We start from the raw sequence: 230,686 nt of genomic DNA on the forward strand, positions 1-230,686 counted from the left end.
TTAGAGAATGTTTTTTGTGCTAATTTAGCGCTGATGATGCGTTGCATCAGTCAATGCGTTTATAACTGAATTTGTCGTAAACAGAAGATGAAGGAGTGAATGATGAATACCGTGTCACAAGCCATTGCTTTTCTAAAAACGCAAAAATGGGTGGATTTATCACATCCAGTGAATCCTACGATCCCTTATTTTCCTGCTTTTAAACCGCTAGAAACAAAAACTCTGTTCACGGTTGAAAATGATGGATTTTTCTCTAACCAATATACTTTAGTCAGTCAATACGGTACGCATCTTGACGCACCTATTCATTTTGCACCAAATACACGCTATTTAGAGGACATTCCTGTGGCGGAATTGGTATTGCCTTTATACGTGATTCATAAAGAGCAAGCCGTGAGTGAAAACCCAGATTACAGGTTGTCGATTGAGGATATTTTGGCGTTTGAAGCTGAACATGGCAAAATCGCAGAAGGCAGTTTTGTGGCATTTGCTAGTGGCTGGTCGTCCAGATGGTATGATCATACAGCCTTCTATAATCGTGATGAAACAGGGCAGGCTCATACACCGGGTTGGTCGTTGGAGGCATTGAAATTTTTGCATGAACAGCGGAATGTGACTGCGATTGGGCACGAAACCTTAGATACGGACAGCGCGCTAGATTTTGCTAAAAATAATGATTTAGTGGGCGAGCGCTATTGGTTATCACAAAATAAATTTCAAGTGGAAGTGTTAACCAATTTAGCAGAGTTACCTGCAACTGGCGCGGCTATTTTTATTGGTGTACCGAAAATCCAGCATGCGCCGGGTTTTAATGCCAGAGTATTTGCTGTGATAGCAAGCGAATAGATACCAATATGAACAAAAAGCCCGTGTTGATTTTCTCATCACGGGCTTTGCTTTATGTGGTCTTGTTATTTTTTATAAATATAACTGCCATCGGCTTGGCGAATGAATTTAGCACCATTTTCTAATCGGAGCTCGTTAACTCGCCCTTGACTATTCACGGAAATTTGCACTTTATCGCCAGCTTTGAAGTTACTCAGTGCGTTACCTGCCCCCGACGCTTTTGTCATCGCATTGACATCCGCAATATTTAAATTATGGTTACGGAATACTTGCATTAAGCTGACACCCTGTGGAATCGTTAAGGTTTTGCTATTACTTGCTTTCGCTGGGTTAGCGTCCACGACGGGAGCGACTTTTTTCTCCACCTTCGCTTTTTCAATATGCGTTGGTTTTTCTGGGACTTTGGCTTTTTCTACCACTTTAGGTTTTTCTACTGTTTTAGGTTTTTCAGTCACCACTTTTTCATTCGTGACTTTTTCTACAGCGCTTGGTTTGTCTGCGTCAGCCACCCCCATTTTAGTTGCCACCGGTTGTTCCACTTTTGTAGGTGCTATTGCCGTTGGCGTGCTCTCTGTCCCACTGGCAGACGATGTGGGTTGAGTTTCTGAGGTGACCGCGCTTGTCACGGTATTATCTTGTGTTGCACTTGCGCTGTTGTCTGCAGGCTGATTTAAGTTATCTAAAATCGTATTTTCAACAGTTTGACCTTTTTCTAACGGCTGAAATTGAATAGGCACGGCTTGACTGTTTTGTTGCTCAAACGATTGGACCGTTTGTGAACTTGGTTTGAGGGCAAAGAAAATAATTAATAATAAAATCAGACCAAATAACGCGACAAATAAACGGCGATGACGTTGTGGCAGAATTTGTAGGAACGGCCAAGTTTCTGGGTTTTTCCAGTTTACTGCTGGCGCAACAACAGCAGCGCCCATATCTTCTGAGGTTGGCTGTTCGCTAGTCAGTTCATCGGCATTTAAATCAGTTTGTGTATTTGATGAAGAGGTGGCTTCATTAAATGCAGGGGCTTGACGCGTTGTCTTTAATGCCGCGTCATGTGATGTTTTTTTAGCAAAAACACCTTTTACGCTATCAAAAAAAGAGGGCGTCGGTTTAGCCATTTTTTTGGGCGTAATTGGCTCGACTTGGCTAAATTCTAAATCCAGTTCGCTTTGTTCTGGATTATGTTGATTTTCTGGAGTGTGTTTTTCTGAATCCACGATAGTACCTCGATTCTAAATAGCTAGCTTACTGATATACACTGAAAGTGCGGTCAAAATTTAGGTTATTCTAAAGGATATTTGTTGATTTTCCTATGCTGTATATAGGGTTTTATTCGGTTCTTTGGCAATTTCTCGTGCGAGTTTCGGTACCAAATAACCCGATGTGAGGCTTTGTAATTCTTTGTAAATATTTAAGGCGCGGCTATCGTCCAGATAGAAATGGCTTGCGCCTTCGACTTTATCTAACAAATGCAGGTAATAAGGAAGAATATTGGTGGCAAATAATTTATCACCTAATTGCTTTAGGATATGTGCATTGTCATTGATCCCTTTGAGCAGAACTGCTTGATTTAAGAGTAGCACGCCAACATCTCTTAGTTTGTTTATGGCTTGTGCAAAAAAGGCATCAATTTCGTTGGGATGATTGATATGCGTCACAAGTACGGTTTGAAAACGACTTTCTGCGAGGGTTTGGCAAAAATCGGCAGTAATGCGTTGCGGGATCACTACCGGTAAGCGCGTATGAATACGTAAGCGCTGTAAGTGCGGTATGTTTTCTAGATTTTTTATCAACCAATCTAGCTCATGATCTTTTGCCATTAAAGGATCCCCACCAGAAAAAATCACTTCTTCTATTTCTGGATGATTTGCAATGTAGTCAAGCGCTTTTTGCCAATTCGCTTTATTTCCTTTGTTATCTGCATAAGGAAAATGGCGACGAAAACAATAACGGCAATTTACCGCGCAACCACCTTTGACCATGAGTAATAAACGATTATGGTATTTATGTAACACGCTTGGCACGACAGCATCTTGCTCTTCCAGTGGATCTTTACTGAAGCCTTCAACCTGTAAAAACTCATCACGAAAACTCATGACTTGTAAAAAAAGCGGATCTTGTGGGTTGCCTTTTTGCATTTTTTCAACGAAAGGCAGGGGAACTCTGAGCGGAAATAAACGGCGTGCCTCTAAGTCTTGTTCAATATTTTCAGTCGGTAAATTGAGGGTTTCCAATAAGATTTTTGGGTCGGATATAGCGTTGGCTAAGTGATCTGTCCAACTTTGTTCTTCTCTAATGGCTATGTTTTGAGTTAAAATATGCACTTTTGAAAACAATCTCTTTATAACTTGAGGATAATATGGCTACATATACTACCAGTGATTTCAAACCAGGTCTAAAATTTATGCAGGACGGCGAGCCTTGTGTGATCGTTGAAAATGAATTTGTGAAACCCGGCAAAGGTCAAGCATTCACTCGTACGCGTATTCGTAAATTAATTTCTGGCAAAGTATTAGATGTTAACTTTAAATCTGGTACCTCTGTTGAAGCGGCGGATGTTATGGACTTAAACTTAACTTACTCCTACAAAGATGATGCCTTCTGGTATTTTATGCACCCAGAAACATTTGAACAATACTCCGCGGATGCAAAAGCTATTGGTGATGCAGAAAAATGGTTATTAGACCAAGCTGATTGTATCGTGACATTATGGAATGGTGCACCAATCAGCGTTACCCCACCAAACTTTGTCGAGTTAGAAATCATCGATACAGATCCAGGCTTAAAAGGCGATACTGCGGGTACAGGTGGTAAACCAGCGACATTAAGCACCGGTGCAGTAGTAAAAGTGCCATTATTTGTACAAATTGGTGAAGTGATCAAAGTCGATACTCGCTCAGGTGAATATGTTTCACGTGTGAAATAATCACAAAATTTGTGTTGAAAAAGGCGAACCTTGTGTTCGCCTTTCATTTTTAAACTTGATATTTACTTTTATCGCCGATATCAAAATGCAGTGGCATTTGCCACTTTTTGAATGCTAATACAAAGAAAAGCAGCGCGACAATTAGCGACATCACTTGAGTGAAAAGCGGACTATTGAGCTGAACTGCACTCCAAAGTAGTGCGACAAAAAAGGGTTGTGCATTCAATAAAAATACACGGAAACAAAAATATTCTTTGTAACATAATCCGCCTAAGGTGACCAACGCCCCGCCTAGCGCCAGCGCCTCAAAACCGAGCGCTTGGCAAATCAAAGCCACCCAAGTTGCCAGTTGTAAGATAAGGCGAAACGATTTCATATAAATATGCAAGCTTGATGCACAAAGTGTTGCAGCAATGAGTAAACCCAGATGAGCGATGTCTGCTTTGTAAGGTAACAATAGTGTCATGATGCCCGCTAAGACAAAGCCTGAACGGTATAAAATCACCGTGAGATAATCCCAAATATCCATCGGCGATTGAATATGTGGATCAGCCATAAGTTACTCCTTTCCTGTTAAAAAACGCACCTGTTGCTGCTCATTGACTTCGAGAATAGACGCAGTATCGCCCCAATCGCCGAGCACAATGCGGGTAAAGTGCGGTGGAATATGATGAATATGTTGACGATGCGTGTGCCCGTGAATGATTTTTTTAACGCCAAATTGGGCAAAAGTCTGTAACACAAAGTCAGGATTGACATCCATTATTTCCTCAGACTTCCTTTTTTTATCGGCTTTACTGCGTGTTCGAATTTTCTCTGCGATCTTTAACCGTACTTTTAGTGGAAGATGTAGAAATAGCCACTGGCGCCATTTTTGATGCACTTTTTTTCGGTATTGTTGATAGGCAACATCATCAATACACAGTGTATCGCCATGACAAAGTAAAACAGACTCACCATATAATGCAATCCGTTGATAAGTGGGTAATAATGTCATACTACAGGCTGCGGCAAAGCGTTTGCCAATCAAAAAATCACGATTACCATGTTGGAAGTAACATTTTACGCCTTGTGCACTCAGGGCGTGAATCTGTTGCTGGACGGTGTGAATTAACGCAGATTCTTCATCATCACCGATCCAAAAATCAAATAAATCGCCCAAAATGTAAAGTGCCTCAGCCTGTGGCGCAAGCTGTTGCATAAAATCACAAAAGAGGTGAGTTAAATGAGGGCGATTTTCACTGAGATGTAAATCAGCAATAAAATAGGTCTTTTTCATCTGTTTTATACATGTCTTTTTTATTTAGAGTAGCACATTTTTTATGTTGATTTATACACATATTCCGGCAATTTCGCTATACTTAGCCAAATATTTCAAGGAATAGCATTATGTTAAAATTATTACGTACAATCGTTATTGTTTTTTGTTGTCTCTTAATTTGTGTGTTGGGGTCAATTTACTCCTTTATCCGCTTTCGTAATCCAAGCAATGTGGGCATTATGGCGCGTTGGTTTGGACGTCTTCATCCTCTCTTTGGCTTAACCGTAGAGCATCGTTTCCCTAAAAATGTCGATAAATTCGGGCGCTGTATTTATATTGGTAATCACCAGAATAATTATGACATGGTCACGATTTCTTATATGGTGCAACCAAGAACAGTGAGTGTGGGTAAGAAAAGTTTAATTTGGATACCTTTTTTTGGACTGTTGTATTGGGTTACTGGCAATATTCTGATTGATCGTGAAAATCGTACTAAAGCGCACGGCACGATGAACGAAGTTGCTCGCCGTATTCATGATGATGACCTATCTGTGTGGATGTTCCCAGAAGGGACGCGTAGTCGAGGACGTGGCTTATTGCCTTTTAAAACGGGGGCATTTTATGCGGCGATTGCGGCAGGTGTACCGATTGTTCCAGTAGTATGCTCAACGACACAAGGCAAGATCGATTTAAATCGTTGGGATAATGGCAAAGTGATTTGTGAAATGTTAGAACCGATAGATGTTTCTGCTTATGATAAAGAAAATGTGCGTGAACTAGCAGCACATTGCCATCAGCTCATGGCACAACGTATTGCTGAACTTGATGCTGAAATAGCACAACAGAGTAAATAAAGAATGGATAATCCGGCGCGTCGACAGTTTTTCAAAACCAGTTTAATTGCCACGGCACTTTCAGCCTTGCCATCATCTCTCTTGGCTGCAACACGCCAAGCCTTACGTATTCCTCCCTTATTGGAAACCCGACGTGGTAAGCCAATTTTTTTAAGTCTGGATAGTGTTCAGTATCCATTAGAGATGGGTAAAACTGTCGAGGTGTGGGGATTTAATGGACATTATTTAGGACCAACGATTAAAATTCGTAAAGGTGACTTTGCTAAGTTAAATTATCGCAATAATTTACCACAAGGCGTATCCATGTCGATTCAAGGTTTGCAGGCGAGTGGCGAATTACTTGGCGGTGTGGGACGCGTTTTGCAACCTAAAGAAACTTGGTCACCGATTATTCCAATTACTCAAGCGGCATCTACCTGTTGGTATCATTCAGTATCTCTCGCTAATTCAGCTTATCAAACCTATCGCGGCTTAGCGGGGATGTGGATTATTGAAGACGAACAGAGTTTGAAATCCGGCTTACCGCATAAATATGGTGTGAATGATATTCCTTTGATTTTGCAAGATATGCGTTTAAATAATCAGGGATTGCAATTATTTCAACCAAATCAGACCGCACTTTTCGGTAATCGTTTATTTGTGAATGGGCAAGAGGCGCCTTATGTGAATGTGCCACGAGGTTGGGTGCGATTACGTTTAGTGAATGCCTCATTGTCACGCCACTATGAACTGCGTTTAGATGATGAGCGCGAAATGCGTTTGATCGCCTCAGATCAAGGTTTCTTACCACAAGCTAAGGTCTTGAAATCCATTGTGTTGGCGCCAAGTGAACGAAGTGAATTGTTAATTGATTTAAATGAAGGTGAGAGTGTGCGTTTGATTGCCGGTGAAAAACGGGACTTCTTACATGTTTTTACTTCACTTTTCGCTGATGAAAATGAATTAGTCGACAATACCGTGTTAGAGCTTCGTCCTGAAGGACTTGCCTCGGTTTTTTCTAAACAAGCTGAGCCACAATTTAACACAGATGCGGTGGCGAATTTGAGTAATAAAGTAGTACAAGAACGCCAATTTCATTTTGATGTGAATACGGGCATGGTGAATGATAAACACTTTGATCCGAAACGGGTGACTAATGCTAAATTAAATACAACGGAGCGTTGGACGTTAACCGCAAATGGCATCATGGGCTTTCGTATTCAAGGGGCGAAATTTCTTATCGAGAGTATCAATGACACCCCAGTAGAACAAAGTGAAATTGCATGGAAGGACAGTGTGCTGATTAACGGCAAAGTACAAATTTTAGTAAAATTTGAACATATGTCATCGAATAATCATCCTTTCCTGTTTGGTTCCGCTAATTTAATGTTGGCAGATAAAGGCTGTATCAGGCTATTGGTTGTGCAATAACAGGTATAACAAAAAGGCGCGGTATCATCATCCGCGCCTTTTTGTTTGTGTATTAAGGGGCTTTTCTTAAAAAAAGACGTAGTACTACCATGGCATACATCATACTCGGTAAGGCAAACATCAACGCATAAAACAGCAGCGCTAAACTCTGTTCCCATAATGACATAGGCTCGCGGAATGTCTCATTGAACAGGAAGCAAGATAACATAGTTAGAGTATAAAAGAAGCTGATTGTACCTGAGAAAAACGCGATCTGAAGCAGATTACGTTGATGAAACTGATAATACACACAAACCAAAGAAAATAAAAAAGCTGGCACCGTGGTTAGAATAAAAACATCCGTTAGGCCTTTGAGATGGAAGGCATTAAAAAAAGGCAAAAAGAGTGAAAAAATACACTGCGTAATGAGTGGAAAAAGGAGTAAGGTTTTTTTATTCGCCATGCTAGTTGTCCTTTAAAAACACAGAGAATATGGCGCCGATCGACAGGGCGCCATGTAGATTGATTAACGCTTCGATTTTTTAATAAACTTCATTAAGCGTTTGCGTTTGCGTAATTGATTTGGTGTCAATTTATTCCGTTTACCTGCAAATGGGTTATTTCCTTCTTGGAATAATAAGCGGATTGGCGAACCAATAATTTTCAAACTACGACGATAGTAATTGGATAAATAACGCTTATATGAATCGGGTAATTTATCCATTTGGTTACCATGCACCACAATAATGGGTGGATTATAACCGCCCGGGTGTGCGTATTTTAATTTAATTCGACGACCACCCATCATCGGCGGCTGATGCTCATCCGTTGCCATTTGTAAAATACGGGTTAACATGGATGTGGTCATTTTTTGTGTCGCACAGGCATAGGCTTCTTTAATCGAATCAAACAGGTTGCCGACGCCGCTACCGTGTAGAGCAGAAATAAAATGCACTCGAGCGAAATCAATGAAATCTAAACGGCGATCCAGTTCAGATTTGACTTGATCTTTAATGTCTTGATTTAAACCATCCCATTTATTCACTACGATGACCAATGAACGCCCCGCATTGAGTATAAAACCCAGTAAAGATAAGTCTTGATCTGACACGCCTTCACGCGCATCAATAGTTAATAACACCACATTGGCATCTTGAATCGCTTGTAAGGTTTTGATGACCGAAAATTTTTCCACTGCTAAATGGACTTTACCCCGTTTACGTACCCCTGCAGTGTCAATGATGGTGTAATGCTGACCATCGCGTTCCATTGGGATATAAATACTATCACGCGTTGTCCCCGGTAAGTCATACACGACCACGCGATCTTCGCCAAGAATACGGTTTGTTAAAGTCGATTTACCCACATTTGGGCGACCAACGATAGCAATTTTAATATTTTTATCTTGTGCTTCCAGTTCTTCCGCAATGGCGTCATCTAACAAGGCGGTATCTTCTTCATTAGCAAAGTCGAAGTCGTGATCCCACTCGTCTTGTTCGCCGGTTTCAGAAACATCGGTATTTTCTACCGCACTTTGTTCGGGACTTTCGGCATTCATTTTTTCTGCAATTGGCGCCAGTACTTGTTCCATTAAGGCAGAAACGCCACGACCTTGCGAGGCAGCAATTTGTTCGACTTCACCTAAACCTAATTGATAGAACTCGGCGCAATGGGAATCTGCATCAATGCCATCGGTTTTATTGGCAACGACTACCGTGATTTTGTTTTGACGTTGGCGTAAATAGTTTGCGATACCAATATCCGCAGAGGTTAAGCCTGCACGCGCATCCACTAAAAACAGCACCACATCGGCTTCTTCAATCGCAAGCAAGGATTGCTCCGCCATTTTTTCTTCCACGCCTTCTTCTGTACCATCAATACCACCAGTATCGATCACAATAAAATCATAACCTGCGATATTGGCTTGACCATATTTACGGTCGCGCGTTAAGCCGGGAAAATCCGCCACCAACGCATCACGCGTACGGGTTAGACGATTAAATAATGTTGATTTTCCCACATTTGGGCGACCAACAAGAGCCACTACAGGCGTTGTCATAAAAAACCTCTTATTCAGTATTTCTGCCTATGGGTTCATAGCGCAGTCAAAAATGGCATCATTATAGCGGATTTTGTCAAAGATGAGAAATGTACAAGAAATCGGCTTAAATAGCCAACTTGAGCAAGCTGATGCCTGAGAAACAAAAAGCCACTTTTAAAAAGTGGCTTTTTGTTGAAATTCGTTGGCGGAACGGACGGGACTCGAACCCGCGACCCCCTGCGTGACAGGCAGGTATTCTAACCAGCTGAACTACCGCTCCGTAGTAGAATAAAATTGGCGGAATGGACGGGACTCGAACCCGCGACCCCCTGCGTGACAGGCAGGTATTCTAACCAGCTGAACTACCACTCCGCACAGGTGAGGCGTATATTAATGATCAAGCCGCTTTTCGTCAACTTTTTTTTTCATATTTGCCCTCAGCTGCTCAATCAATGAACGAATTTATTAATGTGTTTTCAATTCCGCTAAACGCTTTTCCCATAAGCAATTGCCTTTGCTCTTTTTATTGAGTAAGAGGAGGTAATCGAGATGGGCTTGTAGTTCATCGGCATTGGGTTGCAGGCGTTTTAAGTCTTGTGAAAAAGCCACCGCACTTTGGATTTGTTCTTGGACGGCGACAACAGCAATTTCAGGTTCATTTTCATCAAATAAACTGGTTTGTCCCCCTGTCATCGTGAGGTACACATCCGCTAAGATCTCCGCATCCAGTAACGCGCCGTGTAGGGTTCGTTTGCTGTTATCAATGCCTAAACGATCGCAAAGGGCATCTAAGCTATTACGTTTACCGGGGTACATTTGGCGTGCCATTTGTAGGGTATCGGTCACCATACAAATCGCATCAGTATTGATGTTTAAATTCAGTTTTTTAAACTCATAATCCATAAAGCCCACGTCGAAGGGCGCATTATGGATCAGCAATTCAGCCCCTTGAATATAATCAATAAATTGCTGTGCGACCTCATTAAACATGGGTTTATCCGCCAACATGTCATCGGTGATACCGTGTACTTTGATCGCATCGGGATCGACGGGACGATTCGGTTTGATATAGATATGGAAATTATTGCCCGTGAGGCGACGATTGATCATCTCAACCGCACCAATTTCAATAATACAATGCCCTTCATAATGTGCACCAAATTGGTTCATCCCCGTTGTTTCGGTATCCAGTACAATTTGGCGAGTCGGTTGATTCACTGGGGTCATTTTCTTTCTATCTCTTTCAGTTAATTTCGGTTATGATCTTGGTTTAGTGAAGAATTGTAACAAAGATTATGCAAAAACAAATTGAAATTTTTACGGATGGTTCTTGTTTAGGCAATCCCGGACCGGGTGGGATCGGCGTATTGCTACGTTATAAACAACATGAAAAACAGATTTCAGCAGGTTATTTTTTAACAACTAATAACCGTATGGAATTGCGTGCGGTGATTGAAGCCTTAAATACCCTCAAAGAACCTTGCTCAGTGACGTTACATAGTGATAGCCAATATATGAAAAATGGCATCACCAAATGGATCTTTAATTGGAAAAAAAATAACTGGAAAGCCAGCACCGGCAAGCCCGTTAAGAACCAAGATTTATGGATACAACTCGATCAAGCGATCCAACGTCACCACATCAATTGGCAATGGGTCAAAGGGCATTCTGGACACATTGAAAATGAAATCTGCGATCAACTCGCTAAAGCGGGCGCAGAAAATCCTACGTTGCAAGATGTGGGCTATCAGCCTGAATGAAACTTTTCCAAAAACGACCGCACTTTTCGGTTATTTTTCTTATCAAAAAGAGTAATTCCCCAACTAAAACAAACTCTGTTGCCCGATTAAAAACTCGGGCTGGGCTTTCACGGTAAAACCATATTTTGCCAAATAGCCTTTTAAAGCCTCAATATTGTAGAAAGAGTGGCTTTTCGTGGTATTTTGAAAATAGAGATACAACTGGTCAAATTCGTTTCTATACTGATTTAGCAGCTTTGCTAAATTTTGCAATTCCGTGTCATTGTAACGGTAATCGTGTCGTTCCTGTGCCGATTGCGCTTGCCACCAATTAGGATTGCGACCGTGTAGGCGTAAATACGCCGTGCGTTGATTCGCATAAAATTGAAAAGTAGGTAAACCAATATTTTGCGGATAATCCACATTGCACCAAATCAGCTTTTCTTTACCTCGAAAATAATCCAATACAGGTTGGTTATGCCAACTCGGATGTCGAAATTCAATGACTAGCACTTCCTCTTGAAACCAAGAAACGAGTTCAGCAAGATAATAACGATTGGCAGGTGTTCTCTCAAAACTGATCGGAAACTGAATAAATAAATTCGCTAAGCAATCCTGATCTTTTAACGGTTGTAATGCGGCTAAAAAGGCTCTTGCATCTTCTTTTGTGGCGGCACGTTTATGACTAAAATCTTGATGCAATTTCACCGAAAACTGCAACCGCCCTTGCGCCTTTTCCACCATCGCTAGCAACGATTTCGCACCAATCGGCGCATGAAAGGTGCTGTTGATTTCAATCGCATCATAGTGTTGGCTATAAACTGCCAAAAACTCGCTTTTATCTGTGCCAAAAGGGTACAGCGTCCCGATTAAATCCGTGTCGCTATATCCGCCAGTACCGAGGTAAATATGGGGTGTGTGCATTGCTTTTTGTTGAAAGTGAAAAATGGGGTTAGTTTAGAGGGAATTGGGGAAAAGGCAAGCGGTCAGATTGTGGGAAAAATTTGCAAAATTTTATCGGCAAGTGACCGCCTGTGAGTATGTTTAGTAGAAATGGATGTTAAATACAAGATATTTATTTTCTAGGGTAAATTTTTGATAATTTCTGTTTCAATTTTTTACCTTGGCGTTCATGTAATCTACTTAGATGTACAACTCTTCCTAGAGTTTGATTAAACAACTTTTTATATTCCTCTGTCTCAGCTAAGGTTTTATATAGTTCTTCGCATTGATGTACTGCTGCTTTGATTTTTTCTCTTTCACTTTTAGGCATCGTTGTTCTATCTGAGTTAACATTAACTCGATGAACTTGTTGTTGAGAGTTTCTCGGCATTATTTTATGTTTTCTTCTATTTAATTTTACACTTATACTTTTTAGCATTGAATGTATAGATTTAATGATCTCTTTTTTCTCTTCAAGAGTAAAAATTCTCTTGGATGAAACTGTGATATCATCGACATATCGAGTATAAGTAAAACCTTTTTCTTTTAATTCATCAACTAATTTAGATTCTCTATTCCATAGCACTAAGTTACATATATAACTACTTGTTATGCATCCTTGAACAAGAAAACCCTCATAAGTGATTAATTCAGCAAGTATTTCTGATATATCTTCAGGGAATTTAAATACATTTTTCCAAACCTGCACTACAGTATTTTTACTAATACTAGGGAAAAAGTTTTTTACATCCTGAGAAATAATACATGTACTATTTGTATGAATAGCGGCATTTCCTAAATAATCTCTTTTAGGAAGACTACCCTGTAAATACAATGGATAAGTAACTTTCTTCAATAATCTTTCTGCGATTCTTCTATGTATGGTTTTTAATGGTTCTTTTACATCATATGTAATTCTTAATGTCCCATCTGATTTCTCTTCAGTTTTAGCTTGAAAAAAGAAGCTATTTGAATTTTTTTTCAGTGATAGAAGTATATTTGGATCTATGCCTAATACTCTAGCTAATATAGCAGGGGAGCCGATAGGAGAATTAGGATAAGTAGGACTATTCAGATTTTTTCTCCATTAATGATAATGCCAAATAAGATAATTTTTCAGCAAGCTCTACACTAATTCCTTCTTGTTCACTATGATCAGAGGCTAGAAAAATTAGTATACTTGGTGGGATATTTAATGCTTTACAAATTGAGTTTATTGTAGATAGGTTTGGCTCTCTTTTACCTTGTTCGAGTAAAGTTAAATATGATATAGAAATATTCGAGTCTTGAGATAATTGAGTTTTTGTCATTCCCCGTTGGGTTCGACATAACATTATAGCTTTTCCAATATTCATTTATTTCTCTTTTATAGGAAGAAAAAGAATAACCTACTTGTCAATCTACATATCACAAAATTTCCCTAATTTTCATAATAGAGTCAATAATTTTACTTATAAAGGGTAATGCATTAAGGGCTTTCCCCAGTAATTCTAATTTTTGACTTTGAGATTTTGCTTTTTCTAGTTGCTCAATTACTGAGTCTAGATTTTGTAATTGACCGCTATCCATCTTATCATGCATTTCTGTTCTAAGTTGTTTTAATAACAGAACAGAGTCTTCTAAATTAAATGATTTTTTTATCATAATTTAATCCTTGTTTTCAATCAGTGCGACATTGCACCAGTTGCCAATACAATATTGAACTGAATAGAAATAAGATGGATAACGCAGGTTACTCATTATCTTCGGATAACGGAGTTATCCGCTCCAGTTGCAGAAATAATTGCTTCAGTTAAACAGCTTAGCTTATATAACTAAAATCAACCAATTTCTCCTGGAAGAATGATTGCCGTAACAATCGACTCATGAGAGCCACGCTCATAGTTCAATTTTAAGATTAAATTTTAGAAGTTTGCATCAGGGGGGAACCCCCTGTACAGGAATGATTATACATTTATATTAAACTAAATCAATGTTTTTTTTACTAGTAGTAAAAAAACTTCATCGCCACACTCAACCATTTCAACATTGTCTTTTCATCCCATCCCTTACGTTTGGCGTAATCTACCGCTTGGTCTTCGTCAATGCGTCCAAGAGTGAAGTAGTTACTTACAGGGTGGGAGAAGTACCAACCGCAGATTAGCATCATAGATGCAAGTGCAAACCTCACGATTCCCCATCAACCGCACAAATCGAAATATTCCACTTGCCAGCAATCTCTCGAATACGCTCATATTCCTCAAAGGAGAAAATCATAAATAAACAGTTGTCATTGCCATTCCAATAGTTACAAAGAGTATAATTTTGTGGGGCAAGTGCTTGTTGAACGTAAGGGTAGAGTGCATCATTATAGGTTTCTTCGGGGCATTGGATGTTGATTTTATTGGTCAGCATACTATTAACTGCATATTCCAATTCTTCTGCATCAAATTTCCAATCAGTCAATTTAGAAAGGGCTTGCTGTTCGAGAATATCTGCCAAACTCAGGCTTGGATAACTGTTTCCATCCACAACAAACGCATTTTCATCCCAGTCGAAATACTCGTCATAATATTGGTACTCAGGATCTTCTGGCAAAATCCCTTTTTCTTGCCAATACACATACCCATCAGCCCATTCCCCCTGCTCTTCAAAAAGGGCTGTAATATCATCGATATATTGATCTATAAATTCATCATCGACTAATGATAGGCGTAAAAATTCCGTGAGATCTTGTTTTAATTCTGAGTTCATTTTTACATACCTTTTATGAATAAGATTTGCTCTTTATTTCGAATAATCCCTTGCTCCAAAAATCGCTGTCCCAATTCTTACCATTGTTGAACCACATTGAATAGCGCTTGCCATATCATCGGTCATCCCCATTGAAAGTGTATCAATTTGTGCATCGGGTAAGGCTTGTTTGAGTTGTTCAAATAAGCTGTACATTTGGGTGAATGCCTGTGTTTGCGTGGCGAGATCGTCGCTAGGGGCGGGGATAGCCATTAAACCACGGAGGCATAAGTGCGGTAGGTTTTGGATCTGTTTTGCTAGATCAAGCATTTCGTTGGGTTGAATGCCAGATTTGCTGTCTTCATCGCTGATGTTAATTTGGATTAATACATTCAGTGGTTTTTTATAATGTGGGCGCTGCTCGTTGAGGCGGTCGGCGATTTTTTTGCGGTCGAGCGTTTGCATCCAGTCAAAATGTTCTGCCACGAGTTTGGTTTTATTTGATTGAAGCGGACCGATGAAATGCCATTCAAGGGGGATATTTTTTTGGGCAAAATACTGAATTTTTTCCACGCCTTCTTGTACATAGTTTTCGCCAAACGCGGTTTGTCCGGCTTGATAGGCTTGATAAATATCTTCAACGGGTTTGGTTTTGGAAACAGCGAGTAATTTGACCGCACTTTCTGGGCGCTTGGCTTGTTGGACCGCGTGCTGAATATTTTGTTGAATTTGTGCTAAATTTTGTTCGATTGTCATCGGGCGCATCCTGCATCTTAATAGGGAAAATTGAGGCAAAAATAAAATTTTGTGGCGATATATTACAAGATGTTAGTGCTTTTTAAAAATTTATCCCATTTTTTCATTTTCTGTTTGACAACCTAAATAAATTTCGGTATTTCTTACACACTGTTTTTTAATTTTGATTGAAAAGATGAATAAACGCACTGTGATTACTATGATTATGACCACCACTATTATTACCAATAGTGTGCGGGTTAGTGCGTAACAAAAAGATCGAATTCCACAAAACCCGTACTGAATAAAAAGTGCGGGTTTTTTTATGAAAATTTTTATTCTATTTTTAAAATTCACAACATCGAGGAGATTTTATTATGCGTGTATTAAAATTCGGGGGGACGTCTTTAGCCAATCCAGCGCGTTTTTCGCAGGCGGCACAGCTTATCGAAAAAGCCCATTTTGAAGAACAAGCCGCTGGCGTGTTATCAGCCCCTGCAAAAATTACCAACCATCTTGTCGCCCTTTCTGAAAAAGCCAGTTTAAATCAACCTACCGATGCCAATTTCAATGAAGCTATTGAGATTTTTTATCACATTATTCATGGTTTACACGCAGAAAATAATCGTTTTGATCTAGAAGGGACAAAAGCTTTAATTGATACCGAGTTTGCACAAATCAGCCAGTTGTTGGAAGAAATTCGTCAACAAGGTTTTGTGTCGGATGCGGTTAAAGCCACGATTGATTGTCGTGGTGAAAAACTGTCTATTGCGATGATGAAGGCATGGTTTGAAGCTCGCGGTTATGACGTGACTGTGATTGATCCAGTCGAAAAATTATTAGCACACGGGAGCTATTTAGAGTCTTCAGTGGATATTGAAGAATCGACAAAACGCGTAGATGCCAAGTCAATTCCAACCAAAAATGTGGTGTTAATGGCAGGCTTTACCGCAGGTAATGAAAAAGGTGAGCTCGTTTTACTCGGGCGTAATGGTTCCGATTATTCTGCTGCTTGTTTAGCCGCTTGTTTGGGCGCAAGTGCTTGTGAAATTTGGACCGATGTAGATGGGGTCTTTACCTGTGATCCGCGTTTGGTACCAGATGCTCGCTTATTGCCAAGCTTGTCTTATCGCGAAGCGATGGAATTGTCTTATTTCGGTGCAAAAGTGATTCATCCACGCACGATTGGACCATTAGTACAAACTAATATTCCTTGCTTAATTAAAAATACGGGCAATCCTTCTGCGCCGGGTTCGATTATTGATGGCAACATTCAATCTGAACAGTTGCAAGTAAAAGGGATTACTAATCTAGATAATGTGGCGATGTTTAACGTGTCTGGTCCTGGGATGCAGGGGATGGTAGGTATGGCGTCACGTGTTTTCTCTGCCATGTCAAATGCAGGCGTTTCGGTGATTTTAATTACGCAATCTTCCTCAGAATACAGTATCAGTTTCTGTGTACCAGCCAAATCAGTTGAGGTAGCAAAACAGGCGTTAGAGAAAGAATTTGAGCAAGAATTAAAAGCTAATGATCTTGAACCAATTGATGTGATTCGTGACTTATCCATTATTTCGGTAGTGGGTGATGGCATGAAACAAGCCAAAGGGATTGCCGCACGTTTCTTCTCTGCCCTTGCCCAAGCGAACATCAGTATTGTTGCTATTGCACAGGGTTCCTCTGAGCGTTCGATTTCTGCCGTGGTTGCACTGAATAAAGCAATTGAAGCCGTGAAAGCCACACACCAAGCTCTCTTTAATAATAAAAAGGTCGTTGATGTTTTTTTAGTTGGGGTAGGGGGTGTCGGTGGCGAGTTGATTGAGCAAATTAAACATCAGAAAAGTTATCTAGCAAAGAAAGATATTGAAATTCGGGTGTGTGCGATTGCCAATTCAAACAAAATGTTATTAAAAGCAGATGGCTTAAATTTAGAAAATTGGCAAGCAGATTTGGAAACCGCGACTCAGCCTTCTGATTTTGATGTGTTACTGTCCTTTATTAAATTGCACCATGTCGTGAATCCGGTATTTGTGGATTGTACGTCAGCGGATTCTGTAGCTGGTTTATATGTGCGTGCACTGGGAGAAGGGTTCCATGTTGTGACACCAAATAAAAAAGCCAATACGCGTGAACTGGCGTATTATAATGCACTGCGTGAAAGTGCCCGTAATAACCAACGTAAATTCTTGTATGATACAAACGTTGGCGCAGGGTTGCCCGTCATTGAAAACTTGCAGAATTTATTGGCTGCAGGTGATGAAGTCGTCAAGTTTAGTGGCGTACTCTCGGGGTCGTTGTCCTTTATCTTTGGCGAGTTAGAAAACGGACTCACGTTATCTGAAGCGACTGCTCTTGCGCGTGAAAAAGGGTTTACTGAACCTGATCCAAGAGATGATCTTTCTGGACAAGATGTTGCCAGGAAATTGTTGATTTTAGCGCGTGAAACCGGTGCACAATTGGAATTAACAGATATTGGAGTAGAAAGTGTGCTCCCAGCAGGATTTGCTGAAGGGAAGACTACACAGGAATTTATGGCGATGTTGCCACAATTAGACGCAGAATTTAGCCAACGTGTTGCTAACGCGAAAGCAGAAGGGAAAGTATTGCGTTATGTGGGACAAATTGAAAACAACAGTTGTAAAGTCTCTGTGTTAGAAGTCGATGCAGATGATCCATTATATAAAGTAAAAAATGGTGAAAATGCTTTAGCCTTCTATACTCGTTATTATCAACCGATTCCGTTACTTTTACGTGGTTATGGCGCGGGGAATTCCGTGACAGCCGCGGGGATTTTTGCCGATATATTGAGAACGCTACAACATTAATTGGAAATGACATGGAAAATAATATGCTCAGAATTTATGCACCAGCATCCAGTGCAAATTTAAGTGTTGGGTTTGATACCTTGGGGACCGCGGTGTCCCCGATTGATGGTTCTTTGCTGGGAGATGTGGTGCAAATTGAGGCACTGCCTAGCGGATTTGAACTAGAAAGTGCGGGATATTTTGTGCGTAAATTGCCAAAAGAAGCGCAGAAAAACATTGTCTATCAAGCTTATGTGTTATTTAGTGAACGCTTAAAATTGCGTAACATAGCAGTACGCCCGTTGCGATTAACGTTAGAAAAAAATATGCCAATTGGCTCTGGCTTAGGGTCGAGTGCGTGTTCTATCGTGGCGGCGTTGGTTGCACTCAATAAGTTTCATGCTGAACCTTTTTCTAAAATGGAACTGTTAGAAATGATGGGCGAACTAGAAGGACGCATTTCGGGCTCAATCCATTATGATAATGTCGCACCTTGTTACTTAGGTGGGGTACAATTGATGGTGCAATCTTTAGGTAATATTTGCCAACAATTGCCTTTTTTTGATGAGTGGTATTGGGTGTTGGCTTATCCCGGTATAGAAGTCTCCACGGCAGAAGCCCGTGCGATTTTACCGAAAAGCTATACGCGTCAAGATGTGATTTCACAAGCGCGTCATTTAGGCAGTTTTGTACATGCGTGTCATACTCGACAAGCGCAGCTTGCTGCGTTAATGATGAAGGACGTGATTGCGGAACCTTATCGTGAAGCCTTGTTACCTAATTTTGCCGACGTGAAACAAGCCACACGGGATTTAGGGGCACTAGCAACGGGGATCTCGGGTTCAGGACCAACAATATTCGCGATTGCGCCTGATTTAGGCACAGCGATGAAGTTATCCACTTATTTAGAAAACCATTATTTACAAAACAATGAAGGGTTTGTGCATATTTGTAAAGTTGATAACCAAGGTGCGAGAGCGCTCGATTAATTGAATAACGGAAAAGCATATGAATTTATACAACATTAAACATCCAGAAGAACAAGTCAATTTTGCGCAAGCGGTACGTCAAGGATTAGGCAAAAACCAAGGGTTATTTTTTCCAGAAACCCTACCGCACTTTGAGGATATGGATGCGCTGTTAGCGTTACCATTGGTGGAGCGTAGCCAGAAGATTTTATCTGCGTTAATTGGTGAGGAGATTTCGCCAACCCAGTTAGCAAAAATGGTAGAAAATGCCTTTACTTTCCCAGCACCTGTAGCAAAAGTGGAAGAGGGGGTTTATGCATTGGAGTTATTTCATGGTCCAACCTTAGCCTTCAAAGACTTTGGTGGTCGTTTTATGGCGCAAGCCTTAGCTACAGTACGTGGTGAGGGCAAAATTACGATTTTAACGGCAACGTCAGGGGATACTGGAGCGGCGGTTGCTCACGCTTTTTATGGTTTAGAAAACATTGATGTGGTGATTTTATATCCACAAGGCAAAATCAGCCCGCTACAAGAAAAGTTATTCTGTACGCTTGGTGGCAATATTCGTACGATTGCAATCAAAGGGGATTTTGATGATTGTCAGGCATTAGTGAAACAAGCGTTTGATGATGCAGAGTTGCGTCAAGCGATTGGCTTAAACTCAGCAAATTCGATCAATATCAGCCGTTTATTAGCGCAGGTTTGTTATTATTTTGAGGCGGTTGCGCAATTACCAAAAGCGGCACGCGATAATCTTGTGGTATCGGTACCAAGTGGTAACTTTGGTAACCTGACCGCAGGCTTAATCGCCAAGTCTTTAGGCTTGCCAATTAAACGTTTTGTGGCGTCAACCAATGTGAATGATACCGTACCGCGTTATTTACGCAGTGGCAATTGGCAACCGCATGACACGGTGGCGACGTTATCCAATGCAATGGATGTGAGTCGTCCAAATAACTGGCCACGGGTTGAAGAGTTATTTAAACGCAATGGTTGGGCGCTATCAGAGCTGCATTCTGATGCCGTAAATGACAATGAAACGGAACAAACTTTAAAAGATATGTATGCCAAAGGGTACTTGTGTGAACCACATGGTGCGGTGGCTTATCGTGTGTTAAAACAAGATTTACAGCCAGGTGAAACCGGCTTATTCCTCTGTACGGCACATCCTGCGAAATTTAAAGAAAGTGTTGAACGTATTTTAGCGCTTGAATTACCTTTACCCGATGCATTAGCAAAACACGCGGCTTTACCGTTGCTTTCGGATATCATGGAAAATGATTTTGCTAAATTACGTGCGTATTTGTTAGCTTAACGTTCTTCGCCCTCTCTGATTTAGAGAGGGCATAGCATATTCAACATCAGATGATGCATCATTTATTTCACGCCAGTACGAGTGGGCTTCGTGGCACAAGGGAAAGCTTGACATGACAACCTTCATTGCTTACGGCAACATCAATGACACTTATCCTCTCGATAGCATTCCCCGTGAATTACTGATTGAGAAATTGCGCCAACCACAATCTAGCAATCAACGTGTGCAGAAACGGCATCGTTGTCGTTGGGTGGCGCATTTTTTGTTATGGCAATTACTGAAAATTTCACAAAAACCGACCGCACTTTTAAAGCACATTGATTATAGTCAGAGTGGTCGCCCTCAGTTACCTGTGCACGATGTCGATTTTAATATTAGCCATTCGGGCGATTGGGTTGCCGTCATTTTGCGTGTCAATACGCAAGGAGACAGTATTGTCGGGATTGATATTGAATCACCGCAGAAAGAACGCGATTATCCAGCGTTGTTGGCTTATTTTGCCTCACCTTCAGAGCAAGCGTGGTTTGCTCAACAGCAAGAGAAAGAAAAGAGTTTTTATTTGTCTTGGTGTTTACGTGAAGCTGTGCTGAAATCACAAGGCGTTGGGATTGTAAAGTTATCGGCTGTCCAACATGATCCCTTGTTACGCCAAATTCAATCACAACACTGTCCTGCGGGTCAACTCGTCTTTAGTCACCGCTTGCCGTTTTACTTGGCTTTTTTTATTAACCAAACACAGTGCTTAGATGTGCACTATTTTACTTGGCAGAGGGGAATATTAGCGGAAACCACCTTGCACGACGCCATTTATTATAAGGTGAATGAAAAAACATGACCGACAAAGCGATAGGACAAAAGTCAGGTAGTAAGCCGTAAAAATGAGACCATTGTGCGTTTTTATTGGCGGCACTTTAAATCATAAAAAATATCCCCATTTAGTAACGAGTTTCGTTAGACTTAATCCAACATTTTGTTTAGACTGTGGGAATTTGTTTAAACAAGTAACAATTTTTTGACAAATGGAGAACGTAATGTCATTGAACGGTTCAGATCAAGATCCTTGGGGCAAACCCGGACAGAAAAAACCTGAGAGTCAGCGTCCTGATAATGAAGGCGGTCAGCCGAATTGGAACGATAACCAGTCAGGTCGTAAGCAAAACAATCAAGAGCAATCACCACCTGATATTGAAGAGATTTTTAATAATCTGCTGAAAAAATTAGGCGGTTCAGGGAATGGCGGTAAACGCAATAACTCGCATTCTGGTGGATCGTTAAATCTTGGTAAATTATTGCCAATTGCAGCGGTGATTGGTGCAATAGTCTGGGGCGTTAGCGGTTTTTATACTGTCAAAGAAGCAGAACGTGGCGTGGTGATGCGTTTTGGTGAATTACACGCTATCGTTCAACCGGGCTTAAACTGGAAACCGACTTTTATTGACCGCGTGATTCCGGTGAACGTTGAGCAAGTGAAAGAGTTAAGAACACAAGGCTCAATGTTGACACAAGATGAAAACATGGTGAAGGTAGAAATGACGGTGCAGTATCGTGTTCATGATCCAGCCAAGTATTTATTCAGTGTGACTAATGCGGATGATAGCTTAAATCAAGCCACAGACAGTGCATTACGTTATGTGATTGGTCATATGTCAATGGATGATATTTTAACCACGGGGCGTTCAGTGGTGCGTGAAAACACGTGGAAAACTTTAAACACAATTATTGAGCCTTATAATATGGGACTCGAAGTGGTGGACGTGAACTTCCAATCTGCGCGCCCACCAGAAGAAGTGAAAGATGCGTTCGATGATGCGATTAAAGCGCAAGAAGATGAACAGCGTTATATTCGTGAGGCGGAAGCCTATGCACGTGAGCGTGAGCCAATTGCGCGAGGTGATGCACAGCGTATTCTAGAAGAAGCGACTGCCTATAAAGATCGTGTGGTGTTAGATGCCAAAGGGGAAGTGGAACGTTTCGAACGTTTGCTGCCAGAGTTTAAAGCGGCACCGGAGTTATTACGTGAACGTTTGTATATTCAAACCATGGAAAAAGTGATGGCGAATACACCAAAAGTGATGTTGGATGGCAATAGTGGAAACAATTTGACGGTGTTGCCATTAGAGCAAATTCTGAAGGGACAACAAACGAAAGGGAAGTCAACGAGTGCGACCTCAGAGGAAGTGCGTCCAGTGTTCCGTGCCGAGACACCAAACGTGATGCCTACACAAACATCAACATCGTCAACACGACAAGAAAATACTCGCCAAGGGAGATTTAACTAATGCGTAAATTTTTAACCCCTGTCATCGTTGTGATTGCTGCAATTTTATATTCCAGCATTGTGATTGTCTCAGAAGGGACCCGTGGCATTATGTTGCGTTTTAGTAAAGTCCATCGTGATGCCGATAATAAAGTGGTGGTGTATAATCCGGGTTTACATTTTAAAATTCCATTTATTGATTCGATCAAAATTTTAGATGCACGTATTCGTACCCTTGATGGTCAAGCGGATCGTTTTGTGACCGTTGAGAAGAAAGATCTACTTGTGGATTCTTATGTCAAATGGCGTATTAGTGATTTTGGTCGTTTTTATACGGCGACAGGTGGTGGCGATTATGCCCAAGCGTCCAATTTATTACGCCGTAAAGTCAATGACCGTTTACGTTCTGAAACGGGGTCGAGAACCATTAAAGACATTGTATCAGGCACACGTGGTGAATTGATGGAAGGTGCGCGTAAAGCATTAAATACGGGACCGGACAGTACAGCAGAATTAGGCATTGAAGTAGTGGATGTGCGTGTCAAACAAATCAACCTGCCTGATGAAGTGTCTTCATCGATTTATCAACGTATGCGTGCAGAACGTGATGCGGTCGCGCGTGAACATCGTTCACAAGGTCGTGAAAAAGCTGCCTTTATTCAAGCCGATGTGGATCGTAAAGTGACCCTTATTCTGGCAAATGCCAATCGTACTGCACAAGAATTGCGAGGTTCAGGTGATGCGACCGCCGCAAAAGTATTTTCTGATGCGTTTTCACAAGAGCCGCAGTTCTATAGTTTTTTAAGAAGTTTAAAAGCCTATGAAAGCAGTTTCGCGAATTCAGATAATATGATGATTTTGAAACCGGACAGTGATTTCTTCCGTTTCATGCAAGCACCGACGAAATAAGCGGGCAAAGAAAAAGGCGTGAGTTGAAACTCACGCCTTTTTTCATGTGGAGGAGATTAGTCTTCAAGCATGAAGTCTTTTAAGTATTGGAAAATTTCACGGTAAGCTTTAGGCGGTTTATTTTGTGCTTTTTCTTTTTGTGCTGCCCGAACTAGATTACGTAAATGTTGGCGATCCGCATCGGGATATTGTTCAAGAAATTGCGTGATTGCCTCTGGGTTGTCAATCAAGGTATCACGTAACATTTCGAGCTTATGTAACATCGCTTGTTGCTGTTGATGTTTATTTTCCAGTTTTTCTAAGGCATCTTGGATCGGCTCAACATCGATATTGCGAAGTAATTTGCCGATATATTGTAATTGGCGACGTCTTGCTTCTTTTTGTAAACGTTGTGCAAGTTCAATTGCCTCAAGTAACTTCTCTTCAAGCGGAATCTTTTCTAATTTTGCTTTGGTGAGGTCAACCAGTTTCTCACCGAGTTTTTTTAATGCTTCGGCATCGCGCTTAATTTCGCTTTTACTGACCCAAATGATTTCCTCTTCTTCTTGTTCCCAGTCAGTATTGTCCCACTCAATTTTATTTTTTCCGCGTTTTGCCATACTCTTTCCTTTCATCTCATAAAAACAAGCGAACATTTTAGCATGAAAATCTAAAATAGGATAAAATGCCCAAAATTTGTTTGAAGGAATCAATATGCAAAATACAGAAAAATCGACCGCACTTTTGAAACAACAAGAGCAAACATTGCGTGAAGCCGTGCATTATGCTGTGGATATGGCACAAAAAGCAGGAGCGACTGCAGAAGTGGCGGTCACAAAGGTCAGTGGATTGTCCGTTTCTACCCGTTTACAAGAGATTGAAAATGTCGAATTTACTAACGATGGTGCGTTAGGGATTTCGGTTTATTTAGGAAATCAAAAAGGCAATGCTTCGACGTCGGATTTAAGCCCTGAGGCGATCAAAAACACTGTCGAAGCGGCAATATCCATTGCCAAATATACATCGCCAGATGAGTGTGCGGGATTGGCGGATTATGACTTAATGGCATTTGATGCGCCTGATTTAGCCCTTTATCATGCAGCGGATATTGATGTGGAAAAGGCGACGGCATTAGCATTGGAAACTGAGCAGGCGGCGTTAAATTATGATAAACGTATTGTCAACAGTGAAGGTGCTGCGTTTAATTCACATACTGGAGTGCGTGTTTATGGAAATACACACGGAATGTTACAAAGTTATTTATCCAGTCGCTATTCGTTATCTTGTTCTGTCATTGCTGGTGTAGAAGATCAGTTAGAACGTGATTATGAATATACGATTTCTCGTGACTTGAATCAGTTAGAAAGTGCGAGTTGGGTAGGAGAGCATTGTGCGAAGAAAACCCTGTCTCGTTTACAACCACAAAAAATGGCAACCCAGCAAGTTCCAGTCATTTTTTTGAATGATGTAGCAACGGGGCTTATTAGTCATTTAACCGCCGCGATTAGTGGGGGGAGCTTATACCGTAAATCAAGTTTTCTGTTAGATCATTTAGGGAAGCAAGTGCTACCCGATTGGTTCCACATTAGTGAACAACCTCATTTAATCGGACAACTCGCCTCTTCGCCTTTTGATAGTGAAGGCGTGCGCACTCAATGTCGTGAAATTATTAAGCAAGGCACTTTACAAACTTATTTGTTGACCAGTTATAGTGGGAAAAAATTAGGCATGCGAAGCACGGGACATGCTGGGGGCATTCATAACTGGTTAGTGAAGCCAAATACAACGGGCGGATTGACCACCTTATTACGCCAGATGGGAACCGGATTGCTGGTAACCGATTTAATGGGGCAAGGGGTAAATTTAGTTACTGGTGATTATTCACGTGGCGCAGCCGGTTTCTGGGTGGAAAATGGCGAAATTCAATATCCTGTGGCAGAAATTACTATTGCGGGTCAATTGAAAGAGATGTTACGCAATATCGTTGCCGTTGGTGATGATATTGAACATCGTTCGAATATCCAAACAGGATCAATTTTATTAGAGCATCTCAAAGTGTCTGGAAATTAATTTTTGCAAATGATAATAATTCCTATTGACATGAGGTGATAATTTGCTAAGATAGCCACATCTGTTAGAGATAAAGGTGGGAATGATAGAGTAGATCGTTTTCAGTCTGAGTCATACTCCAAACAGGTAGAGTAGAAAGTAAATTCGTTAGGGTATTTATGGGCTGAAGGTTTAAACTTCAGCCTTTTTTTTGTAGAATACGCTTTTATAACCCGATATAAAAGGTAAATTAGAATGAAAAAACATCATGTTGGTATTTTAATCTCGGAACAAGACGTACGTGCACGTATTCAAACGCTTGGTCGTGAAATTACGCAATATTACCAACAAAAAGCAGTCGAGAAAGTCATTGTTGTTGGGCTCTTACGTGGTTCGTTTATGTTTATGGCAGATTTAGTGCGTGAGCTGAATTTACCGGTAGAAATCGAATTTATGACCACCTCTAGTTATGGTTCAGGCATGACGACCAATCACGATGTAAAAATCAGTAAAGATCTGGATGGTGACATTAAAGGTGAGCATGTTTTAATTATCGAAGATATTATCGATACAGGTTACACCTTACAAAAAGTGCGTGAGATTCTGAAATTACGTGAACCTGCCTCGCTGCGCATTTGTACCTTGTTAGATAAGCCGTCACGTAGAGAAGTGGAAGTGCCGGTGGAATGGGTAGGATTTAGTATCCCTGATGAATTTGTGGTGGGTTATGGCATTGATTATGCACAACGTTATCGTAATTTAGGGTATATTGGCCATGTGGTCTTAGAAGAATAACCAATATGCTTGATGGCTTAAAAGGAGAACAAATGTATCTAGAACAGATTAAGGCAGAGTTAAATGAAGCTGCGACAGTATTAAATAAGTTTATTAACGATGAAAATAATATGAAATTAATTCAGCAAGCCGCTTTATTAATTTCAGACAGCTTTAAACAAGGTGGGAAAGTGCTTTCTTGCGGAAATGGGGGGTCACATTGTGACGCCATGCATTTTGCGGAAGAATTAACGGGGCGTTATCGTGAAAATCGACCGGGCTATCCTGCGATTGCGATTTCTGATGTGAGTCATTTAAGTTGTGTCAGTAATGATTTTGGTTATGAATATGTCTTTTCACGTTACGTGGAAGCTGTCGGTCAAAAAGGCGATGTGTTATTTGGCTTATCAACGTCGGGTAATTCAAAAAATATCTTAAATGCCATTAAAGCGGCTAAAGAAAAAGGCATGAAAGTGATTGCGATGACTGGGAAAGACGGTGGACAAATGGCGGGCATTGCGGATATTGAAATTCGTGTGCCACATTTCGGTTATGCGGATCGTATCCAAGAAATCCATATTAAAGTTATTCATATTTTGATGATGTTAATTGAATTTGAAATGGCAAAAACAGAATAAACGAGGTTGGCTCGCATGAAAGTGCGGTCAGTTTTTTCTTTTTTTATGAAGTCCTTGATCAGTGATGGTCGAGGGCTTTTTTCATACAAGTATTTTTTATCAAAATACATTTGCATAATTATGCAATAAATATTAATATTATTTCAGTTTTCGCAAAAAAGAGATTTTTTCAACCATGGCAATTCGTGTTAAAAATTTAAATTTTTTTTATGGTTCTTCCCAAGCGTTGTTTGACATTAATTTAAGTGCAGAAGAAGGCGACACTGTCGTATTATTGGGACCAAGTGGTGCTGGAAAAAGTACTTTGATTCGTACCCTAAATTTACTCGAAGTGCCGGCATCGGGTGAACTGATTATCGCAAACAGTCAATTTGATTTGTCTGAAACGAAGACCAATCCAAAACAAATTTGCCGTTTACGTCAAGATGTCGGTATGGTTTTTCAGCAATATCACCTTTGGCCACATTTAACGGTAATTGAAAATTTAATTGAAGCTCCGAAGAAAGTGCTTAAGTTAAGTGACGAACAAGCCAGATCTGAGGCGTTAGAATTATTAAAACGGTTACGTTTAGCACAATTTGCCGATCGTTTTCCGCTTCACTTGTCAGGCGGTCAACAACAACGTGTCGCGATTGCTCGTGCTTTAATGATGAAACCGCAAGTGTTACTGTTTGATGAACCAACGGCTGCCTTAGATCCAGAAATTACCGCACAAGTCGTGGATATTATTAAAGAATTGCAGCAAACGGGCATTACGCAAGTGATTGTGACGCATGAAGTGGGCGTCGCGAAAAAAGTCGCCACAAAAGTGGTGTACATGGAACAAGGTCATATTATTGAAATGGGTGATGCGAGCTGTTTTACCAACCCAAAAACAGAACAATTTAAACAATATTTATCACACTAAAAAATAAGGACACAACATGAAAAAACTACTGTTAACCGCACTTTTAGCCAGCACGGCATTAGCTGCCAATGCAAAAGAGATCACCTTTGCGATGGAACCAAGTTACCCACCTTTTGAGTTAACGAATGAAAAAGGGGAGATTATTGGTTTTGATGTGGATATTGCGAATGCGATCTGTAAAGAGATCCAAGCGACTTGTCATTTTAAAGGACAAGCCTTTGATAGTTTAATTACCGGTTTACGTTCTAAACATTTTGATGCGGCAATCTCAGCGATTGATATTACCGAAGCGCGTGCGAAACAAGTGAGTTTTAGCGATCCTTACTATGATAGCTCTTCTAGCTTTATTTCAGTGAAAGGGAAAGTGGACGATTTAGCCCAAGCGAAAAAAGTGGGTGTGCAAAATGGCACTACTTATCAGCAATATATCGTCGCAGAAGCGAAACAGTATCAACCTGTACCTTATGCCAGTTTACAAAATGCGATTCTTGACTTAAAAAATGGGCGTATTGATGTGATTTTTGGTGATACTGCAGTGTTAGTCGATATGCTTGCTAAAGAACAAAGTTTAGCTTTCGTCGGTGACAAAGTGACGAATAAAAAATACTTTGGTAACGGTTTTGGTATTGCAGTCAATAAAGCGAGTAAAGACTTGTTAGATGACCTAAATAAAGGATTAGCCACCATTAAAGCAAATGGTGAATACCAAAAAATTTATGATAAATGGATGACGAAATAATCGATTATGTTTTTTGATTATCTTTCTTTAATGTACACCGCAACCCTAATGACCTTAGGGTTAGCGGTTTGTTCGTTAATTGTTGGTTTAATTTTATCCATTATCTTTGTGGTATTAGAAACCAGCAAGTGGCAATGGATTCGTAAACCAACCTCCGTGTTTGTTACCCTTCTACGTGGCTTACCGGAAATTTTAGTGGTTTTACTGATTTACTTTGGTTCGACCGAAGTCGTGGAAATGCTCACCGGTGAATTTATTCAATTTAGTGCCTTTAGTTGTGGTGTGTTTGCCCTGTCAATTATTTTTGCAGCCTATGCCTCACAGTCTTTGCGGGGAGCCATTCAAGCCATTCCGTTGGGACAATGGGAGTCGGGGGCGGCTTTAGGGTTGAGTCGTGGTTATACCTTTGTACAGATTATTATGCCGCAAGTGTGGCGTCATGCTTTGCCCGGATTGAGTAATCAATGGTTAGTCTTATTGAAAGATACGGCATTGGTTTCGTTAATTGGTGTGGAAGATTTAATGCGTCAAGCCGAGTTAGTGAATACGGTGACTCATCAGCCTTTCACTTGGTATGGCATTGCAGCGTTATTGTATTTGACAATCACCTTAATCAGCCAATTTATTATTCGCAAGTTAGAGTTCCGTTTTACTCGTTTTGAAAGAGGCGTGGAATAATGTTTCAAGACTATTTTATGGTGATTGCACAAGGTATTCCCACCAGTTTGTTATTAACCTTTGTTTCGCTTGTTGTTGCTTTCTTTTTAGCTTTATTACTGACATTTGGCTTGTCTATCGGCAATAAACTAGTCAAGTGCGGTATTCACACTTATTTAACCTTGTTTACGGGCACTCCATTATTAGTGCAATTTTTCTTAATTTATGCCGGTCCTGGTCAGTTTGAATGGTTAGTTGACAGTGCATTGTGGCCATTGTTATCGAATGCGTGGTTTTGTGCGATGCTAACATTGGCGTTAAATAGTGCAGCCTATTCGACATTACTGTTTCATGGTGCGGTGAAAGCGATTAGCAAAGGACAATGGGAAAGTTGTGCTGCATTGGGTTTAACGCGAATGGAAACATTAAAAATTTTAATTCCTTATGCGCTAAAAAGAGCGTTGCCTTCTTATAGCAATGAAATCATTCTCGTGTTTAAAGGTACGGCATTAGCCTCGACGATCACCATTATGGATATTATGGGGTATGCCAGACAGCTATATGGAACAGAATATGATGCGTTAACAATTTACGGGATTGCCGGCATGATTTATTTAATCATCACCGCTATTGCGACCCTACTATTACGTAAATTGGAAAGTAAAGTCCTCTCTTTTGAGCGTCTTGAAGTAGAAAAAGCCTAATTAGCCAAAAGTGCGGTCAGAAAAAAGCGAATTTTTGTGTAAAAAATTCGCTTTCTTTTTAATTGACGATCCAACTTGCAATCCCAATAACTAGTGCAAAGATCAGAAACCAAACAAGATGCAATTTCGCACTTTGTTTATTAATTTCTTGGTTATGTAACCGTCGTTCTTCTAATTTTTGACGGTAAACGGCTAAATCTTCCTCTTTAAATGAAAAGCCACAATTTGGGCAACTGAGTGCGCTTTCGCTGACTTTATGCCGACATTCAGGGCAACGGTGTAATGCCATGTTCTCCTCATCAGTTTCGTTATTATGACGACGCGATATTAACATAAACGTAAAAGTGCGGTCAGTTTTTTAAGCATTTTTTGTTTTATTTTAATGCGCTTTCAAAATAAACATTGGGGTGAAACTGATCGGATCTTGATGAATCTCTACATTGAGATCAAACACCTGTTTTAATAAGTGTTCGGTCATCACCTCGTGTGGCGTGCCTTGGGCAATTAATTCCCCTTGTTTAAGTACAACTAAATAATCACAATAGCGACAAGCTTGGTTCAGATCATGCAAGACCGTAATGACCGTTTTACCTTGTTGCTGTAGGCGTCGCATCATTGACATCAGTTCAGCTTGATGGTTGAGATCGAGATAAGTTGTGGGTTCATCTAATAAGACAATATTGGCATCTTGTGCTAATGTCATCGCTAAAAAAACGCGTTGCTGTTGTCCTCCAGATAAATCAGTAGCGAGTCGTTCTGCGAATGCGTCTGTCTGGGTTATCTGCATTGCTTGTGTTACTATCTTCTCATCTTTTTCACTGAGTTTTCCCCAAAGATTTAAATACGGTGAACGCCCATAAGCCACTAACTCACGCACTTTAATACCTTCTGGTACCAGGTGTTGTTGTGGTAGAAACGCTAAGGTTTTAGCGTAAGACTTGGCCGTGATCTGCCAAATATCTTGCTTTTGATGTTTCACTTGACCTGACTTGGGTTTCAGCAAACGTGCAAGCGCTTTTAATAACGTGGATTTTCCGCAGCCATTCGGTCCAATTAACGCAATGACTTTGTTACTCGGCAAGCGCAAATTGAGATTAGAGACAATGGTTTTATCTTGATACGCCAGTTGTAAATGTTCTACGGTTAAGCTCATTATTTCGTTCTCATTAATAAATAGAAAAAATACGGTGCCCCTAAAATTGCGGTGAGGACCCCTGCGGGAATCTCCACTGGGGGGGCAATAATACGGGCTAAAATATCTGAAATCAGCAGTAAAATTGCCCCTAACAGTAACGCCGCTGGCAATAAGGTTCGATGACGACCGCCTACTAAATGGCGAGCAAAGTGCGGTGCGACTAAGCCGAGAAATGCGATTGGACCACAAATCGCAACCGCAGTGGTGGCAAGCGCCACAGAAAGTAGCAACACGATGATCTGCATTTTGTGAAGGGATACCCCTAAAGTGGCGGCTTTGTTTTCGCCTAATGCTAAGGTATCCAGATCACGACAGAACAGAAAAGCCAAAGGCAGTAGCACAAGCAACCAAGGTAACACCACCAATAAGTAAGACCAACTCCGTCCCCATAGGCTGCCGGTTAACCATAACATCGCGGAGTTAATATCAACTGGATTGGATAGCATTAGATAGTGGCTTGCTGCAGCCCATAAGGCAGACAGCGCGACCCCAATAATCGCCATTTTCAGGGGACGAAAATGTAAACCACAAATAAGCCAAAGTAGCAGAAAAGACAAAATACCACCAATAAAGGCAAAAATAGGTAACCAGTAAAAAGCAAGTCCCGGGAAATAAATCAAGCTAATCACCGCGACTAGCCCTGCCGCGTTGTTGATACCGAGAATATCTGGCGAGGCGAGGGGATTTCTCACCACACTTTGTACTAATACGCCAGAAACTGCTAAGGCACTGCCCATTAAGATCGCGAGCAAGGCACGTGGCAAACGATATTCCATTAACGTAAAGTGATTTGCGTCTTCAGGGTGATGTAAAATCTGCCAAATTTCACTGATAGAGAGATGATAGGTGCCTAGCTGTAAACTTAAACAAAAGAGTATCAACAACAGCAAAAGTGCGGTTGGATAAAAAGGTATTTTAAAGCGTGTAAGTGGTTTGCTATTGGCTGCCATTATCGTTTTCCTCGCGCAAATAAGACAAAAACAGGTGCGCCGACTAAGGCGAGGATCGCGCCCGCAGGGATTTCATTTGGAAACGTGACTGCACGGGCTAACATGTCTGCGATAAGCATCAGACAACCACCCAATAACATTGACATTGGGAGCATCTTACGTAAATCATAACTGATCCAATAACGCGCTAAATGAGGAATTAATAGACCAATAAAGGCCACCGGACCGGCGACACTGACACTGGAACCAATGATCAGGAGTGCCACAATATTTGTCATCCAACGTAGCTTAAACAGATTAACCCCAAGTGATTGTGCAGATTCATCACTCAGATTGAGCAAATTCAGTTGGCTAGCAAAGAACGTACAAAAAAGTAGGCTTAACACGAAAAACGGTAAAATGATCCACCATTCTCCCCAACGCGCATGGGCAATTCCACCAGCAAGCCAATTCATGATATTCGCAGCATGATCTTCGGCAATAATAATCACTAATTTTGTTAATGCAGCACAAAATAAAGACACGGCAATCCCTGCCAGAATTACGCGGTTGCGTTCTGTACGTGCATGCCATCCACCACTAATCAGCATCACTAATAACCAGCTTAATCCTCCACCAATACTGGAAATGAAGGCAATGCTATAACCTGAGAAAAAACTAGGCATGACCGCCGTTGCTGTTACCATCGCTAAGCTTGCACCTGCATTGACACTTAATAACGAAGGCGAGGCTAAGGGATTACGCGTGATAGTTTGTAACAATGCGCCTGCGACGGCCAAATTAGCGCCCATCGCTATGGCAACTAAAGAACGAGGTAAGCGTAAATCGAGGATAGTGATTTGGACTAATTCATCGTCGAGTCCGATGAATGCCTGAAGGGTTTCCCACGCTGAAATCGGGGTTGGGTAGTATAAAAATAAGCTTCCCCACAAAAGCCCAAATAAGATGCCTGTGGGGAAGCTCCAACGTAGAAAGGTTTTCATTATTTGGCGGATTTCGTTACAAAGTCTTGGACTTCTTTAGCCATTACTTCAGCGGCATCAATACCACGTGCTCTTGCCCATAAATTATCATTAGCTAAGATGACTTGACCATTTTTCACCGCAGGGATAATTTTCCATAAGGCTTCATTTTCCCATTTTCTTGCAATACTCTCATCACGATAATGGATTAAGATCATCAGATCAGGCTTTTCTGCCGCCACTTGTTCTAAGCCAACCGAAGCATTAGGTTGGTTATCGGCACGGGCTTTTGGCATTTGATAACCTAGCACTTCCACTAAGCCACCAGCATAGGATTCGCTATTATATAAATTAAATTGGGTTTCACGTGAAACACCGATAATCGCTTTTTTCCCTTTTGGTAACGTTTTGGCGATGTCCGCAATATCCTGCTTATGTTTTGCAATACGCGCTTGCATTTCTTTTGATTTACCTAATAAATCACCGATTTTTTGTGCGGTTTCAAGGTTTTCTTGATAGTTCTCATGGCGAGAATTAAAGACGACTGTCGGCGCGATTTTTTTGAGTTCTTCATAGACGGCAGAATGGCGATTATCATCGGCAATGATCAAATCTGGTTTAAGTGCAGAAATCGCTTCTAAACTCGGTTGAGAACGCGTCCCCACTGATTCCCATGGCTGCACTTTATCGCGTACTTTTTGCAGAATACGGGTTTTATCATTGTCATCTGCGACACCAACAGGGCTGACACCAATTTGTGCAAGTGCATCCACATAAGAATATTCTAAGACAACAACACGTTTAGGTACGCTATCTAAGGTAAATTCCCCTTTTTGATCTTTGACGGTAACAGCAGAAACGAATTGGCTTGCCATCAATAAAGTCACGGCAAGAGTGGAGGTTAAGACAGTTTTCATGTTGGCTTTCCTTGTTGGAGTGAAAAATAAAAATTTGGCTAATTATACCGTTATGCACAAATGAAAGTAATTATTATTTTTATTTATATCTGGTATGACAAGTGTGGAGAAAAGGAGGATATACCACACCGAGTGTGAGGAAAGTCGCGTGAAAGCGTGATATTTATCACAAAGTTGTAACTATTTTGCAATGCGAGCAGGCTTGCTTGTTTACTTAATAATTACAACTGCAATAAAATACGCACGGCTTTTGCATGAAAAAGTTGTCTAAATATTTAATCTACTAAGATAGGTACTCTATTATGTTATGGTTCTTCTTTTGCGTTGCAATATTAGTTTTGGGCTATTTTGTATACGGCAAATTTATTGAAAAGATCTTTGTGATCAACCCAAAAAAAGCAACACCCGCTTATACAATGAACGATGGTGTTGACTACATGCCAATGTCAACTAAAAAGATTTGGTTGATTCAATTATTAAACATTGCAGGAACAGGACCAATCTTTGGACCAATTCTCGGTGCTTTATATGGACCAGTCGCAATGTTATGGATTGTGATCGGTTGTATTTTTGCCGGTGCAGTGCATGATTACTTCTGTGGTATGTTAAGTGTGCGTAATGGGGGCGCGTCAATGCCAACATTAGCAGGTCGTTATTTAGGCGCACCAGTGAAAGCCTTTATTAATATGCTTGCGGTAGTGTTATTACTTCTCGTTGGTGTGGTTTTCGTTGCTAGTCCAGCAAAATTATTAAGTACTATTACCATGGATAATTTGGGTGTCGTAGAGAGCGCAGGGGCGGCTGCAACCGTATTTGGTTATGATGCTGCTACCGTCTTAGTGATTTGGACAACCATTATTTTTGTTTACTACATCATCGCAACTTTATTACCGATTGATAAAATTATCGGTCGTATCTATCCGCTATTCGGTGCTTTATTACTGTTCATGACATTCGGTATGATGTTTGGCTTAGTCAGCAGTCATTTAAATAGTAATGAGCCAATCGAGTTTTTCCGTACAGTAGGTGGATTAGAAGTGGGTAAATTCTTTGAGAATTTACAACCAAAAGGTGATTTACCAATTTGGCCATTATTATTCTTAACTATCTCTTGTGGTGCATTATCTGGTTTCCATGCGACGCAATCGCCATTAATGGCACGTTGTGCACAAAATGAAAAAGAAGGTCGTTTCATTTTCTATGGTGCGATGATTGCTGAAGGGGTGATTGCCTTAGTTTGGTGTGCGGTAGGATTAAGTTTCTATCAAGACCCAACAGAATTACAAGCTGCGATTGCAGCCGGTTCACCGTCAAAAGTTGTATATGATTCTTCAATCTACTTCCTCGGTGCTGTGGGTGGTGTATTTGCAATTCTTGGTGTGGTGGTATTACCAATTACCTCTGGCGATACCGCATTCCGTGCAGCACGTTTAATCATTGCTGAGTTCTTTAAATTTGAGCAAAAAACATTGGTGAAACGTTTAGTGATTGCTGTTCCATTGTTTGTGTTAGGGTTCATTGTATCGAAAATTGACTTCAGCGTATTGTGGCGTTATTTCAGCTGGGCAAACCAAACGACAGCAATGGTGATGTTATGGACTGCAGCGGCGTATTTATTCCGTTACGGTAAATTCCACTGGGTTTGTACGCTTCCAGCAATGTTCATCAGTACCGTTTGTTTCACTTACTTAGCGTATAACAAGATCGGTTTTAATTTAGACTATCAACTTTCTGTTTATATTGGTATTGGTTTAACCGTGTTCTGTACTGTCTTGTTCTTTACGTTATTAAAACCAATTGCTAAAGGTGATCCTGATGCCTTGGTTGACGATTTAGTCAAACAATAATCTCGTTTTTTATCTCATCCGATGCCCTGTTGATCGTTGATTGATAGGGCATTTTTGTTTCTGCTGTTTAGTCTTTTCGTTTTTTATGATGAAACTCAGTTTTTCTTTTTAATGCTATAAAAAAATAGACAAAACTTTGCATTAGAACGCGTTAAATTGCTTGCAAGTTAAGCGAACTAATAATAAACTTGAATAAAAGTGGTAATAAGTGGAGTTTTGTGGTAAAAAGTTGGAAAAATTCCCAAAATTCATTTGTCGCAATCATAAAAAGGGAAACAACTTATGTTTCGTGGCGCATCAGCAATTAACTTGGATTCAAAGGGACGTATTGCGATCCCGACTCGTTATCGTGCTGAAATTATTGAACAAAATGCAGGGCAAATGGTCTGCACAGTCGATATTCGCCAACCTTGTTTGCTACTTTATCCATTAAAAGAATGGGAATTAGTTGAACAAAAACTTTCAGCACTAGCAAATTTTGATCTCACACACCGTAGCCTTCAGCGCGTTATGCTTGGGTATGCCACTGAATGTGAACTGGATAGTGCCGGACGGATATTAATTAGCGGACCTTTACGCCTTCACGCTAAATTAGAAAAAAGCCTGATGCTTGTTGGGCAACTCAATAAATTTGAAATTTGGAGCGATGCGGAATGGCATGCTCAAATTGAACAAGATATGGCGTTGGGTGCAAGTGGTCAGTTTGCACTATCTGAAGAATTAAAAATGCTGTCATTATAAAGAAAGTCAACTTTCACACAATAGAACAGCAGCACTAGCAAAAGGTAAGCGGTGCTAGGCACCGCCTTATCTTCTCTTAATTATTTTAATTTCCTTTTATTTGTACCGTTGGTAAATAGTTATGAACGATAAAGATCATTTTTCATCACCTGCGCATATTACTGTCTTACTCAATGAGGCAGTAGCGGGTTTAGCCTTGAAAGAAAAAGGTATCTATATCGATGGTACATTTGGACGAGGTGGACATTCTCGTTTAATCCTTTCCCGTTTAGCCGATAATGGGCGTTTGATTGCGATTGATCGCGATCCACGTGCTATTGCTGAGGCCAAGACGATTCAAGATCCCCGTTTTCATATTGAACATCGCAGTTTTTCTGACATTCCTCGCATTTGTGAACGATTAAATCTTGTTGGTAAAGTCGATGGGATTTTATTGGATTTAGGTGTTTCTTCTCCCCAGTTAGATGAAGCAGAACGCGGCTTTAGCTTTATGAAAGATGGTCCGCTTGATATGCGTATGGATACCACACAAGGTTTATCGGCACGTGAGTGGCTGCAACAGGTATCAGAACAAGATTTAGCTTGGGTGTTAAAAACCTTTGGGGAAGAACGGTTTGCCAAACGCATTGCACAAGCGATTGTGAATTATAACAAACAGGCGTTACAACATGGCACGGAACCATTGAGCAGAACCTTGCAATTAGCAGAGCTGATTGCCAATACGGTGCCTTTTAAAGATAAACATAAGCATCCTGCGACACGAAGTTTTCAGGCGATTCGGATTTTTATTAATGCAGAATTAGATGAACTCGAGAGCGTGTTGAAATCAGCTGTACAAGTGCTCGCGCCACAAGGGCGATTAGCAATTATCAGCTTTCATTCGTTAGAAGATCGCATGGTGAAACACTTTATGCGTAAGCAAAGTAAGGGAGAAGATATTCCTAAAGGTTTGCCTTTACGTGATGATCAAATTCAGCGGACACAAACTTTAAAAGTGATTGGTAAAGCAATTATGCCAACAGAGCAAGAACAACAACAAAATCCGCGTTCTAGAAGTGCAGTATTACGTGTAGCGGAGAAGTTGTGATGTTAGAGAGTCAAGATCGTTATCCATTACAAAATATTATTTTAGATGATTTGTTTAGTGCTAATAAAACCCTCATTGCTTTGTTGTTTTTGATTGTGATGACTGCATTAGGCACTATTTGGATTACGCATCAGACCCGAATTTTAGTGGCAGAAAATGGTCAGCTCGTGCTTGAGCATCAAGCGCTTGAGAATGAATATTTAAATTTGAAATTAGAAGAAGCCACGCAAAGTGATAATACCCGCATTGAAGCCATTGCGCGCCAATTAGGGATGAAGCGCGTTGAGCCAGAACAAGAAGTGTTGATCCTAGAGTAGCATTTGGGGATAACAAGATGGTTAAATTTAATACGACGAAGAAAATCAAAAAAGTCAGATTCGCTAAAAATGACGCAATTAAGCTCAATAAACCCAAAATGGTTTATGAAAATAGCTTTTTAAAATGGCGTTATTTTTCGTCATTGCTCATCATTATTGGTTGCTTGGTGGTATTAATTGGAAAGGCTGCCAGCGTGCAAATCATCAATTCAGATACTTTAACTGATGAGGCGGATAAGCGTTCCTTACGTATTCAAGAAATTCAATCAGTTCGTGGTTCGATTCTCGATCGGCATGGTCAATTACTCTCTGTGAGTGTACCAATGTATTCCATCGTTGCGGATCCTAAAGATATTTTTGACAAAAACTCTTTCCTTGATAAAGAGCGTTGGAAAGCCTTGGCTGAGGTGCTCGGCATTTCATATCATGACATGATTAAACGGATTGAAAAAAATCCGAAATCTCGTTTCGTTTATTTATCACGTCAAGTTTCTCCAACTGTGGCTGATTATGTCAGAGAGTTAAAATTAAAAGGTGTGGTGCTTAAAAATGAAGCACGCCGTTTTTATCCTCGTGTCGAAGAAGTCGCACATTTAATTGGTTATACCAATATTGATGGGGATGGGATTGAAGGTATTGAAAAAAGCTTTAATTCAATGTTGATCGGTAAATCGGGTTCGCGTACGTATCGTAAAGATAAATTTGGTAATATCGTTGAAAATATCGCGGATGTGAAAAAATACGATGCACAGGATGTGACGTTAAGTATTGATGAAAAATTACAATCCATGGTTTATCGCGAAATTAAAAAAGCAGTGGCGGAAAATAAAGCCGAATCAGGTACGGCAGTATTAGTAGATGTAAGAACAGGTGAAGTGTTAGCGATGGCGAATGCCCCGTCTTATAACCCAAATAATCGTGTCGGAGTCAAAGCTGATTTCATGCGTAACCGAGCGATTACAGATACCTTTGAACCGGGCTCTACTGTCAAACCGTTTGTGGTGCTTGCCGCCCTTCAACGTGGTGCAGCTAAACGTAATGAAGTAATTAATACTGGACCTTTAGTGTTGAATGGACATGAAATTCGCGATGTGGCACCACGTGATCAATTAACATTAGATGGCATTTTAGAGCATTCCAGTAACCGAGGGGTGAGCCGTTTAGCATTACGTATGCCACCCAGCGCGTTAATGGAAACTTACATGCATGCGGGACTTGGTAAACCAACGGATCTGGGGTTAATTGGTGAACAATCTGGCTTACTTAATGCGAACCGTAAACGTTGGTCTGATATTGAACGTGCTAACGTGGCTTATGGTTACGGGATTAATGCGACACCATTACAAATTGCACGAGCTTATGTGACACTTGGTAGTTTTGGTATTTATCGTCCACTTTCGATTACCAAAGTGGATCCTCCCGTAATTGGTCAACGCGTGTATCCAGAAAAGATTACCCGTGAAGTGGTCAATATGATGGAAAAAGTGGCGATTAAAAATAAGAAAGCTATGGTGGAAGGTTACCGTGTCGGCATTAAAACGGGGACGGCGAAAAAATTAGAAAATGGGCGTTATGTGGATAAATATATCGCTTATACTGCCGGCGTCGCACCTATTTCTGATCCACGTTATGCGTTAATTGTCTTAATTAATGATCCAAAAGCGGGACAATATTATGGGGGCGCTATTTCAGCACCGGTGTTTTCCAGTATTATGGGCTATGCGTTACGTGTGAATAATATTCCACCAGATGCGATGCCACAAGATAAAATGGCAAGACGCGTTGTGCGTTTGAATAGTGATAATGGAACAACGACAAACTAAGAAGAAATTATGCGAAGATTAACCGCACTTTTGGGGCAAGTTGAACTTGCCCCAAATATTGAATTGACGGAAATGATTCTAGACAGTCGGGCTGTAAAGCAAGGCTGTCTTTTTGTTGCATTACAGGGGCACCAAGTTGATGGACGTCAGTATATTCCGCAAGCCATCGCCAAGGGGGCAAGTGCGGTGTTGGCTGAAACAGAGGATGCACAGCAACATTTGAGCACGAAAATAGAACAAGGGGTGCCGATCATTTCGTTTTATCAATTAGGCTCTCACCTTTCTGCGTTAGCGGGGCTTTTTTATGATAATCCGTCGTACAAATTGACCTTGGTTGGGGTGACGGGCACGAATGGCAAAACTACTATTTCGCAATTGTTAGCGCAATGGACAACATTGTTGGGGCATCGCAGTGCTGTGATGGGAACGATTGGTAATGGGTTGTTGGGGCAGGTAAAAGAAGCAACCAATACCACTGGATCTGCGGTGGAAGTTCAAGCTTCTTTAGCGGATTTTGTTACGCGAGGTGCAGATTTCGCCGCGATTGAGGTTTCATCACATGGACTAGTGCAGCACCGCGTTGAAGCGTTAGCCTTTGATGTTGCTATTTTTACCAATCTCAGCCGTGATCATTTGGATTATCATCAAAGTATGGAAAATTATGCGTTGGCCAAAAAACGCTTATTTACCGAATTGAATTCCCGACACCAAATTATTAATGCAGACGATAGCGTCGGACAAACTTGGTTACAGGAACAACCCAATGCAGTAGCTGTCAGCTGTCAGACAGATTTCCAACCTCATCAAGCTCATTGGTTGAAAGCAACTGCGATTCAGTTTAGTCAGAAAGGTGCACGAATTCAATTTGAATCAAGTTGGGGAAAAGGCGAATTACATAGTGCATTGATAGGGCAGTTTAATGTTAGTAATTTGCTGTTGGTGTTTGCTACCTTACTTTCATTGGGCTATGACATCGAAAAACTCATGAAGACGGTGCCTCAATTAACGGGGGTGTGTGGTCGGATGGAAAGATTAAGTGCATCAAACCAACCTACCGTGATTGTGGATTATGCGCATACGCCAGATGCGTTAGAGAAAGCTTTGCAAGCAGCGCGATTACATTGTCAGGGGAAATTGTGGTGTGTGTTTGGTTGTGGTGGTGATCGTGATCGTGGTAAACGTCCTCTCATGGCGAAAATTGCGGAGCAATTTGCTGATCACGTGATTGTGACAGATGATAATCCGCGTACTGAATCCGCGGCGCAAATTGTGCAAGATATTCTGGCTGGATTTGAACATCCGCAACACGTTGAGGTCTGCCACGCTCGAGATCAAGCGATTATTCAGGCATTACAAAAAGCAGATAGCGATGATGTCGTGCTGATTGCGGGAAAAGGGCATGAAGACTATCAAATTATCGGCACACAGAAACAGCATTTCTCTGATCAAGAAACCGTACAACAGTATTTTAAGGTAAATCATCACCATGCTTAAATTAACAACAAAACAACTGGCAACGATTTTACAAGCCGAATTGGTGGGCGAGGCAAATGTTGTTGTAGAGAATATCAGTACAGATACGCGTCAGCGTGTTGCCAGTTCACTCTTTTTTGCCTTAAAAGGTGAACATTTTGATGCGCATAATTATTTAGATAAAGCCGTCGCACAAGGGGCAAACGCCCTTGTGGTTGAGCGTGCGGATACGCAAATTTCAGTGCCACAGTTGATCGTTAAGGATACACGCATTGCACTTGGTGAACTTGCCAAATGGGTGAAACAGCAAGTGAATCCACGCACGCTAGCGATGACAGGATCATCCGGCAAAACTACAGTAAAAGAAATGACCGCTAGCATTCTACAAAGTGCGGTCGGTGTTGAGCAGGTTTTATTTACACAAGGTAATTTTAATAATGATATTGGTGTGCCTTTAACCTTATTGCGTTTAACCGAGCAACATCAATTTGCGGTGATTGAATTAGGCGCAAATCATCAAGGTGAAATCGCTTATACCACGGGGTTAGTACAACCGAATGTGGCATTAGTGAATAATGTGGCTGCTGCTCATCTAGAAGGCTTTGGCAGTCTTGAAGGCGTGGCAACAGCCAAAGGTGAAATTTATCGTGGTTTACAGCCGGATGGTGTGGCGATTATCAATAAAGAGCATGATTATCGCAGTACGTGGGCGAAGGATATTGGTGCTCACAGGGTACAATATTTCGCTTATCAAGATAACACAGCCGATTTTTATGCCGATAATGTTATATTTCATGAAGCGGGATCGACTTTTGATTTATGTACACCACAAGGGAAAACCACGATTCATCTCCCTTATTTGGGGGAACATAATGTCAAAAATGCTTTAGCTGCCTCTGCGTTAGCCATGAATGTGGGGGCGACATTAGCGCAAATCAAACAAGGTTTAGAAGTTCGCACACAAGTGAAAGGGCGGTTATATCCAGTACAACCTTGTGACAATCTCTTATTACTCGATGATACTTATAATGCCAATGTGGATTCATTACAATCAGCGATTCGTGTTCTACAAAAATATGACGCATTTCGAATTTTAGTTGTTGGAGATATGGCAGAATTAGGCGAAAATAGCCAAATTTGTCATCAACAGGTGGCGGAATGTGCGAAAGCAGCGCAATTAGAGAGGGTGTACTCGTTTGGCAGCGAAAGTGCGGTGATTTCTCAAGCATGTTTAGGTAAACATTTTACGGATAAAGCGTTGTTGTGCCGTGAACTAACGCAACTGTTGAGTGAAAAATTAAAAGAAAACCAAAAAATCGTTTTATTAGCAAAAGGATCACGTCGAATGCAAATGGAGGATGTGATTAATACTTTAAGGGAAAACTTTGTATGTTAGTTTGGCTCGGTGAGTTTTTACAACAATATTACAGCGGATTTAATGTGATCTCTTATATCACAGTACGTGCCATTTTAGCGTTATTAACCGCACTTTTGGTCTCGTTGTGGATTGGTCCGAAAGTCATTCGTCGTTTACAGCTACTCAAATTTGGTCAAGAAGTTCGTCATGATGGACCGGAAAGTCATTTTAGTAAACGTGGCACGCCAACTATGGGCGGTGTCATGATTTTATTTGCGATTACTGTAAGTACTTTATTATGGGCGAATTTGGCGAATCCTTACGTCTGGTTTAGCTTGTTTGTGTTATTAGGTTATGGGGCAATTGGGTTCGTGGATGATTACCGTAAGATTACCCGTAAAAATACCGATGGCTTAATTGCACGCTGGAAATATTTCTGGTTATCTGTGATTGCGCTTGTTGCCGCCTTTGGCATGTATGCGATTGGTAAAGATACGGATGCAACCCGTTTAGTCGTGCCTTTCTTTAAAGAAATCATGCCACAATTAGGTTTATTCTATATTATTCTGACTTACTTTGTGATTGTGGGAACCAGCAACGCCGTCAACCTCACTGACGGTTTAGATGGATTAGCAATTATGCCGACGGTCTTAGTCGCGGGAGCATTTGCGTTGATTGCGTGGGCAACCGGTAACGTGAATTTTGCAGAATATTTACACATTCCTTATATCAAATTTAGTGCTGAATTAGTGGTGTTCTGTACGGCGATTGTGGGCGCAGGGCTTGGTTTTCTCTGGTTTAATACTTATCCGGCGCAAGTTTTCATGGGCGATGTTGGCTCATTAGCCTTAGGAGGCGCCTTGGGAGTGGTTGCGGTGTTAGTCCGCCAAGAATTCTTATTAGTCATTATGGGCGGGGTATTTGTGGTCGAGACACTCTCCGTTATCTTACAGGTGGGGTCTTATAAATTACGTAAACAGCGTATTTTTCGTATGGCACCCATTCATCATCATTTTGAGTTAAAAGGCTGGCCAGAACCACGCGTGATCGTCCGCTTTTGGATTATTTCCTTAATGCTGGTCCTTGTTGGGCTCGTTACCTTAAAACTTCGCTAAAACACAAAACGATATCTTATGCAAACGTCTTATAAAAATAAAAAAGTTACCGTGATTGGTTTGGGGAAAACAGGGCTATCTTGTGTTGATTTCCTACTGGCAAAACAAGCGGATGTGCGTGTGATTGATACGAGAATGCAGCCTGCAGGGGCGGAACAATTGGCAAAAAATGTACCGTTGCATACTGGCAGTTTAAACCAACAATGGTTACTCGAGAGTGATCTGATTATTATTAGTCCAGGATTAGCGGTCAAAACACCAGAAATTCAGACCGCACTTGCAGCAGGTATTGAGGTGATTGGCGATATTGAGTTGTTCTGCCGTGAAGCGAAAAAGCCGATTATTGCGATTACGGGCTCAAATGGCAAAAGCACTGTGACATCACTTGTTGCGCACATGGTAAATGCGACGGGTTTGAAGGTTGGCATGGGCGGTAATATTGGTATTCCTGCACTGTCGTTATTAGAACAAGCACATGATATGTATGTATTGGAATTATCCAGTTTCCAACTAGAAACGACATACAGCTTAAAAGCCACTTCTGCAACGGTGTTAAATATTAGTGAAGATCACATGAATCGCTATGTGGACTTAGAAGACTATCGCCAAGCAAAATTAAAAATCTATCATCATGCCCAAACTGCGGTGATTAATGCGGAAGATGCACTAACCGCAATGGACGGATTAAAAAATGGAGTAAGCTTTGGCGAAGACAATGCTGATTATTGGTTAAAAACCGAAAAAGGGCGGTCATATTTGATGGCGAAAGACGAACGGGTGTTGGCTTGTGATGAGATGAAATTAGTTGGACGTCATAACTATATGAATGCACTGGCGGCCATCGCATTAGCACAGGCTGCCGGTATTCCATTAGAGAGTATTCGTCGTGCATTGCGTGAGTTTAACGGGCTAGATCACCGTTTCCAATTAGCTCATTTTGCCCATGGTGTACGCTGGGTGAATGATTCAAAAGCCACCAATGTGGGCAGTACTGTTGCCGCGTTAACTGGCTTACAGTTAAACGGGACATTGCATTTGTTACTCGGTGGTGATGGTAAAGGTGCGGATTTTTCGGAATTAGCCAGTTTAATTAATCAACCGAATATTATTTGCTATTGTTTTGGTCAAGATGGCGAACAACTTGCAGCACTCTCGCCAAGAAGTCAACGTTTTAGCACAATGGAAGAAGCGATCAACGCCTTACGCCCAACCTTGTCAGCAGGTGATATGGTTTTACTTTCTCCTGCTTGTGCCAGTTTAGATCAGTTTAGCAGTTTCGAACAACGTGGTGATGAATTTACACGTTTAGCAAAAGTAAGTTAGGTGAAAGCAGTATGCCATTTTTAGATAAAGTAAAGCAGCAATATGAGGATTGGACGCGTATCACACCGAGCAATTTGTTATACGATCGTGCCTTGCTGTTGCTCTTTTTTGTTTTACTTTTAATTGGCTTATTGGCCGTTTCTTCTGCGTCTATTCCAGTGGGAACCCGCTTATTTAAAGATCCGTTTTACTTCGCCAAGCGTGATGCGATTTATGTATTTCTTTCCTGTGTGACCTGTTATCTGTGTGTGCAAGTGCCAATGGAGAAATGGGAACAATGGCATGTCCGCTTATTTGCTTTTGCTATTTTTCTGTTGATTCTAGTACTTATTCCTGGCATTGGCTTATCCGTAAATGGGGCGCGTCGTTGGATTCCGATGGTGTTATTTAACTTCCAGCCAGCAGAATTTGCGAAATTGGCGCTGACGTGTTTTTTAGCCAGCTATTTTACGCGTAAATATGATGAGGTGAGAAGTCGTAAACTCAGTGCATTTAAGCCCTTTGCGTTGATGGGATTGATGGGACTCTTTTTATTATCACAGCCTGATCTCGGCAGTACCGTCGTTCTTTTTGTGATTACTTTCGGACTATTATTTATTGTTGGGGCTAACTTTTGGCAGTTTGTTGGGTTAATGGCGTTTGGTGGACTTTTGTTTGTGTGGTTAGTTTTATCTTCCGCTTATCGTTTAAAACGTTTCACGGGTTTTCTTGATCCTTTCAAAGATCCCTACGGTACCGGTTTCCAACTCTCTAACTCTTTAATGGCATTTGGGCGCGGTGAATGGGTAGGAGAAGGACTCGGGAATTCCATTCAAAAATTAGAATATTTACCTGAAGCGCATACTGACTTCGTGATGGCAGTAGTGGGCGAGGAGTTCGGTTTTTTAGGCATTTTAGTGATTGTGATATTACTCGGGCTGTTAATTTTCCGTGCCATGAAAATTGGGCGGGAATCCTTATTATTAGAACAACGCTTTAAAGGTTTCTTTGCCTTTGGTATCAGCTTTTGGATTTTCTTCCAAGGTTTTGTCAATTTAGGGATGTCTCTCGGCTTGTTACCTACCAAAGGTTTAACCTTTCCGCTCATCAGTTATGGTGGCTCCAGTTTAATTATTATGTCTATGACCATTGGCTTGTTACTGCGAATTGATCATGAAAATCGATTAATGCGAATTGGGCAAGCACGTTTACGGGATGATTAAAATTTACAAAAAACGACCGCACTTTGAAGGCAAAAATCACGTGGTTTTTGTGGGTGCATAAAGCAAAGGGACGGGATGTGAGCGAACAAAAGAAAAGATTATTAGTCATGGCAGGTGGGACCGGAGGGCATGTTTTCCCTGCGATTGCGGTGGCACAATATTTACAACAACAAGGGTGGGATATTTGTTGGTTAGGGACGGCGGATCGTATGGAAGCGCAATTAGTGCCAAAACATCATATCCCTATTCAATTTATCCAAATTTCAGGCTTACGCGGTAAAGGGATAAAAGCTTTACTGAGTGCGCCTTTTAGTATTTTTAGAGCAATATTACAGGCACGTAAAATTATTAAAGCTTATCAACCGCATGCTGTATTAGGCATGGGGGGCTATGTGTCTGGTCCGGGTGGCATTGCGGCAAAATTATGTGGCATCCCTGTGATTTTACATGAGCAAAATGCGGTAGCAGGCTTAACCAATAGTTGGTTAGCAAAAATTGCCAGACGTGTTTTACAAGCCTTTCCAACTGCGTTTCCCAATGCGGAAGTAGTTGGTAATCCCGTACGACAAACATTGTTTTCTCAACCTACGCCAGAACAACGTTTTGCAGGGCGAGAAGGGAAATTACGTGTACTCGTGGTAGGCGGTAGTCAGGGCGCAAGAGTCCTTAATCAAACGTTGCCCAATGTTGTTGCACAATTATCCGACAAACTTGAAGTTCGTCATCAAGTTGGGCAAGGTGCCGTTGAGCAAGTCACGACATTGTATCCAGAACATGCTTCGGTCACCATCACGGAATTTATTGATAATATGGCAGACGCCTATGCTTGGGCAGATATCGTCATTTGTCGTTCAGGTGCTTTAACCGTAAGTGAACTTGCTGCAGTAGGCGCAGCAGCGATTTTTGTGCCATTTCAGCATAAAGATCAACAACAGTATTTAAATGCGAAATATTTAGCGGATGCCGGTGCGGCAACCATTATTCCACAAGCAGAATTGACTGCGGAGAAATTAGTGAGTGTATTAACGCAATTCGATCGTGAAACCTTGCAACAAATGGCAATTAAAGCAAAAGCCATGGCAACCCCACTCGCCGCACAACGTGTCGCGGAAGTGATTATCGAAGAAGCGAATCAAGATTAGGAACGTGTAAATGATGAATTCAAAATGTGGTAAAGCTTTTCAGCAACGGGTAAGAGATATGATCCCGGAAATGCGCCGTGTTCGTCAGATCCATTTTGTTGGTATTGGCGGCGCTGGTATGGGCGGAATTGCAGAAGTGTTATTAAATGAAGGTTATTTTGTCACTGGCTCGGATATTATGGAAAGTGCGGTCACGGCACGCTTAACGTCCTTAGGTGCCAAGATTGCTTTCTCGCATGCGGCAGAGAATATCGATGGGGCAAGTGTGGTTGTGGTGTCAAGTGCGATAAGAGCAGATAATGTTGAAGTCGTCGCAGCGCAAGAAAGACGTATTCCGGTTATTCAGCGTGCACAAATGTTGGCTGAAATTATGCGTTTTCGTCATGGTATTGCGGTGGCGGGTACACATGGTAAGACGACGACTACAGCAATGATTTCAATGATTTATGCTGAAGCAGGCTTGGATCCGACTTTCGTAAATGGCGGATTAGTGAAGTCTGCAGGGACAAATGCCCATTTAGGTTGTAGCCGTTACTTAATTGCCGAAGCAGATGAAAGTGATGCTTCATTTTTACATTTGCAGCCTATGGTGTCTGTAGTCACTAACATTGAACCCGATCATATGGAAACGTATCACGGCAGTTTTGAAGAGATGAAACACACCTATGTGAATTTCTTACATAATTTGCCATTTTATGGACTGGCGGTGTTGTGTGCGGATGATGATGTATTAACTGAACTGACACCCAAAGTTGGACGCCAAGTGATTACCTATGGCTTCAGTGAAAAAGCGGATTATCGCATTGAAGATTATCAGCAAACAGGATTCCAAGGGCACTACACTGTCATTACGCCAAGTGGTGAGCGCATTGATGTGTTGTTGAATGTACCAGGTCGCCATAATGCATTGAATGCCACGGCGGCGCTAGTGGTAGCGAAAGAAGAAGGTATTGGTAATGAAGCGATTCTTGCAGCCTTAGCCGATTTCCAAGGAGCAGGACGTCGATTTGATCAACTTGGTCAATTTATTCGTCCAAATGGCAAGGTGATGTTAGTCGATGATTATGGTCATCATCCAACGGAAGTGGGCGTGACCATTCAAGCCGCACGCCAAGGTTGGGAAAATAAGCGTATTGCGATGATTTTTCAACCGCATCGTTATTCAAGAACACGTGACTTATTTGATGATTTTGTCCAAGTGCTTTCGCAAGTGGATGTCTTAATTATGTTAGATGTGTATGCGGCTGGTGAAACGCCGATTGCCGGCGCAGATAGCCGTTCTTTGTGTCGTTCTATTCGTAACTTAGGTAAGGTCGATCCTATTTTTGTCTCTGACCATCGTCAGTTAGGAGAGATTCTAGATCAAGTTTTACAAGATGGGGATTTAATTTTGGCACAGGGTGCGGGTAATGTAAGTAAAATTGCGCGTCAATTAGCAGAAACTTGGACCAAAGAATAGGTGGTACAATGAAAAAAACATTAAAACAAGAAAAAATTGCAGTGTTATTAGGGGGCACTTCAGCAGAGCGTGAGGTTTCTTTGGATTCAGGTCAGGCGGTGCTCAATGCGTTACTGAGTGCTGGCTTTGATGCTCACCCTATCGATCCGAAAACTTTTCCTGTAGCGACTTTAAAAGAACAGGGTTTTGATCGCGTTTTTAATATTTTACATGGTCGTGGCGGTGAAGATGGCACCATGCAGGGACTATTAGAACAGATTGGTATCCCCTACACGGGGTGTGGCGTCATGACCTCAGCACTGACAATGGATAAAATGCGAACAAAAATGCTGTGGAAAGCTTTTGGTTTGCCAGTTGCTGAGATGGAAATTGTGACAAAAGCCAATGTGGGAGAACTTAATCCTAGTGCTGTTGTCGAAAAGTTAGGCTTACCTGTAATGGTGAAACCTTCATTAGAAGGCTCTAGTGTAGGGTTAACCAAAGTAAAACGGGTGGAAGATCTGAAAAGTGCGGTCGATTTTGCCTTAAAATACGATGATACGGTCTTAATTGAAGAGTGGTTATCCGGTGCCGAATTTACGGTTCCTGTATTAGATAATGAAGTGCTACCTTCTATTCGTATTGTGCCAGAGGGTGAATTTTATGATTATGAAGCGAAGTACATTTCAGATAATACCCAATATTTTTGTCCATCTGGCTTAAGTGCTGAACGTGAAGATGAATTAAAACAATTGGTGAAACAAGCTTATGATGTGGTGGGATGCCGTGGTTGGAGCCGTATTGATGTGATGTTAGATGGCAATGATGCGTTCCGTTTAGTGGAAGTGAATACTAACCCGGGCATGACAAGTCATAGTTTATTTCCTAAATCCGCTGCAACAGTCGGCTATTCATTTGAGCAACTGGTTGTGAAGATTTTGGAGTTGAGTGCTGAATGAAAGGCTTAAAACGTAAAACAACACAGGGCGTTAAAAAAAGCAATGAGACCAAGATAGGGATGATAAAGAACCTTAAATTGGCCTTTTTGCTATGTTGTATTGCTGTGTTTTTTTATGCTTATGCAAACTGGCAGCAGCTTATGGATAAACTTGATAGTAAACCCATTAGTGCCTTTATTTTAACGGGAACACCGACGTTTACCACTTACGATGATATTCGTGATGTAGTATTGAAAATGGGCGATTTAAAAGGTTTTTTTGGTCAAGACATTGATGCCGTACGCGAACAAATTGAAACCATGCCTTGGATAAAAGGGGCGGTGGTACGCAAAATATGGCCAGATAAACTCAGTATTGCCTTAGCGGAACATACGCCAATTGCGATTTGGAACGACGCTGAATTTCTCTCAAGCGATGGGGCAATTTTCCAATTACCTTTTGATAAATTAAAAGAAAAAAATTTACCGCACTTGTCAGGACCCGATTATCAAAGTGCGAAAGTATTACAAGCGTGGAATCAAGTGTATCTCAATTTAAAAGAGAAAGGGTTAGCGCTAAAGGCAATCGCCATTGATGATCGCGGCGCATGGCAAATTGTACTTGATAATAATCTTGTATTAAAATTAGGCAGAGGAGAATGGAAAGCAAAATTAGATCGTTTTGTGACCATTTACCCACAAATTGAGATACCTGAAAATAAAAAATTATCTTATGTCGATTTGCGATATAGTGTTGGGGCAGCAGTAGGATTTTCAGAGGCTGACATAAATTAGTTTTAGACGATGTAAAGTGATAAAAATGGCAAAAATTGTGGAATCAAAAATTATTGTTGGATTAGAGGTGGGGACATCTAAAGTCGTGGCTTTAGTCGGTGAACTTTTACCTGATGGCGTAGTGAATATTTTAGGAGTTGGCAGTTGTCCTGCTAAAGGCATTGATAAGGGCAATATTACCGATTTAAATGCGGTTGTGACTTCAGTACAAAGAGCGATTGAATTAGCAGAGTCGGTGGCAGATTGTGAAATTATTAGTGTTACGTTAGCGATAACTGGTCAACATATTCAAAGTTGGAATGACAGTGGTGCTGCGCCGATTGCAGATACAGAAGTGACACAAGAAGATATTGATGCGGCCTTGCATACAGCGAGTTCAATCAAAATGCCAGAAGGATTAGTGGTGTTGCATCGTTTGCCACAAGAATATGCCGTTGATCAGCAAAAAAATATTAAGAATCCACTGGGTTTTCAAGGTGGTCGTTTAACTTCTAATGTGCATTTAATTGCTTGCCACCAAGATTGGCTAAATAACTTACGTCAAGCGGTTGAACGCTGTAAACTGAAAATTGACAAAGTGATTTTCTCTGGAATTGCAACAAGCCATTCGGTGTTAACTGAAGATGAGAAAGATTTAGGGGTGTGCTTGATTGATTTTGGTGCAGGTACCATGGAAGTGATGGTGTATACCAATGGTGCATTACGTTTCAGTAAAGTCATCCCTTATGCTGGCAATCGTGTGACTGATGATATTGCGTATGATTTAACAACCTCTCGTGTTGAAGCTGAGAATATTAAAGTCAAATACGGTAGTGCGGTGACACCACCAAGACAAAACCCAGAAGAACAATTTGATGTTATGAGTATTGATGGCAGTGTGATTGAGCGTTGTTCAAAAACACGTTTATCTAATGTCACCGCGGGGCGTTATCGTGAGATTCTTGAATTAGTCAAAGAAGAACTCATTCAGCTTAAATATGATTTAGAAAGTAAACAAATGAAATTTGAGTTAATCGCGGGTATTGTTATCACCGGCGGTGGCGCGCAAATTAAAGACTTGAAAGAATGTGCAACGGATGTATTTGGTTTGCATGTACGTATTGGTAATCCACTCAATATTACTGGGGTTACTCATCTCGTAGAGAAAAAACCACAATATTCTACAGTACTTGGCTTATTACAGTATGAATATAGTAGCAATGATGAAAGCCCAATTAATGATGCTTATAGTAATGAAAGTGGTTTTTTTGGTTCCCTTTGGTCTGGAATGAAAAAAATTGCAAAGAAAGTAGGTTCAGAGTTTTGAGAATTCCTATTTTTCATCTACAATAAGAAATATTTAGGTTTTAATAATGTGCTAGCAGAGAATTAGCATTGACGGAGAATGAATATGTTTGAACCAGTAGATTATGATCTTGGTGAAATGGACGGAGCTCTCATTAAAGTTGTGGGCGTCGGTGGTGGTGGCGGTAACGCTGTTAACCACATGGTAGCCAATATGATTAAAAATGATATTGGTGGAACACTTTTAGATGAAGCAGTCATGAATTCAGATGAACATGGCAAAATTATTTTTTATGCTGTGAACACGGATGCACAAGCTTTACGTAAAAGCCAAGTTCAGCAAACCGTCCAAATTGGTGGTTCAACAACAAAAGGTTTAGGTGCAGGTGCCAATCCGAATGTTGGACGTAAAGCGGCAGAAGATGACCAAGAAGCTATTCGGGCGATGCTTGAAGGGGCAGATATGGTCTTTATCGCAGCGGGCATGGGCGGTGGTACAGGAACAGGTGCCGCGCCAATCGTTGCACAAATTGCTAAAGAACTGGGTATTTTAACTGTTGCTGTCGTCACAAAACCGTTCTCTTTTGAAGGCAAAAAACGGATGTTATTTGCTGAAATGGGGATTAAAGAACTTTCTAAACACGTCGATTCTCTGATTATTATTCCAAATGAGCAACTGGCTAAAGCGTTACCTAAAAATGCGACGTTGCTTCAAGCTTTCTCTGCGGCTAATGATGTGTTACGTAATTCTGTGACTGGGATTTCGGATATGATTACCTCTCCAGGGTTAATCAACGTGGACTTTGCTGACGTGCGTACGGTGATGTCAGAAATGGGACAAGCGATGATTGGCTTTGGTTCTTGTAAAGGTACGGCTGGCGAAGGTCGTGCTGAAGAAGCGACACGCATTGCAGTGAAAAGTGATTTATTAGAACGTGTTGATTTATCCGGCGCTAAAGGGGTATTAGTTAATATCACATCGGGTATGGATCTCGGGCTTGATGAATTTAATGTAGTCGGTAAGACCGTCGCTGAGTTTGCCTCAGAAGAAGCCACTGTTGTAATTGGTACCACGCTAGTGCCTGAAATGGTTGATGAAATTCGTGTGACCATTGTTGCGACAGGTATTGGCGATATTGAAGCGCCAGAGATGCCGATGCCACATCGTCAACAACAGCCTATTCAACACACGGTCGGTGAGTCAAGACCGTTACAACCCGCGAATTTGAGTGGTCATCCGACTCCAAGTTCTGGTTATGGGGCTCAGCAAGGGCATGTACCACCACGACCAACAGATTTAACCAAAACCAGTATTTTGGATACGCCAATCACAGCGCGTACATCAAATAACTTGCAAAAAGATGAAAATTTGTTTAATGTGCAAAATTTCATCCGCAATACAGATAAATAAATTGAAATTAACCTTGTTGTTATCACAATAAGTTAAGAGAAAGATATGATTAAGCAAAGAACATTAAAACAGAGCATTAAAGTCACCGGCGTAGGCTTACATAGTGGTAATAAAGTAACCTTGACGTTACGTCCCGCTATGGCAAATACGGGTGTCATCTACTGTCGTACGGATTTAAATCCGCCAGTGACGTTCCCGGCAAATGCCAATGCTGTACGTGATACAATGCTGTGTACTTGTTTAGTGAATGAAGAAGGCGTGCGTATTTCAACGGTTGAACATTTGAATGCCGCGTTAGCTGGATTAGGTATTGATAACGTGATTATTGAAGTGGATGCGCCGGAAATTCCAATTATGGATGGTAGCGCCAGTCCGTTTATTTACCTTTTACTTGATGCGGGTATTGAAGAGCAAAACGCAGCGAAAAAATTTATTCGCATCAAACAAAAAGTTCGTGTTGAGGATGGCGATAAATGGGCAGAGTTCACGCCATATAATGGATTCCGCTTAGACTTTACCATTGACTTTGAGCACCCTGCGATTGGTAAAGATGTGCGTAATTATGTGATGGATTTCTCCGCACAAGCCTTTGTTCAACAAATTAGCCGTGCAAGAACTTTTGGCTTTATGAAAGATATTGAATATCTTCAATCGCAAGGTTTAGCGCTAGGTGGCAGTTTAGATAATGCGATTGTGTTAGACGATTATCGTATTTTGAACGAAGACGGCTTACGTTTTAAAGATGAACTTGTACGTCATAAAATGTTAGATGCCATTGGTGATTTATACATGGCGGGTTATAACATTATCGGTGACTTTAAAGCCTATAAATCCGGTCATGGGCTAAATAACAAATTATTGCGTGCGGTTTTAGCTAATCAAGAAGCGTGGGAGTTTGTGACATTTGATGACAAACAAGCCGTTCCACATGGTTATGAAGCGCCAACACAAGTGCTGATTTAACGTTATTCATTTTGCATGAAAAAGCTATATTTCTCACGAAGTATAGCTTTTTTCTTTTTGATATTGTGGAGATTGATTTCCCAATATCCGTGTTATTTTATCTCATTGTGTGTTTAAGCGAGAACGCAATGAAAGAACAGAGGAGAACAATTATGCTTAACTTTACATTTCAATTACCTACCTTAGCACTTTTTGGCGAAGGACAAATTCAGGCGATTCGTGAGCATATTCCTCAAGATGCGCGGATTTTAGTCACAACAGGCGGTGGCAGTGTAAAGAAAAATGGCGTGTTTGCCCAAGTGGAAAATGCTTTGGCGGGGTTCTATTGGCGCGAGTTTTCGGGGATCGAACCTAACCCACGTTATGAAACGTTAATGAAAGCCATTGAGATTGTGAAACAAGAAAACTTAGATTTTATTTTAGCCGTAGGCGGTGGTTCGGTGCTCGATGGCAGTAAATTTATTGCAAGTGCGGTGAAGTTCGTAGGCGAACCTTGGGATATTTTAGCCAAACACCACCCCGTACAATATGCGTTACCCCTTGGATGCATTATGACATTGCCTGCAACAGGATCGGAAATGAATGGTTATGCGGTGATAAGTCGTCAACAAACTGGGGATAAATTGTCCTTTGCTTCCCCTTTAGTCCGACCTGTCTTTGCGGTATTAGATCCGACAACGACCTATTCTCTACCTGAAAAACAAACTGCCAATGGGGTGGTCGATGCTTTTGTGCATACGTTTGAGCAGTATATGACCTATCCTCAGCAAGCAAAAATTCAAGATCGCTTCGCTGAAGGTGTTTTTCAAACCTTAATTGAGGAAGGACCGAAAGTGTTAGCTAATCCAACAGATTATGATGCAAGAGCGAATATCATGTGGGCTGCGACCATGGCATTGAATGAGATTTTAGGTGTGGGTGTGGTACAAGATTGGGCATCACACGCGATTGGACACGAACTTACTGCTCTTTATGGTTTGGATCATGCTCAAACGCTCGCGATTATTGTGCCAGCCTTGATGCAGCATCAAAAAGCCAATAAGCGAGAAAAACTGATTCAATTTGCGCAACGTGTTTGGAATTATCAAGGTGATGAAGAACAGGCTATACAGGTTTCGATTGAAAAAACACGCCAATTTTTTGAACAAATGGGGGTAAAAACACGTTTTTCTGATTATGCTATTGATGATAGCCAATTTTCTGTTATTTTAGACAAATTAGCCGAACATCAGGCGTATAACTTAGGTGAACATCAACATTTAGATCGCCAAGCCGTTAACGAAATTCTATATGCCGCACTTTAAGAGGCAGTAAAGTGCGGTCCGTTTTTGCTAAATTTTCAGCCTACAGGAAAGGATATGTCTTTGGATTTAAGTGAGATTCGTCAACAGATCACACAACTTGATCGAAATTTATTGAAATTATTGTCAGAGCGTCATCGCTTAGCCTTTGATGTGGCGCGCAGTAAAGAAATCACGCAGAAACCCCTTCGTGATCTTGAGCGTGAACAACAATTGTTGCAAGAACTCATTCAATTTGCTGAAAATCAAAACTACCAATTAGAAGCACAATATATTACCGATATTTTTCAGCGTATTATTGAAGATTCCGTTGCCACACAACAAGTTTATTTGCAAAAAAAACTGAATGCGCAACGTGAACAGAATATCCATATTGCGTTTTTAGGCAAACGTGGCTCTTATTCACATTTGGCGGCGAGAAGTTATGCAACGCGTTATCAAGAAACCTTTGTGGAACTGAGCTGTCGCTCATTTGATGAGATTTTTGAGAAAGTCAGCGCAGGCGAGGCAGATTATGGTGTGTTACCTCTGGAAAATACCACGTCGGGTGCTATTAATGAAGTGTATGATTTATTGCAACATACCGATCTTTCTTTAGTAGGTGAGCTGGCGTATCCGATTCGGCATTGTGTCTTAGTGAATGGACAGGATGATTTGAATCAAATTGAAACATTATATAGTCATCCGCAAGTTATCCAACAATGTAGCCAATTTATTAAAGGCTTAGAACGTGTTCACATTGAATATTGTGAAAGCAGCTCTCATGCGATGCAATTAGTGGCAAGCTTAAATAAGCCGAATATTGCAGCGTTAGGAAATGCGGATGGCGGGGCGTTATACGGTTTAACGGTATTGAAATCAGATATAGCCAACCAACCCAACAATATTACTCGTTTCATTGTGGTAGCGAAGAAACCATTGCAAGTGTCACCACAGATTCACACGAAAACGCTATTGTTGATGACCACATCGCAACAAGCGGGGGCATTAGTTGATGCTTTATTCGTGTTTAAAAAGCATCAAATTAATATGACCAAACTGGAATCGCGTCCAATCTATGGTAAGCCATGGGAAGAAATGTTTTATCTTGAAATTGAGGCGAATATTCATAATCCGGAGACACAGCAAGCTTTAGACGAGCTAAAACAATATAGTCATTATTTAAAAGTATTGGGCTGTTATCCAAGTGAAATTATTAAGCCTGTTGAGCTCACACCTTAAATAAAACGTGGGATTTACCCACGTTTTTCTTGATACAGCTGTCTAACAGATTCTCGCCAAACTAATTGAGGTTCAAGTAATAATGTACGGTGTTTTGCTGTTGGATTTTTGATCCGCTGGAGTAAGGTTTCTACGGCTAATTTACCTAATTCCGCTTTAGGTTGATTGATCGTGGTTAGGGGCGGCGACATATATTCGGCTAAGGTAATATTATCGTAGCCGATGATAGAAATGTCTTGTGGAATATGGAGACCTTGATGCCAAACCGTTTGATACGCACCAAAGGCAATACTATCACTACAAGCAAAGACGGCAGTTGGGCGTGGCTGTAACGCGAGCACTTTCTCCATACCGCGTTTGCCGCCTTCAAAATCAAAATGGCTTTCAATGATACAGTCTTCGCGTAAGGGAATATTGGCTTCTTTTAGGGCTTTTTTGTAACCATCTAGTCGATTCTGTGCAAGTGACTTTTTTAAATTACCGGTAATAATCGCAATGTGTTGGTGCCCTTTTTCAATCAGCTGCTTAGTGGCTAAGTAACCACCATACTCGGAGTTTTCGTAAATTTTGTCCGCTTTTTCTTCTGTAGGCCACCAGTCCATTACCACAAAGGGTAAATTGACATTCAAATCTTTACCAATTTGAATACGGGCATCGGAACACATCAGTAACAAACCATCTACTTGCTTTTGAATGAGGGTTTGTAAATTATGGCGTAGGCGCTCCGTATCGCCCTCTGTGTTCGAGAGAATTAAATTATAGTGATGCTGGTGACAATATTGTTCTACGCCGCTGACGACTTCAGTAAAGAAAGGGTTATTGGTGGCGGTGACTAATAAGCCGATTGTTTTGGTTTCTTTGACTTTTAGACTGCGTGCGAGGGCGGAAGGTGTGTAATTCAGTTCCTTAACAACATGCATCACTTTATCGCGAATTTCATCGCTAACAAATCGAGAGTTATTAATGACATGGGAAACGGTTGACGTGGATACTTTCGCTATCCTTGCGATGTCTTTCATAGTTGCCATTGTAGTTTCTCTTATCGTGTAGCGAATGTTGCTAGGTCATTGAAAACGTGAAAAAAGTAGGGGTAAGTTTCCCCTACATGGTTTTAATGTGATTGTAAAAAGTTGAGGGTTTCTTGTCTAGTCGGAATTGAGGGTTGTGCGCCCGCTCTGGTGACGCTAATTGCTGCGGCAGCATGAGCAAAACGGATGGCATCAGCAAGCGGTTTATCTTCTAACAATGCAGTCATTAAAGCGCCATTAAACGTATCACCTGCGGCAGTTGTGTCTTTCGCATCGACACGAAAGGCTGCGACCATTTTGCCCGGCGTACCTTTCTGACTTGCATAAACCCCTTTTGAGCCTAAAGTGATGAGCACCGTTTCAATGCCTTTTTGATGAAAGAGAGCCGCCGCTTGCGCAGCAGAATGTTCGTCAACGACCTTCACCCCAGTCAAGATTTCAGTCTCTGTTTCATTAGGGGTAATCATGTCCAATTGCGTGAGTAACTCATCGGGAAGTGGCTGGGCCGGTGCCGGATTTAACACCACTTTAGTATTGGCTGATTTAGCCAATTTTGCCGCGAAAATGACCGCACTTAAAGGGGTTTCAAGTTGCATTAATAAAGTATCCGCTTGCGTAATTTTATCCGCAAATTGTTCAACGACAGTTTCCGTTAAATAAGCATTTGCTCCGGCGGCAATGACAATACTGTTTTCCCCGTGTGCGTTGACTTGAATCATGGCGATTCCTGTCATTTGATCGGCAATTTCTACAACGGCTTGTGTATTAATGCCATCTTGTTGGAAAGCCTTTTTCATTGCTTGTCCAATCGCATCATCACCAATACAAGCAATAAAATCAATATTGGCACCTAAGCGAGCAGCCGCAACAGCTTGGTTTGCACCTTTTCCTCCATACGCAATATGGTAATGATTGCCTGTGAGGGTTTCACCGGGTTTAGCAAAGTGTGGGACAGAAATGACATGATCGGCATTTACACTGCCAAGTACCGTTAATTTTTTCATATGTTCTTCGCTATTTTGTGTTTCATGTTGAGGTGATATAGGGCAAGCCCTAAGCTTGCCCCCATCGAAGCTTGATGATGATCTTATTTATGGATCACTTTTAAATCAACAGGAATTTTGGCTTCCACTTTTTCACCTTTCAAGACTTTATCTGCGGTTACCACGCCTAATGCACCAATTAAATCAGGTTGTTGAGCAATGGTCGCGGCCATTTTACCTGTTTGTACTGCTTTTACACCATCATCTGTACCGTCAAAGCCAACGACTAACACCTTTTTATTGGCTGCATTGATAGCACGTAATGCCCCTAATGCCATCTCGTCATTTTGAGCAAAGACGGCTTTAACATCCCCTTTGCTGGCTAACAAGTTTTCCATTACGTTAAGCCCTTTGGTACGGTCAAAGTCGGCGGGTTGGCTTGCAAGCACATCAAATTTATGAGCGTCAATCGCTTGTTTAAAGCCTTCTCCGCGTTCACGTGCTGCTGAGGTGCCCGCGATGCCTTCAAGTTGAATGACTTTTGCCCCTGCGCCAAGTTTTTCAGCGATAAAATCGCCCGCCATTTTTCCTCCAGCGACGTTATCAGACGCAATATGGCTGACGACGTCTCCCGCAACTGCACCACGGTCTAAAGTGATGACCGGAATTTTATTGCGATTTGCCATTTTCACGGCATTGACCACGGCTTCAGAATCAGTTGGGTTGATTAAAAGGACTTTTACCCCACGAACAGTTAAATCTTCTACGTTCGCTAATTCTTTTGCTGGATCGTTTTGTGAATCTAAAACAACCAATTTATAGCCCAGTTCATCGGCTTTTTTCTGTGCACCGTCTTTGAGTGTCACAAAGAAAGGGTTATCGAGCGTTGAAACAGCCAAAGCAATGGTTTCTTTAGCTAGTGCAGTGCCACTGACTGCCAAACTTAACATCAATGCTGAGGCTAACGTTGTGAGTTTTTGAAGTTTTTTCATTTGCATTCTCCTTACAGAGTGAGTGGGTTAAACTTTTTTGGTGCCTAAATAGTTATCCGCTAAAACCGCGACTAAGATAACTAATGCTTTTGCAATCATTTGATAGTAAGAGGAAATATCCAGTAAATTCAGCGCGTTATTTAAGAAACCAATAATCAATGCGCCAATTAAAGTGCCCATGACGCGTCCTTTTCCGCCCATTAAGCTCGTTCCGCCGACTACAACCGCGGCAATCGCATCAAGCTCATATGACACACCGGCAGTCGGTTGAGCAGAGGATAAACGTGAAGTGACAATCAGACCGGCAAGGGCAGATAAGAAGCCACTGACGGCAAAAACAAAGATTTTAATTTTATTGACGTTAATGCCAGATAATTGGGTGGCGGCTTCATTCCCCCCAAGTGCATAAATATAACGCCCAATACGTGTATGTTTTAATACATACCAAGAGGCAGCAAAGACAAATGCCATAATCCAAATTGGGACAGGGATACCGAATACATAACCCGTGCCTAACAGCGAAAACGTATCCGCACCTTCCGAAAAGCCTGTACTAATTGGGCGTCCATCGGTATAAACCATGGTCACACCACGTAATAAGGTCATGGTTACGAGAGTAGCAATGAAGGCTTGTACTTTGCCTTTCGCGACAATAACACCGCTGATCCCGCCCAGTAATGTACCAATCAAGAGCGTGATTGGAATGACGAGCAGTATTGGTAACTCAGTACTGACCATCGAGGCGGCAATAGCCCCCGTTAATGCAAGTACCGAACCGACCGAAAGATCGATCCCGGCAATCAAGATCACAAATGTCATCCCGACGGCAATAATTGCGTTGACTGAAGTTTGGCGTAAAATATTGAGAATATTATCCACACTGAAAAAGTCAGGATTGATCATTGAGACGATCGCAATCAGCACCAGTAAGGCAATGATGGAACGTTGTTCAATTAAGAATTTACCGAATTGGAATGGTTTTGCTTGAGTTGTCATAATAAATCCTTCAGGTTTAGAGCGCACTTTTGCCAATGGCTGCGGCTAATAATTTTTCTTGCGTGGCTTCACCACGTTGGAATTCTGCACTAATTCGCCCTTCATGCATGACCAAAATACGATCACTCATGCCAAGCACTTCTGGCATTTCAGAGGACACTAAAATGATACTTAAGCCCTCTTTTTTGAATTCATTAATGAGTTGATAAATTTCTTTTTTCGCCCCCACATCCACACCACGTGTTGGCTTATCTAAAATCAACACGTTGGGACGTGTCATTAAGCCTTTAGCAATCGCCACTTTTTGCTGATTACCGCCAGATAAGAGCCCAATTTGCTGTTCTTGGCTTGGTGTTTTGATATTAAACATGGTGATGAAGTCACCCACTGCCAATTGTTCTGCTTTGTGATCAATTTGAATAGATTTAGAAAAATAGGCTAAAGCGGTGAGTGACATATTTTCTTTCACTGACATGCCTAAAATTAAGCCATCACCTTTGCGATCTTCGGAAATGTACACAATGCCATGATTTAAGCCATCTTGTGGGCAAGTATTGTAAATTTCTTGCTGAGCTAACCGCACTTTGCCACTTGAACGGGGTAGCGCGCCATATAACACTTTCATAAGCTCTGTTCGTCCCGCTCCCATCAGACCAGAAACCCCTAGAATTTCTCCTCGATGTAATGTGAAACTGACATCATGTACACCACTGCCACTGAGATTTTCGACTTCAAGCAATAATTCGCCACGAGGTTTATCTAAATGTGGATATTGTTCATCTAAACGGCGTCCAACCATCATTTCAATCAGCTGATCTTCATCTAATACATTGACGGCTTTTTCACCAATAAACTCACCATCACGTAATACCGTCACATCATCGCAAATTTCAAAAATCTCTTTGATACGATGCGAGATATAGACAATGCCACGTTTTTCGGCTTTGAGTTCCCGAATCACCTTAAATAAAGCGGCTGTTTCCGTATCGGTTAGTGCATCGGTGGGTTCATCCATAATAATGACTTTAGATTCAAAGCTGAGTGCTTTGGCAATTTCAACCATTTGTTGTTCACCAATTGATAATTCGGAACACAATTGATGGCTACTATGGCTAACACCTAAACGTTTAAGTAATTTGTCCGCTTCTTGGTGCATTTTTTTCCAATCAATACTTCCCCAAGGCGTCACAAATTCACGGCCTAAGAAAATATTTTCTGCGATTGTTAGGTTGCCAACTAAATTCAATTCTTGGTGAATGATGCTGATGCCAGCTTCTTGCGACTCTTTTGGTCCTTTGAAGGTGACTTGTTTACCTAAATATTCAATTGTGCCTGCGTCTTTGCTGTAAATGCCGGTGAGCACTTTCATTAAGGTCGATTTACCCGCACCATTTTCCCCCATTAATGCCATGGCACGTCCTGCATAAACGGATAAGCAAGCATTACTGAGCGCTTTGACACCGGGAAAAGACTTATCAATTCCTTGGATGTGGAGTAAGGTTTCGTGTTGCATATTCGCCGCCTTTAAAATGGAACGCCAGAATACAAAATAATATTGGCATAAGGACTACATTCGCCACTACGTACAATTGCTTTGCTTGCATGCGTGTACGTTTTGAACATGTCATGACTGACATATTGCACCTCAATTTGGTTGCCTTGTTGTTGCTCAAGTTGAGCCAAACTGTTTAAAAGTGCGGTCAGTATTTTCGGATTTTTTTCTTTGATTTCTTCGGCAATGATGGCTCTTTCTACAAACATTTCTGTGACTACCGCATGAAAAGTTTGAAGGAAACTTGGCACCCCTACACTTAAAGCCAAATCAACACGTTCTATCTGTTTAGGGATCGGCAGTCCCGCATCACAAATCGTGAGGCTATCGGTATGACCTAATGTCGCGATTACTTGGGATAACGGGGCGTTTAATAGGGCGGTTTTTTTCATGACGTACCTCAATAGATTTTTCTTTCTCATCGAAACGTTTCGATGACTTAGTGATTAGTCTAAGAGGAAATTGAAAAAGTGCAAAAAGCTTTTGTCCGATCTGTGAACTGGATCAAATAATTTCGTTTCTGATAGCGAGAATAGTTGGTTAAAATGAGGACTATAAGAGAGCAACAAAGCAGGAAAAGACGTGATGAAGAGAATATGGGTAACTTTAATGATTGCTATAACAGCCTGTTCAGCGCACGCTAAGCGAGTAACTTGTAAGCATTTCGCTACGCAAGCTGAAGCACAAGCGTACATGGAAAAATATAAGGCCTATCATTTAGATGGCGATCATGATGGAGAAGCCTGTGAGTGTTTACCCGGTGGCAGTAGTCATGGATTGGCACGCTGTCGGCGATAAGTCAACGTACTGTTTATCACGTAAAAAAACAGTACGTCGTGAGATTAGGCTTTTTTCAGAAACGCTGATTTTAATGAAAAACTTTGCCCATCAATTTTGCAATCAACATCATGATCGGCATCGACTAAACGAATGTTTTTGGCTTTGGTGCCTTTCTTTAACACGATAGACGAGCCTTTTACTTTGAGATCTTTAATTAAGATAACCGAATCACCATCTTGTAGAAGATTACCGTTGCTGTCTTTCACCACTTTCTCATCACTTTCTATAGGTTCTTGACCTGACCATTCATAGCTGCAATCAGGGCAAACAAAATGGATTAAATCATGATAAACGTATTCACTTTGACATTTTGGACAAGTTGGCATTTGTTCCATAAATTTTCCTCTCAATAAAAATGACGCGAAATTATAGCAAAAAAGCGCAATTTTGCCAAAATTATGTGAATAACAGCTCTGATTTGTTTATTTTTTGTTTTTCGGTAGAATGCATCCTCTTTGAGTTAACAAGGTAAAGAAAATGAAAAAAATGACATTTGTTTTAGGGTTAGCCACATTTTGCGCATTTTCAGCGCATGCCCATAATATCCAGTTAAATCAACCTTTAGCATCTGTTAGTGTTGCTGAAGATGGAGAATTGAGTGTAAAAGGTGAGGCGGTGCAGTATCATGCTTGGCATTCGGCACAATTAGTGGGAAAAGTACGTGTCGTGAACCACATTGCAGGACGACGTGATGTGAAAGAACGTAATCAAGCATTAATTGAGGCGATTAAAGGGGCACAATTTGATCGTGCCAAATATCAGACAACCACGATTATTAATGCTGATGACGCAACCTTCGGCACGGGCAGTTTTGTAAAAAGTGGTGCAGAAAAAGGCAAAAAAGCCAATGCGCATAGCCAAGTGGTGTTAGATCAACGCGGTGCGGTAAAAGCAGCTTGGCAATTAAAGGAAAAAGAAAGCTTGGTTGTCGTGTTGGATAAAGCGGGCAAAGTCAAATTTGTCCATGAAGGCGCGCTATCGACTGCGCAAGTGCAAGAAGTGATTGGATTAATTGGTGAATTAGTGAAATAGAACAGGAAAACTTTTTAAAAAAGCATTGCACGTTAAAATCATCGATTTATAAAAGATTATATGATCTAATTCAAGTATCTGTGCTGTAATGGGTTGTCAAGCCAGTATGAATGTTGTACAAGGATAAGTGGCGTTATCCTGCAAAAGCAGTGTGTTGAGCACTGCTTTTTTGTTATCAACTAAGGAGTCTTTATGTCGATCAATTTAGCTCGCGTGCAATCTATTATTGACACGCTCGCCTCAATGTCTTCTGTCGAAGGCGAATTAACCCGTTTGGCATTTAGCCGAGAAGATGAAAAAGCGCATAAATATATCGTCGATTTATGTCAAACTTATGATCTTGCGATTCGCCGTGACGAAATCGGCAATCTTTTTATTCGTAAAGCAGGTATTGAAGATCATCTGCCAGTCGTCGCCTTTGGCTCGCATATTGATACCGTGGTCAATGCGGGGAAATTGGATGGTCCATTGGGATCGGTAGCAGGGTTGGAAATTTTATTTCAACTTTGTGAGCAAGGCATTAAAACCCGTTATCCCTTAGAACTGATTATTTTTACCTGTGAAGAATCAAGTCGTTTTAACTACGCTACCTTAGGCAGTAAAGTGATGTGTGGTGTGGTGGAGCAGGCGGGCTTAAGCCACTTGCGTGATAAACAAGGCAAGGCGTTTGCGCAAGCGTTAGCCGATATTGGGTTGGATTTCTCGACAATTCACCACGCAAAACGTACCGGTGAAGAATTTAAATGTTTTGTAGAATTGCACATTGAGCAAGGTCCTCGTTTAGAAAATGAAAACAAAACCATTGGTGTGGTGACCGGTATTGCCGCACCAATTCGTTGCGTGGTGAAAATTCAAGGTCAAGCGGATCATTCTGGTGCCACGGCGATGCATTATCGTCATGATGCGTTATTGGGTGGTGCAGAACTGGCGCTCGCTGTTGAGCAAGCTGCGATTGATGCGGGGCATGCTACGGTAGCAACCGTGGGGAATTTGACGGCAAAACCCGGTGTAATGAATGTGGTACCGGGCTATTGCGAACTGTTAGTTGATATTCGTGGTATTCATGTGGAAGCCAGAGAGTCAGTCTTTACAGCGTTACAACAGCAGATTGAACAAGTCGCACAAAAACGAGGCTTGCAGATTGAATTACAGCTGATTTCTAAAGATAACCCTGTATTATTGCCGCAAGAGATGGTTGAGCAAATTAGGCAAAGCGCTGAAACTCTCGGTTATAGTTACGAAGTGATGCCAAGTGGGGCGGGGCACGATGCGATGCATATGGCAACACTTTGCCCAACGGGAATGATTTTTGTACCTTCACATCGGGGTATTAGTCATAATCCGTTGGAGTTTACCGAATGGCAAGATATTGACGCAGGGATTAAAGTCTTGCAAAAGGTCGTATTAACACAGGCAGAGGTGGTGAGTTAAGTCAATACGCATACCGCGCAATAACGTGCGGTATGTATTACAACTTTTGGCAAGGCGACAGACTACGACCTTAGATTTGAGCGAAGTGGTTAAAAGTGCGGTACATTTTTAACTACTTTTTCGTGTCCTTTTTCCTTATCTCTTTGATTTTATTTTCTATGATACACTTCATCAAAAGGCACACGAAAGCGATCGCCCCAAATGCCTCGTCCAGCTTTACGTACCCCACATGACACAATCATATTGATTTCAGCACCCTGTGGGAGCGAAAGAAGCTTTTTCACTTTACCACCATCTAATCCCTCAATTGGGCATGTATCATAACCTTGTTCCGCCATTAACAGCATAAAGGTTTGTGCCGCCAACCCACAACTTTTATGCACCACCACACGCACATCCGCTTCCGATACTTCAGTGCTGACAGGACGAAATAAACGGATAGCATAAGCTAATCCCTTGCGAAACAAACCTAATAAACCAAAACAGCGTGCATAAATAAAGGGCATCAGTTTTGCATAATAGAGCGTTTTGCCCTTTAGGCGATTTTCCCAGCGGTCAGGTGGACTATGGCGCTTAATGTTTTCGCTCTCAAAGGCTAAAACTGCTTGAGCGCGTTGTTTATACAAATCTTGGCGAGTCACAAACACCACCATTTGTTGTGCTGTGGTTGCTGTTTGTTGTCCTAAACAGGTAGTGGCTAATTGTGCAAGAAGGGCTTTATCAGTGATGTGGTAGAACTCATACAGTTGCATATTAGAACTGCTTGGTGCCAAAGTTGCCAACTGCAAGCATTGTGTCACTTTTTCACTATCAAGCGGTTTGTCGGGATCAAAATAACGTACGGCGCGGCGGTGATGAAGTAGCTCAGATAATGTCATAGGGCGATTCCTAACAAAAAACAAACGTTCCGTCAGATTGTCGCAAAGTTTTGCACTGACCACAAGGGCGAGGCAGAGGTAGGACTGGGAGAGAAAAAGTGCGGTCAGTTTTTCAAAAAATTGTTAAAAACTGACCGCACTTTTCTGTTTGATTGAAGATTAACGGGTTAATTCCAATTGACATTGACAGCACTATTGTAAATAGCTAACACAAACGCGATAGCAATAAAGAGCAATAGTGCTTTCTCTTTTTGATTAAAATGAAGTTTGCCTTGGTGCTGATAGCGAGAATATAAGTAGATTCCAATCCCTGGGACATACAACAAGATCGATAACAATAAATGATCTAGTCCGGCGGCATATAAAATCCAGACTCCGTAAATTGAGGCAAGTAACCCAGTAAGCTTGATATACCAAGCACTGTTTTGTTGAATAGACAATTTCAATAAGTAGGCACCAATCAGGAAATACGGCACTAAGATCATAGAGGTGGAAATTAACAACAGTGCGTTATAGCTTTTACCTGTCATTAATACCAACACGAGACAGAATTGCACCACGAGGTTAGTGAACCACAGAGAGTTAATTGGCGTGTCGTTTTCGTTGATCTTATTTAAGATTTTCGGGAACGCCCCGTTTTGCGCGCCACGATAAGGGACTTCGGCAGAATACATAGTCCAACTAATGTAAGACGCTAACACAGAGACAATTAAACAGGCGGTGATAATGATTTTACCGCTACTGCCAATCATGTGTTCTAGCAGACCAGCCATCGATGGATTGGGCATATTGGCGATCATTTCACGTGGTAAGATCCCCAGAGATAATACGGTAATCGCCACATATAAAATTAAGGCAATCACAATCCCCAACACCGTGGCTAACCCCACATCACTGCGTTTTTTGGCGTGAGCGGATAACACTGCTGCCCCTTCAACCCCAACGAATACCCAGAGCGTGATCAACATGGTGTTTTTCACTTGATCAGTAATGGAATGATTTAAATTTGTGGCTTGAATATCATGGTTAAAGGTTTCTGGTGAGAAAAACCAAGCGGCTAATACAATAAACAACACTAACGGAAAAGCTTTGACAAAAGTCGCTAAGAGATTTAAAAATGCTGCTTCTTTGACTCCTCGTGTAATCAGCCAATGCACTAACCAAACCACTAAAGAAGAACCTAGAAAGGCGAAAATCGTATTGCCTTGAGCGAAAATGATACGATTAGGACTATCGGTAAATAAACCGATTCCCTCAAAGGCGACCACTAAGTAGCCAACGCTACCAATGGTAGCACACAACCAATAACCCCAAGCAGAGAGAAAACCGACTAAATCGCCAAAACCTTCTCGAGCATAAGTGTAGATGCCGCCGTCTAACTCAGGACGTAAACGGGAAATAAAGAAAAAGGAAAGACCTAAAAAGATGATCCCAATACCAGTAATGATCCAACCAATAACGAGTGCTTGTGCACCTGCCACTTCCGCCATGTTTTGTGGCAAACTAAAAATCCCCGAGCCAATCATCGAGCTTAACACTAAGGCGGTGAGGGATAATAAACCGATTTTTTTATTCGACATACTGTCTTCTCTTATTTTTATTATGAAACTAAACAAAAAAACACCGCACTTATTGCGATAAAGTGCGGTGCTTTTTTATAAAATTTTAGACGTTAAAGCGGAAATGCATTACATCGCCATCTTGTACGATGTAATCTTTGCCCTCTAAGCGCCATTTACCGGCTTCTTTTGCACCCGCTTCGCCTTTGTATTGGATAAAGTCATCATAGGCGATCACTTCAGCGCGAATAAAGCCTTTTTCAAAATCAGTGTGAATCACAGCTGCTGATTTGGGTGCAGTTGCACCAATTGGAATTGTCCACGCACGCACTTCTTTGACACCCGCTGTAAAGTAAGTTTGTAGGTTAAGTAATTTATAACCCGCACGAATCACGCGGTTTAAGCCTGGCTCTTCAATACCTAAATCTTGTAAAAACTCGATTTTTTCGTCATCGTCTAATTCGGCAATTTCCGATTCAATCGCTGCACAGACTGGCACCACGACCGCGCCTTCTTTTTCCGCAATTTCACGGACGCGATCAAGATATGGATTATTTTCAAAGCCGTCTTCATTGACGTTGGCGATGTACATCGTCGGTTTTAAGGTTAAGAAGTTATAACCTTTGATCGCTTGTAGTTCGTCTTTGTCTAAATCGATGGAACGAATCATGCCGGCGTTTTCCAGCACAGGCAGGATTTTTTCCATAATAGACAATTCAAATTTGGCGTCTTTATCGCCGCCTTTGGCCCGTTTTTGTAAACGTTGAATGGCACGTTCGCAACTGTCTAAATCTGCTAATGCCAATTCGGTATTGATCGTGTCGATATCTTCTGCAGGATTAATTTGTCCTGCGACATGAACGATGTCATCATTTTCAAAACAACGAACCACATGCCCAATCGCGTCAGTTTCACGGATGTTGGCTAAGAATTTATTGCCTAAGCCTTCGCCTTTGCTGGCGCCTGCGACTAATCCGGCAATATCCACAAATTCCATCGTAGTCGGTAACACGCGCTCAGGTTTGACGATTTCCGCTAAGGCGTCCAAACGTGGATCGGGCATTGGTACAACCCCCGTGTTAGGTTCAATGGTACAAAACGGGTAGTTGGCGGCTTCAATCCCCGCTTTGGTTAATGCATTAAATAGGGTTGATTTACCAACGTTAGGTAAACCCACGATGCCACATTTAAATCCCATAGTTTTTCCTTACTTTTTAACTATTAATCTTTTTTATGCTTTAAACGCATTTAAACGGTTGGTGGCTTTAGTAATGCCATCTTTAATCAGAATATCTACACAACTTGTGGCTTCATCTAAAGCTTTGTCAATCAGTTGCCAATCGGTAGGTGACGGTTTATTTAACACATACGCTGAAACCAAATTTTTATCACCAGGATGTCCAATGCCAACTCTTAAGCGATAGAAGTTTTTATTGTTGCCTAATTGCGCGATAGTATCACGCAAACCGTTGTGTCCACCATGTCCGCCACCTTGTTTAATTTTTGCTACACCCGGTGGTAAATCTAATTCATCATGAATGACCAAAATCTCTTCTGGTTTGATGCGATAGAAATTTGCCAAGCTACTGATGGCTTTACCACTCAAATTCATAAAGGTCGTTGGTACGAGAAAGCGGATTTCATTGCCGTTGATGACGGTGCGTGCCGTTTTGCCTGAAAATTTGCTCTCGGGCGTTAAACTAAAATGAAATTGGCGCGCTAAACGATTGATTAACCATTCTCCCGCATTGTGGCGGGTATCGGCATATTTATCGCCCGGATTACCCAAACCAACAATTAATTTTATTTCAGACATTGATCTTCTTCCAACAGTCAAAATAGTGCGCTATTGTAGCGGAAAATAGCGCAACTCTCAATTTTGAAACACAGATTTTCTCCATTCTTGCCTTATTTTGACCGCACTTTTCCGCTATAATATGCAGAATTTTTTCAATCAAGAATAAAACCTCATGCCAACAATTAATCAAAGTGCATTAGTGCCTTATAGTGCTGCACAAATGTATCAATTAGTGAATAATTATGAACGTTATCCTGAATTTGTACCGGGCTGTGTGAATGGGCGTACCTTGACTCAAAATGGTCATGAATTAACGGCGGAACTGGTGATTTCAAAAGCGGGCATTCGCCAGCAATTTACGACTCGCAATCAAATGGTGGAGAACCGTTCGATCAAAATGCAATTGGTGGAAGGTCCCTTTCGTTTTTTGCAAGGGGAATGGCAATTTGATGAATTAGACGAGTGTTGTTGCAAGATTGCCTTGAAATTAGAATTTGAGTTTTCTAATCCCTTGATCGCGATGGCATTTGGGCAGATCTTTACTCATTTAACCAGCAAGATGATTGACGCATTCAAGCAACGCGCAAGAGAGGTATATCATGGCGCAAATTAAGATTGAAATCGCTTATGCTTATCCTGAACGTTACTATTTAAAAAAACTCACGGTAGAAGAAGGAACGATGATTCAAACCGCGATTTTGCAATCGGGCATTTTGCAACAATTTACCGAAATTGATTTGCGGGAAAACAAGGTGGGTATTTTTAGTCGCCCAGCAAAATTAACCGATCAACTCAAAGATGGCGATCGTATCGAGATTTACCGCCCGTTGTTAGCTGATCCAAAAGAAATTCGCCGTAAACGTGCAGAGCAGCAAGCGGCACAAGCCAAGAAAAAATAAACCGATCCTTTGGGTTTTACCGCAAAGATCACACCGAACAGAAAGAGAGCATGATGAAATTTTGTTTACCTGAACACATTACCCCTGAGATTTTTTTACGTGATTATTGGCAAAAACAACCGTTATTGATTCGCAATGGCTTACCTGAAATTGTCGGGATGTTTGAACCGGATGATATTATTGAGCTCGCTCAACAAGAAGACGTGACCTCTCGTTTAATTAAACAATTTTCCGAAGACAATTGGCAATTAGCACGCAGTCCATTAACAGCAAAGGATTTTAAAAATTTGCCAGCACAATGGTCTGTATTAGTACAAAATTTAGAACAATGGTCGCCAGAATTAGGGCAATTATGGCACGCCTTTGGTTTTATTCCTCAATGGCAACGTGATGACATTATGGTGTCTTATGCACCAGCAGGCGGTTCAGTCGGTCGACATTATGATGAATATGATGTGTTTTTGGTGCAAGGCTATGGACATCGCCGTTGGCAATTAGGTAAATGGTGCGATCCAAGTACCGAATTTAAAGCCAATCAGCCAATTCGTATTTTTGATGATATGGGTGAGCTCATTTTAGATGAAGTGATGGCACCCGGCGATATTTTGTATGTCCCTTCTCGCTTATCTCATTATGGTGTCGCACAAGATGATTGTTTAACCTTTTCTTTTGGTTTGCGTTATCTGAATGTTGCCGATTTATTCGACAACATCAATAAAGGCATTTGCCAAGCGTTGCCAGAGATTGATTTGACGGAATTGAATATTCCACTGCGTTTAAGTCCGGCAGTGCAAGCGACAGGTAAGCTGGATCCTGTGATGGTGGAAAATATGAAACAGCAGTTTTTCGCCAAATTAGCAAACTCTGCACAATTTGATCGTTTATTCCAACACGCCGTTGCCACCACCGTGAGCAGCAGACGTTATGAGTTACTTGAAACAGAAGGCTATTGTGATTTAGATGAAGTGCGGTCGATTTTAGCGGAAAATGGCACGATTGTGCAGGATAATAACTGCAAATTACTTTATCTTGAAAATCCATTGCGCGTTTATGCGAACGGTGAATGGCTAGATGAACTCAATGAGATTGAAGCACAGGTGTTAAAAGCACTAGCAGACGGTCAACAACTCGATTTTGCCTTTTTAACTCAGTTATGTGCGCAAGCTGACGATCCCGATAGCACTTTGGATTTATTGCTTGATTCCTTATGTAACTGGCTGGATGATGGCTGGGTATTGCTGGAATAACCGCGTATTTTTCATTTTTGGGGGATCTTGTTCGCGGTTGGGCAAGATAACCGATCACAAATCATTACAAAGGCTATCACCATGTCTGAACACATTTACTCAGTTTCACAATTAAATCAAACTGTACGGGTTATGCTAGAAAATCAGCTAGGACAAGTTTGGTTGACGGGTGAAATTTCTAATTTCACACAACCTGTTTCGGGGCATTGGTACTTAACCTTAAAAGATGAAAATGCACAGGTGCGTTGCGCGATGTTTCGCATGAAAAATATGCGCGTGAGTTTCCGTCCACAAAATGGCATGCAAGTGCTGGTGCGCGCCAGTGTCAGTTTATATGAGCCTCGTGGCGATTATCAGTTGATTATCGAAAGCATGCACCCTGCAGGTGAAGGCTTATTGCAGCAGCAATTTGAAGCATTGAAAATGCAGCTAGCAGCAGAAGGTTTATTTGCTCAACATTTGAAAAAAAGCTTACCGCCATTTTGTAAAAGTGTCGGTATTGTGACATCACAAACCGGGGCTGCATTACAGGATATTTTGCAGATTTTGCGTCGTCGTGATCCGAGCTTACAGGTCGTGATTTATCCTACAGCTGTACAAGGCAAAGAGGCGAGTGCGGAAATTGTACAAATGATTGAACTGGCAAATCGTCGTCAGGAAGTAGATGTCTTGATTGTGGGGCGTGGTGGTGGCTCATTAGAAGATTTGTGGTGTTTTAATGAAGAAATGGTGGCCAGGGCAATTTTCCATTCTCAACTCCCGATTATTAGTGCGGTAGGGCATGAAACCGATGTGACGATTGCGGATTTTGTGGCAGATTTACGTGCCCCTACGCCGTCAGCGGCAGCCGAACTCGTTAGCCGAGATCAGCAGGCCTTATTACAGCAACTTGTTTATCAACGTCAACGTCTAGAGATGGCGTTAGATCGTTTATTTAAACAAAAAGACGATAGATTACAGCGTTTACGCTTGCGCTTGCATAACCAGCATCCACAAAGACAACTTTCGGCTCAGAAACAGTTAATGCAACAACTGACACATCGTTTAGATTGGTCAATGCAAGCGGTATTACAACAAAAACAGGCGCAACTTCGTGTATTGTGGGCAAGGGTTGAGAAAAATCCCTTACCATTTACGTTGCAGAAACAAAAACAGGATTTGGCACAACTTAAAGTCCGTTTAGATGTAGCTTTGAAACGAGAGCTCACTTTCAAACACCATCAATTCGCCGCTTTATGTACGAAATTAGATAGCATAAGCCCACTCAAAGTCTTCGCAAGAGGCTATTCGATTGCACAAAATGCGCAAGGTATGGCAATTACACAACTTAAGCAGGTTAGTGTCGGTGAACGTGTGATCACGCGCTTGGCGGACGGCGAAATTGTTAGCCAAGTAACGGATTTAAGACCGCGAAGTTAGCTTATTGTGTATTCGCTTTTTTATGTTTTGCTAAGGATTTATGCTGAATTTGCACGCTTTTCCCTTTAGCTTGGAAATATTCCCCTAACTGTTCGGTGATATAGACAGAACGGTGTTTCCCTCCTGTACAGCCAATCGCAATTGTCAGATAGCTACGGTTATTTTGTTCTAACATAGGTAACCAGGTTTCAATATAATTGCGTGTTAAATAAATAAAGTGATTGACTTCATTTTGTTTATTTAAGAACTCGGCAACAGGCGCATCTAAGCCAGTGAGTGGGCGTAATTCGGGAATCCAATGTGGATTAGGCAAAAAACGTACATCGAAGACATAATCGGCATCTAAGGGTAAACCATATTTAAAGCCGAAAGATTGAAAAATAATTTTTAAGGCTTTATCTGATTTTTCACATAAAAAATCACGTAATCGCTCGGCTAATTCATGGGTGGAAAGACGAGTGGTGTCAATAATTAAATCCGCATGTTGTGTGAGCGGGTCTAAATATTTTCTTTCTGCATCAATCGCAGCTTCCAAGGAAAGATCTTGAGTGGACAACGGATGTAAACGCCGCGAGTCACTGTAGCGACGAATAAGCGTGCCTCTGTCAGCATCCAAAAAAATCAATTTGATTTGGTGTTGCTGTTGTACTTCGGTAAGGAGATTTTCTAACGTTTTTGAGGAGTGAGGTAAATTACGAATATCTAGACTAATCGCAACGGATTGCTGATTCGTCGAAAGAATCGAGGCTAATTGGGGGAGTAAGTCTAAGGGCAAATTATCAACACAATAATAGCCAATGTCCTCTAAACAACGGAGAGCAACGGACTTGCCCGCACCAGAGTGCCCACTAATAATGATAATTTCCATACGCTTTTCCCCCTTTAAGCGGAAACAGATTATTCTGTTTCTTTTGTTGTTTCTGCTGAGGCTTTTGTTACGTTTTCCTGTGTATTCAATTGATCCACATTTTCAAAAATTTGCCAGATTTCATCCACATTTTGTGCATTACGTAATTGTTTACACAAGGTTTTATCTGAAAACTTTTCGGCAATTTCTGGTAATGCGCTGATATAGCGTTCACACAGTTGTTCGGGTACTAAAATCGCCAAGATTAAATCCACATCACGATGATCGGCAGACTCGTAGTCCACAGGTGAATCTAAATGAATAAACACCGCCAGTGGTTGATTGCCTTCCGGGATTCTCGCTTTAGGCATGGCAATCCCGTTGCCTAAGCCTGAGTTCCCCATCTTTTCACGGCTTAATAAACACTCAAAACAAAGTTGTTCTGCATTTTCTAATTGAATTTGATCTGCGATCACTTGTGTGATGATTTCAAATAAACGTTTTTTACTTGAGCAAATCAGCCCTTGACGAATATTTTCAGGTTTGAGTAATTCTGTAAATTTAATCATAACTAGAGTTTAAATTCTTCACCTAAGTAAACACGTTTCACTTGTTCATTATTTAGAATTTGCTCAGGTGTGCCAGTGGCAATCATTTTTCCCGCGCTCACGATATAAGCACGTTCACAAACATCTAAGGTTTCTCTGACATTGTGATCGGTAATTAAAACGCCTAAGCCACGATCGCGTAAATCCATGATGATCTTTTTAATATCGATCACGGAAATCGGATCAACACCAGCAAAAGGTTCATCAAGCAGGATAAATTTGGGATTGGCGGCTAGAGCACGTGCAATCTCAACACGGCGACGTTCTCCGCCGGAGAGGGATTGACCTAAATTATGGCGAATATGATCAATGTTAAACTCATTAATCAGTTCATCCGCTCTTTCTCGACGTTGTTCTGGCGTCAAATCTTTACGTATTTCTAACACCGCCATTAAATTATCATAGACACTTAAACGACGAAAAATGGAGGCTTCTTGAGGTAAATAACCGATACCACGTTGTGCCCGATTATGCATAGGTAATAGACTAATATCTTCATCATCAATGCGAATTTTACCTTGATCGTGCTGGACTAAACCGACCACCATATAGAATGTCGTTGTTTTTCCCGCGCCGTTCGGACCGAGTAAGCCCACGATTTCATTGGAGTTAACGGTGAGACTCACATCAGAAACGACTTGGCGACTTTTGTAGCTTTTTGCTAAATGTTCAGCATAAAGAATTGACATAGAAAACCTTATTTCTTTTTCTCGTTTAATTGAGTAGGAATTAAAACCGTTCTGACTCGAGAACCCTGCGTGCTGTTAGCGTTTAATTGTTGTTTATTGACATCATAAGTAATCACGTCACTGTTGATTTTGCTGTCTAATTGCTTGAGTTCTGCATTACCGGTTAAGGTTAAAAATTCCTGAGTGAGATCATAATGGACCTGATTGGCATGCCCTTCTACAGGTTTCCCATCATCAAGTTTTTGGTAAAACGTCACCGGCTTACCAAAGGCTTCGATAGTGTCTTTTTTACCAGAATTTTCAGGGGGGCGAGTGATGATCACTTTACTGGCTTTAATGAGGATAGAGCCTTGTGTAATAACCACATTATCCGTGAAGGTTACCACGCTGTTGTCCATGTCTAAAGATTGGTTATCGGAAACCACATTAATCGGTTGCTTTGTATCGCTTTTCAAAGCGAAAGCAGGTAATGCGGTGGCGAATAATGTCGTGAAAATGACAATGTTATTTATTGATTTCATAGTATGTATTTACCTGCTCTTTTAAAGTCGCGATTTGTTGTTGTAAGTTACCGGTGAGTTTTAAACCCGTAGAATGAAAATGTTGACCATAAATTTTCACGGCGTGTTCCGAGCTAATATCTTGCGTAGATAAATTGATGACCGCACTTTCTGTTTCAACGCGCTGTAAACGAGAAGGGCTTAACAGGCTTTCCACAACAACATTCCCTTCTAAATACAGCATATTTTCTTTCGTTAATATGGCTTTGTTCGCACTGGCTTTCCAATTTTCTTTATTGGAAAGTTGATTTTCTGTTTCTAATTCAAATAAATACACTTCTGGCTTTTGAAAGTGCGTTTGACCTGAAAGGGCAAAATGTTCAACAGAATCCGACATCGCAACATAGTGCTTTTTCCCTGTTGGTGAGAATACCGTGGTTTTCATTTTTTGTCCGACATATTCGGGACTATCAGGCTTTTTGATTAAGGTATTTAGACTCGGTTCACCTTGATTAAGTGAATAAAACCAAGCCAGTAAAGCCAATGCAAGCCCTGCTAAAATTATATTCCAACGAATATTCATAAAACCTATTTCAAGTCATTAAAGTGAGTTATTAAATGGCAATCATAGCATAATTTTAATAAAACCAATAAAAGTGCGGTAGGATTTCAGAAAATTTTTCCTTAAGGGAGATTGCTTTTATGTTAGAGTCACAGATAGATAACTTTTCTCTCGGCAACATTTGACATTCAGATAGAATTGATAGAATATCCCACTTTGTTTTTGAGAGCCTACTTTTAGGAAAATATCTTATGAATAATCCCTTAATTGAAGTGAAGCATCTCACTTTTAAACGAGGCGAGCGAACGATTTATGACAACCTGAATTTGCGGGTTGAGAAAGGGAAAATTACGGCCATTATGGGCCCCTCCGGGATTGGCAAAACAACCTTGTTAAAGCTAATTGGGGGACAGCTACAACCTGAAAAAGGTGAAATTTGGTTTGATGGAAAAGATATTTGTCAATTATCGAATGCTGAACTTTATCAAGTGCGTCAGAAAATGGGCATGCTCTTTCAATCAGGCGCCCTTTTTACTGATATCTCCACATTTGATAATGTCGCATTCCCCATTCGTGAACATACCCGTTTACCTGAAAGCCTTATCCGTAAAATCGTACTTATGAAACTTGAATCTGTCGGCTTGCGCGGCGCGGCTGAGTTAATGCCTTCTGAATTATCTGGTGGAATGGCAAGACGTGCGGCGTTAGCACGTGCTATTGCACTGGATCCTGAGTTAATCATGTTTGATGAACCGTTTGCTGGGCAAGATCCAATTAGCATGGGGGTGATTTTAAGTTTAATTAAACGCTTGAATGAAGCACTCAATTTGACCTCTATTGTGGTTTCCCATGATGTTCAGGAAGTATTAAGTATTGCAGATTATGCTTATATTATTGCGGATAAACGCGTGATTGCAGAAGGGACATCCTCTCAATTGTTACAAAGTCAAGATCCGCAAGTACGTCAATTCTTAGACGGCGAAGCCGATGGGCCGGTACGTTTTCATTTCCCCGCGGAAGATTATGTGGAGGCGCTTTTTAAATGATCCAGTTTATTTCAGAGTTAGGTCATCACGCGATCAGTTCATGTCGTGCCATTGGGCGTGCGGGCTTTATGTTATTTGGGGCTTTAATTGGTAAACCGCAATGGCGCAAGCATACTCCGTTATTAATTAAGCAACTGCATGTGCTTGGCGTGCAATCATTATTGATTATCATGTTGTCAGGGCTTTTCATTGGCATGGTATTGGGATTACAAGGATATGTTGTGTTAGTGGATTTTTCCGCGGAAACCAGTTTAGGTCAACTCGTCGCGTTATCCTTACTACGTGAATTAGGACCAGTAGTCACGGCTCTTCTTTTTGCGGGGCGTGCCGGTTCCGCACTGACGGCAGAAATTGGCTTAATGAAAGCGACAGAACAATTATCCAGTTTAGAGATGATGGCGGTGGATCCCCTCCGTCGTGTTATTGCTCCGCGCTTTTGGGCGGGCGTGATCGCGATGCCGATTTTAGCGATTATTTTTACCGCTATTGGCATTTGGGGTGGTTCATTAGTCGGGGTTGACTGGAAAGGTGTTGACGCGGGGAGTTTTTGGTCGGTGATGCAAAATGCGGTGACATGGGAAAAAGATTTGCTTAATGGCTTTATCAAGAGCCTGTGTTTCGCTATCGCTGTAGTATGGATTGCGTTATTTAACGGTTATGACTGTATTCCGACTTCGGAAGGGATTAGTAAAGCTACCACAAGAACGGTGGTCCATGCCTCACTGGTTGTGTTGGGATTAGATTTTGTATTAACGGCACTGATGTTTGGTGCGAGTGTATAGGTGAGCGCTTGAATGCGTTGGATGTAAAGGAAATTTTATGCGACAAACAAGAATTTATGAATTTTGGGTAGGTTTGTTTTTATTATTGGGCATGGCAGCTTTAGTCTTTTTAGGTTTGAAGGTGGCAAATATACAGGGCTTTAGCGAAACAAAATCTTATAAAATTCATGCAACTTTTGACAATATTGGTGGACTAAAAGTCCGTGCACCTTTAAAAGTCGGTGGTGTTGTCATTGGACGCGTGGCAGATATTACTCTGGATGCAAAAAGTTATTTACCCATTGTGACGGTCGCGATTGATGAACGTTATAATGAAATTCCAGAAACAAGTTCATTATCAATTAAAACCTCAGGTTTATTAGGTGAACAATATATTGCCTTAAGTATCGGTTTTGACGATGGTGAAGTCGCGATGTGGAAAGAGGGTGACAAGGTTGTTGACACAAAATCAGCCTTAGTGCTTGAGGATTTAGTCGGTCAATTCTTATATGGTGATCGTAATAAAAACGATCGCCAAGAAGAGGGTGAACCAAAAGCGCAGTAGCGTATGATAAGAAATTTAGGAATGTAATTGAGTAGGAGAATGTTATGTTAACCATGTTGAAAAAAATGCTAGCAAAAATGGTCGTGATAGCGACCGCACTTGTTTCTATGCATGCCTTTGCAGCGGATACCCCCTATGATTTAACGGTCGAAGTGTCGGATAAATTATTTAAAAATATCACTAGCAATCAAGCGAAAATTAAGCAAGATCCGAATTATTTAAAAACGATTGTACGTGCAGAACTGATGCCTTATGTACATGTGAAATATGCCGGTTCAAAAGTGTTAGGGAAAAATTTTAAAACCACTACACCAGAGCAAAGAGAAAAATTCTTTACGGCGTTTGAGCAATATATCGAGCAAACCTATGCTCAAGTCCTTACCCTGTATTCTGATCAAAAATTAGAAATTGAAAAACCGAAAACGGATGCAACAGAGAAAACCGCCAGTATCCGTGTGAAAGTGATTCAAACAGGTAATCAGCCGCCAGTAAATTTGACGTTCTACTGGTACAAAAACAGTAAAACAGGCAAATGGCAAGTCTTTGATATGAGTGCAGAAGGCGTGAGTATGGTAGAAACCAAAGAAAAAGAATGGTCGCCAACGATTGTAAAAAGTGGTCTTGATGCACTGACAGAACAAGTGGAAAAAGCGGCTAAAACACCGGTCAGCCTAAATAAGTAATCGCATGAAAACGGATAAAAGTTTAACTTGGGCAAGCGAACAAAATAATGATAAGATAACGCTCCGATTAGCCGGAGAGTTATCTCGTGACACGTTGCTACCGCTATGGTCGCAGCGTGCTTCTTTTTTGCCTGAAGAAAAGAGCCAGGTACAAACCTTATACTGGGATTTGACAGATGTCGCGAGAGTAGATTCGGCAGGATTTGCTTTATTGTGTGATTTTATTAGGCATTGCCAGAAAGTGATGAAGCAAGAGACAAGTATTATTTTACATAATGCACCGCGCCAATTATTGACATTGGCGGATTTATTTGGGCTATCTGACTGGATAGCAACATTTGTTCAATCCGACGGAAATGATAAATGGAAACGCAAGAAATAGAACGAATTTTAAAAGACGCCTTAAAGCTAGATGAAGTGTATGTACAAGGCGAAAATGCACACTATGGTGTAATTGCTGTGAGCGATGAATTTGCGGGTTTATCGAGAGTAAAGCAACAACAATTAATTTATGCCCCATTAATGGCACATATTTCAAGTAATGCAATTCATGCATTAACAATTAAAACCTATACAGTTGAAAAATGGAAGCGTGAACGCTTACTCAATCAGCCGTCTTGAAATAAAAGATAGGATATTTTATGCAAAAATTTCGTGTGTACGGTCAGTCACGTTTAAGAGGTTCTGTGAATATTTCAGGGGCAAAGAATGCAGCGTTGCCTATTTTATTTGCAGCGATTTTAGCGCAAGAGCCAGTTAAATTGACCAATGTACCAGAATTAAAAGATATTGAAACCACCTTAAAAATTCTGCGCAAACTCGGTGTCGTTGTTGAACGTGATGCTGAAGGGGCGGTGCACTTAGATGCGTCAAAAATTGATCATTTCGTTGCACCTTATGAACTGGTTAAAACCATGCGTGCGTCAATTTGGGCATTAGCCCCGTTAGTGGCGCGTTTTCATCGTGGTCAAGTGTCTTTACCGGGAGGCTGTTCTATTGGTGCTCGTCCAGTGGATCTGCATATCAGTGGTTTAGAACGTTTAGGGGCAAGCATCATTTTAGAAGATGGCTATGTAAAAGCCTATGTTGATCACTGCTTAGTCGGTACTCGTATTGTGATGGAAAAAGTGAGTGTGGGCGCAACGTTATCTATTATGATGGCGGCAACACTGGCCAAAGGGAAAACCATCATTGAGAATGCTGCACGTGAACCGGAAATTACGGATACAGCACTGTTTTTGAATAAAATGGGGGCTAAAATTGTAGGGGCTGGTACTGATACTATTACCGTGGAAGGCGTTGAGCGTTTAGGTGGTTGTGAGCATAGCATTGTGCCTGATCGCATTGAAACAGGGACTTTCTTAGTGGCTGCCGCCATTTCAGGTGGACGCATTGAATGTAAAAATACCAAAGCAGATACTTTGGATGCGGTAATTGATAAATTACGTGAGGCGGGAGCCCAAGTGGATGTGACAGAAAACAGCATTACTTTGGATATGCTGGGTAATCGACCACGAGCTGTCAATATTCGTACTGCACCTTATCCCGGTTTTCCAACGGATATGCAAGCACAATTTACTTTATTAAACATGGTGGCATGTGGTACCAGTATCATTACTGAAACCATTTTTGAAAATCGCTTTATGCATATCCCAGAGCTTATTCGTATGGGGGGCAAAGCTGAAATTGAAGGCAATACAGCGATTTGCCATGGTGTTGATCATTTAAGTGGCGCTGAAGTGATGGCAACGGATTTACGGGCTTCTATCAGTTTAGTTCTGGCTGGATGTATTGCTACCGGTGAAACCATTGTCGATCGTATTTATCACATTGATCGTGGCTACGAGCGAATCGAAGAAAAACTGCGTGGCTTAGGCGCACGTATCGAACGTTTTTCAGCACAAAGTGAAGAAAGTTAAGCCATGGCTTAATAAGAAGAAAGGGAAATCACTGATTTCCCTTTTTACATTTAACAAAGAGTGCCGACAATACTACGCGTTTCTTCTTTCACGTCCAAGAGTTGCACCTGAATGATATCTCCTAATTTATATTTCACTTCACCTTGAATAGACAGAGTAAGCGTATCCGTATTGACTTGAATCGCTTCCTTATTGTCGTGAATTAAGGAGGCAGGGATAAACATCGGCGCACCATTAGCAAGCAGTTGCACACGTAATCCCCCTCGCATCACATCTTGAATTTCCGCTTGGAATGTTGGTTTTTGTTCCACTTGTGTTGCCAGATAACGACAATAAAGCCAATCTGCAATATCACGCTCTACTAAACGGTTTTGACGACGCGCTTCTTGCAAACGTACGAACAGGTCATCTTGCGGTTTCTCACAAGTTTGTTGGGTTAACACAGCTTTAATTAAGCGATGATTGACCATATCGGAATATTTACGAATCGGGGATGTCCAGGTCGCATAACCCGATAAGCCTAAACCAAAGTGCGGTGCGATTTCAGATTTAAATTCAGCAAATGTTAAGAAACGACGTAAACGCAATTCGAGATAGTCACTATTTAATAACTCAATATCATGGCGCATTTGGCAATAGCCCGCTAATGTTGTTAAATTCGCTACAGAATAACGTGTTGCTAAGACGGCTTGGTTTGTTTCATCACTTAACTGATTTAATAAAAATTGATGTGCACTCTCTAGGTATTTTTTATCAAAACCAGAATGCGTATTAAAAATACCGCACTTAGCATGTTCATCGAGATAGTGTGCAGCACAAATGTTGGCGAGGATCATACATTCCTCTACCATTTGATTCGCAATGCGACGATATTGTGCTTGAATGGCTTGTACGCTGCCATTCTCCGCTAAGATAAACGAATAGTCTGGCTTTTCTTTAAATAACAAAGCATGTTGTTTACGCCACTCGATGCGTGCTTGAGTAAATTGATGAAGCCATTGGATTTGTTGTGCGATTTGTGGATTTTCAGGCTGCCATGCATCAAGACAATTTTCTAAATAATCAGAGACGTGATCATAGGCTAATTTCGCTTTGGATTGTACATAAGCGGAAACAAAGCGCGGTTTTTCAGTGATATTACCGGTTAAATCGGTTTCGATATAGCAGACCAACGCCGGACGAATTTCGTCTTGCATTAAAGAACAACGTTCATCAGACAATTCCGGTGGTAACATTGGAATGTTGAAGCCCGGTAGATAATTGGTAAAACACCGTTGTCTGGCTTCTTGTTCAATTTGTGAATCAAGCGGGATATAAGCAGTTGGATCGGCAACGGCGACCACTAAACGCCAACCAATCTGTTCCTCCGCTTGATGAATAGGCTCAAGGTAAAGCGCATCATCCATGTCCAACGTCGTTTCCGCATCAATGGTGATAAAATGCAATGCGGTCAAATCTTCACGTGTATGTTGATCTATCATTGGATAATCTGCACAACCTTGCACAGGATAACGCGATTGTCCATGACGTGCTAGCGTGACCCACCAAGGCGCGAGTTCATCTTCTGCACGGCAAATAAATTGCTGAATTTGAGCGAAAAAGAATCTGTCATCACGTAATGGGTGTGTTTTTAAAGTAGCAACGACCCAATCCCCTTCTTGTAACGTTTCTGTTATTGATTTATCTTGGGCGGCACCAATGGCTTGATTGATTTGTGGATGATCGACGAGCACTTGTAATTTTTTATCTTTATTGAAACGCACACGCGCGATAAAGCGTGTGAGCATTGGCTCAATTAAGGCATCGGGTTCGGCTTGTTCTTTTTCACCAACGACTTCAATCAGGGCTTTGATTTTGTCACCATGCATGACTTTCTTCATTGCAGCAGGGGGAATAAAGTAACTTTTTTTATCACACTCAAGAAAACCAAAGGCTTTATCTGAACCTTTTACGATACCTTCGACTTGTTGTTTGCTGTCTCGGATTTGTTGTTTTAATTGTGAAAGGAGGGGATTATTTTGGAACATTGAGGCTATCCATAAAAAATGAAAGCGGACTGATGTCCGCTCTTATATAACATGTAAAACTTATTCGAGTTCACCCATAGCTACGATGCTGAAACCGGCATCAACATGGACCACTTCACCCGTGATACCAGCACTTAAATCTGAGCATAAGAAAGCTGCAGAGTTACCGACATCTTCAATCGTCACAGTACGGCGTAATGGTGCGATTTGTTCGAAGTTTGCGAGCATTTTCTTGAAGTTTTTAATACCAGAGGCGGCAAGTGTACGAATTGGTCCTGCAGAGATTGCATTTACGCGGATACCGTCTTTACCTAGTGCTGCTGCCATAAAACGCGTATTAGCTTCTAATGAGGCTTTGGCTAAGCCCATTACGTTATAGTTAGGAATTGCACGTTCTGCCCCTAAGTAGGAAAGTGTTAAAAGGGCTGAGTTCGGATTCAACATGCCACGCGCGGCTTTTGCCATCGCAACAAAGCTATATGAACTCACATCGTGTGCAATACGGAAACCTTCGCGGTTTACTGCATCCACATAATCACCGTCTAATTGGTCGCCCGGCGCAAAAGCGATAGAATGAACAAAACCATCAAATTTTTCCCAGTGTTTAGCTAATTCAGCAAAGCATTGTTCGATGCTTTCATCCGTACCCACATCACAAGGAATCACAATATCAGAACCTAATTCTTTAGCAAATTCTTCTACACGCCCTTTTAATTTATCATTTTGATACGTGAAAGCGAGTTCTGCCCCTTCACGTTTCATTGCTTGTGCGATACCGTAAGCAATAGAACGATTACTTGCCACACCGGCAATTAAAATACGTTTGTTTGTTAAGAAACCCATAATCAATACCTTTTCGTATGTTAAAAATTCTGGCTAGTATAAGGGAAAATGTGAATAAATACAAAGCGGACCTTATATCCTATTTTCTTAAGCAGGATTATCAATATCTTTAAATTCCACCTCAAGATCATAGTGCTGACTGAGCCATTCGCCTAAGGCTTTTATGCCATAGCGTTCTGTGGCATGGTGACCTGCTGCAAAAAAATGAATACCTTGTTCACGGGCAGAGTGGATAGTTTGCTCCGACACTTCACCACTAATGAAGGCATCAACACCTTGGTTGGCTGCTAAATCAATATAACTCTGTCCTCCCCCAGTGCAAATGCCCACTGTACGAATAAGGTGCGGCGCATTGTCGCTGCATACTAGAGGTTTACGTTTTAGCACTTGCTCAATTCGGGCTGCAAAGGCATCGCTGGTTAACGGTGTTTTTAAGGTACCATAAACGGGAATACTTACCGTACCTTGTTCTAAGGGCTGTAAATCCTCAATCTCTAGTAGGGCAGCAAGACGAGCATTGTTACCTAATTCAGGGTGAACATCTAATGGTAAGTGATAACCATATAAATTGATGTCATTGACTAAGAGTGTTTTGATACGTTTCCCTTTCATACCACGAATGCAAGGGTTTTCACTTTTCCAAAAATAGCCATGATGAACCAAAATCGCATCGGCGTTTTGACTAACGGCATACTCAATTAAAGCTTGACTTGCGGTAACCCCCGTAATGATTTTTTTGATGTCCTTTTTTCCTTCCACTTGTAGACCATTGGGGGCGTAATCAGAGATGGCTTGGGAATTGAGTTTGTGATTTAAAATCTGTTCAAGTTCAAGGGCGTTCATAGGTCTTTCTCATGATGAATAAGGGAAATTGAATGCGGATCATGGTAAAGGATTTAGGCGAGAATAAGAAGAAAAAAATGGCTAATGCGAACATCTTTTTCAAGATTGTGGGGGAAGAATCGCATTAGCCAAGCGTATTTACTACTTCAAATTAAAAACAAGCTCATTATATATTTTATTATATAATGGTCAACTACTAAAAAGAGGTAAATGCAAATAAAGTAAATAAATTGACAATTATTCAATCCCAATGAGTTTATGGGTTTGAATGCTAAGCTGCCATTTAGGCTTGTTAACACGCTGATTTAAGCGCCCTATTTGTGTGATTGTTTCAAGCAAATTCATTTCACCATTTACTTCACAAGGCGAGAGGTAATAATGATCTGCTCGGATCTGTTGTTCAATTTGCTCACAAAATGCGATGACATTTTCATCTGCCACAATGCGTACCTCATGGGCAAAAGGAATACATTTCTGTTGATATTTATGTTGATATAAACGTTTTGGACTGGTAGCAATGTAATCAATTTGGTTTGGAATACTTTTTAACCCATTGGTTTCGATTGCTAAAAAGTAGCCTTCGGCTTTTAGCGCATCAAGTAACACGCCAATTTTGGGCACGATAGTAGGTTCACCGCCAGTGATAATAATATTTTTCGCTGAAAACGACCGCACTTTTTGTACAATTTTGCTGAGTGTCCAAGTCGTATATTGATTGTAAGGCGTATCGCACCAAGGACAGGCTAAATTACATTTACCAAAACGCACAAAAATACTTGGCATCCCTGTATTAAAGCCTTCCCCTTGTAAGCTTTCAAAGATCTCCACAATAGCGTATTCAGGCTCGAAAATTTCTTGAATTTGCACCGCACTTATTCCTTATATTCACAAAATGAAGTGGGGGTTTCCCATAAGCGGATCGCCGATACCGGTAAATGTGCCTCATATTTCAAACAATTAAACATAAAGCGCGCCATTTCTTCGGCGGTAGTACGCGTGGGCAGTGCAAACGTTTTTGAATCCAGTGATTGCAATAAATGAGCCACTTTCGATTCTTTTTCACTGCTGCAATCATAAATAAACGCATGATCCATGGGATCTAAAATGTGCTGTTTAACGATATCTTTTAAATCGGAAAAATCAATCACCATGCCTTTTTTCGGACCGGTTTGATGTAATTCACCACAGAGTTCCACTTGTAATTTGTAAGTATGCCCATGTAAATTTTTGCATTTGCCATCATGCCCATCGAGCATATGTGCCATATCAAAACTAAATTCTTTTGCAATTTTAAACATCAATTTCCCCCTCACTTTTACTAGATAAATATTCACGCAATCCTTTCTCGCGTAATACACAACTCGGGCATTCACCGCAACCTTGTTTCACTCCCATATAACAAGTATGGGTATGTTGACGAATATAATCTAACACACCGAGTTCATCCGCTAATTGCCAAGTCTGTGCTTTTGTGAGATACATTAAAGGGGTTTTAAGATGGAATTGGTAATCCATTGCCAGATTAAGCGTGACATTCATGGATTTAATAAACACATCACGACAATCTGGATAGCCACTAAAATCCGTTTCACAGACGCCTGTGATAATGTCTTGAATATCCTGACCTTTGGCATAGATGGCGGTATAAAGTAAAAACAGGGCATTGCGACCGTCAACGAAAGTATTCGGTGTACTGCCGTGTTGCTCAATTCTTGCCTGTTCGTCCATTAAGGCATTTTGCGTAATCGTTTTAATGACGGAAGTGTCAATTAACGTTTGTTTGACGCCAAGATCTTGGGCAATCCATTTAGCTTTCTCTAATTCAATCGCGTGGCGTTGACCGTATTGGAACGTTACAACTTCCACATTTTCTACGCCATAATCTTGTATTGTTTGAAAGAGACAAGTGGTGGAATCTTGTCCACCCGAAAAGATAACGACCGCTTTACGATCGCGGTTTGGGTTGGTTAACTGCATACTATTTTCCTAGTTTTGTTTCGAACAATTGTTGGTTGTTCAAGTGGGAGGGTTACGAACCACTATGAAAAGAAACAGTAGGCTTGTTTAAATGTCGTTTTACTGCTAACTGGCTTAACCAAGACCTACTGACGACAAAAGTGCGGTCATTTATTGGATAAAATTTCCGCGAGTTCTAAATCCTGCTTCACATCAATATCCACAGAACGATAAGTTGGCATTAAGTAGAATTTGAGAGGCGGAATGAAGAAATATTTTTCTTTTAGCAATTGTGCAATGTCATTAATATAAATGGCACCATTTGCACGATACATTTTCGGTAAAGTTTGGCGTGCTGCTTCAAAATCAGCAATTTCACGCACAGGCAAAACTTCATGATCTTTGCTTAACGCAAAAGCTTTATAGGGATGATGTTCACACTCGCACGCCGACACCACAGAATGTACTCCGCCATTGACATACATATCCATCGCATTTTTGATATCTAAATGATCACGTAATGGGCTAGTCGGTTGTAATAGGGTACAAGTGCCTTCGCGAATGTTTAGGCTCTCTAATGCATGTAAAATGGCATCAATGGTTCTTGAATTGTCTTGGGCCAACTCAGCGGGTCTTTTCAGCGCTAATGCCCCATATTTTTCTGCTTCACGTAAGATATTATCACCATCAGAGGTTACGACAATCATATCGAAAACGTCAGCATTTTTTGCCGCTAAAATAGCACGTCCAATCAGAGAATGCCCACCCACAGGCTGCAGGTTTTTATCTGGAATCCCTTTTGAGCCGGCTCGTGCAGGAATGATCGCAATATTTGTCATAATAAGCTCCTATCTTGGATTACAACTGTTTTAAACTGTCCCAAAAGATGACTTGTGATTCGTCAATTATACCTAAACGACGCATGACCTTAACATACGGATTATTTAGCGCATCTTCTTTGCTTTTCACTTGTTTATTTGATGTGAAAATAATATGGCTAATTTTTTCTTTTGGTAAGGAGAAATACAGTGAACTTGCAACGCCACCCACTTTATCAGGTAATAAGCCTGTCATCATCAATACTTCAAAGGAAATATTGGCAGGGATATTGGTGATATTTTTAGCATTGTTCAGAATGTAGTCATTAATTTCACCACCTCTAGGATGCCCTTTAAAGTAGATTTTATAATGATCACCAATAAATAAATCGCCCTCAGCTTGGGTAAAGTGATTAAGTAAATTAAGTTGTTGCTGTGCGTAGTATTCTCGCACATCGGTATTTCCTTCCCAAGTTGTCGTGCCGGTAAAGATAAATTTAGCTTGTTGCACTTCTAGCGACTGCTTGACTTCGTCATTGAAGCCTACCAATGTTAAGTAGAATGCTTGCTGTTCTGGAGTCAGCTGTTGGTAAGCAGTCCAGTCTATTTTTTGATAATTTTCTGCTAAATATTCTTTTAGTGGTTGTAAAAATTCGGCTTTTTCAAAATAGTCTGTACTTAAAAAATGATATTTTACTGGGAACGCGGATTGCCAGACATAACGAGCAATAGTTGGGTTATCAAATTTTATTTTACCGGTAAGCAAATAGTGAGAAAGTTGTTTTTCTGCTTGCTTAATTTCTGCGGAAATATCTTTATTTTCTTCTTTTTCTAAATCAACATATTCCATTGAGCCATCGTCATAAAGATTTAATCGCTGAATTGATACACGATCTAAATGTTTAAAACGATATGCCAAAATCGGACGAATTAATTGAACGGAATGGGCAATATTTAAGTGTATATCTAACTCAATGTTACCAGGGTATTGATCCAAAATCGTAAAAAGTGCTTCAGTGGGACGATTATCTTTGAGTTCGACGAAATGGATATTTTGATACTGTGTAATAATGTTGTCAGGGATTTTAAAGCGAGAAAGACCAAAAATACGTGGATGTGTTTTATCTTCATTATTTTGCGTAAAGTCCATCAGCTGATTTAATGCCGGTAAGGAGGCAGGATCTAAATACAGCGTGATTGTTTTTGACCAACTCAGTGTGCTGAATAATGAAAAAATGATGAGGAAAAACAGTTTGAAATTGAGTCGACGATTTTTCATATTAAAGATCCTGTGAGAGAGGTTATCCCCAGCAGGATGCTGGGGATAGAGAGAATTATTTCTGCTTCATTGCTGGGAAGAGTATCACATCTCGAATGGAGGCCGCATTCGCGAATAGCATCGCTAAGCGGTCGATACCTAACCCTTCGCCTGCTGTTGGTGGTAAGCCATGTTCAAGAGCGGTCACGAAATCTTCGTCTTTAAACATCGCTTCATCATCCCCCGCCTCTTTCGCCGCAACTTGTGCGTCAAAGCGTTCGTTTTGATCTTCGGCATCGTTTAACTCAGAGAAACCGTTACCAATTTCACGTCCACCGATGAATAATTCAAAACGGTCAGTGACCTCTGGATTTTCATCATTACGACGCGCTAATGGCGAAATTTCGGCAGGGTGTGCCATTAAGAACGTTGGCTGAATTAAGTGATGCTCCGCTACCTCTTCAAAAATTACATTGACTAGACTGCCTAACCCCCACGATTTTTGTACTTCAATACCTAATTTTTTCGCAACGGCAACAGCACGATCAAAGTCATATAAATCCTCTTTGACGATACCTTTTTCTGCGCCGTATTTCAAAATGGCATCATGCATCGTGATACGTTCAAATGGTTTGCCAAAATCAAATTCAAGCTCACCATAAGGGACAATCGTCGTGCCTAAAATGTCCATTGCCAGTTTACGTAACAATTCTTCAGTATTATCCATTAAATCATGGTAATCCGCATAGGCTTGGTAGTATTCGAGCATAGTAAATTCTGGGTTATGGCGAACAGACACTCCTTCGTTACGGAAGTTGCGGTTTAATTCAAAGACACGTTCAAAGCCACCAACCACTAAGCGTTTTAAATAAAGCTCAGGCGCAATACGTAAATACATATCCACATCTAATGCATTATGATGTGTTACAAATGGACGTGCAGAAGCCCCACCCGGGATGATTTGTAACATCGGAGTTTCTACTTCCATAAAGCCTTTTGACAGAAAATATTCACGAATACCCGCAATCACTTTAGAACGAATAATGAAAGTACGACGCGAGTCTTCGTTTGCAATTAAATCTAAATAACGTTGACGATAGCGTGTTTCTTGATCGCTTAGACCATGGAATTTATCTGGTAATGGGCGTAATGCTTTGGTTAATAACTGCACGTCAGTACAACGTACGGTTAATTCATTGGTTTTGGTTTTAAATAAGGTGCCTTTTACGCCAATGATATCGCCTAAATCCCACTGTCCCACATCGTCAGCATAAACACCTTCTGGCAAATTATCACGTGCGACATAGAGTTGAATACGACCAGACATATCTTGCAAGGTGATAAAAGTCGCCTTACCCATTGCACGACGCGTCATAATACGTCCAGCGACTTTTACTTCGACTTCTTGTGCTTTTAATGCTTCGCCTTCAAGTGCATCGTAGTTTGCGTGTAAATCTTGTGCAAGCGCATCACGACGAAATGTATTTGGAAATGGGTTACCTTTAGCGCGCAATGCGGCTAATTTTTCACGGCGTACTAACATCTCGCCATTAAGATCAAGTTCTTGAGTTTGTTCTGACATTTTGGTTACCTAATTTTTAGTATTTTTTAGTCGGGGGGAAGCCCCCAGAGGATTTATAATCCGGCTTTTAAACTGGCCTCAATAAAGCGATCTAAGTCGCCATCGAGCACTGCTTGGGTATTGCGATTTTCCACACCCGTGCGTAAATCTTTAATGCGTGAATCGTCTAACACATAGGAGCGGATTTGACTGCCCCAACCAATATCGGACTTGTTGTCTTCCATGGCTTGTTTATCGGCATTCTTCTTTTGCAATTCCATTTCATACAGTTTCGCTTTCAACTGTTTCATACATTGATCTTTGTTTTTATGTTGAGAGCGATCATTTTGGCATTGCACCACAATGCCACTTGGAATATGGGTAATACGCACCGCACTTTCGGTTTTATTGACGTGCTGACCACCGGCACCTGAAGCACGATAAACATCAATACGCAGATCTGCAGGATTAATGTCGATATCAATATCGTCATCAATTTCAGGATAAACGAATGCCGCACTAAACGAGGTATGACGACGGTTGTTGGAGTCAAATGGACTTTTACGTACTAAACGGTGAATGCCGGTTTCTGTGCGTAGCCAACCAAACGCATATTCGCCTGATACTTTAATCGTTGCAGATTTAATGCCTGCAACATCCCCATCGGACACTTCCATTAATTCGGTTTTAAAGCCTTTACTTTCAGCCCAGCGTAAATACATACGCAGTAACATTTCAGTCCAATCTTGTGCTTCGGTACCACCAGAGCCCGCTTGTAAGTCAACATAGCAGTCTGCTGCATCATGTTGACCACTAAACATACGGCGAAATTCTAATTTTGCCAACTGTTGTTCTAATTCTTCGAGCTCTGCGACGGCTTCATGGAAAGTCGCTTCATCTTCGGCTTCAATTGCCAATTCGAGTAGCCCTTCGACATCTTCTAAGCCTTGATCAAGTGTATGGATTGTATTGACGACCCCTTCTAAGGCAACCCGTTCTTTACCTAATGCTTGTGCTTTTTCTGGTTCGTTCCACACATCAGGTTGTTCGAGTTCGGCATTGACTTCTTCTAAACGTTCAACTTTCGCATCGAAGTCAAAGATACCCCCTCAACACTTGCGTGCGTTCGGTGAGGTCTGAGATTTTATTTCTGATAGGATTGATTTCAAACATAATTCAAATACGTTCAGATTTTAAAGAGAAAACAAATAGCAATTATAAGCTATTTTAGTGGCTTATGGTAGGCAATTTTTTAGGCGCTACTTGCACAAATATTGGATCTCTTTATAATTGCTCAATTCGCTATTTGTATTTTTATTGTTAACAATGGGACCAAAATGAAAAAGATCTTGAGCACACTTTTGATGTTGGGGATGTCGAGTTTGACGTTTGCCAATTCACAGCAAGTAGTAGAACAGTTGCAAAAAATGGGCTTATCTGGTGTAGAAGTGAGCGATTCGCCTGTGAAAGGCATCAAAACCGCAGTGACGGACAATGGTATTTTTTACATCACAGAGGACGCGAAATATATTCTTGATGGTAAGTTATATGCACTGTCAGAGAAAGGATTACGCGATGTGTCATCAAGCTTATTACTAGATAAATTAACAGCTTATAAAAATGAAATGGTCGTTTATCCCGCAAAAGATGAAAAACATGTGATTACCGTGTTCATGGATACTTCGTGCCATTACTGCAAAGTGTTACATAAACAAATTAAAGAATATAATGATCTCGGTATTACAGTACGTTACCTTGCTTTCCCGCGTGGTGGCGTGCAATCGAAAACAGCACGTGAAATGGAAGCGATCTTTACTGCACAAGATCCTCAGTTTGCATTAACTGAAGCGATTAATGGTAATCCACCAAAAACGTTGAAAGACGCTAATATTACCAAAAAACATTACCAGTTAGGCTTACAATTTGGTGTGAATGGTACCCCAAGTATTGTGACCGAGAAAGGCGAATTGATTGGAGGGTATTTAAAACCCGCTGATTTATTGTCGGAGTTAGCCCAGTAATCGGCTATTAAATAAGGACGCTTTCTGCGTCCTCATTTATTCTTGTCTTAGGAATGTCTTTAGTGAATAAATTAATCCAACGTCGTGCTGTTCCCTTAGGTGAAGCGGTGTCTTCTGATCCCTTACTTGATCGCCTCTATCGTGCACGGCAGATTCAACATCCTCAACAATTAGACCGCACTTTAGCTGCCCTTTTACATCCGCAACAACTGGATGGAATTGAAGCGGCGGTCACTCTCTTCGTACAAGCCTATAAGCAACAAGAAAAGATTGTAATTGTGGGCGATTTTGATGCAGATGGTGCTACTAGCACCGCCTTAGCTGTACTCGCATTACGTCAATTAGGCTTTACACAAGTGGCGTTTTTAATTCCTAATCGTTTTGAACAAGGTTATGGTTTGAGCATCGCGGTAGCAGAGCAAGCTTTAGAAAAAGATGTACAGCTATTAATGACCGTCGATAACGGGGTATCCTCAGTCGAGGGGGTGGCTTTTTTAAAAGCGCAAGGGGTCAAGGTCTTAATTACTGATCATCATTTGCCACCTACACAATTGCCCGACGCGGATGCCATTGTCAATCCTAATTTATCAAGCTGTGCTTTTCCGTCAAAAGCCTTAGCCGGTGTCGGGGTTACTTTCTATTTAATGTTGGCTTTGCGCGCGAAATTTCGTGAGTTGGGGATATTTAATCAGCAAACGCAACCGAATTTCACTGACTTATTGGATCTCGTCGCCTTAGGTACCATTGCCGATGTGGTGCCCTTAGATCAAAATAATCGTATTTTAGCCTATCAAGGTTTAGCACGTATTCGCGCAGAACGTTGTCGTTGCGGTATTCGTGCGTTAGCAGAAGTGGCTAATCGAGATATGCGTCAGTTATCTACTTCGGATTTAGGTTTTTCTCTTGCACCACGTTTAAATGCGGCAGGGCGTTTAGATAATATGTCAGTCGGTGTTGAGCTTTTATTGGCTGAAGATATGGCAAGCGCGCGAGCATTGGCACTTGAATTAGATGGTTTGAATCAAACGCGTAAAGAAATTGAGCAAGGCATGAAACTTGAGGCATTAGAAATTTGCCGTCAATTGACCGCACTTCAACAAACCCTTCCGTTCGGCATTGCGCTGTATCAAGCGGACTGGCACCAAGGGGTGTTAGGGATTGTGGCTTCACGTATTAAAGATCATTTTCATCGTCCTGTGGTTGCATTTGCGCAAGAGCAAGCCGGTATTCTAAAAGGCTCAGCCCGTTCCGTTGAGGGATTACATTTACGTGATGCGTTAGAGCGCATTCATTGTTTGTATCCTGACATGATTTTAAAGTTTGGTGGGCATGCGATGGCGGCAGGCTTAACCATTCAAGAAAGCCGTTTTGCTGATTTTCAGCAGGCATTTAATCAAATTGTTGGTGATTGGCTTGATGAAGGTCAGCGACAAGGTATTGTGTGGACGGATGGTGAGCTTGATAGTGTTCAATTAAGTTTAACAACCGCGGAATGCTTGAAAGAGGCGGGACCTTGGGGGCAAGCGTTTCCAGAACCCGTATTTGACGGCGAGTTTAAAATTTTACAGCAACGTTTAGTTGGCGAAAAACATCTTAAAATGATGGTCGAACCAAAACAGGGTGGACCATTGCTCGACGCCATTGCCTTTAACGTCGATACTCGTTATTATCCTGACTTGTCGATAAAATTAGCAAAATTGGCATATAAATTAGACATTAATGAGTTTCGGGGCAATCGTCATCTTCAGTTATTAGTGGATTATATTGTACCGATAGGGACTTAACTTGACTATGTGGCGGATCGGTTTTCTCTTTCTTTTCGTATGGAGTGTTGCACAGTGTGCGCTGGCAACGCCGATCTCGGTTTCGTCGCATTCCGATAAATCCCCACTTTTTCTTGAAGGGCGTGATTACTTTTCTTATCAAGAACCGGTTTATCAGGCGAACCCCTCCGAGCCCATTTTAATTCAGTTTTTTTTTGATTATGACTGTCGTGTATGTTCTTCGGCACTTGATATCTTAGAACTGTATTCGCAAATTAATTTTGATAAAGTAGTGTTAAAAGAATTACCGATTGCCGCAGAAAAAGCGCATTATTCTGCGCTGATTTTTTATGCCTTAAAAGAAATTCAAGCAGAGGATATTTCAGCGTTGTTGTTATTTGAAACCGCAGATAAACACCGTTATGGACAGCTTTCGCGTTTTCATGATTTGCGCTTATGGCTAGATGGGCAAGGGGTCAATACGGATGATTTTACCAAAGCGCTGTATTCGGTTAAGGTCGCAAAAGCCGTTGAACAGGCAGAAAAATTGACCGAAGAATATGGGGTATTTACTTTTCCTTATGTGGTGATTGATGGACGTTATGTCTTAACTGCTAGCACCTTATATAGTGATGATTACAGCTTTGCGGTGTTAGATTTTTTAGTAAGTAAATTAATGAAGGAAAAACAAAAATAATGAAAATTGGTATTGTGGGTGCGATGGCACAAGAAGTTCAAATGTTGGCAGATTTAATGCAAGATAAACGCGTTACCCAAGTCGCCAGTTGCACAATTTATGAAGGTATGATTCATGGTAAAGCGGTTGCCTTATTACAATCTGGCATTGGCAAAGTCGCTGCTGCAATCGGTGCCACTTTATTGTTAGAAATGAGCAAACCTGATTTGGTCATTAATACCGGTTCAGCAGGCGGTGTGGCGACAGGGCTTAACGTCGGGGATATTGTGATTTCTGATGAAACGGTTTACCACGATGCTGATGTGACGGCATTTGGTTATGCTAAAGGACAGTTGCCCGCTTGCCCAGCACGATTCCAATCTGACGAGAAGTTAGTACAACTGGCAGAAAAGATCGCTATTCAACAACAGCAACAAGTTAAACGTGGTTTGATTTGTTCTGGGGACAGTTTTATTCAAGGTGGGACACCGTTAGCGCAGATTAAAGCAGATTTCCCTACGGTTATGGCCGTAGAAATGGAAGCGACAGCAATTGCTCAAGTATGTCATGCCTTCAATGTGCCTTTTGTGGTTGTCAGGGCAATTTCAGACAGTGGTGACGGTGAGGCTAGTATATCTTTTGAGGAATTTTTGCCACTGGCGGCGAAACAATCTTCAGCAATGGTTTTGGAGATGATTGATAATTTATAGTGCAGTGATGAATCAAACATCATCGTAAAAGTGCGGTAAAAATAGAGATATTTTTGACCGCACTTTTTGATTTTAGTCGTGGCTAGGGGGATTATTCACCTGTCGCTTGGTTAATTAAGAATTGTACCAGTAAAGGAACAGGGCGACCCGTAGCTCCTTTGTTTGCGCCTTGTAACCAAGCAGTACCTGCGATATCTAAATGCGCCCAGCGATATTTATCGGTGAAGTTGGATAAAAATGCGCCAGCAGTAATGGCACCGCCCCAACGACCACCAATATTCGCTAAATCGGCAAAGTTAGATTTCAGCTGTTCTTGATATTCTTCACCAAGTGGCAAACGCCAAGCTTTATCGGTACTTTGAGCCGCGGCGAGTTCGAGATCTTTGGCTAATTTATCATCAGTAGAGATTAAACCGCTGTTATGTGCACCCAGTGCTACTACGCAAGCGCCAGTTAAGGTCGCCACATCAATCACCAGTTCAGGTTCAAAGCGTTCTACATAAGTGAGCGTATCACATAACACTAAGCGCCCTTCCGCGTCGGTATTGAGTACTTCAACCGTTAAGCCTTTCATTGTGGTTAAAATATCACCCGGTCGATAGGCATTACCGTCTGGTAAGTTTTCACAACCTGCTAACACGCCAATCACGTTTAATGGCAGTTTTAATTCAGCAATCGCATTCATGACCCCATAGACAGAAGCGGCACCGCCCATATCATATTTCATTTCATCCATGCTTTCAGCTGGCTTTAACGAGATACCACCGGCATCAAAAGTCAGTCCTTTGCCGACTAACACAATGGGCTTGGCATCTGGATTAGGATGATTACGATATTCGATAAGGGAGAGTTGTGCTTCATTGACAGAACCTTGTGAAACCGCTAAGTAAGCGTTCATGCCTAAGTCAGCCATGTCTTTTTCACCGAGTACAGTGGTCTTAATCAGGTCAGATCGTGTAGCTAACGCGTTTGCTTGTTCGGCTAAATAAACAGGATTGCAAACATTAGGTGGGCAGTTCGCTACATCTTTGGCGGCGCGTACACCTAAAGCAATTGCTTTTGCATGATTAACAGCTTGTTGTGCAACATCGCCTTCCGCGCTAAAAATGACATCTGTTAATGCCACATCTTGTTCGCTTTTTTTACTTTTAAATTGTTCGAACTGATAGACGCTGGTTTCGAGGGTTTCAACGCTAAAACGGATATTCCAGTAGAGATCACGATCTTTAATCTTGATATCAGACAAGTAGCTGATAACCTCTTTTGCACTGGTGGCTTTAACAGCGTTGATAGTGTCTTGAATAAGTTGTTTAAATTGTTTCTCGTTAATCTCACCTTTTTTACCAGCGCCTACCACGAAAACACGTTCTGCACTGTAGTTAGGAACATGACGTAACACCAAAACTTGTCCAAGTTTACCTTTGATTTCGCCAGATTGAATCAATTTGCTTAAATAGCCTTGAGAAATTTCATCGATTTTTTGTGCGGATGGTGATAGCTCACCATTCTCATATAAGCCAATAATAATATTACTTTTTATGTCTAAAAGTGCGGTTGATTTTACGCGATATTCCATGTTGTCCTCACAAAGATTTTTACTGTTTTCACCTTAAAAATACGTTATCATACGAAAATTAAGCAGTCTTGAAACTAAACTATTCTATATAAATTGCAAGAAAAATATAGGCAATAATGTGATTTTAACTCGATATTTAACAAAGGAAGTGTTGAAGAGCCAGTTGGCGATCTTATTCATTTTACTTCTTATTTTCTTCTGCCAGCAATTAGTGCGTGTATTAGGCTCGGCAGCCAGTGGTAAAGTACCAGCAGATTTAGTGATGTCCTTATTAGGGCTTGGTATGCCTACCATGGCGCAATTGATGTTGCCACTATGTTTATTTATTGCGATTTTATTAACTTTTGGTCGTTTATATGCTGAGAGTGAAATCACGGTGATGCGTGCTTGTGGTGTGGGACAGAAAATCTTAGTACGTGTTGTACTTATTCTTTCTTTATTTACCGCATCAATTGCCGCGTATAATGTGTTTTGGTTGACACCTTGGGCGATTCAAAAACAAAGTGAAATTTTGGAAGGTGCAAAAGCCAATCCTACAATGGGAGCGCTTGCTTCGGGGCAGTTTATTAACACCAATAATAATGAATTTGTCTTATTTATTGACAGCATTAAAGACAATACCATTCATGATGTTTATGTTTTTCAAACGCGTGAGAGAGGCAATTTAAAACCGTCAGTACTGGTAGCGGAGAAAGGCGAGCTAAAAGCCCTGCCTAATGGGGATCAAATTCTCAAACTTGAAAATAGCCAACGTGTAGAAGGCAGCAGTGCTTTTCCTGATTTCCGTATTACGCATTTTGAAGAGTATCAAGCTTATTTAGGTTATCAAGATAAAAACAATGATGAACAGGAAACGGAAGAGTTAGGTTTTTGGGATTTGATGAAAACTCATACCCCGGCAGCTAAAGCAGAATTGAATTGGCGTTTAAGTCTGATCTTGGCGGTGCCTTTAATGGCGCTGATAGCGGTGCCATTAAGCCGAGTGAACCCTCGCCAAGGTCGTTTCGCAAAAGTATTACCCGCGTTGTTACTGTATTTAATTTATTTTCTGCTACAAAGTTCACTGAAGTCTGCTTGGGCTGCGGGTAAATTGGATGGAAGCGTATTAATGCCGTTAGTGAATATACTCTTTTTCCTATTGGGGCTTTTGTTGAATAGCTGGGGAAGCGCTTCGATGTATAAAGTGCGGTATTGGTTGAATAAGAATCTGGCGATAAAAGGATAAGCAAAAATGATGAGCACCTTAGACCGTTATTTAGGTAAAAGTATTTTAGGCGCAATTTTTGCTACCTTAATTATGCTAGTAGGGCTTTCCGGCATTATTAAGTTTGTTGAGCAGTTTCGTAGTGTCGGTAAAGGTACCTACGATATTTGGCAAGCGATTCTTTATACGGTGTTGACGATCCCAAAAGACATTGAAACCTTTTTCCCGATGGCTGCTTTATTGGGCGCGTTAATTGCGTTAGGCAACTTAGCCAGCCGTAGTGAATTGGTTGTGATGCAGGCATCTGGTTTTTCGCGTTTAAAGATCGGTTTTGCTGTGATGAAAACTGCGTTACCCCTCGTCATTCTTACGATGTTAATCGGTGAATGGGGGATTCCTCAAACCGAACAATTTGCTCGTGATATGCGTTCCAAAGCCATTTCTGGTGGCTCGTTACTCTCAGTGAAAAATGGGATTTGGGCAAAAGATGGCAATGAATTTATTTATATTAAGCGGATTACCGATGATATTGCGTTAAGTGATGTGTATATTTATCGTTTTGCTGAAAATCGCCAATTACAACAAGTTAAGCATGCTAACACAGCGACTTATCAAGAAGGGAAATGGATTTTACATCGCCTCACAGAATCCGCAATTTCGGAAAATGAAATTACGACAGTAAATCGTGTAAATGCTGAATGGCAAACCAATTTAACGCCGGATAAACTTGGTATTGCCTCACTAAGACCAACCTCCTTATCCATTTCTGGCTTATCTAACTATATTACGTTTTTACGTGAAACAGGACAGGAATCAAAGAAATTTGAATTAACTTATTGGCGTAAATTATTTCAGCCTCTCTCTGTTGGCGTGATGATGATGTTAGCGCTATCCTTTATTTTTGGTCCTTTGCGCAGTGTAACCGCGGGAGCGCGCATTGTGACAGGAATTTGTTTTGGCTTCCTGTTCTATGTGGTCAATGAAATTTTTGGACCTCTTAGTTTAGTGTACAATGTAACGCCATTAGCCGGCGCCTTAATGCCAAGTGTCTTATTTTTATTAATTACTTGGTGGTTGTTAAGCCGTAAACGTACCTAATCAAAAAATGCTGAAATCTGACCGCACTTTGCGGTTAGATTTTTGTTCTGTTTGCACTTTCATTCAATGCTTGTCATACACATCGCCTATTTCGTTCACGATACACGACAGATTTCAGCAAAATCCATTGGGGAAATCGTCCCGTATTGATTCAATATGATCATAAGGCACGCCCTTTTGAAAATAGAAGGAAGAAAACTTGCTTGCTAAGAATGAGGAAAGGAGAGAGGGAATATAATATAAGAAAGGCGGATAACATATCCGCCTTTTGTGATTTAGGGATGAATTATAAGCTAAATACAGCGAAGCAAACTAATACCGTATAAAGCACAGATAAACCATAGAAAATGACACCACTTGCTGGAATGTGGATTTTGAAGTCATGCATACCATGATGGATACGGTGCATTGCTCCCCACATTGGGAAAATTAATAACACAAGTAACAGTAATTTACCTAATGGGCTGTGTAAGAAGCCTATAAGTTCAATGATATTTTTAGGATCAATTAAACCAAATGGTAGCAAGAAGCCAAGAATTAATACTAACACAGGATAGAACATGGCACTGACAGTTGTTCCTGCGCCAAACAATAACCATACAACAGGTTCATTAGAACGTTTTGGTGTATCTTTCATCTTTCTCTCCTCGCTTATACATACATAAAGACTAAAATGACGAGGCTGATAAAGGCTGTTACCGCCCACAATGCCATCGTAATGATGTTAGGATTAATTCGTTCATTCTTAACAATGATATTTAATACTTTAGGTGTCATTACATAGTAAGTCACCGTATTTAATAACATTGCACCGAGTGTGATGATATTTAAAATAATCACAATCGGGTTTTTCAAGAATGAAATGAAATTGCCAAAACTGTCTAAACTACCTAGGCTAATCACTCCATAAAGTAAGACTAAACAGAACCAAAGTGTTGGAATTGCAGTGGCTTCACGCGCAATATAAAGTTTGTAAAAATCTAACTTTTTCCACCAAGTTGGTTTCATTTCACGCACGTATTTTTTGCGTTTACTGGTTGTTGCTGTCATTTTACACTCCTTACTTTTGCGGTTTAAGCATTGCAATTACAAAGTCTTTTGCACTTTCGACTTTACCTTGGTTTACCGCGGAAGCTGGATCGACGTGTTTTGGACAGACTTCCGAACAATAGCCAACAAATGTACAGCTCCACACCCCATTTTTACCATTAATAATCTTCATCCGTTCTTCTTTACCGTGGTCACGATTATCAAGGTTGTAACGATGTGCAAGCGTTAATGCAGCAGGTCCAACAAACTCAGGATTTAAACCAAATTGTGGGCAAGCGGCATAGCATAAACCACAGTTGATACACATTGAGAAAGTACGATACTTCTCAAGTTGTGCTGGTGTTTGCTTCGTACGGCTTTTGGCTAACTCGGAAGATGGATGCGGTTTACCGTCTAATGCAGGTGCTTGGTTGCCGATAATATAAGGCTTAATGGCTTCTAAGCTTTCAATAAAGTGGCTTAAATCAACAACCAAATCACGCTCAATTGGGAAATTCGCCAATGGCTCAATACGCATATGACCGCTATAGTCGCGTAAGAACGTTTTACAGGCTAATTTTGGCTTGTTGTTAACCATCATCCCGCATGAACCACAGATCGCCATACGACAAGACCAACGATAAGAAAGTTCAGGCTCTAATTTGTCTTTAATATAGCCTAACGCATCAAGCAATGACGTTTGATTATCGTAAGGCACTTGATAAGTCCGTAAGTATGGTTCTTTGTCCTGTTCAGGATTGTAACGCAATACTTCGATATTCATGATTGCTTGATTAACCATTTGCGTTCTCCTTATTGGCTTTTGCCGCTTCTTGTGCTTCGGCTTCTGCACCATAAACACGTTTGGCAGGTTGAGATTTCGTGATTTTTACATCGCTATATTCAATACGCGGTGCGTCATCTCCATTGTAGAAAGCAAGGGTATGTTTCAAGTAATTCACATCGTCACGTTCAGTGTAGTCTAAACGTTGGTGTGCACCACGAGATTCCTTACGCTCAATCGCTGAGTTAGCAATAGATTGTGCAACATCTAAGATATAACCTAATTCAACCGTATATAAGACATTGGTGTTAAACACGCTAGAACGGTCGGTGATGCGAATACGTTTGTAACGTTCTTTCAGTTCTGCAATTTTATCCACGGCTTTTTGCATACTTTCTTGAGTACGGTAAATACCACAACCTTCTTCCATGGCATCACCCATTTCATCGCGGATTTCAGACCAAGACTCATTACCTTCTTGGTGATATAAGTCTTCTAAACGTTGAACAATATCACGCGCTTGTGCATCTACTGCCGTTTGGTTAACAGCAGGCGCTTCAACAGCACGTTGTGCAGCGTATTCACCAGCTACGCGACCAAGAACCACTAATTCAGCCAAAGAGTTAGAGCCTAAACGGTTTGCTCCATGTAAACCTGAAGAGGCACATTCACCAACAGCGAATAAGCCTTTGATACGGGTTTCACTGTTGAAGTCCACTTCAATCCCGCCCATCGTGTAGTGTACAACTGGACGTACTGGGATTGGTGCTTTGGCAGGATCAACGCCTTCGTATGCTTGTGCTAATTCACAAATAAATGGTAAGCGTTCATGTAAGTATTTTTCACCTAAGTGACGTAAATCGAGGTGTACAACATCTACCCCTTTCGCGGTTTTTAAGGTGTTGCCTTTTTGTAATTCTTGCCAGAAGGCTTGTGAAACTTTATCACGAGGACCCAATTCCATATATTTATTTTCAGGTTTGCCGATTGGTGTTTCAGGTCCTAGACCATAGTCTTGGAGATAACGGTAACCGTCTTTGTTGACCAAAATACCACCTTCACCTCGGCAACCTTCAGTCATTAAAATACCGGTATTTGGTAAACCTGTTGGGTGATATTGAACGAATTCCATATCACGTAACGGTACACCGTGACGGTAAGCCATTGAAAGACCATCCCCTGTTACGATACCGCCATTGGTATTGAAACGGAATGCACGGCAACCACCACCCGTTGCAATCACCACCGCATTGGCATTAATTTGTACTAAGGTCCCTTCCATCATGTTCATGGCAACCATACCACGCGCATGACCATCATCAACGAGAATATCTAAGACGAAGTGCTCATCAAAACGAACGATTTGCGGATATTGAATGGACGTTTGGAATAACGTGTGTAATAAGTGGAAACCGGTTTTATCTGCCGCGAACCAAGTACGCTCAATTTTCATTCCTCCGAAACGGCGAACGTTGACATCACCATCTTGTTTACGGCTCCAAGGACAGCCCCAGCGTTCAAGTTGAGTCATTTCTACCGGTGAATGTTGCACAAAATATTCAACCACATCTTGTTCACATAACCAGTCGCCACCCGCCACAGTATCATGGAAGTGTTTATCATAAGAGTCTTCCTCTTTGATAACGGCAGCTGCACCGCCTTCTGCGGCCACGGTATGACTGCGCATAGGGTAAACTTTTGATACTAATGCAATTTTTAAGTTAGGGTTTGCTTCCGCTGCTGCAATCGCTGCGCGTAAACCACCGCCACCAGCACCTACAATTGCAATATCGACATTAACAGTTTGCACGATATTCCTCCAATCAGAATATAAAGTAAAAAGGAACCGAAATTGGTTCATTAGGGTAGTTTCATTTTGCCACTATTTTGGGATATTAATAACCTTTTTTTACAAGAAAAAACCAGTTTCGTGATCTACCTCAAAAAAGTTAAAACGGGTTTTTTTTAGAACGTTTATCCTAGATCGCCTTTTTTGCTGAAACCCTTTTTTTCTCTAGGGATAAATCAGATTTTTAAACGGGGATTTCGCCGACTTAAATAGAATGCGTAGATTATTTTCTGTACAAGTGTGAGGCAGAATTTGAAATAACCTAAGGGGATAGTTAGAATAGCGCCATCTTATTTATAAAACGGACAAGTTTATGTTTGAACAAGAAAATTGGCAGCCTTCAGCCTCTATTGAGAATTTGCTAGCACGAGCCAAGATTATTGCTGAAATTCGTCGCTTTTTTACTGATCGTGGTTTATTAGAAGTAGAAACCCCTGTACTCAGTGAATTTGGGGTCACAGATGTGCATTTATCGACGTTTAACACTACATTTATTTCACCTACAGCTGAAAAATCGAAAGCCTTGTGGTTATCAACTAGCCCAGAATATCATATGAAGCGTTTACTTGCTGCTGGTAGTGGTCCTATTTTTCAGTTATGTCACGTGTTTCGTAACGAAGAAGCTGGGCAACGTCACAATCCTGAATTTACGATGTTGGAATGGTATCGTCCTCATTTTGATATGTATCGTTTAATTAATGAAGTGGATGATCTATTGCAGCAAATTTTGGATTGTAAACCAACAGAAAGTTTAAGTTATCAATTTGTTTTCCAAGAATATGTGGGCTTAGATCCACTTTCTGCGGAAAAAGCGGAATTAGTGGCAAAGGCAAAGCAATATCATTTACAGCAGGCTGAGCAAGAAGATCGTGATACCTTATTGCAATTTTTATTTAGCACTGTTGTTGAGCCGAATATTGGTAAAGAAAATCCGGTCGCAGTTTATCATTTCCCCGCGACACAAGCCGCACTTGCACAAATCAGCTCTGAAGATCATCGTGTTGCAGAACGTTTTGAGTTTTATTACAAAGGGCTTGAATTGGCGAATGGTTTCCATGAGTTAACAGATGTGAATGAACAATTGCATCGCTTTGAGCAAGATAATGTACAACGACAAAAAATGGGTTTGCCGCAACGTCAAATTGATAAACGCTTATTAGGGGCATTACAAGCGGGAGTGCCGAATTGTTCTGGTATTGCATTAGGTGTGGATCGCTTATTGATGATTGCCTTAGGCGCAAATGCAATTCATGAAGTCATGGCATTTGGTATCGAAAACGCTTAAGCACGACGAGAATAAAAATAGGCAGAACAGTATCTGCCTATTTTTTTAGCTTATTTTGCCATTTTCACTTCTTTGACCCATTTGTCTGTGAGACGTTTGCCTTCTGCACTTGAACCAAAACGGTCAAAATCATAATTGATCAGTTTTAATTGCTTCGGATCGACAGATTGTGGCGAGGCTTCCGCATGGATATTGGTTGGAATTTGATAGACTTTGGTTTCTCGCCAAACCAATTCTTGCGCTTCTTTGGTTAATGCCCAGTCGACAAAGCGTTTGGCATTCTCAAGATTACGGGCATTTTTGACAATACTCATGCCTCCTAAAGAATAGCCATCGCCTTCACAAGGTTGGATGCTTTCAACTGGTGCGCCATTTTCTTTTTCTGTGGCATAACTGTGGACAAAACCAACCGCAACAGCAGATTCGCCACGTGATAAGTTGGTGGTAACCAACGCACTTTTCACATACTCTGAAACATTGGCATTGAGTTTTTTAAGATAATCAAATGCTTTTTCTTCACCCCATAATTCAATTAGCGTAGCGATAGCGGTATAGGTGGTGCCGGAGATTTGCGGATCAGGCATTTGTACATAGCCTTGTAAACGCGGATCGAGTAAATCTGACCAACATTTTGGATAGGTATCGATTCCTAGTTGTTTGAATTTCTCGGTATTAATACCAAATCCCAGTACCAACATATAAACGATAGAGGTCAAATCACCGCGCTTTTCAGTGAGAGCTCTAAATTGTGGCATAATGTCAGCTTGATAAGGTGAGCGGTAAGGTTCCAGTAAGGCTAAGTCACCAGCTTGAAAATGGTGTTCAATCGTCCCGCCATACCATACATCAGCTTGAGGATTATTTTTCTCTGCCATTAATTTTGCCAGTGTTGCGCCGGTGCTATTACGAATAAACTTTGTTTCAATGTCGTATTTTTTACTGAAGGTTTGTACCATTTTTTCGCAGGTAGTATTTTGTACACTGCAATAGACAGTAAGTTTTCCTTCAGCCAAGGCTTGTCCTGTCAACACAAAAGGTAACGCTAAGCACAGTTGAGAGACGGTTGACTTTAATTTCATGATGTTTAATTCCTTTTATTTTCTCGTCAGAGAAAACGGTGATCATTCATAGCGAACGGGGAACTGATGTTCCCCGTTTGTGGTGTTAAAATTCTTGAAAATTATACCGCACTTTGAAAAATCACGTTATCTGCTTTTTTAGTATAGCTGTTGATTTGGTCAAAGTTCATATAACGATAAGTGTCGTCCTTGTCTTGTTGTAAGTCTGCTGCAAAGGTGAGGTATTCTTCTGACGTTGGTAATTTACCTAAAATCGCCGAAACCGCGGCTAGCTCGGCAGATGCAAGATAAACATTTGCACCTTGTCCTAAACGGTTCGGGAAGTTACGCGTTGAAGTAGAAACCACCGTGGCATTATCAGCAACACGCGCTTGGTTACCCATGCATAATGAACAACCTGGAATCTCAATCCGTGCGCCACTTTTACCATAAATACTGTAATAACCTTCTTCACTTAATAATGCCGCATCCATTTTGGTTGGTGGGGCAATCCAGAGGCGAGTTGGAATCATGCCTTTGAACTTGGCTAATAATTTTCCTGCTGCACGGAAGTGACCTATATTCGTCATGCAAGATCCGATAAAGACTTCATCAATTTTATCGCCTTGGACTTCGGACAATAAACGCGCGTCATCGGGATCATTTGGTGCACATAAAATCGGTTCTTTGATTTCAGCGAGGTCAATTTCAATCACTGCCGCATATTCAGCATCAGGATCGGCTTCCATTAGTTGTGGATCAGCCAGCCATTGCTCCATGCCTTTAATCCGGCGCTCAAGTGTGCGCGCATCGCCATAGCCTTCGGCAATCATATATTTCAATAACACGATATTTGAATTTAAATATTCAATAATGGGTTCTTTCGCTAGTTTAATTGTACAAGCCGCGGCAGAACGTTCTGCTGATGCATCAGAAAGCTCAAAGGCCTGTTCGACTTTTAAGTTCTCTAAGCCTTCAATTTCTAAAATACGTCCAGAGAAAATGTTTTTCTTGCCTTTTTTCTCTACGGTGAGCAAACCTTGTTTAATCGCATAATAAGGGATCGCATGCACCAAATCGCGCAAGGTAATTCCCGGTTGCATTTCGCCTTTAAAGCGCACTAATACTGACTCCGGCATATCTAATGGCATGACACCTGTGGCCGCTGCAAATGCCACTAAGCCAGAACCCGCAGGGAAGGAAATTCCAATCGGGAAACGCGTATGCGAGTCACCACCTGTACCAACTGTATCAGGCAATAACATACGGTTTAGCCAAGAGTGAATGACACCATCACCAGGACGTAATGAAACCCCGCCACGATTCATAATGAAATCAGGGAGTGTGTGATGTGTGACTACATCAACTGGTTTTGGATAAGCTGCCGTATGACAGAAAGATTGCATCACTAAATCAGCGGAGAAACCCAAACAAGCAAGGTCTTTTAACTCATCACGAGTCATTGGTCCAGTGGTATCTTGTGAACCGACAGAGGTCATGCGTGGCTCACAGTATTGTCCTGGACGAATACCGTCCACACCACAAGCGCGCCCCACCATTTTTTGGGCAAGAGTAAAACCTTTTTGGCTTTCTGTACTGCATTGTGGTTTGGCAAAAATATCACTTTCAGGCAGACCTAATTCACAACGTGCTTTATGGGTTAGACCACGTCCAATGATTAATGGAATACGACCACCTGCACGCACTTCATCTAACAGCACATTGGTTTTTAAACTAAATTCAGCTAAAACCTCGTCAGTATCATGACGACAAATTTTGCCTTGGTATGGATAAATATCAATCACATCCCCCATGTTGAGTTCACTGACATCCACTTCAATTGGTAATGAACCGGCATCTTCCATTGTGTTGAAGAAAATCGGCGCAATTTTGCCACCCAGTACCACACCGCCAGCACGTTTATTTGGAATATAAGGAATATCTTCCCCCATAAACCAAAGCACAGAGTTGGTGGCGGATTTACGTGAAGAGCCTGTCCCGACAACATCGCCGACATAAGCCAATGGAAAACCTTTTTGTTTTAATTGTTCTAATTGTTTAATTGGTCCGACATTGCCAGCATCGTCAGGCTCAATGCCATCACGGGTATTTTTTAACATCGCCAAGGCATGTAATGGAATATCTGGACGTGACCAGGCATCTTGGGCAGGTGACAGATCGTCAGTATTGGTTTCCCCTGTTACTTTAAATACGGTAACAGTGAGTTTTTCCGCTAATTTCGGGCGAGATAAAAACCAATCTGCATTTGCCCACGAAGTCAAAACTTGTTTGGCAAATAGATTGCCTTTCTTCGCTCGCTCAGCTACATCGTGGAAGTTATCAAACATTAAAAGCGTGGTAGAAAGTGCTTCAACCGCAATTGGGGCGAGTGTTTCATCATCAAGCGCATGAAGAAGCGGCTCAATATTATAGCCACCTTGCATCGTTCCTAATAGTTGCACGGCTTTTTCTGCGGAAATGAGCGGAGACTGTACATCACGTTTTGCGACGGCGGCGAGAAACGAGGCTTTCACATAGGCGGCTTCATCAACACCAGCAGGGATACGCGTTTCGAATAAATTTAAAAGAAAGTCAGCTTTATCAGCAGGTGGGTTTTTTAGGAGTTCAATTAATTGGGCGGTTTGTTCTGCATCTAAAGGTTTCGGCACAATGCCTAATGCCGCACGTTCATCAACATGTTGTTGATAAGATTGTAGAAAGTCAGACATAGGTTACCTCATGGGGTTTGCTTTTATTTCTGTTAGGGAAAAACCGCATTCGTATCAAGTGCGGTAAGGTTTCGTTACGAAATTGTTAAAACATACTATAATACGGAAAATTTATCCTCTCAACAGGAAAAAGCCGAATTTTTAGACTAGATCACGTTTCTTTATTTCCAACTTTGAAATTTTTCGCTAAAATGCCAACCAATTTTTAAATTAACAGATGGAAAAAATTATGTTTGGAAAAGGCGGTTTAGGCAATTTAATGAAACAAGCGCAACAGATGCAAGATCGTATGCAAAAAATGCAAGAAGAGATTGCGCAGCTAGAAGTTACTGGGGAATCTGGTGCGGGCTTGGTTAAAATTACTATCAATGGTGCGCATAATTGTCGTCGCGTAGAAATCGATCCTAGTTTAATGGAAGACGATAAAGATATGCTTGAGGACTTAATTGCCGCAGCATTTAATGATGCAGTACGTCGTGCGGAAGAATTACAAAAAGAGAAAATGGCGTCAGTCACTGCCGGTATGGCGTTACCACCAGGCTTTAAAATGCCGTTTTAATCTTTGTTTTCTTTGCGTTGTCAAAGAACGTAAACAAAAGCATCTTGATTAAGTGAGACAATAAAACTTTTTTAAAATGACCGCACTTTTGAAAAATAGCTCAAAGTGCGGTCTGTTTTTTATGAAATTTATTTTGCATAGAAAAAGAAAAAACGGTCATTTTTTCACTCATACACATTTAGGACAAAAGAGAAATACATCATGCAAACCAGCCCATTACTCGAACATTTGATCGAAAGTTTACGTTGTTTACCCGGTGTTGGACCAAAATCTGCTCAACGTATGGCATATCACTTATTACAACGTAATCGTAATGGCGGCATGGAACTTGCCCGCGCTTTAACGGAAGCGATGTCAAAAATCGGACATTGCAGCCATTGTCGTACTTTTACGGAAGAAGAGGTGTGCACGATTTGTAACAACCCTCGCCGTCAGCATTCAGGACTACTTTGTGTGGTTGAGCAGCCGTCTGATATTCAAGCTATTGAACAAACAGGACAATTTTCAGGGCGTTATTTTGTGTTAATGGGGCATTTATCGCCATTAGATGGAATTGGTCCCAAAGAAATTGGTTTGCATTTATTACAAAAACGCTTGCAAGAAGAAAGCTTTCATGAAGTGATTTTGGCTACTAACCCAACCGTCGAAGGTGATGCCACAGCGAATTACATCGCAGAGCTTTGTATGCAACAAAATATCAAAGTCACCCGTATTGCACATGGGATTCCAGTGGGGGGGGAGTTAGAAATGGTGGATGGTACAACTTTGACTCATTCCTTTTTAGGACGTCGCCAACTCGGGTAAAATTCGATAATGCGATTATTTATAGCGGAGAAACCCAGCCTTGCAAGAGCCATTGCGGATGTGTTACCTAAACCTCACCTGCGGGGTGACGGCTTTATTAAGTGTGGTGCCGATGATTATGTGACATGGTGCATAGGGCATTTACTCGAACAAGCCGAACCCGATGCCTATGATCCCAAATTTAAGCAATGGCGCTTAGAACATCTGCCGATCATTCCTGAAAAATGGCAACTCATTCCCCGTAAAGATGTACACAAACAATTAACTATCGTTGAAAAATTGATTCATCAAGCGGATATTTTGATTAACGCAGGCGACCCCGATCGTGAAGGGCAGTTATTGGTGGATGAAGTGTTTAGCTATGCTAATTTAAGTGTCGATAAACTGAATCAGATTCAGCGTTGTTTAATTAGTGATCTGAATCCAAGTGCGGTTGAAAAAGCCGTGAACAAACTACAATCAAATCGCAATTTTATCCCTCTTGCTACTTCCGCTTTAGCACGAGCTCGGGCAGATTGGCTGTATGGTATTAACATGACACGCGCTTATACCTTGCGAGGTCGGCAAGCTGGTTATCAAGGTGTATTGTCGGTGGGACGTGTACAAACCCCGGTGTTGGGCTTGATTGTGCGTCGAGATTTAGAGATCGAAAACTTCAAACCAAAGGATTTTTTTGAAGTACTTGCCCATATTCAAGCGGAAACACCAGAAAAAATCACCGCACTTTCTGCGCAAGAGAAAGCGGACATTCCACAATTTAAAGCCTTATGGCAGCCAAGTAAGGCGTGCGAAGATTATCAGGACGAAGAAGGACGTGTGCTTTCGTTAGGGTTAGTGGAAAATGTAGTCAAACGGATTGCGCAACAACCTGCAGAGGTGGTGGAGTATGTGGATAAACGCGAGCATGAAAGTGCGCCGTTGCCTTATTCTTTGTCCGCGTTACAAATTGATGCGGCGAAACGTTATGGCTTATCGGCACAAGAAGTATTGGATATTTGTCAACGTTTGTATGAAACGCACCGTTTGATTACATATCCGCGTTCGGATTGCCGTTATTTACCAGAAGAGCATTTCGCGGAACGCACAAAAGTCTTTCAGGCGATTTCTCGCCATATTTCAGACTATCAGCCTTTGCCTGATATTTTAAATCCAGAGCAAAAAAATCGTTGCTGGAATGATAAAAAAGTAGAGGCACACCACGCCATTATTCCAACAGCGAAAAATACCCCCGTTAACCTGAATCAGCCTGAATGGCAAATTTACCATTTAATCGCACGTCAGTATTTAATGCAATTTTGTCCGGATGCAGAATATCGGAAAAGTAAAATAACCTTAAATATTGCGGGGGGCACCTTTATTGCGCAAGCGCGTAATTTACAAGTTGCGGGCTGGAAACAACTTTTGGGGAAAGAAGACAGTGATGAGCAGCAAGAACCTTTATTACCTGTCGTGAAAAAAGGGCAGATTTTATTTTGCGAGAAAGGGGAAATTGTTAGTAAAAAAACACAGCCCCCTAAACCCTTTACTGATGCGACATTGCTTTCTGCAATGACTGGGATTGCGCGTTTTGTACAAGACAAAGAATTGAAAAAAATTCTGCGGGAAACAGATGGGTTAGGGACAGAAGCAACAAGGGCTAGCATTATTGAACTCTTATTTAAGCGGGGTTTTTTATATAAAAAAGGACGCAATATTCACAGTACTGAAACTGGGCGTATTTTAATTCAAGCCTTACCCGATGTGGCAACACAGCCTGATATGACGGCACATTGGGAATCACAATTGACCAGTATTAGTCAGAAAGAAATGAGTTATCAGCAATTTATGTCAACGTTGACGAACTTTTTACCTGAGTTGATGCGTTATGTGAACTTCGCCGCGCTACGCCAATTAAGTCAAGTGGAGAAACCTCAGTCTTTTTCGAAAAAGACGAGCGCGAAGTCTAAAAAGCGTCCTGCTTAGCAAGGTAAAATGCCAGTTAGATAAAAGTTATATCTTTTGGGCTTTGCTCAGGTAAGCGGGGGGCTAATTGAGGCTGAATGAGTGAGGAATTAAGTACTGTTGAATAAAATACCAACAAGTAACATGGGAATGAAGAAAATTACTTGCGCTTCATGACGATATTCGATAATATCCGCACGTTAATTTAAATGCGAATTTGCACTTTAGAGAAGAGTATAATGTATCAAACACTATTATTGGGTTATTTAATCATTTCAGTTGCCATCATCTTTCTGATCTTGATTCAACAAGGTAAAGGTGCGGATGCTGGTGCGTCTTTTGGCGGTGGTGCCTCTGGTACAATTTTTGGTTCTGTTGGGTCAGGTAACTTTTTATCTAAAATGACAGCGCTTTTAGCGACAGCGTTTTTTGTGATGAGTATTGTGATTGGCAATGTTAACTCTCACCGTGATAACGTAAAGCAAGGCAAATTTGATGATTTATCTGCAACAGCTGAGCAAATTCAACAACAGCAAAAAGTAGATGTGCCAGCGGTTGAGACAAAAAATAGCGATATTCCTCAATAATTAAAAAGATTAAGCTCTGGTGGTGGAATTGGTAGACACGCTATCTTGAGGGGGTAGTGTCCATCGGACGTGCGAGTTCAAGTCTCGCCCAGAGCACCATTTAAAAGAGAGCAAAAAGGCTAGAAATTAAAATTCTAGCCTTTTTTGTCAATGTGATTGCTAGATTATTTACAGCCTTTAGGTTTTCAAATTTTGAATATTTAATGGATTAAAATAGGTTATGCACAATATTTCATCAGAAGAATTAGAAACAATTCGTGGGCAAATGTTGAAATTTGCAACGTTGCAACTCAAAGATCCTATTTTGGCAGAGGATGTGGTACAAGAAGCCTTTGTTAGCGCATTAAAAAATATAGAGAGTTTTAAACGACAATCCGCATTAAAAACATGGATCTTTGCGATTTTAAAGAACAAAATTATTGACTACTTGCGCGTTAATCATCGTTTTGTGGTAGAAAGCGAACTTATCACTGATGAGGATGAAAATAGCTTTTTTGATGGTGGACGTTGGCGTAAAGAATATGCGCCTTCTCGTTTACAAGAGAATGAAAATACGGTGTATTCTGAGCAATTTTGGGGGCTGTTTGAAGTGTGTTTGACGCGCTTACCTGCATTGCAAGCGAAAGTCTTTATGATGCGTGAGTATTTAGAGCTGACATCAGAGGATATTTGTTCAACAGAACAAATAACAACCTCGAATTTGCATGTATTACTTTACCGTGCTCGTTTACAGCTGCGGCATTGTTTGACGACAAAAATGGGGGAGAGATAAATGAAATATTGTTTTAAAGTGACGAAACTCATCTCAGAATCTCATGAAAGACCATTATCCTTAGTCGAAAGCGTGGGGGTTAGGTTACATCGTTTAATGTGCCTAAGATGTGATAATTTCGGTAAAAACTGTGAAAGTTTAAGTCAAATGATGAAACAATTTGCACAGCAGCATGATAAAGACGAGAGTAAGCCTGAATAAAAAAGTGCGGTGAAAATGCAAAACATTTTCACCGTTTTTGTATTAAGACAAATGGATTACAGTTTTTTTAGTCTGTAACTGGACAGATGACATCTGCCTCAAACCAATTTGTCCACGCTTGTGCCAAAATCGGCTGTAAGCTAGCGTGATCAGCGATGAGATCCGCTAATGCCTGTGAGAGATGTGAGAGTGATGTTGGTTGCTCAGCAAGGTAAGTCAGTAACCAAAAATCTAATTCGGACAGTGTTTGCTGTTTTACCTGAAAATGTCGGTTACGCCAAACAATGATATGCGATGCAGCTTTTTCAAGCTGACTAAAGTGACTTGATAAAAAGTCCACATCATAACTTTTGAGGAAAGCAGCAGGAGATAATTGCATCTCTGTTCTCTCATCCCACGCTATCGGATCAGTAAGATTCGTTTTTTCTACCTCGGCAAGCAGTTGAGTATATTCAAAATCCATTAAAGCTAAAATGTCTGCCGAGAAATCAGTTTGTGTCTGACAAAAGGTAAGAAATTCTCCCGCGATATCTTGGAAATAGGGGGATGTTGCTTTCCCTTCTTGGATAAAACGTTCCTTCGTTTCTGCCCACCTTGTTGCTGAAAGATGATTTGGGGCTTCAACAAAACAGCGATCAATAAACCCAAATGTGTTATTACGTACTAAGCGAGCATAAACGGCTAAACGCTGTGGTGCATAACCATTTAAGGGGTCAGCATGCCCTAGACGTACGGCTTTAGCTAGAGCAGCTTGGGTTGCTTTAAGATTCGATGATTTAGGCAGCATGGCGATTTTCCACTGTCAGTTTAGCGTGTTTTTGTTGCAGTTGCGCAATATGTTCGACTTCAGCATAAAGCTCGGTAAACGGAGGGAAATTAAAATCACGTTCAAGTAATGTTGGTGGAATATGCGGTAAACGTTGATAAGCATATTCTAATAAATCCCAGACATTACCTTTTACCGCCTCACCATGTGTGTCCACTAATAATTGGGGGAGATGACGATATTCTCCTTTTATTTTATTAAAGGCTTCATCTGAAGGGGAAATCGGATTTGCGGCGCCATGTTCCTCATCGTGTCCTGCAATATGAATATAGTTTACACGGCTAACATCAACATGATCTAAAAAAACATAAGGATTGAGCAAGCCATGGTTCACACCATTCACATAAATATTATTGACATCTAAGTGAATACCACAGTTAGCCTCTTGGGCTATGGCGTTTAGAAATTCGACTTCATTCATGGTACTGGTTGGTGAATGCAAATAATAGGACGTATTTTCTAAGGAAATTTGCATACCCAGAAAATCTTGTACTTCACGAATACGCTGTGCCACATGTTTTACGGCTTCTTCCGTAAATGGCATCGGGAGCAAATCATAAAGATGTCCGTCACATTCACAATAGCTTAAATGCTCAGAAAAAAAGACAGCTTGATATTGTGTCATTAATGCTTTAATGCCCTGTAATAAGGCTTTATCTAAAGGCGCCTGTCCACCTAAAGAGAGTGAAAGGCCATGGACGGCGAGTGGAAATCGTTCGGCCGCTTGATCAAATTTATAGCGCGCCGCCCCTCCCATTTTGATCCAATTTTCTGGTGCCACTTCCATAAAGTTGACAACACTGTTGTCGGGCAGTAATAAAAAATCTTCAGCGAGATCACGACGATACCCTAAGCCTGCACCTTGTAACATCATATTGACTCCATTATTTTAATTAAAGCGCTGGTGTAAACATTACACCAGCAATCGTTGTGCTTTATTTAGAACCGCATTTTCCTTCGCCACATTTACCTTCAGCGGCTTTTGCTTTGTGATCATGTGCACCACATTTGCCTTCAGCAGCTTTCGCTTTGTGGTCATGTGCACCACATTTGCCTTCACCGCATTTACCTTCTGCCGCTTTTGCTTTGTGATCATGTGCACCACATTTACCTTCACCACATTTTCCTTCAGCCGCTTTGGTTTTTAGGCATTTACCTTCAACACATTGCTCAGCCTTCCCTGCTGATTTCATTTCTGCTTGTGCAGGTGCTGTTGCTGCCATGGTTAATGCACCGGCTAATGCGGCTAAAGTTGCCAATTTTTTCATCTTTAATCTCCTCTATGATGTATGAAATACTTTCGCATTTTTTTATTGATTTAAGGTCGGGGATTTTCGCTGTAGTAAGTGATCTACAGAGAATATTCCTGCCCCTTGAGTGATTAATGGTAACAAGGTGACGATATAAATTAAGGCCATTTTGTAACCATTATTACACACGTTATAACCCGCCCCTGCATGTACGCTGTACCAAGCAACAGCGGTTAAGATGGTCAGGCTTAATGCACTACAACGAGTGAAAAAGCCGAGAGTGAGGAAGAACGGTAATAAGAGTTCTGCCCCCATTGCCAATGTCCAATTAAGATCGCTTGGGATGACATTGAATGGGAAAGGAAAACTTTCTTGTATTTCCATAAACCAGTTTTCGCCCTTCCATTTTTCTTTACCCGATTCAAAAAATTCCCAAGCGAGAAAAAGACGTAAACCAAGTAGGCCGATGCCAGTGCCAATCCATTGGATATTGGAATTTGTCTTATACATTATTTACCTCATTGTTATTACAAGTTATCCATGCCTTGTAAGCCCATTGATGACATTTTCTATATGCCAGTTTTCAATGGTGTCGGGAAAAATTCCCTTTTAAGCAGGAATGGCTCTCCTTTCTTTTCTCTGCTTAAATGCGCCGAAGAGAACATCATTTTGGCTACTTAATGTGGAACCTCCTCTCTCACACAGAAGCCAGTCCCTATCCCTATGATCATTCGACATATAGCGCACTGGTTTTCCTTAATCATGGCGTTATGCTGGGATTAGTCGAAACAGGAAATCCATTTCTTACAACATTTTTTTACTTTTTTTGTGATTGACTGATAAAAGTGCGGTCAGTTTTTTGAAAAGTAGGTTGAGATTAAGACTTCCTTAATCTTTGTCTGCTAGATTAAGGTCATGGAGAATGGGGATTTTCTTTATTTTTGTGTAAAATAAGAACAAGTGTTGAAAAAAGTGCGGTCAAAAAAATGCGAATTTTATTAATAGAAGATGATGCCTTAATTGGCAATGGCTTACAGATTGGGCTAACTAAATCGGGTTTTTTAGTCGATTGGTTTCAGGATGGCAAAACAGGATTGGAGGCGGTAAAAAGCGCGCCTTATGATGCGGTTGTGTTAGATTTAACCTTACCTAAAATGGATGGATTAGACATCCTGCAGCGTTGGCGTAAAGAAAAATACGATGTACCCGTATTAATTCTAACCGCGCGCGATACGCTAGATGAACGAGTAATGGGATTGCAAAAAGGAGCTGATGATTATTTATGTAAACCTTTTGCATTAGTAGAAGTAATTGCACGTTTGCAGGCACTCATTCGTCGTCGTTATGGGCAAGCTAGCCCAGTGATTGAACATAGCTTGGTCTGTTTTGACCCGAATCAGCGCAAAGTGTTTTTAAGACAGGAAGAGGTGGCGTTAACGACGAGAGAATATAAATTATTAGAGTTATTTATGTTGAATAAAGATCGCGTGCTTTCTCGCCGTATGATTGAAGAGAAACTTTATAACTGGGATGATGAAGTCAGTAGTAATGCCTTGGAGGTCCATATTTATAATTTACGCCAAAAATTAGGGAAACAATTTATTCGTACTGTGCATGGTGTAGGGTATGCGCTAGGAAAAAATGATGAAATGGCTTAAGCAAACAAGTTTACGGGTTCGTTTAATTTTCACGTTATCGTTGACCGCATTAGTGATTTGGTTAGCTTCAACCGCGGTGGCGTGGTTTCAAGTAAGAAAAGAAGTGAATGATGTTTTTGATGCGCAACAGATTCTATTAGCTCAGCGTTTGGCCTCAGCGAATTTACATAATATGCTGATTGCTCGTGCCCCTCATGATGTGAATAAACAGCTCAAGAAAGTTCGGCACTATGATGACGATGCTCTTGCTTTTGCAATTTTTAATCATCGCGGTGATCTTCTTTTAAGCGATGGGAATAATGGGGAAAATTTCATTTTTGCACCGCACAATGGTTTTTCAGTCAGTGCTATCCGTGAAGATGACGATCGTTGGCGGATTTTTTGGTTGCCAGTCAATCAAGGAAAATGGATTATTGCCGTAGGGCAAGAAATGGACTATCGCGAAGATCTGATTAACCAAATGGTGTTTGGGCAAATGTGGATTTGGTTCGCGAGTTTACCTTTTTTATTAGGGATTTTGGTTTGGGTGATTAGCCGTGAGCTGCGACCGCTAAAACAAGTGAATGCGCAGTTAATGCAACGCCGTCCAGATGATACTTCACTTTTACCGAGTGAAAATTTACCGACAGAAATTTTACCGTTAATCCACAATTTAAATCATTTCTTTGAGCGAACTGCCACGATGTTATTGCGTGAGCGACGTTTTACTTCAGATGCCGCACATGAATTACGTAGTCCATTGGCGGCATTGCGCATTCAAACTGAAGTTGCACAAATGGCAGGAGATGATGCTTTGATGCGCGAGCAAGCCTTGCAAAACTTAACGTTAGGGATTGATCGTGCTAGTCAATTAATTGAACGTTTACTCACGCTCTCTCGTTTGGATAATTTAGCTGAGTTAGATGAAATGGAAGCGATTCATTGGGAGCCGTTAATTGCGTCTTTAGTGAGTGAACTTTATTTTTCTGCGCAAAAACGGCAAATGGATCTCCAATTTGAATTAATTGCCGCGCCACCAGTGCAACAAGGGCAACCCCTTTTATTATCATTAATGTTACGTAATTTGATTGATAATGCGCTTCGCTATTGCCCAGAAGGAAGTACCATAACGATTAAGCTTTATGCCGATCGTATTGTGATTGAAGATAATGGTAATGGGGTGAATGATGCCGATTTAGCAAAGTTAGGACAGCGTTTTTATCGTCCTGCAGGGCAAAATGAAAAAGGAAGTGGATTGGGTTTATCGATTGTTCAGCGCATTGCCACCCTACATCATTATCAATTCCGGTTAGAAAATGTGAAAGATGATAAGGGTTATATAAAAGGATTTAGATCGTTGATTTTATTAAATAAAATTTAATTTTTTTAACTTGTTTTATTTTGCATCTTGGATATAATTGCGACGAATTCGTAGTGAATTTTATCCATTTTATTAAGAGGAAAAAACATGAAAATTAGTGCAAGAAATCAATTTAAAGGGAAAGTGGTCGCTTTAGAAAAAGGTGCTGTCAATGCCGTAGTAAGTATTGATATTGGCGCCGGGAATGTGATTACGTCAACCATTTCAATGGCTGCAGTAGAAGAATTGAAATTGGAAGTCGGTAAAGACGCTTACGCTATTATTAAAGCGACTTCTGTGATGGTCGGTGTAGAATAAGCTCGCTAGTTTAAAAAAGCCTTGTGATGATGCTCACAAGGCTTTTTTTTTAGCCAAGGCGTGCATTTTTCATAATACGATCTTTCGTGACTTTCCACTCGCGTTCTTTGATATCTTCACGTTTGTCGTGCTGTTTTTTCCCTTTGGCAAGACCAATTTTCAGTTTAGCCCAAGCGCCTTTCCAATAGAGTGAGAGAGCAACGATAGTATAGCCATCACGATTGGCTTTCCCAAATAATGATGCCAGTTCTTTTTGCTTGAGTAACAGCTTGCGTGTCCGTGTGGGATCACACACAATATGCGTTGAAGCGACATTAAGTGGCTGAATTGTTGCACCAAATAAATAAGCTTCGCCTTGTTTAAAGATAATATAACTGTCACTAATGTTGGCTTTTCCAGCACGCATCGACTTCACTTCCCAGCCTTGCAATTCTAGACCCGCTTCCATTTCGTCTTCAATAAAATAATCGTGTCGTGCACGTTTATTTAAGGCTATCGTATTTGTGCCAACTTTTACTTTTTTCTTTGTCATAATAATCCGCGTCATCAAATTCTAATTTGCTTGATTTTACAGAAAGTTGCTTGAGATAGCAAAATTGCTTGCAATCAAGCTTGTTGTCTATAACATATTTTACTGTCTAAGGTGCGAGTAGAAATTGGCATCGAAAATAACATTCAAATGGTACTGACTATGAAATATAAAGATTTGCGTGATTTTCTTACTTTATTGGAACAGCGTGGTGAGCTAAAGCGGATCAAGCAAGAAATTGATCCACATTTAGAAATGACCGAAATTGCAGACCGCACATTGCGTGCAGGCGGTCCAGCGTTATTGTTTGAAAATCCAAAAGGATTTGATATCCCCGTACTGTGTAATTTATTTGGGACACCGAAAAGAGTAGCAATGGGGATGGGGCAAGAGCAGGTCTCCGCGTTACGTGACGTCGGGAAATTATTGGCTTTTTTAAAAGAGCCTGAGCCACCGAAAGGGTTTAAAGATTTTCTTTCGAGTATTCCGCAATTTAAGCAGGTGTTGAATATGCCCACTAAAGTATTGGGTAAAGCTGATTGCCAACAAGTCGTTTTAAAGGACGAAGATGTTGATCTGTATAAGCTGCCTATTATGCAATGCTGGAAAGAAGATGTCGCGCCCTTAGTGACATGGGGCTTGACGATCACAAAAGGACCATTGAAAAAACGGCAAAATTTAGGCATTTATCGCCAACAATTAGTGGCTAAAAATAAATTGATTATGCGTTGGCTATCTCACCGTGGTGGCGCATTAGATTTCCAAGAGTGGAAAGAAACACACCCTGGCGAGCCATTTCCTGTTTCTGTGGCACTGGGTGCCGATCCTGCGACGATTTTAGGCGCCGTTACGCCGGTACCAGATACCTTGTCAGAGTATGCCTTTGCGGGCTTATTACGTGGGACTAAGACGTCTGTGGTGAAATCCGTCAGCAATGATCTGGAAGTGCCTGCCAGTGCAGAAATTGTGCTAGAAGGCTATATTGATCCGAATGAAACCGCCTTGGAAGGTCCATATGGTGATCATACGGGGTATTATAATGAACAAGAATATTTCCCTGTGTTTACGGTTACCCATATTACTATGCGTAAAGATCCGATTTATCATTCTACTTACACGGGGCGTCCGCCCGATGAGCCTGCTGTTTTGGGTGAAGCACTAAATGAAGTGTTTATTCCGATTCTGCAAAAGCAGTTTCCCGAAATTGTGGATTTTTATTTACCACCTGAAGGCTGTTCTTATCGTTTAGCGGTGGTTACGATTAAGAAACAGTATGCTGGTCATGCTAAACGCGTGATGATGGGCGTTTGGTCTTTCTTACGTCAGTTTATGTACACAAAGTTTGTGATTGTTTGTGATGATGATGTCAATGCACGAGATTGGAAAGATGTGATCTGGGCGATGACCACAAGATGTGATCCGGCTCGTGATTTAACTTTAGTGGAAAATACACCGATTGATTACCTTGATTTTGCTTCACCTGTTGCCGGTTTAGGCTCCAAAATGGGAATTGATGCAACCAATAAATGGCCGGGAGAAACTCAACGTGAATGGGGGGTACCGATTAAAAAAGATCCCGATGTTGTGAAAAGAGTGGATGAGATTTGGGACAGTTTAGCTATCTTTGAAAATGAGCCATAACATAAAAAAGCCTGTAATACATATTACAGGCTTTTTGAATTATTCAGTTTATTCTAATTCACCACAGAAACGATAACCTTCACCATGGATCGTGGCGATAATCTCTGGGGTTTCTGGATGATCTTCAAAATGTTTACGAATACGACGAATAGTGACATCTACTGTCCGATCTTGTGGCTTTAATTCACGTCCCGTCATTTTCTTCAATAATTCTTCACGGGTTTGAATTTTGCCCGGGTTTTCACAGAAATGTAACATCGCACGGAATTCACTGCGTGGAAGTTTATATTCTTCCCCTTCTGGATTAATTAACGTGCGGCTATTTAAGTCTAGTGTCCAGCCATTAAAGCGATATTGCTCAATAGGATGATGGCTATCTTTACTATTTTCTTGCATCGTGCGTTGTAATAAATTTCGTGCACGAATGGTTAATTCTCTTGGATTGAATGGTTTTGTGATGTAATCATCCGCACCGATTTCTAGACCAAGAATTTTATCCACTTCATTATCGCGACCAGTTAAAAACATTAATGCGGTATTGGTCGTTTCTCGTAGTTCGCGGGCGAGCATGAGTCCATTCTTACCGGGTAAGTTGATATCCATAATGACAAGATTAATCACTTTATTAGACAGAATACGGTGCATCTGTGCGCCGTCTGCCGCCTCAAATACTTCATAACCCTCCGCCTCAAAAATACTTTTTAAGGTATTTCTGGTGATTGCTTCGTCTTCAACAATTAAAATTTGTGGCGTTCCCATTTATACATCCTATTACAAGTTTTCAATGTTAATCATTCTGTTAAGAATATTAAGGATAAAATTAACTTGCCCATTCTATAGTTGCAACATAATTGTAACAATAGGAAAAAGGCGTTTTGTTAAATTAGATGGTGATTTCATGATATAGATCATAAAAAAATCCCCCAATAGAGTGAGGTTATTGGGGGAAAAGTTGAGCAATAGCTCATTTTACTTACATACAAAAACGAGAGCCTTCTAGCGCTTCTTTTTACCGCCTTGGCGTGCTTTAAAACGCGGATTTTCTTTGCAAATAACATACACAACCCCATGGCGGCGTACGATTTTACAGCCGGGATGGCGTGTTTTCGCACTCTTTAATGAACTTAATACTTGCATGGGCGTGTCCTTATTTTGATTTTAATGTGCCAAATTTGCCGTAGCGATTGACAAAGTCGCTTGCACGACCTTCATTCGCAATTTGACGTGTTTTACCTGTATAGTACGGGTGTGATGCTGAGGAGGTATCACACATAAAGACAGGATATTCATGACCATCTTCCCATTTCATGGTCGTTGTGGTTCTGGCGCAAGAGCGGATTAAAAAACCTTGCTTTGCATTTGAGTCATAAAATAGTACAGTACGGTAATTTTCTGGATGAATACCTTTTTTCATATTGGCGTGCCTCTTATTTTTTTCTGAAAAATAACGAATGGGGCTATCCTACATGAAATAGAAATAATTATCAAAACTTATTTTCTATGGGAAAATAAGTAATCTCAGAATCCGTCACAGAGATAAACGGATTGTAATGTTTGTAATAATATGAAAAATAAGTCGTTTTTATTATTTTATGTTGTCGTGGAATGACATGGTTTTGCTTATGAAAAAAATATTTTTTATTTTCTTTTTAATTTGGACAAGTTTATCCGTCAATGCGGGCGTGTTTGATAAAAAAAACGCCTTTTTGAAAGCGGAGCAAGCATTTGTCTTCACAGAAAGCCAGCAGAATGACAGGCTGTCTTTAAATTGGGATATTGCTTCTGGTTATTATCTGTATAAAAAAAGTCTTGAAATAAAAGGGGAGAATGGGCAACTGTTTATCCCTCAACTGCCGTTAGCGGAAATACATCAAGATGATTTTTTTGGTGACGTTGAGATTTATCGTCATCAATTGACCTTTTCTTTGCCGTTTACTCAGTTATCTGCGACGAAACAAGTTGAAATTACTTATCAAGGCTGTACGGAAGGTTTTTGCTATCCACCTGAAACCCGAGTGATTGTGTTAACCTCGTTAGAGAGGGAATCTGGGCAAATTTCAAGCGCAGTATTGACAGAAGAGAGTGTACTTTCTGAACTACCGTTGGCAGCGCAAGATCGTTTAGCTGCAAAGTTGATCGAGAGTAAATATGCGGTCTTTTGGTTTTTCTTGTTTGGGCTGGGACTCGCTTTTACTCCCTGTGTTTTGCCGATGCTGCCTTTATTGTCAGCTATTGTCATTGGTCGTGAACAGCGTCCGAGTACAGCCAAAGCGTTCGGATTAAGCGTTGTGTATGTACAAGGGATGGCGTTGACTTATACCTTGCTTGGTTTAATTGTGGCAGCGATTGGTTTACCTTTTCAAGTGGCATTACAAAGCCCTTATGTCTTATTAACGTTATCCGCGATTTTTGTGTTGCTCGCTTTATCTATGTTTGGGCTATTCACTTTGCAATTACCTGTCAGCTTGCAAACCAAATTAACCCAATATAGCCAGCAGCAGAAATCAGGGGTATTTGGTGGGGTGTTTGTGATGGGAATGATTGCAGGCTTAGTCGCGTCACCTTGCACCTCTGCACCATTATCCGGCGCATTACTTTATGTGGCGCAAAGTGGTGATTTATTCACCGGTGCGATCACCTTATATTTATTAGCCTTAGGGATGGGCTTACCACTCATTTTTATCACTGTCTTTGGTAATAACATCTTGCCAAAATCAGGTAATTGGATGATTCAAGTGAAAAATGCGTTTGGTTTTGTGTTGTTAGCCTTGCCGATCTTTTTAATTTCGCGTGTGTTTCCTGAAATCGAAATGCCATTATGGTTCAGTTTAGCGTTTGCGTTCTCGCTATGGTTGTTGTATCAATTCAGAAATAATAAAGGGGTATGGGTATTCACTTTTATCCTTGGTGTAATGGGGTATTTATATTATAGCTATGCAATGAACCGACATACGCCAGCAGATCAAACGACTTCTCTGTCTCAATTTGAACGCATTACCAGTTATGCCCAATTACAACAAGTGTTAAGCAAGAACCCTAACTCTCTGGCGATGTTAGATTTATATGCGGATTGGTGTGTTGCCTGTAAAGAGTTTGAAACGCATACCTTTAGCGATGTTGCTGTACAGAAAGCATTTGCCGATGTTTTACTTTTACAAGTTGATATGACGAAGAACAGTGAGGCGAATCGGGAACTTATGCAAAAGCTTCACGTCATTGGTTTGCCTACCTTGATTTTCTTTAATCAACAAGGTCAGGAAATTGAAGGCTCAAGAATAACAGGCTTTATGCAAGCCAGCCCTTTTGTGGATTGGTTACAAAAAATGAAGTCTATCCAGCCAATTAGCCAATAAGGAAGAGGCTTCCTCTTATCTTTGTGAGCGCTAAAACAATACAGCTTATTTTTACGATGAGAGAAATAAGCTGTTTTTTTATTGAAAATCGTTACACAAGCGCAAACGTTTGCGCTATAATGCGACCTTTCTTTTATGACTTACTTTCAACGCTTAATTTTAAGGATTTTCCATGCAACCTAATCGTCCTATTCGCCAAGCATTACTGAGTGTTTCTGATAAAACAGGTATTGTTGAGTTCGCTCAAGCTCTTGTTCAACGTGGTGTGAAATTACTTTCAACGGGTGGTACTGCCAAATTATTAGCTGACCACGGCTTAGCGGTAACAGAAGTCTCAGATTACACAGGCTTTCCAGAAATGATGGATGGACGCGTGAAGACCTTACATCCCAAAGTACATGGTGGTATTTTAGGGCGTCGTGGTACAGATGATGAGGTGATGAGCCAACAGGGTATCGAAGGTATTGATATGGTGGTGGTGAATTTATACCCTTTTGCTGCAACGGTTGCGAAACCAAATTGCAGTTTAGAAGATGCCGTGGAAAATATTGATATTGGCGGACCAACAATGGTGCGCTCAGCCGCGAAAAATCATCAAGATGTTGCAATTGTCGTTAATAATAGCGATTTCAACGCGATTCTGGCTGAAATGGATCAACACCAAAATAGCCTAACGTTGGAAACTCGCTTTGATCTTGCGATTAAAGCGTTTGAACATACGGCACAATATGATGCCATGATTGCGAACTATTTTGGTCAATTAGTCAAACCTTATTTTGTTGCAGAGGAAGAAGATGCCGAGGCGAAGTGCGGTCAGTTTCCACGTACTTTAAATTTAAACTTTATCCGTAAACAAACCATGCGTTATGGTGAGAATGGGCATCAAAAAGCCGCTTTTTATGTGGAGCAAGACGTAAAAGAAGCTTCTGTATCCACCGCAAAACAATTACAAGGTAAAGCCCTTTCTTATAACAATATCGCTGATACCGATGCTGCGCTTGAATGTGTGAAAAGCTTTGATGAACCGGCTTGTGTCATTGTGAAACATGCCAATCCTTGTGGTGTGGCATTAGGCGCAGACATTTTAGCGGCTTATAACCGGGCTTATCAGACTGACCCGACTTCCGCTTTCGGTGGCATTATTGCCTTTAACCGTGAGTTAGATGCCAAAACCGCACAAACGATTATTGATCGTCAATTCGTGGAAGTGATTATTGCTCCAACAGTTGCTGAAGAGGCAAAAGCTTTATTGCAAGCAAAGAAAAATGTGCGAGTGTTAGAATGTGGTGAGTGGTCAGGTACGCAACAACGCCTAGATGTAAAGCGTGTCAATGGCGGTTTATTGGTTCAAGAAGCTGATTTAGGCATGGTCGATTTAGCCGACTTAAAAGTGGTGAGCAAACGTCAGCCGACAGAGCAAGAATTAAAAGATTTGTTATTCTGCTGGAAAGTGGCGAAATTTGTTAAATCGAATGCCATCGTGTATGCCAAAGATAACCAAACTATTGGTATTGGTGCGGGGCAAATGAGCCGTGTCTATTCGGCTAAAATTGCGGGCATTAAAGCGCAAGATGAAGGACTGGATGTGGCAGGTTGTGTGATGGCGTCTGATGCGTTCTTCCCATTCCGTGATGGAATTGATGCTGCTGCCAAAGTAGGGATTCAATGCGTGATTCATCCAGGTGGTTCAATGCGTGATCAAGAAGTGATCGACGCCGCCGATGAACATAATATGGTGATGGTATTGACCGGAATGCGTCACTTTAGACACTAGGATGTGCAATGTCATTTTTGACATTAAGGTAAATCAGGATGAAAAAAAGTCTTTTTATTTTATTGGGCTATTCCGCCGTTTTGCTATTGAGCGAAATACTTTATCGTTATTTTTTCAAGATTAATAGCTTATACCGTATTAGTGAAAGTTTTCTGATTATCTTTGTTGTCCTTTCATTATTTTATTTTTCTAAATATAGGGTATCACGCTTTTTTATCGCTTTATTCTTTTCTTGTAGTACGTTGATTAATAACGTGCATTATGAGGTTTATCAAAACTGGATTAATGGCACGAATTATCTACTAATGTTTAAAGAATATTGGGAAGTCACCCATGCCGGTTTACATATGTTAGACAAACTTGCCGGTGGCATTATTGGGGGGCGCTAGATATCCTGATTTTTATTTCCATATCGCGTTTTAGGCAAAAAACGCATTGGGTGGCTGATATTTCGTTTATCTTGGTGATGGGCTATATCTTTGTGCGTTCTTTTTATACCAATCAAGAGTTAGGGATCACCTCTAATCCTGGATATTCGAGAATTAAAGCCAACTTTTTCGCCTTTGGTTACTTTATTGGTAAAACACTGCCTTATGATCTCTTTAATTTGAGTAATGTGTCTGTGTATTATCGAGATAAACCTAATATGACACAGCCTCCCATGGCAAAAAATATTGTCCTAATTATGGGGGAAAGTTTGAGTGCGAGCAATGTAGGGACGTTTGGCTATGAAAGGCAAACCATGCCATTTTTGGATCAGTTAGTCAAAAATGCACCGGCAGAAACGCTATTGAAACCAGCCTATTCTGCTGGGTTAGGTACGGCTATTTCATTGCCTGCTTTTTTTAATGCAATTCCTCGTCCAAATGGTCTAGAACAAATTGTTAGTGGCAGAACAAACTTGTTCCGTTTAGCGAAAGAACGAGGCTATCAGACCTATTTTTATTCAGCGCAGCCTGAGAACCAAATGATGATCATGAGTATCATGGGGAAAACCTGGGTTGATCATTTACTTTTCCCGAGTGATATCGGCTATAAACGTTCAGAGGGAATGCATGATCATGCCCTTCTCCCTTTATTTGAACAAATAGATTTGAGTGAAGGGAATCATTTTATCGTGTTACATCAAAGAGGGTCTCACGCACCCTATGCATATTATTTATCGGAAGAAGAAAAAGCATTTAAAGAAAACACGCCATTAGATAATTATGACAGCACGCTTTACAATACGGATCAGTTTATTGAAAAAGTTTTTAAGCAGCTCAAACAACATCATGATGACTGGGTATTAATTTACACATCGGATCATGGGCAGTTTGTGTCAAACCAAGTGTATAACCAAGGTACAGCAAAAGAAGCAAATTACTTAGTGCCGATAATGACTTATACCGAAAATACAGCGTTGCAGCAGCTACAACGACCGTTTTTAGCCTGCGACAGACTGTTTCATCAACAATTATCGACATTCATTATCAAGATGTTGGGATATGATATGCCGATTTCAGATTGTCAACATGGGGTAATTAATTCATTGATTTTAACGGGTGATTCAGGTTATTTAGAAGTACAAGCCAATCAGCCACCTGCATTTTTTATACCTAAAAATCGTTTCAAAAAGGAATAAATATGAATATTTTGATTATTGGAAATGGCGGTCGTGAACATGCTTTGGCTTGGAAAGTCGCGCAGTCACCAATGGCAGAGAAAGTGTTTGTTGCACCGGGCAATGCAGGAACTGCATTAGAAGAGAAAGTGGAAAATGTTGCGATTTCCGCTACCGATGTGGAAAAATTAGTGGCATTTGCACAAGCAAACCATATTGGCTTAACCATTGTTGGACCGGAAGCCCCATTGGTCATTGGTGTAGTTGATGCATTCCGTACGGCAGGGTTGAAAATTTTCGGACCAACCAAAGCGGCCGCACAATTAGAAGGTTCAAAAGCTTTTACGAAAGATTTCTTAGCTCGTCATCACATTCCAACGGCGGAATACCAAAACTTTACAGAAGTGGAACCTGCGCTTGCCTATTTACGTGAAAAAGGTGCACCAATCGTGGTGAAAGCCGATGGACTTGCTGCAGGGAAAGGGGTGATTGTGGCAATGACCTTAGACGAAGCAGAAGCCGCAGTGAAAGAGATGCTTTCAGGCAATGCCTTTGGTGAGGCGGGTAGCCGAGTAGTCATTGAAGAATTTTTAGACGGCGAAGAAGCCAGTTTCATCGTGATGGTGGACGGTAAAAATGTGGAGCCGATGGCAACCAGTCAAGACCATAAACGTGTTGGCGAGAATGACACGGGTTTAAATACAGGTGGTATGGGCGCCTATTCGCCTGCACCAGTTGTGACGCCAGAGATTCATGAGCGTATTATGCAGCAAGTGATTTATCCAACGGTAAATGGTATGGCAGCCGAAGGGAATATTTATACCGGATTCCTTTATGCTGGCTTGATGATTATGCCAAATGGTCAACCAAAGGTTATCGAATTTAACTGCCGTTTTGGTGATCCTGAAACTCAACCAATTATGCTACGTTTAGAATCTGATTTAGTGGAACTTTGTCTTGCGGCATGTGACGGTAAATTAGACCAGAAAAAATCGCAATGGTGTGAGCAAGCGTCACTGGGTATCGTGCTTGCAGCGGAAGGTTACCCAGGCGATTATCGCAAAGGTGATGAAATCACGGGCATTGAAAGTGCGGTCGAAAATCAAAAAGTTTTTTTAGCCGGCGTGGAAAATAAAGACGGCAAATTAGTCACCAATGGGGGACGTGTCGTGTGCGTGACGGCATTAGGCGACACCGTTTACGATGCGCAACAACAAGCACTGGCACTGGCTGAACAAGTGAAATGGACAGGACGTTTTTATCGCCGTGATATTGGTTATCGTGCGGTGGCAAGAGAGAAAAATAACGCTTAATTGGCATGATGAATTTTTTTCATTATAAAAATGAAAAAATTCCCACCACATTTTCATTAAAAAATAGCGTGTAAACGAGTACACTAAACAAATTCACCATCATCTTTACTTAAAAGAGGACATCATAATGTTAAAAAGAAGTATGAACATCGCTGATTACGATCCGGTTTTATGGCAGGCAATTCAAGACGAAAATCGCCGTCAAGAAGAACACATTGAATTAATTGCATCAGAAAACTATGCTAGCCCACGCGTGATGGAAGCACAGGGTTCTCAATTTACCAATAAATATGCGGAAGGTTACCCGGGTAAACGTTATTATGGTGGTTGTGAATATGCAGATATCGTTGAGCAATTAGCGATTGATCGTGCAAAAGAGTTATTTCATGCGGATTATGTGAACGTACAACCCCACTCGGGTTCGCAAGCTAACGCGGCAGTGTATGGTGCCTTATTACAGCCACATGACACTATTCTTGGTATGAGCCTTGCACACGGGGGACACTTAACGCACGGTGCATCAGTGAGCTTTTCGGGTAAAATCTATAATGCAGTACAATATGGAATTACTGCCGAAGGTTTAATTGATTATGAAGATGTGCGTCAAAAAGCCTTAGAGTGCAAGCCAAAAATGATCGTGGCGGGTTTCTCTGCCTATTCGCAAGTAGTGGATTGGGCGAAAATGCGTGAAATCGCTGATGAAGTGGGGGCGTATCTTTTCGTGGATATGGCGCACGTGGCAGGGCTGATTGCAGCAGGTGTTTACCCAAGTCCGTTACCACATGCACATGTTGTGACTACTACCACACACAAAACCTTAGGGGGACCTCGTGGTGGTTTAATTCTATCGGCTGCGAAAGATGAAGATCTTTATAAAAAATTACAAAGTTCTGTTTTCCCTGCCAACCAAGGCGGTCCGTTAGTGCATGTGATCGCCGCAAAAGCGGTCTGTTTTAAAGAAGCGCTTGAGCCTGAATACAAAGTGTATCAACAACAAGTGGTGAAAAATGCGAAAGCCATGGTGGACGTATTTAAACAACGTGGTTATAACGTGGTATCTAATGGCACAGAAAACCATTTATTCTTAGTAGATTTAGTTAGCCACGGTTTAACTGGTAAAGCAGCAGATGCCGCGTTAGGCAGTGCAAACATTACCGTCAACAAAAATGCGGTACCAAACGATCCACAAAAACCATTTGTGACCTCAGGTATCCGTGTCGGCACACCATCTATCACCCGTCGTGGCTTTAAAGAAGCTGAATCGGCAGAATTAGCCGGTTGGATGTGTGATGTGTTGGATGCGATGGGTAAAGACAACGAAGCACAAGTGATTGCACAGACAAAAGAGAAAGTCTTAGCAATTTGTAAACGTCTTCCTGTTTATGCTTAATTGACTTTTACTTGAGAACGACATAAGCGGTGTTTATCACCGCTTATTTTTTGCCTCAATCTTTTGATAGCCGTAAATAGACAAAATAAAAAACGGTCTGAAATTTTCCAACTTCAGACCACACTTAGTTAAGTTCGCTTAAGGGAGTTCATCAAGAGCATCGTTATCCACTTTCGGTGGCAACATGTGTTCGCGTTTCAAGCCTAAGTCATAAGCAAGCGCAATTGCCACGAAAATAGAGGAGTAGGTACCAAAACCAATCCCAATTAATAACGCAACGGAAAAACTGTGAATACTCGGTCCACCGAATAATAACAAGGAAACCACGACGATAATGGTTGTCGCGGAGGTCATTAAAGTTCTTGATAACGTTTGCGACAGCGATATATTAATAATATCTAAAACATCTGTTCGTCTAATTTTACGGATGTTTTCTCGTACACGGTCAAAGACGACAATACTGTCATTGAGTGAATAACCTACTACAGTGAGAATCGCTGCCACAAAGGTGAGGTTCATTTCAATTTGCAGTAAAGAAAAGAGTCCAAGCGTTACTAACACATCATGCGCTAATGAAGCAACCGCCCCTAATGCTAGACGCCATTCAAAGCGCATACCGATATAAACTAATAACATCAATAAGGTCGCTAAGGTCGCATAAATTGCAGATTGGGTTAATTCTTCACCTACGTTTGGTCCCACAAACTCAATACTGTGTACCGTGACATTTTTATCTACCGTCGCAGCAAACAGTTCTTTAATATTGTTACCAATATTGGCATCACTGATCGCGGCAGGTAAACGAATAATAATATCGCGCACACTACCTGAGTTTTGTACAATCGCCCCTTGAATACCTTTTTGCTCAAGAGTGAGGCGAACTTTATCTAATTCGGCAGGCTGAGAAAAACTCATGTCAATGACTGTTCCACCGGTAAAGTCGAGTCCCCAGTTAAAGCCTTTGGTCACGATGAAAAAGAGTGACGCAACAATGACTAAAATCGAAAGTAGATAGCCCCATTTACGGTGAGCCATAAAGTGAATTAAGCGATAGGGTAGTTTAATATTGCTCAATTCAGGCGCATCTTTTTTATCTGTAAATAAACTCACAATATCCTCGCTAAATTGACAATTTGTTTATACGTTTACCGCCGTACAAGAAGTTGACGATTGCACGTGTGCCGACAATGGCGGTAAACATGGAAATCCCTACCCCAAGGGCAAGTGTAATTGCAAAGCCTTTCACCGGACCTGCACCCACGGCATAAAGAATCACGGAGGTGAGAATGGTGGTTAAGTTTGCATCAAAAATACTGGTGAATGCGCCAGAATAGCCTTCGTGAATGGCTTGCTGAATAGGTCTACCATTACGGATTTCTTCTTTGATACGTTCAAAGATCAGTACGTTAGCATCAATGGACATCCCAACGGATAGCACGATCCCGGCAATTCCTGGCATTGACAAGGTGGCGCCTGGTAGTAATGACATTAAACCAACCACTAAAACAATATTCGCAATCAACGCAATATTAGCGATCAAACCAAATTTACGATAGTAAAGTGTCATGAAAATAATGACGGCGAGTAAGCCCCAGAAACTGGCCTCTAAACCTTGGCGTACGTTTTCAGCCCCCAGTGATGGTCCAATCGTGCGTTCTTCGACAATTTGAATGGGGGCAATTAAGGCACCAGAACGGAGTAACACTGCAAGATTTAACGCTTCTGCAGGGCTATCAATGCCGGTAATTTGGAATTGGCTACCAAAACGGCCTTGAATCGTCGCGACGTTAATGACTTCCTCGTGTTTTTCTAAGATCGCTTTGCCATTTTCATCTTTCTTACCGCTGTCTTTATATTCGACATATAACGTCGCCATCGGTTTTTTTAGATTCAAACGGGTGGCTTGTGACATGATCTCGCCACCTTCACTGTCTAAGGTCACGCTGACTTGCGGACGTGAAGTTTGTTGATCTAGCCCTGAACTGGCGTTAGTAATATGTTCACCACCGAGTACGGCACGTTTATACAGGACAACTGGGCGACCATTGCGATCCAATTTTACTTCTGAATCATTTGGTACAAAGCCGCGTGTTGCCGAATCAAGATTGACATTTTCATTGACTAAACGGAATTCTAACGTCGCAGTTGCGCCTAGGATTTCTTTCGCACGCGCGGTATCTTGTACACCAGGTAACTCAACCACAATACGTTCAGCGCCTTGACGTTGAATCACTGCTTCAGACACACCCAATTCAGATACACGTTTACGTAAAATCGTCAAGTTTTGCTCAATAGCACTTTCACGAGATTCATTGAGTGCGGCTTCAGAAAGGGTTAACGCTAAGGTATTGTCTGAAACGCTTTTAATCTCTAAATTATGATGCTGTTTACGTAAAAAACGTTGTACCTCATCCAGTTGTTCTGGTTTTAATAAGGTGACGAGCGTACTGAAATTTTCAGCAGATTTAATCCCCGTATACTGATATTTTTCTTTACGTAATTGGGTACGCAGGTTGTCTTGTAATTGTTCTTGACGTTTATGTAAAGCCGATTTCATATCCACTTCCATTAAGAAGCGGACACCACCACGTAAGTCTAATCCCCATTTCATCGGATAAGCGCCAACTGAAGTGAGCCACTTCGGTGTTGCCGGCGCAAGGTTTAAGGCAACAGAATAGCCATTACCTAATTTTTCAGACAGTTTATCTTTGGCAAGTAATTGATCATCGGTATTATGAAAACGAGCAAGAATAGAGCCATTTTCTAGAATAATCGATTTGGTTTCTAAGTTGTTTTGATTTAATAAAGTTTGGACTTCACTAAATATTTGAGCATTGGCTTCTTGTCCTCGGGTGCCGGAAATTTGCACTGCGGGATCTTCACCATAAAGATTTGGAAGAGAGTATAAAACGCCAATGGCGATCACGAGGATCACCATTAGGTTCTTCCAAAGAGGGTAACGATTTAACATAGTTTTCCCTTTTAGGAATGAAAAATTAAGATTTTAATGAGCCTTTTGGTAACACAGCCACAACGTAGTTACGGTTGATGGTGACTTCGGTTGTCTCATTTAATGCGATGATAATGCTGTCACTATCTGGTGATACTTTCGTAATACGACCAATTAAACCACCTGCGATTAAGACTTCCGTGCCTTTTGCTAATTCAGACATTAATTTTTTGTGTTCTTTATTACGTTTCGCTTGCGGACGATAGATCATGAAATAGAAAATCAATCCGAAGATCACGAAAATAAATAACATTGACATTGGACTACCTTGTTGAGCTTCCATTTGTTATTTCCCTTCTTAAAAGTAAAATTAAAACATAAATTTGACGAAAAAATCGCTTGCTAAAAATACCATAAAATCCAAGTAAGTGAAAGGAATTGGGGATATTTTTGGTATCTATGTCAATGTAGTTATGAGGCGGTGATTTAATTAAAGATAATCCTTGCTTTTTTATCTTTTAGACAATGTGGCGTAATCTGGAAAATCAACGTGGGAAGGAACAAAAGAAAGCCAACCAAGTATAAAAATGGGGTAAATTTATCTCATTACCCCATGTTTTAATCCGATTGGATTCAGGCTTAGCCTTCATCTGATTTTATTTCAGACTGCATAGGTGGGACAGGTTTGCCCATTTTAGCATAGAATTCCTGTACAAATGCCTCAAAGCGATCTTCTTCGATAGCTTGGCGAATTTGCGCCATTAAGCGCTGATAATAGCGTAAGTTGTGAATTGTGTTTAATCTTGCGCCTAAAATTTCACCGCATTTATCTAAGTGATACAAGTACGCCTTAGTGTAATGTTTACAGGTATAACAGTCACATTCTGGATCTAATGGGCTAGTATCCTCACGGTATTTGGCATTACGGATTTTTACAATACCATCGCTGACAAATAAATGCCCATTACGTGCATTACGGGTTGGCATCACACAATCGAACATATCGATACCACGGCGCACCCCTTCGACTAAATCTTCTGGTTTACCCACTCCCATTAAATAACGTGGTTTATCAGCGGGAATTTGTGGACAGACGTATTCTAAAATACGGTGCATATCTTCTTTCGGTTCACCGACGGCTAAACCGCCGACCGCATAACCATCAAAGCCAATGTTGACTAATCCTTCAACCGACACTTTACGTAATTCTTCGTAAACACCACCTTGAATGATACCAAATAATGCATTTTTATTACCAAGCTCATCAAAACGATCACGGCTACGTTTTGCCCAACGCAACGACATTTCCATGGATTTTTTTGCATAATCAAAGGTGGCAGGGTAAGGGGTACATTCGTCGAAAATCATCACGATATCTGACCCTAGATCATATTGAATTTCCATTGATTTTTCTGGTGACAAGAAAATTCGTTCCCCATTAATTGGGTTTTGGAATTTTACCCCTTCTTCCGTAATTTTACGCAATTTGCCTAAGCTGAACACTTGGAAACCGCCCGAGTCTGTGAGAATTGGACGATGCCATTGCATAAAGTCATGCAAATCACCGTGCTTACGCATTACCTCTTGTCCGGGACGTAACCATAAATGGAACGTGTTACTTAATAGAATGTCTGCGCCTGTAGCACGGACTTCTTCCGGCGTCATGCCTTTTACCGTACCGTAGGTGCCTACTGGCATAAAAGCAGGGGTTTCTACCGTAAAGGTACCTTGTGGACGTTCAAACACAAGACGACCACGTCGTGCGTTGCCATCGGTTTTATCAAGTTCGTATTTCATTTCCTTTCCTTTCAACGAATAAACAGTTCGAAGCATGTGGTGAATAAAAAAGCCTGTATCAAGAAACAGGCTTTTGAGATAAGGTTGTTCAATATTCTTTATCGAACAGAAATGGTACGGCTAACAATCTGTTCAGTTGTGCCGATTGGCTGTTTAAAGCGTACCAAATACGTTTTATTGTATGTGTACAACTGACATAAGTCAAACGACAGTATTAGGCAACCACCATAATTTCTGTCGCAACAATCACCACAATGAGTCCGACTAACATCGGTACTGAAATCCGTTTTACCACTTCAAATGGGGAGATTTTTGCCATGCCCGATACTGCCACCACCACACCAGATACTGGAGAGAGGCTACGACCAATATTGGAGGCTTGTAACATTGGAATGGTTAGGTAAGCCGGGTTAATTCCCATATGGGCGGCTAATTTGGGAATTAATTCAACAAACGCATAGAAAGGGGCGTTGCCTGAACCAGTGGTAATTGCGGCTAATGCAGTGATAAGTGCTAGCGCGAGCATCATGAGGAAACCACCACTGCTGACTGATTGGACGGAATCAATTAAGGCATGGATAAAGCCTATAGTACTCAATCCTTGTGCAAAAACCCCCGCGGCTACAAGCAAAATCACCACGCCAGAGAAAGCATCCGCCATACCTTGATAAGCAACATTTAAGTTTTCATAGACTTTTTTCGCACTAAAGGTTCTTAAAAAATCGATCAGGGCGACCAAGAGTAAACAAATGACAATAATCGTAATGATATGAAGTTCTGGTGCTATTTTACCATCAAAGACCAGTACGCCAACAATGGGGGTGAAGGGTAAAATCGCATAAAAACGCGGTGCTGAAGTTTGGATTTCACTCACAGCTAACATTTCTGCACGATGTCCCTCTTTACGATCGAGGTAACGCTGCCAAAAGAAATGGGCAATCGCGATAGAGATAATTGTCAGAATGGAAATTGGTAAGGTGAGATGAAAAGCAAAATCTAACAATGGCATTTTTGATACTTCTGCCGCAAGTACGACATCACCAGAAGTGGGCGACAGAATAATGGCGGCAGGGGAGGCACAAATAGAGGCGGCGGCACCGCGTGAAATACCCACATTGACCATGATAGGAAACAGTGTTGCCATTAATAAGACCCCTAATCCCGTTGCAGAAGGAACGGCTAATGACATTAAACAGGCAAGAAAATAAGCAACAATCATTAAGAGATAAGGGGATTTGATGTATTTGAGCGGTTGGGAGGCGAGTTTTACTACCATGTCGTTTGCCCCTATATGAGTCATGTAAGCCGCAAAACCACACAACACCATAATCAGCATACCAAGGTTGCCCCCACGATTCATTAAGAGGTATTTGACATATTCAAACACATCGAGGTAGAGACTACCCGTTGATTTGACACTGTTCGGCAGAATGGCTTTGTCTAATAACACACTACAAAGCAATAACAATAAACCGACGGTCATTAGCACGCCAGTGGCAGAATAGCCTTTGACAATGTAATAACCAACGAGAATAACGGCAATTAAGCCAATAATTAAATCCATAATTAATCTCCATTTAATAAGATAAGTCGAATATTGCGCTATCCGATTAATTGTTTAATTTTTTGCGCAATGTCAGTGGGGTTAGCAAAAAGATGTGTGTTTGCAAGTTTGCGTAAGGGCGCGAAGTCACCGACACAGACTGAATAATCAGCATGTTGTAATAATTCGATGTCATTCATATCGTTGCCAAAGGCAACGTATTTAGCCTGCCCGATATAAGTGGTGAGGGTATAGTATTTATTGATGTGCTTAGCAGTAATATCCAGATTAAATCGCCCATTTTCTTCGCTATGCTCAATGAGATTGACCTCTAAGTGTGTCAACTGTTGTTTGAGGAAAAGAAATTGTGTCTGAGTCAGGTTAAGTAAAATGGTTTTGATCGGATGTTGTATTGCCGAGAGCGGTCGATTTTGAGCCAATTTCGCAGGATCTATTTTGTGTTCGATGCTATGCGGTTGGCGAAGACGTTTACTGTAATCCCAGAGGTCATCAGCCAAATAATCTAAATCAAATTCCTCAATCCATTGCTTGATTTGTGTAAAAGCAACACTAGAAATTGGTTGTTGGGCGGTAATTTGTTTATTGACTTGGGTAATCGCACCATTCCCCCCAATCAACATAGCCTGTTGGAGTTTGGGGTTAAGTAATGGGAGAAGATCGCGAATAGGGCGTGCCGAGGCAAAAATCAGCTGATGATCTTTTTGCATCAGCTGTTCAAGAGCGTGTTGAATGTCGAGTGGAATCTGTTTGCCGTCAAAGCAAATCGTGCCGTCTAAATCAAACACAAAGATCATCAGTCAAGCCCATTAACGTGAGGATTTTTGCTGATAAACATCGCGTCGCCATAACTAAAAAAACGATAGCGATTTTCGACCGCACTTTGGTACGCCTGCATAGTATGGCGATAGCCAGCAAAAGCGGAAACCAGCATAATCAGTGTACTTTCTGGTAAGTGGAAGTTCGTAATTAAACAATCCACCACGCGGAAAGTTTTGCCTGGATAAATAAAAATTGACGTATCGGAAAAATAAGGCGTAATTAAGGCATGTTCGCCTTTTTCTTCCGTCGCTAATGCTGCACTCTCGACGGAACGAACTGAAGTGGTGCCCACAGCAATCACACGTTTGCCTGCTTGTTTCGTGGCAATAATCGCGTCACACACTTCTTGTGGTACTTCCACATATTCTGCGTGCATTTTGTGATCTTCAATCTGCTCGACGCGCACCGGTTGAAATGTGCCTGCGCCAACATGTAAAGTCACAAAAGCAAAGTTGACCCCTTTGGCTTTGAGTTGTGCTAATAAAGCATCGTCAAAATGCAAGCCGGCAGTTGGTGCCGCAACCGCGCCAGGGACTTTGTTATAAACGGTTTGATAACGTTCTTTATCCGCTTCTTCGTCAGGGCGATCAATATAAGGGGGCAATGGCATATGCCCAATTTGCTGTAACACGTCTAAAAGTGCGGTCTGTTTTTGCGCGATTTCTAATTCAAATAAGGTATCATGGCGCGCAACCATGATCATTTTGACACCATGATGTTCACCTAACTTATCTTCGCCTAACCACAGTTCTGCCCCTTCTTTCGGTGCTTTTGAGGAGCGCACATGGGCTAAAAAGCGAGTGTCGGATAAAATCCGCTCGACCAACACTTCCACCTTACCGCCACTGGCTTTACGTCCAAACATCCTTGCAGGAATCACGCGCGTGTTATTAAAAATTAATAAATCGCCTTCATGAATTTGATCAAGGATATCAGCAAAAGTGCGGTGGGTAATCTCACCATTTTCGCCGTTAAGTTGTAATAAGCGACTAGCGGTGCGATCCGGTTTTGGGTAACGAGCAATCAGCTCATCGGGTAAATCAAAATAAAAGTCAGAAACACGCATAAATAGGGTTATAAAAAGTTATCTAAAAAATCGTGGGCGTAAGTCTAGTGTGAATTCCGCTCTTGCACAAGGAAAAATCCAGATTTTGTTGTTTAGTATCGAATTGAGATGATTTTGGACAAAAAAAAGCCCTTTCAAGAAAGACGAAAGGGCGAAAATATATTTGGAGTCATACTTTTTAGGGTATGTGTCGGATTATACACACAAAAATAACAAATGCAACAATTTATTAACATTAGTTGCCATAAATGGCTTATTTTTGGTGTGGTTGACGTGTGTTAGTATTCACCAAATTACGCATTAGCAGCGCGTAGTCTAATTGCACATCTTCTGGCACGTCTAAAAATACAAAATGTCCATCGCCTAAACCGGCTTCCACATTTTCATTTTTACGGTTGAGCATCCGTTCAATCTTGAACACAATGTTCCCTTTCGGGGTCATCATTTCCACTTCATCACCGAGTAAGAATTTATTTTTGACTGCTACTTCTGCCATGCCTTGCTCATTACGTTTACCCGTGAATTCACCGACAAATTGTTGACGCTCCGAAATGGAGTAGCCGTAATCGTAGTTTTGGTATTCATCGTGAGTATGACGACGTAAGAACCCTTCGGTATAACCACGGTGTGCAAGAGATTCTAAGGTATCCATTAAACTTTCATCAAACGGCTTGCCTGCTACCGCATCATCAATTGCTTTACGGTAAACTTGTGCGGTTCTCGCACAATAATAGAAGGATTTGGTACGCCCTTCGATTTTTAACGAATGTACGCCAAGAGCGGTGAGTTTTTCCACATGTTGTACCGCTCGTAGATCTTTCGAGTTCATGATGTAAGTACCATGCTCATCTTCAAAGGCAGACATTTGTTCTTCAGGGCGTTGACTTTCTGCTAATAAAAATACTTTACTGGTGGTGTCGCCTTCGCCAAGTGTCGGTGCTACATTTTTCACTGGAATTTCTTCACCCACATTCACAATGTTGCCGATCTCATCTTCTTTGGCTTCGGTTACACTGTATTCCCAGCGGCACGCATTGGTACAGGTGCCTTGGTTTGGATCACGTTTATTAATATAGCCTGATAATAAACAACGTCCAGAATACGCCATGCATAATGCCCCATGCACGAACACTTCAATTTCCATTTCTGGCACTTGCTGACGAATTTCGGCAATTTCCTCAAGCGAAAGCTCACGGGATAAGATCACGCGGGTTAAGCCCATTTGTTTCCAGAATTTCACCGAAGCCCAGTTGACCGCATTGGCTTGTACCGAAAGGTGAATCGCCATATCTGGGAAATGTTCACGCACTAACATAATTAAGCCCGGATCCGACATAATTAACGCATCGGGTCCCATGGCAATTACCGGCTCTAAATCACGAATAAAGGTTTTCAGCTTGGAGTTATGTGGCGCAATATTGACCACTACATAGAATTTTTTGCCTAAGGCGTGGGCTTCATCAATGCCAATTTTTAAATTAGCATGATTAAATTCATTGTTGCGCACACGCAAGCTATAACGTGGTTGTCCGGCATACACCGCATCGGCACCATAGGCAAAAGCATAGCGCATGTTTTTGAGTGAACCGGCTGGAGAGAGCAGTTCTGGTGTGAAAGTTGTCATAAATTATCCGTTAGTCTGATTACAAGTCAGTTACTCACTTAAGGTGAGCAATTCAAAGGGGGATATTGTAGGGGGATTTGTGATTTTGTAAAGGAAAAAGGGGCTGAAGTAAAAAGTGCGGTCGTTTTTTTACATTTTTTCGACCGCACTTTGTGCTGTGTTATGGGGCTTTCGCCTCATCTCGTGCATCAGGGGGAGAATCATTCAAGGCTGGAATTTCAGGTTGTTCTCCTTGCGGTTGACTTTCGTCAGCTTGCACCTCATGTTGTTGATCTAATTTTGCCATGACTTCTTCAAAAGGCTGAGCATTAATGGTTCTTTTTCCATTTTTTTGCACATAATGAAGTAGATAGTTTTCTTCATTTTCAAGAAAGTAAGGGGCTAATTGATCTTGCGGTTTAACCCATTGCGATAGTGTCTGCCAAACTTCTTGTTTTTGTGGTAAAGAGGCGTGTTTTTCATTATTCACTAGACCTTTCGCTAACGCTAATTGGAGATCAATATTCATGTTTTCCCAATGCATGATAGTTTCTAAGGTGTCGAAAGAAAACGCTTTAGTTTTCTCTGGATTGAAGTCAAATGCTAGTTTGACACTAACCGGATAAGCTTGTGTGCTAGGGAAGGTATCTAAAGCAAAACGGAATTCCGCATCAGTGATACTTGGATTAGTTTCTTTCGCAAAACTTTCCTGCCATGTTTGGTAGGTTTTTTTAGAAAGATACATTGGACACAAGAGTCGGTAAGTTTGGTCATAGCATATGTCAAATGGAGAAGGTTTGACCCGTTTATTTAAATGCAATGGAATCTGGTAGATAAAGTCATTAATTTGTAAAGCAAGCGGTTTATGGATCAGTTTTTTAATGGTGAGTGCTGAATGGTAACCATAATTTGCCTGTTGATTTTCCTGATGATTGAGATCCAGATGTTCTAATGCTACATCGACATTAAATGTTGGATTCGCGTAATTCAGTGCCTCAACTTGTAAACGAAATTCACGTTGTTCCTTAAAAGGTTGCGCTCTTTGCTTAAGTTTAGCCACGAAGTCGGGCTGATCTTTTTCTGGGAAAGGAACACGGGTTGAGAGATCGTTTAAGAGATCCGTATAAAAATGCAGTAAATTGAGCTGTTCTGTCAAATTCATTTGACTGGTTTTTTGTGACAAGGCGAGCCCTTTCATACTAAACTGGTCTTTAGGGGCACCGTCGAGCGCGATTTGTCCAATGTTAACTTCAAATTGTGTGTTGATATTTTGTTTGTCTTTGTTGTCAGAAGCGAAAGCCAAGTTGATATCATTAGCGTTAAAAAATTGGTTCAGACTGGCATTATTGGGGAAAGATAAAGCTTTGATGTTGATTTTAGTTTCGTTCGCCTCATTACTAAAGAAGAGCTCCGTGAGTAAATACAACGCATCTGGTAAAGCTTTATTTTCTTCGACTAAATTTTCAAAGGTTTTATAGAAACTTACTTGATTAGGCACTTTGCTTTGCTTGTTACTTATGTCTAAGCCTAGTATGTTTAGCGCATCTTTTTCTGTCGTTTTGTTTTTATTCGAAATTTTTATGACTTCACTTTTAAAACGTGTGGCTAAGTCATAAAACGATTCATCAATCGCCTTATTTAAGTTATAGCGCGCTTTCTCTAATTTGATATGTGTGTTTTCGCCATTTAATAAATAAATATCGGCATGTTTAATTTCTAGATCTAATTCGGCTAAATCATAATGGTGATCACCAACTGGAATCAGCACGGATTGGCTACGTAATCCTTCGATTTTGGTTTTGGCATCGTAGTTAAAGCCAGACAGTTGGCTTTGGATTTCCATGAATTTGCTTTTGGTCGCAAAATTAATATTGATTTGTAAATCTTGTGGCTTATTGGCGAGATCCCTAAATTGGGTGGAAATATCCGATTGTAAATAATCTCCGACCACAGAAAATTTACTATTAATGCTATTTTTATCGATAGTGATATTCAGTTTTTTATTGAGCTCACGAATCAACGGATCGGGGAGTTGGGATTCTGCAATAATCGTAAAAGGAAGTGCGGTCAACTGAGTGGAAATAATATTGTTTTTTTGTTGTTGAGCGTCTTCAAGAGTAAAGACTAATTCACGCTGAAAGAAACTGCGACTTTTTTCAGTGACATGTAAAGTAAGCTGATCTTTTAAATGATAGGGGAAACTTTGTAAACTGCGGTCAATTTTATGATTGGTATAAAATTGTGCAGCGCTCGCTAAGATAAGTGTAATACTGGATAAAATCAGTGTGATTTTAGCTTTTCTCTTCATATTCTTCCCATGTGAGTCAGTGAACTTGGCGATCATAACTCGGCAGTATAGCGAATTCATAGGCTAACTACAAATCGCATGGTTATTTTGATTATGAATTGAATTCATTTTTGTAATGAAATTTTTGAAATTGACACATATACCGTTTCTCATTACTTTAGCCATATAGACATCTAAATCAGTTTTGTATATGAGGTAAGTCATGAGTTACGCAAAAGAGATTGATACACTCAATCAACATATTGCAGATTTGAACGGTAAGATAAATGTGTCCTTTGAATTTTTCCCGCCGAAAAATGAAAAAATGGAAAGTATTTTATGGGATTCGATTCATCGTTTAAAAGTGTTGAAACCCAAATTTGTCTCCGTGACATATGGCGCAAATTCTGGTGAGCGCGATCGCACCCATTCCGTAGTAAAAAATATTAAACAGCAAACGGGGTTAGAAGCCGCACCACATTTAACGGGGATTGATGCCACACCGGAAGAACTCATTGAAATTGCGAAAGATTATTGGAACAGTGGGATTCGTCGTATTGTGGCATTACGTGGTGATGAGCCAAAAGGCTATGCGAAAAAGCCCTTTTACGCCTCAGATCTTGTTGCGCTGTTACGCTCAGTGGCGGATTTTGATATCTCTGTGGCGGCTTATCCAGAAGTCCATCCTGAAGCCAAATCAGCACAAGCGGATTTGATCAATTTAAAACGTAAAATTGATGCAGGTGCTAACCATGTAATTACCCAATTCTTTTTTGATATTGACAGTTATCTGCGTTTCCGTGATCGCTGTGCTTCGATTGGGATTGACGCAGAAATTGTGCCGGGCATTTTACCCGTGACGAATTTTAAGCAATTGGTCAAAATGGCAGCAATTACCAATGTTAAAATTCCCGCTTGGTTAGCGAAGAATTATGAGGGATTAGATGATGATCCTACCACACGTAATTTAGTGGCGGCGAGTGTGGCGATGGATATGGTCAGAGTTCTTTCTCGCGAAGGTGTTAATGACTTCCATTTTTATACTTTGAATCGGAGTGAGTTGACTTATGCCATTTGCCATACTTTAGGTATTCGTCCGAGTAGTGAATAGCCAACTGACTCGTCAATGGTAAGAAAAAGACAAATACAACACAAAAAACGAATGATTTTGTATAGTATGCTGTGAAATTTGCGAAAAATAGAGAATCATCCTGTACTCAAAGCAGAGAGTAGAAAATCATCGCGAAGTTATGAGCCATATTTAGTGATAAATACGCAGTTTTATCCAAAAATATGGCTATTTTTTTAGAATAATTTAACAATTTGGTGATTTATTTTACATTTTATTCACATAAAGGATTGCTATTTTATTTAAAACTTGACATATTCATAGGTGCTTATGCAAACAAAAGGTGCATGTTTTGCACTCAACTAACAACATCCCGGAGTGAAAAATGAAAAAATTAACAAAACTCTCTCTTGCCGTTTTAGCGATGACGTCCACAGCTGCGTTTGCGGCTGCACCGAAAACCTTTGTGTATTGTTCGGAAGCCTCCCCGTCTTATTTAAGCCCTGTGTTAGGCACCGATGGGGCAACTATTGATGCCTCAGGTCAAGCAATGTTTAATGGGCTAACTACGTTTGAACGTGGTACCACTAATGTCATTCCTGCCTTAGCTGAAAAATGGGATGTATCTGAAGATGGGAAAACCTATGTCTTCCATTTACGTAAAGGCGTGAAATTCCATAGCAATAAAGATTTTAAACCAACACGTGATTTTAATGCCGATGATGTGGTGTTCTCTTTCAATCGTCAATTAGACCCAAATCATCCTTATCACAAAGTGTCAGGTGGTAGCTATGAATATTTTATCGGTATGGATATGCAAAATATCATTGATAAGGTTGAAAAAGTCGATGACTATACCGTCAAAATCAGCTTAAAAGTGCCAAATGCGCCATTTTTAGCGAACTTAGCGATGGATTTTGCTTCGATTTATTCAGCACAGTATGCCGATGCCATGGCAAAAGCCAAAACACCAGAAAAATTGGATAGTGCACCAATTGGTACGGGACCATTTGAATTTGTTTCTTACCAAAAAGACTCTGCTGTACGCTATAAAGCCTTTGAAAACTATTGGCAAGGCAAAGCAAAAATTGATCGCTTAGTGTTTTCGATCACGCCAGATGCTTCAGTGCGTTATGCCAAATTACAAAAGGGTGAATGCCATGCAGCGCCTTATCCAAATCCAGCGGATATTGCTAAATTAAAAGCAGATAGCAATATCACTTTGTTAACTAAACCGGGATTAAATGTGGGTTATTTAAACTTTAATGTACAAAAAGCCCCGTTTGATAATGTGAAAGTGCGCCAAGCATTGAACTATGCAGTCAACAAAGACGCGATCATTGAATCAGTGTATCAAGGTGCGGGTCAAGTAGCGAAAAACCCAATTCCACCAACAATGTGGTCATATAATGATGAAGTGAAAGATTACGCCTATGATCCAGAAAAAGCTAAAGCCTTATTAAAAGAAGCCGGGTTTGAAAATGGCTTTGAAACGGATTTATGGGCAATGCCTGTTTCACGTCCCTATAACCCAAATGCCCGTCGTATGGCGGAATTGGTGCAAGCTGACTGGGAAAAAGTCGGTGTGAAAGCAAAAATTGTGAGCTATGAATGGGGAGAATACCTCAAACGTATGCGTGCCGGCGATCACCAAACTGGTATGATGGGGTGGACGGGTGACAATGGTGATCCAGATAACTTCTTGAATACCTTATTAAGTTGTGCGGCTGTTGAGTCAGGGTCTAACTATGCGAATTTCTGTCACAAAGAATTTAACGATTTAGTGACAAAAGCTGCCCAAGTCACTGATTCAGCAGAGCGTACTGCACTTTATCAACAAGCTCAGTTGGTCTTCAAAGAACAAGCACCTTGGATTACGATTGCACACTCCACAACCTATTTCCCAGTGCGTAAAGAAGTTAAAGGCTATGTCATCGATCCATTTGGTTTACATAACTTCTACGCGGTTGAGCTAGAGAAGTAATGTCGCCTTAAGTGCGGTCAAGTTTTTTCGCATTTCTTAAGAATAGGATAGGACGAGCAGAAAGGCTTGTGCTATCCTACTTTAGATCTTATTTGCTATCTTTTTGACCGCTTATGCTTTTCCTCTGTGAAGAGGAATAAGGGATTCAAAGCTATAGATTCACAATTATAAATACAGCGAGTCTTCAATGTTTCAATTTATTCTTAAACGTCTTTTCATGGTTATTCCAACGTTTATTGCAATAACCTTAATTACTTTTGCTTTAGTGCATATGATCCCCGGTGATCCGATTGAAATTCGTATGGGGGAACGCGGTTTAACACCAGAAGTGCATGCCGAAATGATGCAAAAATTAGGCTTGGATCGTCCTTTGCCGGAACAATACTTTAGCTATGTTAAAGGGGTTTTACAGGGGGATTTAGGCACCTCATTTCGTAATAATGAACCTGTTTTAAAAGAGTTTTTTACTCTTTTCCCTGCAACCGTTGAGTTAGCTTTTTTTGCGTTATTGTGGTCTTTAATTTTAGGGATATTTTTAGGTGTTATTGCGGCAGTCAAAAAAGAGTCTTGGATTTCACATACGGTGACATCTTTGTCGCTGACGGGGTATTCGATGCCGATTTTCTGGTGGGGATTGATTTTAATTCTTTATTTTTCTACTCCGCTTGGTTTACCCGCTTCAGGACGCTTACCCGCTGAATATTGGATTGAAGCGGATACCGGTTTTATGCTGATTGATACTTGGAATTCTGATGAACCGGGGGCCTTCTTAGCTGCGATTAAATCACTCATTTTGCCCTCTATTGTGCTTGGCACGATTCCTCTCGCGGTGATTACACGTATGACGCGTTCCTCGATGTTAGAAGTGTTAGGCGAAGATTATATTCGGACGGCAAAAGCGAAAGGGCTAAATACCACGCGTATCGTGGTGGTACACGCATTACGTAATGCGTTGATTCCCGTAGTGACCGTGGTTGGCTTGATTATTGGACAACTGTTATCCGGAGCGGTATTAACGGAGAATATTTTCTCATGGCCAGGGATCGGTAAGTGGATTATTGATGCGATTAACTCGCGTGATTATCCTGTTTTACAAGGTTCGGTGCTGATTATTGCCACCTTAATTATTATTGTCAATTTAACGGTTGATGTATTTTATGGCATCGTCAATCCACGTATTCGCCATACTTAATTTGATTTGATTGGAGTGAAAAATGTCAAGTACGACTACGGTTAGTTCACCCGCCCCAAAAACCCCGTTACAAGAATTCTGGTTTTATTTTAAACAAAATCATGGTGCGGTCATTGGACTTACTTTTATTGCAATTGTTTTCTTAGTTTGTGTTTTCGCTGGGGTGATTGCCCCTTTTGATCCGATTGCACAAGATCGGAGTGCCTTATTGTTACCTCCAGCTTGGCTTGATGGTGGCGATAGTCGCTATTTATTAGGCACAGATGATATCGGTAGGGATATTTTATCGCGTATTATTTATGGCGCGCGTCTGTCGGTCTTTATTGGCTTAACCATTGTGTTATTGTCTTGTTTTTTCGGTGTTATTTTAGGCTTACTCGCCGGCTATTATGGTGGAACAGTCGATATTATCATCATGCGATTTGTGGATATTATGTTGGCAATTCCAAGCTTATTATTAACCATTGGGGTTGTCACCATTTTAGGTCCCTCATTAACTAATGCCGCGATTGCGATTGCTGTGGTGTCGATTCCAAGTTATGTGCGTTTAACCCGTGCGTCGGTGTTAAGTGAGAAAAATCGTGATTATGTGATTGCTTCTCGCGTGGCGGGTGCCGGTGTTTTTCGTTTGATGTTTATTGTCATTTTACCGAACTGTTTAGCCCCTTTAATTGTACAAATGACCATGGGGATTTCTAACGCGATTCTTGAACTGGCGGCGTTAGGTTTCTTGGGGATTGGTGCGCAGCCACCTACACCAGAATTGGGTACGATGTTAGCGGAATCACGAGGCTTTATGCAAACGGCGCACTGGTTAGTGACTATTCCCGGTTTAGCCATTCTTTCTCTTGTCTTGGCGTTTAACCTGATGGGTGATGGCTTACGTGATGCACTTGATCCAAAATTAAAACAATAAGGTGGGCAGCATGGCGTTATTAAATGTAGAAAATCTTTCGGTGCATTTTGGTGATGAAAATGCCCCTTTTAAAGCGGTGGATCGCGTCAGTTACACGGTCAATGAAGGTGAAGTATTAGGTATTGTTGGCGAATCAGGTTCAGGAAAATCGGTGAGCTCACTCGCGATTATGGGCCTAATTGATTATCCGGGGCGTGTACAAGCGGAACAATTGCTGTTTAATCAAAGTGATTTACTTGCCTTAACTGAAAAGCAAAAGCAGAAAATTGTGGGAGCCGATGTGTCCATGATTTTCCAAGATGCGATGACCAGTTTAAACCCAAGTTATACGGTGGGTTATCAAATTATGGAAGCACTGAAAGTTCATCAAGGTGGGGCTAAAGCATGGCGTAAAGAACGTGCTATCGAATTATTAACCTTAGTGGGCATTCCTGATCCGCGTTCGCGTTTAGATGTGTATCCGCATCAATTATCGGGGGGTATGAGTCAACGTGTGATGATTGCGATGGCGATTGCCTGTAATCCGAAATTATTAATTGCAGATGAACCGACAACTGCGTTAGACGTGACGATTCAAGCACAGATTATTGATTTATTGCTGGAATTACAGCGTAAAGAAAATATGGCGTTAATCCTGATCACTCATGATCTTGCCTTAGTCGCGGAAGCAGCCCACCGCATTATTGTGATGTATGCAGGGCAAGTGGTTGAAGAAGGACGAGCGGAGGAAATTTTTAAATGTCCACGCCATCCATATACTCAAGCGCTATTACGTGCGTTACCGGAATTTGCAGAAGGAAAATCGCGTTTACAATCTTTACCGGGGGTTGTGCCGGGGAAATATGATCGCCCAACAGGCTGTTTATTAAATCCACGTTGCCCATACGCCACAGATCGTTGTCGTGAGCAAGAACCAGAAACCCGTTTGGTGAATGGACATCGCGTCAAATGTCATACGCCGTTGAATGCGCAAGGTATGCCAAGTTATACAGAATTTGCAGTGTCATAATAAGAAAGAGAACAATATGCAAGAACTTGAGAGACAAGCACCTTTGTTGGATGCAGTGAATTTGAAAAAATACTATCCCGTTAAAAAAGGGATATTGAGTAAGCCGAAGTTAGTGAAAGCGGTAGATGGGGTTTCATTTACCTTAGAGCGCGGTAAAACATTGGCGATCGTGGGGGAGTCAGGTTGTGGGAAATCTACACTTGGTCGCATGCTGACTATGATTGAAGCCCCAACAGAAGGTGAACTTTTCTATAAAGGACAAAACTTTTTAGAAAATGACACGGCCACACAAAAGTTGCGTCGTAAGAAAATTCAAATTGTGTTTCAAAATCCTTATGCTTCTTTAAATCCACGCAAAAAAATTGGCACGATTTTAGAAGAACCTTTGTTGATCAATACGGATTTGAATGCCAAAGAACGTAAGCAGCAAGTGTTGGAAATGATGGAAAAAGTGGGCTTGAAACCAGAGTTTTACGATCGCTATCCACACATGTTCTCAGGGGGACAACGTCAACGTATCGCGATTGCGCGTGGGTTAATGTTGCGTCCTGATATTGTGGTGGCGGATGAGCCGGTTTCTGCGCTTGATGTGTCTGTCCGTGCCCAAGTATTAAACTTGATGATGGATCTGCAAGAAGAAATGGGATTATCTTATGTGTTTATTTCCCACGATCTTTCGGTGGTGGAACACATTGCCGATGAAGTGATGGTTATGTATTTAGGGCGTTGTGTTGAACAAGGTGAAACGAAGGCAATTTTTAACCATCCTCGTCATCCTTACACGCAAGCCTTACTTTCAGCTACACCGCGTTTGGAAGCTGAACATCGTCGCGAAAGGATTAAACTGACAGGTGAGTTGCCGAGTCCATTAAGTCCACCTAAAGGCTGCGCTTTTCATGCTCGTTGTCGTTTTGCTATGGAAAAATGTGCCCTCGAGAAACCAGCTTTAAAACAGTATGAAGATGGCAGCAAGATTGCCTGCTTTATGCTAGATTAATGCAAATAAAAAGCGAACTTTGGTTCGCTTTTTCATGTTCGTGAAAAAAGTGTAAATGGGACCGCTCTTTAGCGGTTTAATTATGTTCTTTTTTCATTAATGACAACAAGAATAACAAACTAGCGCAGATGACCACAGAAGGACCTGCTGCGGTATCGTAGTAAGCGGAAAGTAATAAGCCCAAACTAATTGAAAGCATACTTATAAGAATTGCAATGAACACCATACTCTCTGGGGTTTTGGCAAACCGCCTTGCCGTGGCGGAAGGAATAATCAGGAGTGAGGTGATAATTAAGGCACCAACAAATTTCATACTAAGTGCAATCGTCAGTGCAGTTAAGATCATTAAAATAAAACGCATTTTCTGCACATTTACCCCTTCAACTTGTGCAAGTTCTGGACTGACTGTGGTCGAAAGGAGCGGATGCCAGAAATACAATAATGTCACCAGCACAAATACAACACCTATACCAATCACTACTAAATCCTCATAGTTCATGGCTAATAGATCACCAAAAAGATAAGCCATTAAATCCACGCGGACATTTTGCAATAAGCCAACGGTGACCACACCCAGCGATAAACAACTGTGCGCAATGATGCCAAGTAATGTATCCACCGAAAATTGTGTTTTCCCTTCTAGCCATACCATGAGGATGGCGAGGATTAACGTCAGCAGCACAATCGAAAGGTAAGGGTTGATATCTAGGAAAATTCCCAATGCCACTCCAAGTAATGCGGAATGAGCAAGTGTATCGCCAAAGTAAGCCATTTTTCGCCAGACCACAAAAGCACCGAGTGGTGCTGTAATCAGGGAAAGCAACATACCGGTAAGCCAAGCGGGAAAAAGAATTTCAAACATGATTTATCCTATTCTTTATGAGTACATTGTTGAGATTGGAAATCTGACGTACAGCAAATATCGCCATGTATGTCATGTTTATGGTTGTGTTTATGGGTATATAGTGCGACATTTTTGGCAAATTGGTCACCAAAGAAATGAATAAAAGTGGGATCATTTGAAACCGTTTCTGGTGTTCCCGCACAGCAAATATGTTGATTAATACAGAGCACTTCATTGGTATCTGCCATCACAATATTGAGATCGTGAGAAACCATGAGAATGGCACAATTTAATTGTTGCTGTGTTTGTTGAATTAACTGATAAAGTTCTGCTTGCCCATTGATATCGACGCCTTGCGTTGGTTCATCTAATACCAATAAATTTGGTTTATTCAAGATAGCGCGGGCTAAGAGTACCCGTTGCATCTCTCCACCAGATAATTTTTGTAGGCTATTTTTATGTAAGTGACTAATTGACAATAATGACAGAGCGTCTTGGATAGCTTGGTGAGAAATCCCTTTTTTGAGTGATAAAAAGCGTTCAACAGTAATCGGCAGACTATGATCTAAGTGAATTTTTTGCGGCACGTAACCAATACGTAAGTTTTTATGGTAAATAACTTGTCCCGAAGTAGGGGGAAGCAATTTGAGTAATACCTTTAATAAGGTTGATTTTCCGCCACCATTAGGACCGACAATCGTAATGATCGAATTAGGATAAAGGGTTAAATTGATATTTTGTAATGCTTTTTTCTGTTCAAAAACAACATTGATGTTTTTTAATTCAACTAAGGGTAATTTTATAGAATGAATGTGCATTATTTGCTAGACTTGACGGCTTAAAGTTGCAGTAAAAATAGCTTATTTTGATTCGTTTAACAAGTTTATCCAATGAAAATAAGTACGATGAATACAATTTGGGCATTCATATGCCTTTTTTAACATTCCGTTGAATTTTTTATTGTTTGCTTGGTCATAATTAAACGAATTGAGAAACAAAGGAATAGAAGCGTGCGGCACGTTAAATTAGCAAGAGATAGACGAAGAAGAAAATTGCAGATTAAGATCGCAATTTTTTTTAGCATTATTTTATTCATCGTTCTCGTTATATCGTTGGGAAAAAAAGAAGAAGGGCAAGATTCAAGTGCAGATAGCCAAACACAAACAGAAACTCAAATTGAAAAGCAACCTGCATTATCTACAGCCACGGTAGAATCGCCTTCTTCGGTACAAGCGGATAGCACCCTCTCTCCTCCCTCATCCGCGGAATCAGTAGAAAAGCAAGCGATAACAGAACATCATACTGAGTCTTCCGCTGTCAGTATGGATGAAAAAAACAGTGACACTCAAGTAGATGCATCGTCACAAGAAACGACAGCAAAACCCGCAGAAAATACACTAGATGCAACGTCTTTTTATGATGATTTAGAAGCAAAAGATGATGAGGTTGATGAAATCAAACCCGATATGCTAGATGAATTGGCAGCCTTTCCTGAACCTGTTCGTCATGCGCTGAGTGACTTGTTTGATGTTATGGATCAGGCAATGCGGATTAAAAATCAGTTCAGCCACACGGTGGTAAAAGGGGATTCCTTAAAAGATGTTTTAGAGTTGTCTGGCTTAGATGCCAGTGTAAGCGAGCGCTTAATTAAAGCCTATCCTGAATTTAAAAACTTAAAGCCGGGTCAGCAATTTTATTGGATCTTAGATAACCAAGGCGAACTCGAATACCTTAATTGGTTGGTTTCAGAGAGAGAAGAAAAAATCTACGAAAAAACAGCAGATGGTCAATATCAGCGTGAAATTTTAAAGAAACAAAGTGTTTGGAAAAAAGAGGTGTTAAAAGGCAGAATTGACGGTTCTTTTAATACCGCATTAAGAACATTAGGTTTAGATATCCGCCAAATTAATCAACTTGCGAATGCATTACAATGGCAAATTAATTTAAAACGGCTAAAAAAAGGCGATAAATTTGCGGTATTAGTGACACGTGAATATATTGAAGGGAAGCTGACGGGACAAGGTAATGTGGATGGAATCCATATTATTTCAGCTGGCAAAAGTTATTATGCGATTCAAGCGAGTAATGGGCGTTATTATAATCGCCAAGGCGAAACGCTCGGCAAAGGTTTTGCTCGTTATCCTTTACAACGTCAGGCTCGCGTTTCTTCTCATTTTAATCCCTATCGACGCCACCCAGTGACTGGACGTATTGCACCACATAAAGGCGTGGACTTTGCTATGCCCGTTGGTACACCGGTCATTGCACCGGCGGATGGTATTGTGGAAAAAGTCGCGTATCAAGCGAATGGCGCGGGACGTTATATTGTGGTACGACATGGGCGTGAATATCAAACTGTTTATATGCACTTAAGCCGTGCTCTAGTAAAAGCAGGGCAAAATGTTAAACGTGGTCAACGTATTGCTCTTTCGGGAAACACTGGGCGTTCGACAGGACCACATTTACATTATGAATTTCATATTAATGGTCGCGCGGTTAATCCATTGACTGTGAAATTACCGGGAACAAGTAGTGGTATGGGAACTGCTGAACGTAAACAATTCTTAGTGAAAGCGAAAGAAATTGAGCGGCAACTAAGACTATAAAAGACGACGCTTATCGAGATAAAAAAGCGCGGTTAAAAATTTAATATTTTTAACCGCGCTTTTTTGTCATTTGACTAGGTGAACATTGCAGAAATTGATTCTTCGTTACTGATACGACGAATAGCTTCAGCCAACATACCTGAAAGGGTTAATACGCGGACTTTGTTTAATGCTTTAATTTCTGGTGAAAGTGGGATCGTGTCTGTTACTACCACCTCATCTAATGCATCACTGGCAAGATTTTTCGCAGCCGAGCCAGAGAATACTGCGTGAGTCGCATAGGCAAAAACACGTTTAGCCCCACGTTCTTTTAAGGCTTCAGCCGCTTTACATAACGTCCCACCAGTATCAATCATATCATCCACAAGAATACAATCACGACCTGCAACATCCCCGATAATATGCATGACTTGTGCTACATTGGCACGTGGACGACGTTTATCAATAATTGCCATATCGGTATCATTCAGTAATTTTGCGATAGCGCGGGCACGTACGACGCCTCCAATATCTGGTGAAACGACAATCGGATTTTGCATGTCGATTTTCTTTAACATATCATGCACTAATACAGGTGAACCAAAGACGTTATCAACAGGCACATCAAAAAAACCTTGGATTTGTTCCGCGTGTAAATCACAAGTTAACACGCGATCGACACCTACACTAGAAAGGAAGTCAGCCACGACTTTTGCTGTAATCGGTACACGAGCAGAGCGGACACGACGATCTTGGCGTGCATAACCAAAATAAGGAATTACCGCGGTAATACGACCAGCAGATGCTCGACGTAACGCATCAACCATGACAATCAACTCCATTAGGTTATCGTTTGTTGGGGCACAAGTAGATTGAATAATGAACACATCACTACCACGTACGTTTTCATTGATCTGAACTTGAATTTCTCCATCACTGAAACGACCAACAGTCGCATCACCTAATGAGAGATATAAACGTTCAGAAATTCGTTTTGCTAGTTCTGGTGTTGCATTACCAGTAAAGAGTTTTATATCAGGCATTGTTAATTGAACCTCGAGGTTTAGATTGTAAAGAAATAAAAATGGTTGAGTAAATTCGTTATTATCGAGCTAGCTGATTTTCGCTAGCATATTATGTAAAGGTGATTTATTTAATCCTTGTGCGACAAAACCAAAATAGTTTTTGGGTATTGTTTGAAATGCGAGTTGTGCACTTTCTTCGTCATTAAATTCGGCAAATACACAAGCGCCGGTGCCTGTTAATCTTGATGGCGCATATTGTAACAATCTGTGGAGTATTTCTTCAACCTCTGGATAATGATTTAACACAACTTTTTCACAATCGTTTGCATATTTTTGATTGAGGAGTTGCTCCAGAGATTGCTTAGGGGTATTACGAATTAAATCTGGATCAGAAAAGACGGTCGCGGTTGATATAGACACATTTGGCTTTAAAACCACATACCATTTCTCTTTTGGCTCACAATAAGTAATTTTTTCACCTACTCCTTCGGCAAATGCCGCGTGACCATGGACAAAAATTGGTACGTCTGCACCGAGCATTAATCCTAGTTTAGCAAGTTGTTTTGTGCTGAGTTGCGTATTCCACAAGTAATTTAATGCGACTAATGCTGTTGCCGCATTAGACGAACCTCCCCCGAGCCCGCTTCCCATCGGTAGAATCTTATCAAGTGTCAGATTGGCGCCTAAAGCACAATTGGTTTTCTGTTGCAGTAATTTTGCTGCGCGATAGACTAAATTATCTTCATTTTTTAGTGAGGGAAGTTCTGGCGTTAGGCAGATTTCGTTATCTTCGCGAACCTCAATATCTAACCAATCACCAAAATCAACAAATTGAAAAAGGGTTTGTAGTTCGTGATAACCATCTTGACGTTTCCCATTAATGTAGAGAAATAAGTTAAGTTTAGCCGGACAAGGGAAACGATATGGTTTTTCTTGTTGTGCTAAAAGTGAGTGAGAAAAATGATAATGTTGCATTAATAAGTCCAGTTATCGATACGAATCTTTAAAGTTTGCCCTTCTGTCTTCAACAAAATATCCTTCGGTAAAGGAAGTGGAAGTTGATGATAGCTTAAGTAATCCGCTGTCCATTGTTGATTATCGATAGGATAGCTAAAGTGGGCGAGTAAGTGATTTTCAGCGACTCGATATTCCTGACTCTCATCAGGCTGTCCTTTTAACCAAAGGGCGAATTGGTCAAGCGGTAAATCCATCCCAACAATCTCTTTCAGTAACCGCTTGGCATCCTGTGCTGAGCGGAGAGGTCCTTTATTATCAGACAGGTGCATAACATTATGACGTACTTCAATAGATAGGGTTGTTGGGCTCAGTGTGGAAGACAAGGTTAGACGGTAGTTAGTTGGATTTTGGTATTGCCAGTCAAAACGAGTAGAAAATCGTTCTTTCTGACTGATATAACCTAACTGACCTTGGTTAGTGTAATCGCGAATCTTCTTAAGTTGAGATAAATGTTGTTGCCACGTGGGATCGGTGTGACTGATATATTTCACATCCGTTGGACGTTCTGTATCCAGGGTACAAGCAAATAAAAAGAAACTTGCAATGATAGGCAAAAGAAAATGTTGTTTTTTCATAACCAATAAAAGTACTCAAAATTGTGATTATTTTACGAGCTTAACACGGATTAGTAAAGCGCGGGAGGATTTCCGCGCGTGTCTGTTTAATCGCGATTATACGACGGCGATTGAGTTCATCACGAATGGCTTGCTGCTGGAAACCTTGTTGGATGATGTCTTGCACGTTGACTTGCAGAGCACTTTGATAAAGTTGCCAGAGAAATTCACGTTGTGGATAGTCAACTTGTTCAAATCCGGTCCTACCACGCGTGTCTGCAATACAGACTAATAAAAGTGCTTTAAAACGTTCCGGCTTACGCCAGACATCTAGACGATTGAATAATTTCAATATTGTCTCCGCACGTAATTCAAAGGCTTTGTGTATGTGCGAATGATATTCACAACAAAGTTCTGCAAAATCTTGAATTGCGTGAGGTAATTTAAAGCGCTGACATAAGCGTCTTGTCGGCATGACACCAGCTTTTTCATGTCCATAATGATGTGGCAATATTTCTTTTGGTGTTAAGGCTTTGCCTAAATCATGACAAATTGCAGCAAAACGTACCGCACTTTTGTCACTATCCGTGTTTTCTGTCAACAAGACTGCTTGTTGTAGGACCAGCATAGTATGCACAAACGTATCTATTTCCGGATGGTATTTCGCGGGATTGGGGACGCCCTGTAATGCAGCTAATTCAGGAAACAGTACTTGTAATGCGCCCACCTCTTGTAGCGTTTGGAAATACACTTCAGGATGCGGTTCTAATAAGGCTTTTTCTGTTTCTAACCAGACACGTTCTACGGTTAGGTTTGACAGCTCACCACTTTGTGATAACTGTTGCATCAATTCGCGGGTTTCAGAGGCAATAGTGAAGCCAAGAGCATGGTAGCGAGCAGCAAAACGTGCCACACGTAATACGCGTAGCGGATCTTCTGCAAATGCGGGGGAAACGTGGCGTAAAAGACGTTGTTTTAAATCCGTAAGACCACCATAAAAATCATAGATTTTTCCGTCAAGATCTTGAGCGAGCGCATTGATGGTTAAATCACGTCGACTTAAATCTTGTTCCAAAGAAATTGTAGGTGAAAAGTCACAAATGAAGCCAGTATAGCCGCTACCCGCTTTACGTTCTGTTCTAGCGAGAGCATATTCTTCTTTTGTTTGGGGATGCAGAAAAACAGGAAAGTCTTTGCCGACTTGTTGATAGCCTTGTGATAGTAAATCGTCCGGCGTTGCACCAACTACGACCCAATCACGATCTTTCACAACAAGATTGAGGAGCTGATCTCGCACAGCACCTCCAACTAAATAGATTTTTATCTTGTTGTTCATCGTTGATCGTTATGCCCAACCATTATTGCGACGGCGTTTTGGTAGAATGAATGGGATTAACAAACCTAACAATAAACCCACACCGAGAACAGAACCACCATAGATAAACCATTGGATCGCAATTTCACGTTTACCCGCATCTAGCATTGCTTCAAGATCACGGTTTTTATTTTTGGTGATTTCTAACTCACGTTTTAGCTGAGAGTTTTGTTCAAGTAATTGACTGCTTTGTTGCTCCGCTTGGTTAGCACGACGCTGCATTTCACTAGTACGTTGTTGCCAGTCACTATCTAAGCGGTTCAGTTTCATGGTCAATTCTTGGATCTGAGTCTTTAACTTAGGATTTTCTTCTTTACTACTTGGAGTAGAAGTTAACTCACTGGTTAAGATCCAAGCATCACGATTTTTGCTATCACGGATTAAGGTATAACGGTCTTTTTGATCTAAAACCGTGACCGCTTCGCCTGCTCGGATAGCGCCCGCAATTTTATATTGTTCGCCTGCGCCTTTACGCAAAAATGTGCTTAAGTTTTCTGTGACATATCTGGTTTCTGCGTAGGCAACTTGCATGGATACACTAAGAAAAAGACAAGAGAGTAAGACTTTAGCGATTTTTTGCATAAAACAATATCCTATAGTAAAACAAAATGAAAAGTGTGGCTTAGGCACCACACTTTATAACATATTAGTGGAAAATAAAGCTAAGTACATAATAAATGATAATGGCAAAAAATGCACCTGCAGGTAAAGTGACGATCCAAGAAGCAATAATATTGCGGATCACATTCAGGTTGAGTGCAGCAATACCACGTGCAAAACCGACACCTAATACGGCGCCTACCAATGTTTGCGTGGTTGAAATTGGCAACCCAGTACCTGACGCCACAACAACGGTGATGGCTGTTGCAAATTGCGCCGCAAAACCACGACTCGGCGTGAGATCTGTGATGCCTGTTCCAATGGTTGCCATCACTTTATAACCCAATACGACTAAGCCCATCACAATACCGATTGCACCAAGTGGTAAGATCCACCAAGCCAATTGTGTTTTTGGCAAAATTTGCCCACCATGTTCTACAATCGAAACGACCGCAGAAAGTGGACCAATCGCATTAGCGACATCATTAGAACCATGTGCGAATGCCATAGCACAAGCTGTCAGAAGCATTAGAATACTGAATACTTTCTCAACACCACCAAAGGTACCACGTTGTACTTTTTGGATGAAATTTGGGCTTCTGAAATAAAAATAGCACACTACGATAGAAATAATGCCAATCAGTAATGAAATCAGAAAGACTTCAAAGCCATTTAAATGTAAACCAATGTGTTTTAGCCCTTTCGTTAATGTCACAATACATAGAATAAAGGCGGTGATCCCCATGTAGTAAGGACCATATTTTTGCGCATTTTTTAGGGGCTCATCAGTATCGAAAATCAATTTTTGCGTGCTGGCAAAAATACCGTAAGCGACAATGCCCGCAATAACCGGTGTAATAAACCAACTGCCGACAATGTTTTTAATTGTGCTCCATTCTACAGCCTCTTTACCCACGGTGACGCAAGCAAAGCCAACCACCGCACCGACAATCGAATGCGTAGTAGATACAGGCCAACCCATGCGTGAAGCAATTAATAACCATAATCCAGAAGCAAATAGTGCCGCCATCATCCCTAAGACTAAAATATCTGGTGTGTCCACAAATTTCATGGGATCAATGATGCCGCTTTTAATGGTTTCAGTTACTTCACCGCCCGCCAAATAAGCCCCGGCGGATTCAAAAATCATTGCAATAATAATGGCTTGCTTGGCAGTAATAGTACCTGAGCCAACAGAGGTGCCCATTGCATTTGATACATCATTCGCACCAATACCAAAGGCCATGAAAAAACCAAATGCAGCCGTAATAAAAACGAGCAAAGTACCATATTGATTAAGTAGTTCCATTTTTGTTCTTCCTTAAAACCGATGGGTTATGAACGAGCTAACATTAACTCAATTCGTGATCCTACGCGTTGAGCTTGATCCGCTAAGACCCCAACCCATTCCAGCGTTTTATACAAGAACATGACATCAATTGGATTATAACGAGACTCTAAACCAAGTAACATTTTTCTTAACTTGATTTGCATTTGATCCGTATCATCTTCAATCGCATCTAATTCATTGATCATGCGATTGACAAGATCTAATTCGCGCCCTTTAAAACCGGTTTCGAGCAGTTGCTCCATTTCATCAATTACGCGATGGGCTTGGATAATGGCATCTAAGCTGCGTTTGACATATTTTTCAAATTCCGGTTGCATACTTTCAGGAATGGCAAAATGACGACCAATCATACGACCTGAAATATCTTTTGCAAAATTGGCTAATTTGTCTTGTTGTGTGACTAATTCCAATAAATCTGTACGATCAATTGGCATAAATAAACCTCGTGGCAGTTTCAAACGGATTTCACGTTTTAACGTATCAGCTTGACGCTCGCATTCTGAGATTTTCGCGCGGAGTTCTTCCGCTTTATCCCACTCACCGTGGAAGGTATGTTCAAAGAACGGAATAAGTAAATTACAACACTCAGTCACTTTCTCTGAATGTTTTTGTAAGGGTTTTAACGGCGAATGTGCAAATAATCCAAGGATATTATTCAGTGCCATAAGGTGACTCCCAATAGAGATTGATCTAATTTTTCAGGCGAATATTACATGATGTTAGCTAAAAATTCACGATTTTAATCGAAAAAGTTCAGTATTTATTGGATAATGCCCGCGTAAAATCACATTACTGTTTTTTCCGTTTTATATAATTTATTGAAATAAAAGGAATTTTATTATGGGGAATGAAGTCGAGTTAAAATTAGCTGTGACGCCCAAGTTTGCTGATTTATTACATCAAGAATTAACGAATTTTCGTATTCTTGCGCATAACACAATCTTTTTGGCAAATACTTATTACGATACCGCGGATCGCGTCTTAGCAAAACACAAAATGGGGCTACGTGTACGGCAAGAAAATCAACAATACACGCTCACATTAAAAACGGATGGTGAGGTTCACGGCGGTTTGCATATCCGCCCTGAATATAATGTTACTTTGCCTGATGCGCAGCCAAACATATCGTTATTAGTTGAAAAATATGCTTTAACATTGCCGAATTATGCACAATGGGAATTAAAGCCTGTATTTAGTACAGACTTTGAACGTGAGAGTTGGTTAATCGAATGTGGTAACGGAACTCATATTGAAGTGGCGTTTGATCAAGGTAAAATTGTCGCGGGAGAAAAACAGACACCGATTTGTGAAGTTGAATTTGAATTAAAGTCAGGTCTTCCTATTGATTTACTTCGTTTTGTCCAAACGCTTACATTAGAAAACGAGATCCGTTTAAGTTCAGCGTCAAAAGCCAAAAGAGGTTATCTTTTAGCAAATCCGACTTCCATGACAGTAACGAACTGGTTAGAGAAGTGGCGCGAGTTTCTACAATTTACACAAAACACGACAAGTGCCTTGGCTAAATTGAGAGCATTATTTCGCTTAGAACAAGACTTAATTGAGGAAACCTTTGCAATTGGAGCAGACTATTTTGTTGCAGATTTCTTGCGTACAGTAGAGTGGATTGGCGCGTTCTTTAATCTCTATCACTATTATGTTGAACAGGCAACGTTGTTAGACAGCGCGTTAAATCAACAGGTCGGCGAGGAGAATGCGTGTGACCAAACATATTTACTGGACTTGTTAGACAGTCATCACAGTTTATTACAACAAGTACGTGAATTGATTCGTTTGCACAGTGAAAGTCAGGATAATCGCCTTGTGTTAGACAAATTACTGGGCTTGTTGCAAACAGGTCATTATGTGAAACGTATGATCCATTTAACTTTTTTAACGTTGAGTAATTAATTTATGGCTAAGGCACCTAAAACAGCATATGTGTGTAATGATTGTGGCGCAGAGTTTTCTCGTTGGCAGGGACAATGTGCGGCATGTAAAGCTTGGAATACGATTAGTGAAGTGCGTTTAGTGTCATCTAGCAATAGCGCAAAAGGCGATCGTTTTAGTGGCTATGCTGGTGAAACGCGCGCGAAGATCCAAACCCTTGCTGAGATTTCATTACAGGAAACACCGCGTTTTTCCAGTGGTTTTCACGAGTTGGATCGCGTTTTAGGGGGCGGTGTAGTACCGGGCAGTGCAATTTTAATTGGTGGTCATCCGGGCGCAGGCAAAAGTACCTTATTGTTACAAGTGATGTGTGGTTTAGCTCAAAATATGACCGCACTTTATGTGACAGGGGAGGAATCTTTGCAACAGGTGGCTATGCGTGCAAAACGATTAGGCTTACCTACAGATAAATTAAACATGCTGTCTGAAACGTCAGTTGAACAAATTTGTCAGCTAGCGGATCAATTAAAACCGCAAATCATCGTGATTGACTCCATTCAAGTAATGCATTTAGCGGATATTCAGTCTTCGCCAGGGAGTGTGGCACAAGTACGTGAATGTGCCTCTTTTTTAACGCGTTATGCGAAAACCCGCCAAGTAGCGATTATTATGGTGGGACATGTGACGAAAGACGGAACTTTAGCGGGTCCTAAAGTCCTTGAGCATTGTATCGACTGTTCAATTTTGCTCGAAGGAGAGGCGGATTCTCGTTATCGTACTCTACGTAGCCATAAAAATCGTTTTGGTGCCGTGAATGAACTCGGTGTGTTTGGCATGACAGAACAAGGGTTGCGTGAAGTGAAAAATCCATCAGCCATTTTTTTGAGCCGGGGCGAAGAGCAAACGCCGGGGAGTTCAGTGATGGTGATTTGGGAAGGAACACGCCCTTTATTAGTTGAAATTCAGGCGTTAGTTGACCATTCCATGTTAGCAAATCCGCGTCGTGTTGCTGTAGGGTTAGAACAAAACCGTTTAGCCTTGTTATTAGCAGTATTACATCGTCATGGTGGCTTACAAATGTCGGATCAAGATGTGTTCGTTAACGTAGTGGGCGGTGTTAAGGTCACGGAAACCAGTGCAGATTTAGCATTGTTATTGGCATTAATTTCCAGTTTCCGTAACCGCCCATTGCCACAAGATTTAGTGGTTTTTGGTGAAGTGGGGTTAGCGGGAGAAATTCGCCCAGTGCCAAGTGGGCAAGAGCGTATTGGTGAGGCAGCGAAACATGGCTTTAAGCGCGCAATTGTACCTTTCGCAAATAGACCGAAAAGTGCGGTGCCGAATATGGATGTTTTCACCGTTAAGAAATTGTCGGATGCCTTGGCAATTTTAGAGAATTTCTAAGTGATGTGGTGGCTGTTATATTTATAAACAGCCACCGCAGCTACCACATCGCCAATCTTCTTGATTGACGGCTTGGTAAAATTGACGTAAGTAAGGTTCTTCTAAAGGAATATTCGCTTGAATAAAAACGTCGCTTAACCAGTCTATATTCGCAAGAATCCAGTCATCTTCATCTAGCCCTTCTAAATATAATCTGTCTTCAGGATCAATAAAATAATAGATCCCCTGTGTTCCCATATCTTTTTCTCGACGTTCAGGCGGCAAGATTAGAGTAGTGTTTAAATACTGGATTTCCCAATGTCCTAAACACAGGGTATTACCTTTTGATGTCCAATTGGCGATAAAGGGATTTTTCAACGTTTTCCTCAGTAACATGCTTTTTTTCTAGTGTAAGTCTTGAGAAAATGAAAAACGAGAAAAAAAGAGAGTAAGTATGATTTAAGACAAAGAAAAAAAATTAAATTTTGAAAAATGGTGTAAAATTAGTTAATCTCACTAACATATTGCCTTTTTAACCGCAGAGGAGTTATGGAAAAGAAACTAATGAAAGCCCTAGATAGTATTGATATCAAAATTCTCAATGAGTTACAACGCAATGGAAAAATTTCTAATATCGATTTATCAAAAAAAGTCGGGCTTTCTCCCACACCTTGTTTAGAACGAGTAAAGCGCCTTGAAAAACAAGGTGTGATTATGGGATATCGTGCTTTATTGAATCCTGAATTATTAGATTCCCCTTTATTGGTGATTGTGGAAATTACATTAATTCGCGGTAAACCGGATGTGTTTGAAGAATTTAATGCCGCAGTACAACAATTAGATGAAATTCAAGAATGTCATCTTGTCTCCGGTGATTTTGACTATTTATTAAAAACGCGCGTTGCGGATATGGCGGCATATCGTAAATTGCTCGGCACAACCTTACTACGTTTACCCGGTGTAAATGACACACGTACTTATGTCGTGATGGAAGAAGTCAAACAAACCAATTTTCTCCAACTGAAGTAATACAATGATTAAACGAATTTCTGAAAAATTTACCCCTAAGCAGTATCTATTGGCATTTTTCTTTCTTGTGGGCATGCTGTTTGGCGTGTATTTGATCGTTGCTTGGTCAAGTTATTCGCCATTAGATAATTCGTGGGCGTCTTCAAGCTATATTCCTACTACGATTAATAAAGCGGGGAGATTCGGTGCTTGGTTTATTGATTTATTTTTTGTGTTATTTGGGCACGTTGGGCATATTATTCCCTTTCTTATTTTTGGTATTTCTTTTTACTTCTGGCGTCGTAAAGGCAAAGTGCCATTCAGCTTTTTTCGCTTAAGTCTTTGGCTTTTGGGCTTCAGTATTTTTTTATGTGGCGTGTGTGTTTTATTTACCTTACTGTTTTCTAATACGCCTTACTATTTATCTGGTGGTGTGTTGGGAGGAAGTTTAGTGACAGCCTTTTTCCCTATGTTAGATTTTGTGGGGTTAATGCTTTCTGGCACTTTGTTAGCACTACTTGGTTTTGTCCTTTGTTCAGGTACTTCTCTTATTCGTTCGTGTATTTATTTTTATGATTGGTTGACCATGAAAAATCCTACACAAACGCAAGAGGAAGAAACGATTTCCGCCACACCAGTACAACAAGAGCTGGCATTGCAAGAAGAACCATCAATACAAAGTATAAATGAAAGTGAACGTGTTTTTGTTAGCGAGGCGCCATCAGCCACAATGGATGAAGAGAAGTCATTAATCAATATTGAAAACTTGATTCAAATTCAGGGGCTCGAATCTGCTTCTCAAGCGAAAGAAAGCACGATCCCAACAGTACCTCTAGACGATGTTAATCAGGTAGAACTCGGCGGTTATGCTGTCGAACCAGAACTCGCTTTGCCAAGTGTCAGTGTGGCTTTTGTTGAAGACACTGCGCTATCTTCCTCTGAGGCAGAACATGAGGATAGCAAGCCGTTCACTACACAAATTCCTCACACCACAGGAGAGCCACTCGTTGCGACTGAGTTTGCGATGCCTAAAGTTTCGCTATCTCCGTTAGATACAAGTTTATCGGACAATAGCGAGATAGCACGGGAAGACGAAAGTGATCTTGCTCGTCAATTTGCCGCGCAAGAGCAACAGCGCCGTGAGGAAATGGCTTTGCGTGCAAAAGCCCTCAATGCGGAAGAAGCATTGCAAACAATCTTGGCGGAACCTGAAATTAGGCAAAATAGCACGGCGGATGTCAGTGACAGCACGACACCGCATTATAAACCTTATGGTGAGTCACTAATTCATCCAGCGTTACAACAAAAGGTGACGACGCAGGTAAAACCGACTACCCCCATGCCCAGTTTGGATTTGTTAGAACATCGCCCGAGTCAAGCGCATCGCATTACACAAGAAGAAATTATTGAAACCTCACAACGAATTGAACATCAATTACGTAACTTTGGGGTGAAGGCAACAGTGAAAGATGTGTTAGTAGGACCTGTGGTGACACGTTATGAACTTGAATTACAACCGGGTGTCAAAGCATCGAAAGTGAGCAGTATTGATACGGATTTAGCACGCGCCTTAATGTTCCGTTCGATTCGTGTGGCGGAGGTGATTCCAGGAAAACCTTATATCGGTATTGAAACCCCTAATGTTAATCGACAAATGGTGACATTACGTGAAGTGCTAGACAGTGATGTGTTCCGTCAGTCTAACTCTTTGCTTTCTATGGCATTAGGTAAGGATATCAGCGGTAAACCAGTAGTGGTGGATTTAGCCAAAATGCCACATTTATTGGTTGCAGGCTCCACCGGTTCAGGGAAATCTGTTGGGGTAAATACCATGATTTTAAGTTTACTTTTCCGGGTGAAACCCGAAGAAGTAAAATTTATTATGATTGATCCTAAAGTAGTAGAACTCTCGATTTATAATGGTATTCCTCACTTGCTGACGGAAGTGGTGACAGACATGAAAAAAGCCGCGAATGCATTGCGTTGGTGTGTTGATGAAATGGAGCGTCGTTACCAATTACTGTCGGCATTAAGAGTTCGTAATATTGAAGGCTACAATGAAAAAATTGAGGAATATGAGGCGATGAATATGCCGATTCCGAATCCAATTTGGCGACCTGGCGATACCATGGATACGTTACCACCGGCGTTGGAAAAACTCAGTTATATTGTTGTCATTGTGGATGAGTTTGCAGATTTAATGATGGTGGCGGGCAAACAAGTCGAGGAGTTGATCGCCCGTTTAGCACAAAAAGCCCGAGCGATAGGTATTCACTTGATTTTGGCAACACAACGTCCATCGGTTGATGTGATTACCGGTTTGATTAAAGCCAATATCCCAAGCCGCATTGCTTTTACTGTCGCCAGTAAAATTGATTCACGCACCATTCTCGATCAAGTGGGGGCTGAAGCCTTATTAGGACGAGGGGATATGTTATATTCTGGTGCGGGCTCTTCTGATTTAGTACGGGTGCATGGTGCTTTTATGAGTGATGATGAAGTGGCACGCGTAGTGGATGACTGGAAAGCACGTGGTAAACCGAATTATATTGAAGGTATTTTAGACAGCGGGGAGGATGAGGCTAAAGAGAGTAATGGCGCCAATTCTGATGCCGGTGAGCTAGACGATTTATTTGATGAAGTGGTGGAGTTTGTAACCAGTACAGGAACGACGTCGACTTCATATATTCAACGCAAATTTAGAGTAGGCTTTAACCGGGCGGCCCGAATTATGGATCAACTCGAAGAACAGGGCATTGTTTCTGCGATGCAAAATGGCAAACGTGAAGTGCTTGCTAGACGTTCTTCGGACTTTTAGGAAAGTAGAGATGAATAACATGTTATTAAAAACCACCGCACTTTTGACCCTCTTTTTGAGCAGTGCAGCTTGGGCTGATGCAGCAAGCGAATTACAGCAACGTTTGAGCAAGGTGAATGTGTTGAGTGCTGATTATGCTCAAACAGTCAGTTCGTCAGACGGAAAAAATGTTCAACAAGGCAGTGGGACATTAAAAATCAAGCGTCCAAATTTATTCCGAATGGATAATAAAACACCGCAAGAAAACCAGATTATTTCAGATGGGAAAACCTTGTGGTTTTATGATCCCTTTGTTGAGCAAGTGACAGCAAATTGGGTCAAAGATGCCGTGAATAACACACCTTTTGTTTTGTTGACGAGTGACGATAGCAGCCACTGGGCACAATACAATGTGGAACAAAAGGCAGATACATTTACCCTCAAGCCAAAAGCAAAGCAGAGTAATATTAAGCAGTTTGATATTCGTATTGATAGTGAAGGGGTATTGCGTAACTTCAGTACTATTGAAAAAGATGGTCAAACGAATTTGTATATTTTACGTAATATTACCAACCAACCTTTAGCTGACAGTGTATTCAAGTTTAGTGTGCCTAAAGGGGTAGAACTCGATGACCAACGCCAAAAATAGTTAGAACAGTGATGTCGAATTTAAGTTTTGACTTTGCCCAACAGGCTTTTCAACCTTTAGCCGCCAGAATGCGTCCGACGACATTCGCTCAATATTGTGGGCAGTCGCATTTAATCGGTGAGGGAAAACCTTTACGTAAAGCACTTGATGCGGGTCATGTGCATTCCATGATCTTATGGGGACCGCCAGGTACGGGCAAAACGACTTTAGCAGAGATTATTGCACGGCAGATTCATGCTGACGTTGAACGTATTTCTGCCGTCACCAGTGGTATTAAAGAAATTCGTGAGGCGATTGAACGAGCAAAAGAAAATCGCTTAGCTGATCGACGTACGATCCTGTTTGTTGATGAAGTTCATCGTTTCAATAAAAGTCAACAAGATGCCTTTCTACCTCATATTGAAGATGGCACCATTATCTTTATTGGGGCGACAACTGAAAATCCTTCCTTCGAATTAAATAATGCCTTACTTTCGCGAGCCAAAGTATATATTCTAAAATCGTTGAACACACAAGAAATCACCGAGGTGTTAAAGCAAGCACTGTTAGATGAAGAACGCGGGCTAGGCAAAGTGCGGTTTGTTTTAGAAGAGAATGTATTAGAATTTTTAGCTGAATATGTGAACGGTGATGCACGCTTAGCCTTAAATAGTCTTGAGCTGATGGCGGATATGGCAGAGGAAACGGAAGCAGAAGCAGGGAAAGCTTTGACACTCAGCTTATTAAAAAACGTGTTAGGTGAACGTCAAGCGCGTTTTGATAAACAAGGTGATCGGTTTTATGATGCAATTTCTGCGCTACATAAATCAGTACGAGGATCTGCACCGGATGCCGCATTATATTGGTATGCTCGGATTTTGGCAGCGGGGGGTGATCCGCTTTATGTGGCACGACGTTTACTCGCGATTGCTTCTGAAGATGTGGGTAATGCGGATCCGCGCGCGATGCAAGTGGCACTTGCTGCTTGGGATTGCTTTACTCGAGTCGGTGCGGCGGAAGGGGAGCGTGCGATTGCACAAGCGATTATTTATCTGGCGGTTGCACCGAAAAGCAACGCAGTTTATCGTGCATTTAATCAAGCGAAACAACACGTTAAAGAAACGCCAGATTATGAAGTACCAGCACATTTACGCAATGCGCCTACCCATTTAATGAAAACATTGGGCTATGGTGAAGCATACCGTTATGCGCATGATGAAGAACATGCTTATGCTGCGGGCGAAAATTATTTCCCAGAAGCGTTGAAAGACACACAATATTATTTTCCAACTCATCGTGGGATGGAAATTAAAATCAAAGAAAAGCTCGATTGGCTTAGACAACAGGATCAACAAAGCAAGAAAAAACGTTATTGAAAACTGCCGTATGGCGAGTTTAATACTGCTCGAAACATTAACTAAAGCACCTGTTTTCAGGTGCTTTTTGTTAGCTGACTGGTGAGGGTGCTGATATTCGCAGGATAGGCAGGAAAATCTTACTTTTTGATGGAGATTAATCTGAGAATCCCTGATTTTGAACTGGTTTATTAGGTTAATTCGATCTAAAATAGATGAATTATTTTTATGCAAAAGTGCGGTTAATTCCGTTTAAATTTTAAGAAAAGTAGGTAAAAAATGATCGATCCAAATCTATTGCGTAATAATCTTGAGGAAGTGGCTGAAAAATTAAAAGTAAAACGTAATTTTGTGCTAGATGTTGCCTTATTAAGTGAATTAGAAGAACAACGTAAAAGCTTGCAAGTCAAAACAGAATCACTTCAAGCAGAACGTAATGCGCGTTCAAAAAATATCGGCCAAGCGAAAGCACGTGGTGAAGATATTTCAGCATTATTAAACGAAGTGGAACATATGGGCATTGAATTAAGTACCACAAAAGCACATTTGGATGAAGTGTTAGCTGAAATTAACCAGATCGTTCTCGCCATTCCAAATTTACCTGCTGATGAAGTTCCGCTTGGCAAAGATGAGAGCGAAAATCTCGAAGTGTTCCGTTGGGGAACACCAAAAACCTTTGATTTTGATGTGAAAGATCATGTGTCATTAGGTGAAGGTTTGAAAGGGCTAGATTTTGCGGCAGGAGTAAAATTAAGTGGCTCTCGTTTTGTGGTGATGAAAGGACAGATCGCCAAATTACATCGTGCGCTGTCTCAATTTATGTTAGACCTCCATACTGAGCAACATGGTTATACCGAAACCTATGTCCCTTATTTAGTTAATCACGCTACTTTATATGGTACCGGGCAATTACCAAAATTTGGTGAGGATTTATTTCACACCAATGCGTTAGAAGGCGAACAACCTTATGCATTAATTCCAACAGCAGAAGTACCCGTCACGAACTTAGTTCGTGATGAAATTCTCGATGAAGCGGATTTGCCTTTGAAAATGACAGCGCATACTCCTTGTTTTCGTTCTGAAGCAGGATCCTATGGGCGTGATACCCGCGGTTTAATTCGTATGCATCAATTTGATAAAGTGGAGTTGGTTCAAATTGTTGCACCTGAAACTTCAATGCAAGTGTTAGAAGAATTGACAGGACAAGCAGAAAAAGTCTTACAGTTATTAGAGTTACCTTATCGTAAAGTCTTATTATGTACAGGTGATATGGGATTCGGCTCATGCAAGACGTATGACTTAGAAGTATGGTTACCGGCTCAAAATACCTATCGTGAGATCTCTTCATGTTCAAATATGTGGGATTTCCAAGCTCGTCGCATGCAAGCGCGTTGCCGTTCTAAAACAGATAAGAAAACACGTTTAGTGCATACTTTAAACGGCTCTGGCTTAGCGGTTGGACGCACTTTGGTCGCGATTTTAGAAAATTACCAAAATGCAGATGGTACCATTACCGTTCCAAACGTATTACGTCCATATATGGGCGGGTTAACACAGATTGGTTAATCATTTCGCGTTTAAAAAAGCGGTTCCTTGTTGTAAAGAGGTGACCGCTTTTTTCATTCTATTTTTGTGTGGTTTACAGCGCAATATAATCAAGTGGGATATCAACGAGGTTGGCAACTAAGTCTTCAGCCATATGGCGATAGCATAAGTGATTTGCTTTTTCGATCATGACAATACGTTGGATATTTTGTAAGGTATCACCACTGAGTAAAAGGTGATTTAGTGCGACCTGTAATGCTGGTAAACTTGGGTTAAATGCGGCATTTTCCGCATAACTGCCCCGATAAATTTGTTTATCTTTTGTTTCAATAGCGATGCCGTGATATGACTTCGAATAAGGTGCATGTGCGGCATTGGCACATTCAAGTGCGGTCAACATGACAGGATCTTGCGTTTCATATGTAAGCTGGTTATTTTGTGCATCTAATAAAAAGTGCTGAATATCCAAATCAGCCGGACCAAATGCATCAGGTAAATAGCTATGTAATAAGTTATTTTGACTGTGTGGTAAATGAATTTTTAACTGCGGGGCGGTTTTTAATTCATTCATAAATTGGCGACAATGACCACATGGCGTATAGTTGACGACCACATCGGTAATTGCACTTTCGTGATTCATCCAAGTATGAGAAATCGCACTTTGTTCAGCATGGACGGTTTGTTGAATATGGGTCGAGGCAAACTCTAAATTCGCACCGAAATAATATGCACCACGTTGTCCAATCGCAATAGCCCCAACATGAAATTGGGAAATTGGAGCGAGAGAGTAAGCTGCTGCAATTGGTAAGAGCTTAAGTGCGAGTTGTTGTGGTGTAAGCTGATGTTTAGTACAAAGATGTTCAACCGTAAAATAAGGTAACATGCCTTTAAAATGTTGTTCTTGCAAAATATGCCATACATCTTGTGCTAATTGTTGGGACTCAATTAGTGAGAGCGTTTTTCGGATTTTCTCTGAAATTGGGATCATTATGTTTCTCCTTCTCATCATGCATGACCTCATCTTAATGCAACAGAAAAAAAAGATCTTCATTCAGAAGATCTTTTTATGATACAAATCAAATCGATAGTGAATTATTTTGCTGCTTTGAGCTTTTGATAATACCCTTCATACAAATCGATAGCATTATCTACGTCCACTTGCCATTGGCTTCTATCAATAACCTCTTGTGTTAAGAACGTTGCATGATCATCGGTTAATTCTTTTGGTAAGCGTTTTAACGCTTCAAGGTTTGAGGTTGGATAGCCGATATTTAAAGTCAGTTTTTCGGATACATCTGCACTCAATAAATAGTTAATGAGCTTATAAGCATTTTCGGTATTTTTCGCATTGGAAGGGATAGCAAGATTATCTATCCATAACATAGTGCCTTCTTTTGGATAAATCATCTCTACCGTTGCCCCTTCATTTTTGGCGATACGAATGGAACCATTCCACAGCAAGCCAATATCGGTTTCACCTGAAATAAAAGTACTAGCAGGGTTATCCGAGTTAAAAGAAAGAATATTTGGACGTAATTTTAATAATTCCTCATAGGCTTCTTTTAATACTGCTGGATCTTGAGTATTAGGATCTTTCCCCATTTTTAATAAAGCAATATTAAACAGTTCACGAGGGTCATCGAGCATTTGTACTTTCCCTTTGAATTCGGCATTCCATAAATCCCCCCAAGATTGGAAATGGCTTGGATCTTGGTTGGTGGTATTATAAGCAATGCCAGTCGCACCAAAGAGTTGTGGTAATGAATATTTATTGCCTTTATCGTAAGGGCGATCAAGCATATTTGGATCAAGCTCTTTAATGACCGGTAATTTACTGTGATCAAGCTCTTTTAGCATGCCTTCACGTGCCATTTTGGACACAAAATAGCTAGTTGGTGCAATCACATCATAGCCACCGTCTTTCCCCAAAGTTTTTAATTTGGCATACATGGTTTCGTTTGACTCAAGGCTTGAAACAATGACCTTAATTCCCGTTTGTTTGGTAAATTCATCTAATAAACCTTCAGGAACATATTCAGTCCAAGTATAAAGGTAAACTTCATTGTTAGCTGCGCTTGCATAGTTGCTTACGCCCAGCATCATCACGCTAGCAGTTAAAATGCCAGTTAATTTTTTCATTCACATTGCTCCCAGAAAATGGGTGAAAATATGCCAGTAAAACGAGGGCGTTTACTGACCTGAAGATGCCGAATGGGTACGGACAAAGACGGATTTTAGGACAGAAAATCGCACTTGTAAATGAATTGTTATATAAAATTTTTGCTTAAAAATGCATGTCATGAGAAGTGAATTGCATAAGATAAAAGAGTAAAAAAAGTGCGGTCAAAATTTGTATTTTTTTGACCGCACTTGCTGTTTATGGATGATAAAAACGCGATTATTTAGCCGCTTTTAATTGTTGATAATAGTTTTCGTATAATTCAACCGCATCACCTACATCATCTTGCCAGTGGCTATTTTGTAGAATTTCAGCCGTTGGATAAACTGCTGGATCTTGCGTCACTTCGCTTGGCAATAATTCAAGTGCTTTTAAGTTTGATGTTGGGTAACCAATTTCTTCTGCTAACTGTGCAGCAACTTTTGCACTTAGTAAATAGTTAATTAATTTGTGTGCACCATCAGGGTTTTTCGAGTTAGCTGGAATAGCTAAGGTATCCACCCAAAGTACAGGACCTTCTTTCGGGAAAACCATGTTTAACGGCGCTTGTTCTTTTTTCGCAATACGGACTGAGCCATTCCATAATTGACCCACTTCCACCTCACCTGAAATGAATGAGTTCGCTGGGTTATCTGAGTTAAATGACAATACGTTTGGACGTAATTTTAACAGCTCTTCATAAGCTTGTTTAATGATTGCGGGATCCGTAGTATTTGGATCTTGACCCAATTTTAACAGTGCAATATTAAACACTTCGCGTGCGTCATCTAATAATTGGACTTTCCCTTTAAATTCAGGTTTCCATAAATCACCCCAAGCAGTAAAGTTTTCACCTTTATAGCTATCGGTATTAAATGCAATACCCGGTGCACCTAATAGCTGAGGCAAGGAGTATTTGTTGCCTTTATCATAAGGCTTATCCAACCAATCAGGGTTTAAGTCTTTGATAACAGGTAATTTGCTGTGGTCTAGCTCTTTTAACATACCTTCACGCGCCATTTTAGACACAAAATAGTTTGATGGTGCAATCACATCATAACCACTGGTTTCGCCTTGTGTCTTTAATTTGGCGTACATGGTTTCGTTTGATTCTAAGCTTGAAACGATAACTTTGATGCCCGTTTCTTTTGTGAAGTCATCTAATAAACCATCTGGAACGTATTCTGTCCAAGTATAAAGGTAAACAGTGTCATTGGTTGCATGTGCATTTGCGGCTAAGCCGAATGTCATGATCCCTGCAGTCACAAGACCTGCAAATTTTTTCATCTCTATCATTCTCCTGTTGAGGGTAATCATTTCTTCTTGAAGAAGCATAAAAAAACGCCTTGTTTTAAGGCAAGGCGTATTCTATTTTGTATTAGGTTGTTTGTGAAGTATTATTTTTTAAGACAACATTTATTTGTCTTTTCTTGCAACCACTTGGCTCAAAATGACTAAAGCTAATGAAAGAATAATCATAATGGTTGCCAATGCATTGACTTCTGGGGTGACACCTGTTTTGACCAAAGAGAAAATTTTCAATGGTAAAATCTCATAGCTGACGCCACTCACGAATGAGGAGACCACTACATCATCCAGTGAGATAGTAAAGCTCAATAACCAACCTGAAACGATAGCTGGCAGCGCCAGTGGGAAAATAATTTTACGTAAAATTGTCACCTCGCCCGCCCCCAGATCTTTGGCAGCCTCTAGCATTTTGGCATCAAACCCTTTTAATCTTGAGAAAATGGTGACGACCACGTAAGGTAAACAGAAGGTAATATGGGCGAGTAATAATGACCAAAAACCTAAGTTAATTCCTACAATCATAAACAGTGCCAGTAAAGAAACTGCCATGACAATATCTGGAGACATCATGACGATAAATAACATCCCACTAACTGCTTGTTTACCACGGAAACGATAGCGGTAAAGCGCAATCGCGGTCAGTCCACCAATAATCGTTGCTGCTGTCGCTGCAAAGAAAGCAATGGTAATAGAGTGAATGGCTGCTTGAATTAAGGTATCGTTGCTAAACAAACGCTCATACCATTTCCAACTAAAGCCTTTCCAGGTTAAGCCATAACGATCATCGTTAAACGAGTTTGTGACTAAGATTGCAATTGGAATATACAAATAAGCATAGACCACAAACATAAAAATATTGCGTAGTAAACGGCCCATTATTCCAACTCCATTTTCTTATTCATTAATTTGCTGGCTTTGTAGTAAACAAAGATCAGTAATGCCATCAGGATAGTTAATCCAATGCTGATTGCAGAACCAAACGGCCAGTTACGTGAGATCAAGAATTCACTCTTAATCACGTTACCCACTAAGAGGACTTTGGCACCGCCTAATAAATCAGCGACATAGAACATCCCCATGGCTGGTAAAAGCACTAATAAACAACCTGCGATAATACCCGGCATCGTGAGCGGAATAATCACTTTGATAAAGCGTTGGAATGCATTAGCACCCAGATCTTTTGCCGCTTCCAGTAAGCGATAATCCAATTTTTCAATAGAGGCATAAAGTGGCAAAATCATAAATGGCAGCAATAAATACACTAAACCAATGATGACCGCGACTTCTGTATTCAAAATACGGATAGGCGTATCAATTAAGCCAATGGACATGAGTGTGCTATTTAAAATCCCTTTGACCCCTAAGAAAATTTTCATACCATAAATACGAATTAGGGAGTTGGTCCAGAAAGGTAACACCACTAAAAACAGTAAAAATGGACGGTATTTCGGGTTAATTTTGGTTAATAAAAAGGCAAAAGGATAGCCGATAATCAGACACACTAAGGTAGCTAAACCCGACATATATAAGGAATTCCATACCACTTGCGCATATAGCGGCTCAAATAAGCGTGTATAGTTTTCCAATGTAAAAGGAAGCGCATAGAAATTACTGCTATCGCGAGTTAAAAAACTCACGATCAGCACAAGTAAGTTTGGCGCAAGAACAAAGAAAATCAACCACCCGAAGATGACACCAATGGTTGATTTCTGAAAGGCGTTATTCTTCATCGCTCAACACTACCTCCCAGCCTTCGTGCCATGTTAATGCCACTTTTTGACCTAAAGAGTGATCGATATTTGGATCGTCTTCGTTAAAGAATTCGCTAACAAGCACGGTCATTCCATTATGGTCTAGCGTGATGTTTGATTCTAACGTCATTCCTTTATAGTTACGATCTGCCACGTGACCAATAATCGCTTTTGAACTTTGGTTTTCATCCAATTCTTCAATTAAGATATCTTCCGGACGTAATAAAACTTTGAGTTTTTGCTCAGCAACAACATCAAGATTGGTATAAATATCGCAAACGCGTCCTTCCACATTGGCGCGAACACGTTTCTCATCGACACGCGTTAATACCGTTGCATTGAAGATATTGATTTCACCAATAAATTTGGCAACAAACAGATTTTTTGGCTCTTCATAAATTTCACGCGGGGAACCATCTTGTTGGATATGACCTTTACGTAACACAATAATACGATCAGACATCGTAAGAGCTTCTTCTTGATCGTGAGTCACAAAAATAAAGGTAATGCCCAATTTGCGTTGCAATGCCTTTAATTCATTTTGCATTTGTTTACGCAATTTATAATCTAATGCGGAAAGGGATTCATCCAGTAGCAACACTTTCGGTTTGTTAACCACTGCACGCGCAATGGCAATACGTTGTTGTTGACCACCCGATAATTGAGCAGGTTTACTGTACGCATATTCTTCAAGTTGTACCATACGTAATGCTTCTAACACGCGAGGTTTAATTTCCTCATTCGGTACTTTTTGCATGCGTAAGCCAAATGCCACATTTTCAAAAATTGTCATATGTGGGAATAAGGCATAACTTTGGAAAACAGTATTGACGTGACGCTGTTCTGCAGGGACATGAGTAATGTCCTCTCCGTCAAGAATAATATTGCCTGAATCTAATTCTTCTAACCCTGCAAGTAAACGTAAAACTGTCGTTTTACCACAACCTGAAGGACCAAGAATGGTTAAAAACTCACCATTGTTGATTGTTAAGTTAAAGTTTTCAATGATAGTTTTATCACCATAAGATTTAGTAATAGAACGAAGCTCAATAATAGGCTTGTTTTGAACTGAACTTTCCACTAGCTTTGGTTTTCTCCCTAATGTACCAATTTTGGTATTGAGTAGAAATAAATGCCAACAGAAAAGCTGTTGGCACTTACGGTTAAAAAATAAATGCTAATGATATAGCTATTGTTCAATAAATAAAAGGGATTTTGTAAAAAATTTAAAAGAGAGTGTGACATGATTTTTTATGAGATGTGGTGTTATGTAGCGAGTGTTTTAGGCTTGTATAAGAAAGCTAGGGTTTTCACAAAATTAAAGCGAAAAGTTGTGATATGTCAATGAAGCTCAGATGATTTGTCGTTAGACTGAAACCATTCTTTTATCAGCGAGCCAGTTTTATGTTAAACCAACAGCAAACCTATAAGCTATTAGAACGCTTTTTACACTATACCACCTACGATACCCAGTCGAAAAGCGGGGCGAAAATATCCCCGAGCTCAGCGGGACAATTAAAGCTTGCCAAGCATTTACAACAGGAATTATTCGCCCTCGGTTTACAAGATATTGACATCTCTAAACATTCCGTTGTGACAGCTTTTCTTCCTTCCAATGTCAATCCAGATTCGCCAACCATTGGTTTCATTGCGCATTTAGATACAGCAACACAATGTAGCGGTAAAAATGTGCAAGCCGAAGTGATTGAAAATTACCGTGGTGGCGATATTGCGCTAGGGGTGGGCGAGGAGTTTATTAGCCCTGCGCATTATCAATTTTTACATCAACTGATTGGGAAAACGTTAGTGGTTGCTGATGGCAATACTTTACTAGGTGCGGATAATAAAGCCGGTATTGCAGAAATTATGACCGCACTTGCGGTATTAAAAGAAGAAAATTTACCGCATTGTAACATTCGTGTTGCCTTTACGCCGGATGAAGAAATTGGTTTGGGGATGCAATTTTTTCCTGTAGAAAAATTTCCGTGTGATTGGGCTTATACTATTGATGGTGGTGAAGTCGGTGAATTAGAGTATGAAAACTTTAATGCCGCGACGGCGATTGTGACGATTGAAGGTGTAAATATGCACACAGGATCGGCAAAAGACAAAATGATTAATGCGCTTACGCTTGCTTGTGAATTTCAGCAAGGTTTTCCAGCAGAGGAAACACCAGAGCAGACAGAAGGGAAACAGGGGTTTTACCATCTTAGTCACTTTACCGGACATGTGGAAAAAGTGGAATTGCAGTATTTAATTCGGGATTTCGACAGGGACGGATTTGAGCAACGTAAAATTTTTATTCAGCAGCTTGTTGACCGGTTTAATCAACAAAAACGTTTAAAAAAGCCAATCACACTTGAAATTAAAGACAGTTATAAGAACATGAATGAAGTCGTGAAAACCGTGCCACAATCCGTTGAATTGGCGGATAGCGCGATGCGAGAATGTGGCATTGAGCCGATTCATAAAGCGATTCGTGGGGGCACCGATGGCGCTTGGTTAGCGGAACAGGGATTAGCTTGCCCAAATGTGTTTACGGGGGGATATAATTTTCACAGTAAACATGAGTTAATTACTTTGGAGGGGATGCAAAGTGCCGTCAATGTGATAACGACGATTGTCAGACTGGCGACAAGCTAAATAGATCAGAAAAAATTACAGATAAACATACCGCACTTGAGGATAAAAGTGCGGTATGTTTTTCGTTTATTTTGGTAAAGCGCCCGAATTCCATTGTTGCGCATCTTGAGGACGTTTTACTTGCAGTAAAAAATGTTGATTTGCTTTTGCGACAGGTTGAATCACTGTGCTCGCGGGTGTAGAAAAAGCAATTCCACCTTTTAATAATTGTTGTACTGATCCCGTATTGACTTCTGCACCGCGTAAACTGAAATTAAAATCATAGCCGGCGGCAATCCAAAATTCTGAATTTTGACGGACAAGATGCTGGTATTTTCGCGCAATAATAATATGCACAAAGACACGATCACCGAGTTCATTTAACGTGATATGGTTGATTTTTCCTACCTCAACGCCACGATAGAGGATTGGTGAGCCTACGGTAATATTCAACGCATCATGGGTTTCTAACACCAATGGCAAGCCTTGGGTATATTTATTATTGCTACGAGGCGCAGATTGTACCAATGTAAACTGTGTTTTTCCTTTGCCTTGACCGATTTCAACATCAATATAGGGTTGGAGTAAACTCTCTAAGTTTTCAATGCTCGCCGCAGAAATTTGAGGAGATATCAACGTAAAACGGCTGCCTTCTTTGGCGATCAATGACATGTATTGTGGATTAATCAACGCTTTTGCGATCACTTTATTACTTTTCGTATCCAAATTTACTGTGGCGATTTCACCGATATTGAGACCAAGATAGCGTAACGGCATACCTTGACTTAAATTCGTCGCATCTTCGGTAATAAACGTCAGTTGTTGTCCAGCAGATTTTGCCCGTAACTCATTTGGATAAAGTGTTTTCGAGCCAGTATGCCCGATATTATCAAAGCTGATTGCGCCTTTTAAAGCGCGTGAAATTGGGGTCGCCTGAATACTTACCCCCTGTGTACTGATATCGACTTTCGCAGCACTTTCTACCCAGAAGACACTTTTATGGGTCAATAATGTTTGATATTTTGGATAAATAAAAACATCGATCTCAAATGTATTGTTTTTTGGTCGGACATCTAAAATCTTACCGACTTCATATTGGCGATATAATACGACGGAGCCCGCATTGATATTGGGTAATCTCTCTGAGCTTAAGGTCAGTGTCGGTGCTAAATTGGCATCGGTAATGCCGACCTGCGCATGAGAGATATCTTTATACAATGGATAGTGGGTAAGAGGCTGTCCTTCTTTTTGTTTGCCAGCGAGTACACGCACCCCACCTTGTAGCCATTTTTCTGGTGAAGCCGCTTCAAAACGTAAACCATTCGCATCGATGTTGATATCCAATTGGGATGCTGCAATAAACTGACTATCTTGATGAATCAGATGACGATATTTTTCTGCAATAGCCACTTTGAAATTCACACCATCAACATTGAGATCTTGTTGAATAATTTCACCTATAGTGACATCGTTATAATAGACAGCTTGTCCTTCACTGACCCCGTAGGTTTCCGGTGCGCTTAAGGTGAGAACCAAAGTATTAGGTTGTTGCAATAAAAGCTCATTTTCTTTAATTACTGTGAAGGCGGTTTGAGGTTCACCTGCTGCCGCAAGTATTTCAAAATATTCACCACGAAGAAGTTGTGGAAGATTCGTTAGATCCGCTAAGCCTGGTTTTTTATTGCGTAAGACAATATGCGTTTTGCTCGTGAATAATTCCGATAACATGGGGTCAATTAAGAGCTTACCTTGCAATAAAGCAGGTTGTTCTTCAACAGAGGTTAATTCAGATAGCACACCAATTTGTTTGTTTTGATGATAAACCCCAGTTTGTCCTGTTTGTAAGCCCGTGGTATGAGGAATATTGACGTCAATGACGATACCGCGTTTAGCCGCATTAAAATTAGCATAAAGTGTGAATTTGTCATGGCTTTCGGCTTGCTCGCTATTTGCCGGCGAGTCAAAGGCGACCGCACCTTGTACAATCGCATTGAGGCTATCTACGTTAATGTTAATGCCGGATAGACCAATTTGTGCATCGATCCCGCTAATATTCCAGAAGTGGCTGTCTTTCTTGACAAAATGTGCATAGGCCTTATCAACTACAATGTTAATTGAGACTTTTTTACCGTCTTCAACAAAGCGATAATCATACACTTTCCCAACCGGTAACTTTTTAAAATAGACTGATGCGCCAATGGAAATTGATCCAAGATCATCGGCAAGTAAGTGTACTAATAAATCGCCATCATCCACTTGGGCGATTGGTCCTTCTGTTTCGGCGATGAATTCATCTTCATTTTCCCCATCACCGGGTTGCAAAGTAATATAGTTACCAGAAACGAGCGCATCTATGCCTGAAATACCAGCTAAGGAAGCACTGGGTTTGACTAACCAAAATTTTGTGTTCTTACGTAATACAGTTTTGGCTTCAGGATAAATGTTAGCTACTACTTCAACCTGCTTTAAGTCTTTCGTAAAGTTGACTTTCTTAACAACCCCGATTTGTAAGCCTTGGTAACGCACTTGCGTTTTTCCTGCGACCAGTCCTTCACCATTGGCAAAAGTGATGCGAATGGTATGTCCTTGTTCTTGGATGATTTGGAAAAATAAGATTGCACCAATACAAAGGGCAACAAAAGGCAGTAACCAAAAAGGTGAAATACGTCTGACTTGTTTTAAATGAGCAGGTATTGTGCTATGTGTTTGTGCCTGCGTGTTATCGTGCTGTTTGTTTGTCATAAATTTTCCAAAGTAATCGGCTATCAAATTGTGAAGTAGAAATCATTGTTAAAAAAACGGCAATACCAAAGTAAAAGGCCGCGGGACCAACAGAAAAATCGATAATTTGTCCACGTGTTACTAATGACATCATCAATGCTAAAACAAAGAGGTCAAGCATGGACCAACGCCCGACAAAATGGACAAAGTGGAGTAGTCGCATTTGCCATTTGATTGAGTGCCTTAATTGAAAATGCACACAAATTAATAAATATAACATAATCATAATTTTACTGATGGGGACAAAAATACTGGCAACAAAAACAATAAAGGCGACAAAGTAACTTCCCATATCAATAAAACTTAATACACCAGACATTAATGTATCCGCACTGGGTGCGCCATTGACATACACCACGGAAATGGGTAACAAATTGGCTGGAAAAATCATAATAATCCCTGCAATTAAGGTGGCCCATGTGCGTTGTAGCTTAATATGCGCTGATAAGTGTAAAGTAGAATGACAACGAGGGCAAATTGCACGCTGTTGACGATCATGCATAGCGTGCATAAAACTGTACTGGCATTCAAAACAGTAGTGCGGTTTATTATCTTGTGGAATCGCATTGAGTGAATGTTGCTGTGGGTAAAATTCATTCCACAATTCCTTAGGATTTAATTTGATAAAAAGCAATGTTGTTAAAAGCGCAGTAAAAACAAAAGCAATCAGATAAATATCAATTTCTAACGTGGCGTATTCTTTCACTTTAAACATTGTCACCGCCAAGGCAACTAAGTAAACATCAAACATCACCCAAGGTTTGATATGCGCGAGAGAAATTAAAAGATTACGCGGTTTTACTCTCAGTAATTGCGAGAGGCGTAGAAGTAAAACAAGCAATGCAAAAGAAATAGGCATAAAAACAGCACAAATAAACACTAAAAAGGCAGTATAGGGATAACCTTGGGTAGCCATTTTCCAAACGCCACCCCAAACCGACGCATCAATTTTGGTACCTAATAAATCAATGCTAAGAAGTGGAAATTTTAACGCAAAGGGCATTAAAATGAGGATAGACAGTGCAATCATGGCACAACGATGGAGGCTCCAACGATCCGTTGTTTTGATCACATGATGACAGCGGGGACATTCTGCCAGTTGTTCGCTTTGTAAGGTTGGAAAAGACACAACTGCATCACAATCTGAGCAACAGGCTAATTCATGTAGAGGGCGTTGAGCGGTATTTTTTGTCATTCAGTTACATGCCACGTGTAATAAACAGAGCCACATTCTATCCTGTCTAAAAAGTTTTGGAAATATCCCCGTCAGAGAATGTCACGCCTATCTTTCTTTTATGGATACTGCTTTTATGAACGTAAATTAATGTATTTGTGTGAGGATATAATTGTCATTTTTTCCGAAAGTGAGCTAAACTATGCCGAGTTTTTCTATTTAAAAATTGACACTCAGGAAAAAAGAATGACCGAAGTCCAAAAATTAACGAATAATAAAGAAGTGATTGCCTATTTAGTGGAAAAGTTTCCACTTTGTTTTTCATTAGAAGGGGAAGCAAAACCGTTAAAAATTGGTTTATTCCAAGACTTAGCTGAGGCATTGCAAGATGATGAACGTGTAAGTAAAACACAATTACGTCAAGCATTACGTGCGTACACGTCAAATTGGCGTTATTTGCATGGCTGTAAAGCTGGGGCTGAGCGTGTTGATTTACAAGGAAATGCGTGTGGTATTTTAGAACAAGAGCATGCCGAACATGCTGCGCAACAGTTAGCGGAAGCAAAAGCTAAAGTTGCAGCAATGCGTGCAGCAGAGAAAGCAGCTAAACCTGAAAAAAAACGTCCTGCTCGTCGTGTTGCGGCAAAAGGACAACATGCGAAAGAGACAACCACCAATAAAGCCAAAGTGACACGTAAACTGAAAGTGATTTTAAACGCGATTGAGTTAGCGAGTTTACAAAAAGGTGACAGTGTGAAAGTGAAAGTGGGTGAGAGTGCTAAAAAGGCGATTGTGCTTGAAGTGGTAAAAGACTCTGCCCGTGTACAATTAGAAAATGGCTTAGTCATCACTGTCACAGCTGAACATCTGTTTGCATAAGATGAAATAAGTACAAAATGCCATCAAATAAGGTGGCATTTATTGATCAAAGTGATTAATCATAAATTGTATTTTCTTTTTAGGAAGGTGAAATGAAATTGAGTAAAACAAAAAGTTATTTAGCAACGTTTTTGTTAAGTACTTTCTTAATGAGCTTTAATCTTGTCGAGGCAGTACAGCCAAAAATCAAATTAAGCGATATTGTTACGCCACAACCTACGGAAGAAAATCAATTAGCGACAAAACGTGCGACAACCCGTTTAACGCAAAGTCATTATCGTAAGTTCCAGTTAAATGACGCGTTTTCTGAGAAAATTTTTGAGCGTTATCTTAAGTCATTAGATTTTAGCCGAAATACTTTTCTACAATCTGATATTGATGAAATGCGCGCAAAATATGCCGATAAGTTTGATGATGCATTAAATGAAGGGGATTTAAGTATTGCCTTTGCAATGTACGATTTAATGATGAAAAGACGCTATGATCGTTATAAATACGCGCTTTCTTTATTAGATAAAGAGCCTGATTTATCAGGTCAGGATCAAATTGAAATCGATCGTGAGAAATCCCCGTGGCCAAAAGACAACGCAGAATTAGATAAGTTGTGGGAACAACGAGTTAAAAACGACATTATCAATCAGAAATTAAAAGATAAAAAATGGTCTGATATTAAGAAACGTTTAATTAAACGTTATGATTTGGCGATTCGTCGTTTAACCCAGACTAAAGCAGATGACATTCTTCAGGTGTATTTAAATGCCTTTGCACGAGAAGTGGATCCGCACACAAGCTATTTGGCACCGAGAACAGCGAAAAGTTTTAACGAAAGTATGAACCTGTCGTTAGAAGGGATTGGCGCGACATTACAACAAACGGAAGATGATGGGACAACGATTAAATCATTAGTGCCAGGGGCACCTGCAGAACGGAGCAAAAAATTGAAAGCAGGTGACCGCATTATTGGTGTAGGGCAAGCCAGCGGTGAAATCGAAGATGTTGTAGGTTGGCGTTTAGAAGATATTGTTGACAAAATTAAAGGTAAGAAAGGCACAAAAGTGCGTTTAGAAATTGAGCCTGCGAAAGGGGGCAAATCTAAGATTATTACCTTAGTGCGCGATAAAGTTCGTATTGAAGATCAAGCCGCGAAACTCACAATCAGCAAAGTAGAGGGGCAAATTGTCGCCTCAATTAAGATTCCAAGTTTTTACATTGGATTGACACAAGATGTGAGAAAATTATTGGCTGAAATGAAAACGAAAAAAGCAAAAGCCTTAATTATTGACTTACGCGATAATGGCGGTGGCGCATTAACCGAAGCGGTTGGGTTAAGCGGTTTATTTATTAGCGATGGACCGATTGTCCAAGTGCGCGATGCTTTTCAACGTATTCGCGTTCATGAAGATCCAGACAGTGAACAAGTTTATTCTGGACCTTTATTAGTGATGATTAACCGTTTTAGTGCTTCAGCTTCAGAGATTTTTGCTGCCGCAATGCAGGATTATAATCGTGGAATTATTATTGGGCAGAATACTTTTGGTAAGGGAACAGTACAGCAAAGTCGTTCGTTAAACTTTGCGTTCGATGCCAATCAAGAACCTTTAGGTCTGATTCAATATACTATTCAGAAGTTTTATCGTATTGATGGTGGAAGTACTCAATTAAAAGGCGTGGCAACAGACATTGATTTCCCCGCTGCGATTGATGCGAAAGAATATGGTGAGGAAAGAGAAGATAATGCGTTGCCTTGGGATAAAATTCCTGCCGCAAATTACTTTGAAGTCGCACAAGCGCGTGATGCAGTAGCGTTCTTAACACCAAAACATATTGAACGCATAGCTAAAGATCCCGAATTTGTCGCATTAAATGAAGAGCTTAAAATTCGTGATGAAAGAAACGCATTAAAATATTTGTCGTTGAATTATCAAAAGCGCAAAATTGAAAATGATAAAGATGATGCAAGACGTTTAAAAGACTTAAATGCACGCTTTAAACGTGAGGGTAAAAAACCATTAAAAGATCTGGATGATTTAGCAAAAGATTATGAGGCGCCAGATTTTTATTTAAAAGAAGCAGAGAAAATGGCAGCTGATCTTGTTCAGTTTGAAGCCGAAAAAATGGGTATGAATCAGAAAAGCACAAACTAGTTTTATTTTGACCGCACTTTCATCATGAGAGTGGCGGTCATTTTCTCATTTATGTTAAGGAACTATGTGATGTTAAAGATAAAATCATTTAAATTTGCACAATTAGCCTTGCTGTTTTCTTGTGCTTGTTCAACGAGCGTATTCGCTAATCAAGAGTCGTTGCCTACTCCAATTATTGATACGGTACAAGAGGCCGATCTTTTAACACGTCAACAGCTTGAGTTAGAAACTAAAGCCATTGAAGCGCAATTAGCGGCAGAAAAGAAACTAGAAGAGGAACGTCTTGCAGCAGAAAAACAAGCGCTCGCAGAACAAACATTAACGGATAAGTTAGGGCAAATTGAATTACAATTTAAGTCAACTGTTGCGAAAATTTATGCAGATAATGATTTCCAATTACTTTGGCAAGATAAGGCAACGGAACAACAATTCTTACGTGAGTATGCTGCGTTAGTTCTCAGTGGGATTTCTAAACAAGCTTCCACGATTCTTGAACATATTGACTCGACGTCAGAAGGTAGCTTTGAACGAGATGCATTACTCACCGATACCTTTTTAGATTATATGTATTATGCCAACAATGTGAGTAAATCCGCACAAAAATGGTTATATAGCGCGAATAACTATAAACCAGCATTACCTCGTGATGAACAGATTCATGCATGGTTATCTGCAGTTGCAATGGGGAAAAGTGCGGACTTTTTAACGTCACTTTCAACACAAAATCCATTATATCGTCAGACGATAGCGCAGCTACCTTCTTTATTTAATGCAGAAGGGATGGATAATGATAAGCTGGCACAATTATATAAAATTGCAATTAATGCCCAACGTTTACGTGTTATTCCTGCTTTCGACAATGGCTTATTTGTCAATATTCCAAGCTACCAATTGCATTATTATCGTGATGGTAAACTGATTTTGACCTCTAAAGTAATTGTCGGCAAAAAAGCGCGTAAAACCCCTGTGCTTTACAGTAAATTAAGTGATGTTGTCGTGAATCCACCTTGGAACACCCCGACACGTTTGATTAATGAAGATATCATTCCACGTGTACGTAAAGATCCAAGTTATATCTATCGTAATGGTTATACGATTATTGACAGTAAAGGAAAAACTATCGATCCTTATACGATTGATTGGGAAAATATGACGGCGAAAAAATTTCCTTACCGTTTACGTCAGGCACCAGGAGACAGTGCATTAGGTAACTTTAAGTTTAATATGCCAAGTTCGGATGCCATCTATTTGCACGATACACCAAGCAGAGGCTTGTTTGCGAAGAAAGATTTAGCATTAAGCTCAGGCTGTGTCCGAGTAGAAAAAGCAGATGAATTAGCTAGTGTGCTTTTAAAAGAGGCGGGCTGGAGTGAAGAACGTAAAGTGAATACTGTAAAAAGTCGTAAAACGATCTCAGTTAATGTGGCTTCGAATAATCCGGTCTTTCTATATTATGTGACCGCATGGGTCAACAATGGTAAAACACATACTTTACCTGATATTTATGGTTATGATGTCACCCCAAATTTAAGCTACATTAATTGGGCTATCGTTAAAAAGTATTTAAATTAATCAGACTCTCGTCACAAATTGAACACATTCCCCCTTTCTTTTTAGGGGGAAATAGGTAAAATAAGTGCGTTTTGTTCTTTTTGAGAACGAATGTTAATTACGTTGGTCAAACTAAGCATGAAATAACATAGAGAAATTGACATAATGAATAGTATTAACCATACTCGCCGTAAATGGTTATCTTTAGGTGGGATCGTATTAGGCGCATCTTTGTTACCGAGTCCTTTGTTGGCAGCTGTTTCGACACCTAAACCACGTATTTTACGTTTCAGAAACATTAATACAGGGGATAAATTTAGTGCAGAGTTTTTGCCAAGTAAAGGCTTTTCCTCTGTCGCACTTAAGAAATTGGATTATTTAATGCGTGATAAACGTAATAATCATATGCATAGAATGGATCCAAAACTGTTTTTAAAATTTTATCGTTTACAAGCCAGCTTAGGTTTACGTAATACTGAAATCCAAATTATTTGTGGTTATCGCTCACCAGTGAGTAATGCGGCGATGCATCGTAGAAGCCGTGGTGTAGCCAGTAACAGTTATCATACACGTGGACAAGCGATTGATTTCCGTATTGATGGCGTACCATTAGCAAAACTTCGTCAAGCAGCAGAAAAACTGAATAATGGTGGGGTAGGATATTATCCGCGCAGTAATTTTATTCATGTGGATACTGGTCCTGTTCGTACATGGCGTGGCAGTTGATAAAATAAAACTTTTCCGTATTGAACCGCACTTTTGTGCGGTTTTCTTCTTATTTAGTCATAGAGAGATAGCATGAATATTGAAATTATTCCGGTCACCGCTTTTCAGCAAAATTGTTCTTTAATTTGGGATGAGAAGCGTAATGCGGCAATTATTGATCCCGGTGGTGACGCGGAAAAATTGATTAAGCGAATTGAAGAGTTGGACTTGAATTTACAAGCTATTTTATTGACACATGGACATCTTGACCATGTGGGAGCGGCACCAAAATTGAAGGTGCATTTTAACGTAGAGATAATTGGTCCTAATTCACAAGATGAATACTGGTTTAATGCATTACCAGCACAATCGCAAAAATTTGGTCTGTTTGAAATTCCAGCCTTTACGCCAGATCGTTGGTTAAATAACGAAGGCGAGATTATCCAAGTTGGGGATATGCAATTTGAAGTACTGCACCTACCAGGACACACCCCGGGGCATATTGGGTTTATCGAACACGAAAAGCGAATTGCCTTTACTGGTGATGTGCTCTTTAAGCAAAGTATTGGGCGCACGGATTTTCAAGGGGGCGATCACGCGACCTTGTTGAGTGTTATTAAAGAGAAATTATATCCTTTAGGCGATGACATGATTATTGTTGCTGGGCATGGACCCTATACCACTATCGGTCAAGAAAAGCAGCACAATCCCTTTGTGCGCTAAATACGAGAAAGAAAAAGCCCCTGTTATCAGGGGCTTTTAACTTAACATTGAGTAAACTTAATGAATCCCCATCCAATTTGGTAACGCCATTGAAATCGCTGGGATATAAGTAATAGCGATGAGGAAGGCGAGTAAGAGCATTAACCATGGTGTTGCTGCACGAATCACCGCGGTTAATGGCATTTTAGACACCGCAGAAGCAACAAAGAGGTTGAGCCCGATTGGCGGTGTAATCATCCCGATTTCCATATTCACCACCATGATAACCCCTAAATGAATCGGATCGATTCCGAGTTGTACTGCAATAGGGAATAAAATCGGTGCAAGAATTAAAATAATCGCCGATGGCTCCATAAAGGCACCAGCAATCAGCAACACGATATTGACGACAATCAGGAACATCCAAGGTGAGAGTTCCATTTTCGTCACGGTTTCAGTAATTAATTGCGGAATTTGTTCGGTGGTTAATACATGGGCAAACAGCATTGCGTTAGCAATAATGAACATTAGCATAACGCTCAATTTGCCCGATTCTAATAACACGCGTGGACATTCACTTAATTTAATGTCTTTGTAGATAAATACCGCGACAACAAAGGAATAAACTGCCGCCACTGCAGCCGCTTCAGTCGGTGTGAAGATACCACTATAAATACCGCCTAGGATAATCACCATTAAGAGTAAACCCCAAATCGCTTTACGTGCGGCTCGGAACCATTCTTTTACACTAGCACGCGGTTGGGCAGGCAGATTTTTAATGCGTGCGACAATATAGATTGCCACCATCAATGCAACCCCTAGTAATAAGCCCGGTACAACACCAGCCATGAAAAGTTTACCTACCGAGGTTTCTGTCGCGGCAGCATAGACGACCATAACGACCGAAGGCGGAATTAAAATCCCTAAGGTGCCCGCATTGCAAATAATCCCAGTACCAAAGCCAATCGGATAGCCTGAGCGAACCATACCAGCAATCGCAATTGAACCGACTGCTGCCACTGTTGCTGGGCTCGAACCAGATAACGCGGCAAATAACATGCAAGACATGACGGAGGCAATCGCTAAACCACCGCGAATGTGTCCAACGGTTGCATTAGCAAAATCAATTAAACGCTTTGCCACCCCACCGGTGGTCATAAATGCACCAGCAAGTAAGAAGAAGGGGATAGCGAGTAACGTGTAATGTTCTGAAGTTTCAAACAATTTGATTGCTAACGAACTCAAGGAATCTTGGCTAAACAGCATGATGACAATGGCACCAGATAGCCCGAGGGAAATGGCAATGGGCACACCTAGGAACATTAATAAGAAAAGTAAAATAAAAAGTGCAATGACGGTCATTTTTCTTCTCCTTGTGCGAGCTTCATCGCATCACCGCTCTCATCAGCAAGCCCTAATCCCACTTGTTTACCGCGTAAAATACGAACTAAAATTTCAATAAAACGGATACCAATTAAGGTAAACCCAATCGGCATAATCATGCCAATTTGCCAAAGTTTGATATCAAAATGATGTAAATCATCTGCCCCAATGTTGGCGATATACATGGCATTAATCCATTCATAACTGGCAGAAGCAATTAAGATCCCATAAATAATGCAAACAGTGCATGCGATGATGCCAAGAGTACGCTGTGTTGAACGCGCAAAGAGTTTCACAACAGCATCGACACCAATATGTCCTGCTGTGCGCACACCATAAGAGGCGCCAAAGAAAATGAGCCAGCCGAAACAGGCTTTGGTAATAGCGATACTCCAAGTCATTTCTTGCGCCACATTCATAATAAATTCGCCAATCGGTTCAGCAATCCCCGCGATACTCGGATAACGATCCGCTAAATCGAAAAACACATTGTATAAGTTATTGAAAACCACATAGAAGAACGTGACGAGAGTCATGATTGCTAACAAAATTGAAATCAGGCATTCTTCAAAACGTTCCCAAAACCATTTGAGTGAAGACATTTACTCCTCCAAGCATATAAAAAGGTGCAATGACGTATTCGCCACAGCACCTTAAATTAAACTTATCTCATTACTTTTTATTTGAGGCTTCTGCAGCTTGGATTAAATCCGCACCAATTTCGCCTTCAAATTGTTTCCAAACAGGACGAACCGCATCACGCCATTTTTCACGTTGTTCTGGGGTCAACGTAATAATCGTAGAGGCTTTAGAGTCAATGATTTTTTGTTTGTCCGCTAAGTTAAGATCATGCGATTTTTTATTCACTTCAACAGACACTTCATCAAGAATTTTACTTAATTCTGCACGAATATCTTCAGGGATACTGTTCCAGAAATTAGTATTAACGATAACCATGTAAGAAAGTAATCCGTGGTTTGACTCTGTAATGAATTTTTGTACTTCATGAATTTTTTGTGAGTAAATGTTGGAATATGGATTTTCTGCACCATTTACTACACCAGTTTGTAAACCTTGATACATTTCACCGAACGCCATTTTACGTGGAACGGCTTTCAACGCTTTAAATTGGGCATCTAACACTTCGGAGTTTTGTACACGGAATTTCAAGCCACGCGCATCTTTAGGCTCACGTAATTCTTTATTAGCAGACAGTTGTTTTAAGTCATTATTCCAATAACCAAGACCTGTAATGCCTTTCTCTTCCATGGACTTCAATAAGGATTTACCAGCTTCGCTTTGTTCAAAACGTTGGACGGCTTCAATATCGTCAAATAAGAACGGAAGATCAAAGATTTGGATTTTTTTCGTGTATTTATCAAATTTTGCTAAAGACGGCGCAAGCATTTGTACGTTATTAAGTAATAATGCTTCCATTTCTTTACCGTCACCATAGAGAGAGGAGTTTGGATATACCTCGACTTTCACTTTACCCGCCAAGCGCTCTTCCACGAGTTTTTGGAACATCAATGCGCCTTGACCTTTTGGTGTTTCATTGGCAACAACATGTGAGAATTTAATCACGATAGGTTCATTTGCCCAGGCAGAGAAAGAGAAGGCAGCACTGATTATCATCGCGCTAACCGCTTTTTTAAGAGTCGATTTTAACATAGTTGTATCCTCTATATTGTGTTTGAGTCGGTTTGTGGTGGCAACAACATAGCGGAAAACGCGGTCAGAAGTAAATCGCTTTGTTATGAATTTGTGAACAAGATCTCTATTTTTTAGCATGAATTTAACATTTTGCTGGACTTAAGAGAGAAAGGAAGTGATAGCGGGGAGGGAAAGGCATTGTATTAAGAATGCACCTGCCGGTGACGTCGTGCTCGGCAGGTGCAATAAAGTGCGGTCAGTTTTTCGCGTATTTTTAACTCTTGTCCATAGCTTCAAAAGAACGTTCTTTTTCACCCATGTAGAGCTGGCGAGGGCGGACAATTTTCATATTGCCCGGTTTGAACATTTCTTTCCAATGTGCAATCCAACCTACCGTTCTGGCTAAGGCGAACATCACCGTAAACATGGATGTTGGAATACCAATAGCCTTGAGAATAATACCAGAATAGAAATCCACATTTGGATACAACTTATGGTCAATGAAATACGGGTCACTGAGTGCAATACGCTCTAATTCCATAGCAACATCAAAGAGCGGATTTTGAATATTGAGCTCTTTTAAAACTTCATGACAGGTTTGACGCATGACTTTGGCACGCGGGTCATAGTTTTTATACACACGGTGACCAAAGCCCATTAATCGGAATGGATCATTTTTGTCTTTTGCACGAGCAATAAATTCAGGAATACGATCGACTGTGCCAATTTCTTCTAACATATTGATACAGGCTTCATTAGCACCGCCATGGGCAGGTCCCCAAAGTGAGGCAATACCTGCTGCAATACAGGCAAATGGATTGGCGCCAGAAGAGGCTGCGGTACGCACAGTTGAGGTGGACGCATTTTGTTCATGGTCAGCATGCAAAATGAAAATACGATCCATGGCACGCTCTAATACTGGGTTAACGATGTAAGGTTCACAAGGTGTTGCAAACATCATGTAAAGGAAATTACCGGAATAAGAGAGATGATTTTGCGGGAACATGAAAGGCTGACCAATCGAGTATTTATAGCACATCGCCGCCAAAGTTGGCATTTTAGCAAGTAAACGAATTGCGGTGATTTCACGGTGAGTAATATCATTAATATCTAAGGAGTCATGGTAGAAGGCGGCTAAAGCACCACTTACCCCACACATGATTGCCATTGGGTGTGAGTCACGACGGAAACCGTGGAAAAAGCGAGAGATTTGTTCGTGAACGAGGGTATGACGACGGACTAATTGCGTAAAGTTTTTGTATTCTTCAGGAGACGGTCTTTCACCAAAAAGCAATAAATGCGCAACTTCAAGGTAATCTGCATTTTTAGCTAGCTCAGCAATAGGATAGCCACGATGTAATAAAACACCATTATCGCCATCGATATAAGTAATTTCAGAGCGACAACAGGCTGTTGACATAAAGCCTGGATCGAAGGTGAACAGTTTATTCTTAACCAGAGATTGTACATCTATTGCATCATAACCAAGAGAGCCTTTGTGTACAGGTAGGTCATATTCACGTCCATCGCTAAGGGTCAGTTTTGCAGTTAATTCAGACATAAGTCATCCTTCCTTTTTAGTAAGTTGTGTTTTATTGCATTTTAATTAACTATAAAGCTTAAAAGAGTCAGTGTCTTCATTATTGTGAAAAAAAAATTGTAAATAAAATGTTATTTTCTAAAAGTGCGACAGAGATCAAAAAATAGTAAAAATGTTAATGCGCTGTTACACAATTGTGTTGCTTATTCACGCGTTTTGCTTTTTAATCGTAGCAAATAGCTTACATAAAGAAAGGATAATTGGGCTTACTTTGCGTTATAATAGTCCAACGATTCTCACTCCTTATTATTACTAAATCATTGTGTCAGGTGGTCCTAATGCAAAAAAATACACCCATTAGCGAGTGGTTAACTTCAAGTGCTCTCGGTGGTACCAATCAGTCTTACATCGAAGAACTCTATGAAGATTACCTTCGTGATCCCGACTCTGTCGATGCCAGTTGGCAAACTATTTTTAACGCCCTTCCGAAATCTCATACTGCCGTTGAGCAACCCCATTCCCAAGTCCGTGATTATTTCAAACGTTTAGCCCGCGATAATTCTCCAAATGGTGTCAGTGTTATTGATCCCAATGTAAGTGCAAGATTAGTGAAATTACTGGCTTACGTCAACGCCCATCGCAATCGTGGTCATTTGCATGCAGACCTTGATCCTTTAAATCTTTGGCAACGGATGGACGCGCCAACCCTCGATTATAAATACCATGGTTTTACGGAAAGTGATCTGGATGAAACCTTTGATTTAGGGGGCGAAGTTGCACACCGTAATCAAATTTCGTTACGAGAATTACAAGACTTATTACAAAAAACCTATTGTGGCACGATTGGGTTAGAGTTCATGCATGTTAACGATGTAGAAGCCAGAACTTGGTTGCAAAATAAGCTTGAGTCACGTGTAACGCAAGGCTTTAACAAAGAAGAACAACTTAAATTTTTAGAAGAGTTAACGGCAGCAGACGGGCTAGAGCGCTATTTAGGGGCGAAATTCCCAGGTGCAAAACGTTTTTCCTTAGAAGGAAGTGATTCGTTTATTCTCTTGATGAAAGAAATTGTTCGTCATGGTAAACGTAATGGTATTGATGAAATTGCGATGGGGATGGCACACCGTGGGCGTTTGAATATGTTGGTCAACGTACTTGGTAAAAAACCATCAGAATTATTTGATGAGTTTGCGGGGAAACACAATGGTAATGGAACCGGTGATGTGAAATATCACCAAGGTTTTTCCTCTGATTTTATGACCGATGATGGCATTGTACATTTAGTCCTAGCTTTTAACCCTTCTCACTTAGAAATTGTCAGTCCAGTGGTAATTGGCTCGGTGCGAGCAAGACAAAAACGCATTAATGACCATGAAAAAGCCAAAGTGTTACCTGTGACTGTACACGGCGATTCAGCGGTCATTGGGCAAGGTGTGGTGCAAGAAACGTTAAACATGTCAGGCACCCGTGGTTATAACGTGGGTGGGACAATTCGCATTGTGATCAACAACCAAATTGGTTTTACTACTTCAAATCCGCATGATACTCGTTCTACCGAATACTGTACTGACATTGCTAAAATGATTGAAGCGCCAGTGATCCATGTTAATGGCGATGATCCTGAAGCGGTAGCCTATGCTGCACGTATGGCGGTGGAATACCGTACTTTATTTAAACGGGATATTTTCATTGATTTAGTCTCTTATCGTCGTCATGGACATAATGAGGCGGATGAACCTTCAGCGACTCAACCATTAATGTATGACCGTATTAAAAAACATCCGACGCCACGCAAAGTGTATGCGGATCGTTTGATTGCACAAGGCGTGATTAATGAAGAAGCCGCGACAGAGCTTGTGAATAATTACCGTGATGCCTTAGATCGTGGTGATTGTGTGGTCGCGGAATGGCGTGAAATGGATTTAACCACTAAAGATTGGACGAAATATTTAAGCCGTGAATGGTGTGAATACGAAAGCAAATTTGATGCAGCACGTTTCAAAGGGTTAGCTCAAAAAGTATGTGAATATCCTGCGCAGCATGAATTACATTCACGCGTCAATAAAATTTATGCCGACCGCACATTAATGGCAAATGGTGAGAAATTATTGGATTGGGGTATGGCAGAAACTATGGCGTATGCCACGTTGTTAGATGAAGGCTATCATGTGCGTTTATCTGGTGAAGATGCCGGACGTGGTACTTTCTTCCATCGTCATTCCGTTTTACACAACCAAAAAGATGCAACCCTTTACATCCCATTAGCGAATTTACATGGTTCACAAGGGCGCTTTGAAGTGTGGGATTCAGTCTTAACAGAAAATGCCGTGTTAGCCTTTGAATATGGTTACGCGACAACTGATCCAAAAACTTTAACCATTTGGGAGGCACAATTTGGCGATTTCGCTAACTGTGCACAAGTGGTGGTGGATCAGTTTATTAGTTCTGGTGAACAGAAATGGGGCAGAATGTGTGGTTTAGTGATGTTGTTACCACATGGTTATGAAGGACAAGGACCAGAGCATTCATCCGCCCGTTTAGAGCGTTATTTACAACTTTGCGCACAGCAAAATATGCAAGTCTGTGTGCCGTCAACGCCAGCACAGATTTATCACTTATTACGCCGTCAAATGATCCGTAAAGTACGTCGTCCGTTGGTTGTGATTTCACCAAAATCCTTACTGCGTCATCCATTAGCAGTATCGACGATGGAAGAATTAATTGATGGCAAATTCCAAAATGTTATTCCTGAAGTCGATGCATTGGATCCAAAACACGTCAGACGAGTCGTGATGTGTTCCGGTAAAGTGTATTACGATTTATTAGAGCAGCGTCGTAAAAATAATCAAAGTGATGTTGCAATTATTCGTATTGAACAGCTTTATCCTTATCCTCATGAGGAAATGAAACAGATTTTAGCGGATTATAGCCATGTCACGGATTATGTGTGGTGCCAAGAGGAACCTTTGAATCAAGGGGCATGGTATTGTAGCCAACATAATTTTGTGTCGTCTATTCCTGAACATGGCAAGCTACGTTATGTCGGTCGTCCAGCTTCGGCTTCACCGGCGGTGGGGTATATGTCGTTACATAATGAACAGCAAACCGCATTAGTGAATGAGGCGTTAGCCTAATGGAAAGTGCGGTCAGGTTTGATGAAAACAGACCGCACTTTTCGCAAAAATAAAACTGATAAAAGGAAAGAAAAATGAGCAATTTTGAGATTATAACTCCCGATTTACCAGAATCTGTCGCCGATGCAACGGTTGTAACTTGGCATAAGAAAGTGGGTGATGTCGTAAAACGTGATGAGATTTTAGTCGAAATTGAAACCGATAAAGTGGTACTTGAAGTCCCAGCACAATCTGATGGTGTACTTGAAGCGATTATTGAAGCAGAAGGCGCCACCGTTATCAGTAAACAATTATTAGGTAAATTGTCAGCCACAGCCGTAGCGGGTGGTGTCACTAAAGAAACGGTTGTCACTCAAGAGCCAACGCCGGCGGATCGCCATCATGCGAATTTAAGTACTGAATCAGTGGGTAGCGACTCGGTGAGCCCAGGGGTACGTCGCTTAATTGCTGAGCATGACTTAAATGCAGAAGACATTAAAGGAAGCGGTGTGGGCGGGCGTATTACACGCGAAGATGTGGAGAAAGTTATCGCGAAAAAAGCCAATAAAGCGCCGAATAAGCCGGCTGAGCCTGCGTTTGTCGTCGGTAATCGTGAAGAAAAACGTGTACCAATGACGCGTTTACGCAAACGTATTGCGGAGCGTTTGTTAGAAGCGAAAAACAGCACGGCAATGTTAACCACATTTAACGAAGTGGACATGGCGCCGATTATGAAATTACGTAAAACTTATGGTGAGAAATTTGAAAAACAACACGGCACGCGTCTCGGTTTTATGTCGTTCTACATTAAAGCAGTGGTGGAAGCGCTAAAACGTTATCCAGAAGTCAATGCGTCGATTGATGGTGACGATATCATTTATCATAACTATTTCGATATCAGCATCGCGGTTTCGACACCACGTGGTTTAGTTACCCCAGTATTACGCAACTGCGATAAATTAAGCATGGCGGATATTGAAAAAGAAATTAAAGCGCTTGCTGATAAGGGGCGTGACGGAAAATTAACAGTTGAAGATTTAACTGGGGGTAACTTTACTATTACTAATGGTGGTGTGTTCGGTTCCCTCATGTCTACCCCGATTATCAATCCTCCACAAAGTGCCATTTTAGGCATGCATGCCATTAAAGATCGTCCTGTGGCGGTGAATGGCGAAGTGGTGATTCGTCCGATGATGTATCTTGCGCTCTCCTATGATCACCGTTTAATTGATGGTCGTGAATCAGTTGGTTTCTTAGTAACGATTAAAGAATTGTTGGAAGATCCAACCCGTTTATTGTTAGAAATCTAAGCATTCATGGAATAAGTGCGGTCAATTTGGTAAAAATTTCAAATCAGACCGCACTTTTTATCCCTATCAAGAGAATCAGTTTAAAGGTAAATATGAGCAATCCCGTTTCTTGGTTTGAAATCCATGTAGAAAATCTACAACGCGCAAAAACATTTTATCAAGCCGTGTTTCAGCTCCCTCTAACAGACGGTGATTGCCCTTCGGGAGAGAAAATGTCTGTTTGCTTTTTTTCAACAGATTATGCGCAATATGGCATTGGTGGCATGTTATATGAAGATAAAGATTTTCCGGTTGTGAGAGGAAATAATTTTACCCTTTTCTTTGCTTGTGAAGACTGTACCGTTGAAGCGGAGCGCGCCGTGAAATTTGGCGGTAAGTTATTACAAGGAAAAACAAGTATTGGCGATGAAGGATTTTATGCGGTTATTGAGGATTCTGAAGGCAATCGAATTGGATTACATTCAATGCAGTAATTCAATGAATTTGACACTTTGAATCAACACTTCTGCCATTTCTTACGATAAACAAACTCGCTTTGAATATGGGCTGAGAATATGAAAATAAGGAACATAACGCTATGAACCTACACGAGTATCAAGCGAAGCAAATTTTTGCAGAATATCAATTGCCAGTAGGCAAGGGTTATGCGTGTAAAAGCGCAGATGAAGCCGCAGATGCAATCAAAAAACTCAATGGTGATGTTTGGGTCGCAAAATGCCAAGTTCACGCAGGTGGGCGGGGTAAAGCCGGTGGTGTGAAATTGGTGCGTAACGAAGCCGAAGTGCGTGCTTTTGCTGACCAATGGTTAGGACAACGCTTAGTAACTTTCCAAACGGACGCTAATGGGCAACCTGTTAATACCCTTTACGTGGAAGAAGGATCGAGCATTGCGCGTGAGTTGTATTTAGGGGCAGTGCTTGATCGTGCATCACAACGTGTTGTGTTTATGGTGTCCACTGAAGGTGGGGTAAATATCGAAGAAGTGGCGGAAAAAACACCGCACTTATTACATAAAATGGCGATTGATCCTCTAACGGGGGGGATGCCATACCAAGGGCGTGAACTTGCGTTTAAACTGGGTTTAAAAGGTGATCAAATTAAACAATTTGCTCATATTTTCGTACAAATGGCAAAAATGTTTGTGGAAAAAGACTTGGCGCTGTTAGAAGTGAATCCCTTAGTGGTGACCAAAGAAGGTAATTTACTGTGTTTAGATGCCAAAATCGTGGTCGATAGTAACGCCTTATACCGTCAGCCAGCATTAAAAGCGATGCAAGACCCAAGCCAAGAAGATCCACGTGAGGCGCTTGCAGAATCACACCAATTAAACTATGTAGCACTTGAGGGTAACATTGGTTGTATGGTGAATGGTGCAGGCTTAGCCATGGGGACCATGGATATTATTAAATTACACGGGGGTCAACCAGCAAACTTCCTTGATGTGGGCGGTGGGGCGACCAAAGAGCGTGTGGCGGAAGCGTTCAAAATTATCTTATCGGATAGTGCAGTAAAAGCGGTATTAGTGAATATCTTTGGTGGTATCGTGCGTTGCGATTTAATTGCAGAAGGGATCATTGCTGCCGTGAATGAAGTAGGCGTCAATGTGCCTGTGGTGGTCCGCTTAGAAGGGAATAATGCGCCTTTAGGTCGTGAGATTTTAGCAAACAGTGGTGTGAATATTATTGCGGCAAGTACTTTAACGGATGCTGCGATTCAAGCTGTGAAAGCCGCGGAGGGAAAATAAGATGTCTATTTTAATTAATAAAGATACCAAAGTGATTTGCCAAGGCTTTACTGGCGGACAAGGCACCTTCCACTCTGAACAAGCATTGGCTTACGGTACGCAATTGGTCGGTGGTGTTTCGCCGGGTAAAGGGGGAACAACCCATTTAGGCTTACCGGTGTTTAATACTGTGCGTGATGCGGTTGACGCCACGGGTGCTACGGCTAGCGTGATTTATGTCCCGGCACCAGGTTGTAAAGATGCGATTTTGGAAGCCATTGATGCGGGCATTCAGTTAGTGATTTGTATCACTGAAGGGATCCCAACCCTAGATATGTTACAAGTAAAACAGCGCTTGAATCAAACTGGCGTGCGTATGATTGGTCCTAACTGTCCTGGCGTGATTACGCCAGAAGAATGTAAGATCGGGATCATGCCGGGCAATATTCACAAAAAAGGTAAAATCGGTATTGTTTCACGCTCAGGTACCTTGACCTATGAAGCGGTCAAACAAACCACCGATGAAGGTTTTGGACAGTCCACTTGTGTGGGAATTGGTGGCGATCCAATCCCTGGGTCAAACTTTATTGATATTTTGAAACTGTTCCAAGATGATCCACAAACCGAAGCGATCGTGATGATCGGCGAAATCGGTGGTTCCGCAGAAGAAGAAGCGGCTGCTTTTATTAAAGACTATGTGACCAAGCCCGTCGTGAGCTATATTGCCGGGGTCACCGCACCAAAAGGTAAGCGTATGGGGCACGCAGGCGCGATTATCAGTGGGGGTAAAGGCACCGCAGATGAAAAATTCGCCGCCCTTGAAGCTGCTGGTGTGAAAACGGTACGCAGTTTAGCGGAAATCGGCGCAGCGTTAAAAGCACTGTTAAAATAGACCGCACTTTTAAGCGATAAAAAGCCCCATATCGTCCAGTATGGGGCTTACTTTATGCTGTTTTTTAAGTCACTATAATTTACGTCAATCTTACCTATTTGCGAAGGTTTATTTTATAAGCAGAGTTGCGTCAATTGTTCGAAATGATGCACGAGATAATTTGGTGAAGCTTGTTTCAACGCTTGTTCGCTATGCGCTCCCCAAGTGACTGCACAAGTATCTATATTTGCGGCTTGACCCATCTTGATATCCGATACCGCATCACCAATCATGATCACGTTACTCAATTGTGCCGCTGTGACGCCAAGTGCATGTAAGGCTGTAAAAATCCCTTCAGGATGCGGTTTATATTCTTTGACTAAATCGGAACCAATCACCACATCAATATAAGGCAGTAATCCTAATGTTTGGGCATTTAAGCGTGCGACATCCGTTTTTTTACTGGTGATAATCGCCGTTGTTTTGTCCGCTTCTTTCAATTGTTTGACACATTCTAGTGCGAAAGGAAAAGCAGAAATGAGTGTATCACTGAGTTCACGATAATGTTGGCGAAATGCATCGAGCAGCATGGCAAATTGTTGTTCTGTGAACGGTGCCGCTCCCATTTTTCTAAATGAGATTTCAATAGGGAGACCCATAAAATGAATAATCTCTTGTGCAGTGGGTTTAGGCAGTGCAAATTGCTCAAATGCTTGTTGGGTGGCAACGACAGAACAATTGGATGAGTCTGCAAGTGTGCCATCAAAATCAAATAAAATGGTGTTGTATTTCGCCATGTTTTCTCCAACGTGTTTGCAGATATAGCCTTTTGAGTTCTCAAACAGGATTTTGTGAAATGCAACCTGAATAGATGGGATATGTCCACTAAAAAAATATTGATGGTGGATGATTATACAATGTTAATGAGGAGAAACAATACAGAATGGATTAACGAAATAAAGGTCAGATTTGTCTAGTGTATTAGACGTTTTTAGATTGCAATGTGGATGAAATTAACACATAAAAAGGCTGTATTAAACAGCCTTTTTTGATAAAAACAAATTACGCTAAAATAGTATCTAATTCTTGACTCACTTCTTCCACTTTTTTCGTCCCATCTAAGCGGAAGTACTTGGTGTTACCCGCTTTCGCTTCTGCTTGGTAGTAGTCCACTAATGGTTTCGTGGTGGAGTGATACACTTTTAAGCGATCTAATACAGTTTCAGGTTTATCATCGGCACGGATGATTAAGTCTTCGCCAGTCACGTCATCTTTCCCTTCTACTTTTGGTGGGTTGTAAACGACGTGATAAGTACGACCTGAGGCTTGGTGTACACGACGACCACTCATACGTTCTACGATCACTTCATCAGGCACATCAAACTCTAAAACGTAGTCAATTTGGATACCGACTGTTTTTAATGCATCCGCTTGTGGAATGGTGCGTGGGAAGCCGTCTAATAAGAAACCTTTGGCACAATCGGCTTGTGCAACACGTTCTTTCACTAATGAAATGATTAAATCATCTGGCACTAATTGACCCGCATCCATTAAGGTTTTTGCTTGTTTACCTAAGTCTGTCCCTGCTTTGATTGCACCACGCAACATATCACCCGTTGAAATTTGTGGAATGCCAAATTTATTCATAATAAATTGCGCTTGTGTCCCTTTCCCCGCACCCGGTGCACCTAATAGGATAATTTTCATAATGACCTCATTGAGTAAAATAATCAGATTTTTTACCGCACCTTGTGTTTTTCATGACAAGGTGCGGTGTGATTTTTCATTGTTTTCGGAATAAAACAAAACAGTTTATGGTTGCTGAATTTGATCCAAATGTCAACCGTTCAGCAAGTTATGCGCGTTGTTCTGCGCTATGCCAAGGGGCGACCTTAAACAACATTAACATACCAGGGATTGCCGCAAAGAAGCAGATCCAAAAGAACGTATAATAGCCATAATCAGCTACTAAGACACCTGAAAAGGCACTAAATATTTTGCTTGGAATAGCGGATAAACTGGTAAAAATCGCTAATTGTGTTGCGGTATAAAGTGGATTGGTTTCTCTCGCCATAAACGCGACAAATGCCGCTGTGCCTAAGCCTACCCCGATATATTCCCCAATAATCACCGTGGTGAGAACAAAGAATTCAAAAGAACCAATCGTATTGAATTTGCCATAACTCGCCATCCATACAAAGCCTAAAATGGTGATCAATTGCACAAAACCAAATAGCCATAAGGAACGGTTAATACCAATACGTAGCATTAAAATTCCACCTAACATGCCTGAAATAATTGATGCCCAAAGTGAGTTTAATTTCACTACAGTACCAATATCGGTTTTGCTAAATCCCATATCTAAAATGAATTTGGTTTGCAAGGACGTGGCGAGGGAATCACCAAATTTATATAAGAAGATAAAGAAGATCAGCCCCAAGGCAGAAGCCACACCTTTACGTGAGAAGAATTCTTTAAAAGGCAATGCAAAAGTATGATAGAACGGCAAAGAGCGGTCAATTTGTGGTACATCAGGTTCTTTACTCAAGAACAATGACAAAATTAACCCTGGAATCATAAAGAGCGCAGTGAAAATAAATACCACATCCCAAGGTAAGCTATCCGCTAAAATCAATGATAGCCCTCCAGGGATTAAGCCTGAAATACGGTAAGCATTCACGTGGATTGAGTTACCTAAACCGAGTTCTTCATCTGTTAAAATTTCACGACGGTAAGCATCGATGACGATATCCTGCACGGCAGAGAAGACCGCAATGGATGTGGATATGACCGCAACAATGGTAATATTGGCGACGGGATCATATTGACCAAGCAAGGCGAGTAAAGCCAATAAGGCAACTTGTGTCATAAACATCCAACTACGACGGCGCCCTAAAAAGTTAGGGTAGTAACGGTCAAGTAACGGAGAAATAATAAACTTCCAAGTATAAGGGAAGCCAATTAAGGTAAAAAAGCCAATGGTTTTGACATCCACATTACTTGACGACAGCCAAGCAGGTACCATTTGGAACAGAACATACAGCGGTAAACCAGAACTGAAACCGGTAAAAATACACAGCAACATGTTCCGACTGAAAATTTGGGATAATAAACTCGGTTTTTGGGTTTCCATAATTAATCTCGATAGCCTTTAGGATTCTTTTTTTGCCAGTGCCAAGTGTCTTTCATCATTTGTTCAAGACCACGCGCTGCTGTCCAGTTTAGTTCTGTTTTGGCAAGGCTAGGATCTGAATAACAGGTAGCAATATCACCTGGACGGCGATCAACAAGTTTATAAGGGATTTTGATGTCGTTTACTTTCTCAAACGCCTTGACCATATCTAATACAGAATAACCGCTACCAGTCCCTAAATTATAAATATGCAAGCCAGCATCGCCTTCGTGACGGTCAAGTGCTTTAAGGTGACCAATAGCAAGATCGACCACATGAATATAATCACGTACCCCAGTACCATCGTGAGTCTCATAATCACTACCAAATACCGAAAGTTGTGGCAACTTACCGATTGCCACTTGGCTAATATAAGGCAATAAATTATTTGGAATGCCATTTGGATCTTCCCCAATTAAGCCACTTTCATGTGCACCAACAGGGTTAAAATAACGCAAGATCGTAATGCTAAATTCCGGTGTCGCTTTGGCGATATCTTTTAAAATTTGCTCCACCATAAATTTTGAGGTGCCATAAGGATTTGTTGTTCCGCCTACTTTACAACTTTCAGTGATCGGAATAATTTCAGGATCACCGTACACCGTCGCAGAAGAGCTAAACACAAAATTCCAAACACCTGCTTTTTTCATTTCTTGTATTAAGACCAATGAGCCTGTGACGTTATTCATATAGTATTCAGCGGGTTTTTGTACACTTTCGCCAACCGCTTTTAAGCCAGCAAAATGCATCACAGATTGAATTTGATTTTCAGCGAAGATTTTTTGTAAAAGTGCGGTATCTAAAATATCACCTTGATAGAATTTGACTTGTTTGCCGGTGATTTGAGCAACACGCTCGAGGGATTTCGGAGAGGAATTACAAAGATTATCTAAAACAACAACATCTTTATTTGCATTAAGTAGTTCAACGACGGTGTGCGAGCCAATATAGCCTGCACCACCTGTTACGAGAATCGCCATATTATGTCCTTAGTTGCGTTATTTGATACAAAGAGTCAGTAGTATAGATCTTTTGCTAATTAAGGGAAAGCACTATCCCCACATAGAAGGTAGGGCTTATCAAAACTTGTTGAAAATCTACCGCACTTTTACTCAAGCTGTCATGTTTGAATTTAGATTTCTTATTAAAATGTTATCAAACGATTACGCAAACGTTTACTCTTGGAAAAAATAGCGTAGAATATGCGCTTATTTTTTATTTACTACGTTAACTTTAAGGAAACAATATGTCGTTAGAAAAACATTTTGAGATGACGAAACGTGGCTCAAATGTGCGTCAAGAAGTCATTGCCGGTTTAACCACCTTCTTAGCTATGGTGTATTCGGTGATTGTGGTACCAAATATGTTGGGCGCAGCAGGTTTTCCTGCTGAATCTGTGTTTATTGCGACCTGTTTAGTGGCAGGTTTAGGTTCGTTATTGATTGGTTTATGGGCAAATGTGCCTATGGCGATTGGTTGTGCGATCTCCTTAACCGCATTTACTGCATTTAGCTTAGTATTAGGTCAACAAGTCAGCATTCCTGTCGCATTAGGTGCCGTTTTCTTAATGGGGGTGGTGTTTACCATTATTTCTGCAACGGGGATTCGTGCTTGGATTTTACGTAACTTGCCAAGTAGCATTGCACATGGTGCTGGGATTGGTATCGGTTTATTCCTTTTATTAATTGCGGCGAATGGTGTGGGGCTTGTAGTGAGTAATCAAGCGGGCTTACCGGTAAAAATGGGCGAATTTACATCGTTTCCCGTATTAATGTCATTAATTGGCTTAGCGTTGATCATTGGCTTAGAAAAAATGAGAGTGAAAGGCGCGATTTTATGGGTGATTATTGCGATCACATTAGTCGGCTTGGTTTTTGATCCGAATGTTAAATTTGGCGGTAGCATTTTTAAAATGCCAACTTTTGGTGAAAATTCATTATTCCTTGAATTAGATTTAATGGGCGCATTACAACCGGCTATTTTACCTGTGGTGTTTGCCCTTGTAATGACCGCGGTATTTGATGCGACAGGTACGATTCGTGCGGTGGCAGGTCAAGCCAATTTATTAGACAAAGAGGGGCAAATTATCAATGGCGGGAAAGCCTTAACTTCAGACTCTGTCAGCAGTATTTTTTCTGGTATTTTCGGTACTGCGCCGGCTGCGGTATATATTGAATCGGCAGCAGGAACAGCCGCAGGCGGTAAAACGGGCTTAACTGCTGTCGTGGTAGGCGTGTTATTCCTATTAATGTTGTTTTTCCAACCTTTAGCTTTCTTAGTCCCGGGTTATGCCACTGCGCCTGCCTTGATGTATGTTGGTTTATTGATGTTAAGTAACGTCAGTAAATTAGATTTTGATGATTTTATTGGCGCAATGAGCGGCTTAGTTTGTGCGGTGTTCATCGTGTTAACGGCAAACATTGTCACTGGTATTATGTTAGGCTTTGCCGCGTTAGTGATCGGGCGAGTTGTGTCTGGTGAAGTGAAAAAGCTCAATGTGGGTACCGTTTTGATTGCGGTAGCATTAGTGGCATTCTATGCTTTTGGTTGGGCAATCTAAACCTCACGCGTTCTGAAAAAAAAACATAGTCGCATTAATGCGACTATGTGAAAACATGAGAAAGACAGCGTTACGCTCTGCTTGGTGCAAAAACGTTGTCTTTTGTTTTTTCTCAGTCTGCGGTAGGGTAAGTGCCTTTCACCAAAATTGCTTCGGTCACGTCTTTTAAGTTACGATGACCAGTAAACGCCATAGATACATCCATTTCTTTATAGAAAATTTCCAGTAAACGATGTACCCCAGCCTCCCCATACGCCCCGAGACCATGTAAAAAGGCTTTACCAGTCATGAAACCACGCGCGCCCATTGCCCAAGCTTTCAGCATATCTTGACCACTCGTAATGCCACTGTCTAGCCAGACTTCAATCTCGTTCCCTACGGCACTCACTATATTTGGCAAAGCTTGAATCGAGGATAACGCACCATCTAGCTGACGACCACCATGGTTGGATACCACAATGGCATCAGCACCGGATTTCACTGCCATTTCGGCATCTTCTGGTTCCATTATCCCTTTAATGATGAGTTTACCTCCCCATAATGCTTTAATTTCTGCCACATCATCCCAGTTTAAACGCGGATCAAATTGTTCTGAGGTCCATGAAGTGAGTGAGGATAAATCGCCAACATTTTTGGCATGACCGACAATATTACGGAAAGTACGGCGTTGTGTACCGAGCATTTTTAAGCTCCATTCCAATTTGGTGGCAAGATTTATCCAGTTTCTTAAAGTGGGTTTAGGTGGGGCGGATAAGCCATTTTTGATATCACGATGGCGCTGTCCGAGCACTTGCAGATCGGCTGTCAGAATCAGTGCAGAGCATTTGGCTGCTTGTGCACGTTTAATCAAATTGCGCATGAACTCACGATCACGCATGACATAGAGTTGAAACCAAAATGGTGCGCTCGTATGCTCTGCCACATCTTCAATAGAACAGATGGACATGGTCGATAGAGAAAAGGGAATGCCAAATTTTTCTGCCGCACGCGCCGCATGGATTTCACCGTCGGGGTGAACCATGCCGGTAAAGCCGGTTGGCGCAATGGCTAATGGCATTTTGACTTGTTGACCAATCATAGTGCTTTCCAGTGAGCGACCTTCCATATCCACTAAAACACGTTGACGTAGCTTAATTGCTTGAAAATCATTACGGTTGGCATGCAATGTGCTTTCGCTCCAAGATCCTGAAACTACATAGTCATAAAACATTTTTGGCACTTTACGTTGCGCAACACGGCGTAAGTCTTCAAGGCAGGTCATTTTTGATAAATCTTTCATATAATCCTCATCTAAGTATCCATTCTTATTTAATGATATTAATTATCATTAAGATTTGATTATAGAGAAAAATGTTATTTCAACAACTTATTTTTTACAAAAAGACACAGAAAATTAACAAAATAGAGTCAACATGGACTAACAGTGTTGATAACGAAAGCGAGGTTATACTGCGCCGCTCATGACAATGTCAGAAGAGATAACAGCAAAAAGAAAAGTAAAGTGGAAAGCTGGCATTAGATAGCATTGAAATAACCGACCGCACTTTTGAACCTGTTCGCATAGAAAATAAGTGGAATACGTTGGCGTAACCATACTGGGACAGCATGTTGCTGCCAGAGTTTTTTGATGTCTTTATTCGCACTAGTTGGGCTTAAACGCACTTTACCTGAATAGCGAAAACGTACTTCGATAGGATCTTCTGTTAAAGGCAATATGCTTGTGAAGGTGTGTTGTGGATGAGACCAAATCACCTGCAATTGCCCTGCTTGTTGTTGGAGTGAAAGCGTGCCTAAATGATCGGGTAAGGTAAGTGTTTCGCCAATGTGAATTGGTAAGCGCAGTGATGATAAATCAGCAAAATGAGGTGTCAGGTAGAGTGTATCCTGATAGCGACGGACACAATATTCGCCCAGTTGAAATTGGGGTTGGCTATCCGATTTGGCAAGAATGACATCTTGAATCAATTGCGTTAACTGCACTTTAGACGGCATAGAAAGCCCACATTGCGTCAACCATAAACGGAGTAATGCATTTTGTTTTAACTGAGAGCGTGTAGCAAAATCGCGGAGCTGAAAAGTGCGCTCGGTTTTATCAAAATGTTGTGCAAATTCGGCGTGTAGCAGCTCATTGAGTAATTGTTGTTGCTCAAAGCAATGTTGTGCGCTGCGCTGCACAGCATTGTCAAAATGTGGCCAGCGTTGCCGTAAGCGTGGAAGGACTTCATGGCGTAAGAAATTACGCTCATAACGGCTGTCTGTATTGCTCTCATCTTCTACCCAAGGGCAACCTGCTTGCTTGACATAATCTAACAACATTTGGCGTGTAAAGGTTAATAATGGACGACAGATAGGTAAACAATAGAGTGTACTTTCCCTTTGCATCGCACCGAGACCAGCCAAGCCACTACCTCGTTTTAAGGCAAGGAAAAAGGTTTCGGTTTGATCTTGCTGATGATGTGCTGTGGCGAACATTTCATTAGGCAGAAGATGTTGGCGGATTGCTTGATAGCGTGCTTCTCTTGCTCCCGCTTCAATCCCTTTGTGCTGATCAATTTTGACCTGTTCTACAATGAGTGGAATGGCTACTTGTTGGCAAATTTGCTGGCAATGCGTGACCCATGCATCCGCGTTAGCACTTAGTCCGTGATGAATATGAATCGCCCGTAGCATTAAGTGCGGTTGTTTTTCACGAAGTTTTGCAAACAAGAGTAATAGAGCAGTGGAATCCAAACCACCACTAAAACCAATTAAAAACTGATGTTGTGTGGGCGGAAGTTGCGCAATTTCGGCTTGGAATTGTGTTAGCAACATAGTATTTCATCACAAAGTAAAAGGACGTTAATTCTAACGCCCTTTTTGCAAGAATTTAAGCAATTTTCACGGCTTTATATTGACTGCTAGGTTGCATAATGTATTCACGTGCCGCAATAATTTGTAATTCATAGTTATCTTTTTGTTGTGTAACGGTCATGACATCATTGACAGCATTGGCGGTATGTTCAAAGGCCTCAATATCAGATTTACCATTCAGCAAATTAGCAATAAATAAACCAGCGGTTAAGTCACCCACGCCAACAGGTTCTTTACGGAATTGGTGTAATGGGCGACTAATGTGCCACATGCCATCTTTGGTTGCTAATAGCATTTCAAATTGGCTTGAGTCTTTACCGACTTTGCTAAGGTGTTTGACGAGAACTTTTTTCGGTCCTTTGGCGAGGATCGCTCTGACCGCATCTTGTGCTTGTGCAAAATTTTCGACAGGGAGACCACTTAGCTCACGTAATTCGACTAAATTCGGTGTGATCAAATCGGCTTCTGCCATGGCTAAATTAATTAGCCCTTCTTTTACGCCTTCTGCAACGATACAGCCTTTATCAGGATGACCCATAACAGGATCGCATAAGTACAGCGCATTCGGATTTTTGCTTTTAATAAAACGCACCGCATTAACAATTTCTTCGACTTGTTCAGCCGAACCAATATAGCCAGAAACAATGGCGTCGCATAAGTGGAGCGCCTCAATGGCATCAATACCACGCACAATTTCGCCAATTTGTTCTTTCGGAATCACCATGCCAGTCCATTTACCATATTGCGTATGGTTAGAAAATTGAACTGTATTTAATGCCCAAACATCCACACCTAATAATTGCATAGGGAATGTAGCAGATTTATTTCCCGCATAGCCATAGACCACATGGGACTGTATTGAAAGCACATGTTTCATGTTATTGTTTTCCTTCTCGAATAAATTGATTAAGTAGTGGGGTTGCTAATTTTTGTTGTGATTCTGGCAAGAATACTTCAGCTTTCCAAAATGGACCATCATTTTCGAGATTATAATAAGCAACCCCATCCAGTTTATCTTTCCCTTTATTGACCTGATAAGCCATGAGATGTGGTTTTAAACGTACTTGTGATAATGGTGGGACAGTGGCGCTATAGGCTTCAAAATCATGTTCTTTGGCATCTTTTTGTGCTTCTGGAAAAAACGCAGAGGCTGATATCATGGCACAGCCTACACAAGCACCCGCATGGTAATAAGATAAATAACCTTTTCCTGTTTTGGGTGTAAAAACATAAGAAATTGAACCGTTTACGCCAACACCACCATTCAGTAGTTGCCAATTTTTAGGCACAAGGATCATTTTTTCAAAAGGTACGGCATAAAGATCAAATTGTTCTAAGATCTCAGCGTTTAATTTCGTTGAAAACGGCGTGACGGGGGTTTTTATCCAACTACCTTCAATATTGTTTTCATATTTTGTTTGATAAACAGAAATTTCTTGCTTGTTCAGTATCCTTTTTTCTAAAAATATGGCTTCCATCATCACGGGGTCTTGCTCGATATTGGGCGCAAAGGAAAATTCATATTTATCTGCAAAAGCAATCACAGAATAACTAAGGGAGAAAATAGCAGTGATGAAAAGTGAAATACGACGCATAATAACCTTTCCCAAAAAAAAGTGCGGTATGTGTACCGCACTAATTGAGTTTTAACAGTAACCGTAGTCCATTAAACGATTATAACGACGATGAAGTAGATTATCTTCATCAAGCATTTCCAGTTCTTTGAGATCGTCTAATAAACGTTGTTTTAAGTTATGTGCCATCGCGTCAAAATCACGATGTGCACCACCTAACGGTTCTTCAATGATACTGTCAATTAAGTTTAATTCTTTCAGACGATTGGCCGTTAATCCCATGACTTCCGCTGCTGTAGATGCTTTTTCTGCGCTTTTCCATAAAATAGAGGCACAACCTTCAGGTGAAATCACAGAATAAGTACTGTATTGCAACATATTGACTTTATCACCTACACCAATGGCTAACGCGCCACCTGAACCGCCTTCACCGATAACGGTACAAATCACTGGTACTTTTAAAGTAGACATTTCACGTAAATTACGAGCGATGGCCTCGGACTGACCACGTTCTTCTGCACCTACACCTGGGTATGCTCCCGGTGTATCAATAAAGGTAATAATCGGTAAATTAAAACGCTCCGCCATTTGCATTAAACGTAAAGCTTTACGGTAACCTTCAGGGGCAGGCATACCAAAGTTACGTTTGACTTTGTCTTTGACACTGCGTCCTTTTTGGTGACCGATGACCATAACCGGTTTGCCGTCTAAACGGGCTAAACCGCCTACAATGGCTTTATCATCGGCAAAGGCGCGATCACCGGCTAATTCTTCAAATTCAGTAAAAATACGTTCAATATAATCAAGTGTATAAGGACGATTTGGATGACGTGCCATTTTTGACACTTGCCATGCGTCTAAATTGGCAAAGGTTTTTTTGGTTAACTCGGCACTTTTCTTTTGCAAACGTGCAATTTCATCATCAAGATTAATTTCATCGTCTTGACTTGCGACAGAACGCAGAGATTCGATTTTCGCTTCCAGTTCTGCGATAGGTAATTCAAAATCTAAATATTCTTGGGCCATTTTTCTTCCTGTTCTTAAATTAGCACAATTTGTAGCGCACTTTAGCAAGATTTTTATTAAGGTGCAAACATAGGCAATATTGTATGCTTTTTTTTAGCAAAAATCATGTGCTGATTCACTTGTTATACCATTAGATATCAGAGAAAGGGGAATGGGGTTAAATACAGATTTTTCTCAATTTGATTATTTCTTTAGATATAAAAATATTGATTGAACTTTTATGGATAATCTTTTGTCCAAGCAATGCGTTTGGTGCGTAATAAAATGAATTTAGGAGTTTTTATGAAATTAAATAAAACAGCATTGATTGCAACATTAGCTACTCTTTCATTAAGTGCAATTTCTGCACAAGCAACCATTATGGAAGCCAGTTCAAAAGGGGAATTAGCGAAAGTCGTTTATAGCTGTGAAGGGAAAAAAACACTCGATGTGATTTTTGTGAATACCAGCAAAGATAGTTTTGCGATTATTAACCAAGTTGACGAAATGATTCCACTTGAAATTGTTAAGTCAGCTTCAGGCGCAAATTATAAAGCCATCAATAAAGATTATACTTACGAACTTCACACCAAAGGAAATAAAGCAGAATTGATTGGTGATGGGCAAGTGATTATTGGCGGTTGTGTGACGGAATAAGTCAATACTGATCAATTAAACATTAAACAAGATAGAAAGCCCTGCATTTGCAGGGCTTATTTGTTAGGCTATTCCCACTCAATTGTTGCCGGCGGCTTACCGCTAACGTCATAAACAACGCGAGAAATCCCATTGACTTCATTAATAATACGATTGGAAATTTTACCTAAGAGATCATAAGGCAGGTGTGCCCAATGTGCGGTCATAAAATCGATTGTTTCCACTGCACGGAGGGAAACTACCCAGTCATATTTACGCCCATCACCCATGACACCTACGGATTTTACTGGTAAAAATACCGTGAAGGCTTGGCTGACTTTGTAGTACCAACCAGAAGCATGCAATTCTTCCATAAAGATCGCATCAGCAAGGCGGACTAAATCACAGTATTCTTTTTTGATTTCACCTAAAACACGGACACCTAAACCAGGTCCTGGGAATGGGTGACGATTTAACATTTCGGCTGGTAAACCTAATGCTAAACCAATTTTACGTACTTCATCTTTAAATAATTCACGAAGTGGTTCAACAAGTCCTAGCTTCATGTAGTCAGGTAAACCACCGACGTTATGGTGTGATTTAATCACATGTGCTTTACCTGTTTTACTTGCCGCAGACTCAATAACATCTGGATAAATCGTACCTTGGGCTAACCATTTGACGCTGGTGAGTTTTTTCGATTCATCATCAAAGACATCCACAAAGACTTTACCAATCATTTTACGTTTTGCTTCGGGCTCATCGATGCCTTTTAACGCATCTAAGAAACGATCTTCTGCTTTTACGTGGATAATGTTTAAGCCAAATTTATCGCCAAACATCTCCATCACTTGTTCCGCTTCGTTGAGACGTAATAAACCGTTATCTACGAAAACACAGTGTAAGTTTTTACCAATCGCACGATGTAAGAGTAGTGCAGTGACAGAAGAGTCAACGCCACCAGATAATCCTAAAATCACTTCATCATCGCCCACTTGTGCTTTAAGACGAGCAACGGCATCTTCAATGATATTTTCTGGTGTCCAGTTACGTTCACAACCACAGATCTTCACCACAAAATTCGTTAATAATTCAAGCCCGCTTTTTGTATGAGTCACTTCTGGGTGGAATTGGACACCATAAAAACGACGACGTTCATCCGACATAGCTGCGATTGGACAGGTTGAGGTCATTGCGGTGACTTGGAAATGATCTGGCAAACGCGTCACTTTATCGCCATGGCTCATCCAAACGTCTAATTTGGGCTGTGAACTTGCGACATCATCATTTAATTGGGCAAATAACGCGTCCGCTGCTTTTAGATTCACTGATGCATAACCAAATTCTCGGTGAGTAGAAGTTTCAGTTAAACCACCTAGTTGCATCGCCATGGTTTGCATACCATAACAGATCCCTAATACGGGTACACCGGCGTTAAATACGTATTCGGGAGCTCGTGGGCTGTTTTCTTCAGTGGTACTTTCAGGACCACCAGAAAGAATAATCCCAGTTGGATTAAACTCACGAATATCGGCTTCGGATACATCCCATGCCCAAAGTTCGCAGTACACGCCAATTTCACGTACACGGCGGGCAATCAACTGGGTATATTGTGAACCGAAGTCCAAAATTAAAATTTTATGGTTGTGAATGTTGTTCATTTAAGTTCTCTTAGTTGTTTTTACGTAAATATTAAATCGGGTTAAAGTTTAAATATATTGTGTAAAAGGAGTTTGAATTTGCGATGACATCAAGATGTTATCGGTTTTTTAAACATCCTCTATATATTCTTCAAGAAACAACACCTCTTTTTGTGTCAGTGTTTTTATTTTATCCACATAGGGTATCAGAAAATGATGTTCAGCTAGAAATACAGTGATGGCTTCCTTATTTTTGTCAACAAAACAGATGCTGAGTGAACTGCGATTATGTCTTCGAGTTGTTTCTATATTTGCCAGAGTAAAGGATTCAATGTCCTCTTTATCAAAGACGATAGCGCGGTCATCACTGGTAAAACCGATTTTATGATTGAGATCATCTGTCCAAATCAGGCTTTGTGCATCACGAAACTTTTCTTTTATTTTTGGCGGTCGGCGTTTAACAATGGAATGATCGGTATAATCCATTTTTATTAAATCTTGCGCCTCAATCACTAAATAATCACTTATCACTAATTGACTTTCATAAGGCTCGTTGATCACATAATCTAAATAGTCTGTCGTATCTTTAATGCTGAATTTAGTGTATCCCCTATCAAAATCGTCTCGTATATGTCGATAATAACGCAATTCAAATTCTGTCATGTTAAGCCGTAAAACAGATTGATATAATTTCGGATCGGTGTGATCTTCAATATATGACGTGATTAAGGGGTTATTCTCACTTAATATAGAGGTTAATTCTTGATAACTTTTTTCTGTTGCGGATTCATGATAACACTCTGTGTATAACCCTAAAATAGGTACATCTTTTCGGACACTTGGTGTGATCCACACATCCTTGAGTAATAAACGCCCTATCCGAATAGGGAAGATAAAGCCGTAAGAGATTCCTTTTTCTTTAAATTGTGTCTGCTGAAATAAGGCTTCATAAGTGGTCCCCCAAGGAATAAATATTTTTTCAGGAGATTGAATTTCAAAACCTTGTGTATAGTCAGTATAGGCTTCATCAAGAATCACATAATTTTGAGTTTGTTTTTTACGCCAAATTTGAATAGAAAAAGGCCCTTTCTTACAAAGATATTCAAAAAACGTTGCGTCATCAAAACCATACTTAGATGATAGTGTCTGATACATTTGAGTAAATCCATGATAATTTACCCCAATTTTGAAAAAATCATTCAAGTACAGTGTCAGTCGATTATTTCTTATCTCAGGATCTTTCACCAAATAAACATAGTTTAACTGGCTTAAATCAAACTCACCGCATTTTCCTTCAATACTAATGAGATGATGTTGAATATTGATTTTATATCGATATTTATTTCTTAAAAACTTTAATAGAAAAAGTTTAATAACATTTTTAATTTTAATGCCATACATAAAAATAACCTTCTCTATTAACGTTGTTATTTAAAATAAACTTAGGTGGGGATTATCCCCACCTAAGCAATGTTTAACCCATACGATAATTAGGGGCTTCTTTTGTGATAGTCACATCATGCACATGGCTTTCTTGGATCCCAGCACCACTAATACGCACAAACTGCGCTTTGGTACGGAGTTCATCAATGGTTGCACAACCCGTTAAGCCCATACAAGAACGCAATCCACCCATTTGTTGATGGATAATTTCTTTTAAGAATCCTTTATATGGAATACGTCCTTCAATACCTTCTGGTACTAATTTGTCAGCTGCATTATCGGACTGGAAATAGCGGTCGCTTGAGCCTTTGCTCATCGCACCTAACGATCCCATGCCACGATAAGATTTAAAGGCACGACCTTGATAAAGTTCGATTTCACCTGGTGCTTCTTCTGTACCTGCAAACATGGAACCTACCATAACACAAGAGGCGCCCGCCGCAATGGCTTTCGAAATATCACCAGAGAAACGGATACCGCCATCTGCAATCACAGGAATACCCCGATCTTTTAGTGCTTCTGCCGCATCGGCAATCGCTGTAATTTGTGGAACGCCCACGCCTGTGACAATACGTGTTGTACAAATTGAACCAGGACCAATCCCCACTTTCACTGCACTTGCCCCTGCATCAGCCAACGCAATTGCGCCTTCAGCGGTTGCCACATTACCTGCAACAATTGGCAAATCTGGGTATTTCGCACGAGTTTCACGCACACGTTGTAACACACCTTCTGAATGACCGTGTGATGAGTCAATCAATAACACATCGACTCCAGCTTTCACTAATGCATCAATACGTTCTTCATTACCAGGTCCTGCTCCTACTGCAGCACCGACACGTAAACGACCAAATTCATCTTTACAGGCTTGTGGTTTTTGCTCGGATTTTTGGTAGTCTTTTAAGGTGATCATGCCTTTTAATTTGAAATCGTCGCTGACAACAAGGACTTTTTCTACACGGTGTGTATGCATTAGACCAAAAATTTCATCGCGACTTGCATTGCGTTTCACCGTGACAAGACGAGCTTTAGGGGTCATAAAGTCCGCCACTGTTTTATTTAAATCCGTGACAAAGCGTGTATCACGACCAGTAATGATACCGACAAGATTTTTTTCATCATCAACAACAGGGAAACTCGCAAAACCATTTTTCTTCACTAATTCACTTAATTCTGCTAAAGATAAGGTTGGTGAAACGGTGACAGGATCGGATACAATACCGCTCTCAAATTTTTTCACTTTGCGGACACGTTCCGCTTGACGCTCAATAGACATATTTTTATGAATAAACCCGATGCCACCTTCTTGTGCAAGAGAGATTGCCAGTTTAGTTTCTGTCACGGTATCCATGGCGGCGGATAACATTGGGATATTGAGGCGGATAGTTTTGGTGAGTTGAGTGGAAAGGTCTGCGGTATTTGGGAGCACAGTAGAATGTGCTGGGACAAGCAAAACATCATCGAAGGTTAATGCTTCTTTTATTACTCGTAACATTGCAATATTCTCTCTTAGGTTGATATGAAAAATAAAAGGGTAAAAAATATTGCGGTCGCATTATACAGATTTCGTTGCTGTTTGAAAATGGATTTTTTTATCGATTTTCGAGAAAATCATTGTCTATAATAAGTTGCCTCTCTTTGGTTATATAAATAAGGATTTTTATGCAAAACGTACTTGCATTACTCGCTAGCTATCAACAACTTTCTTTAGCAGAATTGACCGCACTTTTAGGTTATTCAGAACAAGATATCTTACACAATATCGAACAATTGAAACAACAAGGGATACAAATAGAACAGCAAGTCCAACATTTTCGTCTCATACCTCAATTAAGTCGCTTAAATGAATCTTATTTGACGCAAGCGTTAGCACCTTACCCACTTTATATTAAGCCGATTATTAACTCGACCAATCAATTCTTGCTTGACAATATTGCACATTTGGAAAAAGGCGCTATTTGCTTAGCAGAATATCAAACTGCGGGACGTGGACGACGTGGTCGTCAATGGCTTTCTCCTTTTGCTGGACAAGTGATTATGAGTTTGTATTGGACATGTGAACAAAAGGTCAATTTAGAAGGCTTGAGTTTAGTGGTGGGTATGGCAATCGCAGAAACACTAAAACAAGCAGGTGCTTTGAACATTGGATTAAAATGGCCAAATGATGTGCTATTACATGGGCGCAAATTAGCAGGGATTTTGGTCGAAATCGCCAATCGCCAGAATAATCAACATAATCTCGTGATTGGCTTCGGCATTAATTTGTCTTTCCCAAAACAAACACAGCAAATTGATCAACCTTGGGCAGAGCTGATTGAAATATTACCAACGATTGATCGGAATAAATTAATCGCAGAATTAGGTAAAAAGTTGATTGCACGTTTACAACATTTTGAACAAGCAGGAATTGATGAAGCATTTTGCCAAGATTGGCGAGATATGGATGCGTATTTTGGGGAAGAGGTTCATGTGTTAACGGAAAACCATAAAATCACAGGTATTGCGCAGGGAATTGATAAACGGGGTTATCTTCAACTGATAACGAGCGAGGGAATGCAATATTTCAATGGTGGGGAAGTGTCACTCAGGAAAGCCTCTTAATATTATCGTTATAAATAAAAGTGCGGTCAAAAAATGAAAATTTTTAACCGCACTTTATCCTTTACACAACAACTTGTACTAATGCTGCAATATCCTCAGAGAAGGTGTTTTGTTTTGCCATCGACACAATTGTTTCGTGGTCGTATTTTTTCGTGTTATATACTACGACAATACTGGTATCACCAATTTGTAAGAAATTACGCTCGCCAAAAGCTGTATAACGTGTTGCACCAATGCCAATCACGGCTTGTTTAGGATAATTGGCTTTCGCTAATAAAGCAGGAATATCGTTCATAGGTCCTTGATCAGGTTGGGTATTCATCTTAGTGATTATCCAATTCAATAACTTTTGATGAAAATAACTATAACCCAGAGCAGGACTATCGATGCCGTATTCATTGAAATCTGTACCACGTTTATGAAAACAGGCAATATGGTAATGATCTAATTCACAACCTGGTGCAAAAGAACTTAGCGGTAATAGCGTGTTAGCAAGCCCCTTGGTTTTTTCTCCCCAGTTTTTCTTTTCACTAATTTTTTTTGCATCGGGACGACGGATAGAACAATCATTGTAGGCGGTAAAGAAACGCGGTGTAAGAGAAATGACTTGTTTCTCTTGATATTCAATATCACAGATTAAGGCAATCTCTGGTTCAATCTGTAAATTATCCGCCCCTTTTTGCTTTGGAAAACAGATTTGATCATGGGTCAGAGGAAACGTGGCAAGAAATTGATGTTCAGGATTGAGTGTTTCACTCGGCACATAAAAAGGAAAAATCGCTTTCGGCTGAATTTCTTCTTCTGTTTGCACCGAAATAAAATCAGCCGCTTCACCCGCTTGTTCTAAATGACCTGCGAAATTTCCTGCGACACCAAAACAAATCATATTTTTAAAATCAAATGCCATGTTTTCCTCCTTGTTCATTCTATTAAACGATAAAATCATTTCACTTTAGTCTTAAATTTAAGCGAAAACAACCGTTTTTGTTTGTTCTGTAAACAGCTAATAAAAAATTTAATTTTTTTTGTAAAAAGGGGTTGCAAAGGGTTTTAAAATGCCTATAATACGCCCCACACAACGACGCGACGTTGTACGAGATAGTAGATACACCTCGCGTCGTTGTTTTTTGTTCTTTAACAATCTAACAGACAATCTGTGTGGGCACTTGTTGATTGATTTCATTTAAAAAATTTTAAAATTGAAGTCTTAATAGGTGCTTAATACTGAAAATTCATGATACTTTTGAAGTAAATGTAAACTTTTAGCTAAGCAGTTTATTGAGCGATTGAACTTTGAATTGAAGAGTTTGATCATGGCTCAGATTGAACGCTGGCGGCAGGCTTAACACATGCAAGTCGAACGGTAGCAGGAAGAAAGCTTGCTTTCTTTGCTGACGAGTGGCGGACGGGTGAGTAATGCTTGGGAATCTGGCTTATGGAGGGGGATAACTGTGGGAAACTGCAGCTAATACCGCGTATTCTCTGAGGAGGAAAGGGTGGGACCTTAGGGCCACCTGCCATAAGATGAGCCCAAGTGGGATTAGGTAGTTGGTGGGGTAAAGGCCTACCAAGCCTGCGATCTCTAGCTGGTCTGAGAGGATGACCAGCCACACTGGAACTGAGACACGGTCCAGACTCCTACGGGAGGCAGCAGTGGGGAATATTGCGCAATGGGGGGAACCCTGACGCAGCCATGCCGCGTGAATGAAGAAGGCCTTCGGGTTGTAAAGTTCTTTCGGTAATGAGGAAGGGATGTTGTTAAATAGATAGCATCATTGACGTTAATTACAGAAGAAGCACCGGCTAACTCCGTGCCAGCAGCCGCGGTAATACGGAGGGTGCGAGCGTTAATCGGAATAACTGGGCGTAAAGGGCACGCAGGCGGACTTTTAAGTGAGATGTGAAATCCCCGAGCTTAACTTGGGAACTGCATTTCAGACTGGGAGTCTAGAGTACTTTAGGGAGGGGTAGAATTCCACGTGTAGCGGTGAAATGCGTAGAGATGTGGAGGAATACCGAAGGCGAAGGCAGCCCCTTGGGAATGTACTGACGCTCATGTGCGAAAGCGTGGGGAGCAAACAGGATTAGATACCCTGGTAGTCCACGCTGTAAACGCTGTCGATTTGGGGATTGGGCTATATGCTTGGTGCCCGAAGCTAACGTGATAAATCGACCGCCTGGGGAGTACGGCCGCAAGGTTAAAACTCAAATGAATTGACGGGGGCCCGCACAAGCGGTGGAGCATGTGGTTTAATTCGATGCAACGCGAAGAACCTTACCTACTCTTGACATCCTAAGAAGAGCTCAGAGATGAGCTTGTGCCTTCGGGAACTTAGAGACAGGTGCTGCATGGCTGTCGTCAGCTCGTGTTGTGAAATGTTGGGTTAAGTCCCGCAACGAGCGCAACCCTTATCCTTTGTTGCCAGCGATTCGGTCGGGAACTCAAAGGAGACTGCCAGTGACAAACTGGAGGAAGGTGGGGATGACGTCAAGTCATCATGGCCCTTACGAGTAGGGCTACACACGTGCTACAATGGTGCATACAGAGGGCAGCGAGAGTGCGAGCTTGAGCGAATCTCAGAAAGTGCATCTAAGTCCGGATTGGAGTCTGCAACTCGACTCCATGAAGTCGGAATCGCTAGTAATCGCAAATCAGAATGTTGCGGTGAATACGTTCCCGGGCCTTGTACACACCGCCCGTCACACCATGGGAGTGGGTTGTACCAGAAGTAGATAGCTTAACCTTCTGGGGGGGCGTTTACCACGGTATGATTCATGACTGGGGTGAAGTCGTAACAAGGTAACCGTAGGGGAACCTGCGGTTGGATCACCTCCTTACCTAAAATGAAGCGACTGCAAGTGTTCACACAGATTGTTTGGTAGATTGTGTCAATGAAGAGACAAAAAACCGAAATCCTTTTGGGTCTGTAGCTCAGGTGGTTAGAGCGCACCCCTGATAAGGGTGAGGTCGGTGGTTCAAGTCCACTCAGACCCACCACTCAAGCGAAAGCAAAAGAGTGAAGCGAAAAGGGATGACGGCGCATTGTAATGATGTGAATGGGGATATAGCTCAGCTGGGAGAGCGCCTGCCTTGCACGCAGGAGGTCAGCGGTTCGATCCCGCTTATCTCCACCAAATCATCATTGCTAAGTGTTTTGTGTAAATGGCATTAGTCTGGATAGATTAATGGTTCTTACATTAAGAATATTTAGCAATGATGAGCGAAAAATGGCGAAGCCATTTTGACTTGTCTTTACTGTTCTTTAAAAAATTGGAAACAAGCTGAAAAACTGAAGAGATTTTCGAAAGAAAGTCTGAGTAGAAAAATCTTGCATGAAAAAAGGCATGCAAGTGTTTAGCGTTTAAACACAACATCAAGGTGATGAAACTTGATTAATGCATTAGCAAAGGTTAATGGATTAATTGAGATTAAGTAAGAATACTTGAGGTTGTATGGTTAAGTGACTAAGCGTACAGGGCGGATGCCTTGGCAATCAGAGGCGATGAAGGACGTGCTAATCTGCGAAAAGCTTGGATGAGTCGATAAGAGGCGTTTAATCCAAGATATCCGAATGGGGAAACCCAGTAGATGAAGAATCTACTATCAATAAATGAATACATAGTTTATTGAGGCGAACCGGGAGAACTGAAACATCTAAGTACCCCGAGGAAAAGAAATCAACCGAGATTCTGTGAGTAGCGGCGAGCGAAAGCGGAAGAGCCAGTAAGTTTTAGCTAGCATATTAGAGGAATTGGCTGGGAAGCCAAATCAAAGAGGGTGATAATCCCGTACTCGAAAGTATGTTAGTGGAACTAAGCTTACGATAAGTAAGGCGGGACACGAGAAATCCTGTTTGAAGATGGGGGGACCATCCTCCAAGGCTAAATACTCCTGATTGACCGATAGTGAACCAGTACTGTGAAGGAAAGGCGAAAAGAACCCCGGTGAGGGGAGTGAAATAGAACCTGAAACCCTGTACGTACAAGCAGTAGGAGCGAGGGCAACCTTGTGACTGCGTACCTTTTGTATAATGGGTCAGCGACTTATATTTTGTAGCGAGGTTAACTGAATAAGGGAGCCGAAGGGAAACCGAGTCTTAACTGGGCGTTGAGTTGCAAGGTATAGACCCGAAACCCGGTGATCTAGCCATGGGCAGGTTGAAGGTTGGGTAACACTAACTGGAGGACCGAACCGACTAATGTTGAAAAATTAGCGGATGACTTGTGGCTGGGGGTGAAAGGCCAATCAAACCGGGAGATAGCTGGTTCTCCCCGAAATCTATTTAGGTAGAGCCTTGAGCGGACACCTTCGGGGGTAGAGCACTGTTTCGGCTAGGGGTCCATCCCGGATTACCAACCCGATGCAAACTGCGAATACCGAAGAGTGATACTCAGGAGACACACGGCGGGTGCTAACGTTCGTCGTGGAGAGGGAAACAACCCAGACCGCCAGCTAAGGTCCCAAAGTCTATATTAAGTGGGAAACGAAGTGGGAAGGCTTAGACAGCTAGGATGTTGGCTTAGAAGCAGCCATCATTTAAAGAAAGCGTAATAGCTCACTAGTCGAGTCGGCCTGCGCGGAAGATGTAACGGGGCTCAAATATAGCACCGAAGCTGCGGCATCAGAATTTATTCTGTTGGGTAGGGGAGCGTTGTGTAAGCGGATGAAGGTGGCTCGAGAGGGTTGCTGGACGTATCACAAGTGCGAATGCTGACATAAGTAACGATAAAACGAGTGAAAAACTCGTTCGCCGGAAGACCAAGGGTTCCTGTCCAACGTTAATCGGGGCAGGGTGAGTCGGCCCCTAAGGCGAGGCTGAAAAGCGTAGTCGATGGGAAACGGGTTAATATTCCCGTACTTGGATAAACTGCGATGTGGGGACGGAGAAGGTTAGGTTAGCAGACTGTTGGATGTCTGTTTAAGGTGGTAGGTGGAAGACTTAGGCAAATCCGGGTCTTTATAAACACTGAGAGCTGATGACGAGGTCTTAAGGGACTGAAGTAACTGATACCCTGCTTCCAGGAAAAGCCACTAAGCTTCAGGTTTATCTAAACCGTACTGAAAACCGACACAGGTGGTCAGGTAGAGAATACTCAGGCGCTTGAGAGAACTCGGGTGAAGGAACTAGGCAAAATAGCACCGTAACTTCGGGAGAAGGTGCGCTTACAGTAATTGTAGTCCCTTGCGGATGAAGGTGAAGTAAGTCGAAGATACCAGCTGGCTGCAACTGTTTTTAAAAAACACAGCACTCTGCAAACACGAAAGTGGACGTATAGGGTGTGATGCCTGCCCGGTGCTGGAAGGTTAATTGATGGTGTTATCGAAAGAGAAGCTCCTGATCGAAGCCCCAGTAAACGGCGGCCGTAACTATAACGGTCCTAAGGTAGCGAAATTCCTTGTCGGGTAAGTTCCGACCTGCACGAATGGCATAATGATGGCCAGGCTGTCTCCACCCGAGACTCAGTGAAATTGAAATCGCCGTGAAGATGCGGTGTACCCGCGGCTAGACGGAAAGACCCCGTGAACCTTTACTATAGCTTGACACTGAACATTGAATTTTGATGTGTAGGATAGGTGGGAGCCTTTGAAGCAGTGACGCCAGTCATTGTGGAGGCGACCTTGAAATACCACCCTTTAACGTTTGATGTTCTAACGAAGTGCCTGAAACGGGTACTCGGACAGTGTCTGGTGGGTAGTTTGACTGGGGCGGTCTCCTCCCAAAGCGTAACGGAGGAGCACGAAGGTTTGCTAATGACGGTCGGACATCGTCAGGTTAGTGCAATGGTATAAGCAAGCTTAACTGCGAGACAGACAAGTCGAGCAGGTGCGAAAGCAGGTCATAGTGATCCGGTGGTTCTGAATGGAAGGGCCATCGCTCAACGGATAAAAGGTACTCCGGGGATAACAGGCTGATACCGCCCAAGAGTTCATATCGACGGCGGTGTTTGGCACCTCGATGTCGGCTCATCACATCCTGGGGCTGAAGTAGGTCCCAAGGGTATGGCTGTTCGCCATTTAAAGTGGTACGCGAGCTGGGTTTAGAACGTCGTGAGACAGTTCGGTCCCTATCTGCCGTGGGCGTTGGATGATTGATTGGGGCTGCTCCTAGTACGAGAGGACCGGAGTGGACGCATCACTGGTGTTCCAGTTGTCTCGCCAGAGGCATTGCTGGGTAGCTAAATGCGGAAGAGATAAGTGCTGAAAGCATCTAAGCACGAAACTTGCCAAGAGATGAGTCATCCCTGACTTTAAGTCAGTAAGGGTTGTTGTAGACTACGACGTAGATAGGTTGGGTGTGTAAGTGTAGTGATACATTGAGCTAACCAATACTAATTGCCCGAGAGGCTTAACTATACAACGCTCAAGTGTTTTTGGGTGTTGAGTGAGACGTTAGACGAAAAGACGAAGAAGAGAAAATTACTTTAGACAGCTTGTTTTTGATTAAAGTGCGAGAGTGAAGAAAGCACGAAGGAAGAACAGAAGAATAGAGAAGACAAGAGAAGACATCAACCGAATATCTTGGCGGCGATAGTGCAGTGGACCCACCTAACTCCATGCCGAACTTAGAAGTGAAACGCTGTAACGCCGATGGTAGTGTGGGGCTTCCCCATGTGAGAGTAGGACACCGCCAGGTCTGAATGAGAAGAAACCTCAAGTAGAGATACTTGAGGTTTTTTTGTGTTTGGGGAGAGTGGGGATATGGGGAGAGTGTCATTCGCATAACAAGAAGTATAGTCATTACCCAAAACTCAAGTAGCACTAAACAGTAATACAGTAATTAAGAAGCAACTAAGAAGCAATTAAGACACAATTAAGACACAGCAATTAATGAGCAGTTAAGAGGCAATTAGACAGGTTGTTTGGGGGAGTCGTCGCTTTTTGCTTTATTCATAAATCTCAAATTACTTTCTGAATGACAAAATGTAAGTCACATATTTCTCACAATAAAGAGTATGACATTACATTTCTTTTCGTTTTTTCAGTTAGAATAGAAAAACTGTATTTGGCAACGTTATGTTGGAACATGAAATGAATAATGGCTATATTTTAATTACTGGTGCAAGCTCAGGAATTGGTTATCAGCTTGCTAAAACATATGCACAGAAAGGTAATAAATTAATTTTGGTGGTAAGGACTTTAGCGCCTTTAGTTGCATTGCAGCAACAATATGTGGGAAACATTGAGATTATCCAAGCAGATTTGTCTTGTTTAGAAGAGACGCGAAATGTATATACTTTTACACAACAACGAGGATGGTTTATTCATACATTAATTAATAATGCAGGAGTAGGATTATTAGGGGATTTTACTCAGACTACATTAGAAGATGAAATCGCGATGGTGAACTTGAATATTCAATCTTTAATGATACTCAGCAAACTGTATTTACAAGAGATGATGAAAATGAATCAAGGGCATATTCTTAATGTTTCTTCTGTTGCGGGTGAAATGCCGGGTGGTCCTCAAATGTCGGTATATTATGCAACTAAAGCTTTTGTTACGTCATTTAGTCAAGGACTAAGTTATGAATTAAGACACACGGGGATAAAGGTGTCTATTTTAGCACCGGGTCCTACATTGACCAATTTTGTTAAAACGGCGACACGCATAGAAAATGCGACGCTCTTTGATATGTTGAAGTTTCAGACCGCGGAGACAGTTGCTCGATATACTGAAAAGCATTTAGCACATAAGAAATTGATTATTCCGGGTGTCTGGAATAAATTGATGGTTTATAGTCACCGTTTTTTACCACGAACTTTTGTTATTGCACTTGTAAGTCGTATTCAGCATTTAAAGAAAGAGAAGTAGTGCTATTTTGTAGCCCAAGAACCTTCATCTAATAAGCGTCCAAAATGGCTTTCGACGAGACGTTTTGTGACTTCCGTTTGTGGATGAGTAAAGAGTGATTTGGTCTGTCCATATTCAATCATTTTGCCTTCGTCCATTACTAAGACATTATCCGCCATATGTTTGATGATACCTAAATGTTGACCAACATAAATATAGGAAATACCCAACTTATCTTGTAAATGTAACATCAAGTTAGTGAGTTGGGTTTTTACCGTGGCATCTAGTGAGCCTAGTGCATCATCTGCGATAATGATTTGCGGATCTAAAATTAAGGCCCTCGCTAACGCAACACGTTGTTTCTGACTGGCTGACATCGTGTTGATTTTAACATTCGCATGATCTGGATACAGCCCTACTAATTTGAGTGTATTGAAGATTTTTTGGTTACGATCTTGGTTATCGAGATGTGTCACTAAACGCAAAGGCGCATCCAAAATTTGTCCCACATTTAAGCGTGGATTAAAGGCTGTGTTAGGATCTTGAAAGATCATGCGGATGTGTTTTGCCCGATATTGGTAATCACCAAAGAGGAGAGGTTGACCATTAAAGAGAATACGCCCTGAAGTTGGAGGGATAATACCCACGATCATTTTGGCAAGCGTTGATTTTCCAGAGCCATTTTTACCAATAATGGCTAGTGTCTGTTTTTTATCAAGACGAAAACTAATTCTTTCTACAGCATTAAATTGGCTGGCGCCAAATAAGCTCATCGTATCAGTAAAAGATTTTGACAGATCTTCAACTTGTAATAGTGCCATTCTCTTTACCTTCTATTCTGATTTTGCATTTTGGAGTATTAAAGGGGCGCTAACCTGTTTTTCTTTAAATTGTTTTTCGCGTAAATTTAAAGGGTAGTGACAGGAAAATTCATGCTGTTTAATACGATACCTTGTAGGTTTTACAATACATTTTTTTTGCGCAAAGGGGCATCTTGGTCCAAGGCGACAACCAATTGGCATTTGTTCTAATAAAGGAACGGTGCCTTTTAATGTATTTAAGCGACTTTTCAAGGGTAATGGTTGACTAAAGTCTGGAATCGAATGTAACAAGGCTTGTGTATAGGGATGATGTGGGTGTTCTAAAATCTCTTCTTTCGGTCCAGATTCGGCATTTTGTCCACAGTAAAGTACAGAAAATGTATCACACCATTCACTGATACTCTTGATATCGTTACTGGTCAGTAAAATAGATGTGCCTTGATTTTGGTTCATACTTGAGAGTAAGCGAAAGATCTGAGCTTTAGTGATTGATTCCACAGAGTTAGTAGGCTCATCAGCAATGAGTAAACGAGGCTGATTCGCAACGGCAATGGCGATCATGACTTTTTGTCCTTCACCTTCGGTAATCTCTTCAGGATAACTTTGCATGATATCCTCGTGTTCTTTAATGCCTACTTTGTGTAATAATTCGATTGCGCGACGTTTTTTCCAACCAAACCACTGCCACCAACGACCTTTAAATGTCCATGAGGGGATATTCTGGATGATTTGTTTGCCAATCGTTTTGCTCGGGTCTAAACAAGTCAGTGGGTCTTGGAAGATCATTGATATTTCTTGCCCAATTAATTTACGTCGTTTTTTTGGCGGTAATTTTAGTAATTCAATGTTATCAAAACGGAAACGGTCGGCGGTGACAATCCAAGAGTCACGAAACACATTACAAATTACTTTTGCGATTAAGCTTTTTCCTGAACCTGATTCTCCGACTAAACCACAAATTTCGCCTTCGTTAAGGGTAAGATTGACATTATCGACAACCTTGATACGCCCTTGCGATGTTTCAATTTCAATACACAGGTTTCGAATATCTAATAGCGCCATGATTCACCTACTCGTAATATTTCTCTATCGCTTTACACAGCCCTTGGCTGAAAATAAAAACGACTAAAATGGTTAAAATAATGGCGATGCCGGGGAGAATGACGGTCCAAGGCGCGAGATAAATCAGTTCTAAAGAATCTTTGATCATTGCACCCCATTCTGGCGTAGGGCGCTGTGCCCCCAAAGAGATAAAACTGAGTGCGCTGATATCTAAAATAGCGATGGCAAAGGCACGAGCGATTTCCTGAATATAACGTACTGAAATATTCGGCAAGATGATTTCTTTCAGGAGTGCTTTATTCGAAATTCCATCTAGTTTAAGCATTAATACATATTCTTTTTTCAGTTCATGTTGTGTGGCTTGATAGATTTCATGAATAAAGTACGGCAATAATGCTAATGTTGTGGCTAAAATGGCATTAATTAAGCTAGGCTTCATTAGCGTCGCAATAATAATAGCAATCAACAAACTCGGGATCGAAAGAAACGTATCAAGAAAATGCCCTAAAATTTTTGATTTTACACTGTGTGAAATACCCGCCCAAATGCCGAGCAATGTTCCAATCATGATAGTGAAACACACGACAACGAGAGAGGCGCCGAGTGTATAGCTAGTACCGATAATGATACGACTAAAAACATCTCTGCCAATATCATCAGTACCGAAGAAAAACGAAATTTTTCCTTCGTTGGTCCAAGAAGGAGGCAACAGTTCTTGACCGACAAATTGCATGTCGCTAGAGTAAGGTGCAATCCACGGACTAAAAAGTGCGGTTAAAATAAAAACAATAAAAAGGTAGAAGCTAAATAGCGCGATACGATCTTGTCTAAATAATAGCCAGATATGTTTTATTGCAGCACTTTCGCGAAATTCATCAGGTTCTTTATCTTGCATACCAGCCTTTCTTATTAAATGGATCGAGCATAAAGGCAAAACTTTCTGATAATACATCAACGATGATAATACATAAGCCAATAACGATCACGCCCACAGAAATACTATTATAGTCTTGTTGTGTAACGGCATCAATTAACCAGCGACCGATACCAGGCCAGCCAAATGTGCTTTCCACTAACATACATTGCGTTAGGACAAGTGTAAATAAACGTGTCGATTGAGGAATTAATAGTGGAAGTGTGTTACGTAAAACATGTTTGCGTAAGATCTTATTTTGTGACCACCCCCGGGTCATTGCCATCTTGATATAATTTTTCGTTAACACATCTTCAGCCCGTTGCTGCACAATTCTTGTGATCTCCATTGTTGGCAAAATTGTCAGCACTAAAGTGGGTAAGACAAGATGCTGTAGGACATTCTGAATAACTTTGGTGCGGTAAAATTCGTCCATAAACCAGACATCAATAATAGGAAAGCCAGTGATTGGTTTAATCGCATAAAGTAAGTTATATTGCCCGATCGCTGAAATTTCCCAACTATGAATAGCAGAAAAATACAGTGCAATAGGTGCGATCCAAAATACCGGCATAGATAAACCTAAAGCAGACATGGTGCGAATTCCCTTCCCTAAAAAAGTGTGGCTTTTCATTGCGCCCATGAGCCCTAATGGGATGCCAAATAATACGGCAAGTAAAATAGCGCTGAAGCAAAGTTCGAGGGTAGGCGGTAAAACGGTTTGGATAATGGCATTTAGTGAATCGCCTCCGTTGTACGTAATGCCAAAATCCCCTTGTAGTAAGTGAGTAATATGCGAGATATAGCCTTGTAGGAGAGTTGGCTGCATTAGTTCTTCATTCAGCGGGTCTTGGATTAAAATCATATAACTGAGCAAAGACAGAATCAGTAATGTCAGAAACACAAGGAAAACTTGGCGTAATAAAGCAACGATCATGGTTTTGCTCCTTTACGTAAAGATAAGTTTTCAAAATTAATACTGCCAAATGGACTCATTTTCACGCCTTGCACATTTGGGCTAACCACCAACATCCGTTTCGCATTGGCGATAGGAATGAGTGGGACTTCAGATAAAATAAGTTCTTGCGCTAAATTGTATTCACTGGCACGTAAGTGTAAATTGGTCGTATTGAGAGCGTTATCCATAAAATGATCGAAAAGGGGATCGCACCAATTAGAAAAATTCGTAATTTCTGTCACGGTGTTACAACTGAGAATCGGACGCATAAAACTGTCAGGGTCAAGATTACCCGCTAGCCAGCCTGCTAAAATCATATCGTAATCTTCGGAATGGGCTTTTAAACGTTCAATGAGATACGTACGTGTTACAGGCTGGACAATCACTTTCACACCAACATTGGCTAAATCTCGTTTGATCAATTCCGCCATTTTTAATGGGGAAGGATTATAGACTTGTTCTTCATTAATCACCCACATAGTCAACTGTAGTTGCTTATCTTGTAAAAATGCACGGGCTTTTTCTGGAGCATAATCGTAAGCAAAGTCTGGAGTATTGACTTTTGAGGCCCATGAAATACTAGGAATAATATTATTTGCTACAGTTGCAGTATGATGATAAATGGTTTGCACAATACGGTGACGATCAATGGCTTGAGAAATCGCTCGGCGTAGTTTCATACTTTTCATCGCCGGTTTTTTGAAATTAAACGCCAAGTAAGACAAATTCATGCCTTCCACAAAATCCACATAAAAATGTTCGTTTTTGTCTTGTAATAGCCCGAGTTGACTGACTTCTGGATAGGAGACAATTTGACATTCACCATTGAGAAATTTCACTAAGCGTCCAGTACGGTCGGTTGAAAGATCAATAATGATATTTTTGATTTGGGCTGGTTTTTTCCAATAATGCTCATTGCGTATAAATCTGACATATTGATTGCGGAAATAGTTTTGTACTTTGTAAGGTCCTGTACCAACAGGTAACAAGTCTAATTGTACTAAGTTATCGTCTGCATTGAGCTGTAATGCATATTCTTGCGAAAAAATAATAGCATATTGGCTAGCAAGGTGTGACAAAATCGACGCATCGGCTTGGAATAATTTTATCTGTACTTGGTAGGGGGTGATCGCTTTAATTGATTTAATTTTTTGATTTAATTTGATACTTTCAAAATAAGGAAAGCGGATCTTTTTTGCTTGCTTATGGAAAATACGGTATTGGGGATTGCTGTAGTGGATAGATTCATCATCTAATGTGGGTAGATAGCTGTTATAGCCTAACATTCTGTTAATGGAAAAGACGACATCATCCGCATTAAAGTCACGGGTTGGCGTGAACCATTCTGTATGATGAAATTTCACGCCTTTACGCAAGTTAATCGTAATCAGTGTGCCGTTATCTGAAACACGGTAAGATTCCGCCAGTGAAGGGATAACCGTTGCACTGTTATCACTTGTTTCAAAAAGTTTATTATAAATTTGCTCAGTGATCACGTTCATACTGGTCCCCGCATCTGCCGTTTGTGGATTAAACGAGAATCCAGTGGCGTGGGTACAGTAAATTAATCCATTTTGTGTTAGCTCATTGGGCACGCGTGGCGCCGCCGTAACAAAATGTGAGTAGAGAAAGAGAAAACAGGCAAAGATAACTTTTCTAATCAACATAATTGGTGTATTTGTGATAAATTATCGGGGAATTGTAAAATATATTGCAGGGATAAGCTATCTTTTTTGGCTTACGACTGATCTTGAATAAATCCGATTAAGAAAAAATTCAGGTTTTTTTATTATCTTGGATTTACATATAGCGAACCGGAAGAAAAGAAACGTAGTATGTTAAATTATGTACAAAAAGAAGTCAGTGAAATCATTAATCGTGGTTTAGATCGTCGTTTACGGTTGGCTGTGACAGGGCTGAGCCGTAGTGGAAAGACCGCATTTATTACCAGTTTTATCAATCAGTTACTGCACATTAATCGTGTCGATAATCAACACATTCCGTTGTTTGAACCCGCACGCCATCATGCCATTATTGCCGTGAAACGGGTACCTCAAGTGAACCTAAATATTCCTCGTTTTGATTATGAACAGAATGTAAAAGGATTAATGCAAGATCCACCTGTTTGGCCTCATTCTACACGTGGAGTGAGTGAAACACGATTAGCCATTCGTTATCAACGGAATACGGGATTATGGCGACATATCAAAGAAAAAGGTACGCTTTATCTCGATATTTTTGATTATCCCGGAGAATGGTTATTAGATTTGCCTTTGCTGAGCCTAAACTATCAGCAGTGGTCAGTAGAAATGCAACGGATCACGCAAAACCAACGTAAGGATCTTGCAGAAGATTGGT

Annotated in this window: 212 protein-coding genes, 5 tRNA genes, 3 rRNA genes, 2 pseudogenes and 1 riboswitch (1 of these 223 only partly in view); of the genes and pseudogenes, 110 read left to right on the forward strand and 112 right to left on the reverse strand. The window is 41.0% G+C overall.

Annotated features, from left to right (window positions below):
• The first annotated feature begins 102 nt into the window (after positions 1 to 102).
• Positions 103 to 846 carry a cyclase family protein gene (locus KPF51_RS01515; protein WP_061406211.1) on the forward strand — a complete coding sequence of 248 codons (744 nt, stop codon included), beginning with the start codon at positions 103 to 105 and terminating at the stop codon, positions 844 to 846.
• A 65-nt stretch (positions 847 to 911) separates the two neighbouring features.
• Here KPF51_RS01515 and oapA read toward each other — a convergent pair whose 3' ends face one another.
• Together oapA and epmB are read right to left on the reverse strand one after the other, a co-directional pair.
• The gene (gene oapA / locus KPF51_RS01520) at positions 912 to 2,063 is read right to left on the reverse strand and encodes an opacity-associated protein OapA (protein ID WP_005722584.1); all 1,152 of its coding nucleotides are present in this window, start codon (positions 2,061 to 2,063) and stop codon (positions 912 to 914) included.
• 93 nt (positions 2,064 to 2,156) lie between these two features.
• The gene (gene epmB, locus KPF51_RS01525) at positions 2,157 to 3,170 is read right to left on the reverse strand and encodes an EF-P beta-lysylation protein EpmB (RefSeq protein ID WP_061406210.1); all 1,014 of its coding nucleotides are present in this window, start codon (positions 3,168 to 3,170) and stop codon (positions 2,157 to 2,159) included.
• Positions 3,171 to 3,205: 35 nt separating this feature from the next.
• On the opposite strand from epmB, the gene efp reads away from it, so the two are divergent.
• The gene (efp, locus tag KPF51_RS01530) at positions 3,206 to 3,772 is read left to right on the forward strand and encodes an elongation factor P (protein WP_005719907.1); all 567 of its coding nucleotides are present in this window, start codon (positions 3,206 to 3,208) and stop codon (positions 3,770 to 3,772) included.
• A gap of 49 nt (positions 3,773 to 3,821) precedes the next feature.
• Here the strand turns inward: efp and KPF51_RS01535 are convergent, their stop codons facing one another.
• Both KPF51_RS01535 and lpxH read right to left on the reverse strand, forming a co-directional pair.
• Positions 3,822 to 4,328, reverse strand: a complete 507-nt coding sequence (locus KPF51_RS01535) for a DUF2301 domain-containing membrane protein (RefSeq protein WP_005722590.1) — start codon at positions 4,326 to 4,328, stop codon at positions 3,822 to 3,824.
• Between the two features lie 3 nt (positions 4,329 to 4,331).
• Positions 4,332 to 5,051, reverse strand: coding sequence for a UDP-2,3-diacylglucosamine diphosphatase (lpxH, locus tag KPF51_RS01540; RefSeq protein ID WP_005722592.1), 720 nt, complete (start codon positions 5,049 to 5,051; stop codon positions 4,332 to 4,334).
• A 110-nt stretch (positions 5,052 to 5,161) separates the two neighbouring features.
• Between lpxH and KPF51_RS01545 the strand changes: the two genes are divergently transcribed.
• Together KPF51_RS01545 and KPF51_RS01550 are read left to right on the forward strand one after the other, a co-directional pair.
• Positions 5,162 to 5,887: a 1-acylglycerol-3-phosphate O-acyltransferase gene (locus KPF51_RS01545; protein ID WP_005722594.1), complete on the forward strand. Its 726-nt coding sequence runs from the start codon at positions 5,162 to 5,164 to the stop codon at positions 5,885 to 5,887.
• A gap of 3 nt (positions 5,888 to 5,890) precedes the next feature.
• Positions 5,891 to 7,297 carry a multicopper oxidase domain-containing protein gene (locus KPF51_RS01550; protein ID WP_005722595.1) on the forward strand — a complete coding sequence of 469 codons (1,407 nt, stop codon included), beginning with the start codon at positions 5,891 to 5,893 and terminating at the stop codon, positions 7,295 to 7,297.
• A gap of 52 nt (positions 7,298 to 7,349) precedes the next feature.
• On the opposite strand, the gene KPF51_RS01555 is transcribed toward KPF51_RS01550, so the two are convergent.
• The 5 genes from KPF51_RS01555 to dnaQ form a co-directional block, all read right to left on the reverse strand.
• A complete protein-coding gene (locus KPF51_RS01555) occupies positions 7,350 to 7,739 on the reverse strand; it encodes a hypothetical protein (RefSeq protein WP_014326288.1) in 390 nt (129 codons plus the stop codon).
• A gap of 63 nt (positions 7,740 to 7,802) precedes the next feature.
• A complete protein-coding gene (der, locus tag KPF51_RS01560) occupies positions 7,803 to 9,335 on the reverse strand; it encodes a ribosome biogenesis GTPase Der (protein ID WP_014326287.1) in 1,533 nt (510 codons plus the stop codon).
• A 185-nt stretch (positions 9,336 to 9,520) separates the two neighbouring features.
• Positions 9,521 to 9,597 (reverse strand) — tRNA-Asp (locus KPF51_RS01565).
• Between the two features lie 15 nt (positions 9,598 to 9,612).
• Positions 9,613 to 9,689: transfer RNA gene (locus KPF51_RS01570), tRNA-Asp, on the reverse strand.
• Positions 9,690 to 9,782: 93 nt separating this feature from the next.
• On the reverse strand, positions 9,783 to 10,544 hold the full coding sequence (gene dnaQ, locus KPF51_RS01575; protein WP_005722597.1) for a DNA polymerase III subunit epsilon: 762 nt from the start codon (positions 10,542 to 10,544) through the stop codon (positions 9,783 to 9,785).
• A 68-nt stretch (positions 10,545 to 10,612) separates the two neighbouring features.
• Between dnaQ and rnhA the strand changes: the two genes are divergently transcribed.
• Positions 10,613 to 11,077: a ribonuclease HI gene (gene rnhA / locus KPF51_RS01580; RefSeq protein WP_010906485.1), complete on the forward strand. Its 465-nt coding sequence runs from the start codon at positions 10,613 to 10,615 to the stop codon at positions 11,075 to 11,077.
• Positions 11,078 to 11,140: 63 nt separating this feature from the next.
• Here the strand turns inward: rnhA and KPF51_RS01585 are convergent, their stop codons facing one another.
• The 7 genes and pseudogenes from KPF51_RS01585 to KPF51_RS01615 all read right to left on the reverse strand — a co-directional run bounded on the left by KPF51_RS01585 (position 11,141) and on the right by KPF51_RS01615 (position 15,466).
• Positions 11,141 to 11,980, reverse strand: coding sequence for a DUF72 domain-containing protein (locus KPF51_RS01585; protein ID WP_061406208.1), 840 nt, complete (start codon positions 11,978 to 11,980; stop codon positions 11,141 to 11,143).
• A 151-nt stretch (positions 11,981 to 12,131) separates the two neighbouring features.
• Entirely contained in the window at positions 12,132 to 13,073 is a 942-nt protein-coding gene (locus tag KPF51_RS01590; RefSeq protein WP_064661094.1) for a reverse transcriptase family protein, read from the reverse strand.
• Positions 13,066 to 13,353, reverse strand: coding sequence for a helix-turn-helix domain-containing protein (locus tag KPF51_RS01595; protein ID WP_059245788.1), 288 nt, complete (start codon positions 13,351 to 13,353; stop codon positions 13,066 to 13,068). The genes KPF51_RS01590 and KPF51_RS01595 overlap by 8 nt, the downstream gene beginning before the upstream one ends.
• Before the next feature lie 52 nt (positions 13,354 to 13,405).
• Positions 13,406 to 13,642 (reverse strand): hypothetical protein, encoded by a 237-nt coding sequence (locus KPF51_RS01600; protein ID WP_059245789.1) that lies wholly within the window; start codon positions 13,640 to 13,642, stop codon positions 13,406 to 13,408.
• 340 nt (positions 13,643 to 13,982) lie between these two features.
• Positions 13,983 to 14,138, reverse strand: a pseudogene (locus KPF51_RS10855) (vitamin B12 dependent-methionine synthase activation domain-containing protein); the annotation flags it as partial.
• A 26-nt stretch (positions 14,139 to 14,164) separates the two neighbouring features.
• Positions 14,165 to 14,731, reverse strand: coding sequence for a hypothetical protein (locus KPF51_RS01610; RefSeq protein WP_005722639.1), 567 nt, complete (start codon positions 14,729 to 14,731; stop codon positions 14,165 to 14,167).
• A gap of 33 nt (positions 14,732 to 14,764) precedes the next feature.
• Positions 14,765 to 15,466: a YggS family pyridoxal phosphate-dependent enzyme gene (locus KPF51_RS01615; protein ID WP_005722640.1), complete on the reverse strand. Its 702-nt coding sequence runs from the start codon at positions 15,464 to 15,466 to the stop codon at positions 14,765 to 14,767.
• A gap of 175 nt (positions 15,467 to 15,641) precedes the next feature.
• Between KPF51_RS01615 and thrL the strand changes: the two genes are divergently transcribed.
• From thrL to hflC, 7 genes are all read left to right on the forward strand, one after another.
• Positions 15,642 to 15,716, forward strand: a complete 75-nt coding sequence (thrL, locus tag KPF51_RS10880) for a thr operon leader peptide (RefSeq protein ID WP_080667568.1) — start codon at positions 15,642 to 15,644, stop codon at positions 15,714 to 15,716.
• A gap of 106 nt (positions 15,717 to 15,822) precedes the next feature.
• Complete coding sequence (gene thrA, locus KPF51_RS01625; protein WP_005722641.1) at positions 15,823 to 18,270, forward strand: bifunctional aspartate kinase/homoserine dehydrogenase I; 2,448 nt, start codon at positions 15,823 to 15,825, stop codon at positions 18,268 to 18,270.
• Between the two features lie 23 nt (positions 18,271 to 18,293).
• A complete protein-coding gene (gene thrB, locus KPF51_RS01630) occupies positions 18,294 to 19,238 on the forward strand; it encodes a homoserine kinase (protein WP_005720165.1) in 945 nt (314 codons plus the stop codon).
• Between the two features lie 19 nt (positions 19,239 to 19,257).
• On the forward strand, positions 19,258 to 20,532 hold the full coding sequence (gene thrC, locus KPF51_RS01635) for a threonine synthase (RefSeq protein WP_061406207.1): 1,275 nt from the start codon (positions 19,258 to 19,260) through the stop codon (positions 20,530 to 20,532).
• Positions 20,533 to 20,644: 112 nt separating this feature from the next.
• Entirely contained in the window at positions 20,645 to 21,367 is a 723-nt protein-coding gene (locus KPF51_RS01640) for a 4'-phosphopantetheinyl transferase superfamily protein (RefSeq protein WP_005722709.1), read from the forward strand.
• A 196-nt stretch (positions 21,368 to 21,563) separates the two neighbouring features.
• The gene (gene hflK / locus KPF51_RS01645) at positions 21,564 to 22,811 is read left to right on the forward strand and encodes an FtsH protease activity modulator HflK (RefSeq protein ID WP_005722711.1); all 1,248 of its coding nucleotides are present in this window, start codon (positions 21,564 to 21,566) and stop codon (positions 22,809 to 22,811) included.
• Positions 22,811 to 23,698 (forward strand): protease modulator HflC, encoded by an 888-nt coding sequence (gene hflC, locus KPF51_RS01650; protein WP_005720174.1) that lies wholly within the window; start codon positions 22,811 to 22,813, stop codon positions 23,696 to 23,698. The genes hflK and hflC overlap by 1 nt, the downstream gene beginning before the upstream one ends.
• Before the next feature lie 56 nt (positions 23,699 to 23,754).
• Here the strand turns inward: hflC and yjgA are convergent, their stop codons facing one another.
• Entirely contained in the window at positions 23,755 to 24,297 is a 543-nt protein-coding gene (gene yjgA / locus KPF51_RS01655; protein WP_005722713.1) for a ribosome biogenesis factor YjgA, read from the reverse strand.
• A 94-nt stretch (positions 24,298 to 24,391) separates the two neighbouring features.
• Between yjgA and pmbA the strand changes: the two genes are divergently transcribed.
• From pmbA to artM, 7 genes are all read left to right on the forward strand, one after another.
• Positions 24,392 to 25,747 (forward strand): metalloprotease PmbA, encoded by a 1,356-nt coding sequence (gene pmbA, locus KPF51_RS01660; protein ID WP_005722714.1) that lies wholly within the window; start codon positions 24,392 to 24,394, stop codon positions 25,745 to 25,747.
• Between the two features lie 234 nt (positions 25,748 to 25,981).
• The gene (gene hpt / locus KPF51_RS01665; protein ID WP_005722716.1) at positions 25,982 to 26,521 is read left to right on the forward strand and encodes a hypoxanthine phosphoribosyltransferase; all 540 of its coding nucleotides are present in this window, start codon (positions 25,982 to 25,984) and stop codon (positions 26,519 to 26,521) included.
• Positions 26,522 to 26,553: 32 nt separating this feature from the next.
• Complete coding sequence (lpcA, locus tag KPF51_RS01670) at positions 26,554 to 27,138, forward strand: D-sedoheptulose 7-phosphate isomerase (protein WP_005720180.1); 585 nt, start codon at positions 26,554 to 26,556, stop codon at positions 27,136 to 27,138.
• A gap of 175 nt (positions 27,139 to 27,313) precedes the next feature.
• A complete protein-coding gene (gene artP / locus KPF51_RS01675; RefSeq protein ID WP_005720182.1) occupies positions 27,314 to 28,045 on the forward strand; it encodes an arginine ABC transporter ATP-binding protein ArtP in 732 nt (243 codons plus the stop codon).
• A 16-nt stretch (positions 28,046 to 28,061) separates the two neighbouring features.
• On the forward strand, positions 28,062 to 28,784 hold the full coding sequence (locus KPF51_RS01680; protein ID WP_005722718.1) for a lysine/arginine/ornithine ABC transporter substrate-binding protein: 723 nt from the start codon (positions 28,062 to 28,064) through the stop codon (positions 28,782 to 28,784).
• 6 nt (positions 28,785 to 28,790) lie between these two features.
• A complete protein-coding gene (artQ, locus tag KPF51_RS01685) occupies positions 28,791 to 29,462 on the forward strand; it encodes an arginine ABC transporter permease ArtQ (protein ID WP_005722720.1) in 672 nt (223 codons plus the stop codon).
• Complete coding sequence (artM, locus tag KPF51_RS01690; RefSeq protein ID WP_005722723.1) at positions 29,462 to 30,145, forward strand: arginine ABC transporter permease ArtM; 684 nt, start codon at positions 29,462 to 29,464, stop codon at positions 30,143 to 30,145. The genes artQ and artM overlap by 1 nt, the downstream gene beginning before the upstream one ends.
• Positions 30,146 to 30,203: 58 nt before the next feature.
• Here artM and KPF51_RS01695 read toward each other — a convergent pair whose 3' ends face one another.
• From KPF51_RS01695 to KPF51_RS01715, 5 genes are all read right to left on the reverse strand, one after another.
• Complete coding sequence (locus KPF51_RS01695) at positions 30,204 to 30,434, reverse strand: zinc ribbon domain-containing protein (protein WP_005720191.1); 231 nt, start codon at positions 30,432 to 30,434, stop codon at positions 30,204 to 30,206.
• Positions 30,435 to 30,524: 90 nt separating this feature from the next.
• Positions 30,525 to 31,298, reverse strand: a complete 774-nt coding sequence (fecE, locus tag KPF51_RS01700; RefSeq protein WP_061406206.1) for a Fe(3+) dicitrate ABC transporter ATP-binding protein FecE — start codon at positions 31,296 to 31,298, stop codon at positions 30,525 to 30,527.
• Positions 31,298 to 32,290: a Fe(3+) dicitrate ABC transporter permease subunit FecD gene (gene fecD, locus KPF51_RS01705; RefSeq protein ID WP_005751104.1), complete on the reverse strand. Its 993-nt coding sequence runs from the start codon at positions 32,288 to 32,290 to the stop codon at positions 31,298 to 31,300. Before fecD ends, fecE begins: the two co-directional genes overlap by 1 nt.
• Entirely contained in the window at positions 32,290 to 33,273 is a 984-nt protein-coding gene (gene fecC, locus KPF51_RS01710) for an iron-dicitrate ABC transporter permease FecC (RefSeq protein WP_005722730.1), read from the reverse strand. Before fecC ends, fecD begins: the two co-directional genes overlap by 1 nt.
• The gene (locus tag KPF51_RS01715; RefSeq protein ID WP_061406205.1) at positions 33,273 to 34,169 is read right to left on the reverse strand and encodes a Fe(3+) dicitrate ABC transporter substrate-binding protein FecB; all 897 of its coding nucleotides are present in this window, start codon (positions 34,167 to 34,169) and stop codon (positions 33,273 to 33,275) included. Before KPF51_RS01715 ends, fecC begins: the two co-directional genes overlap by 1 nt.
• A 302-nt stretch (positions 34,170 to 34,471) precedes the next feature.
• On the opposite strand from KPF51_RS01715, the gene KPF51_RS01720 reads away from it, so the two are divergent.
• The 19 genes from KPF51_RS01720 (at position 34,472) to pheA (ending at position 56,946) form a co-directional block, all read left to right on the forward strand.
• On the forward strand, positions 34,472 to 36,016 hold the full coding sequence (locus tag KPF51_RS01720) for a carbon starvation protein A (RefSeq protein WP_005720201.1): 1,545 nt from the start codon (positions 34,472 to 34,474) through the stop codon (positions 36,014 to 36,016).
• Between the two features lie 282 nt (positions 36,017 to 36,298).
• Complete coding sequence (gene mraZ, locus KPF51_RS01725; protein WP_005720203.1) at positions 36,299 to 36,757, forward strand: division/cell wall cluster transcriptional repressor MraZ; 459 nt, start codon at positions 36,299 to 36,301, stop codon at positions 36,755 to 36,757.
• Between the two features lie 121 nt (positions 36,758 to 36,878).
• A complete protein-coding gene (gene rsmH / locus KPF51_RS01730; protein ID WP_005722737.1) occupies positions 36,879 to 37,844 on the forward strand; it encodes a 16S rRNA (cytosine(1402)-N(4))-methyltransferase RsmH in 966 nt (321 codons plus the stop codon).
• On the forward strand, positions 37,844 to 38,161 hold the full coding sequence (gene ftsL, locus KPF51_RS01735) for a cell division protein FtsL (RefSeq protein ID WP_005720207.1): 318 nt from the start codon (positions 37,844 to 37,846) through the stop codon (positions 38,159 to 38,161). The genes rsmH and ftsL overlap by 1 nt, the downstream gene beginning before the upstream one ends.
• A gap of 17 nt (positions 38,162 to 38,178) precedes the next feature.
• Complete coding sequence (ftsI, locus tag KPF51_RS01740; RefSeq protein ID WP_005751112.1) at positions 38,179 to 39,984, forward strand: peptidoglycan glycosyltransferase FtsI; 1,806 nt, start codon at positions 38,179 to 38,181, stop codon at positions 39,982 to 39,984.
• A 9-nt stretch (positions 39,985 to 39,993) separates the two neighbouring features.
• Positions 39,994 to 41,478 (forward strand): UDP-N-acetylmuramoyl-L-alanyl-D-glutamate--2,6-diaminopimelate ligase, encoded by a 1,485-nt coding sequence (gene murE, locus KPF51_RS01745; RefSeq protein ID WP_061406203.1) that lies wholly within the window; start codon positions 39,994 to 39,996, stop codon positions 41,476 to 41,478.
• Positions 41,471 to 42,853, forward strand: a complete 1,383-nt coding sequence (murF, locus tag KPF51_RS01750; RefSeq protein WP_005723033.1) for a UDP-N-acetylmuramoyl-tripeptide--D-alanyl-D-alanine ligase — start codon at positions 41,471 to 41,473, stop codon at positions 42,851 to 42,853. Before murE ends, murF begins: the two co-directional genes overlap by 8 nt.
• Positions 42,847 to 43,929 (forward strand): phospho-N-acetylmuramoyl-pentapeptide-transferase, encoded by a 1,083-nt coding sequence (gene mraY / locus KPF51_RS01755; RefSeq protein ID WP_005723035.1) that lies wholly within the window; start codon positions 42,847 to 42,849, stop codon positions 43,927 to 43,929. Before murF ends, mraY begins: the two co-directional genes overlap by 7 nt.
• A gap of 18 nt (positions 43,930 to 43,947) precedes the next feature.
• Positions 43,948 to 45,252, forward strand: a complete 1,305-nt coding sequence (gene murD / locus KPF51_RS01760) for a UDP-N-acetylmuramoyl-L-alanine--D-glutamate ligase (RefSeq protein ID WP_005723037.1) — start codon at positions 43,948 to 43,950, stop codon at positions 45,250 to 45,252.
• Between the two features lie 11 nt (positions 45,253 to 45,263).
• Positions 45,264 to 46,454, forward strand: coding sequence for a putative lipid II flippase FtsW (ftsW, locus tag KPF51_RS01765; protein WP_005723039.1), 1,191 nt, complete (start codon positions 45,264 to 45,266; stop codon positions 46,452 to 46,454).
• 77 nt (positions 46,455 to 46,531) lie between these two features.
• Positions 46,532 to 47,596 (forward strand): undecaprenyldiphospho-muramoylpentapeptide beta-N-acetylglucosaminyltransferase, encoded by a 1,065-nt coding sequence (murG, locus tag KPF51_RS01770; protein ID WP_005723040.1) that lies wholly within the window; start codon positions 46,532 to 46,534, stop codon positions 47,594 to 47,596.
• Between the two features lie 10 nt (positions 47,597 to 47,606).
• Positions 47,607 to 49,055, forward strand: coding sequence for a UDP-N-acetylmuramate--L-alanine ligase (gene murC / locus KPF51_RS01775; RefSeq protein WP_005723042.1), 1,449 nt, complete (start codon positions 47,607 to 47,609; stop codon positions 49,053 to 49,055).
• A gap of 8 nt (positions 49,056 to 49,063) precedes the next feature.
• Positions 49,064 to 49,993 (forward strand): D-alanine--D-alanine ligase, encoded by a 930-nt coding sequence (locus KPF51_RS01780; RefSeq protein WP_005723044.1) that lies wholly within the window; start codon positions 49,064 to 49,066, stop codon positions 49,991 to 49,993.
• Positions 49,990 to 50,766, forward strand: a complete 777-nt coding sequence (locus KPF51_RS01785; protein ID WP_005723047.1) for a cell division protein FtsQ/DivIB — start codon at positions 49,990 to 49,992, stop codon at positions 50,764 to 50,766. Before KPF51_RS01780 ends, KPF51_RS01785 begins: the two co-directional genes overlap by 4 nt.
• 25 nt (positions 50,767 to 50,791) lie before the next feature.
• Complete coding sequence (gene ftsA, locus KPF51_RS01790) at positions 50,792 to 52,072, forward strand: cell division protein FtsA (RefSeq protein ID WP_005723049.1); 1,281 nt, start codon at positions 50,792 to 50,794, stop codon at positions 52,070 to 52,072.
• Positions 52,073 to 52,156: 84 nt separating this feature from the next.
• Positions 52,157 to 53,461 carry a cell division protein FtsZ gene (gene ftsZ / locus KPF51_RS01795; RefSeq protein ID WP_005723050.1) on the forward strand — a complete coding sequence of 435 codons (1,305 nt, stop codon included), beginning with the start codon at positions 52,157 to 52,159 and terminating at the stop codon, positions 53,459 to 53,461.
• Between the two features lie 45 nt (positions 53,462 to 53,506).
• Positions 53,507 to 54,424, forward strand: a complete 918-nt coding sequence (lpxC, locus tag KPF51_RS01800; RefSeq protein WP_005723052.1) for a UDP-3-O-acyl-N-acetylglucosamine deacetylase — start codon at positions 53,507 to 53,509, stop codon at positions 54,422 to 54,424.
• A 152-nt stretch (positions 54,425 to 54,576) separates the two neighbouring features.
• Positions 54,577 to 55,728 (forward strand): iron-containing alcohol dehydrogenase, encoded by a 1,152-nt coding sequence (locus KPF51_RS01805; RefSeq protein ID WP_005723054.1) that lies wholly within the window; start codon positions 54,577 to 54,579, stop codon positions 55,726 to 55,728.
• A gap of 54 nt (positions 55,729 to 55,782) precedes the next feature.
• Positions 55,783 to 56,946: a prephenate dehydratase gene (pheA, locus tag KPF51_RS01810; protein ID WP_010906505.1), complete on the forward strand. Its 1,164-nt coding sequence runs from the start codon at positions 55,783 to 55,785 to the stop codon at positions 56,944 to 56,946.
• A gap of 14 nt (positions 56,947 to 56,960) precedes the next feature.
• Here the strand turns inward: pheA and KPF51_RS01815 are convergent, their stop codons facing one another.
• From KPF51_RS01815 to rbsD, 6 genes are all read right to left on the reverse strand, one after another.
• Entirely contained in the window at positions 56,961 to 57,974 is a 1,014-nt protein-coding gene (locus KPF51_RS01815; RefSeq protein WP_005720235.1) for a substrate-binding domain-containing protein, read from the reverse strand.
• A gap of 83 nt (positions 57,975 to 58,057) precedes the next feature.
• A complete protein-coding gene (rbsK, locus tag KPF51_RS01820) occupies positions 58,058 to 58,978 on the reverse strand; it encodes a ribokinase (RefSeq protein ID WP_005723058.1) in 921 nt (306 codons plus the stop codon).
• An 83-nt stretch (positions 58,979 to 59,061) separates the two neighbouring features.
• The gene (rbsB, locus tag KPF51_RS01825) at positions 59,062 to 59,949 is read right to left on the reverse strand and encodes a ribose ABC transporter substrate-binding protein RbsB (protein ID WP_005723060.1); all 888 of its coding nucleotides are present in this window, start codon (positions 59,947 to 59,949) and stop codon (positions 59,062 to 59,064) included.
• 27 nt (positions 59,950 to 59,976) lie between these two features.
• Positions 59,977 to 60,945, reverse strand: coding sequence for a ribose ABC transporter permease (gene rbsC, locus KPF51_RS01830; RefSeq protein ID WP_005723062.1), 969 nt, complete (start codon positions 60,943 to 60,945; stop codon positions 59,977 to 59,979).
• Positions 60,946 to 60,961: 16 nt separating this feature from the next.
• Positions 60,962 to 62,458, reverse strand: a complete 1,497-nt coding sequence (gene rbsA / locus KPF51_RS01835; RefSeq protein WP_211599592.1) for a ribose ABC transporter ATP-binding protein RbsA — start codon at positions 62,456 to 62,458, stop codon at positions 60,962 to 60,964.
• Positions 62,459 to 62,469: 11 nt separating this feature from the next.
• Positions 62,470 to 62,889: a D-ribose pyranase gene (gene rbsD, locus KPF51_RS01840; RefSeq protein ID WP_005723380.1), complete on the reverse strand. Its 420-nt coding sequence runs from the start codon at positions 62,887 to 62,889 to the stop codon at positions 62,470 to 62,472.
• Positions 62,890 to 63,082: 193 nt separating this feature from the next.
• Here rbsD and KPF51_RS01845 point away from each other — a divergent pair, with 193 nt between their 5' ends.
• Positions 63,083 to 63,295, forward strand: a complete 213-nt coding sequence (locus KPF51_RS01845) for an excalibur calcium-binding domain-containing protein (protein WP_005723381.1) — start codon at positions 63,083 to 63,085, stop codon at positions 63,293 to 63,295.
• A gap of 44 nt (positions 63,296 to 63,339) precedes the next feature.
• Here the strand turns inward: KPF51_RS01845 and KPF51_RS01850 are convergent, their stop codons facing one another.
• Positions 63,340 to 63,672, reverse strand: a complete 333-nt coding sequence (locus KPF51_RS01850) for a zinc ribbon domain-containing protein YjdM (protein WP_061406200.1) — start codon at positions 63,670 to 63,672, stop codon at positions 63,340 to 63,342.
• A gap of 142 nt (positions 63,673 to 63,814) precedes the next feature.
• Between KPF51_RS01850 and KPF51_RS01855 the strand changes: the two genes are divergently transcribed.
• Both KPF51_RS01855 and KPF51_RS01860 read left to right on the forward strand, forming a co-directional pair.
• Positions 63,815 to 64,369: a YtfJ family protein gene (locus KPF51_RS01855; RefSeq protein WP_005723386.1), complete on the forward strand. Its 555-nt coding sequence runs from the start codon at positions 63,815 to 63,817 to the stop codon at positions 64,367 to 64,369.
• Between the two features lie 192 nt (positions 64,370 to 64,561).
• Entirely contained in the window at positions 64,562 to 65,800 is a 1,239-nt protein-coding gene (locus tag KPF51_RS01860) for a Zn-dependent hydrolase (protein WP_005723388.1), read from the forward strand.
• A gap of 149 nt (positions 65,801 to 65,949) precedes the next feature.
• On the opposite strand, the gene KPF51_RS01865 is transcribed toward KPF51_RS01860, so the two are convergent.
• From KPF51_RS01865 to pth, 4 genes are all read right to left on the reverse strand, one after another.
• Positions 65,950 to 66,678 carry a nitroreductase family protein gene (locus KPF51_RS01865; RefSeq protein ID WP_061406199.1) on the reverse strand — a complete coding sequence of 243 codons (729 nt, stop codon included), beginning with the start codon at positions 66,676 to 66,678 and terminating at the stop codon, positions 65,950 to 65,952.
• Positions 66,679 to 66,845: 167 nt separating this feature from the next.
• Positions 66,846 to 68,258 carry a basic amino acid/polyamine antiporter gene (locus KPF51_RS01870; protein WP_005723393.1) on the reverse strand — a complete coding sequence of 471 codons (1,413 nt, stop codon included), beginning with the start codon at positions 68,256 to 68,258 and terminating at the stop codon, positions 66,846 to 66,848.
• Positions 68,259 to 68,343: 85 nt separating this feature from the next.
• Complete coding sequence (ychF, locus tag KPF51_RS01875) at positions 68,344 to 69,435, reverse strand: redox-regulated ATPase YchF (protein ID WP_005720428.1); 1,092 nt, start codon at positions 69,433 to 69,435, stop codon at positions 68,344 to 68,346.
• A 33-nt stretch (positions 69,436 to 69,468) separates the two neighbouring features.
• The gene (pth, locus tag KPF51_RS01880) at positions 69,469 to 70,053 is read right to left on the reverse strand and encodes an aminoacyl-tRNA hydrolase (protein ID WP_005720430.1); all 585 of its coding nucleotides are present in this window, start codon (positions 70,051 to 70,053) and stop codon (positions 69,469 to 69,471) included.
• Positions 70,054 to 70,207: 154 nt separating this feature from the next.
• On the opposite strand from pth, the gene KPF51_RS01885 reads away from it, so the two are divergent.
• The 4 genes from KPF51_RS01885 (at position 70,208) to xseA (ending at position 73,600) form a co-directional block, all read left to right on the forward strand.
• Complete coding sequence (locus tag KPF51_RS01885) at positions 70,208 to 70,648, forward strand: type II toxin-antitoxin system RatA family toxin (RefSeq protein ID WP_005723398.1); 441 nt, start codon at positions 70,208 to 70,210, stop codon at positions 70,646 to 70,648.
• Positions 70,635 to 70,934: an RnfH family protein gene (locus KPF51_RS01890; RefSeq protein ID WP_005720534.1), complete on the forward strand. Its 300-nt coding sequence runs from the start codon at positions 70,635 to 70,637 to the stop codon at positions 70,932 to 70,934. The genes KPF51_RS01885 and KPF51_RS01890 overlap by 14 nt, the downstream gene beginning before the upstream one ends.
• Before the next feature lie 53 nt (positions 70,935 to 70,987).
• Complete coding sequence (locus tag KPF51_RS01895; RefSeq protein ID WP_211599594.1) at positions 70,988 to 72,181, forward strand: cupin domain-containing protein; 1,194 nt, start codon at positions 70,988 to 70,990, stop codon at positions 72,179 to 72,181.
• Between the two features lie 81 nt (positions 72,182 to 72,262).
• The gene (gene xseA, locus KPF51_RS01900) at positions 72,263 to 73,600 is read left to right on the forward strand and encodes an exodeoxyribonuclease VII large subunit (protein WP_005723403.1); all 1,338 of its coding nucleotides are present in this window, start codon (positions 72,263 to 72,265) and stop codon (positions 73,598 to 73,600) included.
• A gap of 1 nt (position 73,601) precedes the next feature.
• On the opposite strand, the gene rapZ is transcribed toward xseA, so the two are convergent.
• Genes rapZ through lptC form a run of 5 tightly spaced genes read right to left on the reverse strand, consistent with a single transcriptional unit; the run spans position 73,602 to position 76,827 of the window.
• A complete protein-coding gene (gene rapZ, locus KPF51_RS01905; protein ID WP_005723405.1) occupies positions 73,602 to 74,468 on the reverse strand; it encodes an RNase adapter RapZ in 867 nt (288 codons plus the stop codon).
• A gap of 29 nt (positions 74,469 to 74,497) precedes the next feature.
• Entirely contained in the window at positions 74,498 to 75,016 is a 519-nt protein-coding gene (gene ptsN, locus KPF51_RS01910; protein WP_005751136.1) for a PTS IIA-like nitrogen regulatory protein PtsN, read from the reverse strand.
• A gap of 2 nt (positions 75,017 to 75,018) precedes the next feature.
• Entirely contained in the window at positions 75,019 to 75,744 is a 726-nt protein-coding gene (lptB, locus tag KPF51_RS01915) for an LPS export ABC transporter ATP-binding protein (protein ID WP_005720541.1), read from the reverse strand.
• Positions 75,745 to 75,752: 8 nt separating this feature from the next.
• Positions 75,753 to 76,265, reverse strand: a complete 513-nt coding sequence (lptA, locus tag KPF51_RS01920; protein ID WP_005720543.1) for a lipopolysaccharide transport periplasmic protein LptA — start codon at positions 76,263 to 76,265, stop codon at positions 75,753 to 75,755.
• Entirely contained in the window at positions 76,249 to 76,827 is a 579-nt protein-coding gene (gene lptC / locus KPF51_RS01925; protein ID WP_005720545.1) for an LPS export ABC transporter periplasmic protein LptC, read from the reverse strand. Before lptC ends, lptA begins: the two co-directional genes overlap by 17 nt.
• 230 nt (positions 76,828 to 77,057) lie before the next feature.
• Between lptC and mlaF the strand changes: the two genes are divergently transcribed.
• From mlaF to murA, 7 genes are read left to right on the forward strand one after another with little or no spacing between them, the layout of a single operon-like run.
• The gene (gene mlaF / locus KPF51_RS01930; protein WP_061406198.1) at positions 77,058 to 77,852 is read left to right on the forward strand and encodes a phospholipid ABC transporter ATP-binding protein MlaF; all 795 of its coding nucleotides are present in this window, start codon (positions 77,058 to 77,060) and stop codon (positions 77,850 to 77,852) included.
• Complete coding sequence (gene mlaE / locus KPF51_RS01935; RefSeq protein WP_005753485.1) at positions 77,849 to 78,634, forward strand: lipid asymmetry maintenance ABC transporter permease subunit MlaE; 786 nt, start codon at positions 77,849 to 77,851, stop codon at positions 78,632 to 78,634. The genes mlaF and mlaE overlap by 4 nt, the downstream gene beginning before the upstream one ends.
• 37 nt (positions 78,635 to 78,671) lie before the next feature.
• Positions 78,672 to 79,178 carry an outer membrane lipid asymmetry maintenance protein MlaD gene (mlaD, locus tag KPF51_RS01940; protein ID WP_005720550.1) on the forward strand — a complete coding sequence of 169 codons (507 nt, stop codon included), beginning with the start codon at positions 78,672 to 78,674 and terminating at the stop codon, positions 79,176 to 79,178.
• Positions 79,179 to 79,222: 44 nt separating this feature from the next.
• Positions 79,223 to 79,861 carry a phospholipid-binding protein MlaC gene (gene mlaC / locus KPF51_RS01945; RefSeq protein WP_005720552.1) on the forward strand — a complete coding sequence of 213 codons (639 nt, stop codon included), beginning with the start codon at positions 79,223 to 79,225 and terminating at the stop codon, positions 79,859 to 79,861.
• A 4-nt stretch (positions 79,862 to 79,865) separates the two neighbouring features.
• Positions 79,866 to 80,243 (forward strand): lipid asymmetry maintenance protein MlaB, encoded by a 378-nt coding sequence (locus tag KPF51_RS01950; protein WP_005723416.1) that lies wholly within the window; start codon positions 79,866 to 79,868, stop codon positions 80,241 to 80,243.
• Positions 80,225 to 80,482 carry a BolA family protein gene (locus KPF51_RS01955; protein WP_005723418.1) on the forward strand — a complete coding sequence of 86 codons (258 nt, stop codon included), beginning with the start codon at positions 80,225 to 80,227 and terminating at the stop codon, positions 80,480 to 80,482. Before KPF51_RS01950 ends, KPF51_RS01955 begins: the two co-directional genes overlap by 19 nt.
• A 20-nt stretch (positions 80,483 to 80,502) precedes the next feature.
• A complete protein-coding gene (gene murA, locus KPF51_RS01960) occupies positions 80,503 to 81,780 on the forward strand; it encodes a UDP-N-acetylglucosamine 1-carboxyvinyltransferase (RefSeq protein ID WP_005723419.1) in 1,278 nt (425 codons plus the stop codon).
• A 50-nt stretch (positions 81,781 to 81,830) separates the two neighbouring features.
• Here the strand turns inward: murA and rnb are convergent, their stop codons facing one another.
• From rnb to prfB, 10 genes are all read right to left on the reverse strand, one after another.
• Positions 81,831 to 83,807 carry an exoribonuclease II gene (gene rnb, locus KPF51_RS01965; protein WP_005723421.1) on the reverse strand — a complete coding sequence of 659 codons (1,977 nt, stop codon included), beginning with the start codon at positions 83,805 to 83,807 and terminating at the stop codon, positions 81,831 to 81,833.
• 60 nt (positions 83,808 to 83,867) lie between these two features.
• Positions 83,868 to 84,650 carry an enoyl-ACP reductase FabI gene (gene fabI, locus KPF51_RS01970; protein WP_005723423.1) on the reverse strand — a complete coding sequence of 261 codons (783 nt, stop codon included), beginning with the start codon at positions 84,648 to 84,650 and terminating at the stop codon, positions 83,868 to 83,870.
• An 87-nt stretch (positions 84,651 to 84,737) separates the two neighbouring features.
• Entirely contained in the window at positions 84,738 to 85,493 is a 756-nt protein-coding gene (locus tag KPF51_RS01975; RefSeq protein ID WP_005720561.1) for a Nif3-like dinuclear metal center hexameric protein, read from the reverse strand.
• 237 nt (positions 85,494 to 85,730) lie between these two features.
• On the reverse strand, positions 85,731 to 86,360 hold the full coding sequence (locus KPF51_RS01980; RefSeq protein WP_005720566.1) for a 7-carboxy-7-deazaguanine synthase QueE: 630 nt from the start codon (positions 86,358 to 86,360) through the stop codon (positions 85,731 to 85,733).
• A 5-nt stretch (positions 86,361 to 86,365) separates the two neighbouring features.
• Positions 86,366 to 86,791: a 6-carboxytetrahydropterin synthase QueD gene (queD, locus tag KPF51_RS01985; RefSeq protein ID WP_005723429.1), complete on the reverse strand. Its 426-nt coding sequence runs from the start codon at positions 86,789 to 86,791 to the stop codon at positions 86,366 to 86,368.
• Positions 86,784 to 87,470, reverse strand: coding sequence for a 7-cyano-7-deazaguanine synthase QueC (gene queC, locus KPF51_RS01990; protein ID WP_005723431.1), 687 nt, complete (start codon positions 87,468 to 87,470; stop codon positions 86,784 to 86,786). The genes queD and queC overlap by 8 nt, the downstream gene beginning before the upstream one ends.
• 3 nt (positions 87,471 to 87,473) lie before the next feature.
• A riboswitch (PreQ1 riboswitch) is annotated at positions 87,474 to 87,539 on the reverse strand.
• A gap of 77 nt (positions 87,540 to 87,616) precedes the next feature.
• Positions 87,617 to 88,288: a cytidylyltransferase domain-containing protein gene (locus KPF51_RS01995; RefSeq protein WP_005723432.1), complete on the reverse strand. Its 672-nt coding sequence runs from the start codon at positions 88,286 to 88,288 to the stop codon at positions 87,617 to 87,619.
• Between the two features lie 19 nt (positions 88,289 to 88,307).
• Positions 88,308 to 89,546, reverse strand: coding sequence for a sialyltransferase (locus KPF51_RS02000; protein WP_211599591.1), 1,239 nt, complete (start codon positions 89,544 to 89,546; stop codon positions 88,308 to 88,310).
• A gap of 55 nt (positions 89,547 to 89,601) precedes the next feature.
• Positions 89,602 to 91,107 carry a lysine--tRNA ligase gene (lysS, locus tag KPF51_RS02005; RefSeq protein WP_005723436.1) on the reverse strand — a complete coding sequence of 502 codons (1,506 nt, stop codon included), beginning with the start codon at positions 91,105 to 91,107 and terminating at the stop codon, positions 89,602 to 89,604.
• 53 nt (positions 91,108 to 91,160) lie between these two features.
• Positions 91,161 to 92,259, reverse strand: a protein-coding gene (gene prfB, locus KPF51_RS02010; protein ID WP_099771008.1) for a peptide chain release factor 2 whose coding sequence is annotated in 2 segments (ribosomal slippage) — positions 91,161 to 92,183 and positions 92,185 to 92,259 — 1,098 coding nt in all. Because the reading frame shifts where the segments join, the coding sequence is not laid out codon by codon here.
• Between the two features lie 164 nt (positions 92,260 to 92,423).
• Between prfB and dsbC the strand changes: the two genes are divergently transcribed.
• From dsbC to mtnN, 4 genes are all read left to right on the forward strand, one after another.
• Positions 92,424 to 93,107, forward strand: a complete 684-nt coding sequence (gene dsbC, locus KPF51_RS02015) for a bifunctional protein-disulfide isomerase/oxidoreductase DsbC (protein ID WP_005756009.1) — start codon at positions 92,424 to 92,426, stop codon at positions 93,105 to 93,107.
• 62 nt (positions 93,108 to 93,169) lie between these two features.
• On the forward strand, positions 93,170 to 94,891 hold the full coding sequence (gene recJ / locus KPF51_RS02020) for a single-stranded-DNA-specific exonuclease RecJ (RefSeq protein WP_005723439.1): 1,722 nt from the start codon (positions 93,170 to 93,172) through the stop codon (positions 94,889 to 94,891).
• Between the two features lie 7 nt (positions 94,892 to 94,898).
• Positions 94,899 to 95,567 carry a thiol:disulfide interchange protein DsbA/DsbL gene (locus tag KPF51_RS02025; protein WP_005723441.1) on the forward strand — a complete coding sequence of 223 codons (669 nt, stop codon included), beginning with the start codon at positions 94,899 to 94,901 and terminating at the stop codon, positions 95,565 to 95,567.
• A complete protein-coding gene (mtnN, locus tag KPF51_RS02030) occupies positions 95,567 to 96,256 on the forward strand; it encodes a 5'-methylthioadenosine/S-adenosylhomocysteine nucleosidase (protein ID WP_005723443.1) in 690 nt (229 codons plus the stop codon). The genes KPF51_RS02025 and mtnN overlap by 1 nt, the downstream gene beginning before the upstream one ends.
• A 91-nt stretch (positions 96,257 to 96,347) precedes the next feature.
• Here mtnN and KPF51_RS02035 read toward each other — a convergent pair whose 3' ends face one another.
• Complete coding sequence (locus tag KPF51_RS02035) at positions 96,348 to 97,832, reverse strand: leucyl aminopeptidase (RefSeq protein ID WP_005723445.1); 1,485 nt, start codon at positions 97,830 to 97,832, stop codon at positions 96,348 to 96,350.
• A 118-nt stretch (positions 97,833 to 97,950) separates the two neighbouring features.
• Between KPF51_RS02035 and lptF the strand changes: the two genes are divergently transcribed.
• Positions 97,951 to 99,057 carry an LPS export ABC transporter permease LptF gene (lptF, locus tag KPF51_RS02040; RefSeq protein ID WP_014326233.1) on the forward strand — a complete coding sequence of 369 codons (1,107 nt, stop codon included), beginning with the start codon at positions 97,951 to 97,953 and terminating at the stop codon, positions 99,055 to 99,057.
• Between the two features lie 6 nt (positions 99,058 to 99,063).
• A complete protein-coding gene (lptG, locus tag KPF51_RS02045) occupies positions 99,064 to 100,134 on the forward strand; it encodes an LPS export ABC transporter permease LptG (protein ID WP_005720688.1) in 1,071 nt (356 codons plus the stop codon).
• Between the two features lie 286 nt (positions 100,135 to 100,420).
• Here lptG and frdD read toward each other — a convergent pair whose 3' ends face one another.
• Genes frdD through frdA form a run of 4 tightly spaced genes read right to left on the reverse strand, consistent with a single transcriptional unit; the run spans position 100,421 to position 103,757 of the window.
• The gene (gene frdD / locus KPF51_RS02050) at positions 100,421 to 100,771 is read right to left on the reverse strand and encodes a fumarate reductase subunit FrdD (RefSeq protein WP_005720690.1); all 351 of its coding nucleotides are present in this window, start codon (positions 100,769 to 100,771) and stop codon (positions 100,421 to 100,423) included.
• Between the two features lie 14 nt (positions 100,772 to 100,785).
• Positions 100,786 to 101,184, reverse strand: a complete 399-nt coding sequence (gene frdC / locus KPF51_RS02055; protein ID WP_005720692.1) for a fumarate reductase subunit FrdC — start codon at positions 101,182 to 101,184, stop codon at positions 100,786 to 100,788.
• A 10-nt stretch (positions 101,185 to 101,194) separates the two neighbouring features.
• Positions 101,195 to 101,965, reverse strand: a complete 771-nt coding sequence (locus KPF51_RS02060) for a succinate dehydrogenase/fumarate reductase iron-sulfur subunit (protein ID WP_005723448.1) — start codon at positions 101,963 to 101,965, stop codon at positions 101,195 to 101,197.
• The gene (frdA, locus tag KPF51_RS02065) at positions 101,958 to 103,757 is read right to left on the reverse strand and encodes a fumarate reductase (quinol) flavoprotein subunit (RefSeq protein WP_005723450.1); all 1,800 of its coding nucleotides are present in this window, start codon (positions 103,755 to 103,757) and stop codon (positions 101,958 to 101,960) included. Before frdA ends, KPF51_RS02060 begins: the two co-directional genes overlap by 8 nt.
• A 352-nt stretch (positions 103,758 to 104,109) precedes the next feature.
• On the opposite strand from frdA, the gene epmA reads away from it, so the two are divergent.
• Entirely contained in the window at positions 104,110 to 105,081 is a 972-nt protein-coding gene (epmA, locus tag KPF51_RS02070) for an elongation factor P--(R)-beta-lysine ligase (protein WP_005723452.1), read from the forward strand.
• Positions 105,082 to 105,131: 50 nt separating this feature from the next.
• On the opposite strand, the gene KPF51_RS02075 is transcribed toward epmA, so the two are convergent.
• On the reverse strand, positions 105,132 to 106,160 hold the full coding sequence (locus KPF51_RS02075; RefSeq protein WP_010906524.1) for an ABC transporter substrate-binding protein: 1,029 nt from the start codon (positions 106,158 to 106,160) through the stop codon (positions 105,132 to 105,134).
• Positions 106,161 to 106,261: 101 nt separating this feature from the next.
• Positions 106,262 to 108,868 carry a bifunctional aconitate hydratase 2/2-methylisocitrate dehydratase gene (acnB, locus tag KPF51_RS02080; RefSeq protein ID WP_061406197.1) on the reverse strand — a complete coding sequence of 869 codons (2,607 nt, stop codon included), beginning with the start codon at positions 108,866 to 108,868 and terminating at the stop codon, positions 106,262 to 106,264.
• Between the two features lie 229 nt (positions 108,869 to 109,097).
• Here acnB and KPF51_RS02085 point away from each other — a divergent pair, with 229 nt between their 5' ends.
• From KPF51_RS02085 to KPF51_RS10790, 7 genes are all read left to right on the forward strand, one after another.
• Positions 109,098 to 109,427: a YbaB/EbfC family nucleoid-associated protein gene (locus KPF51_RS02085; protein WP_005723457.1), complete on the forward strand. Its 330-nt coding sequence runs from the start codon at positions 109,098 to 109,100 to the stop codon at positions 109,425 to 109,427.
• A gap of 201 nt (positions 109,428 to 109,628) precedes the next feature.
• Positions 109,629 to 110,231, forward strand: coding sequence for a recombination mediator RecR (gene recR / locus KPF51_RS02090; protein ID WP_005720705.1), 603 nt, complete (start codon positions 109,629 to 109,631; stop codon positions 110,229 to 110,231).
• A gap of 9 nt (positions 110,232 to 110,240) precedes the next feature.
• Entirely contained in the window at positions 110,241 to 112,193 is a 1,953-nt protein-coding gene (locus tag KPF51_RS02095) for a DNA topoisomerase III (RefSeq protein ID WP_005723459.1), read from the forward strand.
• Positions 112,194 to 112,411: 218 nt separating this feature from the next.
• Positions 112,412 to 112,759 (forward strand): preprotein translocase subunit SecG, encoded by a 348-nt coding sequence (gene secG / locus KPF51_RS02100; RefSeq protein ID WP_005720709.1) that lies wholly within the window; start codon positions 112,412 to 112,414, stop codon positions 112,757 to 112,759.
• A 13-nt stretch (positions 112,760 to 112,772) separates the two neighbouring features.
• A tRNA-Leu gene (locus KPF51_RS02105) sits at positions 112,773 to 112,858 on the forward strand.
• A gap of 121 nt (positions 112,859 to 112,979) precedes the next feature.
• Positions 112,980 to 113,531 carry a sigma-70 family RNA polymerase sigma factor gene (locus tag KPF51_RS02110; RefSeq protein WP_211599590.1) on the forward strand — a complete coding sequence of 184 codons (552 nt, stop codon included), beginning with the start codon at positions 112,980 to 112,982 and terminating at the stop codon, positions 113,529 to 113,531.
• Complete coding sequence (locus tag KPF51_RS10790; protein ID WP_005720712.1) at positions 113,532 to 113,732, forward strand: hypothetical protein; 201 nt, start codon at positions 113,532 to 113,534, stop codon at positions 113,730 to 113,732.
• Positions 113,733 to 113,799: 67 nt separating this feature from the next.
• Here KPF51_RS10790 and KPF51_RS02115 read toward each other — a convergent pair whose 3' ends face one another.
• The 4 genes from KPF51_RS02115 to KPF51_RS02130 form a co-directional block, all read right to left on the reverse strand.
• Entirely contained in the window at positions 113,800 to 114,519 is a 720-nt protein-coding gene (locus tag KPF51_RS02115) for a DUF2063 domain-containing protein (RefSeq protein WP_005723587.1), read from the reverse strand.
• On the reverse strand, positions 114,509 to 115,432 hold the full coding sequence (locus tag KPF51_RS02120; RefSeq protein ID WP_172452379.1) for a DUF692 domain-containing protein: 924 nt from the start codon (positions 115,430 to 115,432) through the stop codon (positions 114,509 to 114,511). Before KPF51_RS02120 ends, KPF51_RS02115 begins: the two co-directional genes overlap by 11 nt.
• A gap of 61 nt (positions 115,433 to 115,493) precedes the next feature.
• A complete protein-coding gene (locus KPF51_RS02125; protein WP_005723592.1) occupies positions 115,494 to 115,826 on the reverse strand; it encodes a hypothetical protein in 333 nt (110 codons plus the stop codon).
• Between the two features lie 42 nt (positions 115,827 to 115,868).
• Positions 115,869 to 116,318 (reverse strand): DoxX family protein, encoded by a 450-nt coding sequence (locus KPF51_RS02130; protein ID WP_005723594.1) that lies wholly within the window; start codon positions 116,316 to 116,318, stop codon positions 115,869 to 115,871.
• A gap of 476 nt (positions 116,319 to 116,794) precedes the next feature.
• Here KPF51_RS02130 and KPF51_RS02135 point away from each other — a divergent pair, with 476 nt between their 5' ends.
• From KPF51_RS02135 to KPF51_RS02145, 3 genes are all read left to right on the forward strand, one after another.
• A complete protein-coding gene (locus KPF51_RS02135) occupies positions 116,795 to 117,466 on the forward strand; it encodes a response regulator (RefSeq protein ID WP_005723597.1) in 672 nt (223 codons plus the stop codon).
• Positions 117,453 to 118,826, forward strand: a complete 1,374-nt coding sequence (qseC, locus tag KPF51_RS02140; protein WP_061406196.1) for a quorum sensing histidine kinase QseC — start codon at positions 117,453 to 117,455, stop codon at positions 118,824 to 118,826. Before KPF51_RS02135 ends, qseC begins: the two co-directional genes overlap by 14 nt.
• 87 nt (positions 118,827 to 118,913) lie before the next feature.
• Positions 118,914 to 119,123, forward strand: coding sequence for a molybdopterin-binding protein (locus KPF51_RS02145; protein WP_005723602.1), 210 nt, complete (start codon positions 118,914 to 118,916; stop codon positions 119,121 to 119,123).
• 49 nt (positions 119,124 to 119,172) lie between these two features.
• On the opposite strand, the gene smpB is transcribed toward KPF51_RS02145, so the two are convergent.
• Complete coding sequence (gene smpB / locus KPF51_RS02150; RefSeq protein ID WP_005723605.1) at positions 119,173 to 119,655, reverse strand: SsrA-binding protein SmpB; 483 nt, start codon at positions 119,653 to 119,655, stop codon at positions 119,173 to 119,175.
• A 159-nt stretch (positions 119,656 to 119,814) separates the two neighbouring features.
• Between smpB and ubiD the strand changes: the two genes are divergently transcribed.
• A complete protein-coding gene (gene ubiD, locus KPF51_RS02155; protein WP_005720996.1) occupies positions 119,815 to 121,293 on the forward strand; it encodes a 4-hydroxy-3-polyprenylbenzoate decarboxylase in 1,479 nt (492 codons plus the stop codon).
• A gap of 48 nt (positions 121,294 to 121,341) precedes the next feature.
• On the opposite strand, the gene arcA is transcribed toward ubiD, so the two are convergent.
• The 3 genes from arcA to KPF51_RS02170 all read right to left on the reverse strand — a co-directional run bounded on the left by arcA (position 121,342) and on the right by KPF51_RS02170 (position 122,707).
• Complete coding sequence (arcA, locus tag KPF51_RS02160; protein ID WP_005723609.1) at positions 121,342 to 122,052, reverse strand: two-component system response regulator ArcA; 711 nt, start codon at positions 122,050 to 122,052, stop codon at positions 121,342 to 121,344.
• Positions 122,053 to 122,289: 237 nt separating this feature from the next.
• Positions 122,290 to 122,430, reverse strand: a complete 141-nt coding sequence (gene ykgO / locus KPF51_RS02165) for a type B 50S ribosomal protein L36 (RefSeq protein WP_005720998.1) — start codon at positions 122,428 to 122,430, stop codon at positions 122,290 to 122,292.
• 10 nt (positions 122,431 to 122,440) lie between these two features.
• The gene (locus KPF51_RS02170; protein WP_005720999.1) at positions 122,441 to 122,707 is read right to left on the reverse strand and encodes a type B 50S ribosomal protein L31; all 267 of its coding nucleotides are present in this window, start codon (positions 122,705 to 122,707) and stop codon (positions 122,441 to 122,443) included.
• 208 nt (positions 122,708 to 122,915) lie between these two features.
• Between KPF51_RS02170 and KPF51_RS02175 the strand changes: the two genes are divergently transcribed.
• From KPF51_RS02175 to glyA, 5 genes and pseudogenes are all read left to right on the forward strand, one after another.
• Positions 122,916 to 124,646 carry a protein-disulfide reductase DsbD gene (locus KPF51_RS02175; RefSeq protein ID WP_061406433.1) on the forward strand — a complete coding sequence of 577 codons (1,731 nt, stop codon included), beginning with the start codon at positions 122,916 to 122,918 and terminating at the stop codon, positions 124,644 to 124,646.
• 172 nt (positions 124,647 to 124,818) lie between these two features.
• Complete coding sequence (purH, locus tag KPF51_RS02180; protein WP_061406195.1) at positions 124,819 to 126,420, forward strand: bifunctional phosphoribosylaminoimidazolecarboxamide formyltransferase/IMP cyclohydrolase; 1,602 nt, start codon at positions 124,819 to 124,821, stop codon at positions 126,418 to 126,420.
• 38 nt (positions 126,421 to 126,458) lie between these two features.
• Positions 126,459 to 128,044, forward strand: a pseudogene (locus KPF51_RS02185) (phosphoethanolamine transferase).
• A gap of 2 nt (positions 128,045 to 128,046) precedes the next feature.
• Positions 128,047 to 129,336, forward strand: coding sequence for a phosphoribosylamine--glycine ligase (purD, locus tag KPF51_RS02190; RefSeq protein WP_061406194.1), 1,290 nt, complete (start codon positions 128,047 to 128,049; stop codon positions 129,334 to 129,336).
• Positions 129,337 to 129,463: 127 nt separating this feature from the next.
• Positions 129,464 to 130,726 (forward strand): serine hydroxymethyltransferase, encoded by a 1,263-nt coding sequence (gene glyA, locus KPF51_RS02195; RefSeq protein WP_005723619.1) that lies wholly within the window; start codon positions 129,464 to 129,466, stop codon positions 130,724 to 130,726.
• 138 nt (positions 130,727 to 130,864) lie between these two features.
• Here glyA and secF read toward each other — a convergent pair whose 3' ends face one another.
• The 9 genes from secF to KPF51_RS02240 form a co-directional block, all read right to left on the reverse strand.
• Positions 130,865 to 131,836, reverse strand: a complete 972-nt coding sequence (gene secF, locus KPF51_RS02200; RefSeq protein ID WP_005721047.1) for a protein translocase subunit SecF — start codon at positions 131,834 to 131,836, stop codon at positions 130,865 to 130,867.
• A gap of 10 nt (positions 131,837 to 131,846) precedes the next feature.
• The gene (gene secD, locus KPF51_RS02205; RefSeq protein ID WP_005723622.1) at positions 131,847 to 133,697 is read right to left on the reverse strand and encodes a protein translocase subunit SecD; all 1,851 of its coding nucleotides are present in this window, start codon (positions 133,695 to 133,697) and stop codon (positions 131,847 to 131,849) included.
• 25 nt (positions 133,698 to 133,722) lie between these two features.
• Positions 133,723 to 134,019 (reverse strand): preprotein translocase subunit YajC, encoded by a 297-nt coding sequence (gene yajC, locus KPF51_RS02210; RefSeq protein ID WP_005721053.1) that lies wholly within the window; start codon positions 134,017 to 134,019, stop codon positions 133,723 to 133,725.
• Positions 134,020 to 134,315: 296 nt separating this feature from the next.
• Positions 134,316 to 135,473: a tRNA guanosine(34) transglycosylase Tgt gene (gene tgt / locus KPF51_RS02215; protein WP_005723625.1), complete on the reverse strand. Its 1,158-nt coding sequence runs from the start codon at positions 135,471 to 135,473 to the stop codon at positions 134,316 to 134,318.
• Positions 135,474 to 135,687: 214 nt separating this feature from the next.
• Positions 135,688 to 137,037 (reverse strand): anaerobic C4-dicarboxylate transporter DcuC, encoded by a 1,350-nt coding sequence (dcuC, locus tag KPF51_RS02220; protein WP_005723627.1) that lies wholly within the window; start codon positions 137,035 to 137,037, stop codon positions 135,688 to 135,690.
• 38 nt (positions 137,038 to 137,075) lie between these two features.
• Positions 137,076 to 137,831, reverse strand: a complete 756-nt coding sequence (locus KPF51_RS02225; protein ID WP_014668190.1) for an HAD-IIB family hydrolase — start codon at positions 137,829 to 137,831, stop codon at positions 137,076 to 137,078.
• Entirely contained in the window at positions 137,831 to 138,922 is a 1,092-nt protein-coding gene (gene queA / locus KPF51_RS02230; protein ID WP_010906536.1) for a tRNA preQ1(34) S-adenosylmethionine ribosyltransferase-isomerase QueA, read from the reverse strand. The genes KPF51_RS02225 and queA overlap by 1 nt, the downstream gene beginning before the upstream one ends.
• 253 nt (positions 138,923 to 139,175) lie before the next feature.
• Complete coding sequence (gene yegQ, locus KPF51_RS02235) at positions 139,176 to 140,546, reverse strand: tRNA 5-hydroxyuridine modification protein YegQ (protein WP_061406193.1); 1,371 nt, start codon at positions 140,544 to 140,546, stop codon at positions 139,176 to 139,178.
• A gap of 160 nt (positions 140,547 to 140,706) precedes the next feature.
• A complete protein-coding gene (locus KPF51_RS02240; protein ID WP_061406192.1) occupies positions 140,707 to 142,833 on the reverse strand; it encodes a hypothetical protein in 2,127 nt (708 codons plus the stop codon).
• 202 nt (positions 142,834 to 143,035) lie between these two features.
• Here KPF51_RS02240 and metF point away from each other — a divergent pair, with 202 nt between their 5' ends.
• The 6 genes from metF to KPF51_RS02270 all read left to right on the forward strand — a co-directional run bounded on the left by metF (position 143,036) and on the right by KPF51_RS02270 (position 149,979).
• Entirely contained in the window at positions 143,036 to 143,923 is an 888-nt protein-coding gene (gene metF, locus KPF51_RS02245; RefSeq protein ID WP_014326209.1) for a methylenetetrahydrofolate reductase, read from the forward strand.
• 343 nt (positions 143,924 to 144,266) lie between these two features.
• Complete coding sequence (locus KPF51_RS02250) at positions 144,267 to 145,865, forward strand: ABC transporter substrate-binding protein (protein ID WP_005724060.1); 1,599 nt, start codon at positions 144,267 to 144,269, stop codon at positions 145,863 to 145,865.
• 187 nt (positions 145,866 to 146,052) lie between these two features.
• On the forward strand, positions 146,053 to 147,057 hold the full coding sequence (locus KPF51_RS02255) for an ABC transporter permease subunit (RefSeq protein WP_005721069.1): 1,005 nt from the start codon (positions 146,053 to 146,055) through the stop codon (positions 147,055 to 147,057).
• A gap of 22 nt (positions 147,058 to 147,079) precedes the next feature.
• Positions 147,080 to 147,973: an ABC transporter permease subunit gene (locus tag KPF51_RS02260; protein ID WP_005721070.1), complete on the forward strand. Its 894-nt coding sequence runs from the start codon at positions 147,080 to 147,082 to the stop codon at positions 147,971 to 147,973.
• 10 nt (positions 147,974 to 147,983) lie between these two features.
• Complete coding sequence (gene dppD / locus KPF51_RS02265; RefSeq protein WP_005724063.1) at positions 147,984 to 148,982, forward strand: dipeptide ABC transporter ATP-binding protein; 999 nt, start codon at positions 147,984 to 147,986, stop codon at positions 148,980 to 148,982.
• 16 nt (positions 148,983 to 148,998) lie between these two features.
• Positions 148,999 to 149,979 (forward strand): peptide ABC transporter ATP-binding protein, encoded by a 981-nt coding sequence (locus KPF51_RS02270; RefSeq protein ID WP_005724065.1) that lies wholly within the window; start codon positions 148,999 to 149,001, stop codon positions 149,977 to 149,979.
• Between the two features lie 76 nt (positions 149,980 to 150,055).
• Here KPF51_RS02270 and znuB read toward each other — a convergent pair whose 3' ends face one another.
• Both znuB and znuC read right to left on the reverse strand, forming a co-directional pair.
• Entirely contained in the window at positions 150,056 to 150,841 is a 786-nt protein-coding gene (znuB, locus tag KPF51_RS02275; RefSeq protein ID WP_005724066.1) for a zinc ABC transporter permease subunit ZnuB, read from the reverse strand.
• 8 nt (positions 150,842 to 150,849) lie between these two features.
• Entirely contained in the window at positions 150,850 to 151,641 is a 792-nt protein-coding gene (gene znuC / locus KPF51_RS02280) for a zinc ABC transporter ATP-binding protein ZnuC (protein ID WP_061406191.1), read from the reverse strand.
• A gap of 234 nt (positions 151,642 to 151,875) precedes the next feature.
• On the opposite strand from znuC, the gene mepM reads away from it, so the two are divergent.
• Positions 151,876 to 153,429, forward strand: a complete 1,554-nt coding sequence (gene mepM / locus KPF51_RS02285) for a murein DD-endopeptidase MepM (protein ID WP_005724068.1) — start codon at positions 151,876 to 151,878, stop codon at positions 153,427 to 153,429.
• A 74-nt stretch (positions 153,430 to 153,503) separates the two neighbouring features.
• On the opposite strand, the gene KPF51_RS02290 is transcribed toward mepM, so the two are convergent.
• The 7 genes from KPF51_RS02290 to KPF51_RS02320 all read right to left on the reverse strand — a co-directional run bounded on the left by KPF51_RS02290 (position 153,504) and on the right by KPF51_RS02320 (position 159,995).
• On the reverse strand, positions 153,504 to 154,451 hold the full coding sequence (locus KPF51_RS02290) for a ribose-phosphate pyrophosphokinase (RefSeq protein ID WP_005724296.1): 948 nt from the start codon (positions 154,449 to 154,451) through the stop codon (positions 153,504 to 153,506).
• A 69-nt stretch (positions 154,452 to 154,520) separates the two neighbouring features.
• Positions 154,521 to 155,408 carry a 4-(cytidine 5'-diphospho)-2-C-methyl-D-erythritol kinase gene (gene ispE, locus KPF51_RS02295; protein ID WP_005724298.1) on the reverse strand — a complete coding sequence of 296 codons (888 nt, stop codon included), beginning with the start codon at positions 155,406 to 155,408 and terminating at the stop codon, positions 154,521 to 154,523.
• Positions 155,408 to 156,025: a lipoprotein insertase outer membrane protein LolB gene (gene lolB / locus KPF51_RS02300; protein ID WP_061406189.1), complete on the reverse strand. Its 618-nt coding sequence runs from the start codon at positions 156,023 to 156,025 to the stop codon at positions 155,408 to 155,410. The genes ispE and lolB overlap by 1 nt, the downstream gene beginning before the upstream one ends.
• A 40-nt stretch (positions 156,026 to 156,065) precedes the next feature.
• On the reverse strand, positions 156,066 to 157,340 hold the full coding sequence (locus KPF51_RS02305; protein WP_005724300.1) for a multifunctional CCA addition/repair protein: 1,275 nt from the start codon (positions 157,338 to 157,340) through the stop codon (positions 156,066 to 156,068).
• 9 nt (positions 157,341 to 157,349) lie between these two features.
• On the reverse strand, positions 157,350 to 157,961 hold the full coding sequence (locus KPF51_RS02310; protein WP_005724301.1) for a TIGR04211 family SH3 domain-containing protein: 612 nt from the start codon (positions 157,959 to 157,961) through the stop codon (positions 157,350 to 157,352).
• A gap of 64 nt (positions 157,962 to 158,025) precedes the next feature.
• Positions 158,026 to 159,288: an inorganic phosphate transporter gene (locus tag KPF51_RS02315; RefSeq protein WP_005721095.1), complete on the reverse strand. Its 1,263-nt coding sequence runs from the start codon at positions 159,286 to 159,288 to the stop codon at positions 158,026 to 158,028.
• Positions 159,289 to 159,314: 26 nt separating this feature from the next.
• Entirely contained in the window at positions 159,315 to 159,995 is a 681-nt protein-coding gene (locus KPF51_RS02320; protein WP_005721097.1) for a TIGR00153 family protein, read from the reverse strand.
• A 175-nt stretch (positions 159,996 to 160,170) separates the two neighbouring features.
• Here KPF51_RS02320 and KPF51_RS02325 point away from each other — a divergent pair, with 175 nt between their 5' ends.
• Complete coding sequence (locus tag KPF51_RS02325) at positions 160,171 to 161,238, forward strand: inorganic triphosphatase (RefSeq protein ID WP_130561971.1); 1,068 nt, start codon at positions 160,171 to 160,173, stop codon at positions 161,236 to 161,238.
• A gap of 3 nt (positions 161,239 to 161,241) precedes the next feature.
• A complete protein-coding gene (gene radA, locus KPF51_RS02330) occupies positions 161,242 to 162,621 on the forward strand; it encodes a DNA repair protein RadA (RefSeq protein ID WP_005724307.1) in 1,380 nt (459 codons plus the stop codon).
• A 21-nt stretch (positions 162,622 to 162,642) separates the two neighbouring features.
• Here the strand turns inward: radA and KPF51_RS02335 are convergent, their stop codons facing one another.
• On the reverse strand, positions 162,643 to 162,996 hold the full coding sequence (locus KPF51_RS02335) for a hypothetical protein (protein WP_010906545.1): 354 nt from the start codon (positions 162,994 to 162,996) through the stop codon (positions 162,643 to 162,645).
• Between the two features lie 153 nt (positions 162,997 to 163,149).
• Here KPF51_RS02335 and lrp point away from each other — a divergent pair, with 153 nt between their 5' ends.
• The 5 genes from lrp to serS all read left to right on the forward strand — a co-directional run bounded on the left by lrp (position 163,150) and on the right by serS (position 169,954).
• A complete protein-coding gene (gene lrp / locus KPF51_RS02340; RefSeq protein ID WP_005721107.1) occupies positions 163,150 to 163,629 on the forward strand; it encodes a leucine-responsive transcriptional regulator Lrp in 480 nt (159 codons plus the stop codon).
• A 4-nt stretch (positions 163,630 to 163,633) separates the two neighbouring features.
• Positions 163,634 to 166,426, forward strand: a complete 2,793-nt coding sequence (locus KPF51_RS02345; RefSeq protein WP_061406188.1) for a DNA translocase FtsK — start codon at positions 163,634 to 163,636, stop codon at positions 166,424 to 166,426.
• Between the two features lie 10 nt (positions 166,427 to 166,436).
• Complete coding sequence (gene lolA / locus KPF51_RS02350; protein ID WP_061406187.1) at positions 166,437 to 167,054, forward strand: outer membrane lipoprotein chaperone LolA; 618 nt, start codon at positions 166,437 to 166,439, stop codon at positions 167,052 to 167,054.
• 11 nt (positions 167,055 to 167,065) lie between these two features.
• Positions 167,066 to 168,409 carry a replication-associated recombination protein A gene (locus KPF51_RS02355; protein WP_216711812.1) on the forward strand — a complete coding sequence of 448 codons (1,344 nt, stop codon included), beginning with the start codon at positions 167,066 to 167,068 and terminating at the stop codon, positions 168,407 to 168,409.
• 258 nt (positions 168,410 to 168,667) lie between these two features.
• Positions 168,668 to 169,954 carry a serine--tRNA ligase gene (gene serS / locus KPF51_RS02360; protein ID WP_061406185.1) on the forward strand — a complete coding sequence of 429 codons (1,287 nt, stop codon included), beginning with the start codon at positions 168,668 to 168,670 and terminating at the stop codon, positions 169,952 to 169,954.
• A 73-nt stretch (positions 169,955 to 170,027) separates the two neighbouring features.
• On the opposite strand, the gene cdd is transcribed toward serS, so the two are convergent.
• The 6 genes from cdd to potA all read right to left on the reverse strand — a co-directional run bounded on the left by cdd (position 170,028) and on the right by potA (position 176,231).
• Positions 170,028 to 170,921 (reverse strand): cytidine deaminase, encoded by an 894-nt coding sequence (gene cdd, locus KPF51_RS02365; protein ID WP_061406184.1) that lies wholly within the window; start codon positions 170,919 to 170,921, stop codon positions 170,028 to 170,030.
• Positions 170,922 to 171,025: 104 nt separating this feature from the next.
• Positions 171,026 to 172,072: an extracellular solute-binding protein gene (locus KPF51_RS02370; RefSeq protein WP_005724653.1), complete on the reverse strand. Its 1,047-nt coding sequence runs from the start codon at positions 172,070 to 172,072 to the stop codon at positions 171,026 to 171,028.
• A 259-nt stretch (positions 172,073 to 172,331) separates the two neighbouring features.
• Positions 172,332 to 173,378, reverse strand: a complete 1,047-nt coding sequence (locus KPF51_RS02375) for an extracellular solute-binding protein (RefSeq protein ID WP_005724655.1) — start codon at positions 173,376 to 173,378, stop codon at positions 172,332 to 172,334.
• 129 nt (positions 173,379 to 173,507) lie between these two features.
• Positions 173,508 to 174,275 (reverse strand): spermidine/putrescine ABC transporter permease PotC, encoded by a 768-nt coding sequence (gene potC, locus KPF51_RS02380; protein WP_005724657.1) that lies wholly within the window; start codon positions 174,273 to 174,275, stop codon positions 173,508 to 173,510.
• On the reverse strand, positions 174,275 to 175,129 hold the full coding sequence (gene potB, locus KPF51_RS02385) for a spermidine/putrescine ABC transporter permease PotB (RefSeq protein WP_005721121.1): 855 nt from the start codon (positions 175,127 to 175,129) through the stop codon (positions 174,275 to 174,277). The genes potC and potB overlap by 1 nt, the downstream gene beginning before the upstream one ends.
• The gene (gene potA, locus KPF51_RS02390; RefSeq protein WP_005724659.1) at positions 175,119 to 176,231 is read right to left on the reverse strand and encodes a spermidine/putrescine ABC transporter ATP-binding protein PotA; all 1,113 of its coding nucleotides are present in this window, start codon (positions 176,229 to 176,231) and stop codon (positions 175,119 to 175,121) included. Before potA ends, potB begins: the two co-directional genes overlap by 11 nt.
• Before the next feature lie 323 nt (positions 176,232 to 176,554).
• On the opposite strand from potA, the gene pepT reads away from it, so the two are divergent.
• Positions 176,555 to 177,793, forward strand: a complete 1,239-nt coding sequence (gene pepT, locus KPF51_RS02395) for a peptidase T (protein ID WP_061406183.1) — start codon at positions 176,555 to 176,557, stop codon at positions 177,791 to 177,793.
• 66 nt (positions 177,794 to 177,859) lie between these two features.
• Here the strand turns inward: pepT and KPF51_RS02400 are convergent, their stop codons facing one another.
• Positions 177,860 to 180,514: a PqiB family protein gene (locus KPF51_RS02400; protein ID WP_005724660.1), complete on the reverse strand. Its 2,655-nt coding sequence runs from the start codon at positions 180,512 to 180,514 to the stop codon at positions 177,860 to 177,862.
• A complete protein-coding gene (locus KPF51_RS02405) occupies positions 180,492 to 181,748 on the reverse strand; it encodes a paraquat-inducible protein A (protein WP_005751196.1) in 1,257 nt (418 codons plus the stop codon). The genes KPF51_RS02400 and KPF51_RS02405 overlap by 23 nt, the downstream gene beginning before the upstream one ends.
• Positions 181,749 to 181,973: 225 nt before the next feature.
• On the opposite strand from KPF51_RS02405, the gene proQ reads away from it, so the two are divergent.
• From proQ to KPF51_RS02430, 5 genes are all read left to right on the forward strand, one after another.
• On the forward strand, positions 181,974 to 182,606 hold the full coding sequence (gene proQ, locus KPF51_RS02410) for an RNA chaperone ProQ (protein WP_211599589.1): 633 nt from the start codon (positions 181,974 to 181,976) through the stop codon (positions 182,604 to 182,606).
• Between the two features lie 92 nt (positions 182,607 to 182,698).
• Entirely contained in the window at positions 182,699 to 184,750 is a 2,052-nt protein-coding gene (gene prc / locus KPF51_RS02415) for a carboxy terminal-processing peptidase (RefSeq protein WP_061406182.1), read from the forward strand.
• A gap of 69 nt (positions 184,751 to 184,819) precedes the next feature.
• Positions 184,820 to 186,322: a murein L,D-transpeptidase gene (locus tag KPF51_RS02420; RefSeq protein ID WP_005724662.1), complete on the forward strand. Its 1,503-nt coding sequence runs from the start codon at positions 184,820 to 184,822 to the stop codon at positions 186,320 to 186,322.
• 144 nt (positions 186,323 to 186,466) lie between these two features.
• A complete protein-coding gene (locus KPF51_RS02425) occupies positions 186,467 to 187,027 on the forward strand; it encodes a YcbK family protein (RefSeq protein ID WP_005724663.1) in 561 nt (186 codons plus the stop codon).
• A gap of 72 nt (positions 187,028 to 187,099) precedes the next feature.
• On the forward strand, positions 187,100 to 187,729 hold the full coding sequence (locus tag KPF51_RS02430) for an MBL fold metallo-hydrolase (protein WP_211599588.1): 630 nt from the start codon (positions 187,100 to 187,102) through the stop codon (positions 187,727 to 187,729).
• 57 nt (positions 187,730 to 187,786) lie between these two features.
• Here KPF51_RS02430 and dctM read toward each other — a convergent pair whose 3' ends face one another.
• From dctM to KPF51_RS02450, 4 genes are all read right to left on the reverse strand, one after another.
• On the reverse strand, positions 187,787 to 189,070 hold the full coding sequence (gene dctM, locus KPF51_RS02435) for a C4-dicarboxylate TRAP transporter large permease protein DctM (protein ID WP_005721137.1): 1,284 nt from the start codon (positions 189,068 to 189,070) through the stop codon (positions 187,787 to 187,789).
• On the reverse strand, positions 189,067 to 189,693 hold the full coding sequence (locus KPF51_RS02440; RefSeq protein WP_005724665.1) for a TRAP transporter small permease: 627 nt from the start codon (positions 189,691 to 189,693) through the stop codon (positions 189,067 to 189,069). Before KPF51_RS02440 ends, dctM begins: the two co-directional genes overlap by 4 nt.
• A gap of 70 nt (positions 189,694 to 189,763) precedes the next feature.
• On the reverse strand, positions 189,764 to 190,762 hold the full coding sequence (locus KPF51_RS02445) for a TRAP transporter substrate-binding protein (RefSeq protein WP_005724666.1): 999 nt from the start codon (positions 190,760 to 190,762) through the stop codon (positions 189,764 to 189,766).
• A gap of 256 nt (positions 190,763 to 191,018) precedes the next feature.
• On the reverse strand, positions 191,019 to 192,305 hold the full coding sequence (locus tag KPF51_RS02450) for a citrate synthase (RefSeq protein ID WP_005721140.1): 1,287 nt from the start codon (positions 192,303 to 192,305) through the stop codon (positions 191,019 to 191,021).
• A gap of 317 nt (positions 192,306 to 192,622) precedes the next feature.
• Between KPF51_RS02450 and sucA the strand changes: the two genes are divergently transcribed.
• The 5 genes from sucA to sucD all read left to right on the forward strand — a co-directional run bounded on the left by sucA (position 192,623) and on the right by sucD (position 199,322).
• Positions 192,623 to 195,418: a 2-oxoglutarate dehydrogenase E1 component gene (gene sucA, locus KPF51_RS02455; protein WP_005724667.1), complete on the forward strand. Its 2,796-nt coding sequence runs from the start codon at positions 192,623 to 192,625 to the stop codon at positions 195,416 to 195,418.
• A 74-nt stretch (positions 195,419 to 195,492) separates the two neighbouring features.
• The gene (gene odhB, locus KPF51_RS02460; RefSeq protein ID WP_061406181.1) at positions 195,493 to 196,707 is read left to right on the forward strand and encodes a 2-oxoglutarate dehydrogenase complex dihydrolipoyllysine-residue succinyltransferase; all 1,215 of its coding nucleotides are present in this window, start codon (positions 195,493 to 195,495) and stop codon (positions 196,705 to 196,707) included.
• A 92-nt stretch (positions 196,708 to 196,799) separates the two neighbouring features.
• On the forward strand, positions 196,800 to 197,180 hold the full coding sequence (locus KPF51_RS02465) for a VOC family protein (protein ID WP_005721143.1): 381 nt from the start codon (positions 196,800 to 196,802) through the stop codon (positions 197,178 to 197,180).
• A 104-nt stretch (positions 197,181 to 197,284) separates the two neighbouring features.
• Positions 197,285 to 198,451: an ADP-forming succinate--CoA ligase subunit beta gene (sucC, locus tag KPF51_RS02470; protein WP_005724670.1), complete on the forward strand. Its 1,167-nt coding sequence runs from the start codon at positions 197,285 to 197,287 to the stop codon at positions 198,449 to 198,451.
• Position 198,452: 1 nt separating this feature from the next.
• Positions 198,453 to 199,322 (forward strand): succinate--CoA ligase subunit alpha, encoded by an 870-nt coding sequence (gene sucD / locus KPF51_RS02475; protein WP_005751207.1) that lies wholly within the window; start codon positions 198,453 to 198,455, stop codon positions 199,320 to 199,322.
• Positions 199,323 to 199,435: 113 nt separating this feature from the next.
• On the opposite strand, the gene KPF51_RS02480 is transcribed toward sucD, so the two are convergent.
• The 4 genes from KPF51_RS02480 to galE all read right to left on the reverse strand — a co-directional run bounded on the left by KPF51_RS02480 (position 199,436) and on the right by galE (position 203,453).
• On the reverse strand, positions 199,436 to 200,098 hold the full coding sequence (locus tag KPF51_RS02480) for an HAD family hydrolase (protein ID WP_005725662.1): 663 nt from the start codon (positions 200,096 to 200,098) through the stop codon (positions 199,436 to 199,438).
• Positions 200,099 to 200,363: 265 nt separating this feature from the next.
• Positions 200,364 to 201,008: an adenylate kinase gene (adk, locus tag KPF51_RS02485; protein ID WP_005721186.1), complete on the reverse strand. Its 645-nt coding sequence runs from the start codon at positions 201,006 to 201,008 to the stop codon at positions 200,364 to 200,366.
• A gap of 148 nt (positions 201,009 to 201,156) precedes the next feature.
• The gene (locus tag KPF51_RS02490; protein ID WP_005721189.1) at positions 201,157 to 202,434 is read right to left on the reverse strand and encodes an AmpG family muropeptide MFS transporter; all 1,278 of its coding nucleotides are present in this window, start codon (positions 202,432 to 202,434) and stop codon (positions 201,157 to 201,159) included.
• Between the two features lie 2 nt (positions 202,435 to 202,436).
• Positions 202,437 to 203,453, reverse strand: a complete 1,017-nt coding sequence (gene galE / locus KPF51_RS02495) for a UDP-glucose 4-epimerase GalE (RefSeq protein ID WP_005724774.1) — start codon at positions 203,451 to 203,453, stop codon at positions 202,437 to 202,439.
• A 266-nt stretch (positions 203,454 to 203,719) separates the two neighbouring features.
• Between galE and KPF51_RS02500 the strand changes: the two genes are divergently transcribed.
• Positions 203,720 to 205,033, forward strand: a complete 1,314-nt coding sequence (locus KPF51_RS02500; protein WP_046333375.1) for an NCS2 family permease — start codon at positions 203,720 to 203,722, stop codon at positions 205,031 to 205,033.
• 112 nt (positions 205,034 to 205,145) lie between these two features.
• Here KPF51_RS02500 and KPF51_RS02505 read toward each other — a convergent pair whose 3' ends face one another.
• The 5 genes from KPF51_RS02505 to accA form a co-directional block, all read right to left on the reverse strand.
• The gene (locus KPF51_RS02505; protein ID WP_061406180.1) at positions 205,146 to 206,312 is read right to left on the reverse strand and encodes an alpha-hydroxy acid oxidase; all 1,167 of its coding nucleotides are present in this window, start codon (positions 206,310 to 206,312) and stop codon (positions 205,146 to 205,148) included.
• 236 nt (positions 206,313 to 206,548) lie between these two features.
• Positions 206,549 to 207,844 carry a tRNA lysidine(34) synthetase TilS gene (tilS, locus tag KPF51_RS02510; protein ID WP_061406179.1) on the reverse strand — a complete coding sequence of 432 codons (1,296 nt, stop codon included), beginning with the start codon at positions 207,842 to 207,844 and terminating at the stop codon, positions 206,549 to 206,551.
• 55 nt (positions 207,845 to 207,899) lie between these two features.
• On the reverse strand, positions 207,900 to 208,760 hold the full coding sequence (gene pdxY, locus KPF51_RS02515) for a pyridoxal kinase PdxY (protein ID WP_005721193.1): 861 nt from the start codon (positions 208,758 to 208,760) through the stop codon (positions 207,900 to 207,902).
• Between the two features lies 1 nt (position 208,761).
• Entirely contained in the window at positions 208,762 to 209,478 is a 717-nt protein-coding gene (locus tag KPF51_RS02520) for a DUF4850 domain-containing protein (RefSeq protein WP_005724782.1), read from the reverse strand.
• A gap of 51 nt (positions 209,479 to 209,529) precedes the next feature.
• Positions 209,530 to 210,483 (reverse strand): acetyl-CoA carboxylase carboxyl transferase subunit alpha, encoded by a 954-nt coding sequence (accA, locus tag KPF51_RS02525; RefSeq protein ID WP_005751218.1) that lies wholly within the window; start codon positions 210,481 to 210,483, stop codon positions 209,530 to 209,532.
• Positions 210,484 to 210,765: 282 nt separating this feature from the next.
• On the opposite strand from accA, the gene KPF51_RS02530 reads away from it, so the two are divergent.
• Entirely contained in the window at positions 210,766 to 211,119 is a 354-nt protein-coding gene (locus tag KPF51_RS02530; protein WP_005721198.1) for a c-type lysozyme inhibitor, read from the forward strand.
• 68 nt (positions 211,120 to 211,187) lie between these two features.
• On the opposite strand, the gene guaA is transcribed toward KPF51_RS02530, so the two are convergent.
• From guaA to guaB, 3 genes are all read right to left on the reverse strand, one after another.
• Complete coding sequence (gene guaA / locus KPF51_RS02535; RefSeq protein WP_005725350.1) at positions 211,188 to 212,759, reverse strand: glutamine-hydrolyzing GMP synthase; 1,572 nt, start codon at positions 212,757 to 212,759, stop codon at positions 211,188 to 211,190.
• A 108-nt stretch (positions 212,760 to 212,867) separates the two neighbouring features.
• Positions 212,868 to 214,139: a hypothetical protein gene (locus KPF51_RS02540; RefSeq protein WP_061406178.1), complete on the reverse strand. Its 1,272-nt coding sequence runs from the start codon at positions 214,137 to 214,139 to the stop codon at positions 212,868 to 212,870.
• 73 nt (positions 214,140 to 214,212) lie between these two features.
• The gene (guaB, locus tag KPF51_RS02545; protein ID WP_005725353.1) at positions 214,213 to 215,676 is read right to left on the reverse strand and encodes an IMP dehydrogenase; all 1,464 of its coding nucleotides are present in this window, start codon (positions 215,674 to 215,676) and stop codon (positions 214,213 to 214,215) included.
• A 167-nt stretch (positions 215,677 to 215,843) separates the two neighbouring features.
• Here guaB and birA point away from each other — a divergent pair, with 167 nt between their 5' ends.
• Positions 215,844 to 216,782, forward strand: coding sequence for a bifunctional biotin--[acetyl-CoA-carboxylase] ligase/biotin operon repressor BirA (birA, locus tag KPF51_RS02550; protein WP_005725354.1), 939 nt, complete (start codon positions 215,844 to 215,846; stop codon positions 216,780 to 216,782).
• A gap of 61 nt (positions 216,783 to 216,843) precedes the next feature.
• Here birA and KPF51_RS02555 read toward each other — a convergent pair whose 3' ends face one another.
• Positions 216,844 to 217,689, reverse strand: a complete 846-nt coding sequence (locus KPF51_RS02555; protein ID WP_005725355.1) for a DUF5718 family protein — start codon at positions 217,687 to 217,689, stop codon at positions 216,844 to 216,846.
• A gap of 388 nt (positions 217,690 to 218,077) precedes the next feature.
• Between KPF51_RS02555 and KPF51_RS02560 the strand changes: the two genes are divergently transcribed.
• From KPF51_RS02560 to KPF51_RS02585, 6 genes are all read left to right on the forward strand, one after another.
• A 16S ribosomal RNA gene (locus KPF51_RS02560) occupies positions 218,078 to 219,620 on the forward strand.
• 83 nt (positions 219,621 to 219,703) lie between these two features.
• A tRNA-Ile gene (locus KPF51_RS02565) sits at positions 219,704 to 219,780 on the forward strand.
• A gap of 61 nt (positions 219,781 to 219,841) precedes the next feature.
• Positions 219,842 to 219,917, forward strand: a tRNA-Ala gene (locus KPF51_RS02570).
• Positions 219,918 to 220,237: 320 nt separating this feature from the next.
• Positions 220,238 to 223,137, forward strand: a 23S ribosomal RNA gene (locus tag KPF51_RS02575).
• Positions 223,138 to 223,301: 164 nt separating this feature from the next.
• Positions 223,302 to 223,417, forward strand: a 5S ribosomal RNA gene (gene rrf / locus KPF51_RS02580).
• Together the 16S, 23S and 5S rRNA genes with 2 tRNA genes alongside form the textbook arrangement of a ribosomal RNA operon.
• Positions 223,418 to 223,812: 395 nt before the next feature.
• Entirely contained in the window at positions 223,813 to 224,595 is a 783-nt protein-coding gene (locus KPF51_RS02585; RefSeq protein WP_064661080.1) for an SDR family oxidoreductase, read from the forward strand.
• 2 nt (positions 224,596 to 224,597) lie between these two features.
• Here KPF51_RS02585 and KPF51_RS02590 read toward each other — a convergent pair whose 3' ends face one another.
• The 5 genes from KPF51_RS02590 to KPF51_RS02610 are packed head-to-tail and all read right to left on the reverse strand — an operon-like array spanning position 224,598 to position 229,995.
• The gene (locus tag KPF51_RS02590; protein WP_005722795.1) at positions 224,598 to 225,395 is read right to left on the reverse strand and encodes an ATP-binding cassette domain-containing protein; all 798 of its coding nucleotides are present in this window, start codon (positions 225,393 to 225,395) and stop codon (positions 224,598 to 224,600) included.
• Between the two features lie 12 nt (positions 225,396 to 225,407).
• Complete coding sequence (locus KPF51_RS02595; RefSeq protein ID WP_005732177.1) at positions 225,408 to 226,457, reverse strand: oligopeptide/dipeptide ABC transporter ATP-binding protein; 1,050 nt, start codon at positions 226,455 to 226,457, stop codon at positions 225,408 to 225,410.
• Between the two features lie 7 nt (positions 226,458 to 226,464).
• Entirely contained in the window at positions 226,465 to 227,352 is an 888-nt protein-coding gene (locus KPF51_RS02600) for an ABC transporter permease subunit (protein ID WP_005722791.1), read from the reverse strand.
• The gene (locus tag KPF51_RS02605; RefSeq protein ID WP_005716994.1) at positions 227,342 to 228,307 is read right to left on the reverse strand and encodes an ABC transporter permease subunit; all 966 of its coding nucleotides are present in this window, start codon (positions 228,305 to 228,307) and stop codon (positions 227,342 to 227,344) included. The genes KPF51_RS02600 and KPF51_RS02605 overlap by 11 nt, the downstream gene beginning before the upstream one ends.
• A complete protein-coding gene (locus tag KPF51_RS02610; RefSeq protein WP_005722790.1) occupies positions 228,304 to 229,995 on the reverse strand; it encodes an ABC transporter substrate-binding protein in 1,692 nt (563 codons plus the stop codon). The genes KPF51_RS02605 and KPF51_RS02610 overlap by 4 nt, the downstream gene beginning before the upstream one ends.
• A gap of 168 nt (positions 229,996 to 230,163) precedes the next feature.
• Between KPF51_RS02610 and KPF51_RS02615 the strand changes: the two genes are divergently transcribed.
• A protein-coding gene (locus KPF51_RS02615) for a YcjX family protein (protein WP_014391265.1) crosses the window boundary here: on the forward strand, positions 230,164 to 230,686 show its 5' portion. Its footprint extends 884 nt past the window's final position; only the first 523 of its 1,407 coding nucleotides appear in the window; it begins with the start codon at positions 230,164 to 230,166; its stop codon lies beyond the right edge, outside the window.

Origin of the sequence: Pasteurella sp. XG20 (assembly GCF_018968665.1) — a bacterium.
Classification (GTDB): domain Bacteria; phylum Pseudomonadota; class Gammaproteobacteria; order Enterobacterales; family Pasteurellaceae; genus Pasteurella; species Pasteurella multocida.

Bases quoted from the DNA above. Each gene is read 5' to 3' on its own strand.
- KPF51_RS01515 (WP_061406211.1), top strand. From the start codon at position 103: ATGAATACCGTGTCACAAGCCATTGCTTTTCTAAAAACGCAAAAATGG.
- efp (WP_005719907.1), top strand. From the start codon at position 3,206: ATGGCTACATATACTACCAGTGATTTCAAACCAGGTCTAAAATTTATG.
- KPF51_RS01535 (WP_005722590.1), bottom strand. From the start codon at position 4,328: ATGGCTGATCCACATATTCAATCGCCGATGGATATTTGGGATTATCTC.
- lpxH (WP_005722592.1), bottom strand. From the start codon at position 5,051: ATGAAAAAGACCTATTTTATTGCTGATTTACATCTCAGTGAAAATCGC.
- KPF51_RS01545 (WP_005722594.1), top strand. From the start codon at position 5,162: ATGTTAAAATTATTACGTACAATCGTTATTGTTTTTTGTTGTCTCTTA.
- KPF51_RS01550 (WP_005722595.1), top strand. From the start codon at position 5,891: ATGGATAATCCGGCGCGTCGACAGTTTTTCAAAACCAGTTTAATTGCC.
- KPF51_RS01555 (WP_014326288.1), bottom strand. From the start codon at position 7,739: ATGGCGAATAAAAAAACCTTACTCCTTTTTCCACTCATTACGCAGTGT.
- der (WP_014326287.1), bottom strand. From the start codon at position 9,335: ATGACAACGCCTGTAGTGGCTCTTGTTGGTCGCCCAAATGTGGGAAAA.
- dnaQ (WP_005722597.1), bottom strand. From the start codon at position 10,544: ATGACCCCAGTGAATCAACCGACTCGCCAAATTGTACTGGATACCGAA.
- rnhA (WP_010906485.1), top strand. From the start codon at position 10,613: ATGCAAAAACAAATTGAAATTTTTACGGATGGTTCTTGTTTAGGCAAT.
- KPF51_RS01585 (WP_061406208.1), bottom strand. From the start codon at position 11,980: ATGCACACACCCCATATTTACCTCGGTACTGGCGGATATAGCGACACG.
- KPF51_RS01595 (WP_059245788.1), bottom strand. From the start codon at position 13,353: ATGAATATTGGAAAAGCTATAATGTTATGTCGAACCCAACGGGGAATG.
- KPF51_RS01600 (WP_059245789.1), bottom strand. From the start codon at position 13,642: ATGATAAAAAAATCATTTAATTTAGAAGACTCTGTTCTGTTATTAAAA.
- KPF51_RS01610 (WP_005722639.1), bottom strand. From the start codon at position 14,731: ATGAACTCAGAATTAAAACAAGATCTCACGGAATTTTTACGCCTATCA.
- KPF51_RS01615 (WP_005722640.1), bottom strand. From the start codon at position 15,466: ATGACAATCGAACAAAATTTAGCACAAATTCAACAAAATATTCAGCAC.
- thrA (WP_005722641.1), top strand. From the start codon at position 15,823: ATGCGTGTATTAAAATTCGGGGGGACGTCTTTAGCCAATCCAGCGCGT.
- thrB (WP_005720165.1), top strand. From the start codon at position 18,294: ATGCTCAGAATTTATGCACCAGCATCCAGTGCAAATTTAAGTGTTGGG.
- thrC (WP_061406207.1), top strand. From the start codon at position 19,258: ATGAATTTATACAACATTAAACATCCAGAAGAACAAGTCAATTTTGCG.
- KPF51_RS01640 (WP_005722709.1), top strand. From the start codon at position 20,645: ATGACAACCTTCATTGCTTACGGCAACATCAATGACACTTATCCTCTC.
- hflK (WP_005722711.1), top strand. From the start codon at position 21,564: ATGTCATTGAACGGTTCAGATCAAGATCCTTGGGGCAAACCCGGACAG.
- hflC (WP_005720174.1), top strand. From the start codon at position 22,811: ATGCGTAAATTTTTAACCCCTGTCATCGTTGTGATTGCTGCAATTTTA.
- yjgA (WP_005722713.1), bottom strand. From the start codon at position 24,297: ATGGCAAAACGCGGAAAAAATAAAATTGAGTGGGACAATACTGACTGG.
- pmbA (WP_005722714.1), top strand. From the start codon at position 24,392: ATGCAAAATACAGAAAAATCGACCGCACTTTTGAAACAACAAGAGCAA.
- hpt (WP_005722716.1), top strand. From the start codon at position 25,982: ATGAAAAAACATCATGTTGGTATTTTAATCTCGGAACAAGACGTACGT.
- lpcA (WP_005720180.1), top strand. From the start codon at position 26,554: ATGTATCTAGAACAGATTAAGGCAGAGTTAAATGAAGCTGCGACAGTA.
- artP (WP_005720182.1), top strand. From the start codon at position 27,314: ATGGCAATTCGTGTTAAAAATTTAAATTTTTTTTATGGTTCTTCCCAA.
- KPF51_RS01680 (WP_005722718.1), top strand. From the start codon at position 28,062: ATGAAAAAACTACTGTTAACCGCACTTTTAGCCAGCACGGCATTAGCT.
- artQ (WP_005722720.1), top strand. From the start codon at position 28,791: ATGTTTTTTGATTATCTTTCTTTAATGTACACCGCAACCCTAATGACC.
- artM (WP_005722723.1), top strand. From the start codon at position 29,462: ATGTTTCAAGACTATTTTATGGTGATTGCACAAGGTATTCCCACCAGT.
- KPF51_RS01695 (WP_005720191.1), bottom strand. From the start codon at position 30,434: ATGGCATTACACCGTTGCCCTGAATGTCGGCATAAAGTCAGCGAAAGC.
- fecE (WP_061406206.1), bottom strand. From the start codon at position 31,298: ATGAGCTTAACCGTAGAACATTTACAACTGGCGTATCAAGATAAAACC.
- fecD (WP_005751104.1), bottom strand. From the start codon at position 32,290: ATGGCAGCCAATAGCAAACCACTTACACGCTTTAAAATACCTTTTTAT.
- fecC (WP_005722730.1), bottom strand. From the start codon at position 33,273: ATGAAAACCTTTCTACGTTGGAGCTTCCCCACAGGCATCTTATTTGGG.
- KPF51_RS01715 (WP_061406205.1), bottom strand. From the start codon at position 34,169: ATGAAAACTGTCTTAACCTCCACTCTTGCCGTGACTTTATTGATGGCA.
- KPF51_RS01720 (WP_005720201.1), top strand. From the start codon at position 34,472: ATGTTATGGTTCTTCTTTTGCGTTGCAATATTAGTTTTGGGCTATTTT.
- mraZ (WP_005720203.1), top strand. From the start codon at position 36,299: ATGTTTCGTGGCGCATCAGCAATTAACTTGGATTCAAAGGGACGTATT.
- rsmH (WP_005722737.1), top strand. From the start codon at position 36,879: ATGAACGATAAAGATCATTTTTCATCACCTGCGCATATTACTGTCTTA.
- ftsL (WP_005720207.1), top strand. From the start codon at position 37,844: ATGTTAGAGAGTCAAGATCGTTATCCATTACAAAATATTATTTTAGAT.
- ftsI (WP_005751112.1), top strand. From the start codon at position 38,179: ATGGTTAAATTTAATACGACGAAGAAAATCAAAAAAGTCAGATTCGCT.
- murE (WP_061406203.1), top strand. From the start codon at position 39,994: ATGCGAAGATTAACCGCACTTTTGGGGCAAGTTGAACTTGCCCCAAAT.
- murF (WP_005723033.1), top strand. From the start codon at position 41,471: ATGCTTAAATTAACAACAAAACAACTGGCAACGATTTTACAAGCCGAA.
- mraY (WP_005723035.1), top strand. From the start codon at position 42,847: ATGTTAGTTTGGCTCGGTGAGTTTTTACAACAATATTACAGCGGATTT.
- murD (WP_005723037.1), top strand. From the start codon at position 43,948: ATGCAAACGTCTTATAAAAATAAAAAAGTTACCGTGATTGGTTTGGGG.
- ftsW (WP_005723039.1), top strand. From the start codon at position 45,264: ATGCCATTTTTAGATAAAGTAAAGCAGCAATATGAGGATTGGACGCGT.
- murC (WP_005723042.1), top strand. From the start codon at position 47,607: ATGATGAATTCAAAATGTGGTAAAGCTTTTCAGCAACGGGTAAGAGAT.
- KPF51_RS01780 (WP_005723044.1), top strand. From the start codon at position 49,064: ATGAAAAAAACATTAAAACAAGAAAAAATTGCAGTGTTATTAGGGGGC.
- KPF51_RS01785 (WP_005723047.1), top strand. From the start codon at position 49,990: ATGAAAGGCTTAAAACGTAAAACAACACAGGGCGTTAAAAAAAGCAAT.
- ftsA (WP_005723049.1), top strand. From the start codon at position 50,792: ATGGCAAAAATTGTGGAATCAAAAATTATTGTTGGATTAGAGGTGGGG.
- ftsZ (WP_005723050.1), top strand. From the start codon at position 52,157: ATGTTTGAACCAGTAGATTATGATCTTGGTGAAATGGACGGAGCTCTC.
- lpxC (WP_005723052.1), top strand. From the start codon at position 53,507: ATGATTAAGCAAAGAACATTAAAACAGAGCATTAAAGTCACCGGCGTA.
- KPF51_RS01805 (WP_005723054.1), top strand. From the start codon at position 54,577: ATGCTTAACTTTACATTTCAATTACCTACCTTAGCACTTTTTGGCGAA.
- pheA (WP_010906505.1), top strand. From the start codon at position 55,783: ATGTCTTTGGATTTAAGTGAGATTCGTCAACAGATCACACAACTTGAT.
- KPF51_RS01815 (WP_005720235.1), bottom strand. From the start codon at position 57,974: ATGGCAACTATGAAAGACATCGCAAGGATAGCGAAAGTATCCACGTCA.
- rbsK (WP_005723058.1), bottom strand. From the start codon at position 58,978: ATGAAAAAATTAACGGTACTTGGCAGTGTAAATGCCGATCATGTCATT.
- rbsB (WP_005723060.1), bottom strand. From the start codon at position 59,949: ATGAAAAAACTTCAAAAACTCACAACGTTAGCCTCAGCATTGATGTTA.
- rbsC (WP_005723062.1), bottom strand. From the start codon at position 60,945: ATGACAACTCAAGCAAAACCATTCCAATTCGGTAAATTCTTAATTGAA.
- rbsA (WP_211599592.1), bottom strand. From the start codon at position 62,458: ATGCAACACGAAACCTTACTCCACATCCAAGGAATTGATAAGTCTTTT.
- rbsD (WP_005723380.1), bottom strand. From the start codon at position 62,889: ATGAAAAAAACCGCCCTATTAAACGCCCCGTTATCCCAAGTAATCGCG.
- KPF51_RS01845 (WP_005723381.1), top strand. From the start codon at position 63,083: ATGAAGAGAATATGGGTAACTTTAATGATTGCTATAACAGCCTGTTCA.
- KPF51_RS01850 (WP_061406200.1), bottom strand. From the start codon at position 63,672: ATGGAACAAATGCCAACTTGTCCAAAATGTCAAAGTGAATACGTTTAT.
- KPF51_RS01855 (WP_005723386.1), top strand. From the start codon at position 63,815: ATGAAAAAAATGACATTTGTTTTAGGGTTAGCCACATTTTGCGCATTT.
- KPF51_RS01860 (WP_005723388.1), top strand. From the start codon at position 64,562: ATGTCGATCAATTTAGCTCGCGTGCAATCTATTATTGACACGCTCGCC.
- KPF51_RS01865 (WP_061406199.1), bottom strand. From the start codon at position 66,678: ATGACATTATCTGAGCTACTTCATCACCGCCGCGCCGTACGTTATTTT.
- KPF51_RS01870 (WP_005723393.1), bottom strand. From the start codon at position 68,258: ATGTCGAATAAAAAAATCGGTTTATTATCCCTCACCGCCTTAGTGTTA.
- ychF (WP_005720428.1), bottom strand. From the start codon at position 69,435: ATGGGATTTAAATGTGGCATCGTGGGTTTACCTAACGTTGGTAAATCA.
- pth (WP_005720430.1), bottom strand. From the start codon at position 70,053: ATGTCTGAAATAAAATTAATTGTTGGTTTGGGTAATCCGGGCGATAAA.
- KPF51_RS01885 (WP_005723398.1), top strand. From the start codon at position 70,208: ATGCCAACAATTAATCAAAGTGCATTAGTGCCTTATAGTGCTGCACAA.
- KPF51_RS01890 (WP_005720534.1), top strand. From the start codon at position 70,635: ATGGCGCAAATTAAGATTGAAATCGCTTATGCTTATCCTGAACGTTAC.
- KPF51_RS01895 (WP_211599594.1), top strand. From the start codon at position 70,988: ATGAAATTTTGTTTACCTGAACACATTACCCCTGAGATTTTTTTACGT.
- xseA (WP_005723403.1), top strand. From the start codon at position 72,263: ATGTCTGAACACATTTACTCAGTTTCACAATTAAATCAAACTGTACGG.
- rapZ (WP_005723405.1), bottom strand. From the start codon at position 74,468: ATGGAAATTATCATTATTAGTGGGCACTCTGGTGCGGGCAAGTCCGTT.
- ptsN (WP_005751136.1), bottom strand. From the start codon at position 75,016: ATGATTAAATTTACAGAATTACTCAAACCTGAAAATATTCGTCAAGGG.
- lptB (WP_005720541.1), bottom strand. From the start codon at position 75,744: ATGTCAATTCTTTATGCTGAACATTTAGCAAAAAGCTACAAAAGTCGC.
- lptA (WP_005720543.1), bottom strand. From the start codon at position 76,265: ATGAAATCAATAAATAACATTGTCATTTTCACGACATTATTCGCCACC.
- lptC (WP_005720545.1), bottom strand. From the start codon at position 76,827: ATGAATATTCGTTGGAATATAATTTTAGCAGGGCTTGCATTGGCTTTA.
- mlaF (WP_061406198.1), top strand. From the start codon at position 77,058: ATGAATAATCCCTTAATTGAAGTGAAGCATCTCACTTTTAAACGAGGC.
- mlaE (WP_005753485.1), top strand. From the start codon at position 77,849: ATGATCCAGTTTATTTCAGAGTTAGGTCATCACGCGATCAGTTCATGT.
- mlaD (WP_005720550.1), top strand. From the start codon at position 78,672: ATGCGACAAACAAGAATTTATGAATTTTGGGTAGGTTTGTTTTTATTA.
- mlaC (WP_005720552.1), top strand. From the start codon at position 79,223: ATGTTAACCATGTTGAAAAAAATGCTAGCAAAAATGGTCGTGATAGCG.
- KPF51_RS01950 (WP_005723416.1), top strand. From the start codon at position 79,866: ATGAAAACGGATAAAAGTTTAACTTGGGCAAGCGAACAAAATAATGAT.
- KPF51_RS01955 (WP_005723418.1), top strand. From the start codon at position 80,225: ATGGAAACGCAAGAAATAGAACGAATTTTAAAAGACGCCTTAAAGCTA.
- murA (WP_005723419.1), top strand. From the start codon at position 80,503: ATGCAAAAATTTCGTGTGTACGGTCAGTCACGTTTAAGAGGTTCTGTG.
- rnb (WP_005723421.1), bottom strand. From the start codon at position 83,807: ATGTTCCAAAATAATCCCCTCCTTTCACAATTAAAACAACAAATCCGA.
- fabI (WP_005723423.1), bottom strand. From the start codon at position 84,650: ATGGGTTTCTTAACAAACAAACGTATTTTAATTGCCGGTGTGGCAAGT.
- KPF51_RS01975 (WP_005720561.1), bottom strand. From the start codon at position 85,493: ATGAACGCCCTTGAACTTGAACAGATTTTAAATCACAAACTCAATTCC.
- queD (WP_005723429.1), bottom strand. From the start codon at position 86,791: ATGTTTAAAATTGCAAAAGAATTTAGTTTTGATATGGCACATATGCTC.
- queC (WP_005723431.1), bottom strand. From the start codon at position 87,470: ATGCAGTTAACCAACCCAAACCGCGATCGTAAAGCGGTCGTTATCTTT.
- KPF51_RS01995 (WP_005723432.1), bottom strand. From the start codon at position 88,288: ATGACAAATATTGCGATCATTCCTGCACGAGCCGGCTCAAAAGGGATT.
- KPF51_RS02000 (WP_211599591.1), bottom strand. From the start codon at position 89,546: ATGAAAAATCGTCGACTCAATTTCAAACTGTTTTTCCTCATCATTTTT.
- lysS (WP_005723436.1), bottom strand. From the start codon at position 91,107: ATGTCAGAACAAACTCAAGAACTTGATCTTAATGGCGAGATGTTAGTA.
- dsbC (WP_005756009.1), top strand. From the start codon at position 92,424: ATGAAAAAGATCTTGAGCACACTTTTGATGTTGGGGATGTCGAGTTTG.
- KPF51_RS02025 (WP_005723441.1), top strand. From the start codon at position 94,899: ATGTGGCGGATCGGTTTTCTCTTTCTTTTCGTATGGAGTGTTGCACAG.
- mtnN (WP_005723443.1), top strand. From the start codon at position 95,567: ATGAAAATTGGTATTGTGGGTGCGATGGCACAAGAAGTTCAAATGTTG.
- KPF51_RS02035 (WP_005723445.1), bottom strand. From the start codon at position 97,832: ATGGAATATCGCGTAAAATCAACCGCACTTTTAGACATAAAAAGTAAT.
- lptG (WP_005720688.1), top strand. From the start codon at position 99,064: ATGATGAGCACCTTAGACCGTTATTTAGGTAAAAGTATTTTAGGCGCA.
- frdD (WP_005720690.1), bottom strand. From the start codon at position 100,771: ATGAAAGATACACCAAAACGTTCTAATGAACCTGTTGTATGGTTATTG.
- frdC (WP_005720692.1), bottom strand. From the start codon at position 101,184: ATGACAGCAACAACCAGTAAACGCAAAAAATACGTGCGTGAAATGAAA.
- KPF51_RS02060 (WP_005723448.1), bottom strand. From the start codon at position 101,965: ATGGTTAATCAAGCAATCATGAATATCGAAGTATTGCGTTACAATCCT.
- epmA (WP_005723452.1), top strand. From the start codon at position 104,110: ATGTTTGAACAAGAAAATTGGCAGCCTTCAGCCTCTATTGAGAATTTG.
- KPF51_RS02075 (WP_010906524.1), bottom strand. From the start codon at position 106,160: ATGAAATTAAAGTCAACCGTCTCTCAACTGTGCTTAGCGTTACCTTTT.
- acnB (WP_061406197.1), bottom strand. From the start codon at position 108,868: ATGTCTGACTTTCTACAATCTTATCAACAACATGTTGATGAACGTGCG.
- KPF51_RS02085 (WP_005723457.1), top strand. From the start codon at position 109,098: ATGTTTGGAAAAGGCGGTTTAGGCAATTTAATGAAACAAGCGCAACAG.
- recR (WP_005720705.1), top strand. From the start codon at position 109,629: ATGCAAACCAGCCCATTACTCGAACATTTGATCGAAAGTTTACGTTGT.
- KPF51_RS02095 (WP_005723459.1), top strand. From the start codon at position 110,241: ATGCGATTATTTATAGCGGAGAAACCCAGCCTTGCAAGAGCCATTGCG.
- secG (WP_005720709.1), top strand. From the start codon at position 112,412: ATGTATCAAACACTATTATTGGGTTATTTAATCATTTCAGTTGCCATC.
- KPF51_RS02110 (WP_211599590.1), top strand. From the start codon at position 112,980: ATGCACAATATTTCATCAGAAGAATTAGAAACAATTCGTGGGCAAATG.
- KPF51_RS10790 (WP_005720712.1), top strand. From the start codon at position 113,532: ATGAAATATTGTTTTAAAGTGACGAAACTCATCTCAGAATCTCATGAA.
- KPF51_RS02115 (WP_005723587.1), bottom strand. From the start codon at position 114,519: ATGCTGCCTAAATCATCGAATCTTAAAGCAACCCAAGCTGCTCTAGCT.
- KPF51_RS02120 (WP_172452379.1), bottom strand. From the start codon at position 115,432: ATGATGTTACAAGGTGCAGGCTTAGGGTATCGTCGTGATCTCGCTGAA.
- KPF51_RS02125 (WP_005723592.1), bottom strand. From the start codon at position 115,826: ATGAAAAAATTGGCAACTTTAGCCGCATTAGCCGGTGCATTAACCATG.
- KPF51_RS02130 (WP_005723594.1), bottom strand. From the start codon at position 116,318: ATGTATAAGACAAATTCCAATATCCAATGGATTGGCACTGGCATCGGC.
- KPF51_RS02135 (WP_005723597.1), top strand. From the start codon at position 116,795: ATGCGAATTTTATTAATAGAAGATGATGCCTTAATTGGCAATGGCTTA.
- qseC (WP_061406196.1), top strand. From the start codon at position 117,453: ATGAAATGGCTTAAGCAAACAAGTTTACGGGTTCGTTTAATTTTCACG.
- KPF51_RS02145 (WP_005723602.1), top strand. From the start codon at position 118,914: ATGAAAATTAGTGCAAGAAATCAATTTAAAGGGAAAGTGGTCGCTTTA.
- smpB (WP_005723605.1), bottom strand. From the start codon at position 119,655: ATGACAAAGAAAAAAGTAAAAGTTGGCACAAATACGATAGCCTTAAAT.
- ubiD (WP_005720996.1), top strand. From the start codon at position 119,815: ATGAAATATAAAGATTTGCGTGATTTTCTTACTTTATTGGAACAGCGT.
- arcA (WP_005723609.1), bottom strand. From the start codon at position 122,052: ATGGGAACGCCACAAATTTTAATTGTTGAAGACGAAGCAATCACCAGA.
- ykgO (WP_005720998.1), bottom strand. From the start codon at position 122,430: ATGCAAGTATTAAGTTCATTAAAGAGTGCGAAAACACGCCATCCCGGC.
- KPF51_RS02170 (WP_005720999.1), bottom strand. From the start codon at position 122,707: ATGAAAAAAGGTATTCATCCAGAAAATTACCGTACTGTACTATTTTAT.
- KPF51_RS02175 (WP_061406433.1), top strand. From the start codon at position 122,916: ATGAAAAAAATATTTTTTATTTTCTTTTTAATTTGGACAAGTTTATCC.
- purH (WP_061406195.1), top strand. From the start codon at position 124,819: ATGCAACCTAATCGTCCTATTCGCCAAGCATTACTGAGTGTTTCTGAT.
- purD (WP_061406194.1), top strand. From the start codon at position 128,047: ATGAATATTTTGATTATTGGAAATGGCGGTCGTGAACATGCTTTGGCT.
- glyA (WP_005723619.1), top strand. From the start codon at position 129,464: ATGTTAAAAAGAAGTATGAACATCGCTGATTACGATCCGGTTTTATGG.
- secD (WP_005723622.1), bottom strand. From the start codon at position 133,697: ATGTTAAATCGTTACCCTCTTTGGAAGAACCTAATGGTGATCCTCGTG.
- yajC (WP_005721053.1), bottom strand. From the start codon at position 134,019: ATGGAAGCTCAACAAGGTAGTCCAATGTCAATGTTATTTATTTTCGTG.
- tgt (WP_005723625.1), bottom strand. From the start codon at position 135,473: ATGAAATACGAACTTGATAAAACCGATGGCAACGCACGACGTGGTCGT.
- dcuC (WP_005723627.1), bottom strand. From the start codon at position 137,037: ATGGATTTAATTATTGGCTTAATTGCCGTTATTCTCGTTGGTTATTAC.
- KPF51_RS02225 (WP_014668190.1), bottom strand. From the start codon at position 137,831: ATGATCTTTGTGTTTGATTTAGACGGCACGATTTGCTTTGACGGCAAA.
- queA (WP_010906536.1), bottom strand. From the start codon at position 138,922: ATGCGTGTTTCTGACTTTTATTTTGATTTACCCGATGAGCTGATTGCT.
- yegQ (WP_061406193.1), bottom strand. From the start codon at position 140,546: ATGACAACTTTCACACCAGAACTGCTCTCTCCAGCCGGTTCACTCAAA.
- KPF51_RS02240 (WP_061406192.1), bottom strand. From the start codon at position 142,833: ATGAAGAGAAAAGCTAAAATCACACTGATTTTATCCAGTATTACACTT.
- metF (WP_014326209.1), top strand. From the start codon at position 143,036: ATGAGTTACGCAAAAGAGATTGATACACTCAATCAACATATTGCAGAT.
- KPF51_RS02250 (WP_005724060.1), top strand. From the start codon at position 144,267: ATGAAAAAATTAACAAAACTCTCTCTTGCCGTTTTAGCGATGACGTCC.
- KPF51_RS02255 (WP_005721069.1), top strand. From the start codon at position 146,053: ATGTTTCAATTTATTCTTAAACGTCTTTTCATGGTTATTCCAACGTTT.
- KPF51_RS02260 (WP_005721070.1), top strand. From the start codon at position 147,080: ATGTCAAGTACGACTACGGTTAGTTCACCCGCCCCAAAAACCCCGTTA.
- dppD (WP_005724063.1), top strand. From the start codon at position 147,984: ATGGCGTTATTAAATGTAGAAAATCTTTCGGTGCATTTTGGTGATGAA.
- KPF51_RS02270 (WP_005724065.1), top strand. From the start codon at position 148,999: ATGCAAGAACTTGAGAGACAAGCACCTTTGTTGGATGCAGTGAATTTG.
- znuB (WP_005724066.1), bottom strand. From the start codon at position 150,841: ATGTTTGAAATTCTTTTTCCCGCTTGGCTTACCGGTATGTTGCTTTCC.
- znuC (WP_061406191.1), bottom strand. From the start codon at position 151,641: ATGCACATTCATTCTATAAAATTACCCTTAGTTGAATTAAAAAACATC.
- KPF51_RS02290 (WP_005724296.1), bottom strand. From the start codon at position 154,451: ATGCCTGATATAAAACTCTTTACTGGTAATGCAACACCAGAACTAGCA.
- ispE (WP_005724298.1), bottom strand. From the start codon at position 155,408: ATGCAACATTATCATTTTTCTCACTCACTTTTAGCACAACAAGAAAAA.
- lolB (WP_061406189.1), bottom strand. From the start codon at position 156,025: ATGAAAAAACAACATTTTCTTTTGCCTATCATTGCAAGTTTCTTTTTA.
- KPF51_RS02305 (WP_005724300.1), bottom strand. From the start codon at position 157,340: ATGAACAACAAGATAAAAATCTATTTAGTTGGAGGTGCTGTGCGAGAT.
- KPF51_RS02310 (WP_005724301.1), bottom strand. From the start codon at position 157,961: ATGCAAAAAATCGCTAAAGTCTTACTCTCTTGTCTTTTTCTTAGTGTA.
- KPF51_RS02315 (WP_005721095.1), bottom strand. From the start codon at position 159,288: ATGGAACTACTTAATCAATATGGTACTTTGCTCGTTTTTATTACGGCT.
- KPF51_RS02320 (WP_005721097.1), bottom strand. From the start codon at position 159,995: ATGGCACTGAATAATATCCTTGGATTATTTGCACATTCGCCGTTAAAA.
- KPF51_RS02325 (WP_130561971.1), top strand. From the start codon at position 160,171: ATGGGGAATGAAGTCGAGTTAAAATTAGCTGTGACGCCCAAGTTTGCT.
- radA (WP_005724307.1), top strand. From the start codon at position 161,242: ATGGCTAAGGCACCTAAAACAGCATATGTGTGTAATGATTGTGGCGCA.
- KPF51_RS02335 (WP_010906545.1), bottom strand. From the start codon at position 162,996: ATGTTACTGAGGAAAACGTTGAAAAATCCCTTTATCGCCAATTGGACA.
- lrp (WP_005721107.1), top strand. From the start codon at position 163,150: ATGGAAAAGAAACTAATGAAAGCCCTAGATAGTATTGATATCAAAATT.
- KPF51_RS02345 (WP_061406188.1), top strand. From the start codon at position 163,634: ATGATTAAACGAATTTCTGAAAAATTTACCCCTAAGCAGTATCTATTG.
- lolA (WP_061406187.1), top strand. From the start codon at position 166,437: ATGAATAACATGTTATTAAAAACCACCGCACTTTTGACCCTCTTTTTG.
- KPF51_RS02355 (WP_216711812.1), top strand. From the start codon at position 167,066: ATGTCGAATTTAAGTTTTGACTTTGCCCAACAGGCTTTTCAACCTTTA.
- serS (WP_061406185.1), top strand. From the start codon at position 168,668: ATGATCGATCCAAATCTATTGCGTAATAATCTTGAGGAAGTGGCTGAA.
- cdd (WP_061406184.1), bottom strand. From the start codon at position 170,921: ATGATCCCAATTTCAGAGAAAATCCGAAAAACGCTCTCACTAATTGAG.
- KPF51_RS02370 (WP_005724653.1), bottom strand. From the start codon at position 172,072: ATGAAAAAATTAACTGGCATTTTAACTGCTAGCGTGATGATGCTGGGC.
- KPF51_RS02375 (WP_005724655.1), bottom strand. From the start codon at position 173,378: ATGAAAAAATTTGCAGGTCTTGTGACTGCAGGGATCATGACATTCGGC.
- potC (WP_005724657.1), bottom strand. From the start codon at position 174,275: ATGGGCCGTTTACTACGCAATATTTTTATGTTTGTGGTCTATGCTTAT.
- potB (WP_005721121.1), bottom strand. From the start codon at position 175,129: ATGAAGAATAACGCCTTTCAGAAATCAACCATTGGTGTCATCTTCGGG.
- pepT (WP_061406183.1), top strand. From the start codon at position 176,555: ATGTTAAACCAACAGCAAACCTATAAGCTATTAGAACGCTTTTTACAC.
- KPF51_RS02400 (WP_005724660.1), bottom strand. From the start codon at position 180,514: ATGACAAACAAACAGCACGATAACACGCAGGCACAAACACATAGCACA.
- KPF51_RS02405 (WP_005751196.1), bottom strand. From the start codon at position 181,748: ATGACAAAAAATACCGCTCAACGCCCTCTACATGAATTAGCCTGTTGC.
- proQ (WP_211599589.1), top strand. From the start codon at position 181,974: ATGACCGAAGTCCAAAAATTAACGAATAATAAAGAAGTGATTGCCTAT.
- prc (WP_061406182.1), top strand. From the start codon at position 182,699: ATGAAATTGAGTAAAACAAAAAGTTATTTAGCAACGTTTTTGTTAAGT.
- KPF51_RS02420 (WP_005724662.1), top strand. From the start codon at position 184,820: ATGTTAAAGATAAAATCATTTAAATTTGCACAATTAGCCTTGCTGTTT.
- KPF51_RS02425 (WP_005724663.1), top strand. From the start codon at position 186,467: ATGAATAGTATTAACCATACTCGCCGTAAATGGTTATCTTTAGGTGGG.
- KPF51_RS02430 (WP_211599588.1), top strand. From the start codon at position 187,100: ATGAATATTGAAATTATTCCGGTCACCGCTTTTCAGCAAAATTGTTCT.
- dctM (WP_005721137.1), bottom strand. From the start codon at position 189,070: ATGACCGTCATTGCACTTTTTATTTTACTTTTCTTATTAATGTTCCTA.
- KPF51_RS02440 (WP_005724665.1), bottom strand. From the start codon at position 189,693: ATGTCTTCACTCAAATGGTTTTGGGAACGTTTTGAAGAATGCCTGATT.
- KPF51_RS02445 (WP_005724666.1), bottom strand. From the start codon at position 190,762: ATGTTAAAATCGACTCTTAAAAAAGCGGTTAGCGCGATGATAATCAGT.
- KPF51_RS02450 (WP_005721140.1), bottom strand. From the start codon at position 192,305: ATGTCTGAATTAACTGCAAAACTGACCCTTAGCGATGGACGTGAATAT.
- sucA (WP_005724667.1), top strand. From the start codon at position 192,623: ATGCAAAAAAATACACCCATTAGCGAGTGGTTAACTTCAAGTGCTCTC.
- odhB (WP_061406181.1), top strand. From the start codon at position 195,493: ATGAGCAATTTTGAGATTATAACTCCCGATTTACCAGAATCTGTCGCC.
- KPF51_RS02465 (WP_005721143.1), top strand. From the start codon at position 196,800: ATGAGCAATCCCGTTTCTTGGTTTGAAATCCATGTAGAAAATCTACAA.
- sucC (WP_005724670.1), top strand. From the start codon at position 197,285: ATGAACCTACACGAGTATCAAGCGAAGCAAATTTTTGCAGAATATCAA.
- sucD (WP_005751207.1), top strand. From the start codon at position 198,453: ATGTCTATTTTAATTAATAAAGATACCAAAGTGATTTGCCAAGGCTTT.
- KPF51_RS02480 (WP_005725662.1), bottom strand. From the start codon at position 200,098: ATGGCGAAATACAACACCATTTTATTTGATTTTGATGGCACACTTGCA.
- adk (WP_005721186.1), bottom strand. From the start codon at position 201,008: ATGAAAATTATCCTATTAGGTGCACCGGGTGCGGGGAAAGGGACACAA.
- KPF51_RS02490 (WP_005721189.1), bottom strand. From the start codon at position 202,434: ATGGAAACCCAAAAACCGAGTTTATTATCCCAAATTTTCAGTCGGAAC.
- galE (WP_005724774.1), bottom strand. From the start codon at position 203,453: ATGGCGATTCTCGTAACAGGTGGTGCAGGCTATATTGGCTCGCACACC.
- KPF51_RS02500 (WP_046333375.1), top strand. From the start codon at position 203,720: ATGTCGTTAGAAAAACATTTTGAGATGACGAAACGTGGCTCAAATGTG.
- KPF51_RS02505 (WP_061406180.1), bottom strand. From the start codon at position 206,312: ATGAAAGATTTATCAAAAATGACCTGCCTTGAAGACTTACGCCGTGTT.
- tilS (WP_061406179.1), bottom strand. From the start codon at position 207,844: ATGTTGCTAACACAATTCCAAGCCGAAATTGCGCAACTTCCGCCCACA.
- pdxY (WP_005721193.1), bottom strand. From the start codon at position 208,760: ATGAAACATGTGCTTTCAATACAGTCCCATGTGGTCTATGGCTATGCG.
- KPF51_RS02520 (WP_005724782.1), bottom strand. From the start codon at position 209,478: ATGCGTCGTATTTCACTTTTCATCACTGCTATTTTCTCCCTTAGTTAT.
- accA (WP_005751218.1), bottom strand. From the start codon at position 210,483: ATGGCCCAAGAATATTTAGATTTTGAATTACCTATCGCAGAACTGGAA.
- KPF51_RS02530 (WP_005721198.1), top strand. From the start codon at position 210,766: ATGAAATTAAATAAAACAGCATTGATTGCAACATTAGCTACTCTTTCA.
- guaA (WP_005725350.1), bottom strand. From the start codon at position 212,759: ATGAACAACATTCACAACCATAAAATTTTAATTTTGGACTTCGGTTCA.
- KPF51_RS02540 (WP_061406178.1), bottom strand. From the start codon at position 214,139: ATGTATGGCATTAAAATTAAAAATGTTATTAAACTTTTTCTATTAAAG.
- guaB (WP_005725353.1), bottom strand. From the start codon at position 215,676: ATGTTACGAGTAATAAAAGAAGCATTAACCTTCGATGATGTTTTGCTT.
- birA (WP_005725354.1), top strand. From the start codon at position 215,844: ATGCAAAACGTACTTGCATTACTCGCTAGCTATCAACAACTTTCTTTA.
- KPF51_RS02555 (WP_005725355.1), bottom strand. From the start codon at position 217,689: ATGGCATTTGATTTTAAAAATATGATTTGTTTTGGTGTCGCAGGAAAT.
- KPF51_RS02585 (WP_064661080.1), top strand. From the start codon at position 223,813: ATGAATAATGGCTATATTTTAATTACTGGTGCAAGCTCAGGAATTGGT.
- KPF51_RS02590 (WP_005722795.1), bottom strand. From the start codon at position 225,395: ATGGCACTATTACAAGTTGAAGATCTGTCAAAATCTTTTACTGATACG.
- KPF51_RS02595 (WP_005732177.1), bottom strand. From the start codon at position 226,457: ATGGCGCTATTAGATATTCGAAACCTGTGTATTGAAATTGAAACATCG.
- KPF51_RS02600 (WP_005722791.1), bottom strand. From the start codon at position 227,352: ATGCAAGATAAAGAACCTGATGAATTTCGCGAAAGTGCTGCAATAAAA.
- KPF51_RS02605 (WP_005716994.1), bottom strand. From the start codon at position 228,307: ATGATCGTTGCTTTATTACGCCAAGTTTTCCTTGTGTTTCTGACATTA.
- KPF51_RS02610 (WP_005722790.1), bottom strand. From the start codon at position 229,995: ATGTTGATTAGAAAAGTTATCTTTGCCTGTTTTCTCTTTCTCTACTCA.